The organism is Burkholderia sp. HI2714, assembly GCF_002223085.1.
Lineage (GTDB): Bacteria > Pseudomonadota > Gammaproteobacteria > Burkholderiales > Burkholderiaceae > Burkholderia > Burkholderia lata_D.
This window is the reverse complement of record NZ_NKFM01000029.1, coordinates 1-204,758: the sequence shown is the minus strand read 5'-3', so window position 1 is coordinate 204,758 and position 204,758 is coordinate 1. Positions and strand designations below refer to the sequence as shown.

191 protein-coding genes and 1 pseudogene are annotated in these 204,758 nt (G+C 68.1%); 104 read left to right on the top strand and 88 right to left on the bottom strand.

Annotated elements, in window-relative coordinates:
- The 4 genes and pseudogenes from CFB82_RS16740 to CFB82_RS44005 form a co-directional block, all read right to left on the bottom strand.
- Window positions 1–283 (bottom strand): annotated as a pseudogene (locus CFB82_RS16740) (aminotransferase class III-fold pyridoxal phosphate-dependent enzyme); the annotation flags it as partial.
- Window positions 284–320: 37 nt separating this feature from the next.
- Window positions 321–1,658, bottom strand: a complete 1,338-nt coding sequence (locus tag CFB82_RS16735; protein WP_069249052.1) for a glutamine synthetase family protein — start codon at window positions 1,656–1,658, stop codon at window positions 321–323.
- Between the two features lie 29 nt (window positions 1,659–1,687).
- Window positions 1,688–2,476, bottom strand: coding sequence for a gamma-glutamyl-gamma-aminobutyrate hydrolase family protein (locus CFB82_RS16730; protein WP_069249051.1), 789 nt, complete (start codon window positions 2,474–2,476; stop codon window positions 1,688–1,690).
- Between the two features lie 283 nt (window positions 2,477–2,759).
- Window positions 2,760–2,945, bottom strand: a complete 186-nt coding sequence (locus tag CFB82_RS44005) for a hypothetical protein (protein WP_039355339.1) — start codon at window positions 2,943–2,945, stop codon at window positions 2,760–2,762.
- Between the two features lie 455 nt (window positions 2,946–3,400).
- Between CFB82_RS44005 and CFB82_RS16720 the strand changes: the two genes are divergently transcribed.
- Both CFB82_RS16720 and CFB82_RS16715 read left to right on the top strand, forming a co-directional pair.
- A complete protein-coding gene (locus CFB82_RS16720) occupies window positions 3,401–3,952 on the top strand; it encodes a cupin domain-containing protein (RefSeq protein WP_069249383.1) in 552 nt (183 codons plus the stop codon).
- Window positions 3,953–4,048: 96 nt separating this feature from the next.
- Entirely contained in the window at window positions 4,049–5,539 is a 1,491-nt protein-coding gene (locus CFB82_RS16715; protein ID WP_069249050.1) for an aldehyde dehydrogenase, read from the top strand.
- Window positions 5,540–5,603: 64 nt separating this feature from the next.
- Here the strand turns inward: CFB82_RS16715 and CFB82_RS16710 are convergent, their stop codons facing one another.
- Window positions 5,604–5,804, bottom strand: a complete 201-nt coding sequence (locus CFB82_RS16710; RefSeq protein WP_011353438.1) for a heavy-metal-associated domain-containing protein — start codon at window positions 5,802–5,804, stop codon at window positions 5,604–5,606.
- A gap of 349 nt (window positions 5,805–6,153) precedes the next feature.
- On the opposite strand from CFB82_RS16710, the gene CFB82_RS16705 reads away from it, so the two are divergent.
- Together CFB82_RS16705 and CFB82_RS16700 are read left to right on the top strand one after the other, a co-directional pair.
- On the top strand, window positions 6,154–6,486 hold the full coding sequence (locus CFB82_RS16705; protein WP_069249049.1) for a cupredoxin domain-containing protein: 333 nt from the start codon (window positions 6,154–6,156) through the stop codon (window positions 6,484–6,486).
- 12 nt (window positions 6,487–6,498) lie between these two features.
- On the top strand, window positions 6,499–7,335 hold the full coding sequence (locus tag CFB82_RS16700; RefSeq protein ID WP_069249048.1) for an FTR1 family iron permease: 837 nt from the start codon (window positions 6,499–6,501) through the stop codon (window positions 7,333–7,335).
- Window positions 7,336–7,453: 118 nt separating this feature from the next.
- Here CFB82_RS16700 and CFB82_RS16695 read toward each other — a convergent pair whose 3' ends face one another.
- The 9 genes from CFB82_RS16695 to CFB82_RS16655 all read right to left on the bottom strand — a co-directional run bounded on the left by CFB82_RS16695 (window position 7,454) and on the right by CFB82_RS16655 (window position 14,607).
- Window positions 7,454–7,672: a hypothetical protein gene (locus CFB82_RS16695; RefSeq protein WP_011353435.1), complete on the bottom strand. Its 219-nt coding sequence runs from the start codon at window positions 7,670–7,672 to the stop codon at window positions 7,454–7,456.
- Entirely contained in the window at window positions 7,672–8,148 is a 477-nt protein-coding gene (locus tag CFB82_RS16690; protein WP_069249382.1) for a hypothetical protein, read from the bottom strand. The genes CFB82_RS16695 and CFB82_RS16690 overlap by 1 nt, the downstream gene beginning before the upstream one ends.
- A 67-nt stretch (window positions 8,149–8,215) precedes the next feature.
- Window positions 8,216–8,536 (bottom strand): helix-turn-helix domain-containing protein, encoded by a 321-nt coding sequence (locus tag CFB82_RS16685; protein ID WP_011353433.1) that lies wholly within the window; start codon window positions 8,534–8,536, stop codon window positions 8,216–8,218.
- Window positions 8,529–8,918, bottom strand: coding sequence for a type II toxin-antitoxin system RelE/ParE family toxin (locus CFB82_RS16680; protein ID WP_069249047.1), 390 nt, complete (start codon window positions 8,916–8,918; stop codon window positions 8,529–8,531). The genes CFB82_RS16685 and CFB82_RS16680 overlap by 8 nt, the downstream gene beginning before the upstream one ends.
- A gap of 105 nt (window positions 8,919–9,023) precedes the next feature.
- Window positions 9,024–10,841: a glutamine--fructose-6-phosphate transaminase (isomerizing) gene (glmS, locus tag CFB82_RS16675; RefSeq protein WP_069249046.1), complete on the bottom strand. Its 1,818-nt coding sequence runs from the start codon at window positions 10,839–10,841 to the stop codon at window positions 9,024–9,026.
- A gap of 50 nt (window positions 10,842–10,891) precedes the next feature.
- Complete coding sequence (gene glmU / locus CFB82_RS16670) at window positions 10,892–12,253, bottom strand: bifunctional UDP-N-acetylglucosamine diphosphorylase/glucosamine-1-phosphate N-acetyltransferase GlmU (RefSeq protein ID WP_069249045.1); 1,362 nt, start codon at window positions 12,251–12,253, stop codon at window positions 10,892–10,894.
- A gap of 134 nt (window positions 12,254–12,387) precedes the next feature.
- Window positions 12,388–13,383 (bottom strand): tRNA 2-thiocytidine(32) synthetase TtcA, encoded by a 996-nt coding sequence (gene ttcA, locus CFB82_RS16665; protein ID WP_069249044.1) that lies wholly within the window; start codon window positions 13,381–13,383, stop codon window positions 12,388–12,390.
- Window positions 13,380–13,784: a dihydroneopterin aldolase gene (locus CFB82_RS16660; protein ID WP_043186999.1), complete on the bottom strand. Its 405-nt coding sequence runs from the start codon at window positions 13,782–13,784 to the stop codon at window positions 13,380–13,382. Before CFB82_RS16660 ends, ttcA begins: the two co-directional genes overlap by 4 nt.
- A 79-nt stretch (window positions 13,785–13,863) precedes the next feature.
- Entirely contained in the window at window positions 13,864–14,607 is a 744-nt protein-coding gene (locus CFB82_RS16655) for an SDR family oxidoreductase (protein ID WP_069249043.1), read from the bottom strand.
- 13 nt (window positions 14,608–14,620) lie between these two features.
- On the opposite strand from CFB82_RS16655, the gene CFB82_RS16650 reads away from it, so the two are divergent.
- Window positions 14,621–15,814 (top strand): class I SAM-dependent methyltransferase, encoded by a 1,194-nt coding sequence (locus CFB82_RS16650; protein ID WP_069249381.1) that lies wholly within the window; start codon window positions 14,621–14,623, stop codon window positions 15,812–15,814.
- Between the two features lie 11 nt (window positions 15,815–15,825).
- Window positions 15,826–16,020: a DUF2905 domain-containing protein gene (locus CFB82_RS16645; RefSeq protein WP_039355363.1), complete on the top strand. Its 195-nt coding sequence runs from the start codon at window positions 15,826–15,828 to the stop codon at window positions 16,018–16,020.
- A 54-nt stretch (window positions 16,021–16,074) separates the two neighbouring features.
- On the opposite strand, the gene CFB82_RS16640 is transcribed toward CFB82_RS16645, so the two are convergent.
- The 6 genes from CFB82_RS16640 to CFB82_RS16615 form a co-directional block, all read right to left on the bottom strand.
- A complete protein-coding gene (locus tag CFB82_RS16640; protein ID WP_069249042.1) occupies window positions 16,075–16,296 on the bottom strand; it encodes a hypothetical protein in 222 nt (73 codons plus the stop codon).
- Between the two features lie 101 nt (window positions 16,297–16,397).
- Window positions 16,398–17,306, bottom strand: a complete 909-nt coding sequence (locus CFB82_RS16635) for a carbohydrate kinase family protein (RefSeq protein ID WP_069249041.1) — start codon at window positions 17,304–17,306, stop codon at window positions 16,398–16,400.
- Window positions 17,303–18,583 (bottom strand): AGE family epimerase/isomerase, encoded by a 1,281-nt coding sequence (locus CFB82_RS16630; protein ID WP_069249040.1) that lies wholly within the window; start codon window positions 18,581–18,583, stop codon window positions 17,303–17,305. The genes CFB82_RS16635 and CFB82_RS16630 overlap by 4 nt, the downstream gene beginning before the upstream one ends.
- Window positions 18,580–19,602 carry a LacI family DNA-binding transcriptional regulator gene (locus CFB82_RS16625; RefSeq protein ID WP_046544274.1) on the bottom strand — a complete coding sequence of 341 codons (1,023 nt, stop codon included), beginning with the start codon at window positions 19,600–19,602 and terminating at the stop codon, window positions 18,580–18,582. Before CFB82_RS16625 ends, CFB82_RS16630 begins: the two co-directional genes overlap by 4 nt.
- A 364-nt stretch (window positions 19,603–19,966) precedes the next feature.
- Entirely contained in the window at window positions 19,967–21,805 is a 1,839-nt protein-coding gene (locus tag CFB82_RS16620) for an EAL domain-containing protein (RefSeq protein WP_069249380.1), read from the bottom strand.
- 324 nt (window positions 21,806–22,129) lie between these two features.
- The gene (locus CFB82_RS16615) at window positions 22,130–23,161 is read right to left on the bottom strand and encodes a bile acid:sodium symporter family protein (protein ID WP_069249039.1); all 1,032 of its coding nucleotides are present in this window, start codon (window positions 23,159–23,161) and stop codon (window positions 22,130–22,132) included.
- Between the two features lie 346 nt (window positions 23,162–23,507).
- On the opposite strand from CFB82_RS16615, the gene CFB82_RS16610 reads away from it, so the two are divergent.
- The 3 genes from CFB82_RS16610 to CFB82_RS16600 all read left to right on the top strand — a co-directional run bounded on the left by CFB82_RS16610 (window position 23,508) and on the right by CFB82_RS16600 (window position 26,553).
- Complete coding sequence (locus tag CFB82_RS16610) at window positions 23,508–23,990, top strand: peptide-binding protein (RefSeq protein WP_069249038.1); 483 nt, start codon at window positions 23,508–23,510, stop codon at window positions 23,988–23,990.
- A 345-nt stretch (window positions 23,991–24,335) separates the two neighbouring features.
- Window positions 24,336–25,412 (top strand): porin, encoded by a 1,077-nt coding sequence (locus tag CFB82_RS16605; protein WP_069249037.1) that lies wholly within the window; start codon window positions 24,336–24,338, stop codon window positions 25,410–25,412.
- A gap of 178 nt (window positions 25,413–25,590) precedes the next feature.
- Entirely contained in the window at window positions 25,591–26,553 is a 963-nt protein-coding gene (locus CFB82_RS16600; protein ID WP_039346485.1) for a LysR family transcriptional regulator, read from the top strand.
- A gap of 115 nt (window positions 26,554–26,668) precedes the next feature.
- Here CFB82_RS16600 and CFB82_RS16595 read toward each other — a convergent pair whose 3' ends face one another.
- On the bottom strand, window positions 26,669–27,628 hold the full coding sequence (locus tag CFB82_RS16595; RefSeq protein WP_047852303.1) for an NAD(P)H-dependent flavin oxidoreductase: 960 nt from the start codon (window positions 27,626–27,628) through the stop codon (window positions 26,669–26,671).
- Between the two features lie 266 nt (window positions 27,629–27,894).
- Between CFB82_RS16595 and CFB82_RS16590 the strand changes: the two genes are divergently transcribed.
- Window positions 27,895–28,791 carry an alpha/beta fold hydrolase gene (locus CFB82_RS16590; protein WP_069249036.1) on the top strand — a complete coding sequence of 299 codons (897 nt, stop codon included), beginning with the start codon at window positions 27,895–27,897 and terminating at the stop codon, window positions 28,789–28,791.
- A gap of 56 nt (window positions 28,792–28,847) precedes the next feature.
- On the opposite strand, the gene CFB82_RS16585 is transcribed toward CFB82_RS16590, so the two are convergent.
- On the bottom strand, window positions 28,848–29,339 hold the full coding sequence (locus tag CFB82_RS16585; protein ID WP_011353413.1) for an Lrp/AsnC family transcriptional regulator: 492 nt from the start codon (window positions 29,337–29,339) through the stop codon (window positions 28,848–28,850).
- A gap of 112 nt (window positions 29,340–29,451) precedes the next feature.
- Here CFB82_RS16585 and CFB82_RS16580 point away from each other — a divergent pair, with 112 nt between their 5' ends.
- Window positions 29,452–30,354, top strand: a complete 903-nt coding sequence (locus tag CFB82_RS16580; protein WP_069249035.1) for a DMT family transporter — start codon at window positions 29,452–29,454, stop codon at window positions 30,352–30,354.
- Window positions 30,355–30,619: 265 nt separating this feature from the next.
- Here CFB82_RS16580 and CFB82_RS16575 read toward each other — a convergent pair whose 3' ends face one another.
- The 4 genes from CFB82_RS16575 to CFB82_RS16560 are packed head-to-tail and all read right to left on the bottom strand — an operon-like array spanning window position 30,620 to window position 33,262.
- Complete coding sequence (locus tag CFB82_RS16575; RefSeq protein WP_069249034.1) at window positions 30,620–30,832, bottom strand: DUF1289 domain-containing protein; 213 nt, start codon at window positions 30,830–30,832, stop codon at window positions 30,620–30,622.
- A complete protein-coding gene (locus CFB82_RS16570; RefSeq protein ID WP_069249033.1) occupies window positions 30,829–31,335 on the bottom strand; it encodes a YbaK/EbsC family protein in 507 nt (168 codons plus the stop codon). The genes CFB82_RS16575 and CFB82_RS16570 overlap by 4 nt, the downstream gene beginning before the upstream one ends.
- A gap of 26 nt (window positions 31,336–31,361) precedes the next feature.
- Entirely contained in the window at window positions 31,362–32,294 is a 933-nt protein-coding gene (locus CFB82_RS16565) for a hydroxymethylglutaryl-CoA lyase (protein ID WP_069249032.1), read from the bottom strand.
- Window positions 32,295–32,320: 26 nt separating this feature from the next.
- Window positions 32,321–33,262, bottom strand: coding sequence for a 2-hydroxyacid dehydrogenase (locus CFB82_RS16560; protein WP_069249031.1), 942 nt, complete (start codon window positions 33,260–33,262; stop codon window positions 32,321–32,323).
- A 349-nt stretch (window positions 33,263–33,611) separates the two neighbouring features.
- On the opposite strand from CFB82_RS16560, the gene CFB82_RS16555 reads away from it, so the two are divergent.
- Entirely contained in the window at window positions 33,612–34,235 is a 624-nt protein-coding gene (locus tag CFB82_RS16555; RefSeq protein ID WP_069249030.1) for an RBBP9/YdeN family alpha/beta hydrolase, read from the top strand.
- 255 nt (window positions 34,236–34,490) lie between these two features.
- Here CFB82_RS16555 and CFB82_RS16550 read toward each other — a convergent pair whose 3' ends face one another.
- A complete protein-coding gene (locus CFB82_RS16550; RefSeq protein ID WP_069249029.1) occupies window positions 34,491–34,778 on the bottom strand; it encodes a hypothetical protein in 288 nt (95 codons plus the stop codon).
- A gap of 554 nt (window positions 34,779–35,332) precedes the next feature.
- On the opposite strand from CFB82_RS16550, the gene CFB82_RS16540 reads away from it, so the two are divergent.
- From CFB82_RS16540 to CFB82_RS16530, 3 genes are read left to right on the top strand one after another with little or no spacing between them, the layout of a single operon-like run.
- Window positions 35,333–36,088, top strand: coding sequence for a (2Fe-2S)-binding protein (locus tag CFB82_RS16540; RefSeq protein ID WP_069249028.1), 756 nt, complete (start codon window positions 35,333–35,335; stop codon window positions 36,086–36,088).
- 18 nt (window positions 36,089–36,106) lie between these two features.
- The gene (locus CFB82_RS16535) at window positions 36,107–37,108 is read left to right on the top strand and encodes an FAD binding domain-containing protein (RefSeq protein WP_069249027.1); all 1,002 of its coding nucleotides are present in this window, start codon (window positions 36,107–36,109) and stop codon (window positions 37,106–37,108) included.
- The gene (locus CFB82_RS16530; protein ID WP_069249026.1) at window positions 37,105–39,330 is read left to right on the top strand and encodes a xanthine dehydrogenase family protein molybdopterin-binding subunit; all 2,226 of its coding nucleotides are present in this window, start codon (window positions 37,105–37,107) and stop codon (window positions 39,328–39,330) included. Before CFB82_RS16535 ends, CFB82_RS16530 begins: the two co-directional genes overlap by 4 nt.
- Window positions 39,331–39,339: 9 nt before the next feature.
- On the opposite strand, the gene CFB82_RS16525 is transcribed toward CFB82_RS16530, so the two are convergent.
- Complete coding sequence (locus tag CFB82_RS16525; RefSeq protein ID WP_069249025.1) at window positions 39,340–40,260, bottom strand: LysR substrate-binding domain-containing protein; 921 nt, start codon at window positions 40,258–40,260, stop codon at window positions 39,340–39,342.
- Window positions 40,261–40,370: 110 nt separating this feature from the next.
- Between CFB82_RS16525 and CFB82_RS16520 the strand changes: the two genes are divergently transcribed.
- Complete coding sequence (locus tag CFB82_RS16520) at window positions 40,371–41,009, top strand: glutathione S-transferase family protein (RefSeq protein WP_069249024.1); 639 nt, start codon at window positions 40,371–40,373, stop codon at window positions 41,007–41,009.
- A gap of 54 nt (window positions 41,010–41,063) precedes the next feature.
- Here CFB82_RS16520 and CFB82_RS16515 read toward each other — a convergent pair whose 3' ends face one another.
- A complete protein-coding gene (locus tag CFB82_RS16515; protein ID WP_069249023.1) occupies window positions 41,064–42,335 on the bottom strand; it encodes an MFS transporter in 1,272 nt (423 codons plus the stop codon).
- Between the two features lie 106 nt (window positions 42,336–42,441).
- On the opposite strand from CFB82_RS16515, the gene CFB82_RS16510 reads away from it, so the two are divergent.
- The 3 genes from CFB82_RS16510 (at window position 42,442) to CFB82_RS16500 (ending at window position 44,193) form a co-directional block, all read left to right on the top strand.
- Window positions 42,442–43,488 carry a LysR substrate-binding domain-containing protein gene (locus CFB82_RS16510; RefSeq protein WP_069249379.1) on the top strand — a complete coding sequence of 349 codons (1,047 nt, stop codon included), beginning with the start codon at window positions 42,442–42,444 and terminating at the stop codon, window positions 43,486–43,488.
- 115 nt (window positions 43,489–43,603) lie between these two features.
- The gene (locus CFB82_RS16505) at window positions 43,604–43,813 is read left to right on the top strand and encodes a hypothetical protein (protein WP_069249022.1); all 210 of its coding nucleotides are present in this window, start codon (window positions 43,604–43,606) and stop codon (window positions 43,811–43,813) included.
- A complete protein-coding gene (locus tag CFB82_RS16500) occupies window positions 43,813–44,193 on the top strand; it encodes a type II toxin-antitoxin system VapC family toxin (RefSeq protein ID WP_069249021.1) in 381 nt (126 codons plus the stop codon). The genes CFB82_RS16505 and CFB82_RS16500 overlap by 1 nt, the downstream gene beginning before the upstream one ends.
- A gap of 56 nt (window positions 44,194–44,249) precedes the next feature.
- On the opposite strand, the gene dapA is transcribed toward CFB82_RS16500, so the two are convergent.
- Window positions 44,250–45,143, bottom strand: coding sequence for a 4-hydroxy-tetrahydrodipicolinate synthase (dapA, locus tag CFB82_RS16495; protein WP_069249020.1), 894 nt, complete (start codon window positions 45,141–45,143; stop codon window positions 44,250–44,252).
- A 452-nt stretch (window positions 45,144–45,595) separates the two neighbouring features.
- Here dapA and CFB82_RS16485 point away from each other — a divergent pair, with 452 nt between their 5' ends.
- Together CFB82_RS16485 and CFB82_RS16480 are read left to right on the top strand one after the other, a co-directional pair.
- Window positions 45,596–46,615 (top strand): sulfate ABC transporter substrate-binding protein, encoded by a 1,020-nt coding sequence (locus tag CFB82_RS16485; RefSeq protein WP_069249019.1) that lies wholly within the window; start codon window positions 45,596–45,598, stop codon window positions 46,613–46,615.
- A 170-nt stretch (window positions 46,616–46,785) separates the two neighbouring features.
- A complete protein-coding gene (locus tag CFB82_RS16480; RefSeq protein ID WP_039346434.1) occupies window positions 46,786–47,748 on the top strand; it encodes an ion channel in 963 nt (320 codons plus the stop codon).
- 51 nt (window positions 47,749–47,799) lie between these two features.
- Here the strand turns inward: CFB82_RS16480 and CFB82_RS16475 are convergent, their stop codons facing one another.
- A complete protein-coding gene (locus CFB82_RS16475; RefSeq protein WP_069249018.1) occupies window positions 47,800–48,414 on the bottom strand; it encodes a glutathione S-transferase family protein in 615 nt (204 codons plus the stop codon).
- A 371-nt stretch (window positions 48,415–48,785) separates the two neighbouring features.
- Here CFB82_RS16475 and CFB82_RS16470 point away from each other — a divergent pair, with 371 nt between their 5' ends.
- Window positions 48,786–49,343, top strand: a complete 558-nt coding sequence (locus CFB82_RS16470) for a sugar O-acetyltransferase (protein ID WP_069249017.1) — start codon at window positions 48,786–48,788, stop codon at window positions 49,341–49,343.
- A 2,000-nt stretch (window positions 49,344–51,343) separates the two neighbouring features.
- The gene (locus tag CFB82_RS16460; RefSeq protein ID WP_069249015.1) at window positions 51,344–54,916 is read left to right on the top strand and encodes an indolepyruvate ferredoxin oxidoreductase family protein; all 3,573 of its coding nucleotides are present in this window, start codon (window positions 51,344–51,346) and stop codon (window positions 54,914–54,916) included.
- Window positions 54,917–55,050: 134 nt separating this feature from the next.
- Here the strand turns inward: CFB82_RS16460 and CFB82_RS16455 are convergent, their stop codons facing one another.
- On the bottom strand, window positions 55,051–56,481 hold the full coding sequence (locus CFB82_RS16455; protein ID WP_069249378.1) for a glycoside hydrolase family 1 protein: 1,431 nt from the start codon (window positions 56,479–56,481) through the stop codon (window positions 55,051–55,053).
- A gap of 293 nt (window positions 56,482–56,774) precedes the next feature.
- A complete protein-coding gene (locus CFB82_RS16450) occupies window positions 56,775–58,442 on the bottom strand; it encodes a Na+/H+ antiporter (protein WP_069249014.1) in 1,668 nt (555 codons plus the stop codon).
- 300 nt (window positions 58,443–58,742) lie between these two features.
- On the opposite strand from CFB82_RS16450, the gene CFB82_RS16445 reads away from it, so the two are divergent.
- The 5 genes from CFB82_RS16445 to CFB82_RS42170 all read left to right on the top strand — a co-directional run bounded on the left by CFB82_RS16445 (window position 58,743) and on the right by CFB82_RS42170 (window position 62,090).
- Window positions 58,743–60,029, top strand: coding sequence for a sensor domain-containing phosphodiesterase (locus CFB82_RS16445; protein ID WP_069249013.1), 1,287 nt, complete (start codon window positions 58,743–58,745; stop codon window positions 60,027–60,029).
- Window positions 60,030–60,189: 160 nt separating this feature from the next.
- The gene (locus CFB82_RS16440) at window positions 60,190–60,573 is read left to right on the top strand and encodes a hypothetical protein (protein ID WP_069249012.1); all 384 of its coding nucleotides are present in this window, start codon (window positions 60,190–60,192) and stop codon (window positions 60,571–60,573) included.
- Window positions 60,570–60,974 (top strand): hypothetical protein, encoded by a 405-nt coding sequence (locus tag CFB82_RS16435; protein ID WP_069249011.1) that lies wholly within the window; start codon window positions 60,570–60,572, stop codon window positions 60,972–60,974. Before CFB82_RS16440 ends, CFB82_RS16435 begins: the two co-directional genes overlap by 4 nt.
- A 109-nt stretch (window positions 60,975–61,083) precedes the next feature.
- Window positions 61,084–61,809, top strand: coding sequence for a copper homeostasis protein CutC (locus CFB82_RS16430; protein ID WP_069249010.1), 726 nt, complete (start codon window positions 61,084–61,086; stop codon window positions 61,807–61,809).
- A 146-nt stretch (window positions 61,810–61,955) separates the two neighbouring features.
- Window positions 61,956–62,090, top strand: coding sequence for a hypothetical protein (locus CFB82_RS42170; protein ID WP_256990373.1), 135 nt, complete (start codon window positions 61,956–61,958; stop codon window positions 62,088–62,090).
- A 25-nt stretch (window positions 62,091–62,115) separates the two neighbouring features.
- Here the strand turns inward: CFB82_RS42170 and CFB82_RS16425 are convergent, their stop codons facing one another.
- The 6 genes from CFB82_RS16425 to CFB82_RS16400 form a co-directional block, all read right to left on the bottom strand.
- A complete protein-coding gene (locus tag CFB82_RS16425; RefSeq protein WP_069249009.1) occupies window positions 62,116–63,471 on the bottom strand; it encodes a purine-cytosine permease family protein in 1,356 nt (451 codons plus the stop codon).
- A 220-nt stretch (window positions 63,472–63,691) separates the two neighbouring features.
- Window positions 63,692–64,687, bottom strand: coding sequence for a biotin-dependent carboxyltransferase family protein (locus tag CFB82_RS16420; protein ID WP_069249008.1), 996 nt, complete (start codon window positions 64,685–64,687; stop codon window positions 63,692–63,694).
- Entirely contained in the window at window positions 64,677–65,552 is an 876-nt protein-coding gene (locus CFB82_RS16415) for a 5-oxoprolinase subunit B family protein (RefSeq protein ID WP_069249007.1), read from the bottom strand. The genes CFB82_RS16420 and CFB82_RS16415 overlap by 11 nt, the downstream gene beginning before the upstream one ends.
- Window positions 65,549–67,012, bottom strand: a complete 1,464-nt coding sequence (locus tag CFB82_RS16410) for an acetyl-CoA carboxylase biotin carboxylase subunit (protein WP_069249006.1) — start codon at window positions 67,010–67,012, stop codon at window positions 65,549–65,551. The genes CFB82_RS16415 and CFB82_RS16410 overlap by 4 nt, the downstream gene beginning before the upstream one ends.
- Window positions 67,013–67,016: 4 nt before the next feature.
- Window positions 67,017–67,259 (bottom strand): acetyl-CoA carboxylase, encoded by a 243-nt coding sequence (locus CFB82_RS16405; protein ID WP_069249005.1) that lies wholly within the window; start codon window positions 67,257–67,259, stop codon window positions 67,017–67,019.
- A gap of 16 nt (window positions 67,260–67,275) precedes the next feature.
- Window positions 67,276–68,058, bottom strand: coding sequence for a 5-oxoprolinase subunit PxpA (locus tag CFB82_RS16400; RefSeq protein WP_069249004.1), 783 nt, complete (start codon window positions 68,056–68,058; stop codon window positions 67,276–67,278).
- Between the two features lie 259 nt (window positions 68,059–68,317).
- Between CFB82_RS16400 and CFB82_RS16395 the strand changes: the two genes are divergently transcribed.
- Window positions 68,318–69,235: a LysR family transcriptional regulator gene (locus CFB82_RS16395; protein WP_069249003.1), complete on the top strand. Its 918-nt coding sequence runs from the start codon at window positions 68,318–68,320 to the stop codon at window positions 69,233–69,235.
- 80 nt (window positions 69,236–69,315) lie between these two features.
- Here the strand turns inward: CFB82_RS16395 and bioB are convergent, their stop codons facing one another.
- From bioB to aceK, 11 genes are all read right to left on the bottom strand, one after another.
- Window positions 69,316–70,335 carry a biotin synthase BioB gene (gene bioB / locus CFB82_RS16390; protein ID WP_069249002.1) on the bottom strand — a complete coding sequence of 340 codons (1,020 nt, stop codon included), beginning with the start codon at window positions 70,333–70,335 and terminating at the stop codon, window positions 69,316–69,318.
- A gap of 55 nt (window positions 70,336–70,390) precedes the next feature.
- Window positions 70,391–71,110: a dethiobiotin synthase gene (gene bioD, locus CFB82_RS16385; protein ID WP_069249001.1), complete on the bottom strand. Its 720-nt coding sequence runs from the start codon at window positions 71,108–71,110 to the stop codon at window positions 70,391–70,393.
- On the bottom strand, window positions 71,107–72,441 hold the full coding sequence (gene bioF, locus CFB82_RS16380; RefSeq protein WP_069249000.1) for an 8-amino-7-oxononanoate synthase: 1,335 nt from the start codon (window positions 72,439–72,441) through the stop codon (window positions 71,107–71,109). Before bioF ends, bioD begins: the two co-directional genes overlap by 4 nt.
- Window positions 72,438–73,784: an adenosylmethionine--8-amino-7-oxononanoate transaminase gene (gene bioA / locus CFB82_RS16375; RefSeq protein ID WP_069248999.1), complete on the bottom strand. Its 1,347-nt coding sequence runs from the start codon at window positions 73,782–73,784 to the stop codon at window positions 72,438–72,440. Before bioA ends, bioF begins: the two co-directional genes overlap by 4 nt.
- A 399-nt stretch (window positions 73,785–74,183) precedes the next feature.
- On the bottom strand, window positions 74,184–75,533 hold the full coding sequence (locus CFB82_RS16370) for a type II toxin-antitoxin system HipA family toxin (RefSeq protein WP_069248998.1): 1,350 nt from the start codon (window positions 75,531–75,533) through the stop codon (window positions 74,184–74,186).
- A complete protein-coding gene (locus CFB82_RS16365; RefSeq protein ID WP_231937727.1) occupies window positions 75,533–75,922 on the bottom strand; it encodes a helix-turn-helix domain-containing protein in 390 nt (129 codons plus the stop codon). The genes CFB82_RS16370 and CFB82_RS16365 overlap by 1 nt, the downstream gene beginning before the upstream one ends.
- Before the next feature lie 148 nt (window positions 75,923–76,070).
- Complete coding sequence (locus CFB82_RS16360) at window positions 76,071–77,345, bottom strand: dienelactone hydrolase family protein (protein WP_089484649.1); 1,275 nt, start codon at window positions 77,343–77,345, stop codon at window positions 76,071–76,073.
- A gap of 106 nt (window positions 77,346–77,451) precedes the next feature.
- Window positions 77,452–77,889 (bottom strand): YchJ family protein, encoded by a 438-nt coding sequence (locus tag CFB82_RS16355; RefSeq protein WP_069248996.1) that lies wholly within the window; start codon window positions 77,887–77,889, stop codon window positions 77,452–77,454.
- A gap of 37 nt (window positions 77,890–77,926) precedes the next feature.
- On the bottom strand, window positions 77,927–78,604 hold the full coding sequence (locus CFB82_RS16350; RefSeq protein ID WP_089484648.1) for an SDR family oxidoreductase: 678 nt from the start codon (window positions 78,602–78,604) through the stop codon (window positions 77,927–77,929).
- Between the two features lie 111 nt (window positions 78,605–78,715).
- Window positions 78,716–79,483, bottom strand: coding sequence for a carbonate dehydratase (gene can / locus CFB82_RS16345; RefSeq protein ID WP_069248994.1), 768 nt, complete (start codon window positions 79,481–79,483; stop codon window positions 78,716–78,718).
- A 55-nt stretch (window positions 79,484–79,538) separates the two neighbouring features.
- On the bottom strand, window positions 79,539–81,356 hold the full coding sequence (gene aceK / locus CFB82_RS16340) for a bifunctional isocitrate dehydrogenase kinase/phosphatase (protein ID WP_069248993.1): 1,818 nt from the start codon (window positions 81,354–81,356) through the stop codon (window positions 79,539–79,541).
- A gap of 304 nt (window positions 81,357–81,660) precedes the next feature.
- On the opposite strand from aceK, the gene CFB82_RS16330 reads away from it, so the two are divergent.
- The 3 genes from CFB82_RS16330 to CFB82_RS16320 all read left to right on the top strand — a co-directional run bounded on the left by CFB82_RS16330 (window position 81,661) and on the right by CFB82_RS16320 (window position 84,869).
- Entirely contained in the window at window positions 81,661–82,737 is a 1,077-nt protein-coding gene (locus tag CFB82_RS16330) for an MBL fold metallo-hydrolase (protein ID WP_069248992.1), read from the top strand.
- Between the two features lie 68 nt (window positions 82,738–82,805).
- The gene (locus CFB82_RS16325; RefSeq protein ID WP_069248991.1) at window positions 82,806–84,590 is read left to right on the top strand and encodes an SWIM zinc finger family protein; all 1,785 of its coding nucleotides are present in this window, start codon (window positions 82,806–82,808) and stop codon (window positions 84,588–84,590) included.
- A 30-nt stretch (window positions 84,591–84,620) separates the two neighbouring features.
- Window positions 84,621–84,869: a DUF6429 family protein gene (locus tag CFB82_RS16320; RefSeq protein WP_179255410.1), complete on the top strand. Its 249-nt coding sequence runs from the start codon at window positions 84,621–84,623 to the stop codon at window positions 84,867–84,869.
- Between the two features lie 13 nt (window positions 84,870–84,882).
- Here CFB82_RS16320 and CFB82_RS16315 read toward each other — a convergent pair whose 3' ends face one another.
- The 6 genes from CFB82_RS16315 to argS all read right to left on the bottom strand — a co-directional run bounded on the left by CFB82_RS16315 (window position 84,883) and on the right by argS (window position 93,195).
- Window positions 84,883–86,526, bottom strand: coding sequence for an ABC-F family ATP-binding cassette domain-containing protein (locus tag CFB82_RS16315; RefSeq protein WP_089484647.1), 1,644 nt, complete (start codon window positions 86,524–86,526; stop codon window positions 84,883–84,885).
- Window positions 86,527–86,725: 199 nt separating this feature from the next.
- Complete coding sequence (locus tag CFB82_RS16310) at window positions 86,726–88,321, bottom strand: ABC transporter substrate-binding protein (protein WP_069248988.1); 1,596 nt, start codon at window positions 88,319–88,321, stop codon at window positions 86,726–86,728.
- A 550-nt stretch (window positions 88,322–88,871) separates the two neighbouring features.
- Complete coding sequence (locus CFB82_RS16300) at window positions 88,872–89,645, bottom strand: SDR family oxidoreductase (protein ID WP_069248987.1); 774 nt, start codon at window positions 89,643–89,645, stop codon at window positions 88,872–88,874.
- 19 nt (window positions 89,646–89,664) lie between these two features.
- Complete coding sequence (locus CFB82_RS16295; protein WP_069248986.1) at window positions 89,665–90,303, bottom strand: thiol:disulfide interchange protein DsbA/DsbL; 639 nt, start codon at window positions 90,301–90,303, stop codon at window positions 89,665–89,667.
- Between the two features lie 69 nt (window positions 90,304–90,372).
- Complete coding sequence (locus CFB82_RS16290; RefSeq protein ID WP_089484646.1) at window positions 90,373–91,293, bottom strand: SPOR domain-containing protein; 921 nt, start codon at window positions 91,291–91,293, stop codon at window positions 90,373–90,375.
- Between the two features lie 120 nt (window positions 91,294–91,413).
- A complete protein-coding gene (gene argS, locus CFB82_RS16285) occupies window positions 91,414–93,195 on the bottom strand; it encodes an arginine--tRNA ligase (RefSeq protein WP_069248984.1) in 1,782 nt (593 codons plus the stop codon).
- A 200-nt stretch (window positions 93,196–93,395) separates the two neighbouring features.
- Here argS and CFB82_RS16280 point away from each other — a divergent pair, with 200 nt between their 5' ends.
- Window positions 93,396–93,719 (top strand): DUF1840 domain-containing protein, encoded by a 324-nt coding sequence (locus CFB82_RS16280; RefSeq protein WP_069248983.1) that lies wholly within the window; start codon window positions 93,396–93,398, stop codon window positions 93,717–93,719.
- 307 nt (window positions 93,720–94,026) lie between these two features.
- On the opposite strand, the gene CFB82_RS16275 is transcribed toward CFB82_RS16280, so the two are convergent.
- The 6 genes from CFB82_RS16275 to CFB82_RS16245 all read right to left on the bottom strand — a co-directional run bounded on the left by CFB82_RS16275 (window position 94,027) and on the right by CFB82_RS16245 (window position 101,617).
- Window positions 94,027–94,614: a hypothetical protein gene (locus CFB82_RS16275; protein WP_069248982.1), complete on the bottom strand. Its 588-nt coding sequence runs from the start codon at window positions 94,612–94,614 to the stop codon at window positions 94,027–94,029.
- Between the two features lie 188 nt (window positions 94,615–94,802).
- Complete coding sequence (metH, locus tag CFB82_RS16270) at window positions 94,803–97,520, bottom strand: methionine synthase (RefSeq protein ID WP_069248981.1); 2,718 nt, start codon at window positions 97,518–97,520, stop codon at window positions 94,803–94,805.
- 42 nt (window positions 97,521–97,562) lie between these two features.
- Entirely contained in the window at window positions 97,563–98,630 is a 1,068-nt protein-coding gene (locus CFB82_RS16265) for a homocysteine S-methyltransferase family protein (protein WP_069248980.1), read from the bottom strand.
- A gap of 201 nt (window positions 98,631–98,831) precedes the next feature.
- On the bottom strand, window positions 98,832–99,089 hold the full coding sequence (locus CFB82_RS16260) for a BTH_I0359 family protein (RefSeq protein ID WP_006477667.1): 258 nt from the start codon (window positions 99,087–99,089) through the stop codon (window positions 98,832–98,834).
- 254 nt (window positions 99,090–99,343) lie between these two features.
- The gene (locus CFB82_RS16250; RefSeq protein ID WP_179255409.1) at window positions 99,344–100,618 is read right to left on the bottom strand and encodes a DUF3108 domain-containing protein; all 1,275 of its coding nucleotides are present in this window, start codon (window positions 100,616–100,618) and stop codon (window positions 99,344–99,346) included.
- 132 nt (window positions 100,619–100,750) lie between these two features.
- On the bottom strand, window positions 100,751–101,617 hold the full coding sequence (locus tag CFB82_RS16245) for an IclR family transcriptional regulator (protein ID WP_011353357.1): 867 nt from the start codon (window positions 101,615–101,617) through the stop codon (window positions 100,751–100,753).
- A 129-nt stretch (window positions 101,618–101,746) separates the two neighbouring features.
- Between CFB82_RS16245 and CFB82_RS16240 the strand changes: the two genes are divergently transcribed.
- From CFB82_RS16240 to rfaE2, 6 genes are all read left to right on the top strand, one after another.
- Window positions 101,747–102,739 (top strand): fumarylacetoacetate hydrolase family protein, encoded by a 993-nt coding sequence (locus CFB82_RS16240; protein ID WP_069248978.1) that lies wholly within the window; start codon window positions 101,747–101,749, stop codon window positions 102,737–102,739.
- A gap of 137 nt (window positions 102,740–102,876) precedes the next feature.
- On the top strand, window positions 102,877–103,704 hold the full coding sequence (locus tag CFB82_RS16235) for an enoyl-CoA hydratase/isomerase family protein (RefSeq protein ID WP_069248977.1): 828 nt from the start codon (window positions 102,877–102,879) through the stop codon (window positions 103,702–103,704).
- 88 nt (window positions 103,705–103,792) lie between these two features.
- The gene (locus tag CFB82_RS16230) at window positions 103,793–104,554 is read left to right on the top strand and encodes a PhaM family polyhydroxyalkanoate granule multifunctional regulatory protein (protein WP_069248976.1); all 762 of its coding nucleotides are present in this window, start codon (window positions 103,793–103,795) and stop codon (window positions 104,552–104,554) included.
- Between the two features lie 24 nt (window positions 104,555–104,578).
- Window positions 104,579–105,805, top strand: coding sequence for a patatin-like phospholipase family protein (locus CFB82_RS16225; RefSeq protein ID WP_069248975.1), 1,227 nt, complete (start codon window positions 104,579–104,581; stop codon window positions 105,803–105,805).
- Between the two features lie 467 nt (window positions 105,806–106,272).
- Window positions 106,273–107,151, top strand: a complete 879-nt coding sequence (locus CFB82_RS16215) for a diiron oxygenase (RefSeq protein WP_011353352.1) — start codon at window positions 106,273–106,275, stop codon at window positions 107,149–107,151.
- 150 nt (window positions 107,152–107,301) lie between these two features.
- Window positions 107,302–107,787: a D-glycero-beta-D-manno-heptose 1-phosphate adenylyltransferase gene (gene rfaE2 / locus CFB82_RS16210; protein ID WP_069248974.1), complete on the top strand. Its 486-nt coding sequence runs from the start codon at window positions 107,302–107,304 to the stop codon at window positions 107,785–107,787.
- 16 nt (window positions 107,788–107,803) lie between these two features.
- On the opposite strand, the gene CFB82_RS16205 is transcribed toward rfaE2, so the two are convergent.
- The 6 genes from CFB82_RS16205 to CFB82_RS16180 all read right to left on the bottom strand — a co-directional run bounded on the left by CFB82_RS16205 (window position 107,804) and on the right by CFB82_RS16180 (window position 113,752).
- Window positions 107,804–108,046, bottom strand: a complete 243-nt coding sequence (locus CFB82_RS16205; protein ID WP_069249376.1) for a hypothetical protein — start codon at window positions 108,044–108,046, stop codon at window positions 107,804–107,806.
- 206 nt (window positions 108,047–108,252) lie between these two features.
- Window positions 108,253–109,044, bottom strand: coding sequence for a type III pantothenate kinase (locus CFB82_RS16200; RefSeq protein WP_069248973.1), 792 nt, complete (start codon window positions 109,042–109,044; stop codon window positions 108,253–108,255).
- Complete coding sequence (locus tag CFB82_RS16195) at window positions 109,041–109,961, bottom strand: biotin--[acetyl-CoA-carboxylase] ligase (RefSeq protein ID WP_069248972.1); 921 nt, start codon at window positions 109,959–109,961, stop codon at window positions 109,041–109,043. The genes CFB82_RS16200 and CFB82_RS16195 overlap by 4 nt, the downstream gene beginning before the upstream one ends.
- Before the next feature lie 110 nt (window positions 109,962–110,071).
- Window positions 110,072–110,617, bottom strand: a complete 546-nt coding sequence (locus tag CFB82_RS16190; RefSeq protein WP_089446510.1) for a hypothetical protein — start codon at window positions 110,615–110,617, stop codon at window positions 110,072–110,074.
- Between the two features lie 211 nt (window positions 110,618–110,828).
- The gene (locus tag CFB82_RS16185) at window positions 110,829–111,674 is read right to left on the bottom strand and encodes a tetratricopeptide repeat protein (RefSeq protein WP_089484645.1); all 846 of its coding nucleotides are present in this window, start codon (window positions 111,672–111,674) and stop codon (window positions 110,829–110,831) included.
- A gap of 8 nt (window positions 111,675–111,682) precedes the next feature.
- On the bottom strand, window positions 111,683–113,752 hold the full coding sequence (locus tag CFB82_RS16180) for a bifunctional 2',3'-cyclic-nucleotide 2'-phosphodiesterase/3'-nucleotidase (RefSeq protein WP_089484644.1): 2,070 nt from the start codon (window positions 113,750–113,752) through the stop codon (window positions 111,683–111,685).
- A 292-nt stretch (window positions 113,753–114,044) separates the two neighbouring features.
- Here CFB82_RS16180 and CFB82_RS16175 point away from each other — a divergent pair, with 292 nt between their 5' ends.
- The 10 genes from CFB82_RS16175 to CFB82_RS16130 all read left to right on the top strand — a co-directional run bounded on the left by CFB82_RS16175 (window position 114,045) and on the right by CFB82_RS16130 (window position 123,065).
- On the top strand, window positions 114,045–115,169 hold the full coding sequence (locus CFB82_RS16175) for an MlaE family ABC transporter permease (RefSeq protein WP_089484643.1): 1,125 nt from the start codon (window positions 114,045–114,047) through the stop codon (window positions 115,167–115,169).
- A complete protein-coding gene (locus tag CFB82_RS16170; protein WP_069248967.1) occupies window positions 115,166–116,080 on the top strand; it encodes an ABC transporter ATP-binding protein in 915 nt (304 codons plus the stop codon). The genes CFB82_RS16175 and CFB82_RS16170 overlap by 4 nt, the downstream gene beginning before the upstream one ends.
- 17 nt (window positions 116,081–116,097) lie before the next feature.
- On the top strand, window positions 116,098–117,027 hold the full coding sequence (locus CFB82_RS16165; RefSeq protein WP_069248966.1) for an MlaD family protein: 930 nt from the start codon (window positions 116,098–116,100) through the stop codon (window positions 117,025–117,027).
- 23 nt (window positions 117,028–117,050) lie between these two features.
- Window positions 117,051–117,689, top strand: coding sequence for an ABC-type transport auxiliary lipoprotein family protein (locus CFB82_RS16160; RefSeq protein WP_441300174.1), 639 nt, complete (start codon window positions 117,051–117,053; stop codon window positions 117,687–117,689).
- A gap of 19 nt (window positions 117,690–117,708) precedes the next feature.
- Window positions 117,709–118,860 (top strand): VanZ family protein, encoded by a 1,152-nt coding sequence (locus CFB82_RS16155; protein ID WP_089446506.1) that lies wholly within the window; start codon window positions 117,709–117,711, stop codon window positions 118,858–118,860.
- A gap of 144 nt (window positions 118,861–119,004) precedes the next feature.
- Complete coding sequence (locus CFB82_RS16150; protein WP_011694422.1) at window positions 119,005–119,322, top strand: (2Fe-2S) ferredoxin domain-containing protein; 318 nt, start codon at window positions 119,005–119,007, stop codon at window positions 119,320–119,322.
- Between the two features lie 13 nt (window positions 119,323–119,335).
- Window positions 119,336–119,980, top strand: a complete 645-nt coding sequence (locus tag CFB82_RS16145) for an alpha/beta hydrolase (RefSeq protein ID WP_034198940.1) — start codon at window positions 119,336–119,338, stop codon at window positions 119,978–119,980.
- 488 nt (window positions 119,981–120,468) lie between these two features.
- Entirely contained in the window at window positions 120,469–121,782 is a 1,314-nt protein-coding gene (locus CFB82_RS16140) for a D-alanyl-D-alanine carboxypeptidase family protein (RefSeq protein WP_069248964.1), read from the top strand.
- Window positions 121,783–121,830: 48 nt separating this feature from the next.
- Window positions 121,831–122,757 carry a D-amino acid aminotransferase gene (locus CFB82_RS16135; protein ID WP_089484642.1) on the top strand — a complete coding sequence of 309 codons (927 nt, stop codon included), beginning with the start codon at window positions 121,831–121,833 and terminating at the stop codon, window positions 122,755–122,757.
- Window positions 122,757–123,065 (top strand): HP0495 family protein, encoded by a 309-nt coding sequence (locus tag CFB82_RS16130; protein ID WP_057928637.1) that lies wholly within the window; start codon window positions 122,757–122,759, stop codon window positions 123,063–123,065. Before CFB82_RS16135 ends, CFB82_RS16130 begins: the two co-directional genes overlap by 1 nt.
- Before the next feature lie 21 nt (window positions 123,066–123,086).
- On the opposite strand, the gene CFB82_RS16125 is transcribed toward CFB82_RS16130, so the two are convergent.
- Window positions 123,087–124,076 (bottom strand): transcriptional regulator GcvA, encoded by a 990-nt coding sequence (locus tag CFB82_RS16125; protein ID WP_089446503.1) that lies wholly within the window; start codon window positions 124,074–124,076, stop codon window positions 123,087–123,089.
- A gap of 102 nt (window positions 124,077–124,178) precedes the next feature.
- Here CFB82_RS16125 and CFB82_RS16120 point away from each other — a divergent pair, with 102 nt between their 5' ends.
- From CFB82_RS16120 to CFB82_RS16090, 7 genes are all read left to right on the top strand, one after another.
- Window positions 124,179–124,505 (top strand): DUF2917 domain-containing protein, encoded by a 327-nt coding sequence (locus tag CFB82_RS16120; RefSeq protein WP_039346529.1) that lies wholly within the window; start codon window positions 124,179–124,181, stop codon window positions 124,503–124,505.
- An 84-nt stretch (window positions 124,506–124,589) separates the two neighbouring features.
- Window positions 124,590–125,348, top strand: a complete 759-nt coding sequence (lipB, locus tag CFB82_RS16115) for a lipoyl(octanoyl) transferase LipB (protein WP_089484641.1) — start codon at window positions 124,590–124,592, stop codon at window positions 125,346–125,348.
- Window positions 125,341–126,333 (top strand): lipoyl synthase, encoded by a 993-nt coding sequence (gene lipA, locus CFB82_RS16110; RefSeq protein WP_039346279.1) that lies wholly within the window; start codon window positions 125,341–125,343, stop codon window positions 126,331–126,333. The genes lipB and lipA overlap by 8 nt, the downstream gene beginning before the upstream one ends.
- A gap of 252 nt (window positions 126,334–126,585) precedes the next feature.
- Window positions 126,586–127,602 carry a taurine ABC transporter substrate-binding protein gene (tauA, locus tag CFB82_RS16105; protein ID WP_089484640.1) on the top strand — a complete coding sequence of 339 codons (1,017 nt, stop codon included), beginning with the start codon at window positions 126,586–126,588 and terminating at the stop codon, window positions 127,600–127,602.
- A gap of 28 nt (window positions 127,603–127,630) precedes the next feature.
- Window positions 127,631–128,428, top strand: a complete 798-nt coding sequence (locus CFB82_RS16100; RefSeq protein WP_089446501.1) for a taurine ABC transporter ATP-binding protein — start codon at window positions 127,631–127,633, stop codon at window positions 128,426–128,428.
- Window positions 128,428–129,390, top strand: a complete 963-nt coding sequence (locus tag CFB82_RS16095) for an ABC transporter permease subunit (protein ID WP_089484639.1) — start codon at window positions 128,428–128,430, stop codon at window positions 129,388–129,390. Before CFB82_RS16100 ends, CFB82_RS16095 begins: the two co-directional genes overlap by 1 nt.
- A 106-nt stretch (window positions 129,391–129,496) precedes the next feature.
- Window positions 129,497–130,228, top strand: a complete 732-nt coding sequence (locus CFB82_RS16090; protein ID WP_089484638.1) for a UPF0149 family protein — start codon at window positions 129,497–129,499, stop codon at window positions 130,226–130,228.
- Between the two features lie 64 nt (window positions 130,229–130,292).
- Here the strand turns inward: CFB82_RS16090 and ggt are convergent, their stop codons facing one another.
- Window positions 130,293–132,170: a gamma-glutamyltransferase gene (ggt, locus tag CFB82_RS16085; RefSeq protein ID WP_089484637.1), complete on the bottom strand. Its 1,878-nt coding sequence runs from the start codon at window positions 132,168–132,170 to the stop codon at window positions 130,293–130,295.
- Window positions 132,171–132,241: 71 nt separating this feature from the next.
- Entirely contained in the window at window positions 132,242–133,204 is a 963-nt protein-coding gene (locus tag CFB82_RS16080) for a LysR family transcriptional regulator (RefSeq protein WP_069248955.1), read from the bottom strand.
- A gap of 249 nt (window positions 133,205–133,453) precedes the next feature.
- On the opposite strand from CFB82_RS16080, the gene CFB82_RS16075 reads away from it, so the two are divergent.
- The 9 genes from CFB82_RS16075 (at window position 133,454) to CFB82_RS16035 (ending at window position 146,451) form a co-directional block, all read left to right on the top strand.
- Window positions 133,454–135,586 carry a 3-hydroxyacyl-CoA dehydrogenase NAD-binding domain-containing protein gene (locus CFB82_RS16075; RefSeq protein ID WP_089484636.1) on the top strand — a complete coding sequence of 711 codons (2,133 nt, stop codon included), beginning with the start codon at window positions 133,454–133,456 and terminating at the stop codon, window positions 135,584–135,586.
- A gap of 29 nt (window positions 135,587–135,615) precedes the next feature.
- Window positions 135,616–136,824, top strand: coding sequence for an acyl-CoA dehydrogenase family protein (locus CFB82_RS16070; protein ID WP_089484635.1), 1,209 nt, complete (start codon window positions 135,616–135,618; stop codon window positions 136,822–136,824).
- Between the two features lie 14 nt (window positions 136,825–136,838).
- On the top strand, window positions 136,839–137,975 hold the full coding sequence (locus tag CFB82_RS16065) for an acyl-CoA dehydrogenase family protein (protein ID WP_089484634.1): 1,137 nt from the start codon (window positions 136,839–136,841) through the stop codon (window positions 137,973–137,975).
- A gap of 30 nt (window positions 137,976–138,005) precedes the next feature.
- Window positions 138,006–139,211 (top strand): CaiB/BaiF CoA transferase family protein, encoded by a 1,206-nt coding sequence (locus tag CFB82_RS16060; RefSeq protein WP_089484633.1) that lies wholly within the window; start codon window positions 138,006–138,008, stop codon window positions 139,209–139,211.
- A 121-nt stretch (window positions 139,212–139,332) separates the two neighbouring features.
- Window positions 139,333–139,638, top strand: coding sequence for a DUF485 domain-containing protein (locus CFB82_RS16055; RefSeq protein ID WP_069248950.1), 306 nt, complete (start codon window positions 139,333–139,335; stop codon window positions 139,636–139,638).
- Window positions 139,639–139,649: 11 nt separating this feature from the next.
- The gene (locus tag CFB82_RS16050) at window positions 139,650–141,335 is read left to right on the top strand and encodes a cation acetate symporter (RefSeq protein WP_089484654.1); all 1,686 of its coding nucleotides are present in this window, start codon (window positions 139,650–139,652) and stop codon (window positions 141,333–141,335) included.
- 359 nt (window positions 141,336–141,694) lie between these two features.
- Window positions 141,695–142,987, top strand: coding sequence for a dicarboxylate/amino acid:cation symporter (locus CFB82_RS16045; RefSeq protein ID WP_089484632.1), 1,293 nt, complete (start codon window positions 141,695–141,697; stop codon window positions 142,985–142,987).
- Window positions 142,988–142,991: 4 nt separating this feature from the next.
- Window positions 142,992–145,001, top strand: coding sequence for a sensor histidine kinase (locus CFB82_RS16040; RefSeq protein ID WP_089484631.1), 2,010 nt, complete (start codon window positions 142,992–142,994; stop codon window positions 144,999–145,001).
- A gap of 94 nt (window positions 145,002–145,095) precedes the next feature.
- Window positions 145,096–146,451, top strand: coding sequence for a sigma-54-dependent transcriptional regulator (locus CFB82_RS16035; RefSeq protein WP_089484630.1), 1,356 nt, complete (start codon window positions 145,096–145,098; stop codon window positions 146,449–146,451).
- Window positions 146,452–146,548: 97 nt separating this feature from the next.
- Here the strand turns inward: CFB82_RS16035 and CFB82_RS16030 are convergent, their stop codons facing one another.
- Complete coding sequence (locus CFB82_RS16030; RefSeq protein WP_089426404.1) at window positions 146,549–147,085, bottom strand: peroxiredoxin family protein; 537 nt, start codon at window positions 147,083–147,085, stop codon at window positions 146,549–146,551.
- 160 nt (window positions 147,086–147,245) lie between these two features.
- On the opposite strand from CFB82_RS16030, the gene CFB82_RS16025 reads away from it, so the two are divergent.
- Window positions 147,246–147,818, top strand: coding sequence for a hypothetical protein (locus tag CFB82_RS16025; RefSeq protein ID WP_089484629.1), 573 nt, complete (start codon window positions 147,246–147,248; stop codon window positions 147,816–147,818).
- Window positions 147,819–148,151: 333 nt separating this feature from the next.
- On the opposite strand, the gene CFB82_RS16015 is transcribed toward CFB82_RS16025, so the two are convergent.
- Window positions 148,152–149,783, bottom strand: a complete 1,632-nt coding sequence (locus CFB82_RS16015; RefSeq protein WP_089484627.1) for a YifB family Mg chelatase-like AAA ATPase — start codon at window positions 149,781–149,783, stop codon at window positions 148,152–148,154.
- A 280-nt stretch (window positions 149,784–150,063) separates the two neighbouring features.
- A complete protein-coding gene (locus CFB82_RS16010; protein ID WP_006489451.1) occupies window positions 150,064–150,315 on the bottom strand; it encodes an accessory factor UbiK family protein in 252 nt (83 codons plus the stop codon).
- A 355-nt stretch (window positions 150,316–150,670) separates the two neighbouring features.
- On the opposite strand from CFB82_RS16010, the gene CFB82_RS16005 reads away from it, so the two are divergent.
- The 7 genes from CFB82_RS16005 to ptsP (CFB82_RS15975) all read left to right on the top strand — a co-directional run bounded on the left by CFB82_RS16005 (window position 150,671) and on the right by ptsP (CFB82_RS15975) (window position 158,122).
- Complete coding sequence (locus CFB82_RS16005; RefSeq protein ID WP_069248943.1) at window positions 150,671–151,009, top strand: P-II family nitrogen regulator; 339 nt, start codon at window positions 150,671–150,673, stop codon at window positions 151,007–151,009.
- 37 nt (window positions 151,010–151,046) lie between these two features.
- On the top strand, window positions 151,047–152,561 hold the full coding sequence (locus CFB82_RS16000) for an ammonium transporter (protein ID WP_069248942.1): 1,515 nt from the start codon (window positions 151,047–151,049) through the stop codon (window positions 152,559–152,561).
- A 243-nt stretch (window positions 152,562–152,804) separates the two neighbouring features.
- The gene (gene gshA, locus CFB82_RS15995; protein WP_011353295.1) at window positions 152,805–154,094 is read left to right on the top strand and encodes a glutamate--cysteine ligase; all 1,290 of its coding nucleotides are present in this window, start codon (window positions 152,805–152,807) and stop codon (window positions 154,092–154,094) included.
- Window positions 154,095–154,120: 26 nt separating this feature from the next.
- Window positions 154,121–155,077: a glutathione synthase gene (gene gshB, locus CFB82_RS15990; RefSeq protein ID WP_069248941.1), complete on the top strand. Its 957-nt coding sequence runs from the start codon at window positions 154,121–154,123 to the stop codon at window positions 155,075–155,077.
- A gap of 231 nt (window positions 155,078–155,308) precedes the next feature.
- Window positions 155,309–155,785: a PTS sugar transporter subunit IIA gene (locus tag CFB82_RS15985; protein WP_069248940.1), complete on the top strand. Its 477-nt coding sequence runs from the start codon at window positions 155,309–155,311 to the stop codon at window positions 155,783–155,785.
- A 93-nt stretch (window positions 155,786–155,878) separates the two neighbouring features.
- A complete protein-coding gene (locus CFB82_RS15980; protein ID WP_069248939.1) occupies window positions 155,879–156,148 on the top strand; it encodes an HPr family phosphocarrier protein in 270 nt (89 codons plus the stop codon).
- 201 nt (window positions 156,149–156,349) lie between these two features.
- Window positions 156,350–158,122, top strand: a complete 1,773-nt coding sequence (gene ptsP / locus CFB82_RS15975) for a phosphoenolpyruvate--protein phosphotransferase (protein WP_089484626.1) — start codon at window positions 156,350–156,352, stop codon at window positions 158,120–158,122.
- Between the two features lie 74 nt (window positions 158,123–158,196).
- Here ptsP (CFB82_RS15975) and CFB82_RS15970 read toward each other — a convergent pair whose 3' ends face one another.
- The 3 genes from CFB82_RS15970 to gpmA all read right to left on the bottom strand — a co-directional run bounded on the left by CFB82_RS15970 (window position 158,197) and on the right by gpmA (window position 161,626).
- Window positions 158,197–158,949, bottom strand: coding sequence for a HesA/MoeB/ThiF family protein (locus CFB82_RS15970; protein ID WP_089484625.1), 753 nt, complete (start codon window positions 158,947–158,949; stop codon window positions 158,197–158,199).
- A gap of 103 nt (window positions 158,950–159,052) precedes the next feature.
- Entirely contained in the window at window positions 159,053–160,606 is a 1,554-nt protein-coding gene (locus CFB82_RS15965; protein WP_069248937.1) for a S41 family peptidase, read from the bottom strand.
- 273 nt (window positions 160,607–160,879) lie between these two features.
- Window positions 160,880–161,626: a 2,3-diphosphoglycerate-dependent phosphoglycerate mutase gene (gene gpmA, locus CFB82_RS15960; protein WP_027789056.1), complete on the bottom strand. Its 747-nt coding sequence runs from the start codon at window positions 161,624–161,626 to the stop codon at window positions 160,880–160,882.
- A gap of 135 nt (window positions 161,627–161,761) precedes the next feature.
- Between gpmA and CFB82_RS15955 the strand changes: the two genes are divergently transcribed.
- The 5 genes from CFB82_RS15955 (at window position 161,762) to CFB82_RS15935 (ending at window position 164,668) form a co-directional block, all read left to right on the top strand.
- Window positions 161,762–162,184 carry a rhodanese-like domain-containing protein gene (locus CFB82_RS15955; protein WP_059506565.1) on the top strand — a complete coding sequence of 141 codons (423 nt, stop codon included), beginning with the start codon at window positions 161,762–161,764 and terminating at the stop codon, window positions 162,182–162,184.
- Window positions 162,181–162,441: a glutaredoxin 3 gene (grxC, locus tag CFB82_RS15950; protein WP_039346228.1), complete on the top strand. Its 261-nt coding sequence runs from the start codon at window positions 162,181–162,183 to the stop codon at window positions 162,439–162,441. The genes CFB82_RS15955 and grxC overlap by 4 nt, the downstream gene beginning before the upstream one ends.
- 107 nt (window positions 162,442–162,548) lie before the next feature.
- Window positions 162,549–163,031, top strand: coding sequence for a protein-export chaperone SecB (gene secB / locus CFB82_RS15945; RefSeq protein ID WP_011353285.1), 483 nt, complete (start codon window positions 162,549–162,551; stop codon window positions 163,029–163,031).
- A gap of 28 nt (window positions 163,032–163,059) precedes the next feature.
- Window positions 163,060–164,058: an NAD(P)H-dependent glycerol-3-phosphate dehydrogenase gene (locus CFB82_RS15940; RefSeq protein ID WP_089484624.1), complete on the top strand. Its 999-nt coding sequence runs from the start codon at window positions 163,060–163,062 to the stop codon at window positions 164,056–164,058.
- 85 nt (window positions 164,059–164,143) lie between these two features.
- A complete protein-coding gene (locus tag CFB82_RS15935) occupies window positions 164,144–164,668 on the top strand; it encodes an O-acetyl-ADP-ribose deacetylase (protein WP_089446482.1) in 525 nt (174 codons plus the stop codon).
- A gap of 34 nt (window positions 164,669–164,702) precedes the next feature.
- On the opposite strand, the gene trmL is transcribed toward CFB82_RS15935, so the two are convergent.
- Complete coding sequence (gene trmL / locus CFB82_RS15930) at window positions 164,703–165,173, bottom strand: tRNA (uridine(34)/cytosine(34)/5-carboxymethylaminomethyluridine(34)-2'-O)-methyltransferase TrmL (RefSeq protein WP_011353282.1); 471 nt, start codon at window positions 165,171–165,173, stop codon at window positions 164,703–164,705.
- A 105-nt stretch (window positions 165,174–165,278) separates the two neighbouring features.
- Window positions 165,279–166,082: a ComF family protein gene (locus CFB82_RS15925; RefSeq protein WP_089484623.1), complete on the bottom strand. Its 804-nt coding sequence runs from the start codon at window positions 166,080–166,082 to the stop codon at window positions 165,279–165,281.
- Window positions 166,083–166,163: 81 nt separating this feature from the next.
- On the opposite strand from CFB82_RS15925, the gene CFB82_RS15920 reads away from it, so the two are divergent.
- The 8 genes from CFB82_RS15920 to CFB82_RS15885 all read left to right on the top strand — a co-directional run bounded on the left by CFB82_RS15920 (window position 166,164) and on the right by CFB82_RS15885 (window position 173,221).
- Window positions 166,164–167,129, top strand: a complete 966-nt coding sequence (locus tag CFB82_RS15920; protein ID WP_089484653.1) for a methyltransferase domain-containing protein — start codon at window positions 166,164–166,166, stop codon at window positions 167,127–167,129.
- Window positions 167,130–167,324: 195 nt separating this feature from the next.
- Entirely contained in the window at window positions 167,325–167,849 is a 525-nt protein-coding gene (locus CFB82_RS15915; protein ID WP_069248931.1) for a DUF2244 domain-containing protein, read from the top strand.
- A 55-nt stretch (window positions 167,850–167,904) separates the two neighbouring features.
- Window positions 167,905–169,500 carry a cytochrome c oxidase subunit II gene (gene coxB / locus CFB82_RS15910; protein ID WP_089446479.1) on the top strand — a complete coding sequence of 532 codons (1,596 nt, stop codon included), beginning with the start codon at window positions 167,905–167,907 and terminating at the stop codon, window positions 169,498–169,500.
- Window positions 169,501–169,543: 43 nt separating this feature from the next.
- On the top strand, window positions 169,544–171,151 hold the full coding sequence (gene ctaD / locus CFB82_RS15905) for a cytochrome c oxidase subunit I (protein ID WP_069248929.1): 1,608 nt from the start codon (window positions 169,544–169,546) through the stop codon (window positions 171,149–171,151).
- 69 nt (window positions 171,152–171,220) lie between these two features.
- On the top strand, window positions 171,221–171,361 hold the full coding sequence (locus CFB82_RS43240) for a cytochrome oxidase small assembly protein (protein WP_089446478.1): 141 nt from the start codon (window positions 171,221–171,223) through the stop codon (window positions 171,359–171,361).
- Between the two features lie 35 nt (window positions 171,362–171,396).
- Window positions 171,397–172,005 (top strand): cytochrome c oxidase assembly protein, encoded by a 609-nt coding sequence (locus CFB82_RS15895; RefSeq protein ID WP_011353276.1) that lies wholly within the window; start codon window positions 171,397–171,399, stop codon window positions 172,003–172,005.
- A 16-nt stretch (window positions 172,006–172,021) separates the two neighbouring features.
- Window positions 172,022–172,222 (top strand): DUF2970 domain-containing protein, encoded by a 201-nt coding sequence (locus CFB82_RS15890; protein WP_069248927.1) that lies wholly within the window; start codon window positions 172,022–172,024, stop codon window positions 172,220–172,222.
- Window positions 172,223–172,363: 141 nt separating this feature from the next.
- Window positions 172,364–173,221 (top strand): cytochrome c oxidase subunit 3, encoded by an 858-nt coding sequence (locus CFB82_RS15885; protein WP_069248926.1) that lies wholly within the window; start codon window positions 172,364–172,366, stop codon window positions 173,219–173,221.
- 171 nt (window positions 173,222–173,392) lie between these two features.
- Here the strand turns inward: CFB82_RS15885 and CFB82_RS15880 are convergent, their stop codons facing one another.
- On the bottom strand, window positions 173,393–173,644 hold the full coding sequence (locus tag CFB82_RS15880; protein ID WP_089484652.1) for a twin transmembrane helix small protein: 252 nt from the start codon (window positions 173,642–173,644) through the stop codon (window positions 173,393–173,395).
- A 42-nt stretch (window positions 173,645–173,686) separates the two neighbouring features.
- Between CFB82_RS15880 and CFB82_RS15875 the strand changes: the two genes are divergently transcribed.
- Genes CFB82_RS15875 through CFB82_RS15855 form a run of 5 tightly spaced genes read left to right on the top strand, consistent with a single transcriptional unit; the run spans window position 173,687 to window position 177,768 of the window.
- Window positions 173,687–174,397, top strand: a complete 711-nt coding sequence (locus CFB82_RS15875) for an SURF1 family protein (RefSeq protein ID WP_069249372.1) — start codon at window positions 173,687–173,689, stop codon at window positions 174,395–174,397.
- Between the two features lie 60 nt (window positions 174,398–174,457).
- On the top strand, window positions 174,458–175,084 hold the full coding sequence (locus tag CFB82_RS15870) for an SCO family protein (RefSeq protein ID WP_089446476.1): 627 nt from the start codon (window positions 174,458–174,460) through the stop codon (window positions 175,082–175,084).
- A 24-nt stretch (window positions 175,085–175,108) separates the two neighbouring features.
- Entirely contained in the window at window positions 175,109–176,221 is a 1,113-nt protein-coding gene (locus CFB82_RS15865) for a COX15/CtaA family protein (RefSeq protein ID WP_069248923.1), read from the top strand.
- Window positions 176,222–176,229: 8 nt separating this feature from the next.
- Entirely contained in the window at window positions 176,230–177,132 is a 903-nt protein-coding gene (cyoE, locus tag CFB82_RS15860) for a heme o synthase (RefSeq protein WP_006477738.1), read from the top strand.
- 18 nt (window positions 177,133–177,150) lie between these two features.
- Entirely contained in the window at window positions 177,151–177,768 is a 618-nt protein-coding gene (locus CFB82_RS15855; protein ID WP_069248922.1) for an SCO family protein, read from the top strand.
- Between the two features lie 140 nt (window positions 177,769–177,908).
- Here CFB82_RS15855 and CFB82_RS15850 read toward each other — a convergent pair whose 3' ends face one another.
- On the bottom strand, window positions 177,909–178,199 hold the full coding sequence (locus tag CFB82_RS15850) for a YciI family protein (RefSeq protein WP_069248921.1): 291 nt from the start codon (window positions 178,197–178,199) through the stop codon (window positions 177,909–177,911).
- Between the two features lie 39 nt (window positions 178,200–178,238).
- On the bottom strand, window positions 178,239–178,463 hold the full coding sequence (locus tag CFB82_RS43235; protein WP_179255408.1) for a hypothetical protein: 225 nt from the start codon (window positions 178,461–178,463) through the stop codon (window positions 178,239–178,241).
- Between CFB82_RS43235 and CFB82_RS15845 the strand changes: the two genes are divergently transcribed.
- Together CFB82_RS15845 and CFB82_RS15840 are read left to right on the top strand one after the other, a co-directional pair.
- Window positions 178,438–180,042, top strand: coding sequence for a methyl-accepting chemotaxis protein (locus CFB82_RS15845; RefSeq protein WP_089484651.1), 1,605 nt, complete (start codon window positions 178,438–178,440; stop codon window positions 180,040–180,042). The genes CFB82_RS43235 and CFB82_RS15845 overlap by 26 nt on opposite strands.
- A gap of 213 nt (window positions 180,043–180,255) precedes the next feature.
- The gene (locus CFB82_RS15840; RefSeq protein ID WP_069248920.1) at window positions 180,256–181,071 is read left to right on the top strand and encodes a MetQ/NlpA family ABC transporter substrate-binding protein; all 816 of its coding nucleotides are present in this window, start codon (window positions 180,256–180,258) and stop codon (window positions 181,069–181,071) included.
- A 113-nt stretch (window positions 181,072–181,184) separates the two neighbouring features.
- Here CFB82_RS15840 and CFB82_RS15835 read toward each other — a convergent pair whose 3' ends face one another.
- Window positions 181,185–181,493, bottom strand: coding sequence for a VF_A0006 family four-cysteine protein (locus tag CFB82_RS15835; RefSeq protein ID WP_089446473.1), 309 nt, complete (start codon window positions 181,491–181,493; stop codon window positions 181,185–181,187).
- A gap of 333 nt (window positions 181,494–181,826) precedes the next feature.
- Between CFB82_RS15835 and CFB82_RS15830 the strand changes: the two genes are divergently transcribed.
- The 11 genes from CFB82_RS15830 to nagE all read left to right on the top strand — a co-directional run bounded on the left by CFB82_RS15830 (window position 181,827) and on the right by nagE (window position 197,989).
- Window positions 181,827–182,807 carry an ABC transporter substrate-binding protein gene (locus CFB82_RS15830; protein WP_089484621.1) on the top strand — a complete coding sequence of 327 codons (981 nt, stop codon included), beginning with the start codon at window positions 181,827–181,829 and terminating at the stop codon, window positions 182,805–182,807.
- Window positions 182,808–182,946: 139 nt separating this feature from the next.
- Window positions 182,947–183,843, top strand: a complete 897-nt coding sequence (locus CFB82_RS15825) for an ABC transporter permease (RefSeq protein ID WP_089484620.1) — start codon at window positions 182,947–182,949, stop codon at window positions 183,841–183,843.
- A gap of 1 nt (window position 183,844) precedes the next feature.
- Window positions 183,845–184,639 (top strand): ABC transporter ATP-binding protein, encoded by a 795-nt coding sequence (locus CFB82_RS15820; RefSeq protein WP_011353261.1) that lies wholly within the window; start codon window positions 183,845–183,847, stop codon window positions 184,637–184,639.
- 285 nt (window positions 184,640–184,924) lie between these two features.
- Entirely contained in the window at window positions 184,925–185,632 is a 708-nt protein-coding gene (imuA, locus tag CFB82_RS15815) for a translesion DNA synthesis-associated protein ImuA (protein ID WP_069248915.1), read from the top strand.
- Window positions 185,565–187,061 carry a Y-family DNA polymerase gene (locus tag CFB82_RS15810; protein WP_089484619.1) on the top strand — a complete coding sequence of 499 codons (1,497 nt, stop codon included), beginning with the start codon at window positions 185,565–185,567 and terminating at the stop codon, window positions 187,059–187,061. Before imuA ends, CFB82_RS15810 begins: the two co-directional genes overlap by 68 nt.
- A gap of 6 nt (window positions 187,062–187,067) precedes the next feature.
- A complete protein-coding gene (locus tag CFB82_RS15805) occupies window positions 187,068–190,271 on the top strand; it encodes an error-prone DNA polymerase (RefSeq protein WP_089484618.1) in 3,204 nt (1,067 codons plus the stop codon).
- 326 nt (window positions 190,272–190,597) lie between these two features.
- A complete protein-coding gene (locus tag CFB82_RS15800; RefSeq protein ID WP_043187255.1) occupies window positions 190,598–191,332 on the top strand; it encodes a GntR family transcriptional regulator in 735 nt (244 codons plus the stop codon).
- A gap of 98 nt (window positions 191,333–191,430) precedes the next feature.
- Window positions 191,431–192,534 carry an N-acetylglucosamine-6-phosphate deacetylase gene (gene nagA / locus CFB82_RS15795; protein WP_048247011.1) on the top strand — a complete coding sequence of 368 codons (1,104 nt, stop codon included), beginning with the start codon at window positions 191,431–191,433 and terminating at the stop codon, window positions 192,532–192,534.
- Window positions 192,527–193,534 (top strand): SIS domain-containing protein, encoded by a 1,008-nt coding sequence (locus CFB82_RS15790; RefSeq protein WP_089484617.1) that lies wholly within the window; start codon window positions 192,527–192,529, stop codon window positions 193,532–193,534. Before nagA ends, CFB82_RS15790 begins: the two co-directional genes overlap by 8 nt.
- A gap of 15 nt (window positions 193,535–193,549) precedes the next feature.
- Complete coding sequence (gene ptsP, locus CFB82_RS15785; protein WP_089484616.1) at window positions 193,550–196,132, top strand: phosphoenolpyruvate--protein phosphotransferase; 2,583 nt, start codon at window positions 193,550–193,552, stop codon at window positions 196,130–196,132.
- A gap of 87 nt (window positions 196,133–196,219) precedes the next feature.
- On the top strand, window positions 196,220–197,989 hold the full coding sequence (gene nagE / locus CFB82_RS15780) for an N-acetylglucosamine-specific PTS transporter subunit IIBC (protein WP_089484615.1): 1,770 nt from the start codon (window positions 196,220–196,222) through the stop codon (window positions 197,987–197,989).
- Window positions 197,990–198,154: 165 nt separating this feature from the next.
- Here the strand turns inward: nagE and CFB82_RS15775 are convergent, their stop codons facing one another.
- The 5 genes from CFB82_RS15775 to cydP form a co-directional block, all read right to left on the bottom strand.
- A complete protein-coding gene (locus CFB82_RS15775) occupies window positions 198,155–200,638 on the bottom strand; it encodes a family 20 glycosylhydrolase (protein ID WP_089484614.1) in 2,484 nt (827 codons plus the stop codon).
- Between the two features lie 587 nt (window positions 200,639–201,225).
- Window positions 201,226–201,348: a cytochrome bd-I oxidase subunit CydX gene (cydX, locus tag CFB82_RS15765; RefSeq protein WP_006477761.1), complete on the bottom strand. Its 123-nt coding sequence runs from the start codon at window positions 201,346–201,348 to the stop codon at window positions 201,226–201,228.
- A 62-nt stretch (window positions 201,349–201,410) separates the two neighbouring features.
- Window positions 201,411–202,547, bottom strand: coding sequence for a cytochrome d ubiquinol oxidase subunit II (cydB, locus tag CFB82_RS15760; protein ID WP_089484613.1), 1,137 nt, complete (start codon window positions 202,545–202,547; stop codon window positions 201,411–201,413).
- Window positions 202,548–202,578: 31 nt separating this feature from the next.
- Entirely contained in the window at window positions 202,579–204,159 is a 1,581-nt protein-coding gene (locus CFB82_RS15755) for a cytochrome ubiquinol oxidase subunit I (RefSeq protein WP_069248907.1), read from the bottom strand.
- Window positions 204,149–204,427: a cytochrome oxidase putative small subunit CydP gene (gene cydP / locus CFB82_RS15750; RefSeq protein WP_011353248.1), complete on the bottom strand. Its 279-nt coding sequence runs from the start codon at window positions 204,425–204,427 to the stop codon at window positions 204,149–204,151. Before cydP ends, CFB82_RS15755 begins: the two co-directional genes overlap by 11 nt.
- Window positions 204,428–204,758: the final 331 nt, after the last annotated feature.

The window sequence follows — 204,758 nt, the reverse complement described above, 5'->3', positions numbered from 1 at the left end:
CGAGCTCCTTGCGGCCGTAGCCGACGTTCACGCACCAGAGGCCGGCCATCCCGTCGATCACCTTGTTGCCGTCCGAGTCCCACAGGTAGACGCCGTCGGCCTTCACGATCACGCGGCTGCCCGCGCGGTTCAGCGCACCCATGTCGGAGAACGGGTGAATGTGGTGCGCGGCGTCGAGCGCGCGGTATTCGGCGGTCGTGCGCGCCTGCGTCGCGCGCGGTGCGGCGGCCGTGGCGCTCGGTGCGGCCGGCTGGACCCAGGCAGATTCGTTGCGGTACGTCATGTTTCCTCCGTGATTCCGTATTCGGTCGGGTGCACGCTCAGACGTGCAGCAGCAGATGGCGGCGTTCCCACGAGCTGATCACGCGGAAGAACGCTTCGTATTCGGTTTCCTTCAGCGCGAAATACGCCTTCAGGAACTTGTGGCCGAGGATCTCGCCGAGCGGCTCGCAGGCGGCCATCAGCGTCAGCCCTTCCTCGAGGTTGCGCGGCAGCTGGTACGGCAGGTCGTAGCCGTCGCTGACGAGCGGCTCGGTCGGCTCCAGGCGCTGCGTCATGCCGAGATAGCCGGCCGCGAGCGTCGCGGCGAGTGCGAGGTACGGGTTGCAGTCGACGCCCGGGATGCGGTTCTCGATGCGGCGTGCCGACGGGCCCGAGTGCGGGATGCGGAAGCCGACCGTGCGGTTGTCGTAGCCCCACTGCACGTTGATCGGCGCGGCCATGAAGCGCGACAGGCGGCGATACGAGTTGATGTACGGCGCGAAGATCGGCATCAGCGCCGGCGTGTACTTCTGCAGCCCCGCGAGGAAGTTGTAGAACATCGACGTCGCGCCGCCGGTTTCCGGTGACGTGAACAGGTTCTGGCCCGTTTCCTCGTCGACGATGCTCTGGTGCACGTGCATCGCCGAACCCGGTTCGTTTTCCATCGGCTTGGCCATGAACGTCGCGTACATGTTGTGACGCAGCGCGGCCTCGCGCACCGTGCGCTTGAACAGGAACACCTGGTCGGCCAGCGACAGCGCGTCGCCGTGCATGAAGTTGATCTCCATCTGCGCCGCGCCGACCTCGTGGATCAGCGTGTCGATGTCGAGGTTCTGTGCTTCGCAGTACTCGTAGATGTCCTCGAACAACGGGTCGAACTCGTTGACGGCCTCGATCGAATACGACTGGCGGCCCGTCTCGGGGCGGCCCGTGCGTCCGACCGGCGGGCGCAGCGGCAGGTCCGGGTCCTTGTTCATGTCGACCAGGTAGAACTCGAGTTCCGGCGCGACGACGGGCTTCCAGCCCTTCGCCTTGTACAGGTCGAGCACACGGCGCAGCACGTAGCGCGGCGAGATCTCGACCGGCGAGCCGTCGAAGTGCACGCAGTCGTGGATCACCTGCGCGGTCGGGTCGACGGCCCACGGAATCAGGCGGATCGTCGACGTGTCGGGCACGCACACCATGTCGGGATCGGTCACGCCGGTCAGCGAGCCGTCTTCCGGATATTCGCCGGTGACGGTCTGCACCATCACGGCCTGCGGCAGGCGCATCGATTCGCCGGACGTGAACTTGTTGCGCGGCGTGATCTTGCCGCGCGCGATACCGGCCATGTCGGGAATGATCGCTTCGATCTCGGTGATCCGGTGCTGCTTCAGAAAGTCTTCGATGTCTTGCATGTCTGTTCTCGTTGGTTGGGTCGGCGCGCTCAGGCGAGCGCGGCGGCGGCCATGGCACGCGTACGGGCAGCGCGGCGGGCGCGGCAGGCATCGCCGAAGGCGCGGAAGATCGCGCTCGACAGCGGGTCCTGCGCATGGCGCCATTCCGGATGCCACTGCACGGCGAGGGCGAAAGCCGGTGCGTCGACAACGCTCACGGCTTCGATCAGCCCGTCCGGCGCGACGGCCTCGACGGCGAGGCCGGAGCCGAGCTGGGCGATGCCCTGCTTGTGCAGCGAGTTCACGTGCACTTCGTCGCGGCCGCCGGCGAGCGCGTGCAGCGTGCCGCCGGGCGTCAGGCGCACGACGTGCGCGGGGCCGTACTGCGTGTCCATCGGCGCGTCGTCGTCCTCGCGGTGATCGGCGAGGCCCGGCACTTCGTGCACGCGCTGGTGCAGCGTGCCGCCGCAGACGACGTTCAGCTCCTGGAAGCCGCGGCAGACGGCCAGCACCGGCACGCCCGCGGCGATCGCCGCGCGCAGCAGCGGCAGCGTGGTCGCGTCGCGGGCCGGGTCGTGCTTCGTGCCCGGTGCGCTCGGTTCGCCGCCGTACCGGTGCGGCTCGACGTTCGAGTAGCTGCCGGTAAACAGCAGGCCGTCGACCGTGTCGAGTACGTCGTCGACCGACTGGCGCTCGCCGAGCGCGGGCAGCACCATCGCGAACGCTTGCGCGCCGTCGACGATCGCGGCGACGTATTTGTCGCCGACCGTATGCGACGCATGCGCACCGATTTGCGTGTGGTCGGCGGTGATGCCGACGAGGGGTTTTCTTCTATCCATGACGTCAATCAGTTATCCGGAGGAGCGTTGCGTCTTGCTTGCCGGATGTGGCGAAACGCCGGCGTGCAACGGCCCCGCAGCCTTGCGCAAGAGGCAAGGCCGCTGATGAATGGGCGCAACGGGATGGCGTGGCGATCCGCGCTGCGCGCGACGATCAGGCCGTCGTTCGTTTCATTGCGAGTCGCGACGCAGCAACGCATGCGCGAACGCGTTCCGTCACCGCACGGACGATGCGGTTGGCGAGTCAGCAATCGAAACGAACGACGTAAAGAAAGGAGAGGCGCTACGGCAGCAGCGACGCCACTTCGTCGGTATCGACGGCGACGAATGCGCGTGCTGAAACGGCGTTGTGACGCCGAACGGAACGACGGGACAGGATGGTGTAGATCGACAGATGAAGCAGGCGAGGACTATGCCAGCCGCAACTGCCGTCGTCGGAAGCGGACGACGCGCTGCGCAAACTTCGCACATCGCCTCGATCCCACCTCACCAGAGGGCCACGGACTCTCACGATTACACTCGACTGGGTTGTTGAAAGTATTGAACACCTGACCGTTTCGACGCGCTGGGCGTTTAAAATAATCAAGGTGCCGGTTACGCGTTATTTACATTGATGGGCATCAATTTTTGCGTTGCAATAACGTTTTCTGCTGCCAATGAATGCTTGATGACGCTAACCTGAGAGCCAGCATATACGAGCCAAAAACGGCGTCAAATGTTTTTTAACGGTGCTGTATCAGGGCTTTCCCGAGCAGTGCGAACAAAAGATTCGCAAAAGGAATAGTCGACACGGTGTTCATTATTTCGAACGCCTTTCAGGGTTTTCCCCGCTGATGCGCGGCATAAAGTGATTAGAATATTCAACGGCTGTCCACCGCGTCGTTTCACTTTGTCATCGCACTTATCGTGTCCGAAACCGAATCGATGTCCACCGAAGTCGCCGAGCGCCTGCGTTTCGTGCGCAACAAGCAGGGCCTGTCGCAGCGCGAACTCGCAAAGCGGGCCGGCGTGACCAACGGCACGATCTCGCTGATCGAACAGGGCCGCGTGAGCCCGTCGGTCGGCTCGCTGAAGAAGCTGCTCGAATGCATCCCGATGAGTCTCGCGGAGTTCTTCACGTTCGAGCTCGTCGAATCGCGCTCGGTCGTGTCGCGTCGCGACGAGATGCCGAACCTCGGCAACGACACGCTCGCGTTTCATCTGGTCGGCGCGAGCATGAAGGACCGCAACATGTGCATCCTGCGCGAGATCTACCAGCCGCAGGCCGATACGGGGCCCGAGATGCTCGTGCACGCGGGGCACGAGGGTGGTGTCGTCGTGTCGGGCCGGCTCGAGCTGACCGTCGACGGTGCGACGTGGCTGCTCGACCCCGGAGACGGCTACTACTTCGAAAGCCGTTTGCCGCATCGTTTTCGCAATCCCAGCGCGGACCTGATCTGCGAGGTCGTCTCGGCCAATTCGCCGGCGACCTTCTGACCTTCCCCCGCGCGTCACTGCATTCGCTGCCGGCCGGCTGCGCATCATGCGCAGCGGCGTGCCGCATCGCGAATGCCAAAAAACTGAGGCATCCTGATGAACAAGTTGACTTTGGCTGACTGGCAGGACAAGGCGGCGTCGCTCGAGATCGAAGGGCGCGCATTCATCGACGGCGCATCGTGCGACGCGCTCGGCGGCAAGACGTTCGACTGCGTGAGCCCGATCGACGGCCGCGTGCTCGCGCAGGTCGCCGATTGCGGCGAAGCCGACGTGAACGCGGCCGTCGCGGCTGCGCGCCGCGCGTTCGACGCGGGCGTGTGGGCCGGACTGAACCCGCGTGCGCGCAAGGCCGTGCTGCTGCGCTGGGCCGCGCTGATGCGCGAGCATCTGGACGAACTGTCGCTGCTCGAGACCCTCGACGCCGGCAAGCCGATCGGCGACACGACGACGGTCGACGTGCCGGGCGCCGCGTACTGCGTCGAATGGTTTGCGGAAGCGATCGACAAGGTGGGCGGCGAAGTTGCGCCGGCCGACCATCATCTCGTCGGTCTCGTCACGCGCGAGCCGGTCGGCGTGGTGGCCGCCGTCGTGCCGTGGAACTTCCCGATCCTGATGGCCGCGTGGAAATTCGGTCCCGCGCTCGCGGCCGGCAACAGCGTCGTGCTGAAGCCGTCGGAGAAATCACCGCTGACCGCGATTCGCGTCGCGCAACTCGCGGTCGAGGCCGGCATTCCCGCCGGCGTGTTCAACGTCGTGCCGGGTGCGGGCGAGCCGGGCAAGCTGCTCGCGCTGCATCGCGACGTCGACTGCATCGCGTTCACGGGCTCGACGGCGGTCGGCAAGCTGATCATGCAATACGCCGCGCAGTCGAACCTGAAGCGCGCGTGGCTCGAACTCGGCGGCAAGTCGCCGAACATCGTGCTGCCCGATTGTCCCGATCTCGACCGCGCGGCGCAGGCGGCCGCCGGCGCAATCTTCTACAACATGGGCGAGATGTGCACGGCAGGCTCGCGCCTCCTCGTGCATCGCGACATCAAGGACGCGTTCATCGAGAAGCTCGTCGCGGCCGCGCGCGCGTACGTGCCCGGCAATCCGCTCGATCCGTCGGTGTCGATGGGCGCGATCGTCGACGGCATCCAGCTCGAGCGCGTGCTCGGCTATATCGAGGCCGGGCGTAGCGAAGGCAGGCTCGTCACGGGTGGTGCGCGCGTGAAGGCGGAAACGGGCGGCTTCTACGTGGAGCCGACGGTGTTCGAGGTGAAGCCCGATGCGAAGATCGCGCGCGAGGAGATCTTCGGGCCGGTGCTGTCGGTGATCGTGTTCGACGACGTCGACGAGGCCGTGCGGATCGCGAACGACACCGAATACGGACTGGCGGCGGCCGTGTGGACGTCGAACCTGACGACCGCGCACGACGTGTCGCGCCGGCTGCGTGCGGGCACCGTCTGGGTGAACTGCTACGACGAGGGCGGCGACATGAACTTCCCGTTCGGCGGCTATAAGCAGTCGGGCAACGGTCGCGACAAGTCGCTGCATGCGCTCGAGAAATACACCGAGCTGAAGTCGACGCTGATCCGGCTGCGCTGACGCGCAATCGGGCGCGGGCGCAGCGCCGGTCGGCGGCGTGCCCGCGGGTCGCGGCGTGCGGGCGTTATGCGGCGCGCAGCGCGGGGTGGAAGCCGGCGGCTTCGATGATCGACTGCACGCGCTCGGCGCCTTGCGCCGATTCGACCTTGACGATCTTCGCCGCGACGTCGATGTCGAGCTTCGCGGCGGGATCGGCGGCCGTCACCGCGCGCGTGATGGCGTTGGCGCAGCCGCCGCAGGTCATGTCCTGGACTTCGAATTCCATCGTGTTCTCCTGAGTTGACGATTGACAAGCATCGACAGCATGAAGCTTGCCACGGTGGGAAGGTCAAGCGTAAGCGTGTCGCCGGAAATCCGTGTCGAGGCTTCACTGAGGCGACAGCATTTTGTAAACGTGAAGTCTGATGAATCGCGAGCGAGCCTTTGACGTCATTCGGAACTTGTCCCGATTGACGGTGAAGCGTTTCGGGCGCAGCGGGGCGGATGCCTTGCCGGGCAACGCGCGACGGCGATCCATGAAGCGTGATCACCATGACGCCAGTAAGGGTACGCGAGTTGAAAATGCGAATCGATCTTAGTATCGGTTCCCTTCGATATTTCATTTCGTTACCCTCATGAACCGTTTTGCTTTCGGCTTTGCGCTGGCCCTGCTGGGCGCATCGGCAACGTCCGCATTCGCGGCCGACGATGTCGTCAACCTGACCCTGAAGGATCACAAGTTTTCGCCGGACGGCGTGACGATCCCGGCCGGCAAGAAGGTGAAGTTCGTCGTGAAGAACCTCGACACGACGCCCGCCGAATTCGAGAGCGACGACTTCAAGGCGGAAAAGGTCGTGCCCGCCGGCAAGTCGGTGGAGATCCTGGTCGGGCCGCTGAAGGCCGGCACGTACGAATTCCACGACGAGTATCACGAAGCGCAGTCGAAGACGCACCTCACCGTCAAGTAAGCCCATATCGCCATGTTGTCTACCGCCCTGATCGTCTTTCGTGAAGTGCTCGAGGCCGCGCTGGTGGTGTCGATCGTGATGGCCGCCACGAAGGGCGTGCCGCGGCGCGGCTGGTGGGTCGGCGGCGGCCTCGCGGGCGGCGTGATCGGTGCCGGTCTGATCGCCGCGTTCGCCGACGGGATTTCGCAGTGGGCGTCCGGAATGGGGCAGGAGGTTTTCAACGCGGGCGTGATGTTCGTCGCGACGCTGATGCTCGCGTGGCACAGCATCTGGATGAGCCGGCACGGCCGCGAGATGGCGATGCAGATGACCGAGGTCGGGCGCGCCGTCGCGGACGGCAGCAAGCCGCTGACGGGGCTGGCGATCGTGGTCGGTGTCGCGGTGCTGCGCGAAGGCTCCGAGGCCGTGCTGTTCCTGTACGGCATCGCGGCGGGCGATCCCGGGCAGACGCCGCAGATGATCGTCGGCGGGCTGCTGGGTGTGCTCGGCGGCGCCGGGCTCGGCTACGGGATGTATGCGGGCCTGCTGCAGATTCCGCTGAAGCGCCTGTTCTCCGTCACCAACTGGCTGATCGTGCTGCTCGCGGCGGGGATGGCCAGCCAGTGCGTCGGCTTCCTGCTCTCGGCGGGCCTCGTGCCGTCGTGGGGCGATACGATCTGGGATACGTCGTGGCTGCTCAAGGATTCGAGCATCGTCGGCAAGGCGCTGCATACGCTGATCGGCTATACCGCGCGACCGGCGGGCATCCAGATCGTCGCGTACCTCGCGACACTGGCCACGATCGTCGGGCTGGCACGGCTCGTCGGCCGGCCGCAGACGGCAATGCGGCCGCCACGGCCTGCGGCCTGAGTTGTCCGGGTTCGAATAGGAAAGGGGCGTCCATGACGCCCCTTTTTTCATGTGCGGTGTGCGGCCGGCCGATGCGCGGCGTCGGCGACAGCGTGCCGGTGGCGCACGCCGCGCCGGCTCAGCGGTGGCTGTCGATCCAGGCGCGAGCCCATTCGAGCCCCGCGTCGCGCGCGTCGTCCTCGGTGTCGAACACGCCGAGCACGCCGGACGCCTCGACCAGCTTGTTGTTCTGCGTGATCGTGCCGCTCGCCGCGAAGCGCTCGGGCTGCAGGATCTCGTCCTGCTGCAGGATCGCGTGGCCCCAGATCTGGTAGCCGTGGTAGGTTTGCGCTTCCATTATCGAGTCACCTCCGCGGAGCGGCCGTGCGTGCCGACCTGCAGCACGTTGCCGTCCGGCGTGTATTGACGCGGGATATTGGAGTAATTCAGTGCATGCGGCGCATCGGGCGCAGCCGGCTGCATCACCGTCAGGCGTCCCGGTGCGGGCTGCGCAACGGGGCGCGGAGCGGCGGGCGTCCCGGCCGCGGGCGGGCGATGCGAATCGGCTTTCACGGCCTGCGCGACGCGCCGCTTGTGCGGTTTTGCCGCGGCTTTCGGGGTGGCATTCGCGTGCTTCTCCGCGGTCTTGCCGGCGCGCGCGTCGGCGCCGGTGTGCGTGGCCGGGGTACGGGCTTCCGGCATACGGGCATCCGGCGCATGGGCCGCCGGCTGCCGTGCCTCGGGCGGGTTCCAGACCTCGACGTAATGCTCGGCGGCCCAGCCCGTCGACGCGAACGTCAGCGCCAGCACACCGCATCCAATCAGTCTTACCATTGTCTCTCCGTCATATTCCTTGCGACCCGCGTTCGGCCGGCCGTGCATGCGCATTCGGAGCAGTGGCTCAGGAGAACACCTCGAGCCCGTGCTTCTCGACGATCTGCAGCATCCGGGCCGCGATGCCGCTCGGCCGCTTGTCGCCCTGTTCCCATTGGCGGATCGTCGAAGCCGTCGTGTTCAGGTAGAGCGCGAACACGCTCTGGCTGACGTTGACGGATTTGCGGATGCGGGCGATTGCCTCAGGGTCGAACTGCGGCGCGGCTTCGATGCAGAGATCGTCGTATTCGCGCATCGTCTTCTTGTCGATCAGCTTGGCGCGATAGAGACCCGACGCGGCGCTGTGGATCGCCTCCGTCGCATCGCTCTTGAATCGACTCTTAGCCATTGCAAATCTCCACAAGCTCTTTCAGTGCGATCAGCGTCGCGACCTCGGTGTCGCTGCGGCGCCCGATATCCGCGGCGAGCTTTCTGAAGGCGCGCAGTTCGCGTTCGTCGATGTCGTCCCGATCGCGTTTCGCGAACAGGAACACGAACACCCACGTTCGCCCGACCTTGCTCAGCACGATCCCGCGCTGCCGATTGCCGTCCAGGCGCATTTTCCAGACGTTGCCGCCGAGCTCGATGCCCTGGCCGCGTGCCAGTTCCCGCGCGGCGCGGCAGAGTTCGGCATCGGCGATGCCTGATTTTCTCGCTGCCTTGTGAAACCACTTCGTCTTGAAGACGCGTCGTACGGAAGCAGGCCTGTCGGGTCGGTCGAGTTTGCACAGGATTATATGCCACTAAGTGGTATATATTTCGACCTGGCCGAATGGCCTGCTTCACGCCGGACCGCGCCCGGGACGGCCCGGCGGAGGCCATCCCGGCGACCGGTTTTATTCCACCGTCACCGACTTCGCGAGGTTCCGCGGCTTGTCGACGTCGGTGCCGCGCGCGCACGCGGTGTGATACGCGAGCATCTGCAGCGGCACGACGTGCAGGATCGGCGACAGTTGCCCGTAGTGCTCCGGCATCCGGATCACGTGCAGGCCGTCGTCGTTGACGATCTGCGTGTCGGCATCGGCGAACACGTACAGCTCGCCGCCGCGCGCACGCACTTCCTGCATGTTCGACTTCAGCTTCTCGAGCAGCGTGTCGTTCGGCGCGACCGTGACGACCGGCATCGCTTCCGTGACGAGCGCGAGCGGCCCGTGCTTCAGTTCGCCGGCCGGATAGGCCTCGGCGTGGATGTACGAGATTTCCTTCAGCTTCAGCGCGCCTTCGAGCGCGATCGGGTAGTGCAGCCCGCGGCCGAGGAACAGCGCGTTTTCCTTGCGCGAGAATTCCTCCGACCACGCGATGATCTGCGGCTCCAGCGCGAGCACGCTGTTCAGCGCGGCCGGCAGGTGGCGCAGCTGCTTCAGGAATTCGGCTTCCTGCGCGGCATCGACGTGCCCGCGCAGCTTGCCGAGCGTGGCCGCCAGCACGAACAGCGCGACGAGCTGCGTCGTGAACGCCTTCGTCGACGCGACGCCGATCTCGGTGCCCGCGTGCGTGAGGAACTGCATTTCGGTGAGGCGCACCATCGCGCTCGTTGCGACGTTGCAGACGGCCAGCGTATGCGTATGGCCGAGCGACTGCGCATGCTTGAGCGCCGCGAGCGTATCGGCCGTCTCGCCCGACTGCGAGATCACCAGCACGAGCTGGCGCGGGTTCGGCACCGACTCGCGGTAGCGGTATTCGCTCGCGATCTCGACCTGGGTCGGGATCTTCGCGATCGATTCGAGCCAGTATTTCGCGGTGAGGCCCGAGTAGTAGCTCGTGCCGCACGCGAGGATCAGCAGGCTGTCGATGTCCGCGAACGCGGCGGGTGCGGCGTCGCCGAACAGCGTCGCGTCGAACGCGTCCGTTTGCGGCACGGTATCGCTGATTGCGCGCGGCTGCTCGAAGATTTCCTTCTGCATGAAGTGGCGATACGGCCCGAGTTCAACCGCGCCGCCGTAGGCGCTGACCACGCGGATCTCGCGCTGCACGGTGGCGCCGTGGCGGTCGACGATTTTCACGCCGTCGAGCGACAGCTCGCACACGTCGCCTTCCTCGAGGAACGTGAAGTGGTCGGTGCTGCCCGCGAGCGCGAGTGCGTCGGACGCGAGGAAGTTCTCGCCGTCGCCGTGCCCGACCACGAGCGGCGAACCCTGGCGCGCGCCGACGACGGTGTGCGGCTGGTCCTTGTGGATCACGGCGATCGCATACGCGCCGTGCAGCTGGCCCACCGCTTCGCGCACCGCGTCGAACAGGTTGCCGCGATACAGGCTGTGCACGAGGTGGGCGATCACTTCGGTGTCGGTCTGCGACACGAATTCGTAGCCCTTCGCGCGCAGCGCTTCACGCAGCGATTCGAAGTTCTCGATGATGCCGTTGTGGACGAGCGCGAGCGCGTTCGACGAGAAGATCGGGTGCGCGTTGTGTGTGACGGGCGCGCCGTGCGTCGCCCAGCGGGTGTGCGCGACGCCGGTGGTGCCTTCGAGGTGCGATTCGCGCACCTGCGCGTCGAGATCGGCGACGCGCGCGACGCTGCGCGCGCGCTTCGGTGCGTCCGGCTCGAGCACGGCGACGCCGCACGAGTCGTAGCCACGGTATTCGAGGCGCCGCAATCCTTCGATCAGCACCGGAACGATATTACGCTGCGCAACTGCGCCGACAATGCCGCACATGAAATCTACCTTCCATAGGGAAGCGGGCGCCGTACGTCACCCGCGTGATGTTAACTTTTCTTCTTGACCGGGCGGACGTAGCCGCTCTTCGCGGTCTGGGTCTTCTCGTTCAACGCGAGCAGGCCGTCGGCCACGTCCTTCCAGATCGTCGTGCCGGCGGCGATCGTCACGCCGCGGCCGACGCGCACGGGCGCGACGAGTTGCGTATCGGAGCCGACGAACACGTCGTCCTCGATCACGGTGCGGAACTTGTTCGCGCCGTCGTAGTTGCAGGTGATCGTGCCCGCGCCGATGTTCACGCGCGCGCCGATGTCGGCGTCGCCGATGTACGTGAGGTGGTTCGCCTTCGAGCCGTGGCCGATCACCGCGTTCTTCACCTCGACGAAGTTGCCGACGTGCGCTTCGTCCGCGAGTTGCGCGCCGGGGCGCAGCCGCGCGTACGGGCCGATCACGGTGTGCGCGCCGAGCTCGGCGCCGTCGATGTGCGTGAACGCATCGATGCGCGTGCCCGCGCCGATCGACGCGTTGCGGATCACGCAGTTCGCGCCGATCGTCACGTTGTCGGCGAGCGTCACGTTGCCTTCGAACACGCAGTTCACGTCGATCGATACGTCGCGGCCGCAGCGCAGCGTGCCGCGCACGTCGAGGCGCGCCGGATCGGCGAGCGTGACGCCGTCGACGAGCAGCGCGTCGGCGACGTTGCGCTGATGGATGCGCTCGAGTTCGGCGAGCTGCGCCTTGCTGTTCACGCCGAGCGTTTCCCATTCCTCGTCGGGCTGCGCGGTGACGACGTCGAAACCGGCCTCGATCGCGAGTTCGACGACGTCGGTCAGGTAGTACTCGCCCTGCGCGTTCTCGTTCTTCAGCGCGCCGAGCCACATCGACAGCTGGGCCGTCGGCGTGACGATGATGCCGGTGTTGATCTCGGCGATCCGCAGCTCGTCCGGCGACGCATCCTTCTGCTCGACGATGCGCGTGACGAAGCCGGCCGCGTCGCGCACGATGCGGCCGTAGCCGGTCGGATCGTCGAGCGTGACCGTCAGAATCCCGTAGCGGCCCTCGCGCGCGGCATCGACGAGGCGCTGCAGGGTCGACGCGCGCGTGAGCGGCACGTCGCCGTACAGCACGAGCGTCGGTTGCGCGGGATCGAGGAGCGGCAGCGCCTGGCGCACCGCGTGGCCGGTGCCGAGCTGTTCTGCTTGCACGGCGAACTGGACGTCGGGTGCGGCGACGGCCGCCTGGACCTGCTCGGCGCCATGACCGACGACGACGACGAGCCGGGACGGCTGCAGCGTGCGCGCGGTGTCGATGACGTGGGAGAGGAGCGGCCTGCCGGCCAGGGGGTGAAGCACTTTCGGCAGCGCGGAACGCATGCGCTTGCCGGTGCCTGCCGCCAAAATCACGATATTCATGGCGCGCGCTTGGGTCAGAGTTCGAAGCCGTCCATTTTAGCATGCGGCCTTTGTCGCTCCGGGCCTGTCGCGGCGGGGCGACAACGCCGAAACGAGGCCGCCGGCCCCGGTTTCGGCGGGTGTTCGGTCCCTGCTTACAGATCGTCGAACTGGACGATCGAGATCGGTTTGGCGCCACCCGGCGCCGCGCTGTCGTCGCCCGACGCGCACGGTTCCTCGTCGAACGCGATGTCGCCCTGCGGGTCGGCCTCGCCCGTCGCGCGCAGCGACTGGAATGGGTACAGCGTCGTGTCCATCAGGTGCGACGGCACGACCTTCGCGAGCGCGTTGAACATGTTCTCGACGCGGCCCGGGAAGCGCTTGTCCCATTCGCGGATCAGCGCCTTCATTTCCGCGCGCTTCAGGTTCGGCTGGCTGCCGCACAGGTTGCACGGGATGATCGGGAATTCGCGCAGTTCGGCGTATTTCTCCAGATCGGTTTCCTTCACGTACGCGAGCGGGCGGATCACGATGTTCTTGCCGTCGTCCGACTGCAGCTTCGGCGGCATCCCCTTCAGCTTGCCGCCGTAGAACATGTTGAGCAGCAGCGTCTGCACGATGTCGTCGCGGTGGTGGCCGAGCGCGATCTTGGTCGCGCCGAGCTCGCCGGCCACGCGGTACAGGATGCCGCGGCGCAGCCGCGAGCACAGCGAGCAGGTCGTCTTGCCTTCGGGCACGAGCCGCTTGACGATGCTGTAGGTGTCCTGGTTCTCGATGTGGAACGGCACGCCGACCTGCTTCAGGTATTCCGGCAGCACGTGCTCGGGGAAGCCCGGCTGCTTCTGGTCGAGGTTCACCGCGACGATGTCGAAGTCGATCGGCGCGCGCTCGCGCAGGCGCAGCAGCACGTCGAGCATCGCGTAGCTGTCCTTGCCGCCCGACAGGCACACCATCACCTTGTCGCCCTGCTCGATCATGTTGAAGTCGCCGATCGCCTGGCCGACCTGGCGCACGATCCGCTTGAACAGCTTGTTGTTCTCGTACGCGTCCTTCTGTTCGCGGCGCGTCAGCGCCGGGCGGCCGGCCGGGGCGGCGGGCGTGTCGAGGGTGGCGGCATCGGCCGCCGTGTCATTCATGTGGGGGGCGTTCATGCGCGCTCCTCGTCCTTGATGCGAAAGACTTCGACGCCGACGGCGTCGCAGTCCGGATAAGCGTCCGGTTTCTCGGTACAGACGCGTACCGCGCGCACGGCATCGTGCGCCAGCAGGCGCGCGGCGATCGCGTCGCACAGCGTTTCCTGCAGGTGGATGTGGCCGCGCGCCAGGCATTGCGTGACGCTCTGCTTCATCAGGTCGTAGTCGACGATTTCATGCAGCCGGTCGTCGACGGGGGTGGACAGCGCGAGCGGCACGAACAGGTCGACATTGATGACGACGCGCTGCTCGCCGCGCTTCTCGTGTTCGAAGGCACCGATGTTGATGTGCACTTCGTAGTCGCGCAGGTAGAGCCTGCGGCAGTCCGCGAGGCGGGGGTGCAGGAGAGCGGAAAACATGGTCGTCCCAGTCAAATTGGCGTGCGCACACGCAAAGCGGCGCGGGCGGCGGCAGTCAGGCCGCGCGTTTCCGCGCAGTTCATTCATTCGGGCCGGCGGCGGGCGGCACGAGGTGCTCGCCGCCGTCGACGGTCAGCGTCGCGCCGGTGACGCCCGGCGCGCTCGCGAGATAGCAGGCGGCCGCCGCGATGTCGTCCGCGTGCGGCGCGTGGCCGCGCACGAGCGCCGCGACCCGCACCTTCGGCGCAAGCGCCAGCGCCAGCGCCGACGTCGCGCGGTTCAGCGCGGCCTGCATCAGCGCGTGCGACATCTGCGCCGGCGCGGGGTGAAACAGGGCCTGATCCAGCACGTGGATCGCGCACGCGCGCAGCGCTTCGTGCTCGCGCGCGGCGTCGGGCGTCGCATCGGCGAGCGCGTGGGCCAGCGCGAGCGGCGCCGTCACGTTGCGCGCGAGGGCGCCGGCGAGCGACGCGCCGTTCACCGTGTGCGCGTCGTCGGCGCCTGCGCTGGCGCTCACGAACACCGCGCACGCGGGCCGGCCGAGCGCCGCGCCGCACGCGGCGACGAGTCCGGCGGCCTCGGCTTCCAGGGCCAGATCGGCGTCGAGCACGACGGCGCGGCGGCCGAGCGCCGCGACTTCGGCGACGAGTGCGTCGGCCGCCGCATGCGGCGCGCCGTGGCTGCGCTGCAGCGCGACGTCCCAGCCGCGCCGGGCGAATCCCGTCGCGAGCGCACGACCGATCGACGCAGCGTCGGCCGCGCTGCCCAAGGCACCCGTGACGAGCGCCACGCGCTGGGTCGACGTATCGGCTGAAACGGTCATTTACAATGCCGGGATGAACCCGAAAGCTCACGAACCCGCTAGTTTACCTGCTCCCGGCCCTGACGCGCTTGCGCAGTCCGAAACCCTCGCCGCGCAACTGCGCGACGAGATCGCGGCGGCCGGCGGCTGGCTGCCGTTCGACCGCTTCATGGAGCGCGCGCTGTATGCGCCCGGCCTCGGCTATTACAGCGGCGGCGCGCGCAAGTTCGGGCGCCGCGCCGACGACGGCAGCGACTTCGTCACCGCGCCGGAGCTGTCGCCGCTGTTCGCGCAGACGCTCGCGCAACCGGTCGCGGAAGCGCTCGCGGCGAGCGGCACGCGCAGCGTGATGGAATTCGGCGCCGGCACCGGCAAGCTCGCGGCCGGGTTGCTCGCGGCGCTCGACGCGCTGGGTGTCGAACTCGACGCCTACCTGATCGTCGATCTCTCTGGCGAGCTGCGCGAGCGGCAGCGCGACACGATCACGGCCGCCGCACCGGCGCTCGCCGCGAAGGTGCGCTGGCTCGATGCGCTGCCCGAGCGGTTCGACGGTGTCGTGGTCGGCAACGAGGTGCTCGATGCGATGCCGGTGCGCCTGTTCGCGAAGGCGGGCGGCGCCTGGCGGGAGCGCGGTGTTGCGCTCGACGCGCGGCAGGCGTTCGTGTTCGAGGACCGTCCGGCCGCACCGGCCGGCCTGCCGCCGGTGCTCGCGGGTCTTGACGATGCGGACGACGGCTACGTGACCGAGACGCACGAGGCCGCGCTGGCGTTCACGCGCACCGTCTGCACGATGCTCGGGCGCGGCGCGGTGCTGCTGGTCGACTACGGTTTTCCCGCGCACGAGTACTACCACCCGCAGCGCGACCGCGGCACGCTGATGTGCCACTACCGTCACCATGCGCACGACGATCCGTTCCTGTACCCGGGGCTGCAGGACATCACCGCGCACGTCGAATTCACCGGCATCTACGACGCGGCCGTCGCGACGGGCGCCGATTTGCTCGGTTACACGTCGCAGGCGCGCTTCCTGCTGAACGCGGGCATCACCGACGCGTTGTCCGCGATCGATCCGTCGGACATCCACGCGTTCCTGCCGGCCGCGAACGCGGTGCAGAAGCTGATTTCCGAAGCCGAGATGGGCGAGCTGTTCAAGGTGATCGCGTTCTCGCGCGGCATCGACGGCACGCTCGACGCGTTCGCGCGCGGCGATCGCTCGCACGCACTCTGACGGGAGCCGACATGCTGCGCTGGCTGATGACGTCGTTCGTCGCGGTGATGATCCTGACGCGCTGCTGGCCGTGGCTCGGCAAGCTCGGTATCGGGCGGATGCCGGGCGACGTCACGCTGACGCTCGGCGGGCGGCGCTACCCGTTCCCGTTCATGTCGACGCTGGTGCTGACGATGCTGCTGTCGATGGTGGCGCGGCTGCTCTAGGGTCTGTTCACGCTGATAACGGGCCCTAAGCCGCGCCGAAAAGAGCGGCAGGCGTTACAGCTCGATTTCGCCGAGGATCCGGTGCGCGAGCGCCTTTGCCTCCTCGAACGCTTCCTCCTCGCTGGGGCTCGTCGAGTGGACGTCGTAGCGCGTGTTCTCGGTGTCGTCCCCGTCGTCCCGCGCGAGGATCACGTAACCCTGGAACTGCCCGTTGCCCGCATGCTGGGTATGCGCCTTGGCCGTGTAGATGCCCTTCGTGAACGTGTTGGTGTCCATGGTGCTCTCCCGCAAAAGGACACTTCATCGTAGCACTGCGGCGCAGCATGTACAGCGCGGCTTATCGGTGACCGAACGGGGTCCGGCCACCATCCTTCCCGTCATCGCTCGATCAGTGCGACGACCTCGTCGAGCGTCGGCGCGTGCGCGCCCGTATGGCGGCAGGCCGCGGCGCCCGCCGCCAGCGCGAACTCGAGGTGCTCGCGCCACGTTCGCTGCGGCGCGGCCATCAGGCTGAACAGCATGCCGCCGATCGACGCGTCGCCCGCGCCGACGGTGTCGGCCACCTCGACGCGCGGCGGGCTCGCTTCATGCACGTCGCCGTCCGCGTAGAGCGTCGCCGCCTGCGCGCCGCGCGTGACGAGCACCGCCGCGCGCGGGTTCAGCGCGCGCACCGCGCCAACCGCGTCGGGGCCGTCGCCGCCGAACAGGTGCCGCAGGTCCTCGTCGGACACCTTGATCAGGTCGGCGAGCGCGGCCATCTTCTCGAGCGTCGGCCGGAACGCGGCCGTCATCAGGTTCCGGACGTTCGGGTCGAAGCTGATCTTCACGCCGCGCGCGTGCAGGTCGGCCGCGAGCGCGGCCAGCGTGCCGGCGAGCGGTTCGCGCACGAGGCTGATGCAGCCGAAGTGCGCCCATTTCACGTGGTCGGTCCAGCCGGCCGGCAGTCGCGCCGGATCGAACGCGAGGTCGGCGCTCGCTTCGCCGATGAAGAAGTACGCGGGCGGGCGGGTCTCGTGGACGATCGCGAGCAGCGGCGGCCGTGCGACGCGCTGCAGGAAGCGCAGGTCGAGCCCGGCCGCTTCGCTCGTGTGCCACAGCACGTCGGAGAAGCAGTCTTCGCCGATCGAACCCGCGAGCGCGCTCGGCACGCCGAGCCGCGCAACCGCGCGCGCGACGTTCCAGCCGGCGCCGCCCGGCACCGAGGTCCATTGCGCGTCACCCGCGCGCACCATGTCGGTCAGGATGTCGCCCGCCGACACGAAAGCCGGAAACGTGCCGCCGCTCATTGCGTCGGCTCGCTGCGCTGCGCGCGCGCGAGGGTCGCGAGCACGTCGTAGCACGCGCCCATCGTGTGATAGTCGGTCTTGCCGGCCGGGCTCTTCTCGTCGCTGTACTTGCGGTTGTCGCAGGTGAGGATGCGGTACCACGCGCCGTAGCGGTGATCGACGAAGTGCGCCCAGCTGTAGCGCCAGATCTCGTCGTACCAGTCCCAGAAGCGCTCGCTGCCGGTGCGCGCGCCGAGCATCGCGGCGGCCGCGAAGGTTTCCGCCTGCACCCAGAAATACTTGTTGTGGTCGCAGATCGTGAAGTCGGGGCCGAAGCCGTAGCAGAGGCCGCCGTGATCGGCGTCCCACGCGTGCGTGAGCGCGGCGTCGAACAGCTCGGCCGCGCGCGGCACGAGCCAGTCGAGCGGGCGGTGCCGCTCGAGGATCAGCAGCAGCTTCGCCCATTCGGTCTGGTGCCCGGGCTGGAAGCCCCACGGACGGAAGATGTTCGAGCTGTCTTCCTTGTTGTAATCCCAGTCGACCGACCAGTCCGCATGGTAGTGCTCCCACACGAGCCCGCCCGACAGCGCGGCCTGGCGCTGCGTGATGTGGGTCGCGAGCTTTTCCGCGCGATCGAGGTACGTGAGGTGGCCGGTCGCCTCGTACGCGGCGAGCAGCGCCTCCGTCATGTGCATGTTCGCGTTCTGGCCGCGGTATGACGACACGATCCAGTTCGGCGTCGCGTCGTCCGCATAGAGGCCCGCGGCCGCATCCCAGAAACGGTGCTCGGCGAGCTCGAAGGTGGCCGCGATCAGCGGGCGGGCCTCGTCGAGGCCGGCCATCGTCGCGTGCGAGGCCGCGAGCAGCACGAACGCGAGCCCGTAGCAGTGGCGCGTGCCGTCGAGCGTCGCGCGCTTCGCGCCGTCGCGCCAGTCGAGCTCCCAGTCGTAGCCCTGCAGTGCGTCGTCCCAGTGCGCGTCGCGCAGGAAGCGCAGCCCGTGGCGCGCGTATTCCAGGTGGCGCGGATCGCCGAAATGCCGGTACGCCATCGCGTAGTTGAAGACGAACCGGCAACTGCTGACGAGGTGGCGCGACGTGCGGTTGTAGATGCTGCCGTCGTCGCGAAAGTAGTGGTAGAAGCCGCCCGTCGGGTCGAACGCGTTCGTGGCGTAGAAGCGCAGCGTGTCCTCGATGTGCGACAGCAGGAACGACGGATCGCGGAAACTCGCGACGAACGGCGCGGCTTGCGTGTGGGTGGCCGGCGCGGCCGTGCAGGGTTGGACCGGGGGCATGTTCATGATGATTCGGTGACCGTGGCGGTATCGAGTGCCGGGGAGCCGGCAGGCTGGCTGCTGGCCCGCACGATCAGCTCGACGGGCAGGGAAATCTCGGTGCGCTCGGGCGCTTCCGCGAGCAGCAGCTCGACGCCGCGGCGGCCGAGCGCCTCCTTGTCGACCGCGAGCGTCGTGAGCGGCGGGCTCGCGTGCGCGGCGGCCGGGATGTTGTCGAAGCCGACGATCGCGATGTCGTCGGGAATGCGCAGCCCGCGCGCGGTGCAGACGCGCTGCGCGGCGAGCGCGGCCGCGTCGTTGTACGCGAAGACGGCTTCCGGGCGCGGGCCCGGCGCGTCGAGCAGCTGCTCCATCGCCCGTGCGGCGCCGGTATCGGGATCGAGCCCCGCATCGATCGTCACTTCGTACGCGGGATCGAACAGCCGCCCGGCCTCGAAGAACGCGCGCCGGTAGCCGATCGCGCGCTGCGCGATGCTGTAGTGCGCGGGCGAGCCGCCGATGAACGCGATCCGCGTGCGGCCGGTGGCGAGCAGGTGGCGCATCGCGAGCGCCGCGCCCGTCGCGTTGTCGATGTTCACCGAGCGCAGCCCGGGCGCCCACAGGTCGATCAGCACGAGCGGGCGGCCGGTCGCGGCGAGCGCCTCGATCGTCTCGGGCTCGATGAAGCCGGCCACCGCGATCGCGTCGGGCGCGTGCGGGCGCATCTGGCGCAGCACGTCGTCGTTCGGCCCGACCGTGAGCAGCGTCGGCACGATGCCGCGCTCGCGGCACGCGTCCTCGACGCCGTGCAGCACGTGCGAGAAGAACGGGCTGGCCGGAAAGCGGTTGTGCTGGCGATGCAGCAGGAAGGTGAGCCGGCGGATGCGCGGCCGCAACTGCGCGGGATCGTAGCCGAGCCGCTGCGCGATCTCGACGATGCGCGCACGCGTGGCTTCGGACAGGCCCGGCTGGTTTTTCAGCGCGCGGGAGACGGTGCCGATCGAGACCTCTGCCGCTCGTGCCACATCGCGAATGGTCGTACCCATCGTTCGGGGTCCGGTTTGTTTAGGGTGAAAGCGATTGTATAGTAAAACGGATCGCGGAATTCGGGCCGGATAGCCGGGGAATACCCGGGAATTACCGGTTTTTAAGCGCTAATCTGCGAAAACGCCGTTACTAAAAATACTAAACAAAACGCGAAAAAGGCAAGGTGGATGTGCGGGCGCCTGGCGAAGGGGGAAGCAGACGGGAAATGGCTCGGCTTCACGCATTCGCACGAGTCGTGCCTGGCTGCCTTCGCGGGCTGCCGGAAAGGCGCTGTGCAACTAACGGTCTGGCTGCCTGGCGGGCGAATACGCGCCCCCGCCGCGCCGGGCGCCGTCGTGTCTCCAGGCGGCGGTCGCCCGCCGTTCAGCGTATCGCCACGGCCGGCGGTTCGCCGTGATGGCGCAGCGCGGCGCGGCCCGCATCGAGGTCGACGACCGCGAGCCCATCCGGCTGCTGTTTCGCGCGCCGCTTCGCGAACGCGGCGACCGACGCGATCTCGTCGCTGCCGTAGCGCTTCGCGCCGTGCGCGCCGGCCGCCACGCCGACCGCGCCGATCGCCATCGTCACGAAGCCGAAGAACGCCGGGTTGCCGTGGCGGTCCTCGCCGTGCAGCCCGCCCGCCTGCCGGTCGGCCTGCGTGTAGAAGAGCTGCGCGCCTTGGTTGAAGCGGGCGATCGCGTCGGCGGCGCGTTCGCGCCAGTCGGCGCGCTGGAACAGCACGAGGAAATCGTCGCCGCCGACGTGCCCGAGAAAGTCGCGCTGCGGGTCGCACACGCCGGCCAGCACCGTCGCCGCGAACTTCAGCACCTCGTCGCCCTGCCAGTAGCCGTACTGGTCGTTGAATGGCTTGAACTGGTTCAGGTCGACGTAGCACGCATGAAAGCCGGCGTCGCGCTGGAGCAGGCGGTCGATGTGCGCGCTGATCGGGATGTTGCCGGGCAGGAACGTCAGCGGATTCGCGTAGCGCGCGGCCTCGATGCGCATCTCGGTCACCGCGCGCACCAGGCTCTCGCCGGTGCCGAGCCCGACGTAGCGGCCGTGTTCGGTGATCACGAAGCCGTCCGCGAGATAGCGCTGGTCGTGGCTCGCGAGCAGCATCGCGAGCTGCTCGAAGGTCGTCGCGTTGTCGATCATCAGCGGCGCGTCGTTGGCGAACTGCAGGCACGGCTTTTTCCCGAACACCTCGCGGTGATACGGCAGCGCGAAGCGGTCGATGAAGCCGCGGCGATTCACGAGCGCGACGGGCCGCCCGCGTTCGACGAGTGCGACCGCATGCAGGTCGGGCATCCGGTTGAACAGGTCGAGCACGTCGTTGCTGGTCGCGTCGCGCGGCAGCGCCGGCGCGGGCACCAGCATCTTCCCGGCGATCGTGCCGGCCGGCCGCACCGAGCGCGTCGCGCCGGGAAACACCGCGATGTGCGGCGCGCGGATCGCATCGCGCGCGGCCGGCGCGACGACCCGCGACGGCTGCGCGTTCGGCCGGCCGAGCAGGAAGCCCTGTACGCAGCAGATGCCCATGTCGCGCACGACGATCAGGTCGCGTTCGTTCTCGATGCCTTCCGCGATCAGTTTCGCGCCGCTCGCCTGCGCGAAGTGCTGCATCGCCTTCACGGCTTCGAACTTGAGCGGATCGCGGGCGATGTCGTGGATGAAGAAGCGATCGATCTTCACGACATCAGGATGCAGGCGCAGCCACAGGTTCATGCTCGCGTTCGCGGTGCCGTAGTCGTCGAGCGCGAACTGGATGCCGGCGTCGCGCAGCGACGCGACCGCCGGCCCGATCTGGGCGACGTCGGGAATCGCATTCTGCTCGGTCAGCTCGATCACGATGCGCTCGGCGCCGATCCGCGCGCGGACGAGGAGCTGGCGTGCACGCTCGCGTTCGCTGGCGAGCTTCAGGATCGTCCCGGCGCTGAAGTTGAGGAACAGCTTGCCGTCGCAGCCGAGTGCCGCGAACGCGTCGAGGCAGGTGCGCGCGGCCGCCTGTTCGAGCGCGATCGTTTCGCCTTCGCGCGCGGCCTGCGCGAACAGCGCGGCGGGCGGCTCGAGGTCGGTGCCGCGCGGGCCGCGTATCAGGCCCTCGTAGCCGACGACCGTCCCCGACCCGAGATCGACGATCGGCTGGAAGACGGCGGCGAGCGCGCGATCCGCGATCAGGCGCGTGATGCTGGCGGCAGCGGAATCGGAGTGGGGCGCGGGCATGGGCGAGGGCAGCCGAATCGACGGGACGCCCGACATAACGGCATCGCCCGCGGAGAATTGAATGAAGATTTCGTGACACGATGGGCGCTGCTGGTGCATCGCGCTCGGGGCGCATTGGTGCGCATTGGGAAGGGGGGAGGCGGTGAGGCGGTGAGGCGGTGAGGCGGTGAGGCGGTGAGGCGGGAAGGCGGGAAGGCGGGAAGGCGGGAAGGCGGGAAGGCGGGAAGGCGGGAAGGCGGTGAGGCGGCAAGGCGGCAAGGCGGAAGGCGGAACGCAAGAGCGCCGGGACGGCCCCCCGCGATGGCCGTCCCGCCACCCTGCTCGTCAGCGCTTGCCCACGCTCAGCGCGCCGGACGCCGATGCCGCGTCGCCCTCGTCGTGCTCGCCGCTCATGTCGCGCGCCCCCCAGCGCTGCGCGAGCGCCGCGCACGCCATCAGCTGGATCTGGTGGAACAGCATCAACGGCAGCACGATCGCGCCGACCGCGTTCGCCGAGAAGATCACCTTCGCCATCGGCACGCCGGCCGCGAGGCTCTTCTTCGACCCGCAGAAGATGATCGTGATCTGGTCGGCGCGGTTGAAGCCGAGCCGCTTGCTGACGAACGCGGTCAACAGCAGCGCGATCGCGAGCAGCACGAGGTTGACGACGAGCAGGCCGCCGAGTGCGCGCGGCGGGATCTGGTGCCACAGGCCTTCGTTGACGGCCTCGCTGAAGGCGACGTAGACGACGAGCAGGATCGAGCCCTGGTCGACGAAGCGCAGCACGCCGCGGTTGCGGTCGATCCAGCCGCCGATCACGGGGCGCAGCAACTGGCCGGCGATGAACGGCACGAGCAACTGCATCACGATGCTGCCGACGGTGCTCCACGGCGACGCGGCGGCGGCCGACTGCGACGTGATCATCAGCCCGACGAGCGCCGGCGTGACGAAGATCCCGAGCAGGCTCGACGCGGATGCCGCGCACACGGCGGCCGGCACGTTGCCCTTCGCGATCGACGTGAACGCGATCGACGACTGGACCGTCGACGGCAGCGCGCACAGGAACAGCACGCCCGCGTACAGCGTCGGCGTGACGAGCGGCTGCAGCACGGGCTTCAGCGCGAGGCCGAGCAGCGGGAACAGCGCGAACGTGCTGAGCAGCACGACCGCATGCAGCCGCCAGTGGGTCGCACCCGCGATGACGGCTTCGCGCGACAGCTTCGCGCCGTGCAGGAAGAACAGCAGGCCGACGGCGATGTTGGTCGCCCAGTTGAACGCGTGGGCGGCCGGGCCGCGGCACGGCAGGAGGCTCGCGAGCACGACGGTGCCGACGAGCGCGAGCGTGAAGTTGTCGGGAAGAAAACGGGGACGGGCCATCGGGAACTCGATTCGGAAACGACGAAGGCGCGCGTCGCGCGCGCGGATGGCGTCATTGTCCCGGTCGACGATTCACTACACAAATGCATTGTGGGAATCGATTGATGAGCCAATCTCATGCGACAGCACTCACGGCACCGGCCCCGCCGGGCGCAAAACGGCAGAAGAACGTTCTGTCGCGGTCGCGCCCGGAAGTGAAAAAACCTAGCAGTAACATGGTGTTACACCGATGCCGGCGACATAACACTTTTTGGCTCGACACGCTTTCGGCCCGCTCATAAATTACTGATGAAAGCCTTGGGTCGGCCGAAAGGAGCCGGCGGCGGGCGTGGACAGGCACTGAACGATGACGGAACGCGTGAAACGGAAGATCGGACGATGGGTGGCAGGCGTGCTCGGCGCGCTGCTGTTGCCGCTCGCGCTCGCGCAACCGCCTCACGGCGGTTATGCGTTCGGCGGCCACGGCTTCGGTGGCGGCGACATGCGCGCGTACGGTCAGCCGTCAGGTGGTGGGCCCGTCTGGCGCCGCGTGGCACCCCCGGCCGGTGCACGCGCCGGCGGCGTGAACGGCTACGGCTCCCGCTGGGGGCTGCGCCCGACGCCGTCGTATGGCCATTACGCCGCGCAAAGCCCGTATCGTCCGATCAGCGCCGACGCGCGCCAGGTGCCGCGCCCGCCGGGCGGCGGCAACGTGCCGCTGCGCGCCGGGTCGATCCGCGCCGACGTCGCGCGCTACAACGAGGAGCGCGGCGGACGCCCGATGCCGCCGCCCCGCGCGCAGGAAGAGCCTGCGCACTCGCCGTATTTTTCCCCCTTCTACCGAAACTGAGCGCCCGCGCGCTCGTCCCCCCGGCGGCTGATGCGAATTCGCCACAGTCGCGCACAGATTTCCGCTGATTTTCCCGTCGCATTGCGCTATCTTTCGCGCCCGGCTCGCGTGTGCCCCGCTGCCGTCCCGCCGCGCGACCGCGTCCGTGCGGGGCCGCCGGCAGGTGCCCGGCCATGTATCAACTCCGCGAAGTTAATGCCGCCGCTATACCCGCAATAAGTGTGCGCAATTTTGACCGGACGAATGATCCGTAAAGATGGCTGCGCCCCATACGACGCAAGCACTCGGCTCCAAAAAACAACGCTCGCGCCACTTATCGACAATTCGACAAAATCTGGAGATCCAATGAAAGCATTCGCACGCCGTGCGTCGCGCACGTCCGTCAAGCTGATCGCCGCGGCTGCCTGCGTGGCGGCTACCGCTCCCGTCCATGCACAGTCGAGCGTGTCGCTCTACGGTCAGGTCGACGAATGGGTCGGCGCAACCAAGTTCCCGGGCGGCAACCGCGCGTGGAACGTGAGCGGCGGCGGGATGTCGACGTCGTACTGGGGCTTGCACGGCGCCGAGGATCTCGGCAACGGCTACAAGGCGATCTTCACGCTGGAAAGCTTCTTCCGCGCGCAGAACGGCCAGTTCGGCCGCTTCCAGGGCGACACGTTCTTCGCACGCAACGCCTACGTCGGCATCGATTCGCCGTACGGCACGGTGACGGCCGGCCGCCTGACGACGCACCTGTTCCTGTCGACGATCCTGTTCAACCCGTTCTACGACTCGTACACCTTCTCGCCGATGGTGTACCACGTGTTCCTCGGCCTCGGCACGTTCCCGACCTACCCGAGCGACCAGGGTGCCGTCGGCGATTCGGGCTGGAACAACGCGCTGTCGTACACGTCGCCTTCGTTCGGTGGCCTGAATTTCGGCGCGATGTACGCACTCGGCAACCAGGCCGGCGACAACGGCTCGAAGAAGTGGAGCGCGCAGTTCAACTATGCGAACGGCCCGTTCGCGGCGACCGCGGTCTATCAGTACGTGAACTTCAACAACGGCCCGCGCGACCTGAGCGCGCTGGTGGCCGGCATGAAGAGCCAGGGCATCGCGCTGGTCGGCGCGGCCTACGACCTGAAGCTGGTGAAGCTGTTCGGCCAGTACATGTATACGAAGAATGACCAGGTCGCGGGCAGCTGGCACGTGAACACCGCGCAGGGCGGCGTGTCGGTGCCGCTCGGCGTCGGCAACGCGATGGCGTCGTACGCGTACTCGCGCGATTCGGGCGGCCTCGACCAGACGCGCCAGACCTGGGCCGTCGGCTACGACTATCCGCTGTCCAAGCGCACGGACGTCTACGCTGCGTACATGAACGACCACATCAGCGGCCTGTCGACCGGCAACACGTTCGGCGCCGGCATCCGCGCGAAGTTCTGACGCGCACGCGCGACCGGTGCGCCGGACGCACGAAAAGTGCGTCCAGACTGCATGTTTTTCACGCCAGAACGGCGCCGCCACCCGCGGCGCCGTTTTGCCTTTGTTGACCTTTCTGTTTCCCCGCCTTTGTTACCCTATCTCGTAATTGGAACATTCCCCGTCATTACGAGCGAGTTCGATGGATACCCTCGTCAGCATGAATGTGTTTCGCTACGTCGTCGAAGTGGGCAGCTTCGTCGGCGCGGCCGAGCGCATGCAGATGTCGGCTGCGATGGCGAGCAAGCACGTGATGCATCTCGAGCAGCAGCTCGGTGCGCGGCTGCTGCATCGCACGACACGACGCGTCGCCCCTACCGAGGCGGGACGCGAATACTATGAGCGCCTGGTGCAGGCGCTGTCCGAACTCGACGAAGCCGGGCAGGCCGTCGGTGCCGCGAGCGTGGTGCCGCAAGGCAGGCTGCGCGTGACGTCCCTATCGGCGTTCGGGCTGCGGCACGTGATGCAGGCCGTCACCGATTATGCGGGCCGGTTCCCGGACGTGACCGTCGACATGACGCTGTCCGATCGCGTCGTCGACCTGATCGAGGAAGGCTACGACGTCGCGGTGCGCGCGGCGCCGAACGGATTGAAATCGTCGTCGCTGGTCGCGCGGCAGATCGCGACCGCGCACATCCTGCTGGTCGCGTCGCCCGAGTATCTCGAGAAGCACGGCACGCCCGCGACGATCGGCGATCTCGCGCACCACAACTACCTGCGGCGCGACTCGAATTCGACGATGCTCGACTCGCTGGTGATCGACGCGGCCGCCGCGTCGCGCGTGAACCTCAACGGCAACCTGATCGTGAACCATCTCGAAGGGCTGCGTGCGGCCGTGCTCGCGGGCGCGGGCATCGCGCTGCTCGGCACCGAGGTGGTCGGCGACGACATCGAGTCCGGCCGGCTCGTGCCGGTGCTGCTCGATGCGGTGCCGCCGCACGAGGCGCCGATCTACGCGGTCTACGCGAGCCGTCGTCACGTGTCCGCGAAGGTGCGTTCGTTCGTCGACTTCCTGGCGGCGCGTTTCGAAGGGCAGTCGCTGTGCCCGTCGATCGAATCGCGCCTGCGCGTGCTGCCGATCACGCGGATGAAGCGCGCGGTCTGAGCCGTCTTTCCCGCGGCAGCGGGGCAATGAAAAAGCGCGAACCGCTGCGGTTCGCGCTTTTTGTTTGGTCCGACGGCATTCGCGCCGGCGGCGGCCGTGATCGCCGCCGCATCCGTCAGCGCGGAATGCCGAGTCGCGCCTTCGCGTCGTCGTACTCGCGCTTCAGGCGTTCGACGAGCGCGCCCACGCTCGGCAGGTCGTCCATCAGGCCGACGCCCTGGCCGGCGCCCCAGATGTCCTTCCACGCCTTCGTCTTGTCGCTGCCGAAATTCATCTTGGTCTTGTCGGATTCCGGCAGCGCCTCCGGATCGAGGCCGGCCTTCTCGATGCTCTCGCGAATGTAGTTGCCGTGCACGCCCGTGAAGAGGTTCGTGTAGATGATGTCCGACGATTTCGCGTTCACGATCGCGTGCTTGTAGTCGTCGATCGCGTGCGCTTCCTGCGTCGCGATGAAGCGCGTGCCCATGTACGCGAAGTCGGCGCCCATCGCCTGCGCCGCGAGGATCGAGCCGCCGTTCGCGATCGCGCCGGACAGCACGATCGGGCCGTCGAAGATCTTGCGGACTTCGCCGACGAGCGCGAAAGGCGACGTCGTGCCCGCATGGCCGCCTGCGCCGGCCGCAACGAGGATCAGCCCGTCGACACCGGCTTCGAGCGCCTTCTGCGCGTGACGCAGGTTGATCACGTCGTGCAGCACGATGCCGCCGTAGCTGTGCACCGCGTCGACGATCTCGCGCGCCGGTGCGCGCAGGCTCGTGATGAAGATCGGCACCTTGTGCTCGACGCACACGCGCACGTCGTGCTCGAGCCGCGCATTCGACTGGTGGACGATCTGGTTGACCGCGATCGGGCCGATCACCGCGTCGGGATTCTTTGCCTGGTGGTCGGCGAGCTCGGACTGAATCTGCGTGAGCCACTCGTCGAGCAGTTCGGCCGGACGGGCGTTGAGCGCGGGGAACGAACCAACGATGCCCGCCTTGCATTGCGCGAGCACGAGTTCGGGGTAGCTGACGATGAACATCGGCGACGCGATGACGGGCAGCGTCAGGTTCTGCAGGACGGTGGGCAATGCCATGTGATGTCTCCAGTCTCCAGGGGCGGCCGCGCGGTCGCGCCGACGCCATGCTTTGCGGTCGAACGGTGATTCGAGTGTAGCTGCGAAACGATGTCGTCCTTATTAATACGAACGATCGTGCGATTCTACGCGAGCTTAACAAAATGCGCGGTGTGCCGGCAATCGAGTGAGTGTTCTCTTTCTACGGAATCTGGCTGTTGCCTCGCTGTGTAGATGCGCAAGCGCTCCTAAAATAGCCGCCATAACAAACCAACGAGAAACAAACCATGTCGTTTGAGGCGTTTGCACCGTTTCGCGTGATGGTGCAGGACACCGACATCTTCGGTGTCAAAGGAGGCGCGGGTCCGCCGCTCCTGTTGCTGCACGGACATCCGCAAACCCACATGATCTGGCATCGCGTTGCCGCGACGCTCGCGAATCATTTCACGGTGATCGCCACCGACCTGCGCGGGTACGGCGCGTCGGGCAAGCCGCCGAGCGACGCGCAGCACGTGCCGTATTCGAAACGGGCGATGGCGGCCGACCAGGTCGCCGTGATGCGGCATTTCGGCTTCGAGCACTTCCATGTGTGCGCGCATGATCGCGGCGCGCGGGTCGCGCACCGGCTCGCGCTCGATCATCCGGACGCCGTCGAACGGATGATGCTGCTCGACATCGCACCGACGCTCGCGATGTACGAGAAAACCGATCGCGCGTTCGCGACCGCGTATTTCCACTGGTTCTTCCTGATCCAGCCGGAGCCGCTGCCCGAGACGCTGGTCGGCGCGCATACCGATGCGTACATCGAGCGCGTGATGGGCAACCGGTCCGCCGGGCTGGCGCCGTTCGCGCCCGAGGCGCTCGCCGCGTACCGGGCCGCGCTCGCGCAGCCGGGCGCCGTGCATGCGATGTGCGAGGACTACCGCGCGTCCGCGACGATCGATCTCGAGCACGACCGTGCGGATCTCGAGCGCGGCAACAAGGTCGCGTGTCCGCTGCGCGTGCTGTGGGGCGAGAACGGGATCGTCGGCCGCTGCTTCGATCCGCTCGACGAATGGCGCCGTGTCGCGCGCGACGTCAGCGGCCGTGCGCTCGAGTGCGGGCACTACATTCCGGAAGAGGCGCCCGTCGCGCTGATCGAAGAACTGCTGGCGTTCTTCGAGGCGCGCGACGCGGCTGCCTGACGGTACGCGTGGGCACGCGTGAGCACGTCGGCGGCGCGGCGCGCGTACCGGCTCGTTCAGCGGTGCGCGCCGTCGTCCTCGACGAGTGGCGGCAGCCGGCGCGGCACCGGCGTCGACTTCACGATCGCGGTGCTCGTCTCGGCGCGCTCCGTCACTTTCGACAGAATGTCGTCGAGGTGCGCGATCGTGCGCAGGTAGAGCCGGCAGATGAAGCAGTCGTCGCCGGTCACCTTGTCGCACTCCACGAATTCGGGAATCCGCCGCAGCATCTCTTCGACGAGATGCAGCTGGCCGGGCAGCGGCTTCACGCGGACGATCGCCTGCAGCGTGTAGCCGAGCGCGCGCGGGTCGAGCTCGACGGTGAACGCGGCGATCACGCCCTGCGCCTCGAGCCGCCGCACGCGGTCGGCGGTCGCGGGCGCCGACAGCCCGATCTGCCGGGCGAGTTCGCTGGTGGCGATGCGCGCGTCGTCGGCCAGCGCCGCGAGGATCGCGCGGTCGGTCGCGTCGAGCGACGCGACGGCAGGCGGGGAAAGGCGTTTCGGCATGATCGCTTTGCTTTCGAAGGTGAATCGGTCGATTCACTTCAGTTTAGCCGTGGTTTCGGCGAATGCAAGTTTCTAGAATCGAACTCATTCCCGCTCTTCAACGGAGTTCATGATGGCCTCGAATGAAATTCGCCGCGGCGCCGCCGAGATGATCGTCGCGATGCTGATGTCCGGCACGATCGGCTGGCTCGTGATGTCGTCGCAGCAGCCGCTGACCAATGTCGTGTTCTTCCGCTGCGTGTTCGGCACGGCGACGCTCGCGATCGTCTGCGCGGCGTTCGGCTTCCTGCGCCGCTCGCTGTTCTCGCCGCGGATGCTCGTGCTCACGACGCTCGGCAGCCTCGCGATCGTCGCGAACTGGCTGCTGCTGTTCGCCGCGTATTCGCGCGCGTCGATCTCGATGGCGACCGCCGTCTACAACACGCAGCCGTTCATGCTCGTCGCGCTCGGCGCCATCGTGTTCCGCGAGCGGATTACCGCGTCGACGCTCGCGTGGCTCGCGCTCGCATTCGCCGGGCTCGTGTTCGTGGTGCGCGTCGAACCGGCCGTGCTCGCGGTGCCCGGCGAATACCTGGAAGGGGTCGCGCTGTCGCTCGGCGCGGCGTTCCTGTATGCGATCTCGTCGATCATCACGAAGCACCTGAAGGGCACGCCGCCGCATCTGCTCGCGCTGCTGCAGGTCGGCCTCGGCATCCTGCTGCTCGCGCCGTTCGCGCAGTTCGACACGTTGCCGGCGACGGCCGGGCAATGGGCCGACCTGATCGTGCTCGGCATCGTCAACACGGGGCTGATGTACGTGCTGCTGTATGGCGCGGTCCAGAAGCTGCCGACCGCGATGACGGGCGCGCTGTCGTTCGTCTATCCGGTCGTCGCGATCGCCGTCGATCGCGTCGCGTTCGGGCAGACGCTCGCGTGGACGCAGGTGTTCGGCGCGCTCTTGATTCTGCTCGCGGCGGCCGGCGTGAACCTTGGCTGGCGCATCGTGCCGGCCCGTCGTGCGGCCGTCGGCCACTGAAACGGTCGTGCGATTCGGCGAGCCGCTGCGCAGTATTGCGGCGGCGCGCCGAGCGCGCATTTCAGGAACGAGTATTGCGCGCGGATGGCGCCTGCATGGCGGGCAAAAGCGGTGCGCGCGCACGTGTGCAAGACGCTGTAAGAAGTTGTAGGGAAACACCCGATGCGATGCGCCCGCGTCGCTCGTATGATGCGGCTGTGACGTTGATCACGTTCACAGGATTCCGATCTCATGCCGTTCGCCTGTCAGGCTGAACGGCTTTTTTTTATGCGCCGCTTCTCGCCAGCAGACGCCGCCGCGCATCGAGCCGCGCGAGCAACGCGCGCCTTGCGTCGTTGTCCGACGCACGCCATCCCTTGATCTCGTCGCGCGTGCGCAGGCAGCCCGCGCACCAGTCGGTGCGCGGATCGATCCGGCATACGTCGGTGCACGGCGACGCGACCGTGCCGACCGGCATCGTCACCGGCACGTCGCTCATGCGGGCTCCCGCAACGCGACGTCCGCGACCGGCGCGCCCGTCAGCGACACGAGTTCGTTCGGCGACAGGTTGAATACCGCGTGCGGGTGGCCGGCGGCCGCCCACAGGCTGTCGAGCTCGAGCAGGTCGGCGTCGATCAGCGTGACGGGTTCGACGAGATGGCCGATCGGGCACACGCCGCCGATCGCATAGCCGGTGTTGTCGCGCACGAACTTCGCGTCCGCGCGGCCGACCGCGCCGACTTGCGCGGCGACCTTCTTCTCGTCGACGCGATTGACGCCGCTCGCGACCACGAGCACCGGCGCACCGTCCGACTGCCGGCGAAACAGGATCGACTTCGCGATCTGCGCGACCGAGCAGCCGAGCCCGGCCGCGGCTTCGGCGGAAGTCTTGCCGGTTTCGGCGAGCATCACGATGCCTTTCTCGTGGCCGCGCTCGCGCAGCAGCAGCGCGACGCGGCGCGCGGAATCGGGGAGGGCGTCGAGTGAAGCGGGTGTCGTCATGTCGAGGAATCCGTGGAAAGTCGGGGTCACACGCAGTTCGCGGCGTCGGCCGCGCTCTGCGCCTTGGCGAGCAGTGCACGACCGGCGCGCGACACGTTCGCGCGGCCGATCGCGTTCGAGATGAAGTCGCCGGCGGCGACGACCTGCGCGAGATCGATGCCGGTTTCGATGCCGAGGCCTTGCATCAGGTACAGCACGTCCTCGGTCGCGACGTTGCCGGTCGCGCCCTTCGCGTACGGGCAGCCGCCGAGGCCCGCGACCGACGCGTGGAAGATCTCGATCCCTTCGAACAGCGCCGCGTAGATGTTCGCGAGCGCCTGGCCGTAGGTGTCGTGGAAGTGGCCGGACAGGCGTTCGCGCGGGAACACGCGCGTGACGGCCGCGAGCACTTCGCGCGTGCGCTTCGGCGTGCCGACGCCGATCGTGTCGGCGATGTCGATCTCGTCGCAGCCGAGCGCCGCGAAGCGCTCGACGACGTCGACGACCGATGCGACCGGCACGTCGCCCTGGTACGGGCAGCCGAGCGTGCACGACACGCTGCCGCGCAGCCGCAGGCCCGCATCCTTCGCCGCCTTCGCGACGGGTTCGAAGCGCGCGATGCTCTCGGCGATGCTGCAGTTGATGTTCCGCTGCGAAAACGCCTCGCTCGCCGCGCCGAAGATCACGACTTCGTCCGCGCGCGCCGCGAGCGCATTCTCGAAGCCCTTCAGGTTCGGCGTGAGCACAGAGTACACGGTGCCCGCGCGGCGCTCGATGCCGGCCATCACGTCGGCGCCGTCGGCCATCTGCGGCACCCATTTCGGCGACACGAACGACGCGGCCTCGACGTTGCGGAAGCCGGCGTGCGACAGCCGGTCGACGAGCGCGATCTTCACGTCGGTCGGCACGAAGGTCTTCTCGTTCTGCAGCCCGTCGCGCGGGCCGACTTCGACGATCTTGACGGCGGTGGGGAACGTCATGGTTGTCTCCTGGTGTGCTTGTAGGTTCAGTAGCCGCGTGCGTAGTCGACGATGCCGCCGACGCGCTCGCCGCGCTCCAGTGCGCGGATCTTGCCGGCGATCTGGGCGATGGCTTCGTCGCGCAGCGTCTCGGCCGAGCTGTGCGGCGTGATCGTGATGCGCGGCGCATGCCAGAACGGATGGTCTTCCGGCAGTGGCTCGCGGTGGAATACGTCGAGCGTCGCGGCGGCTACCTGGCCGCTCGCGAGCGCGTCGAGCAGGTCGGCTTCGACGAGATGCGCGCCGCGTGCGACGTTGACGACATACGCGCCGGGCGCGAGCCGTGCGAACGTGCGCGACGACAGGATGCCGTCGGTGTCGGGCGTGCTCGGCAGCAGGTTGACGAGCACCTTCGCGCCGTCGATGCACGCATCGAATGCGCCGTCGCCGGCGAAGGTCGTCACGCCGTCGAGCTGCTTCGCGCTGCGGCTGTAGCCGCGCACGGGCAGGCCGAGCGCGGCGAGCGCGCGCGCGACCTGCGCGCCGAGCACGCCGAGGCCGAGCACGGCGACGGTGAAGCTGGCGCGCGCATGCGGTTCGAGCGGTTGCCAGCGGCGCTCGCGCTGCAGCACTTCGTATTCGTCGAAGCGGCGCAGGTAGCGCAGCACCGCGTGCGTCACGTATTCGACCATCTGCTGCGCCATGCCCGAATCTTCCAGCCGCACGAGCGGCACGTGCGGCGGCAGCGTGCCCGGATGCGCGTGCTCGAGCGCGAGCAGCGCGTCGACGCCGGCGCCGAGGTTGAAGATCGCGCGCAGGCCGTCGCGCGGGGCGAAGAATTCACGCGGCGCGCGCCAGACGAGCGCGTAGTCGGCGGCGGCCGTGTCGCCCGGCTGCCACGCGCGCAGTTCGGCTTCCGGCAGCGCATGCGCGATCTCGTCGCGCCACGCGTCTGCTTCCTGGTGCGGGGAATGGAACAGGATCTTCATTGGATGACGGCGTGCGCGCCGGCGAGGCGCGTCACGGGAACGGCGAGCGGGGCCGGGCGCAGCGCGCCGGCGGGCGTAGCGGACATCGGGCGTCTCCTGACGACCGGGCGCCCGGCGCGTCGGCGCCCGGCCCCGGTTCCGTGTGAAGCTGACGGGAAGCCCACATTCTACGGTCTCGTGGCGCATCGCGCGCCGGTGCGCGAGGCGGGCGGACGCCCGGATGGCCGGCCCCCGGATGGCCGGCCCCAGGATGGCCTGCCCCCGCAAAAGCAAATCACAAAATATTGGTTCGGCCGCCGCGGCCGCCGCGCCACAATCGAATCCCGTCTTCAAGCAAGCGAGGGCAATCATGCGCGCATGCAGCAAATCGGCGTGGCCGCCGCGGCTCGTCACCGTTCCGGGCCTGCACGGCAGCGAAGGCGCTCACTGGCAGACCTGGCTCGAACGGCAGTTCCCGCGCTCGCTGCGCGTCGAACAGGACGACTGGAACGCGCCCGATCTCGCGCGCTGGGCGCAATCGGTGCGCGCATTGCTCGACCGCGAACGCGGCCCGTTCGTGCTGGCCGCGCACAGCTTCGGCTGCCTCGCGGCCGCCCATGCGCTCGCGCAGTGGCCGCATACCGGCGACGTCGCGGGCGTGCTGCTCGTCGCGCCCGCCAGTCCGAAGAAGTTCACGTTTGCCGGGCCGTTCGACGCGCGCCGGCTCCCCGTGCCGTCGATCGTGATCGGCAGCGAAACCGATCCGTGGATGCCGCTCGGCGACGCGCGCACGCTCGCGCAGCATCTGGGCAGCGCGTTCGTGAACCTCGGCGACGCGGGGCACATCAACACCGCGGCCGGCTTCGGACCGTGGCCGCGCGCGAAATACTTCATCGACACGCTCGTCCACTGCGCGGCACCGCTGCGCTTTCGCGATGCGGACGACGGCTTCGAGGCCGCGCTCGTCGATCGCGCGCTCGCGCACGCGGTCTGACGGGCGGGCGGCGCGGCGCATGCCGCGCGGCGGCTGTCGCGGCATCGCGCGCCGTTGCGCTTGCGACGCGCGCACGGGCCTGACGCCGGCCGGCTCCGAATCGCTCGGCCGGCCGGGCTCGGCGTGGCCCGCGAGGGGGCGCGACGCCATGCCGTTTGCGCCACCGCCGACCGTGACGTCATGTCAGCGACGCCTCCCAACGAATGCCCACCGCTCTCCCCGAGCGGGTCCGACTCCTATCACGTGGTGACGGGATCAGCCCGGCGACGACGCGGCCGCGTTGGAGGCGGCTGCATTCGCGGCGGGCTTCGCATCGTCGTCGTCATCGGGCGGGTAGTGCACGACGGGCGGCGCGAGCGGCGCGGCATCGGACGCGGCGGTATTCGCGCTCGCGTCGCTGTTGAACGCGCTGGCGGCGCCGCTCGATGCGCCGCCGGCCTGCTGCGCGGCGTCGGTCGCGCTGGCGTCGTGCGGCGCGTCGTCGCTGCAGGCGGCGACGAAAACGGCGGCACACAGAACGACGGCGACGAAAACGCGACGCATGACTTCTCTCCTGGCAGGCTGATCGGGAAACGTTTTCGAGTATGCCGCCGCGATGCGACGTTTCGGTGAATCGTTTGCGATGCGAGTGTAATCGCGACCTGTTTTCGTCAGGCCGACGGAACGCCTTCGCGGCGATCCGCCGGCATGCGTGGCGGAATTTTCCGGCAGAGACGGATGCTGCGCGCATTTACACGGCGCGCAACGACGCGACCCGGCCACGGCGACGCGAGCGCCATGCGCACCGTGGCACATGCACCCGGCAACTTGCGACCGATGTGTGACCGGATGCGCCGGAAAACCGGGCGTTATTGCCGCTTCGTCAGCGAACGGCCAGCCGCGCGCCAGCGGGGTGTCATGAAGGCATGGTCAGCGGCAACGTGTTCCGTCTGCCGCCCGGTGCGCGCCGCGCACGGGTGACCGGCGCGGCACATCGGCGTTGCCCCGCCGTTTCGGGGCACCGGAATTGCTCGTTGCCGATGCGCGTGCCGACCGCGCCGCCATCCGGGCGCGGGGCGGCACATCCGCGTCCATCAACCATGGAGCGAGCAGAAATCATGTCCAGCGATCGATCCGATTCTCCGTCTGCCGAACCGGCGCGCGATGCCGCCCCGTCACCGCTCGGGCCCGGCCATTCAGCGGCGCCGCGGTTGCCGCACGATACGCCGTCCAGTGCCGCGCGGCGCCGCTTCCTGCAATCCGCGGCGGCTGCCGCGACCGTCAGCGCCGCATCGCACGTTCATCCGCAGCCGTCGTACGCGGCATCCACGCCGGCCGCGCCCCGCCGCGATACGGTGCCGGCGCAGCCCGTGCGTCTCGACATCAATGGGCGCGAATACGCGCTGCAGCTCGAACCGCGCGTCACGCTGCTCGACGCCCTGCGCGAATACGCCGGGCTCACGGGCACGAAAAAAGGCTGCGATCGCGGGCAGTGCGGCGCGTGCACGGTGCTCGTCGACGGGCGGCGCATCAACGCATGCCTGACGCTCGCGGTGATGCACGAAGGCGCGCGGATCACGACCGTCGAAGGGCTGGCGCGCGGCGGCGTGCTGAGCCCGGTGCAGCGCGCATTCGTCGAATGCGATGCGTTCCAGTGCGGCTACTGCACGCCCGGGCAGCTCTGCTCGGCGACCGCGCTGCTCGACGAGTTCGCGGCGGGGGCGGGGAGCGCCGCCACCGACGATGTGCGGCGCCGCCCCGCGCAGCTGTCGGACGACGAGATCCGCGAGCGCATGAGCGGCAACCTGTGCCGCTGCGGCGCGTACCCGAACATCGTCGCCGCCGTGCGCGCCGCGCACGCGGCGCGCGGCTAGCCGACGGAGGGCACCGCAATGGAAGCGATCTCCTACGAACGCGCGACCGACGTCGCCGGCGCCGTGCGCGCGGCACAGCGGCCCGGCGCCGCATTCATCGGCGGCGGCACGAACCTGCTGGACCTGATGAAGGGCGGCGTCGCGCGGCCCGTCACGCTCATCGACATCACGCGGATCGCGGGCCTGGATACGGTCGATGCGCTGCCCGGCGGCGGCGTGCGCATCGGCGCGCTCGTGCGCAACAGCGACGCGGCCGATCATCCGCGCCTGCGCGCCGACTATCCGCTGCTGTCGCAGGCGCTGCTCGCCGGCGCGTCCGCGCAATTGCGCAACATGGCGACCGTCGGCGGCAACCTGATGCAGCGCACGCGCTGCCCGTATTTCTACGATCCCGCGTTCGCGCAATGCAACAAGCGCGAGCCGGGCAGCGGCTGCGCGGCGATCGGCGGCCACAACCGGATGCACGCGATCCTCGGCGCCAGCCCCCAGTGCGTGGCGGTAAACCCGTCGGACATGAGCGTCGCGCTCGCCGCGCTCGACGCCGTCGTGCAGGTGAGCGGCCCGCGCGGCGCGCGGCAGATTCCGATCGCCTCGTTTCACCGCTTGCCGGGCGATCGTCCCGATCTCGACACGACGCTCGAGCCGGGCGAGCTGATCACCGCGGTGGACTTGCCGCCGCCGCGCTTCGCCGACCATGCGCACTATCTGAAAGTGCGCGATCGCGCCAGCTACGCGTTCGCGCTGGTGTCGGTCGCGGCCGCGCTGCGGATGGACGGCCCGCGCGTCGCCGACGCGCGGATCGCGCTCGGCGGCGTCGCGCACAAGCCGTTGCGTGCGATGGAGGCGGAAGCGCATCTCGCGGGCCGCACACCGACCGACGCGACGTTGCGCGAGGCGGCCGCGCTGGCGTTGCGCGACGCGCGGCCGCTCGACGGTAATGGCTTCAAGGTCGCGCTCGCGCAGCGGGCGATCGTCCGTGCGGTCGAAACGGCAGCCGCCGTGCCGGGAGGTGCCGCATGAACACGATGACGGGACAACCGCTAGACCGTGTCGACGGCGTGCTCAAGGTGACGGGCGGCGCGCACTACGCGGCTGAATTCTCCGATGCGCGGCTCGCGCACGCGGTGCTCGTGACGAGCACGATCGCATCCGGGCACATCGAGTCGATCGATGCGGCGCGCGCCCGCGCGATGCCGGGCGTGCTGATCGTGATCACCCACGAGAACGCGATGCGGCTGCCCAACGGCGGCCGGCCGCCGCTGTCGCCGCCCGCCGGGCGCCGACTCACGTTGCTGCAGGACGATACGGTGCGCTACAGCAACGAACCCGTCGCGGTCGTCGTCGCCGAAACGCTCGAGCAGGCGACCGACGCCGCGCATGCCGTGCACGTGCGCTATCGCGCGAGCGATGCCGTGGCGGATTTCGCGCTGGCGAAGCGCGGCGCGCGCGTGCCGCCGAAGCAGCAGGGCCGCCCGATGGATACGCAGCGCGGCGACGTCGATGCGGGCCTGCGCGAAGGCGCGGTGCGCATCGACGCGACCTATACGACGCCGATGCAGCATCACAACCCGATCGAGCCGCATGCGACGATGGCGCGCTGGGACGGCCCGATGCTCACGCTGCACGATGCGACACAGGGCGTGTCGGGCGCGAGCACGGCGGTGGCCGCGGTCTTCGGCATCGCGCCGGACCACGTGCGCGTGATTTCACCGTTCCTCGGCGGCGGCTTCGGCTGCAAGGGTTCGTCGTGGTCGCACGTGTCGTTGTGCGCGATGGCCGCGAAGCAGGTCGGGCGCCCGGTTCGTCTCGCGCTGACGCGGCCGCAGATGTTCGGCCCGGTCGGCGGGCGGCCGTTCACCGAACAGCGCATCGTGCTGGCCGCCCGCCGGGATGGCACGTTGACGGCGATGCGCCACGACACGATTGCCACCACGTCGACGTTCGAGGACTGGATGGAGATGTGCGGGATGCCGTCGCGGATCATGTACGCGGTGCCGAACCACGCGACCACGCACCGGATCGTGTCGCTGAACGTCGGCACGCCGACGTTCATGCGCGCGCCCGGCGAGGCGTCGGGCTCGTTCGCGCTGGAATCGGCGATGGACGAACTCGCGTGGCGGCTCGGCATGGACCCGGTCGCGCTGCGGCTCGCGAATTACGCGGCGGTCGATCCGCAGGACGGCAAGCCGTGGTCGAGCAACAAGCTGCGCGAATGCTACGAGGTCGGCGCGCGGCGCTTCGGCTGGTCGCGCCGCACCGGCGCGCCGCGCACGATGCGCGACGGCGACACGCTGATCGGCCTCGGGATGGCGGCCGCCACGTATCCGGCGAACCGCAGCGAAGCGTCGGCGCGGGCGCGCATCTTGCCGGACGGCACGGCCGAAGTCGCATCGGGCACGCAGGACATCGGCACCGGAACCTACACGGTGATGACGCAGGTCGCGGCCGATGCGCTCGGTTTCTCGCCGCAGAACGTGCGCTTCGTGCTCGGCGATTCCAGCCTGCCGCGTGCGCCGGTATCGGGCGGCTCGCAGTCGGCGGCGAGCGTGGCGCCGGCCGTGCGCGAGGCCGCGCTGCAGGCGCGCGCGAAGCTGGTCGCGCTGGCGGTCGCCGCCCCCGGATCGCCGCTGCAAGGCGCCGCGGCCGATGACGTGACGGTCGACAACGGCTGGGTCGTGCATCGCGGCGACCCTTCGCGGCGCGATCCGGCCGCGGCGGTGATCGCGCGTGCGGGCGGTCAGCCGATCGACGCGCAGGCGACGACGAAGCCGGGCGACGAGAAGTCGCGCTATGCGTCTCATTCCTTCGGCGCGGTGTTTGCCGAAGTGCACGTCGATGCCGAACTCGGCACGATTCGCGTACCGCGCATCGTCGGTGTCTACAGCGTCGGCAGCCTGCTCAACGCGAAAACGGCACGCAGCCAGTTGATCGGCGGGATGGTGTGGGGGCTCGGCACCGCGCTCGAGGAAGGCTCGCATCTCGACGTGCGGCACGGCCGCTTCACGAACGCGAATCTCGCTGAATATCACGTGCCCGTGAACGCGGACATCGGCGAGCTGGATGTGAGTTTCGTCGACGAAAGCGACACGCATTTCAATCCGCTCGGTATTCGCGGCATCGGCGAGATCGGCATCACCGGCGTGCCGGCCGCGATCGCCAATGCGGTCTATCACGCGACCGGCGTGCGGGTGCGCGATCTGCCGATCACGCTCGACAAGGTGGCGATGCCGATGCGGGCGTGAGCGCCGGCGTCAGCGCCGAGGCGTCCTGCGCCGCACCTCGCTGCGCAGCCAGTCGAGCCAGGTGCGGATCGCCGCTTCGTGCGGATGGCCGGGGCGCCACACGACGTAGTGCGCGTACACGTCGGCGATGCGCACCGTCGACACGCGCACGAGCGTGCCGTCCGCGAGTTCGGGCTCGATCAGCGAGCGGCGCGCGAGGGCGACGCCGCGGCCTTTCAGCGTCGCGTCGATCAGCGCATTCGGATCGGTGAAACGCGGCGCGCGTGCGGATTCGGTGAGGTCGAGTCGCGCGGCCTGGAGCCACGGTTCCCACGGCTGCGCGGGATGGCGCAGCAGCGTCGCGCGCACGAGATCGGCCGGCGCGCGCGGCGCGACGCCGTCGCGATTGCGGTACGTGGGGCTCGCAACCGGAAAGATCGTCTCGTTCATCAGCTTCTCGGCGACGACGCCCGGCCACGTGCCGGGCCCGTAGCGCAGCGCGACGTCGATGCGGTCGCGCTTGCGCAGCGGTGCGAGCGCCACGTCCGGGTGCAGCGCGATCGCGATGTGCGGATGCGCGGCCGTAAAGCGCGGCAGGCGCGGTGCGAGCCAGCGCTCGGCGACGCTCGGCAGCACGCTGACGTTCAGCGTGACGTCGCAGGTGCGTGGGCGACTGCGCACGGCGAGCGCCGGCTCGAACGCGCGCTCGAGCACACTGAGGCCCTGGCGTACCTGCAGTGCGAGCGCGTGCGCGGCGTGCGTCGGCGTCGCGCCGTTACGCTCGCGCGTGAAGAGCGGATAGCCGAGCTGCGCCTCGAGCGCGCGAATGTGCTGGCTGACGGCGCCTTGCGTGAGCGCGAGTGCGTCGGCGGCGCGCGTGAAGCTCTGCAGCCGCACGGCGGTCTCGAACGCACGCAGCGTCTGCAGCGGAGGAAGGTGGATGCGTCGCATGCGGGTATTAGTAACACTAATGTCCGAGCACGACAATTCATCGTTTGCGGCGGGCAGGCGCGCGTTCCTACACTCGGTTCCGTCTTCCACCCCCGTCGGGCCACACCACCATGAACGCCTATCGTCTCTATCTTTCGCCGGGCGCCTGCTCGCTTGCCGCCCACATCGCCCTGGAGGAAACCGGCGCGCCGTTCGACGTCGAGATCGTGTCCGTTCGCGAGCAGCAGAACCTCGAAGCGCGCTATCTCGCGATCAACCCGAAAGCGCGCGTGCCCGTGCTCGCGATTCCGGGCGAGCCGCACGTGCTGACCGAAACGCCGGCGATCCTCACGTATCTCGCGCGCCGCTATCCGGATGCGCAATTGCTGCCGCTCGGCGATCCGCTGCGCGAGGCGCGGTGCCACGAATGGCTCGCCTGGCTGGTCGGTTGGGTGCACGGCGTCGGCTACGGCGCGCTGTGGCGGCCGGGCCGCTTCATCGGCGATCCGGCCCTGCATGGCGAGGTCAGTGCGCACGGGCGGCGCACGATCGAAGCCGCGAACGAGACGATCGAAGCCGCGCTCGCCGACGGCCGCACATGGGCCGAGCCGGGCGCGCATTCGATCGTCGATCCGTTCCTGTTCGTGCTGTATCGCTGGGGCGTCGCGATCGGGCTCGACATGACGCGGCATGCGGCTTGGACTGCCCACGCGCAGCGTGAGGCCGAGCGGCCGGCGTCGCGGCGTGCGATGGCGCGCGAAGCAGCCTGACGGATTGCAGGCGTCATGGCGTGCGCTGCGACGCCTGCGTGAGACGAGCGGCTGCTATTTCGCGGCGAACAGCGGATAAGTCGCGCCGGCGACCAGCGCGGCCGCGAGCCACACGACACTCCACGAGCTGACCGCGAGCAGCGGTGGAATCGCGAGTGGCGTCGCGAACAGCCCGAGGTAGACGATCGTATTGGCCATGCCGAGTGCGGTGCCTGCCTGATTCGCGCCCGCGAGCGTCGCGAGCTCCGTGTATGCGACACCGTGCCACGCGGACACGCAGATGCCGGCGAAGACGAGAATCGCGACGATCGCGGCGAGCGGCACGTGCGGGCTGCCGGCCGTCGCCGCGGCAAGCAGCGTGAACGATCCGGCCGCGACGAACACGGAACCGCGCAGATACGCGCGCCGGTTGCCGTGCCGGTCGGTATGACGGCCGCTCCATACGCGCATCACCATCGCGCCGAGCTGCAGCGCGACCATCGCGGCACTGATGCCGGCGAGGCCGAGCCGGCCGAAGTCGTGCAGGAACACCGTCGCGAACGTGAGCACCGCGAACTGCGGCGCGCACAGCAGGCCGATGCCGAGCACGATCCGCCACACGGGGCCGCTCGCGAGCGGGTTGCGCACCTGCGGCGCGGACGACTGCCGCTCGACGGGGCGATGCGTGGCCGGGTGCGTCACGGCCGGTTCGGCCGGCGGCTCGTGCAGCCAGCGCCAGGTGAGCGCGGCCGATCCCGCGCACAGCAGCATCAGCGCGCCGAATACCGCGGCAAAGCCCAGGTGCGACGCGAGCGACGGCAGGAGCGCCGCGCCGAGGCCGCCGCCGAGCGGCACGGCCGTCTGGCGGATGCTCATCGCGAGCCCGCGTTCGCGCTCGCCGAACCAGCGCATCACCGCGCGCCCGCTCGACCCGTTCACGCTACCGCCGAGCAGGCCGACGCAGCACATTGCCACGACGACGCGCATCAGCGGCGGCACGACGTGCGCGGTCGGGACGATCGTGCACACCATCAGCGCGAACATCGCGGCCGTCGCGACGAGCCCGGCGAGCAGCACGCGACGGTCGCCGAAGCGGTCGGCGGCCATCCCCCACGGCAGCTCGGACAGCGCGACGCCGAAGCCGAGCGCGCCGAGCACGAGGCCGAGCGCACCGTTGTCGAGGTGATAGGCCGTGCGCATCCACACGGCCGTGGTCGGAATGCCGGCCGCCGCGGCCGAGAAGCTCATGTTCGCGGCGACGCCGGCCGCCAGCACGCGCCAGCGATGAGCCGCGCCGCGCACGTCGCGGGCGGGCGAGGAGGGGGAAGCGATGCACGAGGTATCCATGACGGCAGGCCCGGTTGGAAATTGACATCCACAGTCTGGCGCCCTATATTCATCCTGAAAATCGGAAAGTTCTTGATGAATCGTTCGATATAACAGGATGATTGAGATGCCCGGACAAGACATTCCACGCGACGACGGCGAGTCGCTCGCGCTGGCCGATGCCACGCTGACCCGGCCCAACTTCGACGTGGCGGCGCTGCGCAGCCTTGTCGCCGGCGTGGATCTCGGCAGTTTCGCGAAGGCGGCCGACCGCGTCGCGCGCTCGTCGTCGGCGGTGAGCGCGCAGATCCGCAAGCTCGAGGAGCAGGCCGGCACGCCGCTGTTCGTGAAGGCCGGGCGCGGGCTGGCGCTGACCGACGCCGGCGACGCGATGCTGCGCTATGCGCGGCGGATGATCGAGCTGAACGACGAGGCGGCCGCGGCCGTGCGCGGCATGAATCTCGACGGCTGGGTGCGTGTCGGGCTGCAGGAGGATTTCGGCGAGGCGATTCTGCCCGACGTGCTCGGGCGGTTCGCGCGTGCGCATCCGAAGGTGCGGATCGAGGCGCGCGTGGCGCGCAATGCCGACTTGCTCGACCGGCTCGATGCGAACCAGCTCGATCTCGCGCTGGTGTGGGGCGATCCGGCGTCGGCGGCGCTGGTGGCGCGCGCGGGGATCGAGAGCGAAGCGATCGCGCAGGTGCCGATGCAGTGGGTGGGGGCGGCGGCCGGCTTTGGCATGCCGGGCGGCGGTGCGGAGGATGGGATGGAAGGCGGCGCGGTCGAAATGGGCGGCCGTGCAGTGCGCGCGCCGGGCGAGCCGCTGCCGCTCGTCGTGTTCGACCGGCCGTGCCGGTTCTTCGGTGCGGCGACCGGCGCGCTCGACCGCGCGGGCGTGCCGTGGCGCGTTGCGTTCACGACCCCCAGTCTCGCCGGGCTATGGGCCGCGGCGGCGGCCGGCCTCGGGCTGACGGTGCGCTCGCAGTACGGGCTGCCCGCGTCGGTGCGCGTGCTCGATGCGGCTTCGTGCGGGTTGCCGGCGCTGCCGAGTTTGCCGCTGATTTTGCTGCGGCGCACGTCGTCGGCGACGCCGACCGTCGATCGGCTCGCGCGGATCGTGAAGCAGGCGGTGCGGGATGCGACGGAGGGGACGGGGGCGGCGCTGGCGGCGTGACGAAACCCTCGATTGCCGTCGCCGGGTGCGGTTCGGCAATCCCTCTGCCGATCGGTCGAATGGATCGATCAGGTGAACCTGACTACAGTGATGATCACTTGAAACGGAGGTCATCATGCAAAACGAGAATACGCCCGGCGCCAGTGCGGTTGATCCGGCCCAAAGGGCAGATGTCACGATCCGCGGTGACGGGGCGTCAACTGATCGACTCGTGCCCGGCAATCCGCCTGTTCGGTTCGGTGTCCTGCAAGGGCAGGCGTGGATCGCGGACGACTTCGATGCCCCGCTGCCCGATTACCTGCTGGATGCCTTCGAAGGGCACTGATGCGGCTGTTGCTCGATACGCACATCTTTTTGTGGATCGTGACCAATGACCCCAGGCTGAGCGCAAGGGCGTGCCGGCTGATCTCGGCGGCCGATGAGCGTTTCGTCAGCAGCGCGAGTATCTGGGAGGCCGCCATCAAGGCCGGCCTGGGGAAGCTCGATATCGACGTCGGCAAGCTGATCCGTGCGATTGGCTCGAGCGGGATTCGCGAGCTGCCAGTCCGGGCCGTGCATGGGGCCGCGGTCCGTGATCTGCCGCACCACCATCGTGATCCATTCGATCGCTTGCTGGTCGCGCAGGCCCGTCACGAGCCGCTTCAGCTCGTGACGGCCGATGCCCATCTCGCGCGGTACGACCTGTCTCTCGTTCTGACAGTTTGAAGCAATCTGTCGGGGTGAAATCCATTGGTCGCCTGTACGTCATGTGGCGTCGCGGTTCATGCTGACGCGACGTTCGGCTCGATTTCGTCCAGTTCCGCGCAAATGGCCGCCAGCCGCTCCCTCAACCCTTCACTCGCCGGCACGAACGGCAGCCGCAACCCGTCCTCGCACCACCCTTGCGCGGCCAGTACGGCCTTCACCGGCGCCGGGTTCGGCTCCGCGAACAGCGCCGCGACGAGCGGCTGCAGCGCGACCGACAGGCGCCGCGCATCGGCGAGCCGACCGTCGCGCAGCAGCGCATGGATGCGCACATGCCATTCGGGCAGCACGTGCGCGCTGCTCGCGATCGCGCCGTGCGCACCGGCGCACATCGCCGCGAAGTTCTGGTTGTCGTCGCCGGACAGGATCGCGAGCGGCGTGTCGTGCACGAGCCGGCTCATCCGGTCGAGCGTACCGCCGCATTCCTTGATGCCCGCGACGCGCGGGTCGCGCGCGAGCGCCTGCAGCGTCTCCAGTTCGACGTTCACGCCGGTGCGGTACGGGATGTTGTAGACGAGCACCGGCAGGTCGGCCGCGTCGACGATCGCCTCGACGTGGCGGCGGATGCCGTCCTGCGTCGGCCGCACGTAGACGGGCGGCGTGACGAGCAGCCCGTCGGGCCGCAGCGCCGCGAGTTCGCGCGCGCGGGCGGCCGCGAAATGCGTCGCGCTCGCGGTCAGCCCGACGACGATCGGCAGCCCGGGCGCCGCGTTGCGCAGCGTCGCGATCACCGCGTCCTGTTCGCGCGCGTCGAGCAGCACGCCCTCACCGGTCGTCGCGCCCGCGACGAAGCCTGCGATGCCCGCGGCGGCATAGTGGCGCGCGAGTCGCGCGAGCGCGGCATGGTCGACTTCGCCGTGGTGGAACGGCGTGATGATCGGCAGCCAGATACCTTCGAAACGTGTGTTCATGCAAAGCCTCAGGGTGGAAACGGAGTGGGAAGGAACCGTTCCGCCGGCGGAGAGCCGGAGCGAGGCGTGCGAGCAAGGAGAAAGAAACGACCTGCGGGCATCCCGTCCGGCATTCGCCTGACGGGACGTGACGCCCCCGTCAGTCGAGGAGTCGTTTTTTCAGTTTCAGCCCGGCCGCGCGCGCACCTGCCGCGACGGCGGCGAGGATCGGAAGCGAGCGCAGGGCAGCGGACATGGGAGAACCGGAAAATGGGCTGAGCGGCGATCTTAACACCGGATCCGATCCGCGCGCGAGCGTCCGCCGCCGCTTAGCAGGATTCGAGATTTGCTTTCCACGACTGATTGGAAAGCGCGCCGCGCCCGGCCGCTAGAATGCCCGCTTACGTTTCGATGACAGCGCGTACGCGTGCCGTCACGCACATTCACCACCACTGGAAACGGGGCATATCACGATTGCAAGCATGAAGGGGATCGGCCGCTGGCTGCACACGGGCGCGGCGGCGGCGCTGGTCGTGGCGGCAACGGCCGCGCACGCGGATACGTCGATCCTGAACGTGTCGTACGACGTGACGCGCGAACTGTACAAGGACATCAACGCGGGTTTTGCCGCCGCCTACAAGCAGAAGACCGGCGAGACGGTCGCGATCAAGCAGTCGCACGGCGCGTCGAGCGCGCAGGCGCTGTCGGTGCTGCAAGGGCTGCAGGCCGACGTCGTGACGATGAACCAGCCGAACGACATCGACCTGCTCGCCGAGCGTGGCCAGCTGCTGCCGAAGGACTGGCGCGCGCGTTTCCCGGACAACAGCTCGCCGTACTCGACCACGATGGTGTTCCTGGTGCGCAAGGGCAACCCGAAGGCGATCAAGGACTGGAGCGATCTCGCGAAGCCGGGTGTCCAGGTGATCATCGCGAACCCGAAGACGTCGGGCAACGGCCGCTATGCGTATCTCGCCGCGTGGGGCTTCCAGAAGCAGAAGGGCGCGACCGACCAGCAGGCGATCGACTTCGAGAAGGCGATCTTCCGCAACGTGCCGGTGCTCGACTCCGGTGGTCGCGGCGCGACGACGACGTTCACGCAGCGCGGCATCGGCGACGTGCTGGTCACGTTCGAGAATGAAGTCGCGCTGATGGACACCGGCGCATCGGGCGCGCAGTTCGACGCCGTGTATCCGTCGGCGAGCATCCTCGCGGAGCCGCCCGTCGCCGTCGTCGACAAGGTCGTCGACAAGAAGGGCACGCGCAAGGTCGCGCAGGCGTATCTGGATTACCTGTACACGCCGGAAGCGCAGGAGATCATCGCGCAACACCACCTGCGCCCGCGCGACGCGAACGTGCTGAAGAAGCATGCGGCCGAATTCAAGTCGCTGAAGACGTTCAGCGTCGAACAGGTCTTCGGCAGCTGGGCGAACGCGCAGAAGACACACTTCGCGGACGGCGGCACGTTCGACCAGGTGATCGTCGACCGCAAGTGAGCGCCGCGCGCTTGCCCACACGCTGACGACGCAGCCGGCCGCTTCCGCAGCCGGCTTTTTTTGCGCCGCGCGGCCGGCGGTGCGACGGATTTCCATTCCGAACCGGTACGCATACCCGGCCGCCGCCGCGCGTGCTACGCTCATCGCCTCCCTGTTTCCGGCGCCGCGCGATGAACGTCGATTCGTCCTCCCCAGCCTCCCGCGGCCGTGGCCGCAAGCTCTGGTCGGGCACCCGCCCGGTGATTGCGTACGGGATGCCGCCGCTCGGCTGGCGCGACCTCTATCACCGCGCGCTGACGGTGAGCTGGCCCGTATTCTTCCTGTCGCTCGCCGTGCTGTTCCTGCTGCTCAACGGCGCTTTTGCGACGCTCTACCTGCTTGGCCATGCGCCGATCGCGAACCAGTCGCCGGCCGGCTTCGGCGGCGCATTCTTCTTCAGCGTCGAGACACTCGCGACCGTCGGCTACGGCGACATGCATCCGCAGACCGTCTATGCGCACCTGGTCGCGACATTCGAGATCTTCGTCGGGATGTCGGGCATTGCGATGGCTACCGGGCTCGTGTTTGCGCGGTTTTCGCGGCCGCAGGCGAAGATCCTGTTCGCACGCTACGCGATCGTCCGGCCGTTGAACGGCAGGATGACGCTGATGGTGCGCGCCGCGAATGCGCGCCAGAACGTGATTGCCGAGGCGCAGGCGAAACTGCGGCTGATGCGTGTCGAGGGCACGCACGAGGGCTACACGTTGCGCAAGATCCACGACTTGGCGCTCGTGCGCAGCGAGCATCCGATCTTCCTGCTCGGCTGGAACCTGATGCACGTGATCGACGAATCGAGCGCGCTGTTCGGCGAGACGCCCGAATCGCTCGCCGCGCGCGATGCGTCGTTGCTGATCACGATCGAAGGCTCGGACGAGACGACCGCGCAGGTGATGCAGGCGCGTCATTCCTGGGAGCATGACGAGATCCGCTGGCGTCACCGCTATGTCGACCTGATGCACGACGAAGACGGCATCACGCACATCGACTACACGCATTTTCATGAGGTGGTGCCGGTCGACGCCGATACCGACGAGCGCGGCTCGCCGGGTGCGGTGGTCAATGCCGGCGCCGCGACGTCGGGCCCGGCCGCGTAGCGGCGCTCGCGGCCGGCCGGCAGTGCCGCCGCCGCGCGACGCGTCTACGCGTCACGCATGCAGCAGGCGCGCCGCTTCGCGCTGTTCGATCGCGACCGCGCGGTGGAATGCGTCGCGATCCTCGGCGCGCGCGACATAGTCGCCGAGCACGCCTTCGTGCGGCAGCAGATGCGCGTCGAATGCGATCTTCAGCGTGCTGGCGAGCAGCAGGTCGGCTGCGGTGAAGCGGTCGCCGACGAGCCATGGGCTATGGGCGAGCGCTTGCGCGAGTGCGCGCTGCACGCGGGTGATGTTGCCCCAGCCGAACGCGACCGGATTGCCCGACGCGCCGGTGAATTTTTCGGCCATCGCCGGTTCGAGGCAGGTCGGCGTGAAGAACATCCATTGGAGGAAACGGCCGCGCAGCGGATCGTCGGGCGCGACGCCGAGCCCGGCGCCCGGGCAGCGGTCGGCAAGATAGAGCAGCACGGCGCCCGATTCGGCGAACGGCATGCTGCCGTCGTCGAGCGCGGGCAGCTTGGCCATCGGGTTGACCTGCACGAACGCGTCGCTGCCCTGTTCGTGCGAACGCAGGTCGATCGGCACGAGTTCGTACACCACGCCGAGTTCTTCAAGCATCCACAATGCCCGAAATGCCCGGGTCTTCGGCCAGTAGTAGAGCTTCATCGTGCCTCCGCGTTTGGGTGCAGCTGTCGGTCCGGTGGATGCTCCAGCGTACCCGAGCGCCGCAGGTTCGGACAAGGGCACCTGGCAAGGGCGTCTAGCCAGCGGCGGTTATCTGCATAGGATGGCCAGACGCGTTGTGTGTCGAGCGTGAATCAGGCAGAAGGCCGGGCAAAGCCTTGTCGCACAAGGCGATATGTCGATAACTAGTTATGTTGATACTAGTTATAAATGGGATGGGAATCACGGTGTAGGCCGGCATCCCGCGCACGGCATCACGGAGCCCGCAGCGTCTGCACACGCGCCCACACTGGCATCGTTCCGCAAGCGCCGATGCATCGCGAAACAGGGAAATCATGGGAGACAACACACGCATGGCAAACGACGATCGCACCACGATCATTCCGAGAAGAACGCCGGAATCCGCGGCGATGGTGGCCGAGGTCAAGCGGGCGATGTCGATCGCCGCGCGGATCAATCGCCTGACGTTCGACGACGCCGCCGAGGTTCGCACATTATTCGGAGAACTGATCGGTATGCCGGTGGACGACGGCTTCGTGTTGATCCCGCCGTTCCATGCGACGGGCGGCACCGGCATGAAGCTCGGGCGCAACGTGTTCGTCAACCAGAACTGCACGTTCTACGATCTCGGTGGGCTCGAGATCGGCGATGACGCGATGATCGGGCCGAACGTCAGCCTCATCACGTCCGGTCACCCCGTCGAACCTTCGCGGCGGCGCGACTTCGTCGTCGCGAAGCCGATCGTGATCGAACGGAACGTCTGGATCGGCGCCGGTGCGACGATCATCGGCGGTGTGACGGTGGGCGAGAACTCGGTGGTCGCGGCCGGAGCCGTCGTCACGCGGGATGTTCCGCCGAATGTGCTGGTCGGCGGCAATCCGGCGGCGGTCATCCGGTCGATTGCCGAGTAATGCGGCTCGAGGGCGCGTGCCTGTTCGGTGCAGCCTCGTTGGACAGATGTGGATAACCCACCTCGAAGGCGACTCGAAACGCTGTGCATTTGAATGGTGAGGGTGCCGCCGAGGCCGTCTGGACGGGGTTTTCCGGTCAATGCCCGATAGCCGTCGGCGGATGCGCGGGCCGTTCCAGTCGATGGTCCGACGAAGGTCGCGTCGAGCGATCGGTTGTGGATATCGTCACGCCGAAACGACTCGGCGCCCTGTGCATTTCACAGGTGAGGGTCACCGGATGATACGGAATGCATGAAGCTGGTTGTGGACAACTCGCCCGCGAAACGACGCGAAATGCTGTGGAATTCAACGGTGAGGGGCGGCGTCCGATCGGGCGATGCGCCTGTCCTGGCGCGGTTTTCCGATCTTTGCGTGGTTCGAAGCGTCGCGCATTCTAGCCGAACGCGCGCATGCGCGGCGGAACCGCGGCGTGCCGCGACGTAGAGATCCGGTTCCGGCTGTCAACCGAAAGGCCGTGCATTTTAACGGCGAGCGCGGGCGTGTGGTCTGCAACGTGCAGATTTCGCTGCGCATCGCCGCGTTCGCAAGCGACTCGAGGCGCTGCGCAATGCAGGGGGGAGCGTGGACACGGGATCGGCGGTCAGCGCACCAGGAATGCGATCATTCGGCCATCGGCGCCGTCTGAAGCGTCGTGTGTCTCAGGGCTCGCACACGGAGCGCGAACGAGGAAAACACGGGCACCCGTGTGGATATCCTGCAGCGGAAACGACTCGCGACGCTGTGCATTTCGATGGTGAGTGTCTGTACCCAATCGGCCGATGAGCCGCTTCCAGCAAGGATTACCGGCCGGTCTCGCCTTCCGCGGCGCGCATCCGTTATCGCATCGACGGATGCGCATGCATGTGGATATCCTGCGTCGCGGACCACTCGAAGCGCTGTGGTTTTCAATGGTGAGGGTGCTCGCCTAGCCGGTCAGCAATGCCGGATCGGGCGTGGATAACCGCTGTTGCAGACACTCGAAGCCCTGTGTATTTCAACGGTGAGTGCGAGCCCGCGATTGTGCAGCATGCGCGTTCCGTCGTACATGTCCGACCGATAAACCCACTCGCGATCCTGTGTATTTCCACGGTGAGTGTGAGTCCGCGATTGTGCAGAATGCGTGTACCCGCGCGCGCCGGTCGATAAGCCCGCTCGCGATCCAGTGTATTTTCACGATGAGCGAGAGCCCGCGATCGTGCAGCATGCGCGTTCCGCCGTACATGTCCGGCCGATAAACCCACTCGCGATCCTGTGTATTTCCACGGTGAGTACGAGTCCGCGATTGTGCAGCATGCATGTTTCTGCATGCCTTTCCAGCCGACGAACCCACTCACGACCCTGAGCATTCGAACGCCGAAGGCGAGCCGCCGATCGACGCAATACGCCCTCACCGATGTGGATATCCGCAGCCGAAACCCACTCGCCGCGCTGTGAATTTCAACGGTGAGCGTCGGGGCAAGCGCCAAACGCATGCCGACAACGGTGTGGACATCCCGGCCTCCACACCACTCGAAACGCTGTGCAATCGAACGGTGAGCGCGCGAGCCCGGTCGGCCGAGGGCCGCGGCGTTGTGGACATCCCGCGCCGCCGACCAAACGCAACGCTGTGCATTTCAATGGTGAGGGTCACCGCCACGACGCGCTGAAACCCTTGTCACACGGGGCACAAGCGCCACCCGCCACCTCCCCTGGGCCACCGTCGGACCGCCACGCGTTTCCCCGGCAAACGGGCCGCCCGCCCCGACGCGTCGCCCATCCCGCCCGACCGCCGTGCGCGAAAACTCTCTCAAATCCTGCCAAAAAGCTGCGCAGTTTTTCTCACTGAGGGCCCGCCCGAGCAAGATGAGGAAAAACATTCTCGGCTGCGCGCGAAAAAATAGAGCCATTCGCTGCCGCCAGTCACGCGTCGCCCGACGCCCTGCCGAGCAGCCCAGAACAGCACAATCCGGAGACTTCCCCCCATGACTGCCCGCCTGCCCGTCGACGGCACGCCTGCCCTGTCCGACTACCGCCTGACCGACAACCTGACCGCGACGCGCGGCCGGATCTTCCTGACCGGCACGCAGGCGCTGGTTCGCCTGCTGCTGATGCAGCGCACGGTCGACGCCGAACAGGGGCTCGACACGGCCGGCTTCGTCAGCGGCTATCGCGGCTCGCCGCTCGGCATGGTCGACCAGCAGCTGTGGAAGGCGAAGAAGCTGCTCGACGCCGGCGGCGTGCGCTTCCTGCCCGCGATCAACGAGGAACTCGGCGGCACGGCCGTGCTCGGCACGCAGCGGGTCGAGGCCGATCCCGAGCGCACGGTGGAGGGCGTGTATGCGATGTGGTACGGCAAGGGCCCGGGCGTCGATCGCGCCGGCGACGCGCTGAAGCACGGCAACGCGTACGGTTCGTCGCCGCATGGCGGCGTGCTGGTGGTGGCGGGCGACGACCACGGCTGCGTGTCGTCGTCGATGCCGCACCAGAGCGACTTCGCGATGATCGCGTGGCACATGCCGGTCGTGAACCCGGCGAACATCGCCGACATGCTCGAATTCGGCCTGTACGGCTGGGCGCTGTCGCGCTACTCGGGCGCGTGGGTCGGTTTCAAGGCGATCTCGGAAACGGTCGAATCGGGCTCGACCGTCGACCTCGACGCGCTGCAGACGCAGTGGCCCGTGCCGGAAGGCTTCACGCCGCCGGCGGGCGGCCTGCACAATCGCTGGCCCGACCTGCCGAGCCTCACGATCGAGGCGCGCCTCGCCGCGAAGCTCGACGCGGTGCGCCATTTCGCGCGCACCAATAGCATCGACAAGTGGATCGCACCGAGCGCGCAGGCCAACGTCGGCATCGTGACCTGCGGCAAGGCGCACCTCGACCTGATGGAAGCGCTGCGCCGCCTCGACCTGACGGTGGCCGATCTCGATACGGCCGGCGTGCGGATCTACAAGGTCGGCCTGTCGTATCCGCTCGAGATGACGCGCCTCGAAACCTTCGTCGACGGGCTCGCCGAAGTGCTCGTGATCGAGGAGAAGGGCCCGGTCATCGAGCAGCAGATCAAGGACTACCTGTACAACCGCACGGAAGGCGCGCGCCCGCGGGTGCTCGGCAAGCACGACGCTGCCGGCGCCTGCCTGCTGTCCGAGCTCGGCGAGCTGCGCCCGTCGCGCATCCTGCCGGTGTTCGCCGACTGGCTCGCGCGCCACAAGCCGGCGCTCGACCGCCGCGAACGCGTGGTCGATCTCGTCGCGCCGCAAATCCTGTCGAACGAGGCGGACGCGGTGAAGCGCACGCCGTATTTCTGCTCGGGCTGCCCGCACAACACGTCGACGAAGGTGCCGGAAGGCTCGATCGCGCAGGCCGGCATCGGCTGCCACTTCATGGCGTCGTGGATGGAGCGCGACACGACGGGGCTGATCCAGATGGGCGGCGAGGGCGTCGACTGGGCCGCGCACGCGATGTTCACCAACACGAAGCACGTGTTCCAGAACCTCGGCGACGGCACCTACTTCCATTCGGGCATCCTCGCGATCCGCCAGGCCGTGGCCGCGAAAGCGAACATCACGTACAAGATCCTCTACAACGACGCGGTCGCGATGACGGGCGGGCAGCCGGTCGACGGCAGCATCTCGGTGCCGCAGATCGCGCGGCAGGTCGAGGCGGAAGGCGTGTCGCGCTTCGTGGTCGTGTCCGACGAGCCGGAGAAGTACGACGGTCATCACGGCCAGTTCCCGCCGGGCACGACGTTCCATCACCGCAGCGAACTCGACACCGTGCAGCGCGAGCTGCGCGAGACGCCGGGCGTCACCGTGCTGATCTACGACCAGACCTGCGCGGCCGAGAAGCGCCGCCGCCGCAAGAAGGGCGAATTCCCCGACCCGGACAAGCGCCTGTTCATCAACGACGCAGTGTGCGAAGGCTGCGGCGATTGCGGCGTGCAGTCGAACTGCCTGTCGGTCGAGCCGCTCGAGACACCGCTCGGCCGCAAGCGCCGCATCGACCAGTCGTCGTGCAACAAGGACTATTCGTGCGTGAACGGCTTCTGCCCGAGCTTCGTGACGGTCGAAGGCGCGGCGCTGAAGAAGGCGGCCGGTGCCGCATTCGACGAAGCCGCGCTCGCCGTGCGCGTCGATGCGCTGCCGGTGCCGGCGACGCATCTCGACGCGGCGCCGTTCGACATGCTCGTGACGGGCGTCGGCGGCACGGGTGTCGTGACGGTCGGCGCGCTGATCAGCATGGCCGCGCACCTCGAAGGCAAGAGCGCGTCGGTGCTCGACTTCATGGGCTTCGCGCAGAAGGGCGGCTCGGTGCTGTCGTTCGTGCGGATCGCATCGAGCGACCGGTGGCTGAACCAGGTGCGCATCGACACCCAGCAGGCGGACGTGCTGCTCGCGTGCGACATGGTGGTCGGCGCGAGCGCCGAGGCGCTGCAGACGGTGCGTCACGAGCGTTCGCGGATCGTCGTCAACACGCACCGGATTCCGAACGCGTCGTTCGTGCAGAACCCCGACGCGAACCTGCATGCGGACGCGCTGCTCGAGAAGATGCGCCACGCGGCCGGCGACGGCTACCTGTCGAGCTGCGACGCGCAGGCGCTCGCCGCGAAGTTCCTCGGTGACTCGATCGGCGCGAACATCCTGATGCTCGGCTATGCATGGCAGCTTGGCCTCGTGCCGGTGTCGCTCGCGGCGATGATGCGCGCGATCGAGCTGAACAACGTCGCGGTGCCGATGAACAAGCTCGCGTTCTCGATCGGCCGGATGGCGGCCGGCGACGCGGCGGGCCTCGATGCGTTGTGGAACGCGCGTCACACGGTGGCCGCGCATGCCGCGCCGGAGACGCTCGCCGAGCTGATCGCCGATCGCGAAGCGCGTCTCGATGCCTACGGCGGCGCACGTTATGTCGAGCGCTACCGTGCGCTCGTGGGCGCGGCGCGTGCGAAGGGCGACGACGCGCTGACGCGCGCGGTCGCGACCACGTTCTACCGGCTGCTCGCGGTGAAGGACGAATACGAGGTCGCGCGGCTGTACACGGACGACGCGTTCCGCACGGCGCTCGAAGCGCAGTTCGAAGGCGTGCCGGGGCAGGCCTATCGCGTGAAGTTCAACCTGGCGCCGCCGACGGTCGCAAAGGCCGGCAGCGACGGCAGCGCGCCGAAGAAGCGCGTGTTCGGCCAGTGGATGTGGCCGGTGTTCGGCATGCTGGCGCGCGTGCGCAGCCTGCGCGGCACGTGGCTCGATCCGTTCGGCCGCACCGTCGAGCGCAAGATGGAGCGTGCGCTCGCCGACGACTACGAGACGACGCTCACGCGTGCGCTCGCCGCGACGACGGCCGGCAATGCGGCGCAGGTCACGCAACTGGCCGACCTGCATGCACGCGTGCGCGGCTTCGGTCACGTGAAGGTGCGCAATCTTGCCGGCGTGAAGCGCGCGGAGCGCGAGCTCGCGCTGCAGCTCGGCATCGAAGCGGCGACGAGCGCGGCCGTGCAGCACGCGCTCGACGAGATGAAGGGCGCGGGGATGCTGAAGGGGATTCCGGTCGTCGTCGCGAAGTAACGCGAAGGCCGGTGAGGTTCGCGCCGGGCAACCGGGGCGATGCCGGTACGTTGCCCGCGCGGCGGCCGATGCGGGGCCGCCGGCGGATCGGCGCAGGCGCGCCGGTCACGCCCGCGTGGGTTGCTCGCGCGAACTCACGCGACGCGATTGCCGGCGATGCAACGCGAGTAGTACGCGAGGCTGCGCTTCGGCGAGCGCGCCTGCGTCGCCGGGTCGACGTGGATCAGCCCGAATTTTTTCGCGAAGCCGCTGCTCCACTCCCAACTGTCCAATCCGGCCCAGCAGAACAGCCCGCCGAGGCGCACGCCCTGCCGATAGGCGTCGTGCGCGGCGTTCAGGTAGCTGGCGAGATAGTCGATGCGCGGGCCGTCGTCGACGATGCCGCCATTCGGCGCAGGCTCCGCGATCGCGAAGCCCGTCTCGGTGACGACGATGCGCGGCGCGCCATAGTCGCGATGGACGCGCAGCAGCATCTCGCTCATGCCATACGGTTCGACCGGATACCCCATCGTCTGGATTTCGTTCGGCGGACTGTCGGCCAGCGCGAAACCCGTGCTGCTTGCGTCGGCCTTCACATAGAAGCAGTTGTAATACTGCACGCCGAGAAAATCCGGGTTCGCGGCGATCGTCGCCATGTCGCCCGGCTGGACGAGCGGCGCCAGCGCCGACTGCAGCTCCGCCGGATATCCCTTACCGTACAGCGGGTCGAGAAACGCGCGATGCCAGATCGCGTCGAACCGGGCGGCGGCGGCCTGGTCGGCGGCCGCGTTTGTCGCCGCATGCACGGGCCGCCCGCTGATCGTGGTGCCGATCTGCGCGGTGCCCGGCACGTTCGCACGCACGGCCTGGAACATCAGCCCCTGCGCGAGGTTCTGATGGTGGATCGCGGCGAACATCGCCTCCGTCGAGTGCGCGCGCGGCGGCGATGCGCCGAAGCCGTAGCCGGCGAGCGCGACGCCGTTCGGTTCGTTCAGCATCATCCAGTGCTTGACGCGGTCGCCGAGCCGGCGCGACACGATGTGTGCGTAGTCGGCCAGCCGGTATGCGATGTCGCGGTCGCGGAAATCCCCGGCCCAGACCGGGATATCCCAGTGAAAGAGCGTCAGGTACGGCGTAAGCCGCTGTTCGAGCATCGCATCGACCATGCGGTCGTAGGTGGCGAGGCCCGCGTCGCTCGTTGCGCCGGCGCTGTCCGGCTGCACGCGCGGCCATGCGGTCGAGAAGCGGAACGCCTGGATGCCCGCGTTCGCCAGCAGCGCGAGATCGCCCGGGTAGCGCTGCTCGAATTCGATGCAGCGCGCGTTCGTGGAGCCGTCCGCGATCGTGCCGGGCTGGTCGGCGAACACGTCCCAGTTGCTTCGTCCACGGCCATCGCGGCTTTCGACTTGCGGTGCCGCGGTGGCGACACCCCACACGAAGCCGTCGGCGAAGTGTTCGGACGATTCGACCGAATCGCCGCCGCAGGCGGTGAGCATGCTGCTGCCGAGCACGGCGGCGCCCTGCGTCAGGAAGCGGCGGCGGCTCGGGTGCGGGAGGGAGGTCAGCGGGTTTCGATGGTTGGGCATGAGGAGGTCGGACCGGTTCGCCAGCGGGCGGCTTGCGGGGTTTTTCATTAGGATGACGATGCAGGATGAACGGCGCGACGCATCCGTCGGCAAGCGGTGATCCTAACCGGGCGGTGTGTAAGTTTTTTGAAATGGACAGACAGTCGGGCGGGGCGCGCGTGGCCCGCTGCCGGTTGTCGGGAGCAGAAAAGCGTGAGGCGCCGCCCGCGCGGCGCACCGCAACCTGCCGCCAGGCGAAGGTCGCGCACACGAGCGTTTCGCAGGGCCGGGCGCTGCCCGCCCCGAGCGTCGGATCAGAGAATGCCTTTCTTGCGCGTCGACAGCGCGGTTTCCGACAGGTCGATCTCGCGGAGCAGCTTCGTCAGCGTCTCGTCGGAAATCTTGCTCTCGCTGCGCAGCCGGTACAGCGCGGAGCGTTCCGCGCGCACGGCCGCGATCCGCATCTGCAGTTCCATCGTTTCGGCCTGCTTCGCTTCCGCGCGCGGCGTGGGGCCGTCCTCGGCGAGCGTCGCGAGGCGGCGGCGGTACTGGTCCATCACGCGTGCGGAGATGTCCGCGCAGCGTGCGGCGCCCGATTCGTCGAGATCGACTGAGATCGCGTCGTGCGACGTATCGATCGCGCGGATCGCGGCCTGCGCGGCGGCTGCGCGCGCGGCGCGCTCCTCGTCGCCGAGCGGGCTGCGTGACGAACGCACGCCGCGCAGCAGCAGCGGCAGGCCGATCACCGCGACGACGAGCGAGCCGAGGATCACGGCCGACGCGACGAAGATCGCCGTGTCGCGGCCGGGCAGCGGCACGCCGTCGGACAGTGCGACCGGAATCGACAGCACGCCGGCGAGCGTGACCGCGCCGCGCACGCCGCCGACCGTCATCACGGCGATCGTGCGCACGCCGGCCATCGTGCCCGCGAGGCCGTGGCGCGCGGCGCGACGGCTGGCGAACCAGCGCAGCAGCCAGACCCACAGGAAGCGGATCGCATACAGCGCGAACATCATCGCGCAGACGTTGAAGATCATCCGGCCGACGAGCGCGTCGCTCGTGTGGTGCGCGTCGACGAGCGTGCGGCCGATGATGTGCGGCAGCTGCAGCCCGAGCATGATGAACACCATGCCGTTGAACACGAACTCGATCATCGCCCACGTGCTTTCGGCGCGCACGCGCGACGCGACGGTGCTTTTACGCGAGAAGCTCGTGTAGTTCATCATCATCCCGGCCGATACGGCCGCCAGCACGCCCGACAGGTCGAGGTGCTCGGCGAACAGGTAGGCCGCGAACGGCACGAGCAGCGTCATCACGATGCCGGGGGCCGGATCGCCTTCCTGCTCGGCGTTCAGGAAGCGCGTCGACAGCGCGCTGAACGCCCACGACACGATCGCGCCCGTCGCGAGCCCGCCGGCGGCGACGATCACGAACGTGACCGACGCGTCGCGCAGCGAGAACATGCCCGTCAGCGCGGCCGCGATCGCGAATTTCAGTGCGACGAGGCCGGACGCGTCGTTCATCAGCGCCTCGCCCTCGAGGATGTGCATCAGTTGCGGCGGGATCCGGCCCTTGCCGGCGATGCCCGACAGCGCAACCGCGTCGGTCGGCGACAGCACGGCCGCGAGCGCGAACGCGATCGGCAGCGGCAACTCGGGTATCAGCCAGTGCGCGAAGTAGCCCACTGCGAGTACCGTCATGAACACGAGCCCGAATGCGAGCATCAGGATCGCGCGGCGCTGCAGGTACAGCTCGCGCTTCGGAATCCGCCAGCCGTCCGCGAACAGCAGCGGCGGAATGAACAGCAGCATGAAGATTTCGGGATCGAACGTGACGTGCAGGTTCAGCTTCGGCCACGCGAGCATCGCGCCGAACGCGATCTGCATCAGCGGCAACGGTAGTTGGAAGGGCAGGTTGCGTGTGACGGCGCCGGACAGCGCGACGGTCAGCAGCAGGATCAGGACGGTGAAGACGATTTCCATCGATACGGCGAATACGGGGAATGAAACGATCGTACGGAGTGTAGCGTGCTGGCGTAACGGTTGCCTTCGAGCGACCGGTGCGCATGCACGAAAACGGTGCGCGCAACCTGCGCCGGGATGGTGCGGCAGCCCGGCGCGAGCCGTGCGGCACACGGGCGGTCGGCGCCTTGCACGGAGCTTGCTTGAGGTTCGGCAGCCGTCCGGCGTCGACCGGACAACCGAGGGTCCAACCATGACATTGCACGCGCCACTCGCTTCGTCGGGCGCCGCGTTCGAAGGCAATACCAGGAGGAAGGCAGCATGACGATCGTGCAACAGGAGCGTCCGGCCGCCGCGTCGCCGTACCGGTTCGAGCGGGAGGTGAGTTCCGGCTTCGAACGTCTGGCGACGCAGCACCGCGACCTGACGCTCACGACCGTATTCCAGCCGATTTTCAGCCTGTCGCACCAGCGTGCGGTGGGCTACGAGGCGCTGCTGCGCGCGCACGATGCGCTCGACCGCGCCGTGTCGCCGCTCGACGTATTCGGCGAAGCCGCGCGCCAGGGCGAGCTGCTGCAGCTCGACCGGCTCGCGCAGGCGCTGCATCTCGAGAACTTCGCGCTGCTCGGCGCCGAGCGCGAGTGGCTGTTCCTCAACGTGCATCCGGGCGTGCTCACCGACCCGTTCCAGGCGGCCGCGCTGCTCGCGAACCTGAAGCGGCTCGGCATGCCGCCGCGCCGCATCGTGCTCGAAGTGCTCGAACAGCGTGCGGAAGACGTCGAGCGGCTTGCCGAGGCCGTGCGCGAATTCCGCACGCACGGCTTCCTGATCGCGCTCGACGATTTCGGCGCGGGTCATTCGAACCTCGAGCGGATCTGGCAGCTGAACCCCGACATCGTGAAGCTCGACCGCATCATGCTGTCGCACGCGGCGCACCGCACGGGGCTCACCGCGATCCTGCACGGGCTGGTGACGCTGCTGCACGAGGCCGGCAAGCTGGTGCTCGTCGAGGGCATCGAGACCGAGCACGAGGCGCAGATCGCATTGTCGTGCGAGGCCGATTTCGTGCAGGGCTACTACTTCGGCCGGCCGGCGCCGGGGCTGCCGGACAGCGCGGCCGCGACCGGCTGCATCGGCGAGCTGACCGAGCGCTTTCGCCAGCAGACCGACGCGCGCGAGCGGCGCGACGCGCAGCGGCTCGCGCCGTACCTGCGCGCGTTCGAACGGGCGGCCGAGCGTCTCGCGGCCGGCGAGCCGCTCGACGAGGTGTGCTGGAACTTCCTCGCGCTCGACGCGGCCGCGCGCTGCTTCCTGCTCGACGCGCACGGCCGCCAGTCGGGCCGCAACGTCGTGCTGCGCGCCGACCGCGCGCTCGCCGAGGCGCGCTTCTCGCCGCTGGCGGACGCGCAGGGCGCGAACTGGCTGCGCCGGCCGTATTTCCGCTCGGCGATCGCCGAGCCGGGGCGCGTGCAGGTCACGCGGCCGTACCTGTCGATCAACGAGGCGCAGCCGTGCGTGACGCTGTCGGTGGCCGTGCGCGTCGGCGATGCGCAGCGCGTGCTGTGCGGCGATATCGACTGGGTCGACGACGAGGCCGAAGCCGCGTAACGACGCACGGCTTGCATGCGGCAATCGGCGGCGCGGCGCGCGGGGGCGGTCGTTGCGTTCGCCGCGCGCTTCCCCGACAATGGCGCGACCGCGGCCGTCGTGACCGCGCTCGCGCCGTCCCGGGGGCCACCATGGCGGCGAATATAAAAAGGAAAACACCATGAAACGACCGATTTCGCTGACCATCCTCGCGTGGATCATCATCGTGACCAACGCGATCACGTGCGTCTATACGCCGTTCTCGATCGGCATGCCGACCACCCAGGCGCTGCTGTCGCACTACCTGCTGCCCGTCTGGGCGACGTTCGGCATCAGCATGATCCTCGAAGTCGTGAACGTCGTGATCGGCATCGCGATCCTGAAGGGCCGCGAGTGGTCGCGCAAGGCCTACATCGTGACGTTCGTGATCGGCATGGCGTTCTCGTTCGTCAACATGCCGGCGTCGATGCTCGCGGTGCTGATCCCCGGCGTCCTGCTGTTCGCGGTGTTCGTCTACCTGCTGTTCCGGCGCCCGGCGACTGCGTATTTCCAGGCAAACGCGTGAGCGTCGTGCGTAACGCGCTGGCGATCGTGCTGTTCTCGATCGCCGGCTTCTGCGTGATCGCCGCGCAGATGGCGGCGTTCATGAAAGTCGGCCACGCGGGCGCGACCGCCATATTCGTCGCCGTGCTGTTCGCGGTGTCGGCCGTGCTGCTCGCTGCGGGCGCGTTTGCCGGCGCATTCCGGCCGCGTGCGCGCGGCGCGGGCATCGTGCTGCTCGTCGCGGCCGCGACCACCGCGCTCGGGATGGTGGGCTGGGGGATGCTCGTGCTCACACCGGCGATCGTCGACGTGATGCAGCAGCAGGGCGCGTACTTCGACGCGCGCATGTTCCGCTTCGTGCCCGGCACCGGCGTGACGGCGTTGTCCGCGCTCGTCGGCGTCTGGCTCGTGCGGCGCGGCTGACGTCCCCGGCCGAAGTGCGCCGCTGAAGTACGCGGCGGCCGGCACGCTGGCGTCCGTCACGCGGCTCGGCTAGGATGCGCGAATTGTCCTGACGATTCGCGGGCCGCCCATGAACCGAAACGCCGCTTCCTCCGTTCTCCTCGAAGTGATCGCCACGACCGTCGGCGATGCGAAGGCCGCCGCCCGCGCGGGCGCCGACCGCCTCGAACTCGTGACCGCGATCACCGAAGGCGGGCTGACGCCGAGCGTCGGCCTGATCGAAGCCGTCGTGGCCGCCGTGCCGATTCCCGTCAACGTGATCGTGCGACCGCACAGCCGGTCGTTCGTCTATGACGCCGACGATCTCCGCGTGATCGAACGCGACGTGCGTGCAGCCGTCGCGGCCGGTGCGAACGGCGTCGTGTTCGGCGCGCTCGACGCACGCGGCGACGTCGATCTCGACGCACTGGCCCGCATCGCGGCTGCGGCGGACGGCCGCCCGCTGACCTTCCATCGCGCGTTCGACGTGTCGCGCGACCTCAATGCGGCCTTCGACGCGCTGCTGCGTGTGCCGGCCGTCACGTCGGTGCTGACGTCGGGCGGCCATCCGTCGGTGCTCGACGCGGTCGCGACGATCACGCGGCTGGTTCGGCAGGCGGCAGGCTCGACCTGCACGGTGCTGGCCGGCTCGGGGCTCACGGTCGACGCGGTCGGCGATTTCGTCCGCGCGACCGGCGTGCGCGCGGTGCATTTCGGCTCGGGCGTACGGCCGCGCGGCGAGGTGCTGGCGCCGGTCGATCAACCACTCGTCGAGCGCGTGCGCGCGGCGATCGACGGCGCGGCGGCACACGTGTGATGCGGATGGCGCACGGCAGCGGGCAGCGGCCGCTGCCGTACGCGCCGATACGATACGCCGGTACGCCATCGGGAAGGGCGGGCCACATGACGATTGCGTCACCGGCCACGTAGGACCGCGCAGAAGACAGCGCACGCGTCTATCCGGTGCAGGCGCTGGCGCGCACGCTGCAGCCGCGCACCGGCGAGTATGTGGTCGACGGGCTCGACGGCGTGCGCTGGCGCGTGGAGAAGACCGTGATCCGCGACGCGCAGGGCAACGCGGGACAGACGAACGGGTGACGCGCGGCGGCGCGCGGGTATCCCGTCACGTATTGCGTACGAACCAGGTCCGCTTGGCCGTGCCCAGCAGCGCGCGATAGACCACCCACGACACGACGAACGTCGCGGGCGCCGACAGCGATGCGGCGAACCCCGTCGCCTGGTTCAGCGCGAGCCCGACGAAAGCGCCGGCGAACCATGCGGTCAGCCCGCCCGGGTTGAAGGTCGGCACATGCGCGTCGCGGCATTCGACATCGTCACCGACCAGTTTCCCGTAGCGATCCGACAGGATGTGCGCGAGCGCGACGCCGACCCATGCGACGACGAAGATCCCCTGGTACGCGAGCGCCTGCAGGATCCGCGAGAAGATGTCCGCCATCATCAGCGCATAGACGACTGCGCCGACCACGAGCGCCCACACGAACTTCGGCGCGCGCAGGCCGGCCACCTTCAGGAAGAACGCCTGCATGTTGACGGTCGCGAGGTAGTAGTTCGCGGTGTTGATCCGCGATTGCGTGACCCATACGAACAGCAACCCCCATACCCCCATCAGCTTCAGCAGCGCGAGCACCACGGATACTTCGGAGAGCGTACCGAGCCCCCGAATCGTGCTGACGAGATAGATGCCGGCCGCGCCGTTGACGAGAAACGTGACGAGGTAGAACGGCATCCCGAAGTTGAAGCGGCCGTGATAACCCGCGTCTTCCTTGCGGCCGAAGCGCGCGTAGTCGAACGTGAACATCGTCAGCACCCACACACCCATGTAGTAGACGAAGCAGTGCCACCAGCCGCCGGCCGGTGTGGTGCCCGTCGGGCCGAAATCGAGCCAGGCTGCGTTATAGCCGTATTCGGCCGTCGCGAGCCCGACCGCCGCGAGCAGCCCGAGCAGGTAGAACGGCAGCAGCACGCCGTTGAACTTGTCGAGCCAGTGCTGCACGCTGCCGAACACGAGCGGCACGCTGTAGCAGACGACGATCAGTGCGGCCCATTTGTAATCGAGCCCGGGAAACTGGTGATGCGCGGCAACCGCGATCACCGAGCCTTCGAACACCGCGTAGTAGATCGCCGTCGCGAAGAAGATCAGTGTCGCGAGCGCCGCGCCGGCACTGCCGAACAGCACACGCGAGAACAGCGCGACCGAGAGTCCCGTGCGGATCGCATAGCGGCTGATGATCGTATTGACGAGGCCGTACGACACGACCGACAGCGCCATTCCGATCAGCGCGTTGCGCGCGCCATAGGTGAGCGCGAGCGTGGCGCCCACGACGATATAGAACACCGCGCTGCACACGGCCCACCACGCCATCGTCAGCGAAAAGGGCGGCATGCGCGCGTGGTCGGGAACGGCGAGCGTCGACAGGTCGAGATCCTCGTCGGGGCGGGCCTGAGCCAGGTTGGCCATGATCGTGCTCCTTGATGAGCGGAAACTGCGAACGACGTCTCGGCCGCGGCACATGCGATCCGCAGGGTTGCCCCGACGTCGGGCGGGCAACCGGTTCGGCAGGAACGGAAACAGCGCGCAAGCGTCCCCGCCGCGCGGCGCACCGGCGCGCGGTCGGGACACGACAGCGGAACAGGAACGAGGGGCGTCAGGCGCCCGGCACGCGCCGGGCGTCCGGTGCTCAGTCCCGCAGCACGGCGCGCAGCAGCGCGAGGCGCCGCTGGTACTCGCGGCGCGCGGCGAGCGCGTCGGCCATCGTCACGCGTACGAAACGCGCGCGGTGGTTGGGCTGCATCTGGCCGATCAGGTCCATGTCGGCGCTGATGACCGTGCCGATCGTCGCGTAGCCGCCGCCCGACACCGCGTCGCGGTGCAGGATGATCGGCTCGAGCCCGGCCGGCACCTGTATCGAGCCGATCGGGTAGCACGCATCGACGATGTTCGACGGATCGGCGCCTGCGCCGAATGGCTGCTCGCGCGGCCGGAACTGCAGCGCCCGGCCGTTCTTGTAGCGGTAGCCGATGCGGTCGGCTTCGGGCGCGACCGTCCATTCGTCGTCGAAGAAGGTGCGAGCCGATTCGTCGGTGAGCCGGTAGTGGTACAGGCCCGTCAGCACGCGCAGCTCGACCGGGTTGTCGAGCGGCCGGCTCACGGCCGCCGGCAGCTCGCGCCCCTCGCGGTGCGTGCCGACGGGAGCACCGATCGGCAGCCGGTCGCCTTTCTGCAGGCGCCGGCCCGCGTGGCCGCCGATCGCGCCGAGCGTGTAGGTCGAGCGGCTGCCGAGCACGACCGGCACGTCGATGCCGCCCGCGACGGCGAGATACGCGCGCGCGCCGGCCTTCACGTAATGGAACGACAGCACGCTGCCCGCGCGGATCCGCAGCGCGACGTTGCAGCGCTGCCCGATGCCGTCGATCTTCGGCGTCATCTCGGCGCCGGTGACGGCGATCAGCGCGTCCGTATGGAACATCAGCTCGGGGCCGAGCAGCGTGCATTCGAGCACGGCGGCTTCTTCGGGATTGCCGACCAGCAGGTTCGCCGCGCGCGACGCGTACTGGTCGAGCGAGCCCGACGGTGGAATGCCGACGTGGTAGTAGCCTTGCCGGCCCATGTCCTGGACCGACGTCGCGAGGCCGGGTTTCACGACTTCGATCAGGTTGTGCGCGTCAGTTTGCATGCAGCACCTCGACGAGAGAGCGGTTATACGCATCGGGATCGCGCAGGAACGCGTCGAGCGAGAATTTCACCGGGCGCACGCGCAGCGAGAACGTGCCGGCTTCGACGGCCGCCACTGCCGCGTCGTACGCGTCGCGATCGATCGGCTGGAATTTCACGATGTCGCCGGGCCGGAAGAACACCATGAACTCGCGCAGGTAGTCGAGCCGCTGCTCGGGATCGAAGATCGGCGCCGGCGTCACGCCGAACATCTGGTAGCCGCCCGCGCCGCGCACCGAGTAGATGCAGCCGAAACAGCCGCCGTGGCCGACCGTCAGCTTCGGCGTGTCGGTGCGCGGCCGCAGGTACTTCGGCACTTCGAGCTGGCGTTCGCGCTCGACCATCTGGTACATGAACGGCAGGCCGGCGACGAAGCCGACCATCGACACGAACCACGGCGAGCCCGAGTGCGCGGCGATGAATGCGTCGACGTCGCGCTTGCCGTTGATGCGCGCCGCGTATTCGAGATCGGTCGACGACGGGTCCTGGTGACGTTCGCGAAAGCGCATCAGCGTCTCGTGCGTCCACGGGTCGTTGTAGAGCACCGGTACCTCGACGATGCGCGTGTCGAGTTCGAGCGGCGCGTCGCCGACCTCGGCCTCGATCGTCTTCAGCAGCGCGACGAGCGCATCGGGCTCGATCACGTCCGGGTCGTAGCGCACCTGGTAGGACGCATTCGCCGGGCAGATCTCGGTGATGCCGGGCACCGCGCGGCGCTGCAGTTCGCGCGTGATCGCCGTGCCCTTGAAGAACGCATCGAGCGACATTGATTCGCTGATTTCGACGAACACGAACTCGTCGCCGCCGAACGTATAACGGGTCGTCACATCGCCTCCCCGACGCGCACGGCGTCTGCATTTTCGGCTGCGTGTTGCTGCGCGGCGGCGGTGGCGGCTTCGCGCCATCGCGGCATCCACGCCTCGAGGAAATTCGTGTGATAACGCCCGGCGCGCACGTCGTCGTCCGCGAGCAGTGCGACGTGCAGCGGCGCGGTCGTCTTCAGGCCGCCGACGTGCAGCTCGCCGAGCGCGCGAGCCAGGCGCCGCAGCGCGGCCGCGCGGCTCTCGTCGTGCACGATCAGCTTCGCGAGCAGCGAATCGTAGAACGGCGGCACGACGTAGCCCGGATAGAGCAGCGAATCGACGCGCACGCCGGGGCCGGTCGGCCACACCAGCTCGTCGATCCGGCCAGGGTTCGGGCGGAAATCCTGCAACGGATCCTCCGCGTTGATCCGGCATTCGAGCGCCGCGCCGCGCATCGTGATGTCGTGCTGCGCGAAGCGCAGCGGCTCGCCGTCGGCGATGCGCAGCGTCTCGCGCACGAGATCGATGCCGGTGATCGCCTCGGTCACCGGATGCTCGACCTGGATGCGGGTGTTCATCTCGATGAAGTAGAACTCGCCGCGCGCGTCGTCGAACAGGTATTCGAGCGTACCTGCACTGCGATAGCCGACCTCCTGCGCGAGTCGCGTGGCCGACGCGCATAGCGCGTCGCGCTGCGCGGGCGTGAGCGACGGCGACGGCGCTTCCTCGAGGATTTTCTGGCGCCGCCGCTGCAGCGAGCATTCGCGCTCGAACAGGTGGACGACGCTGCGGCCATCGCCGAGCACTTGCACCTCGATGTGGCGCGCCCGCGCGATGAAGCGTTCGAGATACACGCCGCCGTCGCCGAAGGCCGCCTGCGCCTCGCGCTGCGCGAGCGGCAGCTCGGCGTCGAGCTGCGCGGCGTCGTGCGCGACGCGGATGCCGCGTCCGCCGCCGCCGGCGGCCGCCTTGATCATGATCGGATAGCCGATACGTGCGGCGACGTCCCGCGCCTCGTCGAGCGACTGCACGACGCCGTCGCTGCCCGGCACGGTCGGCACGTTGGCGCGCCGCGCGGTTTCGCGTGCGCGGGCCTTGTCGCCCATCGTGGCGATTACCTGCGAGTCCGGGCCGACGAAGATCAGGCCGGCCGCTTCGACCTGCGCGGCGAATGCGGCGTTTTCCGACAGGAAGCCGTAGCCGGGATGGATCGCGTCCGCGCCGCACTGCCGCGCCGCGTCGAGGATCGCGGTGGGATTCAGGTAGCTTTTCGCCGCGTGCGACGAGCCGATGTGGACGGCTTCATCGGCCATGCGCGCGGCGAGGCTGTCGCGGTCCGCGTCGCTGACCACGGCGACCGCGCGCATGCCGAGCTCGCGCGCGGCGCGGATCACTCGCACCGCGATCTCGCCGCGGTTCGCGACCAGCACGGTCCGGATCCGCGACGGGCGGTAGAACGTGTCGGGGGAAGTGGCCGGTTTCATCGCATCACCCCTCGATCCGCATCAGCACCTGGCCCGCGTCGACCGGCTCGCCGTCCTCGACGAGCAGCTCGACCACACGCCCGGCCGCATCGGCTTCGATCTCGGTGAACTGCTTCATTACCTCGACGAGGCCGACCACCGCGCCGGCGGCAACCGTCGCGTCGACCGCGACGTAGTAGTCCGCATCGGGCGCCGGGCGCCGGTAGAAGGTGCCCGGCAGCGGGCTGACGATATCGTGCAATGCCATCGTGTGTCTCCTTGAATCAGTGATGGACGGCGAGCGGTTGCGGCCCGGCGGTCCGGATGCCTTCGCGGATCAGCGCGTGGCGCGTGTCGCGCACGAGGTCGAGCGCGCCCGGTGTGTCGCTGTGAATGCAGACCGAGTCGAAATCGATGTCGATGTCGTCGCCGTCGATCGTGCGCACCTTGCCGTCGATGCACGCGCGCAGCACCTTGTCGGCGACCTGGCGCGGATCGAGGCGGCCGACGCGGCGCGTGAACACGATCGAGCCGCTGCGGTCGTAGTCGCGATCCGCATAGAACTCGCGAATGACCGGCTGCCCGTATTCGACGGCGACGCGGTACGTGACCGACGCTTCCATGCAGTACAGCCACAGGCCCGGGTCGACACGTTGCAGCGTTTCGATCAGCAGCCGCGAGAACGCCTCGTTGGCCGCCGCATGCATGTAGAGCGCGCCGTGCGGCTTCACGTGCTGCAGGCTGACGCCGTTCAGGCGCGCGAACTCGCGCAGCGCGCCGAGCTGATACAGGATGTCGTTGACGAGCGCCTGCGGCGTTTCGGCGATCGTGCGGCGGCCGAAGCCGACGAGATCGCGAAAGCCCGGGTGCGCGCCGATGCCGACACCGGCGTCGCGCGCGAGCTGTACCGTGCGCGCCATGATGTTCGGGTCGCCGGCGTGAAAACCGGTGGCGATGTTCGCCGAGCTGATGAGCGGCATGATCTGCTCGTCGACGCCGTCGCCGATCGTCCACGGGCCGAAGCCCTCTCCCATGTCGGAGTTCAGGTCGACGCTGTGCTTCCTCATACGGTGTGCTCCTCCAGGTTCTCCGGTTCGCGTGCGTCGTGGCGCATGCCGAAACCGTGTTGAACGCAGGTTAGCCGCGCGGGTTGCGTCAAAAAAGTTCTATTTTTGTATGCAGCCGTATCGATTTTTTCGATACCCTGGAGAGCGGCCGCCGAGGGCCGTCGTAGCAGGGACGGCAGGGTTTCCACGAGGCCGGGTTCACGGGTGCGGCACGGTTGTTATGATGTTTATCGCGTGCCCTTCTGCTTTCTCATCGACCATGGCCCTGACCCTCAGACAGCTCAAGTATTTCGTCGCGACCGCCGAGCTCGGCCAGATCTCGCAGGCCGCGATCCAGCTCACGATTTCGCAGTCGGCCGTGACGAGCGCGATCAAGGAGCTGGAGGACAGCCTCGGCACGCAGCTCTTTCTGCGCACGCCGTCGGGCGTGACGCTCACCGACACGGGGCGGCGCTTCCTGAATCATGCGTACACGATCCTGTCGTCGGTCGACGAGGCGATGCGGATTCCGAATCTCGAAAGCACGCTGACCGGCACGCTCGCGATCGCCGCGAGTTATACGGTGCTCGGCTACTTCCTGCCGCATCACGTGCTGCGCCTGAATACGCTGTACCCGCGGCTGACGATCCACCTGCACGAGCTGAACCGCGAGTCGATCGAGGAGGGGCTGATCGCGGGCCGCTACGACATGGCCGTGCTGCTCACGTCGAACGTATCGAATCCGGCGCTCGTGCTGGAGCCGGTGATTCACTCGGTGCGGCGGCTGTGGGTCGGTGCGCATCATCCGCTGCTCAGACACGAGAGCGTCACGTTCGCAGAAGTCGCGCGAGAGCCGTTCGTGATGCTGACGGTCGACGAAGCGGGGCAGACGGCGCTGCGCTACTGGAACGAGACGCCGTACCGGCCGAACGTGATCCTGCGCACGTCATCGGTCGAGGCGGTGCGCAGCATGGTCGCCAACGGCAGCGGCGTCGCGATCCTGTCCGACATGGTGTATCGGCCGTGGTCGCTCGAAGGGCGGCGGATCGAGACGATCGTGCTGCGCGATCCGGTGCCGCCGATGAGCGTCGGTCTTGCCTGGCGCAAGGACATCGAGTTGAGCCCCGCGATGCATGCGGTGCGCGACTATTTCAGGCACACGTTCATGGAGCCGCGCGCGCTGGGTGGAGCAGGCTGAGTGCACGGCGCACGCACGAAAAAAAACCGGGACGAATCCCGGCTTTCTCATGTGGCGAACGAATCCGCCGTGCGTACCGCTTACGCGTTCGCCGTCATCGCGTCCGCATCGCTCGAACGGATCCCGAGGCGCTCGAACAGCGCACGGTCCTTCTGCGACTGCGGGTTGCTCGTCGTCAGCAGCTGGTCGCCGTAGAACATCGAGTTCGCGCCGGCGAGGAAGCACATCGCCTGCAGGCCGTCGTCGAGCTGCTCGCGGCCGGCCGACAGGCGCACCACGGCCTTCGGCATCGTGATCCGCGCAACCGCGATCGTGCGCACGAATTCGAACGGGTCGAGCGGCGCGGTGCCTTCGAGCGGCGTGCCTTCGATCGCGACGAGGTTGTTGATCGGCACCGAATCCGGATACGGGTTCAGGTTCGCGAGCTGCGAGATCAGGCCCGCGCGTTCGCGGCGCGATTCGCCCATCCCGATGATGCCGCCGCAGCACACGTTGATGCCCGCGTCACGCACGCGGTCGAGCGTGTCGAGGCGATCCTGGTAGGTGCGCGTCGAGATCACCTGGCCGTAGAACTCCGGCGACGTGTCGAGGTTGTGGTTGTAGTAGTCGAGGCCCGCGCTCGCGAGTTCCTGCGCCTGCTCGTCTTCCAGCATGCCGAGCGTCATGCAGGTCTCGAGGCCGAGCTCCTTCACGCCGCGCACCATCTCGGTCAGCGCCGGCATGTGGCGCTCCTTCGGGTTGCGCCACGCGGCGCCCATGCAGAAGCGGCTCGCGCCGTTCGCCTTCGCCGCGCGTGCGGCGTCGAGCACCGCGTCGACGTCCATCAGCTTCTCGGCCTTCAGGCCCGTGTCGTGGTGCGACGACTGCGAGCAGTAGCCGCAGTCTTCCTCGCAGCCGCCCGTCTTGATCGACAGCAGCGTCGACAGCTGCACCGCGTTCGCGTCGAAGTGCTCGCGGTGCACCTGCTGCGCGCGGAAGAGCAGGTCGTTGAACGGCAGCTCGAACAGCGCGACGACGTCGGCGACGCGCCAGCGCTGCGAGACCGGAGCGGCCACGGGAATCGCGTCGGGTTGCACGGTGGTGGTCTGGGCTTGAGTCATATCGTTTTCCTGTCCTGGTCGGGGATGAGGGATCGGGGGATCTGTTTCGGTTGGGTCAATGCTGCGCGGTGCGCAGCGTCTCGACGAGCGCGGCGATGTCGAGCATCGCCGTGGCGGATTCGGGGGCGGCCGGGCTCAGGTGCGGAATGCGGCCGAGCAGCGGTGCGCCGTGCTCGCGCGCGAGCCAGTCGCGCATCGTCGCGATGTTCTCGTCGGGGAACGACATCGCCGGGTCGACGTGGTTCGCAACCCAGCCGGCGAGCTTGAGGCCGCGCGCGGCGATCGCGTCGGCGGTGAGCAGCGCGTGGTTGATGCAGCCGAGCCGCACGCCGACCACGAGCACGACCGGCACGTCGAGCGCGACGGCGAGATCGGCCATGTCCTGCGTGTCGTTCATCGGCACGCGGAAGCCGCCGGCGCCTTCGACGACGACGATCTCCGCGCGCGTCAGCGCTTCGCGATGGCATGCGACGATCGCGTCGATGTCGAGCGTCACGCCTTCCTGCGCGGCGACGATATGCGGCGCGGCCGGTGCCTTCAGCAGGAACGGCGTGCGCAGCTCGGGCGGCAGCACGACGTTCGCGGCCGCGTCGAGCTGGTCGGCGTCCTCGTTGCGCCATACGCCGTCGCGTTCATACGCGCCGGCCGCGACGGGTTTCAGTGCGGCCGCGCGCAGGCCATGTCGCGCGAAGCCGTGCAGCATCGCGGCCGACACGAAGGTCTTGCCGATTTCGGTGTCGGTGCCGGTAACGAACAGCGAGAGCGGGGCGGTCATGCCGCAGTCTCCCGCCGGGCGGCCCCAAGGGAGGCTGCAGCCCCCTCGGGGGGAGCCGTGCATGGGACCGAAGTAAGCGCTGAAGCGCCAACTCCGGTCGACAGCGAACGAAGTGAGCGTGGGGGCAGTGCTGTCTCCTGCACGACCTGCGCCTCGCTGGCTTCGATCAGCGCGGCTTCGAGCCGCGCGAGATCGTCGAACGAATGCGCGGCCGACAGCGACACACGCAGCCGCGACGTGCCGACGGGCACCGTCGGCGGCCGGATCGCGGGCACCCACAGGCCGTGCGCGTCGAGCGCGCGCATCGCCGTGAGCGTCGCGTCGTTGCTGCCGATCACGAGCGGCTGCACGGCCGTGTGCGAATCGACCGGCTGCCAGCGCGTGTTGCGCAGCAGCGCGCGCGTGCGGTCGATCAGCGCGGCGAGATGCGCGCGTCGCGCGTCGCCTTCGTCGCCCGCGATCACCTTCAGGCTGGCCGATACCGCGTGCGCGACGGCCGGCGGCGCGGCCGTCGTGAAGATATAGCTGCGCGCGCGCTGGATCATCCATTCGATCACGGTCTCGTGCGCGATCACGAACGCACCCGCGACGCCGGCGGCCTTGCCGAGTGTGCCGACGTACACGAGATGCGGCGAGCGCAGCGCGGCGGCCGCGAGCGCGCCGCGGCCTTGCGGGCCGAGCACGCCGAAGCCGTGCGCATCGTCCACGACGAGCCACGCGCCGTGGCGTTCGGCCAGTGCGACGAGTTCGGCGAGCGGCGCGATGTCGCCATCCATGCTGAACACCGTGTCGCTGACGATCAGCTTCGTTTCGGCATCCGATGCATCGAGCAACGCGGCGAGCGCGGCCGTGTCCGCATGCGGATAGACCTGGACGTTCGCGCGCGACAGCCGCATGCCGTCGATCAGCGACGCGTGGTTCAGCGCGTCGGAGAAGATCGTCGCGCCCTTGGACGTCAGCGCCGTCATCGCGGCGAGGTTCGCCATGTAGCCGGTGCTGAAGTACAGCGCGCGCGGCGCGTCGGAGAAGCCGCCGGAGAAGGCCGCGAGTTCTTCTTCGAGCGTCGCGTGCGCACGCGAATGGCCGCCGAGCAGGTGCGAGCCGCCGCTGCCGGAGCCGTAGCGCTGCGCGCCTTCGGCGAACGCGGCGACGAGCGCCGGATGCGCGGCGAGGCCGAGATAGTCGTTGCTCGCGAAGCCGACGATCTCGCGGCCGTCGACGGTCATGCGCGCATCGCACGCGGTGTCGGCGGTGCGGCGCACGCGGCGCAGCCCTTGCGCGTCGAGCTCGGCGAGGCCGCGCTGCAGGGTATTGAGCAGGAGGTTCGTCATCCGGCGATCTCCGCGAGCGTTGCATCGAGCGTGTCGCGCGTGCTTTGCGCGAGCCACGCGATGTCGTCGTCGCTCATCACGTACGGCGGCATCAGGTACACGGTCGTGCCGATCGGGCGCAGCAGCAGCTCGCGTTCCAGTGCGCGTTCGAAGAAGCGACGCGAGAAGCCGCGCGCCGCGTCGCCGTCGAGCGCGACGTCGAACGCGAACAGCGTGCCGCGCTCGCGCAGGTGCCGTACCTGCGGGTGCGCATCGAGCGGCGCGAGCGCCGCGCGCATCGTCGCCGACTTGCGGGCATTGGCCGCGAGCACGTCGTCGCGCTCGAACAGGTCGAGCGTCGCGACCGCCGCGCGGCACGCGAGCGGGTTGCCGGTGTACGAATGCGAGTGCAGGAAGCCGCGCGTCGTGTCGTCGTCGTAGAACGCGGCGAACACGTCGTCGCGCGTGAGCACGAGCGACAGCGGCAGGTAGCCGCCGCTGATGCCTTTCGACAGGCACAGGAAATCAGGCCAGACGCCGGCCTGCTCGCACGCGAAGAAGGTGCCGGTGCGGCCACAGCCGACCGCGATCTCGTCGGCGATCAGGTGCACGCCGAATTCGTCGCACAGCGCGCGCAGCCCGCGGACATACGACGGATCATGCATCGCCATGCCGGCCGCGCACTGCACGAGCGGCTCGACGATCAGCGCGGCGATCCGGTCGCCGCGTTCGACGAACAGGCGCCGCACGTCCGCGAGCGCGCGGCCCGCGACGTCGGCGGCCGTTTCGCCCGGCAGCGCGCCGCGTGCATCGGGCGACGCGACCACGTGTGCGTGGCGGATCAGCGGGTCGTACGCGTCCTTGAACAGCGCGACGTCGGTCACGCCGAGCGCGCCGATCGTCTCGCCGTGATAGCTGTTCGCGAGGCAGACGAATTCCTGCTTGTTCGCGCGGCCGCGGTTGCGCCACGCGTGGAAGCTCATCTTCAGCGCGATCTCGACGGCCGACGCGCCGTCCGACGCGAAGAACGCATGGCCGAGCGTGCGCTGGGTGAGCGCGTGCAGCCGCTCCGCGAGCTCGATCGCGGGCTCGTGCGTGCAGCCGGCGAGCATCGCGTGCTCGAGCGTGTCGAGCTGGTCCTTCAGCGCCGCGTTGATGTCCGGGTTCGCATGGCCGAACAGGTTGACCCACCACGAGCTGACCGCATCGAAGTAGCGGCGGCCGTCACGGTCGTACAACCACAGGCCCGCGCCGCGCGCGACGGGGATCAGCGGCAGGCGCTCGTGATGCTTCATCTGGGTGCAGGGATGCCAGACCGCGCGCAGGCTGCGCGCGACCCAGTCGTCGGTGGCTGGCGTACTCAAGGCGGCTCCGGGGGATAAAACGGCCGCGCGGCATCGACGGGATGCCGCGCGGCGAGACACGAATCGCGCTGAGATTAGCGTGTTCCGCGACCCGTTGCACTACCGGTTACAAACACCGCAAAGCCTTGCCGGGCGGGAGTTCGGCGCAGATCGGGGCGGCTCGGGACGGTACGGTTCAGATGTCCCGAAATGACCGCAGATGACGACGTTCGAGTGAGACCCCCCAACCGAAAAAAATCGTGGGCCGGGCGGGGGCGTGACGGCGCAGAAATATGGGGAATGATGAAATGGGTGGTTGTGGCGACACTGGGAGATCGAACGATCCAGCGTCTCGCGTTGCCCGATCGACGGGGGCCATGCATGGCAAGGCGCCGGGACGGACGCCGATGGAAGGTGAGGTCAGGGCAACGCTTTGCGCAGTGTCGGGTGGGACACGTGATCGATGTGGCGGAACGCTGGCGTGATCTTGTCGATTTCCTTGCCGGGCACGCCGCGCTCCTCGAAATACGTCTTCCACTCGCGGGTCGGTTGCCAGACTTCCGCAATCGCGAGTCCGGCATCCGTTTTCGAAAGACCGAACGCATCCCGGGCGTCGAACGCGTTGTCCAGCGTCGCGAGCCGGCCTTGCGGCCCGATGCCAAGGTGCAGATAGCGCTCGTGCGCGCTACTCGGCCGGGGCAGGACATCGTACAGCGGGCTGAGGCGCCAGCCGGGGAGGCGGGGGTCGTGGATGAATCCGTGGTTGCGCAGGTGGTCGTCGTCGTTGCTCACGAGGATGTTGAATACCATCCGCTTGAACAGTTCCCGGTTGTCGGCGCGAATGGCATCGATGTGTCCATGCTGCCGGATCGCGTGGGCGACGTCCTGGTAACTTTTCGTCATCGATTCCATCTCGGAACAGCCGACCAGCGTCAACGCACTCGCGAAGGGAAGTCTTCGCTCGGTCGTTCCGCCGCCGGGGGGCAGGTATAACGCGTCGTCGCCGCGAAGGGTGTCGAATTCGGGGTGGGTCCAGTACCGATCGAATCGGCGGATCAACATGACCTGACGGGTTCCCACGTCGACGATGCGGGTGGGCGGTACCCGAATGCCGCACCGTGCCGCTAGACGAAGCGTGGCTTCTTCGATGACCGTCAGGTTCAACCGATCGCCGAGACTCGGGAATTTGGCCAGCCACAACACGCCGTCTTCGTCTCGCACCGTCGCCTTCGGGCGAGCACCGCCGAGACCGCTCCCTTGTACGAAGATGGCCTCGAGTTCGGCGGGCACGATCTCGCCTTCCTCGATGCGCGCCGCCGAATCGACCAGGTATTCGAGGTTGAGTAGGCCGTTGCCCGCCTGCGGGCTGGGAGGCGTGTCCAGGCTTTCCCGAACATCGAGCGCGCCGATCCGCTGACTGCCGGCGTGCAGGAGATAGGTGGACTCGGGCAGCGCGTTGGCTTTGGCCCTGAGCTTGGCTTCGATGACACGTCGCCCCCATGCATCGGGCGCGGCGTCGCGAATACCGCCGAACTGCGTCAATCCGCCCGCCGGAAAGTTCATCTTGCCGCGTATCTCGTCCTTTCTTGCGAGGCCCAGGCTTACCGGGTCGATTTCGATGGCGTTGGGCCGGCCGAGATAGCGCAAGCCGTATGCGAAGCTCGACGCCTGCAGGCTCACGCCGTCTTCGGTCATTTCAAGCAGGCCGGCGGGCGCCCAGTCATCGTCGAGATAGGCAAACACCGCGAGTCTTTTGACGACGGCAGCCATCAGAAGTCCAGATCCTTGAGTTCATTGTCAGTGAGCGAGCGCACACGACGGCCGCGTTCGCGGGCTGCTTGAGCCTTGAGCGACGGGTCCGTTCCGGAGAGGAGTTCCAGCAGGGTCGTTCCGGGCGCAATCGCGTCGAGATACCGAAGCCACTGCCCGAGGGCGACGCCAGGATCGCCTTTCTCGATGCGATAGGCGGTATTGCGTGAGAGCCCGGCACGGGTGGCCGCCTCGTTTTGCTGAACGCGTCGCGAAACGCGCAGACGGGCGAGCGCTTCGCCAACGCGGGCGGCTTCCGCGAGAACGGTTGGGCTGGCGGCAGCGGCTTGATTGACCTTCATGTTCGTAAAATCGATCGTTATGTCGATAGAGATCGAAATAACGATCATGATAGATCATGACGACATGAATTCAAGCTGGATGCTCGTCAAAACGAGCGTTATGCGGCTTGTGCTCGATTTTACGAGCGCAAGCGATGAGTGAGGCGCTGCGATGGTCTCGGCGTGGCGGGTGAGGGAAGGTAATGACGGGCTTGCGTCAGCGCGAAGCCAGCGCCGGCGTGCCGGTGTCGCGTGCGTTGCTGTCGTCGTTGTCGGCCGTCTGCGTCGCGCCGTTCCACACGACCCGGTCGTTGACCGCATACAGCCGGCACGAACCTGCGCCCTGCTTCGAGCAGTTGTCGAGCGCGAGCGCCATCGGATCGTCGCCGCCTTCGGCCCACGACCACGCGCCTTCCGACGACACCGCGAACGCGCGGCTCGGATGCTGGTTCAGGAAGCGGCGATAGCCTTCACGGCCGGCATCGTCGACATACGGCACCGCGTTGACCGAGTCGATCGACGCATAGCCGCTCGCCTTCGGTTCGTGCGGGTTCGCGACCGCATAGCGCACCGACGTCGGCAGGTTCAACTGCGCGAGGAATGCGTTGACCGCCGGCCACCACACGGGCACGCCGTCGCGATCGACGATCAGCCGGTGCGCGTCGTCCTTGTAGCGGCCGAAATCGATGAACTGGGCCTGCGTGCCGTGCGAAACGTACGCGCCGTGCATCTGCGCGACGAGCCCGGGCGTCCACACCGAATCGTTGTCGCCGTACAGCCACAGCGACCGCACGGCCGTGTGCGCGCCGTACTGGTCGAACGCGTCGACGAGGTTTTTCTGCCAGCCGTCGCAGAGGTCCTGGCGCAGCCCGCCGGAGAAGTTGATGATGCCGCGCACGCCCGGTGCGGCTTCGGTGCCGTACGCGACCGATACGAGGCCGCCGTGCGACGTGCCGGCGACGACGATGCGCGACGCATCGACGTACGATTGGTGCGACATGTAGCGCACCGTCGCGTCGACGTCGGCTGCCTGCGCGAGGCCGTTCTTGCCGACGTTGCAGCCTTCCTGCTGGTACGAACCGTCCGACCCCGCGAAGCCCTGGCGGTTCGGCGCGATCACCGCATAGCCGCGGCGCACGAATTCGCGCGCGAACGCGAGCGGCCGGCTGCGCGGCTGCTGATGGAGATCGCCGGTGTTCTTGCCGTGGTTGAAGACGACGAGCGGGAACGGGCCGGGCCCGTTCGGCTTGAAGAGCGTGGCCTCGAGCGTGACGGTGCCCGATGCGTCGGCCGGAATGCGGAGGATCTGCTCGTTCAGGTCGGCGGCGACCTGCGGCAGGTTCGAATCGGCGTAGTCGAAGCGTTCGGCGTGGGCGAGCGACCCGCTGGCGCCGGCACCCGACCCCGTATTGGCGCTCGGCAGCGTACCGGCCTGAGCGGCCGACAGCGCACACGCCGCCATCCATCCCACCAATACCTTGCTGAACGCCATTCGTAAGCCCTGCCATGCAACATGACCAATTCGAGGTCATCGTAGCCGGACAAAATGGGGTTGTGCAATGCGGGAATTACCCGGCGTCTGACACAGCAACTATTTGTCAGCGTTCACTGACTTCGCCGTCGACGTAGCGCCAGAAACCCTGTTCGTCGCGCTCGAAACGGCTCGTCTCGTGGAGCCGGTAAGCGCGTCCGCCGACCTTGTAGCGGGCCACGAACTCGACCTCCGCGTGCCGCTCGTCGAGCGGCGCGTGGCGTTTGACCGCGAGCCCGAGCCAGCGCGGCGCGTCGGGCGCTTCGGGGTCGGTGTCGAGATCGGGCGGGCAGGTGCGCGCGGCCCAGGTCGCGCGCAGGTAGTCGGTCGCGCCGAGCACGTATGCGCTGTACCGCGAGCGCATCAACTCGAGTGCGGTCGGCGCGGCTTCGCCGCCGTCGATGAAGCGGCCGCAGCAGGCCGCATAGCGGGGCGCCGGGGCTTTGCCGGCGGGAGCGGGGGACGCGCCGCCGCACGGGCACGCGTCAGGTCGGTTCAAAATCATGCGAAACGTGAATTAACGACGCAAAGTTGTCGGCGGCCTACCAGCTCAGCTCGATACCGTCGTACTGGAAGAAACGGCCGTTTGCCTGCGACACGTCCGCCGCGGATTCGGCGATCACGCGGCGCATGCCGGTCACGCTGGTTTCCGGATCGATCGCGGCCTGCGCGCCGCCCATGTCGGTGCGCACCCAGCCGGGGTGGAGCGAAATGCACGCGGCGTGGCGCGTCTGCAGCGACGCGATGCGCAGCGCGTCGTTCAGCGCGGCCTTGCTCGCGCGGTACAGCCAGCCGGTCGTGCCGGTCGCCTCGGCGATGCTGCCCATCCGGCTCGACACGACGGCCAGCACGCCGCGCGCGTCCTCGACGAGCGGCAGCACGATCGGCAGCAACTGCATCGGCCCGCGCACGTTCGTATGCATCACCGCGTTGAAATCCTCGGCGGTGACCGTCTCGACCCCCTCGGTGCGCGGCCCGTACACGCCCGACACCAGCACGGCCGCATCGAGCCGCTCGCCGTCGAGCTTCCAGCCGAGCGCCGCGATCTGCTCGGGCTGCGTGATGTCGAGCGCATGGGCCTGCGCGCCCAGCGCGCGCAGCGCGTCGAGCGACGCGTCGTCGCGCGCGGTGGCGATCACGTTCCAGCCGTCGCGCCGGTATTGGCGGACGAATTCGCGGCCGAGGCCGCGCGATGCACCGACGATCAATGCGGTTTTCATGCCCGTCGCTCCTTTGCTTGGCGCCGCCGTGGCGGCAGCGCCGGTGTCAGATCCGTTCGATGGGTGGCACGGCTGCACGCCTGCGTAGCGACCGCCGCGCAGGCCGTGGTGTTACTTCGCGTCGTCGCACGGCTTCAGCGTGGCGGCGACTGCCTGCGCGATGCCTTCGAGCCGTGCGGCATCCGCCGCGATCATGTCGTTGTCCGGGGCGTGCTCGCCGCCGGCGACGAGCGCGGCCACGCAGCGCTTGTAGGTCTCGTCGAGCGCTTCGAAGTTCGACACGGCCATCCCGAGGTTGCGCATCCGGCCGTCGTGCACGCCGTACACGAGCCCGTGCACGGTGAGCGACTGGCCGCGCGCCCACGCGTCGTTGACGATCGTCGTGCGGCACACGTTGACCACCTGCTCGATCGCGTTCAGCTCGATCAGGCGGCGATAGCGCGCTTCGCCCACCGGCCATGCGTCGAGCAGCGCCGTGTGGCGTTCGCGCACGTCCTGCACGTGATGCAGCCAGTTGTCGGCGAGGCCGACGCGGCGATTGAGCAGGGCGGCGTTCACGCCCGAGCAGCCATAGTGGCCGACGACCATGATGTGCTTCACGCGCAGGATGTCGACCGCGAACTGGATCACCGACAGGCAGTTCAGGTCGCTGTGCACGACCACGTTCGCGATATTGCGGTGGACGAACACTTCGCCCGGCGGCAGGCCGATGATCTCGTTCGCGGGCACGCGCGAATCCGAGCAGCCGATCCACAGATACTCCGGCGCCTGCTGGTGGGCCAGACGCGCGAAGAATTGCGGGTCGTCCTCGAGCTTTTGCTTGACCCAGGCGTCGTTGTTGTCGAACAGGTGTGAAAGCGGATTGTCTTGGGGGTTCATCGGTGTGGATTCCGTTGGCGGAAATCGGGCCGCAATCGGTGCGGTGCAGCGGGCGTCAGGCGGCGCGCTGCGCGTCGCCTGCGCCCTCGTTCTGGTCCGTCGCGCCGAAGCGCGCGGGGTAGCGCAGGCAAAAGCGCAGCGCGGTGTCGTACGGATAAAAATCGGGCAATTCGCCCTGGATCAGCTTGTCCTTGCTGGCCTGCCACAGCGCGGGATCGAAAAAGTCCGCGTGATGCTTCATGAAGACGTCGCGCACGCGCGGGTCGCCGAGCAGGAACGGCCCGTAGGTCTCCGGAAAGATGTCATGCGGGCCGACGGTATACCACGGTTCGCCGGACAGCTCGTCTTCCTCGTTGCGCGGCGCCGGCACGCGGCGCACGTTGCAGTCGGTCAGGTACTCGATCTCGTCGTAGTCGTAGAACACGACGCGGCCGTGGCGCGTGACGCCGAAGTTCTTGTACAGCATGTCGCCGGGGAAGATGTTCGCCTTCATCAGCTCCTTCACCGCGTTGCCGTACTCCTTCACGCCGTGCTCGACGTCGGCATCGGAGCCGTTCTGCAGATAAAGGTTGAGCGGCGTCATCCGGCGCTCGATGTACAGGTGCTCGATCACGAGATTGCCGTCCTCGTATTCGAGCAGCGATGGCACTTCCTTTTCCAGCTCGCGCACGAGCGCGTGGTCGAGCCGCGCGAGCGGAAGCGCGACGCTCGAATACTCGAGCGTGTCGGCCATCCGCCCGAGGCGGTCGTGGCGCTTCACGAGCTGGTACTTCTCCATGATCTGCGCGCGCGTCGTTTCCTTCGGCGGCGGGAACTGATCCTTGATGATCTTGAACACGTACGGGAACGACGGCAGCGTGAACACGAGCATCACGAGGCCCTTGATCCCGGGCGCGATGATGAAGCGGTCGCTCGAATGCGACAGATGGTGCAGCAGGTCGCGATAGAACAGGTTCTTGCCCTGCTTCTGCAGGCCGACCGACGTGTAGATCTCCGCCTTCGGCTTGCCGGGCATGATCGTGCACAGGAAGTCGACGTACGCGGACGGCACGCCCATGTCGACGAGGAAATACGAGTGCGAGAAGCCGAAGATGATCATCAGCTGGTCGCGGCGCAGCAGCACGGTGTCGAGCGCGAGCACGCCCGGACGCACGTGGCGGATCGGCACCGCGAACGGCAGCACGCGGTCGGCGTTGATGATGCGGCCGACGATGTACGCGCTCTTGTTGCGGAAGAACAGCGACGACAGCACGTGGATCTGGAAATTCGGCGCTTCGTCGAAATGGCCGAATTCGTCGTGGATCGCGTCCATCACGCATGCGATGTCGCGCGGGAGATCGTCGAACGCCGGCTCGAGCTGGAAGTTCGTGACGATCCGCTCGAGCGTGGCCGCGAGCCCGTCGGTGCCCGGATAGTACGCGCGGTAGGTCGGCTTCGCGGCCGGCTCGTCGTTCTCCAGATACTCGGTCGAGATCGCCGGGCGCACGAAGATGAAATCGTTGCTGAAGTACGAGCGGTGCAGGATCTTGCAGCACACCGAATTGAAGAAGGTCTCCGCGCACTCGGGCTGCCGGTGCGACGTGAGCAGGCCGATGTAGTGCAGCTTGATCTGCTGCCACACTTCGTCGTCGATGTTCTCCGCGTCGTATTCGTCTTCCAGCACCTCGACGCATTCCTTCACGCGATCGTCGTACGACGTGATCCGCTCGCGCGCGAGCCGCTGCAGCCCGTGCCAGTCGCCGCGCTCGAACAGCGTCTTCGCCTCGACGGCCGCCTCGCGGAAGATCCGGTAGTGGCGGTCGAAGTTTTCGAGCATCGTCTGCGCGACGTCGAAACCGATCTGCGAGGACAGCAGTTTGGGGAAGTGATTCATCGCGTGCAGGCTCGTTCGGGAGGGGCTGTAAGCACTCGCCATTTTAGCGCCCAAGCGGGCGGTTCAAGGGCTTTGCGGCGAGGCACGGCCGGCCGGCAGACGGCGGGTTGCGCACCGTTGGGTGCCGTTCGGTGCATCTTCGCGTAAAGATACGGGTACGGAACCGATTCTGGCACGAACTTTTTTTGACGGGCGGCAAGCCGCCGGGCACGCGTTCCCCGGGACGGCGATAGAATCCACGGAACCCCCGCCGCGGCCTGCCGCCGGCGCGCAATCGCACCGATAACGACGAGACGCCCCACCGATGAACGCACTGGAACACCAACTCGACTATCCCTTCGCCGACACGCTGCCCGCCGCGGGCGACACGTTCGAGGTCGCACCCGGCGTGCGCTGGCTGCGCATGCCGCTGCCGTTCTCGCTCGATCACATCAACCTCTGGCTGCTGCGCGACGAGATCGACGGGCAGGCCGGCTGGACGATCGTCGATTGCGGGATCGCGTCGGAGGCGATCCGCACGCACTGGGAGCAGATCTTCGATACGCATCTCGACGGCCTGCCCGTGCTGCGCGTGCTCGTCACGCACTGCCACCCCGATCACTTCGGCCTCGCGAACTGGCTGTGCGAAGGCGGCGACAAGGGCCGCTGGAACGTGCGGTTGTGGATGACGCTCGGCGAGTACATGTTCGGCTGCCTGATGGCGGCCGGCAACGGCTCGAACGCGGGCGGCGCGGCCGCCGCCGACCACTTCGCGCGCCATGGGCTGACCGATCCGGCCGCGCTCGACAAGCTGCGCAACCGTCGCAACTACTACTCGGATCTCGTGCCGGCCGTGCCGCCGCGCTACCGGCGCCTGCGCGAAGGCGACGCGGTGACGATCGGCGCGCGCACGTGGCGCGTCGTGACCGGCTTCGGCCATTCGCCTGAACATTGCGCGCTGCACAGCGAAGCGGACGGCGTGCTGATCTCCGGCGACATGGTGCTGCCGCGCATCTCGACGAACGTGTCCGTGTTCGACCTCGAACCGGAAGCGAACCCGCTCGCGCTGTACCTGCAGTCGCTCGGCCGCTACGAGACGATGGCGCCCGAGACGCTGGTGCTGCCGTCGCACGGCAAGCCGTTCCGCGGCGTGCGCACGCGCATCACGCAGCTGCGCGAACACCACGACGCGCGCCTGGCCGAAGTACGCGTCGCGTGCGCGGAAAAGCCGATGAGCGCAGCCGACATCGTGCCGATCATGTTCCGTCGCCGCGAGCTCGACATCCACCAGATGACGTTCGCGCTCGGCGAGGCGCTCGCGCACCTGAACCTGCTGTGGCTCGCGGGCGAGCTGACGCGTGTGGAGGGCGCTGATGGCGTGATCCGCTTCACCCGGCAGTGAGCACGTGCGCGGGTGCACGTCGCGCTTTTATACAATTTCCGGCTCGATCTGACCACTCGTAGCGATCCATGCCTCGCAATGTCATCCTCGCCGACCTCATCACGCTCCCGGCAATCCGGGCGCTGGCCGACCCGAAATCCTTCGAGCGCGGCAACGCCTACTATCACGATGGCGTCGTCTCGCGGCTGACGGAGCGCGACGCAGCGGTATCGGCTACCGTGCGCGGCACGTATCGCTATCACGTCGAGCTTGCAGTGGGCGATGACGGCGCACTGGATTACGCATGCAGTTGTCCGGTAGGCGACGAAGGCGCGTTCTGCAAGCATGCGGTGGCCGTCGCGTTGTCGTGGCTCGAAAATAGCGGCGCGGAAGTTTTTCACGAAGCGGAGCGCGAGCCGTCGAAGCCGCGGCGCAAGCGCAAGACCCACGCGGAGTTGATTCGCGACCATCTGGAGACGCTCGATGAGCAAGCGCTGCGCCGCTGGCTGCTCGACGCGGCCGAGCGCGACCGATCGTTGCGTGACAGGCTGCTGTTCGACGCACGTGCGGCGCAGGCCGGCGACACCACGAGCCTGCGCGCCGCCGTCCGGCAGATGGCCCGCGTGTCGCGGCCGCTGGGCTGGGACGAGGCGCACGTGTTCGGAGAACAGCTGTTCGAGCTTGCAGACATGTTGCGCCGGCAGTTGGCCGGTCCCCATGCCGCGCAGGTCGTCGAACTGGCCGAACTCGCGATCGCCGATGCGGAAGCCAGCCTCGAACAGATCGACGACTCGGACGGTAGCGTGGCGCCCGGCATCGGCGAGCTGGCCGGCCTGCATCTCGATGCATGCATCCAGACGAGGCCGGATCCGGTCAAGCTGGCCGATCGTCTGTTCGGCCTGCAGGTTCGCGGCCGGTGGGATACGTTCCGGGATGTACTGCCGGTTTATACAGAAGTGCTGGGCGACGCGGGATTGGGCCGCTATCGGGAACGTGTCGAGGAAAGTTGGGCGGCGCTTCCAGTGCGGCCGCTGAACAAGCGCGACGAGTACGTGCATGACGTGGTGCGCCACAATCTCGAGCATGCGATGGAGACGCTCGCGAAACATGACGGTGACGTCGACGCGCTGATACGCATCTGGTCGACGGACCTGTCGGCCTCGTATCGATACGCGCAGATCGCGGAATTGTGCGCGGAGCATCGGCGCTTCGACGAAGGGCTTGCGTGGGCCGAACGCGGAATGCGTGAAATGAAGGGCCAGCACGACGATCGACTGATGGGTTTCTGCATCGACGAGCATTTGCGCCGGCGCGCGTTCGATCGGGCGGACGAACTTGCGTGGCAGCGCTTCGCGTACCATCCGACGGTCGACGCCTTCCGTTCATTGATGAAGGTCGCGAAGCGGACGGGGCGAGGCGCTACCGTGAAGGCGCGCGCAATCTCGCATCTGCAGACGCTTGCCCGCGAGCGCGAAGCAGCGGGCGCGTCCCGCACCGGCGCGCGGCGCTGGGCGCCGCCGCCGCGCACCGAGCTGGTGAAGCTCTTGCTTGCGGAGCGGGACGACAACGCAGCGTGGGCCGCGTTCCAGGAGGGGCCGGTCGAAGCCCTCGTATGGCCGGCGCTGGCCGCTGCGCGGGCGAAGACGCATCCCGAGGACGCGATCGCGCTGTATCACCGCTATCTGCCGTTCGCGCTCGACCATGGCGCGGGCAGCGCACGATACGACGAGGCGTTCGGCGTCGTGCGCGAAATTTGTGCGCTGCGCGTTGCGCATCGCCAGCAGACGGTATTCGACGACGAACTCGAAGCGATTCGCAAGACCTACCGTGCGAAGCGCAATTTCATCAAGCTGCTCGGGAAGCTCGACGCGTGATCCGGCTGACAAGCATCGGAGGGCATGGAAATGAATATCGATCTGCATGCAGTCGACGACACCGTCCTCGCGCTCTTGCATCTGACGCTGCACGACGGCAATCGCGCATGGAAAGGCTTTGATCGGGATGTGCTGAATCGATTGCACGCGCGCGGGTTGATCGGCGACCCGATCAACAAAGCGAAATCCGTCATTCTGACCGAGGACGGCTTGCGGGAATCGGAGCGGCTCTTCAGGCAGCAATTCGGCGCTTCGGGCGGTGCGCGCGCAGATAAGTGATCGTAAGCGCCAATCACGCGACGGGTTCGTAGCGCCACCCGTCGCGATGCCATTGCATCGTGTGCGTCGGATCGAGCGCCGCGAGAAACGCGGTGTCGTGCGACGCGACCACGATCGCGCCGGGGAAGCCCGCCAGTGCGGCTTCGATCGCCCGCACCGATTCGAGATCGAGGTGATTGGTCGGCTCGTCGAGCAGCAGCAGTTGCGCGGGCGTGCCGCGCCACAACGCGCACGCGAGCGCGGCCTTCAGCCGTTCGCCGCCGCTCAGCTGCCGTGCCGGCTGCGTCGCGCGCACCGCGTCGAGCTGCAGCAGCGCGAGCCGGCTGCGCAGGTCGCCTTCGGCGAGCGGCGTATCGAGCAGCCCCAGTTGCTCGACGATCGAGCGATCGGGATCGAGCAGCGCGAGCCGCTGGTCGAGATACGCGGCGCTCACGTGTGTCGTGCACGCGCCCGAACGCGGCGAAAGCTCGCCCGCGAGCATGCGCAGCAACGTCGATTTGCCGCAGCCGTTCGGGCCGGTCAGCGCGATGCGCACGGGGCCGCTCGCCGACCACGTGATCGCGTCGGCATCGCCGGCGATGCGCCACGGTAGTCGTGCGCGTTCGAACGTGAACAGCTGGCGGCGCGCGCTGACCTCGGTGCCCGGCAGCGATACGAGCACGGGCGCATCGGCTTCGACGCGCGCGGCTGCTTCCTGGACCCGTTCGTCGAGTGTCGCCTTGAATTCGTTCTGGTGGCGCCGCACCGTGCCCATGATGCTGCGCGCCGCACCCTTGCGACTCTGTTTTGCCATCGACGACAGGTTGGCTGTCTTCGCGTCGCGCAGCGACGCGGCCGCGTGGCGCTGGATCGTGTCGTGTTCCTGTTCGAGCCTGCGCCTGACGCGTCCGCGTTCGGCACGCGCGTTGTCGAGCGCGGACTGCGCGGCATCCTGTTCCGCGTCACGCTGCGCGCGGTAGAGCGCGTAGTTGCCGCCATACGCGCGCACGCCTTGTGGCGTCAGCTCGACGATGCGCTGCACGCCGGCGAGCAGCGCACGGTCGTGGCTCACGACGACGAGGCCGCCGCGCCAGCCGTCGAGCGCCGCGCGTAGCCATGCGCGGCCCGGCGCGTCGAGGTGGTTGGTCGGTTCGTCGAGCACGAGCAGGCCCGCGCCGGACAGCAGCGCGCCGATCAGCGCGACGCGCGCGAGCTGCCCGCCGCTCAGTGCCTGCGCGGGCGTGTCGGGTTGCACGTCGTGCAGGCCGGCTGCGTCGAGCGCGGTGCGCAGCCGCTCCGCGAGATCCCAGCGATCGCCGATCAGGTCGAAGTCGTGCGGTTCCGCGCGGCCGTCGGCGAGACGCGCGAGCGCGCCGAGCGGTGCGTCGAGCGCGGCGATTTGCGCGACGGTTCGCGGGCCGGTCGCGACGTCGTCGTCGTGCTGCTGCGCGACGTAGACGACTGGCGTATTCCGGGTGATCGTCCCCGAACTCGGTGCGCAGCGGCCCGCGATCAATTGCGCGAGCTGGCTCTTGCCGATGCCGTTGCGGCCGACGATGCCGGTTGGCGTGCGATCGATGGAAAGGTCGAGCGAATCGAACAGCGTGAAGCCGTCGTCGAAGCGGAAGGAAACGTGATGAAGCGCGACGAGCGCGCCGGTGGGCGTGGCAGCAGCCATAAGCACCTCCGAAAATGCGTGAAGACCTTCGCGCGCGGCGTGCGTGGCACGGCGGCGAAAACATTTTGGGAAGGCTTAGTTGTTCAATTTGGCTGGCGTCCGGTATGAGGAATAGGCGCGCAGTGTAGCAAGCGCGGCGCGCGGGCCGCAAGCGACGGCCCGACGCACCGTCGCTTGCGCGCCACGCGCGAGGGTCGCGTTACTGCACGGCGACGGACGTGAAGTTCTGCCGTCCGAACGGGCTCACGTGATAGCCGCTCACGTTCGTACGCGTGAGCGCGGCCGCGGTCGGATAGCCGAGCGGAATCCACAGCGCCTGGTCGTGGATGATCTTCTGCGCGGCTTCGTACAGCTTCGCGCGCTTGGCCTGGTCGGCGGTCGACTTGCCGTCGGCGATCAGCTTGTCGAGCTGCGTGTCGCAGAAGCGCGCGAAGTTGATGCCCGACTTCACCGCATTGCAGCTGAACAGCGGCGACAGGTAGTTGTCCGGATCGCCGTTGTCGCCGGCCCAGCCCATGAACAGCATGTCATGCTGCCCGAGCTTCGCCTGCTTGATCAGCTCACCCCATTCGATCACCTTGACCTCGGCCTTCACGCCGATCTTCGCGAGGTCGGCCTGCAGCAGCTCCGCGCCGACCTTCGGGTTCGGGTTCAGCACGCTGCCGGTCGGGCGCGTCCAGATCGTCGTCGAGAAGCCGTTCGGGAAGCCGGCCTGCGCGAGCAACTGCTTCGCCTTCGCGGGATCGTACGCATACGGCGCGACGTCCTTCGCGTAGCTCCACGTGTTCGGCGGATACGGGTTGTTCGCGGCCGTCGCGGTGTTGTCGAACACGACTTTCAGGTAGGTCGCGCGGTCGAACGCGAGGTTCAGCGCTTCGCGTACCTTGTCGTTGTCGAGCGGCTTCTTCTGCGTGTTCAGTGCAACGAACGCGGTCATGAACGCGGGCGTCTGCGCGACCTTCAGCGCGCTTTCGCCCTTCGCGGCGAGCACGTCCTGCGGCTTCGGCGACAGCGCGATCTGGCATTCGCCGGCCTTCACCTTCTGCAGGCGCACCGACGGATCGGGCGTGATCGCATAGATCAGCCGGTCGACCTTCGGCTTCGTGCCCCAGTAGGTCGGGTTCACGTCGTAGCGGATCAGCGCGTCCTTCGTGTAGCTCTTCAGCACGAACGGGCCGGTGCCGACCGGCTTCGCATTCAGGTCGGCCTGCTTGCCGGCCTTCAGCAACTGGTCTGCGTATTCGGCCGAGTAGATCGACGCGAAGCCCATCGTCAGGATCGGCACGAACGTCGCGTTCGGCTCGTTCAGCACGAACTTCACGGTGCTGTCGTCGACCTTCGTGACCGACTTCACGAGCTTCACGAGGCCCATCGATTGCGCGTGCGGGAAGCCGCTCGCGCCGGCCACCTTGTGCCACGGGTTCGCATCGTCGAGCATCCGCGAGAACGTGAACACGACGTCGTCCGCGTCGAGCGCGCGGGTCGGCTTGAAATAGTCGGTGGTCTGGAACGCAACGTTCGGGCGCAGGTGGAACGTGTACGTGAGGCCGTCGGCGCTCGCGTCCCATTTGTCGGCGAGCGCGGGCACGACTTTCTTCGCGGCTTCGTCGTACGACACGAGCGTATTGAAGATCACGTCGGCCGAGGCGTTGGTCGTGACGAGCGAGTTGTACTGCACGACGTCGAAGCCGTCCGGGCTCGATTCCGTGCAGACGGTGAGCGGCTTGGCGGCGGCGAGGCCGGGGGCGGCGAGGGCGGCGGCGAGCGTGGCCGCGGCGAACAGCTTGACCTGCATAGGATCTCCCACGTGGCTTGTGTTTTTTGCTGGGTGACGGGATGCGGGCGCGGCCCGGAAGCGGACAGGGCCGGCGCGGCTGGCGAATAGCATACCGTCAAAGCGCGCGACGCGTGAAAAAAGCGCCTGAACGCGGCGAATTGACCGAAAAACGGCTGCGTTCGCGACGGAACGGGTGTTGGGGCGGCGAGTGGGGCGAAGGAGGCTGCGGGCGGAAGATCGCTGGGACCGGGGAGGCAGGGCGGCAGCGCGTCGGGGGCGGTGCGGGCGTGCCGCGAATCGAAGTGGCGAAGCGGCCAGGCGTCGGTGCGGAGAGACGGAGAGACGGAGAGGCGGAGAGGCGGAGAGGCGGAGAGACGGAGAGACGGAGAGACGGAGAGACGGAGAGACGGAGAGACGGAGAGACGGAGAGACGGAGAGACGGAGAGACGGAGAGACGGAGAGACGGAGAGACGGAGAGACGGAGAGACGGAGAGACGGAGAGACGGAGAGACGGAGAGACGGAGAGACGGCCCGCGAAGCTTCACGCGGGCCGGCGCTCACCGGAGCGTCAGTGCGCGCCCGCCTTCGGCTTGCGCGGCGCCTTCTCGAACAGGCGGTCGTACAGCCAGCGCGGCAGCACGTGCAGCACCTTCGCGACGACGCCCATCTGCCACGGAATCACGCGGAACGCGTGCTGCCGAGCGATCGCCTGGGCCGCACGCGCCGCGAAGCGGTCGGCGTCCATCAGGAACGGCATCCGGTACGGGTTGTGCGCGGTCATCGGCGTGCGGATGTAGCCGGGCGCGATCGTCACGACGCCGACGCCGGCCGGCCGCAGCTCGACGCGCAGCGCCTCGAGGTATTTGATCGCGGCCGATTTCGACGCGCTGTATGCACCGGAACCGGGCAACCCGCGCACGCCGGCCACGCTCGCGACACCGACCAGCGTGCCGTGGCGCGTGGCCGTCATCGGGCCGACGAACGGCTCGAACGTCGCGACCATCCCGTAGTAATTGATGTCCATCACGTCACGGAACGTCGCGAGATCGCCCTGCCCCGTGACGGCGCCCTGGCTGATGCCTGCGTTCGCGATCACGACGTCGGGGCAGCCGTGCGTCGCGATGAACGACGTGGCGGCCGCCGCGAGCGCATCGGCGTCGCGCACGTCGGCGGAATAGACGGAGATGGATAGCGTCGGGAAGCGCCGCGCGAACGCCTCGAGGGCATCGGTGCGGCGCGCGACGAGCGCGAGCGTGGCGCCCTGGCGGGCGTATTCCTCGGCCATCGCGAGGCCGAGGCCGCTCGATGCGCCGGTGATGAAGACCTTCAGCGGAGTAGTCATGCCGGCGCGCGGGCGGGGATCAGAGCTTCTTGTCCTGAACCTGCTTCACGAGGAAGTCGAGCACCTGGGCGGTACCCGGGATGCTGTTCGCGTAGGCGGGGCCCGTCTTGTACTTGCCCTGGACGACGACCGTCGGCACGCCGTCGATCGCGTAGTCCTTCAGCAGCTTGGCCGACTGGTTCACTTCGCCCTGCACGCTGAACGAGTTGTACGCGTCCGTGAACTTCTTCTTGTCGACGCCTTGCGTGGCCAGGAAGTCGGCCTGCGCCTGCGGCGTCAGCAGGTAGTTCTTCTGCTTGTGGATCGCGTTGAAGATCGCCGGCGTGACCTTCTCGGAGATGCCGAGCGCGGACACCGCGTAGAACAGCTTCGAATGCGGGACGAAATCGTCACGGAATGCGACCGGGACACGCTTGAAGTCGATGTTGTTGCCTTGCTTCTTCACCCAGGCCTCGATCGTCGGCTCGAATTCGTAGCAGTGCGGGCAGCCGTACCAGAAGAACTCGATCACCTCGACCTTGCCGGCCGGTGCGGACACCGGCTGCGGCGACTTCATCACCTCGAAGTCCTTGCCGGCGACCGGCGCGGCGGGCGAAGCCTGCGCGAGGCCGGCGGCCAGGCCCAGGGAAAGAAGGAGCGTGCTAAGCAGTTTTTTCATGTTGTGAACGTCGAATCAGTTGCTCGGGTTACGGGACGTAACGGGTTCTGAGTGGGCTCGGCCGGTTGCTTACTGCTTCGTGAAACGGATCACCGCCGTGTCGACACCTGCATCGGACAGGCGCTGGCGGGCCGAGTTCATATCCTCGAACTTCGAGAACGGGCCGACGCGCACGCGGAAATACGTCACGCCGCTGACATCGCGCTTCGACACCTTCGACTCGAAGCCCTGGAAGCCGAGGCGCGCGCGCTGCTGCTCGGCGTCGCCTTCCGTCTTGTACGCACCTACCTGCAGGAAGTAGCCGGTATTCGCGTCGTTCGCGGTCGGCGGCTTCGCTGCCGCGGCGGCCGTGGCCGACGAGTTCGGCTTCGGCGTGTTCGCGGCCAGTTGCTGCTGTTGCTGCTTTTGCGCGGCGGCTTGCTGCGCCTGCTTCTGCGCGGCGAAGCGGGCGAGGTCGTCCTCGCCGCCTTGCTGCTGCTGCTGTTGCTGCTGTTGCTGCTGCGCTTGCTGCGTCTTCTTCGGCGGCGGCGTGGTGTCGGCCGGCTTCGGCGCGACGGCGACGCCGTTACTCGACGACGTATTGTTCGACGCGGTCGTGTTGTTCGAGCTGCCGGTGTTGTTCGAGCCGCTCGACCCGTTGGCCTGCGGCGGCACTTCGACGATCTGCGGTTCGGGTAGCAGGCCGCCCTGGGTCTGGTTCGCGGCCTGGCCGGGCGCGGTGTTCGGCGGTGCGGGCTGCGCGGCCTGCGGCACCGGCTGGCCCGGCGTCTTGCCCTGCAGCGCGCGGTTCGGATCGAACTGCTGCGGCTGGCTCGCGCCGTTGTCGGCCGGCGGCGGCGCGACCTTCGATACGAACGGCGACGGGGAACGCGTGATGTAGAGCGCCACCACCACGGCGATCGCGAGGCCGACGATCAGGCCCAGCACGATTCCAAGAAATGTCCCTCCGGCTTGTTTCGATTGCTTCGAAGTTCGGCGTGGTTGTGCCATTGCTTGAGTCACCTGCAAAAAGAATCGTGAAAAGGCTGCGACGGGCGCCCGGCGGCGGGCAACCGACGGCGGGCGCTCCTGCCGCAGCCATTCGCTGCCCGGTTCGGGCCGCTTGCTGCGTTACATCTTGGCGGGCGCGGACACGCCGAGCACCGCCAGACCATTCTCGAGCACCTGCCGCGTCGCGGCGAGGAGTGCGGCGCGCGCATTGCGCGGCGCTTCGTCGTCGACCAGCACGCGCTCCGCATTGTAGAACGAGTGGAATTCGCCAGCGAGGTCGCGCAGGTAGAACGCAACGGCGTGCGGTGCCAGTTCGTTGGCCGCGTGCGTGAGCATGTCCGGGTACTCGGCCAGCTTCTGCATCAGCGACGCCGCTTGCGCGCTCGTCAGCTGCGACAGGTCGGCGCCCGGCAGTTGCGCGACGTCGACGTTGTAGCGCGATTTCAGCTCGTTGAGCACCGAGCAGATCCGCGCGTGCGCGTACTGGACGTAATAGACCGGGTTTTCGTCGTTCTGTTTCAGCGCGAGGTCGATGTCGAACACGAACTCGGTATCGGCCTTGCGCGAGATCAGGAAGAACCGCACCGCGTCACGGCCGCGCGTGATGGTCGCTTCGTCGATCAGGTCGGGCGCCGCTTCCTGGCCTGCCGCCGCGCCACCCGACCATTCGATCAGGTCGCGCACCGTCACGTAGCTGCCCGCGCGCTTCGAGATCTTCACTTCCTGGCCGTCGCGCATCACTGTGACCATCTTGTGCAGCACGTAGTCGGGGTAGCCCTTCGGGATCCCGATGTGCAGGCCCTGCAGGCCGGCGCGCACGCGCGCGATCGTGCCGTGGTGGTCCGAACCCTGGATGTTGATCACCTTCGTGAAGCCGCGCTCCCACTTCGTCACGTGGTACGCGACGTCCGGCACGAAGTACGTGTACGTGCCGTCCGACTTACGCATCACGCGATCCTTGTCGTCGCCTTCGTCGGTCGTGCGCAGCCACAGCGCGCCGTCCTGCTCGTAGGTCATGCCGGCCTTGATCAGCGCGTCGACCGTCTTCTCGACACGGCCTTCGCTGTACAGCGACGACTCGAGGTAGTACTGGTCGAACTTCACGCCGAATGCCTGCAGATCCATGTCCTGCTCGCGACGCAGGTACGTGACCGCGAACTTGCGGATCGCGTCGAGATCCTCGACGTCGCCCGTGCCCTTGACCGGCTCGCCGTCCGACGCGGCGACCGTTTCGCCGTTCAGGAAGTCGCGTGCGATGTCGGCGATGTATTCGCCGTTGTACGCGGCTTCCGGCCAGCCCGCGTCGCCGGGCTTCAGGCCGCGTGCGCGCGCCTGCGTCGAGATCGCGAGGTTGCCGATCTGCACGCCCGCGTCGTTGTAGTAGAACTCGCGGTGCACGGCGTAGCCCTGGCTCGCGATCACGTTCGCGAGCACGTCGCCGAGCGCGGCCTGGCGGCCGTGGCCGACGTGCAGCGGGCCGGTCGGGTTCGCCGACACGAATTCGAGCAACACTTGTTTGCCTTTCTCGCGATCGGACGTGCCGAACGCGCGGCCCTGGTCGAACACGGCGGCGATCACCGCCTGCTTCGCGGCGGCCGACAGGCGCAGGTTGATGAAGCCAGGGCCGGCGATCTCGGCGGCTTCGACGAGGCCTTGCGCGCCCGGCTGGGCGGTGAGGGCGGCGACGATCTGCTCGGCGAGCTGGCGCGGGTTCGTGCCGAGCGGCTTCGCGAGCTGCATCGCGACGTTGCACGCGACGTCGCCGTGCGCGGCGACCTTCGGGCGCTCCAGCGTGATGACGGGGGCGACGGATGCCGCGTCGGCGCCTTTCAGCGCGTGTGCGACCTGCTTGACGCTATCCGCGAGCAGGGCTTCGAGGGTCTGTTTGTGTGCTGGCAGCATGCTGGTAGAAGGCTTCGTTGGTGGCGGCCGGAAACGCCGGCCCGCCGGCGCGCTTTTTAAGCGCGCGTTTCAGGGATCGCAGAATTTTAACAGGTGCTAATATGCCGCTCAGGCGGCCCGCGTCCGCGAGGCCGGACGCCGGTCTGCCGGCGTTCCCCAACCGCGCCGCGCAGGCACAACAAGATGAAAAGGGAATTGTCATGATTACGTTCAAGAGCAAGGCGGCACAGGATCTCGACGTGCTGAAGGATTTCGCCGTGTATGTGCTGGGTCTCGTCGGCAAGCAGCTGGGCGAGCGCGGTGTGATTACGCACGACGAGCTGGACCACGCGATCGCCAAGCTGGAAGGCGCGGTGGCGCAGGCGAAGCAGGAGCGCGCCGAGCACGCCGGCCATTTCCACGAGGACGATGCCGACCACGCGCACCACGAAGTGCCGGCGAGCCTGGCACAGCGCGTTGCGCCGTTCCTGACGATGCTGCGCGAAGCGAAAGCCGGCGAAGCCGACGTGCACTGGGGCTTCTGAGCTTCGTTGCCTGGCGGATCGAACGGTTCGCCGGACAGCAAAAAGCCCGCGTTCGAGCGGGCTTTTTCATTTGTCTGATTAAATTCGCGCCGACCGGACGGCGGCCGCGAAATCGGGGTGGGAGCGCGGCGCCTGCCTTGACCGAAAGGTGAAATTCCTTATAATTCAATGCAAGACTATGTGAAAGCGGGTGCGAAAACATAGCGCCGCCCGAGCAATCGGGTCCCACCTGGAGTGGGTATTTCGTCGAAAGACGGAAAAGAGAGTCCCGCATGCGACGGCTGCCGAAAGGCGGCCGTTGGTTTTTCTACGCCCGGATCTTGCGGCCTTCCAGGCTTGCGCGCAGCAACGTGCGCAACGCGACTTTCCGGGCTTCCCGCTGGCGCCGGTTCAGGCCGCCATCCAGCATGTAGGCCGACTGCACGCGCAGGATGAGCCGGCGTTTCCTGATCCTGTCCTTCGCAACCTCGAAGAACACGGCATACACGCGGTGCGTGCCGTCCGATGCGACCGCTTCCACCGTGACGAAATTGGGTTGCCGTTCATCCGCGACGACGATCCGGCGCGTCGCCAGCCCGACGATCACGCCGCGCAGCAGCTGCCGTGACGCGCGATACCGGTCCGCACAGAGCACGCGTGTCTCGCGGCCGTCGTCGTAGATCTCGTCGTCCGGAATGGCGTCGCGGGTGCGTCCGTCCCATTTGAAGCTGCGTGTGAAGCAGTGACAGGAGAACAGGACCAGAACCGTCACGTCGAAGCCGGTTTCCAGATCGCAGGTGAATGTCAATGGACGCAGATGGCTCAGATCCCAGCGCTCGCCGCGGTAGATCGTCGGCGGGAACGGACTCGCGCTGTCCGCGGGCGTTTCGGTGATCCGGATCTCGAAGGTCGACATGGCGGGAATGATTTAGGGAGAAGGGCGTGTCATGTCGCCCACGCGCGTTGGCCCGAAAGCTCGGCGTTGCAGGGATTTCGATCTCGATTATTGAGATTAGGTATCCTGAGGAATCACGCCGTTGTGCGACGCGCCCCTGGATCGGGGCGCGTGGCGATGGAAGCGGCGCGTCGCCGCAGTCGACGCGGTTACAGCTGCGGCGCGAGCGCGCGGCGCGCGTCGTCGAGCGACAGCGCCATGCGCTGCGCATAGTCCTCGAGCTGATCCTGCCCGATTTTGCCGACCGAGAAATACGTGCTGTCCGGATGCGCGAGATAGAAGCCCGACACGCTCGCGGCCGGCAGCATCGCCAGCGAGTCGGTCACGCTCATGCCGATCTCGTCCGCGCGCAGCACGTCGAACATGTCGCGCTTCACGAGGTGGTCGGGGCAGGCCGGATAGCCCGGTGCCGGGCGGATGCCCGCGTACTTTTCCGCGATCAGCGCATCGTTGTCGAGCGTCTCGCCGCTCGCGTAGCCCCACAGCTCGCGCCGCACGCGCGCGTGCATCGCTTCCGCGAAGGCTTCCGCGAAGCGGTCGGCGAGCGCCTTCAGCATGATCGCGCTGTAGTCGTCGTGGTCGGCTTCGAACTGCTTTTCCTTCGCGTCGACGCCGAGGCCGGCCGTCACCGCGAACATCCCGATGTAGTCGGCGACGCCCGATTCCTTCGGCGCGATGAAGTCGGCAAGCGAGCGGTTCGGCCGCATCACGCCGTCGACCACCGGACGCACGCTCTGCTGGCGCAGGTTGCGCCACGTGAGCAGCACTTCCGAGCGCGACTCGTCGCTGTAGATTTCGATGTCGTCGTCGTTGACGGTGTTCGCCGGCAGCAGCGAGATCACGCCGCTCGCGGTCAGCCAGCGGCCCTGGATCAGGCGCGCGAGCATCGATTTCGCGTCGGAGAACACGCGCCGCGCCGATTCGCCGACGATCTCGTCGTTCAGGATCGCCGGGTACGGGCCCGCGAGATCCCAGGTCTGGAAGAACGGGCCCCAGTCGATGTACTGCGCGAGCTCGCTCAGGTCGTAGTTCTTGAACACGCGGCGGCCGATGAACTTCGGCTTCACCGGCTGGTAGCCCGCCCAGTCGACCTTGGTCTTGTTCGCGCGCGCCTCGGCGAGCGTGACCATCGGCTGCGCCTTGCGGTTCGCGTGCTGGTCGCGGATACGTTCGTAGTCGGACTTCAGCTCGTCGAGGTACTTCGTCGCGCCTTCGTCGGACAGCAGGCTGGACGCGACCGACACCGAGCGCGACGCGTCCGGCACGTAGACCACCGGGCCTTCGTAGTGCGGCGCGATCTTCACGGCCGTGTGCACGCGCGAGGTCGTTGCGCCGCCGATCAGCAGCGGGATCTTCTTCACGCGGAAGTAGTCGTCGCGCTGCATTTCGGACGCGACGTACGCCATTTCCTCGAGGCTCGGCGTGATGAGGCCTGAAAGCCCGATGATGTCCGCGCCCTCGACCTTCGCCTTCGCGAGGATCTCGTTGCACGGGACCATCACGCCCATGTTGACCACTTCGAAGTTGTTGCACTGGAGCACGACCGACACGATGTTCTTGCCGATGTCGTGCACGTCGCCCTTCACGGTCGCGATGACGATCTTGCCCTTCGCGCGCACGTCGCCGCCCGCTTCCGCGAGCAGGCGCTTTTCTTCCTCGATGAACGGGATCAGGTGCGCGACCGCCTGCTTCATCACGCGCGCCGATTTCACGACCTGCGGCAGGAACATCTTGCCCTGGCCGAACAAGTCGCCGACGATGTTCATCCCGTCCATCAGCGGCCCTTCGATCACGTTGATCGGGCGGCCGCCGGCCGCGGCGATCTTCGCGCGCACTTCTTCGGTATCCTCGACGATGAAGTTCGTGATGCCGTGCACCAGCGCATGCGAGAGCCGCTTCTCGACCGGCTGGTTGCGCCACTCGAGGTTCTCTTCCTTCTTCGCGCCCCCCGCCTTGAACTTGTCGGCGATCTCGAGCAGGCGGTCGGTCGAATCGTCGCGGCGGTTCAGGATCACGTCCTCGACACGCTCGCGCAGCTCCGCGTCGAGATCGGCGTACACGCCGAGCTGGCCCGCGTTGACGATGCCCATGTCCATCCCCGCCTGGATCGCGTGGTACAGGAACACGGTGTGGATCGCCTCGCGCACCGGATCGTTGCCGCGGAACGAGAACGACACGTTCGACACGCCGCCGCTCACCTTCGCGTACGGCAGGTTCTGCTTGATCCAGCGGGTTGCCTCGATGAAGTCGACCGCGTAGTTGTTGTGCTCCTCGATGCCGGTCGCGACCGCGAAGATGTTCGGGTCGAAGATGATGTCTTCCGGCGGGAAGCCGACTTCGTTCACGAGGAAGTCGTACGAGCGTTTGCAGATCTCGGTCTTGCGCGCGAACGTATCGGCCTGGCCTTGCTCGTCGAATGCCATCACCACGGCCGCCGCGCCGTAGCGGCGGATCAGGTGCGCGTGGTGGCGGAACGCGTCCTCGCCTTCCTTCAGCGAGATCGAGTTGACGATCGCCTTGCCCTGCACGCACTTCAGGCCCGCTTCGATCACTTCCCACTTCGACGAGTCGATCATGATCGGCACGCGCGCGATGTCCGGCTCGGATGCGATGAGATTCAGGAAGCGCACCATCGCCGCCTTCGAGTCGAGCATCGCCTCGTCCATGTTGATGTCGATCACCTGCGCGCCGTTCTCGACCTGCTGGCGCGCGACCGCGAGCGCCTCGTCGAACTGGCCGTTGAGGATCATGCGTGCGAACGCCTTCGAGCCGGTGACGTTGGTGCGCTCACCCACGTTGATGAAGAGCGTTCCGGGCGTGACGTTGAACGGCTCGAGGCCGGCAAGGCGCATCATGTGATCGGTCATGGCGGTGCGAATTCTGGTGATGAAGGACGTGGGGCGGTCGGGTCAGGCGTTGTCGCTGTACTGGTTCGGCCAGCGGCGCGGCTTCACGTCGGCGAGCGCCTTCGCGATCTCGGCGATGTGTTCGGGCGTCGTGCCGCAGCAGCCGCCCGCGAGGTTCACGAGCCCGGCTTGCGCGAATTCCTTCAGGAGGCCCGACGTGACGTCCGGCGTCTCGTCGAAGCCCGTCTCGGCCATCGGGTTCGGCAGGCCCGCGTTCGGGTAGCACGACACGTACGTGTCGCACAGCTTCGCGAGCTCGGCGATGTACGGGCGCATCAGCGCCGCGCCGAGCGCGCAGTTCAGGCCGAACGTGAGCGGCTTCGCGTGGCGCAGCGAATTCCAGAACGCCTCGACCGTCTGGCCCGACAGGATCCGGCCCGACGCATCGGTGACGGTGCCCGAGATCATGATCGGCAGGCGCTCGCCGGTGTCCTCGAACAGCTCGTCGAGCGCGAACAGCGCGGCCTTTGCGTTCAGCGTGTCGAAGATCGTCTCGACGAGGAACAGGTCGACGCCGCCGTCGAGCAGCGCCTTCGCCTGCTGGTAGTACGACGCGCGCAACTCGTCGAACGTGACGTTGCGTGCGCCCGGATCGTTGACGTCCGGCGAGATGCTGGCCGTCTTCGGCGTCGGCCCGATCGCGCCCGCGACGAAGCGCGGCTTGTCGGGCGTCGCGTATTTCTCGGCCGCTTCGCGCGCGAGCTTCGCCGATTCGAGGTTCATCTCGACGACGAGATCTTCCATCTCGTAGTCGGACTGCGCGACGGTCGTCGCGCCGAACGTGTTGGTCTCGACGATGTCGGCGCCGGCCGCGAAGTACTGGTCGTGGATCTCGCGGATGATCTGCGGCTGCGTGATCGACAGCAGTTCGTTGTTGCCCTTGATGTCGCGCGGGAAATCCTTAAAGCGCTCGCCGCGATACGCGGCTTCGTCGAGCTTGTAGCGCTGGATCATCGTGCCCATCGCGCCGTCGAGGATCAGGATGCGCGATTTGAGCAGCGCAGGCAGTGCGGCGCCGCGCGTGTAGGGCGCGTCGAGCGGGACGGAAGCGGCGAGAGGAGTCGCAGACATGGGCGAAAGACCGGCGAAGACGGGAAAACCGTCATTGTAGCCGGTGCGCATGGGCGCCGCCCGGCCTTGCGCCGCGCCGCCCGGGCCGCCAAATGAAAAACCCCCGCCGGCGAACCGGGCGGGGGCAGGATGGGAGTGCTCGCGGCGCCGCGTCGATGCGCGGCGAATGGCCCGGGCGCACGAGGCGCCGGGCCGCGGTCGTCAGTGCAGAACGACGGGCATCATCATCAGGCTGTCGAATTGTCCGAGGAATTCGTCGACTTCATCGAGCGACGGTTCATCCTCGATCAACTGCTTCACGTGCGCGCGGAATCGTTCGGCAAGTTCGCCGTCGATGAAGATTTCGCGCTGCGCGTTCTTGTCGACGATTTCATATCCGCCGGCATTCATCAGGTGGTGGCCGGCCTGCGGCGCAAATTCGACGACGCAGTAGTTGGGGCTGTTGTAGATCATTTGCATGGCGGCACTCCTCTTCGCAGTGGCATCTGGCCTTGTTGTCCCCTAGGTGGGGCGAGCCTTGCCGGTTTCAAGGGGCTTGCGCTGCACACCCCGTTCCCGTCTGCATGGGGTGTATCGGTTAGAAGCCGATGTCTATGAAACGTTTCCCATTGTCTGCCGGTGGACGGAAATAGTTGTTAAAGAGTGTCATCGGCCATTTCACGGAAATCTGTAATCGGTCGAAATTGCCGAATCGCGTGCGTTCGCGCGCGAGTTCACTGTGTGACAGGCGATGTGACAGGCGAGGGCGCGGGCGGTGCAGCCGGTTGTGCCGGCGGTTGCACGGTGGCCGGCGGCGCGGGTTGTGCCGGTTCCGCGGCGGGAGCGGCCGATGCGTCGGGTGTCGGTGCACCGGCGGGTGCATGCGTTGCGCCGCTTGCGGGTGCTTCGTCGGACGGCGCGCCCGGCGCCGCGAGCCGGCCATGCCACAACAGCTCGATCTGCGCGCCGTTCGGTTCGGTCTGCACGAGCCGCGCGGGCAGCCAGCCGAGCGACGGTGCGAGCCACATGTCGATGCGGCGCGTGTCGCCGTCGCGCCGCGGCAGGCGCATGAAGTGCCGCGCCCCGATGATGCCGGCCTGCGTCTGCACCTGCTCGTCGCCGATCACGGTGATCGGCCAGGTTTCGCCGCTGTTGTTGTCGATCACGAAGAACTGCTGCGTGACGCCCGGCTTGTACGCGGACGGATTGCCGCGCACGAGCCCCGACAGCTGCATCAGCATGCTGAAGCGGTCCTGCACGCCGTCGGGCAGCGGCGCGTTGTTCGGCGTGCGGGTGAACACGACCTGCCGGATCTCGCGGTTGAAGATCGCGATGTCTTCCGGCCGTTTGCCGCGCTTCTCGACGTAGCGGTCGGGTGCGACGCCGAACGCGTCGATGCGGCCTTCGCTGCGATAGGTGAACGGGCCGACGAACGGCACGGGCATCGACACCGACAGATCGTAGGTGTGCCCGTCGGTGCGCCAGTGGATCGTCCCGATCATGTTCTGCATGCCGTTGTAGAACGTGTCGTACTGGAGATCGCCGGACGGCGGCGCGATGAACTTCACGCCGTTCGTCGCGGGGCCCGGCGTCGCGGCGCTGGCGGCGCCGGCAGCCGACGCGGCATGTGCGCCCGATGCGGCCGGCACGCCACTTGCCGCGGACGCGGCGGCCGGCGGCTCGCCGTGCTCGGCCGTTTGCGTCGACGTGAGGACTGGCTCAGGCGCGGGTTTCGGTGCGGCGGCCTTCGGGGCCGCCGGTGCGGGCGCGGCCGGCTGCTCGACCGGCTTCGGCGCAGGCGGCGCGGGCTGGCGCTCGATCGGTTGCGGTTTCAGCAGCTCGATCTGCACGGGGACTTCGGCGGGTGGGGGCGGCGTGAACGCATCGCGGTTGCGCATCAGCCAGAACGCGGCGAGCGCGTGCAGCACCAGCACGATGACGAGCGCAATGCCCACGCGCAGCCAGTGGCGGGGCAAGGCGTGACTCGGGCGGGTGTCGGCAGGCTGCATGGGTATCGGAACAGGATCGGGCGTTCGCGTGACGTCGGGCGCGCAGCGCGCGCCACAGGAATCGGACTGCCGAATGCGCCGCGCGTTCGCGCTGCTTGGCGGGCAGGTGCCGGGGGGCAGGTGCCGGATGCGTCAGGCGTCGCGCGCGTCGGGACTATAGCCGAGTTCGTAAGACAGTTTCTGCGCGCAGGCGCGCAGCGCGGTGTCGATCTCGCCGCCCCATGCAATGTCGAACGAGCCTTCCTGGCCGAGCGCGACGATCGCGAGCGCGAGTTCGCCGACCGCATCGAACACGGGCATGCAGAACGCGTGGATCGTCGGCAGCAGCATCCCCTCGACGCGCGCGGCCTCGTGCCGGCGCACGTCGGCGAGCACCGCGTCGACCTCGTCGAGCGTGCGCGGGCCGCCGTGGTGCGGCGAGCGGCGCGTATCGGCGAGTTCGCGCTCGAGCATCGCGGCGGTCTTGCTGCGCGGCAGGTACGCGGCGAACAGCAGCCCCGTCGCGGAGCCGAGCAGCGGCATCACGTCGCCGAGCTTCAGCGACGCCTTCGCCGGGTGGCTCGATTCCATCCAGTGCACGATCGTCGGCCCCTGGTTGCCCCACACGGCGATGCCGACCGTCTGGTCGAGCCGATCGCGGAATTCGGTCAGCGCGATCCGGGCGAGCTTCACGCCGTCGACGCGTGCGAGCCGCGCGAGCCCCATCTGCAGCGCGAAGCCGCCGAGCTCGTAGCGGCCCGAGACGGGGTCCTGCGACACCACGCCGAGCCGCGAGAAGCTGACCAGGTAACGGTGCGCCTTCGCAGGACTCATGCCCGCGCGCTGCGCGAGGTCGCGCAGCATCATCGCGCGCGGCTCGCTCGTCAGCACGTCGAGCAGGCGGAAGCCGACCTCGATCGACTGGATGCCGGAACGGACCTTCTCGCCGTGCTCGCCGGAAGCAGCGTCGTCGGTGTCGGAGTCGGCGAGATCGTCGTCGGGAAGCGGGCTGGCGGGCATGGGCGGCAGGTGCGCGAAAAGGCGAAAGGAATCGGGGCGAAAACAGCGCGCACGATCGCCGCGCGCCGCAGGGATTCACCATCGTAAAATAGATTCCCTCCATCGTCACTACAACGCCAGAGTCCCCCTATGAAACTTGCTTCGCTGAAGGACGGCACGCGCGACGGCCAGCTGATCGTCGTGTCGCGCGACCTGCACACCGCGGCGATCGCCGACGCGATCGCGCCGACGCTGCAGCGCGTCCTCGACGACTGGGCGTTCTACGCGCCGCAGCTGCGCGACCTGTACGACGCGCTGAACCATGGTCGCGCGCGCAATTCCTTCGCGTTCGATCCGGCCAACTGCATGGCACCGCTGCCGCGCGCGTTCCAGTGGGCCGACGGCTCCGCGTACGTGAACCACGTCGAGCTCGTGCGCCGCGCGCGCGGCGCGGAGATGCCGCCCGAATTCTGGACCGACCCGCTGATGTACCAGGGCGGCAGCGACGATTTTCTTGGGGCCCGCGACGACGTCGTGTGCCCGTCCGAGGAATGGGGCATCGATTTCGAGGCGGAAGTCGCGGTGATCACGGGCGACGTGCGGATGAGCGCGACGCCCGACGAAGCGCTGAAGGCCGTGCGGCTCGTCACGCTGGTGAACGACGTGTCGCTGCGCAACCTGATTCCGGCGGAGCTCGCGAAGGGCTTCGGCTTCTTCCAGAGCAAGCCGGCCACCGCGTTCGCGCCGGTCGCCGTGACGCCCGACGAGCTCGGCGACGAATGGCGCGAAGGCCGCGTGCACCGGCCGATGATCGTCCACTGGAACGGCAAGAAGGTCGGCCAGCCCGATGCGGGCACCGACATGGTGTTCCACTTCGGCCAGCTGATTGCGCACGCAGCGAAGACGCGCAACCTGCGCGCCGGCTCGATCGTCGGCTCGGGCACGGTGTCGAACAAGGACGCGAAGCGCGGCTACTGCTGCATCGCCGAGAAGCGCTGCCTCGAGACGATCGAGCACGGTGCGCCGCAGACGGAATTCATGCGCTACGGCGACACCGTGCGCATCGAGATGTTCGACACGGCCGGCAAGTCGATCTTCGGCGCGATCGAGCAGTCGGTCGCGCCGCCCGACGGCGCGGCGTAAGTCACGCGGAGCACGCAGCGCTCCGCTTTCGCGAAACCCGGGCCCGGCCCGCGCGCCGGGTTTCGCCTGATGTTTGCCCGCGCGGGCTTGGCTACACTCGATTCAGGGGTTCGAGAACCTCGGGCAAGGAGCAGCGCATGGCCAATCTCGCCGCGTACGGCGGTTACGAAGCATTGAAGGTGACGCGCCGCGACCATGGCGTGCTCGATATCGTGATGAGCGGCGAGGGTGCGAACCGCAGCGGCCTCGCGACCGCGAACGCACGAATGCATCGCGAGCTCGCCGACATCTGGCGCGACGTCGACCGCGATCCCGATACGCGCGTCGCGGTCATTCGCGGCGAAGGCAAGGGCTTCTCGGCGGGCGGCGACCTCGCGCTCGTCGAGGACATGGCGAACGACTTCGACGTGCGCGCCCGCGTGTGGCGCGAGGCGCGCGACCTCGTCTACAACGTGATCAACTGCAGCAAGCCGATCGTGTCGGCGATGCATGGCCCGGCCGTCGGCGCGGGGCTCGTCGCCGGGCTGCTCGCCGACATCTCGATCGCCGCGAAGGATGCGCGCATCATCGACGGCCACACGCGGCTCGGCGTCGCGGCCGGCGACCATGCGGCGATCGTGTGGCCGCTGCTGTGCGGGATGGCGAAGGCGAAGTACTACCTGATGCTGTGCGAGCCGGTGAGCGGCGAGGAGGCCGAGCGGATCGGGCTGGTGTCGCTCGCGGTCGAGCCGGCCGACCTGCTGCCGAAGGCCTACGAAGTGGCCGAGCGGCTCGCGCACGGTTCGCAGTCGGCGATCCGCTGGACCAAGTACGCATTGAACAACTGGCTGCGTACGGCCGGGCCGACCTTCGATACGTCGCTGGCGCTCGAATTCATGGGTTTTTCGGGGCCCGACGTGCAGGAAGGCATCCGCTCGCTGCGCGAGCGGCGCCCGCCCGAGTTTCCCGGCGACGCGCCGTTCTGACACGCGCTGGCGCTATGATCGATCCAGGCGCGGCTCGCGCGACGCATGGCGGCCGCCTCGCTCTCACCCAGTCAACCAGGATGCCCGTATGACGACCGATGCCTCCGGCTCCAACCCTTTCGCCGGCTTTGCCGGCTTCAAGCCCGCCGACATGATGGACCGGATGTGGGACATGATGCGGATGTCGCCGTTCGGCGGGATGACGTCGTTCCCGGGCGCCACGCAAGGGCTGCCGCCGTCGCTGTCGAGCATGTCCGACATGATGGCGCCGCTCACGAGCGTCGAGGAACTCGACAAGCGGATCACCGATCTGCGCGCGGTCGAGCAGTGGCTGAAGCTCAATCTCGGGATGCTGCAGTCCGCGATCCAGGCGCTCGAGGTGCAGCGCGCGACGCTCGCGACGCTGCGTGCGTTCGGCGCGTTCGCGCAGAGCTCGATGTCGGCGGCCGAGGAAGCGGCCGTCGCGGCCGCGCATGCGGCGAAACACGCGTCGGGGGCGTCGAACGACGCACCGCCGGCACCGGATGCCGACGCGTCGGAGGCAGCGTCGGGCGACGCCGCGCAGCAGGCCTTCGACCCATCGGGCTGGTGGAACCTGCTGCAGTCGCAGTTCAATCAGCTCGCGAGCCTCGCGATGGCGCAGCCGGGCATGCAGCCCACGGCGCCGGGCGATGCGCCGCCGGACGCGGCCGCTGCGCCGGAGCCGGCCGCGAAGCCTGCACCGGCCGCCGCCGCGCCGCGCAAGCCTGCCGCGAAGCGCGCGAAGTCGGCCGGTGCGGCCGGTTCGGCCGCGGCGCGCGCGGCAGCCGCATCGTCGCCCGAAACCCGTCCGCCGAAGCGCTCAACGTGACGCGGCGCAGGTAGCAGGTCGATCATGCGGCTCGCGCTCGTTCTGATGGGAGGCGGCGCACGTGCCGCCTATCAGGTCGGCGTGCTGAAGGCGCTGGCCGAGATCGCGCGCGAAGCCGATCCGCAGCGGCACACGCTGCCGTTCGCGGTCGTGTGCGGCTCGTCGGCCGGCGCGATCAACGCGACGTCGATCGCGAGCCACGCGGACGATTTTTCCCACGGCGTGCGGCGCCTGCTCGAATTCTGGGAGCCGTTGCGCGCGGATTACGTGTACCGCACCGACTGGCTCGGCATCGCGGCCGCCGGCGCGCGCTGGCTCGCGGCGATGACCTTCGGCTGGGCGGCCCGCCGTTCGCCGCGCGGGCTGCTCGACAACGCGCCGCTCGCGCACCTGCTGCAGCGCGAGTTGAGTTTCCACCGGATCGAACAGATGCTCGAGGCGCGCCTGCTGCACGCGCTCGCGGTGACGGCGCTCAGCTATTCGAGCGGGCGGCATCTCACGTTCTACCAGGCGGCCCAGCCGATCCAGGCGTGGCGGCGCGCGCAGCGCACCGCGCGGCTGGTCGACCTGTCGGCGTCGCACCTGCTCGCGTCGTCGGCGATTCCGTTCGTGTTCCCGGCCGTGCCGCTCGTGCTCGACGGGCAGATCGAATACTTCGGCGACGGGTCGATCCGGCAGATCGCACCGCTGTCGCCCGCGATCCACTTCGGCGCCGACCGGATCGTCGTGGTCGGCGCGGCCGACCCGCGGCCCGAGATTCCGGCCGCGAACGGCGCGGGGCTGGTACGCGGCTACCCGACGCCCGCGCAGATCGGCCAGCAGGTGCTCGCGAGCGTGTTCCTCGACTCGATCGGCTCGGACATCGAGCGCATCGAGCACATCAACCGGATGATCGAGCACCTGCCGCACCAGGTCGAGATGGACAGCGGCTGGCGGCACGTCGACGTGCTCGCGATCGCGCCGTCCGAGCGCATCGAGCTGATCGCCGCGAAGCACCTGAAGCAGATGCCGGCGACGATGCGCGGGCTGCTCGGCGCGATCGGCGGCAGCCAGCCGGCCGGCGCGTCGTTCGCGAGTTACCTGCTGTTCGAGGAGGCTTTTACGCGTGAACTGATCGAGCTCGGCTATCGCGACGGGCGCGCGCAGCGCGACACGCTGGCCGGGTGGATCGCGCGGGCGGACGGCGGCAGCGCGCCGGCCGCCGGCATGCCGCCGGAAGACGGCCTCGCGACCGGCGAAATACGGGTCTGATGCTTGCAGGACAATGTAAGGTTGCGTTTTCGCGACGGTCGGCCGCGACCGATCGCCGCACCGGGATTGGCGGCGCACGACAGGGCAGGCGTCTCGGAACCGTCATGTACGCGTGATATCATGGCCGCCGCCGTATACACCATATCGAGCAGCCCGCCGATCCGGCATCCGCACGGGACCTTTCGGGGAACCCGCCTGGGGCAGGGGACGGGCGCGCCAACGAGCCGGCCAGCGCCGGCCCCCACTCAGGCAAGCGTGCAGCCGGTTCCGTTCGCGGAGCGTGGCTGCGGCATGCCGCAACGGCGGCGGCGCGGCCGCCCGGCTGCCGGACGAGGAATCACCGTCCGGCGGGTCGGTTTCCCGCGTAAAATTACAGTCTTGGCTGCAAAAAGCGCGCTCGGGCGTGCTTGCGCGGCAACAGTCACGTTTAGAGAAGTCGCATTGCGCAGAACAGGGGTGGGACCATCATGAACACGATGCTTTATCCGGAACTTTACCGATCGCTCGAAGCCGTCCGCTGGGACATGGAGAAGGACATTCCGTGGGACAAGTTCGACGCTTCGCTGCTTACCGACGAGCAGGCGAAGACGATCAAGATGAACGCGATCACCGAATGGTCGGCGCTGCCCGCGACGGAAATGTTCCTGCGCGACAACCAGCACGACAGCGACTTTTCCGCGTTCATGAGCGTGTGGTTCTTCGAAGAGCAGAAGCATTCGCTCGTGCTGATGGAATACCTGCGCCGCTTCAAGCCGGAAATGGTGCCGACCGAAGAGGAACTGCACGCGGTGCGCTTCCAGTTCGACCCGGCGCCGCCGCTCGAGACGCTGATGCTGCACTTCTGCGGCGAGATCCGCCTGAACCACTGGTACCGTTGCGCGGCCGACTGGCACACCGAGCCGGTCATCAAGCAGATCTACGAAACGATCTCGCGCGATGAAGCACGCCACGGCGGCGCGTACCTGCGCTACATGAAGAAGGCGCTGAACAACTGCGGCGACGTCGCACGTGCCGCGTTCGCGAAGATCGGCGTGCTGATGGCGTCGGCGCGCCGCACCGAGAAGCCGCTGCACCCGACCAACCTGCACGTGAACCAGGCGCTGTTCCCGCGCGACACCGTGCAGTCGCGCCTGCCCGATCCGGAATGGCTCGAGCGCTGGCTCGACGAGCAGATCCGTTTCGACGGCGAGTGGGAAAAGAAGGTGGTCGAGCGGATCCTGCACAACCTGTCGATCCTGTTCGAGCGCACGTTCGCGACCGCACAGGAGCTGAACCGCTACCGCAAGGAAGTCACCGGCCGCCTGCAGGCCGAAAGCGGCCCGTCGTCGGCCGCGCAGCCGGCCTGAGGCCGGTTGGCGCCGCAGCCGGCGTGAATCCCGCCGGCCGCGTTGCCCGATGTCGCACCGGTTGCATGAAGCCCGCCCGGTCAGTCCGGCGGGCTTTTTATCTGCCGCCGCCGCCGCGTGCGCCGTTGCCCATTCCGTCCGACTTCCATCATGTCCGCCACCTTCGAACGCAAGCTGATCACCCGTGATGCCCTCGTCGCCCTGCGCGCGTCGCTGCCGTCGCCCGTCGTGTTCACCAACGGCGTATTCGACATCCTGCACCGCGGCCACGTCACGTATCTCGCCGACGCGAAAGCGCTCGGCGCATGCCTGATCGTCGGCGTGAACAGCGACGCGTCGGTACGCATGCTCGGCAAGGGCGACGACCGGCCGATCAATCGCGAGGAAGACCGTGCGGCGCTGCTCGCGGCGCTGGAAAGCGTCGACTGGGTCGTGACGTTCGAGGAAAAGACGCCCGTGTCGCTGATCGAGGCCGTCCGGCCGGACATCCTCGTGAAAGGTGGCGACTACGACATGGATGCGTTGCCGGAATCGGCGCTGGTGCGCGGCTGGGGTGGCCGGGCGCTGGCGATTCCGTTCGAGCACGATCGCTCGACCACCGCGTTGCTGAAGAAGGTGCGCGCGCAGCAGTCCTGAGCGCGGCCCGGCTCGGTCAGGGCGCGGACGCCGCGAGCGGCTCGGCCGTGACGGCCGGCGGCGCGATCGGGCTGCCGATGACGGGCTGGTCGGTGGCCTGTGCGAGCGGCGTTACGCGCAGCGCATCGGGCCGTACCTGCCGCGCCAGCACGCCCGGTTCGCGCGGGCCGGCTGCCGGCAGCGGCCCGAACACGCCGCGCGTCACCACGAACGCAAGCATGTTGGCGAGAAAGAGAACAGCGATCAGCCAGCGCAGCATCGTCGACACTCCTCGTCGTCATTTGACGTGGTTCACGTCATTCAATCGGGCCGGCCGCATGGCCGGCTATTTCGTTCCTTCTCATTCCTTCCGTTGACCGTGCTTGCGGGCTGCCGTCATGGCGCGGCCCGTTCTTCACCGTCATCGTGACGCCGGCCCGCATGGGCGCGCGTTGCCGTGCGCCGGCGCGATGCCGGCGCTTCCCGTCACGCCTGCGCCTCTGCCGCTGCCGCGGCGATCAGCGCAAGTCCGGACAGGATCAATGCATCGTGCCGCGTATGCGGAAGCGTCAGCGCACGCGCGACATCGTCCGCCGCGCCGCCGGCCAGCACGAGCCGCACGGGCGCCTGCCATGCATCGGCGAGATCGCGCCACGCGCGTTCGATCAGCCCGGCCTGCGCGTACAGGCAGCCGGCCGACAGCGAGCGCGGCGTATCGACCTGGAACGGTTCGGCCTGCGCACCCGCGAGCAGGCCGCTCGCGATGTCGGTGGTCAGCGTCGGCAACTGCGCGGTGTGCGTGCCGAGCGCGCGCATCATCAGCGCCCAGCCCGGTGCGATCAGGCCGCCCGTGAAGCGGCCGTCCGCGCGCAGCGCCTCGAGCGTCGTCGCGGTGCCGAACGTCGCGATCAGCAGGTGCTCGCCCGGAAACGCCGCGTGCGCGCCGATCAGGCCGGCCCAGCGGTCGCTGCCGAGCTGGTCGGGCGTCGTATAGCCGTTCGTCACGCCGCATTGCGTGTGACGCGAGCGTATCGTCGTGCGCGGCAGGCCCGGCCAGCGTGCATCGAGCAGCGCGTCGAGCCGGGCGGCCACGTCGGCGCCCGCGACGTTCGAGATCCACGCGCCGCGCGGACGCGGCAGGGCCGACCAGTCGGGATCGGTGCCGCCGTCGCGTGTGTGGCCGAACGCGCCCGTCTCGACGAGCGTGCGCTGCGCATCGGCGAGCGCCCACTTGATCCGGCTGTTGCCGGCGTCGATCAGCAGGTGTGGCTCGTTCATTGCGCTTCGCGCAGCGACACGTCGCCGGCGGCGATCGCCTGCACGCCGTCCGGCGTATCGAGCAGCAGCTGGCCGGTCGCGTCGATGCCCGTCGCGATGCCGCGCACGCGTTCGACGCCCTGTTCGAGCAGCACGACTTCGCGCCCCGCGTACGCGTGCAGCGCGTGCCAGCGCGGCAGGAACGGCGCGAGCCCTTCGGCGCCGAACTGCGCGAGCGCGGGCGTGAGTGCGTTCAGCGACGCGGCAAGCGTATCGGTGAGATTGGCCGATGCGCACGCGATCGACAGCGCGGCGGGCGGCAGCCCGCTCGCGAGCGTCGCTTCGCGCGCGCGCAGCGCGTCGACCTGCGCGGCGACGGCCTCCGCGCCGCGCACGTTGATGCCGAAGCCGATCACGACGGCGGTGGCGTCGGCGCTGGTCCACGCGGTTTCGATCAGGATCCCGGCGAGCTTGCCGACGATGCGCGGCGTGCCGTCGTCGGTGGCGGTCAGCAGCAGGTCGTTCGGCCATTTGAGCGCGACGCGCGTATGGGCGTCGAGCGGCAGCGCGGCCAGCCCTTCGGCGAGCGCAACGCCGATCGCGATGCTGAGGCCGCCGAGTGCTTCGACGGGGCGCGGCACGATGCAGCCGACCGAGCACAGCAGCGCATTGCCGGGCTGCGCGAACCATGGGCGGCCCTGCCGGCCGCGGCCGGCCGTCTGCTCGAACGCGACGCGCACGAGTGGCGCGGGCAACGCGTTCGCGTTGCGCGGCAGCGCCTTGAGCCGGGTGGCGACGTCGGCGTTGGTCGAGCCGGTGGCGGCGACGATGTCGAGCGGCCACGCACGCGGCGCGGCGTCCAGGTGCGCCTCGAGCCGGTTGCGCGCGATGTGCGCGTCGCCGGAATCGGGCGTGTCGGAGGAGGTGGGGGCGTTCATGGCGCCTATTGTAGCGACAGGGGGCGCTGGCGCGCGTCGGGCGACGCGCGCGACTGGCAGGGCAGCGCGCCGGCCGCCTGCACGCGAGCGGCGCCGCAGCGCCGCACCGCTCAATGCTTTTCCATCCGCTCCAGCGCCTTGATGTCCTCCTCGGACGTCATTTCGCAGGCCAGCAGCGTCTTGCCCTTCAGCGCCGGGCCCTGGCGGGCCGACACGAGGATCAGCGCGCCGCCCGGGCCACGGACCGTCAGCCGGCGCGAATAGCCGACGGACGACGCACCCAGCAGGTGGCCCTTCTCGAGGGTGAGCTGGTAGCGTTTCGCGAGCTGATCGGCCACCTCGCCGTCCACGAGCACGCCGATCCCGGTACTGACGAACACGACCTGCTGCGTCGTGAAGCCGTCGCGGTGGATCGGCTCCGGCAGGCGATAGACCGCGGCACCCAGCATCGACTCGTCCGGTTTCGGATCGGCTGCCTTGGCGGTGTTGTAGATCGAGTCCATCAGATCCGACGTGAACGGCGGCTTGCAAAGCGCGGCGTTGAAGATGTCGGGCTGGGCGGGCGGCGCGGCGAGTGCGGTGAGCGGTGCGCCGGCAATGACGAGGGCGACGGCGCCGACGGCAGCGGCACCAAGCCTGGAAAGGCGATGGGACATGGATGCAGTTCTCTCAGGTTTTATTGTGAGGCTGCATGTTAATGCATTGCCGCGTGTCGAACGATCGACGTGGAGCAGCCGGATGGCGGCAATGCAACAGGCGCGTACGCCCGCGCCCCCGATCGATTCCGTTGTCGGGCAATCGATGCGCGGGGCGTCGGGGCATGCGCGTCATGCAGCCAGCGTGATGCCGGTGCGTGCGGACGAACCGTTACGGCGCGACGACCGGGTGCTTCAGCGCGTGCGCGGTCTCGATCCACTGCGCGTGGAACTCGTCCGCGTCGGGCTTGAGCCCGAGTTCGCCGTTGCGATAGGCCATCGCGAGCGTCTGCACGGCTTCCGGCAGTTCGTGCTCGGCGGCGCGGCGATACAGCGCCAGCGCGCGCGCCTCGTCGCGCGGCACGCCGCTGCCTTCGCGGTACGCGTTCGCGAGCATGAAGTCCGCGGCCGGGATGTCCGCGCGCGACGCGGCGTCGAACCAGTGCGCGGCCTGCACGGGATCGGCGGCGACGCCGTAGCCGCTGCGATAGATCAGCCCGAGGTAATACGCGGCGGCCGGGTCGCCCTGCGCGGCCGCTTCGCCGAGCAGCGTGCGGGCGCGTGCGTAGTCCTTCGGCATGTCGCTGCTGCCGAGCAGCAACGCCTTGCCGAGCGCGAGCTGCGCGCGCCGGGCGGCCGGCGCGTCGGCCTTGCTGTCTGCCGCCGCGGCCGTTTCCAGCCAGCCGCGTCCCTCGTCGCGCAGCCCCGGTTCGCGCGCGTCGACGAGCGCGATGCCGAGCGCCGCCTGCGCGTCGCCCGAGCCGCGGCGCGCCAGCGTGCGCAACTGCGCGAGCGCATGCGGCTCGGTGGCCTGGGTGACCATCGCCTGCCACTCGTCGAGCTGCGCGGCGCTCGGCGCGGGGCCGGCGCCGCGCAGGCCGGTCGCCGCGACGACGGCCGCGACGGTCACGGCCGCCGCCGCGAGCAGCGCGGCCGGCGGGAGTTTCGCGCGCAGCAGGCGCCGCGCGGCGGCGGCGAGGCCGGTTTCGGCCGGCCGCATCGTCCGGATCGGTTGCATCGCGGGTCTCATTGCGTGAGGTCGATTTCGTAGGTGGCGAGGTTCTTGCCCGAGCCGTCGTCGGCCGCGACCTGCGTGATGCCGGTCAGGCCGGCCGCCGCCGCGTCGCCGAGGCGGTTCGGCGCGGACGCGAACTGCACGTGCGCGACCGAGCTCGCGAGCTTCGTGAAGCGCCAGCTGCGCTGCGCGCCGTCGGCCGTGCGCGTGATCGCGCCGCGCTTCTTGATGAACGCGATCAGCACGTCGCGGTTCGCATCCGGCGACGCGAAGATCGTCTTGCTGCCGTCGAGGCCCGGGAAGTTGCCGCCGCCGCTCGCGCGGTAGTTGTTGGTCGCGACGATGAACTGCGCGTTCGGGTCGATCGCCGCCCCCTTGTACGTCAGGTTCCTGATCCGGCTGCCGACCGGCTGCGTGACGTCGATTTCATACGCGAGATCGGCCGACGTGAACATGTCGAAGTTGTAGCCGGGGAACGTGCTGACGAGCGGCTGCACGGTCGCCTTGGTGGGGTCGATGCGGTTGAAGCGCTTCGCGGCCGTTTCGAGCCAGTTCTTCACGTCGGCGCCGCTCACCTTCACCGCGTACACGGTGTTCGGGTACAGGTACAGGTCGGCCGCGTTGTTGATCGCGAGCGCACCCGGCGCGACGTCGGTGTAGTCGGTGCCGCCGCCGAAGCCGCTCTTGAACGGCGCGCTGACCGACAGCACCGGCAGCGACGCGTATTGCGGCAGGTTCGCCTGCACGTAGGTCTTCACGTAGTCGGCCTGCGCCTCGTTGACGATCTGGATCGCACCCGGGTCGCCGACATCGGCGAAGTACGAGTTCATCCGGTAGTCGGTCGAGCCGATCGGCGTCTTCACGTAGTCGATCGTCGCCTGGTGCTCGGCGGCGATCGCGGCGGACACGGACGGATCGGCCGCGACGTAGCTCTTGTCGGCGTTCTGGATCGGTCGCGCCTCGACGGTGGTCTGCGACTTGTCGACGCTCCACGTCTTGCCGTCGAACTTCAGGCCGAGCTTGATCACGCCGAGGTGCTTGCCCCAGTAGTTGGCCATCACGGTCGGCACGCCGTTGACGGTGCCCTTGACCTTGTCGACGCCCGGCAGATTGAACTGCGACACGGTGCTGTTCGCGTCCGGGAACACCTGGTGCGAGTGGCCGATCAGCATCGCGTCGATGCCGGTCACCTTCGACAGCCACCAGCTGCCGTTCTCCATCGTCGGCGAATACGCGGAATTGTCGAGGCCGCCGTGCGAGATCGCGACGACGAGATCGGCGCCCTTCGCGCGCATCTCCGGAATGTACTTCTCGGCGGCTTCCTTCAGCCCGGTCGTGTAGACCTTGCCGTCGAGCCAGCGCTTGTCCCAGCTCATGATCGCGGGCGGCGTGAAGCCGATGATGCCGATCTTCACGGGCGCGCTGACCGTCTTGCCGTCCGGCGTCGTCGCGGTCACGGTGCGGGTCAGGATCGTGTACGGCGTGAACAGCGGTGCGTTGGTCTTCGCGCTGATCACGTTCGCGAGCACCTGCGGGAAGTTCGGGCCCGCGCACTTCTTCTGCTGGGCCGGCGCCGGCAGGCCGTCGACTTCGAACGTGTTGCCGGTCACCTGCGACAGGTACGGCAGCCCGTAGTTGAATTCGTGGTTGCCGATCCCGCCGCCGTCGAATTTCGCCGCGTTCATCACCTTGTAGATCGCGAGCGTCTGGTCGCAGCCGACCGGCTTCACGAGCGCCTGATAGTCCGACAGCGCGGTGCCCTGGATCGTGTCGCCGTTGTCGAGCAGCAGCGTGTTCGGGTACTGCTTGCGCGCCTGCGCGATCAGCGTCGACACGCGCTCGAAGCCGAGCGAATTGTCGGCGGCGAGCTTGAAATAGTCGTACGACAGCACGTTGGTGTGCAGGTCGGTCGTCTCGAGCAGCGCGAGCGTGGCCGTCGTGCCGACGGGCGCCTGGGCCTCGGGCTGCGACGGCGGCGTGGCGGTGACGTCGTCGCCGCCACAGGCGGCGAGGATGAAGGCGAGGCTGGCGAGCGCGGCGATGGCCGGCACGCGACGGCGGGAAAGCAGGGGGAGACGCATCGGTTGTCCTGTTCGGTGTTCTGTTTTATGGAATGCGAGGGTCGCAACGCATGGCGGCGCGGGGCGCCGACGGCCTGATGTGCGGCGCGTGAGAGTATCGAAAGGAATCGTGACGGAAGAATGAAAGGTGACGAAGCCGGTAACGGGCAGGGGGCGGCGGCTGCCACGCGCACCCGGGGCGGGCGTGTCCGGGCAGCCGCCCCCGGCTGGGCGCCCCACGGAAATCCTCACGTCGCGTCATCGGGCGGTTCGCTACAATGGCCGCTGTCACCTTTTTGCAAACAACCTGCCCTTGGACTTCGAGACTCCTCCCGGCCTGTCGGTCGACGCCGGCGGCCAGGGCCAGACGGTGCGCCTGTACGGCCAGTGGACCGCGCTCGCGCTTGCACGCAATCGCGGCGCGGTGGCGCGCCGTGTCGCGAGCATCGCGTCCGGGCGCGTGAGCGAATGGGATCTGTCCGGCATCGAGCGGCTCGACCACGTCGGCGGCCAGGCGCTGTGGCGCGTGTGGGGCCGCAAGCTGCCGGCCGGCGTCGCGCTGAGCGCCACGCAGCGCACGATCTTCGAGCGCATCGAGCGGCTCGACAGCGCGCGCGAGGCGCCCGAGCGCGTGGTGCGCTACGGCCCGATCGCGCGCTTCGGCTTCATGCTGTTCGCGTTCGGCGAACACCTGCAGGGCGGCATCGCGATGTTCGGCCTCGTGATCCTCGATGCACTGTCGGTGCTGCGCCGTCCGAAGACGATGCCGTGGAAGGAAACCTCGGCGAACATCTACAGCGCCGGCGCGCAGGCACTGCCGATCACCGCGCTCGTCGCGTTCCTGATCGGCATCGTGCTCAGCTACCTGTCCGCGCAGCAGCTGCAGATGTTCGGCGCGAACCGCTACATCGTGAACATCCTCGGGCTGTCGGTGATCCGCGAGCTCGGCCCGGTGCTGTCGGCGATTCTCGTCGCGGGCCGCTCGGGCTCGGCGATCACCGCGCAGATCGGCGTGATGCGCGTGACCGAGGAGCTCGACGCGATGCGCGTGATGGGCATCCCGCACGGGCTGCGGCTGATCCTGCCGCGTGTGCTCGCGCTCGGCATTGCGATGCCGCTGCTCGTGATGTGGACCAACATCATCGCGCTGACGGGCGGCGCGCTCGCCGCGAAGCTCGTGCTCGGCATCGACGTCAACTATTTCGTGCGCTCGCTGCCGGGCGTCGTGCCGATCGCGAACCTGTACATCGGGGTCGGCAAGGGTGTCGTGTTCGGCATGCTGATCGCGCTGGTCGCCTGCCATTTCGGCTTCCGGATCAAGGCGAACTCGCAGAGCCTCGGCGAAGGCACGACCACGTCGGTCGTGACGTCGATCACGGTCGTGATCCTCGCCGATGCGGTGTTCGCGATCCTGTTCCAGAACGTGGGGCTCGGATGAACGCATCGAACGAAACGACCGCGCATGCCGCGGCCATCGGCGCCGGGTCGGTCGGCAACCGGCCGGGCGCGGCGGCCGATGATGGCGACTTCGTGATCGAGGTCCGCAACCTGACCAAGCGCTACGGGCGCAACATCATTCACCAGAAGCTCGACTTCGACGTGCGGCGCGGCGAGATCGTGTCGATCGTCGGCGGTTCGGGCTCCGGCAAGACCACGCTCGTGCGGCAGATCCTCGGCCTCGAGCGGCCGACGTCGGGCACGATCAAGGTATTCGGCGAGGACACGGCGACGATCGACGACGCGAGCGCGCGGATGATGCGCACGCGCTCCGGGATGCTGTTCCAGCAGGGCGCGCTGTTCTCGTCGATGACGGTGTTCGACAACGTCGCGCAGCCGCTGCGCGAGCTCGGCCGCGTGCCGCCGGACCTGCTGCACGACATCGTGATGCTGAAGCTCGAGATGGTCGGGCTGCCTTGCAAGCACGCGTCGAAGATGCCGGCCGCGCTGTCGGGCGGGATGGTCAAGCGGGTGGGCATCGCGCGCGCGATCGCGCTCGAGCCCGAGCTGCTGTTCCTCGACGAGCCGACGGCCGGCCTCGACCCGCAGGCGTCGGACGAATTCGTCGAGCTGATCGCGACGCTGCACCGCACGCTCGGGCTGACCGTCGTGATGGTGACGCACGATCTCGACACGATGGTCGCGCTGTCGACGCGCGTCGCGGTGCTGGCCGACCGCAAGGTGCTGGTCGCCGCGCCGGTCGAGGAGGCCGCGAACGTCGACCATCCGTTCATCCACGAATATTTCCTGGGGCTGCGCGGGCGCCGCGCATTGCAGGCGCTGCCGCCCGAGCGGCGCGCGAAGCTGCCGAAGGCGGCCCTCGAACCGGCGCTGTCGAGCGTCGAGCTGTAGAAGCAAGGAACCCGCGAATGGAAAACAAATCACATGCGTTCTGGGCCGGCCTGTTCACGATCGCGCTGACGCTCGCGATCGCGGGCACCGTGTTCTGGTTCAACGTCGACCGCACCGTGCGCGTGCCGTACGACCTGCTCGCGCGGACCAACGTGACGGGCCTGTTCCCGGACGCGGCCGTGCGCTTTCGCGGCCTCGACGTCGGCAAGGTGCAGTCGATCGGTTTCGATCGCACGCACCCAGGCCAGATCCGGATCCGGATCCTCGTCGATCACGACGCGCCGATCACGCAGTCGACCTACGGCAGCCTCGGCTTCCAGGGCGTGACGGGCATCGCGTTCGTGCAGCTCGAGGACACGGGCCGCGACCTGGCGCCGCTGCCGTCGTCGCCGAAGGCGATCGCGCAGATCCCGATGCGGCCGAGCCTGTTCGACCAGATCCAGGAGCGCGGCGACGTGCTGCTGCGGCAGCTCGAAATGGCCGCGAAGAGCGCGAATGCGCTGATGTCGCCCGAGATGCGCGAGCAGTTGCGCGCGACCGCCGAAAGCCTGCAGCACGCGGCCGATGGCGCCGCCACGCTGACGAAGCAGCTCGGCCCGGCGGTCACCGCGCTGCCGGAAACGATGCACGAGGTGAACCGCGCGATGGCGTCGGCGAACACGCTGCTGCAGCCGAACGGGCCGCTCGTGTCGAACCTGAACAAGGCCGGCACGGCGGCCGAGCAGATCAGCGTCGCGCTGAACGGTCTCAACACGCGCGTGCAGTACGACACGCTGCCGCGTTTCAACGCGCTCGCCGGCAGCGTCGGCGACGCCTCGCGGCAATTGAAGGACGTGGCCGGTGAACTTGGCCGCAATCCGCGCAGTCTGTTGTTCGGTTCGCCCGGCGCGGCGCCGGGGCCCGGCGAGCCGGGCTTCGTCTGGCCGGGTGCGACGGCCGGGCAGTGACACCCATCGAAACCGGAAACATCATGCAGGAACACGCCATGCCACGAATCCTTGACCGCGCGCTGCGTCCCGCCGCGGCCGCGCTTGCCGTGCTGACGCTGGCGCTCGCGGCCGGCTGCGCCGGCAACAGCGCGGTGCTGTCGAATGTCCGCTACGACCTCGGGCCGGCCACGTCGGTCGTGACCGCAGGCCCGGGCCCCGCGCTGAAGGTGCTCGACGTCGCGGCACCCGACGCGCTCGACTCCGACAAGTTCGCCTACCGCCTCGCATACGTGGACGCGCAGCACGTGGCCGTCTATCGCGACAGCCGCTGGACCGCGCCGCCCGCGCAACTGCTCACGCAGCGGCTGCGCGGGGCATTGTCGTCGCGCGGCACGGTGCTCGAAGGATCCGACGGCGTGCGCGCGCCGACGCTCAAGGTCGACCTGAACGAATTCGAGCAGGTGTTCGACGGCCAGTCGCAGAGCCACGGCGCCGTCACCGCGCGCGCGACGCTGATGCTGGACGGCAAGGTGCTCGGCCAGCGCACGTTCGTTTCACGCGCGCCGTCCAGCACGCCGGACGCGGCGGGCGGCGCCCGCGCGCTTGCGACGGCGAGCGACGAGCTCGTGTCGCAGATCGCCGCGTGGGTCGGCATGCAGGCGTACGCGGGCACGCCGTGACGCGTGCCGCGCAGCCGCGATGAGCGCGACCGGCACCCCGCGTGCATCGCCGCTCGCGCGGCAGGCCTTTGCCGCTTACGCGGCCCTCATCGTCTACGCATCGCTGTATCCGTTCGCGGGATGGATGTCGCTCGGCATCGGGCCGTTCGACTACCTGTTCGCGCCGATGCAGCGCTACGTGACCGCATTCGACGTGGTCACGAACGTGCTCGGCTACATGCCGTTCGGCGCGCTCGCCGTGCTCGCGCTGCACCCGCGCTGGCGCGGCGTGGCCGCGACGCTGATCGCGGCCGGGCTCGGCGTGCTGCTGTCGGGCGCGATGGAGGCGCTGCAAACCTACCTGCCGACGCGCGTCGCGTCGAATCTCGATCTCGCGGCCAACGCGCTCGGCGCGCTGCTGGGCGCCGCGCTCGTCGCGCCGGCCACCGGTGCGCTGCTCGATCGCGGCGCGCTGCGCCGGCTGCGCTTCGCGTGGTTCGAGGACGACGGCGCGACGCCGCTGCTGCTCGCCGGGCTGTGGCCGTTCGCGATCCTGTTTCCGTCACCGTTCCTGTTCGGCATCGGCGACTGGCCGGCCGCGCTGTGGGAGCGCGCCGACGCGTCGATGCAGGACGCGCTGCTCGCGTGGCTGCCGGCCGCGTGGCGCGTGGGCGAATGGCCGGAGCGCGTCGACGGCTGGCTGTCCGACTCCGCGTGGGAGGCCGCGCTCGGCGGGCTGATGCTGTTCGCCGCGCTGACGATCGCGTCGCTCGCGATGCGGCCGCGCGCGCCGCGCATCCGGCTCCTGATCGCGCTCGTCGTCGCGACGCTCGTGCTGAAGGCGGCGGCGACGTTCATGCAGTCGGCCACCGGCCTCGTCGTCGTATGGGCGACGCCCGGCGCGCGGCTCGGGATCGAGCTCGGTTTCGCGGCCGCGCTCGTCGCGCTGCACGTGCCGGCGACCTGGCGCGCGACGCTTGCGGCGCTCGCGCTGCTGGCCGGCGTGGCGCTCGTGAACCTGCTGCCGGTCAATCCGTTCTTCGACTTCACGCTGTCGGGCTGGCGGCAGGGCCGCTACGTGCACTTCAACAGCCTCGCGCGCTGGCTCGCGTGGATCTGGCCCTACGCGGCGCTGATCTGGCTCGGCCAGCGCGTCGAGCACGCATGGCTGCCGGCAGCGTTGCGCCGGTGACGCGGGGGCATCGGCGCGGCCGGGGTGCTATCGCGGGCAGCGACACGTGCCGCTCGCTATAATCGTCCGCATCCTCCGTTGCCCCGCGCAGCGGCAACCGCTCCTCTTTCCGCACGGCCTCGCGCCGGGCCGCTCGTCACCATCATGGATTCCTACTACCAGCACCACGTCTTCTTCTGCCTGAACCAGCGCGAACCGGGCGCCGAACGCCCGAGCTGCGCGCAATGCGACGCGCAGACCATGCAGGAATACGCGAAAAAGCGCGTGAAGGAACTCGGCCTCGCGGGGCCCGGCAAGGTTCGCATCAACAAGGCCGGCTGCCTCGACCGCTGCGAGGAAGGGCCCGTGATGGTCGTGTATCCGGAGGGCACGTGGTACACGTACGTCGACCAGGCCGACATCGACGAGATCGTCGAATCGCACCTGCGCGACGGCAAGGTCGTCGACCGCCTGAAGATCTGAGCGGGCCGGCCGAATGAACGTTCATACGCAGAAGTCGCTGATCGCGGGCCCGGTCGGGCAGATCGAAATCGCCGTCGACCTCCCCGACGCCGTGCGCGAAAGCGGCGCCGCGCCGCGCGGCATCGCGCTCGTCGCGCATCCGCATCCGCTGTTCGGCGGCACGATGGACAACAAGGTCGCGCAAACACTGGCGCGCACGCTCGTGCAGCTGAACTACGTCGTGTTCCGGTCGAACTTCCGCGGCGTCGGCGCGACCGAAGGCGTGCACGACAACGGCACCGGCGAAGCCGACGACCTGCTCGCGGTGCTCGCGCACATGCGCGCGCAGCCCGCGTATGCGGACCTGCCGCTCGTGCTCGCGGGTTTCTCGTTCGGCACCTTCGTGCTGTCGCACGTCGCGAAGCGCCTGCGCGATGCGGGCGAGACGATCGAGCGGATGGTGTTCGTCGGCACGGCCGCGAGCCGCTGGCAGGTGGCCGACGTGCCCGAGAACACGCTCGTGATCCACGGCGAAACCGACGACACGGTGCCGATCGCTTCCGTGTACGACTGGGCGCGGCCGCAGGAACTGCCGGTCGTCGTGATCCCCGGCGCCGAGCATTTCCTGCATCGCAAGCTGCACGTGCTGAAGCGCATCATCGTCGACGCGTGGCGCTAGCCTCCGTGGGGGTGCCGGCATGACGCCGGCAGCCTGCGTCGCTTCTTGCACGTGACCTCCGGCCCTCGCCCGAGGCGCGCTTTCTCCCCCCGCGACATCGCGCCGCACCGTGCGGCGCGATTCGATTTCCACCCCGCCTGCGCATGCCTTTCGCCCACCTTCGCGTGCGATGACGGGCCGCTTGCCGTCACCTCGCGTCCGATGCGGATGTGCAACTGTCCGGCGCCAGGTTCGCGAAAACGCCCTGCGCGGCCACGTATAATGGCCGGATTCCGCGTCGCCCGCGGCCCGGCTGGGCCCATTGCGGCGCTCGTTTCGCCGCCTTCCGCCCGCTCGTGACGGCCGCGAACCGAACGCGTCCGCACGAGTCCAACCGGCGCGTTTCGCGTCGCCCGACGATGTCGGGCGAGTGCCCGAAACGCCCGCCGCCTTGCCGTTCAACCCTGCGCGTTTCGCACCGCACTTTCTGCCATCAGCCTGAATCGATCATGCGTCTGTCTCCCCAAGGCCTCAAGTCCCTCGCTTCCTCCATCGCCTTCGGCACCGCCGCGCGCAACGTCGCGCTCGGCGTGATGCTGCCCGTTGCGCTCGCATCGACGATCGTCGTCGCCGAGGCGAAGCCGGCCGCCAAGGCCAAGGCCGCGCATGCGGCGCCGGCCGCCACCGAGCAGTTCACCGGCGCGCCCGCGACCTACATGCCGGGCGCGGTGCCGCCGCCGGGCGTGAATGCGCGCTCGTGGGTGCTCGTCGATGCGACCAGCAACACGGTGCTCGCATCGGGCAATGCCGATGAACGCGTCGAGCCTGCGTCGCTGACGAAGCTGATGACGGCGTACCTCGTGTTCGAGGCGCTCGACAAGAAGAAGATCTCGATGGAGCAGATCGTCACGCCGAGCGAAGCCGTGCGCCGCGTCGGCCGCGACGAGTCGCGCATGTTCATCGAGGCGAACAAGCCGGTGTCGGTGCACGACCTCGTGTACGGGATGATCATCCAGTCGGGCAACGACGCCGCGATCGCGCTGGCCGAACTCGTCGGCGGCAGCGAAGGGCAGTTCGTCACGCTGATGAACGACGAGGCGCAGCGCCTCGGCATGAAGGGCACGCACTTCGCCGACGTGAACGGCATGCCCGACCCGAACCACTACACGACGGCCGGCGACCTCGCGAAGCTGTCCGCGCACCTGATCCGCGATTTTCCGCAGTACTACGGCATCTTCTCGGAGAAGGAATTCAAGTACAACAACATCCGCCAGGGCAACCGCAACCGCCTGCTGTGGCTCGACCCGACGGTCGACGGCCTGAAGACGGGCCATACGCAAGCGGCCGGCTACTGCCTGATCGCGTCGGCGAAGCGCGCGATTCCGGGCGTGGACGGCCAGCGCCGCCTGGTGTCGGTGATGATGGGCGAGCAGAAGGAAGGCGAGCGCACGCAGGACAGCATGAAGATGCTGAACTACGGCTACAGCGCGTTCGACTCGGTGCGCCTGTTCAAGGGCGGCCAGGCGATGTCGACGCCGCGCATCTACAAGGGCAAGGACAACACCGTGCAGGTCGGCGTGAAGGCCGACCAGTGGGCGACCGTGCCGCGCGGCCTCGGCGACAAGATCAAGACGGAAGTCGACGTCAACGCGCCGCTGATCGCGCCGCTCGCGGAAGGCCAGCAGGTCGGCACCGTGAAGATCGTCGCCGACGGCAAGACGCTGTCGGAATTCCCGGTCGTCGCGCTGCAGGCCGTGCCGGAAGCGGGTATCTTCGGGCGTATCTGGGACTCGATCCTGCTGATGTTCAGCAAGAAGAAGTAAGTACGACGGGCCTTTATTTTTGCGACTTCATCCCCATCTGACATAGCTATGAGCCAAGCCGAATTCGAACCGATCGTCTACCTCAGCGTCTCGTCGCAGGAGGAAATGGTGCCGCTGTCCGAAGCCCGTGTACCGGTGCTCGACCGCGGGTTCATCTTCGGCGACGGCGTGTATGAAGTCGTCCCCGTTTATGCGCACGACGGCGCGCACGTGCCGTTCCGGATCGAACAGCATCTGGCACGGCTCGAGCGCAGCCTGAAGAAGATCGGCATCGCGAGCCCGCACGACGACGCGGGCTGGCGTGCACTGATCGAGCGCGTGGTCGCGGCGAATGCCGAAGGGCTCGGCGCGGCCAACGCGCTCGTCTACCTGCAGGTGACACGTGGCGTCGCGAAGCGCGGCCACGCATTCCCCGCGAACGCGGTGCCGACGGTGTTCGTGATGACGAGCCCGCTGCGCCTGCCGTCCGCCGAGGAGCGCGCGCGGGGCGTGCGTTGCGTGACGGCCGAGGATCGTCGCTGGCTGCATTGCGACATCAAGTCGATCTCGCTGCTCGGCAACGTGCTGATGGCGCAGCATGCGGCCGAACGCGATGCGTTCGAGACGCTGCAGCTGCGCGACGGCAAACTGACGGAAGGCTCGTCGTCGAACGTGTGGATCGTGAAGAACGGCGAGCTGTTCGCGCCGCCGCGCAGCAACAAGATCCTCGAAGGGATCCGCTATGCGCTGATCGAGGAACTGGCCGACGAATGCAAGATCCCGTTCGTCGCACGCGAGATCAGCGAAGTGGAGTTGCGCGCAGCCGACGAAATCATGATCACGTCGGCCACGAAGGAAGTGCTACCGGTTACGTCGCTCGACGACCTGCCCGTGCAGGGCGGCAAGCCGGGCCCCGTATTCGCGGCGTTGTATGACGCGTACCAGCGCGCGAAAGCGCGCGAGTTTGAACAGTTTGACCTAACCCGGAGAAAATGATGAGCGAACCGACCAAAACCATCGAGGTGACCGGCGCGATCGATACCCGGAAGGAGTCGCTGCTGGAGTTCCCGTGCGATTTCCCGATCAAGATCATGGGCAAGGCGCACCCGGAGTTCAAGGACACGATCTTCAAGGTCGTCGCGGTTCACGACAACGAGATCGATGTCGAGAAGATCGAGGAGCGCGCGTCGAGCGGCGGCAACTACACCGGCCTCACGATCACCGTGCGCGCGACGAGCCAGCAACAGCTGGACGACATCTATCGTGCACTGACCGGCCATCCGATGGTCAAGGTCGTGCTCTAACGGACGTTCCGGCGCCCGGGGTCAGCGCAATCGGCCGCTGATCCCTTTCCATCCTCCCTCCAGTGCGCACTCGGCGGGGCATTTCCCCGCCGCGCGCCGCGCGTCCAGTTCGTCGCACAGCCGCTTGTATTCGGCGACTTCCTGAAGCAGCCAGGTCCTGAACGCCTGCACGCGCGGCGTGTTCAGGAGCGGCGGCGGACACACGAAAAAATAGTGCCACGGGCTTGGCCCGTCGATGTCGAACAGGCGCACGATGCGCCCGTCGAGCAGGTCGTGCACCGCGAGCGAGCGGCGCACGAGCGCGATGCCCTGGCCGTCGATCGCGGCCAGCAGCAGGTTCGACGAATCCTGGTACAGAATCCCCCGTTTCGGCTCGGTCAGCGTCTTGAGCCCGGCCGCGTCGAACCACGGCCGCCACAGCTCGTCGTCCGAGCGCAGCAGGTTGTAGTGCACGAGATCGGCGGGCGTTTGCGGCAGCTTGCCGCCGTTCAGCGTCGGCGCACACGCGGGAAAGAACACCTCGTCGAACAGCGGCTCGACATGCAGCCCCGGATAGTTGCCTTGACCGAAGCGGATCGCGATGTCGACGTCGTCGCGTGCGAAATCGGTGAGCGAGTTGGTCGACTGCAGCTCGACGTCGATTTCCGGATGCCGCTCGATGAACGTGCCGATGCGCGGCGTGATGAAGCGCGCGGCGAACGACGACAGCATCGACACCACGAGCCGCCGGTCGCGGTCGCTCGCGCGCACGTCGCGGGTCGCGTCGGCGATCACCATCAGCGCGGTGCGGATCTGCTGCGCGTAGCGCATGCCGGCGTCGGTCAGGCACAGCCGCTTGCCGTTGCGCGTGAACAGCTGCACGCCGAGCTCCTCCTCGAGCGCGCGGACCTGGTGGCTGACCGCGCCGTGCGTGACGAACAGCTCGTCGGCGGCGCGCGAGAAATTCTCGTGACGGGCGGCGGCTTCGAATGCGCGAATCGCGTTCAGCGCAGGTAGCTGGCGGAGGTCCATTTGCTAATTTTCCTCACATCGACGTGAAAATTGGTCGTTTTGTCGGACGCCTTGGAGTGACTACGATTGTAGCCATCGAAGCACTTATTGGCGGAGTCGATCATGCAAGAAATCTCTTCAAGCATCACGTTCGAAATCCCCGCGGGCGAAACCGTGCCGATGAAGGTACAACGCAGCACGCGGCTGATCGTTCAGAGCGGGCCGGTGTGGGCGACGCGCAGCAACGACGTCAACGACTACTTCCTGGTCGACGGCGAAACGCTGAAGCTGCGCCGCGGCGAGCGGCTGTGGCTCAGCGCGGAAGGCCGGGAGGGCACGCGCGTGGCGTTCTCGGTGTCGCGGCCGCCCCGGGAAGTCGCGCTCGGCGGGCTGGCACGGCTGCGCGAACGCCTGACCGCGCTGCTTCACGACGGATGGCGCACCGTCTGACCATCATTTCCTCCGACGGATACCGGCGATCCGTCCCCCTCCCCAGGCCGGCGAGACCCACGGGTTTTCGGTAAACTACCGCCCATGTCCGTTTCGCCGGTTTCCATCGTGTCCACGCCTGTTGCCGTTTCCGCATCGCCCGCCGGGTCCCCGGATCAGCCGGCCCCGCCGGTCACCGTGCGGTGGCGGGGCGTCGAGACCTACGAGGCGAGCTTCGACGCGATGCGCGCGTTCACCGACACGCGCACGGCCGACACCGGCGACGAGATCTGGCTGGTCGAGCACCCGCCCGTCTACACGCTCGGCCAGGCCGGCGACCCGGCCCACCTGCTGGTGGCCGACAGCGGCGTGCCGCTCGTGAAGGTCGACCGCGGCGGGCAAATCACCTACCACGGCCCCGGCCAGATCGTCGCGTACCTGCTGCTGGACCTGCGCCGGCGCAAGCTGATGGTGCGCACGCTGGTGACGAAGATCGAGGAGGCCGTGATCGAAACCCTCGCGGCGTATAATCTCGCTTCGGTCCGCAAGGCGGGCGCGCCCGGGATCTACGTGGCGTCCGGCGTGCACGAGGGCGCGAAAATCGCGGCCCTTGGCCTGAAGATCCGCAACGGCTGCAGCTATCACGGGCTGAGCCTGAACGTGAAGATGGATCTGCGCCCGTTTCTTGCGATCAACCCGTGCGGCTATGCCGGACTGGAAACTGTCGACATGGCGAGCCTCGAGGTTGCCGCCGACTGGAACGACGTCGCCCGCACGCTGGTGCGCCGTCTGATCGCCAACCTCGACGGCGCATCCGCGGCCGCCGACAAGCCGCAGGCACTGGAACAACATTCGAATGACTGACGTTACCGCTTCCCCCGCACCGGCCGATTCGGCCGCGACTCCTGCCTACGATCCGACCGCCAAGCAGAAGGCGCAGGCGAAGACGGCGCGCATCCCGATCAAGGTCATTCCGATCGAGAAGCTGAAGAAGCCCGAGTGGATCCGCGTGAAGGCGGCCACCGGCAGCTCGCGCTTCAACGAGATCAAGACGATCCTGCGCGAGCACAACCTGCATACGGTGTGCGAGGAAGCGAGCTGCCCGAACATCGGCGAATGCTTCGGCAAGGGCACAGCGACGTTCATGATCATGGGCGACAAGTGCACGCGCCGCTGCCCGTTCTGCGACGTCGGCCATGGCCGCCCCGATCCGCTGGATCCGGACGAGCCGAAGAACCTCGCGCGCACGATCGGCGCGCTGAAGCTCAAGTACGTGGTGATCACGAGCGTCGACCGCGACGACCTGCGTGACGGCGGCGCCGGCCACTTCGTCGAGTGCATCCGCGAAGTGCGCGAGCAGTCGCCGGAAACGCGCATCGAGATCCTGACGCCGGACTTCCGCGGCCGTCTCGACCGCGCGATCTCGATCCTGAACGCCGCGCCGCCGGACGTGATGAACCACAACCTCGAAACGGTGCCGCGCCTGTACAAGGAAGCGCGCCCGGGTTCGGACTACGCGCATTCGCTGAAGCTGCTGAAGGATTTCAAGGCGCTGCATCCGGACGTCGCGACGAAGTCGGGCCTGATGGTCGGCCTCGGCGAAACCGAAGAGGAAATCCTGCAGGTGATGCGCGACCTGCGCGCGCACGACGTCGACATGCTGACGATCGGCCAGTACCTGCAGCCGTCCGAGCACCACCTGCCGGTGCGGGCGTACGTGCATCCGGATACGTTCAAGATGTACGAGGAAGAGGCGTACAAGATGGGCTTCACGCACGCGGCCGTCGGCGCGATGGTGCGGTCGAGCTATCACGCCGATCTGCAGGCGCATGGGGCCGGGGTGGTCTGAGCGTCCTTGTTTCGTCGTCTTCCGGCGAACCCAAGAAAAGCCCGCAGCGATGCGGGCTTTTTCGTTGGCGCGGCGGCCATCCGCGCCGCCGCACGGCAATCGCCACCCGACCGGACACGCAATCCGGTCGAGCATGGAAAGCAAAGCTGAAACGGCATCGATAGCTTCGCAGGATAAGTTCGCTTCCGCCGCGCGCAAAGCTCCTATAGTCGGCTCTCCCGCAGCAATGCCCGCATTCCGAAGGAGAGCCGCATGTCCCGTTTCAGCTTCATCCGCCGCGCCGTCGTCGCGCTGACCGCCTTTGCCGCGCTCGGCGCGGCGCACGCCGAATCGCGCGAAGTCGTGATCGCGTACCAGGACATGGTAGTGCCGTGGCGCTACGCGCAGGCGAGCGGTGAAGTCGAAAAGGCGACCGGCTACAAGGTCACGTTCCGCAAGCTCGACAGCGGCGCCGACGTGATCCGCGCACTCGCGTCGGGCTCCGTGCAGCTCGGCGAGGCCGGCTCGAGCCCGATCGCGGCGGGGCTGTCGCAGGGGCTCGACATCTCGCTGTTCTGGGTGCTCGACAACATCAACGACGCCGAGGCGCTCGTCGCGCGCAACGGTTCGGGCGTGACGAACGTCGCATCGCTGAAAGGCAAGAAAATCGGCGTGCCGTTCGTGTCGACGTCGCATTTCCACACGCTCGTCGCACTGCAGGCCGCGGGCGTGAATCCGAACGACGTGAAGATCGTCAACCTGCGTCCGCCCGAAGTCGCGGCGGCGTGGGCGCGCGGCGACATCGACGCGACCTACATCTGGGATCCGGTGCTCGCGAAGGTCAAGCAGTCGGGCACCGTGCTGACGACCTCCGGCCAAGTCGCGAAGGAAAGCGGCAAGGCGACCTTCGACGGCTTCGTCGTGAGCCGCAAGTTCGCGCGCGAGAACCCCGAGTTCGTCACGCGCTTCGTGAAGGTGCTCGCGGCCGCCGATGCCGACTATCGCACGCATGCCGCTGCGTGGAAGGTCGGCTCGCCGCAGGTCGCGGCGGTCGCGAAGGTATCGGGCGCGAACGCGCAGGACGTGCCGGCCAGCCTCGCGCTCTACGCATTCCCGACGGCGGCCGAGCAGGCGTCGCCGACGTGGCTCGGCGGCGGTGCGCAATCGGGCGCCGCGAAGTCGCTCGCGGCGACCGCCACTTTCCTCAAATCGCAAGGCACGATCCAGACGGTGCTCGCCGACTATTCGGCCGGCGTCGATCCGCAGTTCGTGCAGAAGGCCGCGCGCTGAGCGCGGCGATCATCGCGGAGTCCCGAGCATGAGCACGCTGGAAGTCCGTCAGGTATCGGTTGCCTATCCGGGCGAGCGCGGCAGGCCGACCACGCAGGCGCTCGCGCGCGTCGACCTGCGCATCGATGCCGGTGAATTCGTCGTCGCGCTCGGCGCGTCAGGCTGCGGGAAGACGACGCTCTTGAACTGCATGGCCGGCTTCGTCGCGCCGACCACTGGCGAGGTGCGCGTCGACGGCGTGCCGGTCACGGGCCCCGGCGCCGATCGCGGCGTCGTGTTCCAGAAGTACGCGCTGCTGCCGTGGCTCGACGTGCTCGACAACGTCGCGCTCGGGCTGCGCTTCGCGCGCGTGTCGAAGGCCGAACGCGCGGCGCGGGCGCGGGAGATGCTCGCGCTCGTCGGGCTCGATGGTCATGCGCATGCGCGCGTGTACGAGCTGTCGGGCGGGATGCAGCAGCGTGTCGGCATCGCGCGCGCGCTCGCGAGCGATCCGCGCGTGCTGCTGATGGACGAGCCGATGGGCGCGCTCGACGCGATGACGCGCGGCACGATGCAGGCGCTCGTGCTCGACGTGTGGGCGCGCACCGGCAAGACGGTGTTCTTCATTACGCACGATGTCGAGGAGGCGTTGTTCCTCGCGACGCGTCTTGTCGTGATGACGCCCGGCCCCGGCCGGATCGCGGAAACCTTCGAACTGCCGTTCGCTCGCCGCTATGTCGAATCGCGCGATGCGCGCGCGGTGAAGTCTTCACCGGATTTCATCGCGTGGCGTGAGCGGCTGATCGCGTACCTGCATCGCGACGAAGCGGCCGAGGTGGCCGCGTGATGCATGAACTCGCGCGACAGGGCGCGTCGGTCGGACGCGGTCGGATCAGCACTTTGCACAGGCAGGACAGCATGAGCACGCAGGATTCGTGGGCGGCCGACGGAACGGCCGCAGGCTTCGAGCAGGGCGATCGCACGCGGACTCGGGCGGCAGAACGTCGTGCGCCGTCGTCGCGCCGCTACCGGTTGCCGGGGGAGGGGAAGACGGTGGCCTTGAGCACGGCAACGGTCGCGGTGCTGGCCGTGCTGTGGTGGGTCGCCACGCATCGCCAGTGGCTGCCGCCGCTGTTCCTGCCCGCGCCGGAAGCCGTGTGGACGGCGTTCGTCGATGCCTGGCATGGTCGCATTCAGGGTGGGCTGCCTTTATCCGAGCACTTGCTATGGAGCGCCGCGCGCGTGTTCGGCGCGTTCCTGCTCGCGACCGCGATCGGCGTGCCGGCGGGCATCCTGATGGGCGTGAGCCGCGTCGCGCGCGGCGTGCTCGATCCGCTGCTGGAGTTCTACCGGCCGCTGCCGCCGCTTGCGTACCTGCCGCTGGTCGTGATCTGGTTCGGCATCGACGAAACGGCGAAGCTCGTCGTGATCTTCCTCGCATGCTTCGCGCCGATCGCGATGGCTGCGCGCGCCGGCGTGCGCGCGGCGACGGTGGAGCAGATCAACGCCGCGTATTCGCTCGGCGGCAGCTTCGCGCAGATCGTGCGCCACGTGGTGCTGCCGGCCGCGCTGCCGGAGATCCTCACGGGGCTGCGAATCGCGATCGGCTTCGGCTGGACGACGCTTGTCGCGGCCGAGATGGTCGCCGCGACGGCCGGGCTCGGGCAGATGGTGCTCAACGCGTCGAGCTTCCTGCGCACCGACATCGTCGTGATGGGGATCCTGATCATCGGCGCGATCGCGTGGCTGTTCGATCTCGCGATGCGGTGGGTCGAAAGGCGGATCGTGCCGTGGAAGGGGAGGGGGTAAGGTCAAGTCATGCTGGCGCACCCCTGAATTACGCGAGAGCGGGCGACGCGGTAAAGGGCGGAGCCCGGGAGTTGTACGTCGAAGACAGGCAACGTACAGTGCCTGCATGATGAAATCTCTCACTCAAGCAGAAGTCGACGAACTCGACCGGTTCCTGCTCTCCGATGTCACTTCGGACGAGACCTTGACGCTCGAAGGACTCGACGGATACCTGACCGCGATTGCCGCAGGCCCGGTGACGCTGCTGCCGAGCGAATGGCTGCCCGGTGTCTGGGGGCCGACGCCGGACGATGCGCCGGCATTCGATTCGATCGAGCAGGCGCAGCGCGTTTTCGATTTGCTGATGCGGCATTACAACGGCATCATCCGGAGTCTGGAGCGCGATCCGGACGCGTTTGCGCCGGTTTTCGGCACGGTCACCTACGCTGACGAGGCGCGTGAATATCGCGATGCCGAGGCTTGGGCAGCGGGCTTCATGCAGGGCGTCGCGCTTTCCCCGATATACTGGCAGCCGCTCTTCGACGACCCGCAAGGCCGGGACTGGATGCGACCGCTTCGTTTGCTCGGTGCCGATGAACGCGCGTCCGACGAAGCGTCGCCCGACGAGGCGACGCTGATGCTCGACCCGAGCGGACGGGAAATTCTGGCTGACCGGATTCACGCGCACATCGCCGCGATTTACCGTTACTGGCTGCCGTATCGCAAGGCCGTTCATGAGCAGCGCGTTGCCATGGCAGCTCAGCGTTCCGAACCGAAAATCGGCCGCAACGACCCGTGTCCGTGCGGGAGCGGCAAGAAATTCAAGAAGTGTTGCGGTGGGGCGGCCACGCTGCACTGAGCGCTTGCCGCACATCGACCGCGTGTGAAACCGGAGGGCTGCGCTGCCGATCGCGAGCGCGCCCTCAATCCCCCATCGCCACGCCTTCCCGCCGCGGATCCGCACCGCCGAACCACACCGTCTGCCCCTGCACGTTCAGCCGCTGGATCCCCTGCAGCCCCGAGTTCATCTCGACGACCTGCACGTCGTGCCCGCGGCCCTTCAGCCCGTCGGCGAGTGCTTCCGACACGCGGCCGCGTTCGAGCTGCGTCGGCCCGTTCATCGACCCGATGTTCGGCAGCGCGATCGCCTGCTGCATCGTCATCCCCCAGTCGAGCACGCCCACCAGCGTCTTCGCGACGTGATTGATGATCGCGGGGCCGCCGGCCGAGCCGACGACCATCGTCACCTGCTTCGTCTTCTTGTCGAACACCAGTTCCGGCGACATCGCCGAGCGCGGCCGCTTGCCGGCCTGCACGCGGTTCGCGACCGGCCGGCCGTTGTCGTTCGACACGAACGAGAAATCGGTGAGCTGGTTGTTCAGCATGAAGCCGCGCACCATCAGCCGCGAACCGAACGCGTCCTCGATGCTCGTCGTCATCGACAGTGCCTGGCCGTAGCGGTCGACGATCGCGATGTCGGACGTCGACGGCAGCTCGGGGCTGCGGTCGTCGGCCATCGCGAGCGTCGCGCCCTGCGGCGTGCCGGCCTGCGCGACGCCCATGCTGCTGTCGCCGATCAGCCGCGCGCGCTGCGCGAGATAGGTCTTGTCGGTGAGGCTCGCCCAGCTGCCGCCCGGCAGCGGTACGAAATCGGGATCGGCCACGTAGCGCGCGCGGTCCGCATACGCGAGGCGCCCGGCTTCGCTGAACAGGTGCGCGGCGAACGGCGTCGGCTCGTAGCCGACGTCGTTGCGCACCGGCTTCTGCGCGCCGATCTGCTGCCAGTCGGGCATCGCTTCGAGGATGCCGAGCATCTGCGCGATCGCGAGGCCGCCCGACGACGGCGGCGGCATCCCGCACACGACCGAGCGCCGGTAGTCGGCGCACAGCGGCGCGCGCACCTTCGCCTTGTAGCGCGCGAGATCCTGCAGCGACAGCAGCCCCGGGTTGGTCGGGTGCTTGCGCACCTTCGTCACGATGTCGCGCGCGATCGCGCCGCTGTAGAACGCGTTCGCGCCGCGGTCGGCGACCTGGCGCAGCACGGTCGCGAGCGCGGGGTTCTTCAGCACCGTGCCGGCCGCCTTCGGCGTGCCGTCCGGGTTGTAGAAGTATGCACGCGCGGCCGGGTCGTTCTTCAGGTACTTGTCGTTGGCGATCAGCATCGCAAGCCGCGGGCTGATCGTGAAGCCGTGCTCGGCGAGCCGGATCGCCGGCTGGAACAGCCGGCGCCACGGCAGCTTGCCGTGCGCGCGATGCGCGGCGTCGAGCATGCGCAGCACGCCCGGCGTGCCGACCGAGCGCCCGCCGACGACGCCTTCGTAGAAGCTCATCGGCTGGCCGGTCGGCCCGTAGAACAGGCGGTCGGTCGCGGCGGCCGGCGCGGTTTCGCGGCCGTCGTACGCTTGCGTCGCCTTGCCGTCGAAATACAGCATGAACGCGCCGCCGCCGATCCCCGACGATTGCGGCTCGACGAGCGCGAGCACCATCTGCGTCGCGATCGCCGCGTCGATCGCGGTGCCGCCCGCCTTCAGCATGTCGTAGCCGGCCTGCGTCGCGAGCGGGTTCGCGGCCGCGATCATGAAGTGCTGCGAGGTCCAGCCCGGCTTGTCGGTCCAGCCGGACGACAGCTCGGGCGCGTGGAAGCCGGGCAGCGGCACGGCGGCGCCCGAGGCGGCGGCGACGGGCACCACCGCGCCCGACGGCGGCGTGGACGGGGACGTGCAGCCGGCGTTGAACGCGACGAGCGCGACGGCGGCGAGCAGCGTCCAGGAGTGCGAATACGGACGAATCCGGTCGAACATTGAACCCTCGGCAGCAGTGAATTCGAAGGAGGCGACGGTGCCGGCGCAACGCGGCTGCCCGCCCCGGCGCGCTATTGTCGCCGCGCGCCCGGCGGCTTGTCACCCGACAGGAAACCCTGACGCATCGCGCCGGGCCCGCCCCGGCCGGTCTTTCCGGCCTGTTCGAGGATGAACTCTATGAACGTCGACGTCGCACGCGTGTGGTGCCGGTTCGGCATGTAGAGCATGTACATGTGCGTGCCGAAGATGCTGAGCCGGTACGCGTCGAGGGACGTGACGACCGTGCCGCGCCGGATGTCGTCCTGCATCACGTAGTCGGGCACGATGCCGACGCCGATCCCGCCGAGGATCGCCTGCCGCAGGAACAGGAAGTTCTCCGAAATCAGCGTGGGCTCGAGCAGCACCTCGTGCCGCTCGTCGCCGAGATACGCGGCGATCCTGAGCTGCCGGCCCATCACCGTCGCGGTGACGACCGGCGCGGCGGCCAGCGCGCCGAGGCTCGCCGGCATCCCGTGCTCGGCCGCGAATGCGGCCGATGCGCACGCGACGTAGCGCACCGCGCCCATGTCGCGTGCCACGAGGTTTTGCGGCGGCTCCGGCATCACGCGCACCGCGATGTCGATTTCGTCGCGCATCAGGTCTTCCACGCGGTTCTCGAACACGACGTCGAGCACGATGCCCGGGTGCAGCCGCTTGAACGCGAGCAGCCAGTCGGACATCACCATCTGCCCGTAGCCGCTCGGCACCGACAGCCGCACGCGGCCCTGCAGGTCCTGGCCGAGCGTCGTCACCGATTCCTGCGCGGCGAGCAGTTCGTTGCGGATGCGCCGGCCGTGCTCGTACAGCTTCAGCCCGATCTCGGTCGGCTCGATGCGCCGCGTCGTGCGCCGCACGAGCTGCTGGCCGATCGAGCGCTCGAGCTGGTTCAGCCGGTAGCTGACGTTCGCGCGGCTCATCTTGAGCCGCTGCGCGGCCTTGCTGAGATTGCCGGCGTCGAGGATCTCGACGAGCAGCGTCAGCGCGTTCAGGTCCATGCGTCAGGTCTCCTGATCCGTCCCGTTTAACGGTTGGAAGCATTCAGTGTCAAGTCAGACTTGACAGCTTGTAAAAGCGGGAGGGAATTGTCAATGAATCTCGATCAATCGAGAATCAGGTCATGCCCGGCATACGGCCGGATCTTGTCCCGCTTCGTGCGGGACCGGGGCCGGTGCCCCGGCGCCGCTTGCGTGGCCGTGAGCCACGAACCGGCGTCGACGCATCGGCCGCCGCGTCAAGGAGACACGATGAACTCACCCGCTTCCCCCGCCAGCCCGGCCGGCACCGTCACGCGCGAACGGCGCGACAAGGTGCTCGTCGTCACGATCGACCATCCGCCCGTCAATGCGCTGTCCGCCGATGTGCGGCGCGGCCTCGCCGACGCGCTCGACGCCGCGCAGGCGGACGCCGCGATCCGCGCGGTGCTGATCGTCGGCGCCGGCCGCAACTTCATCGCGGGCGCCGACATCCGCGAATTCGGCAAGCCGATCGCGCCGCCGTCGCTGCCCGACGTGTGCGAGCGGATCGAATCGGGCGCGAAGCCGGTCGTGGTCGCGCTGCACGGCGCGACGCTCGGCGGCGGCCTCGAAGTCGCGCTCGCCGCGCATTACCGGCTCGCGGTGCCGGGCACGAAGCTCGGGCTGCCCGAAGTCACGCTCGGCCTGCTGCCCGGCGCGGGCGGCACGCAGCGCGCGCCGCGCCTGATCGGGGCGAAGGCCGCGCTCGACCTGATGCTGACGGGCCGTCACGTGAGCGCGGACGAAGCGCTCGCGCTCGGCCTCGTCGATCGCGTCGCGCACAGCGACGACACGCTCGCCGAGGGCCTTGCGTATGCGCAGGAGCTCGTGTCGCTCGGCGCGCCGGTGCGCCGCACGCGCGATGCGCAGGGGCTCGCCGACCGCGCGGCCGCGCAGGCCGCGATCGATGCGGCGCGTGCCGAGCTGCCGAAGAAATCGCGTGGCCTGTTCTCGCCCGCGAAGATCGTCGACGCGGTCGAGGCCGCGCTCACGCAGTCGTTCGACGCGGGGATGAAGCTCGAGCGCAGCCTGTTCCTGCAGTGCATCGACAGCCCGCAGCGCGCGGGCCTCGTGCATGCGTTCTTCGCGGAGCGTGAGGCGGCGAAGGCGCCCGAGGCACGGCGCGCGAGCGCGCGGCCGGTCGAGCGGATCGGCGTGGTCGGCGGCGGCACGATGGGCGCGGGCATCGCGGTCGCGGCGCTCGATGCCGGGCTGCCGGTGACGATGATCGAACGCGACGAAGCATCGCTCGCACGCGGCCGCGCGCACGTCGAGAAGGTGTACGACGGCCTCGTCGCGAAAGGGCGGATGACGCCGGCCGCGCATGCGGCGCGGCTCGCGCGCTTCAAGGGCAGCACGTCGTACGACGCGCTCGCGCAGGCCGACGTCGTGATCGAGGCCGTGTTCGAGGACATGGCCGTGAAGCAGGCCGTGTTCGCCGAACTCGCGCGCGTGTGCAAGCCGGGCGCGGTGCTCGCGACCAACACGTCGTATCTCGACATCGACGCACTGGCCGCGAGCATCGACCGGCCGGCGGACGTGATCGGCCTGCATTTCTTCTCGCCGGCCAACGTGATGAAGCTGCTCGAGATCGTCGTGCCGGCGCGCGTGAGCGCGGACGTCGTCGCGACTGCATTCGCGCTCGCCAAGCAACTGAAGAAGACGCCGGTGCGCGCCGGCGTGTGCGATGGCTTCATCGGCAACCGGATCCTCGCCGTCTATCGCACGGCAGCCGACACCCTGATGGAAGACGGCGCGTCGCCGTACCAGATCGATCGCGCGGTGCGCGAATTCGGTTTCCCGATGGGGCCGTTCCAGGTCGTCGACCTCGCGGGCGGCGACATCGGCTGGGCGACCCGCAAGCGCCGCGCGGCGACGCGCGATCCGCGCGCGCGCTACGTGGAAATTTCCGACCGGCTGTGCGAGCGCGGCTGGTTCGGCCAGAAGACCGCGCGCGGCTACTACCTGTATCCGGACGGCGCGCGCATCGGCACGCCGGACCCGGAAGTCGAAGCGATCGTCGCGGAAGAGCGCGCGAAGAAGGGCGTCACGCCGCGCACCTTCACCGACGACGAGATCCTGCGCCGCTACCTCGCCGCGATGATCAACGAAGGCGCGAACGTCGTGCACGAGAAGATCGCGCTGCGCCCGCTCGATGTCGATGCGGTGTTCCTGCACGGCTACGGCTTCCCGCGCTATCGCGGCGGCCCGATGCATTACGCGGACACGGTCGGCCTCGCGAACGTGCTCGCCGATATCCGCGCGTTCGCGAAGGAAGATCCGCTGTTCTGGAAGCCGTCGCCGCTGCTCGTCGATCTCGTCGCGCGCGGCGCGGATTTCGCGAGCCTGAACCGCATCGACTGAACGCCCACCGCATTCGCCACGGACCGAAGATGGACCTCAATTTCACTCCCGAAGAGGAAGCCTTCCGCACGGAAGTGCAGCGCTTCCTGCAAGCCGAACTGCCCGCGCGCATCGCGCGCAAGGTGAAGGGCGGCCTGCATCTCACGCGCGACGACATGCGCGAATGGCACGCGATCCTCAACGCGCGCGGCTGGCTCGCGAGCCACTGGCCGCGCGAATACGGTGGCCCCGGCTGGAGCGCCGCGCAGAAGTTCCTGTTCGACAACGAATGCGCGCTCGCGGGTGCGCCGCGCATCGTGCCGTTCGGCGTGAACATGCTCGGCCCGGTGCTGATCAAGTACGGCAACGACGCGCAGCAGCGCCACTGGCTGCCGCGCATCCTCGACGGTACCGACTGGTGGTGCCAGGGCTACTCGGAGCCGGGCGCCGGTTCCGATCTTGCATCGGTGAAGACGAGCGCGGTGCGCGGGATCGACGCGCAGGGCGAGCACTACCTCGTGAACGGCCAGAAGACGTGGACCACGCTCGGCCACTACGCGAACATGATCTTCTGCCTCGTGCGCACCGCGACCGACGTGCGCAAGCAGGAAGGCATCAGCTTCCTGCTGATCGACATGAACACGCCCGGTGTCGAGGTGCGCCCGATCATCACGCTCGACGGCGAGCACGAGGTGAACGAGGTGTTCTTCACCGACGTGCGCGTGCCGGCGGCCAACCTCGTCGGCGAAGAGAACCGCGGCTGGACCTACGCGAAATACCTGCTCACGTACGAGCGCACCAACATCGCGGGAATCGGCTTCTCGACGGCCGCGCTCGACCGGCTGCGCGCGGTGGCCGCGAAGGTCACGAAGAACGGCCGGCCGCTCGCGGACGATCCGTTCTTCGCGGCGCGCGTCGCGCGGGTCGAGATCGAACTCGAGAACATGCGTACGACCAACCTGCGCGTGCTGGCCGCGGTCGCGGGCGGCGGCGCGCCCGGTGCGGAAAGCTCGATGCTGAAGATCCGCGGCACGCAGATCCGCCAGGAGATCACCGCGCTGATGCGGCGCGCGATGGGGCCGTACGCGCAGCCGTTCGTCGAGGAAGCACTCGACGCCGACTACGACGGCGAGCCGGTCGGCCCGGACGAAGCCGCGAGCGCTGCGCAGCAGTATTTCAACAACCGGAAGCTGTCGATCTTCGGCGGCTCGAACGAGATCCAGAAGAACATCATCGCGAAGATGATGCTCGGGCTGTAACGAGGGACGCGACGATGGATTTCCAGCACACAGAAGACCGCCGGATGCTGGCGGATACGTTGAACCGCTTCATCGCCGAACAGTACGCGTTCCCGGTGCGCGATCGCATCGCGCAGTCGGCCGAGGGTTTCGATCGCGCGATGTGGCGGCGCCTTGCCGAACTCGGCACGGTCGGCGCGCTGTTTTCCGAAGCCGACGGCGGGTTCGGCGGCGCGGGCTTCGACATCGCCGTGGTGTTCGAATGCCTCGGGCGCGGGCTCGTCGTCGAGCCGTTCCTCGGCGCGCTGCTCGCGGGGCGTGCGCTGTCGCTCGCCGGCGGCGCCGCGCATCGCGACCGGCTGGCCGCGCTGATCGACGGCAGCGCGAGCGCCGCGTTCGCGCATGACGAGCCGGGCTCGCACTACGAATTGACGACCGTGCGCACGCGCGCCGAGCGCTCGGGCGACGGCTGGGTGCTGACGGGCGCGAAGGGCGTCGTCGACCAGGCCGCGCAGGCGGCGTTCTTCGTCGTCAGCGCGCGCGTGTCGGGTCATGACGACGATGCGGCCGGCATCGGCCTGTTCGTCGTGCCGGCCGACGCACCGGGCGTATCGCTGCGCGACTACCGGAAGATCGACGGCGGCCGCGCGGCCGAGGTGAGCTTCGAGCGTGTCGCGCTGCCGGCCGATGCCGCGCTCGGCGCGCACGACGGCGAAGCAGGCGCCGAGTTGCTCGAACGCGTGCTCGGCTACGGATTGCTCGCGTTGTCGGCGGAAGCGCTCGGCGCGATGGACGTCGCGAAGGAATACACGCTCGACTACCTGCGCACGCGCAAGCAGTTCGGCTTGCCGATCGGCAGCTTCCAGGCGCTGCAGCACCGGATGGCCGACCTGCTGCTCGAAGTCGAGCAGGCGCGCTCGGCGGTGATCAACGCGGCAGCGCAACTCGATGCGCCGCGCGTGGTGCGCGAACGTGCGCTCGCGGCGGCGAAGGTCACGATCGGCCGGATCGGCACGCTCGTTGCCGAGGAGAGCATCCAGCTGCACGGCGGGATCGGGATGACGTGGGAGCTGCCGCTGTCGCACTACGCGAAGCGCCTCGTGATGATCGATCACCAGCTCGGCGACGAGGATCATCACCTCGCGCGCTACATCGCGCTGTCGAAACAGTAAAGACGAACGACGCGAATGGAGGAGACAAGGATGACGAACGAATCGCGCGCATTGCCGCTGGCCGGCGTGAAGGTGCTCGATTTCTCGCGTGTGCTCGCGGGCCCGTGGTGCGCGATGGTGCTCGCCGATTTCGGCGCGGAAGTGATCAAGGTCGAGCATCCGGCGCGCGGCGACGACACGCGCGACTGGGGCTTGAGGATCGGCGACACCGAGACGACCTACTTCAACAGCGTGAACCGCAGCAAGCGCTCGATCTGTCTCGACCTGCAGACCGAAGCAGGGCGGCAGCTCGCGCGCGAGCTGGCCGCGCAGGCCGACGTGGTGCTCCACAACTTCAAGTTCGGCGGCGCGGAAAAGCTCGGGCTCGGCTACGACGCGCTGGCCGAACTGAATCCGCGCCTCGTGCACTGCGCGATCTCCGGCTACGACCGCTCGGGCGCCGAGGCCGCGCGGCCCGGCTACGACCTCGTCGTGCAGGGCGAGGCGGGGCTGATGGCGCTGAACGGCGAGGCCGGCCAGCCGCCGCTGAAGTTCGGCGTCGCGGCGGTCGACCTGTTCACCGGCATGTATTCGGCGCAGGCGATCCTCGCCGCGCTGTACGAGCGCCATGCGACGGGGCGCGGGCGGCGCATCGAGATGGCGCTGTTCGACTGCGGGCTGATGATCACCGCGTACTACGGACTCGACGCGCTGCTGATGGGCGAGGACCCGCCGCGCTACGGCAACGCGCATCCGTCGGTCGTGCCGTACGGCGTGTTCGACTCGGCCGACGGCCCGCTCGTGATCACGGTCGGCAACAACGCGCAGTTCGCGCGCTTCTGCGAGGCGATCGAACGGCCCGACCTCGCAGCCGACGCGCGTTACAAGACCAACCTCGGCCGCTCGGAAAACCGCGCCGAGCTGCTGCCGGAGATTGGTCGTGAACTCGCCCGCCGGTCGCGCGCGACGTTGCTTGCGGCGCTCGCCGAGGCGGGCATTCCGTGCGGCGAAGTGCTCGGGCTGCACGAGGCGCTGAAGTCGGAACGCGCGACGAGTGCGGGACTCGTCACGCGACAGCCGCATCCGGTCGCGGGCGGCGTCGACGTGCTCGCGCCGCCGTATCGCTTCGACGGCGCGCGGTTGCCGGTGCGCGGTGCGCCGCCGGTGCTCGGCGCCGATACGGATGCGGTGCTCGGCGGCTGGCTCGGCATGTCGGCCGACGAGGTCGCGCGGCTGCGTGCGGATCGCGTGGTCTGAGGGCAAGCCCACGCACGGGCAGGACACATTGCATTGCACCGCCGCGGCGCGGGCGGATCGGTAGACGCGCCATCCATCCACAAGACACCCCTCGCGACGACGAGGAGGAAATGGAGACACCATGGAGCTTTCCGTCATCGAATCGGTCACGGCGCGCCGCGACTACCAGCAGCTCGTGCGTGCGCGGCGCCGCTTCAGCTTCACGCTGACGGCGCTGATGATCGCCACGTACTACGGCTTCATCCTGCTCGTCGCGCTCGCGCCGCACGTGCTCGCCGCGCCGCTGTACCGCGGCGCGACGACGACGGTCGGGATCGCCACCGGCGTCGCGATCATCCTGGTCGCGATCGGCCTGACCGCGTGCTACGTGCTGCGCGCGAACCGTGCGTTCGACCGCCGCGTCGACGCGATCCTGCAGCGTTCGTGACGGAGGCCGACATGCGACGACTCTCGATGGCGCTCGGCGCGCCTGCCGTTCTCGCTTCCTCCGCCGCGCACGCGGTATCCGTCGCGGGCCCGATGCCCGACAAGGTCGAACTGAACCCGGTCGCGATCGGGATGTTTTTCGCGTTCGTGTTCGCGACGCTCGCGCTCACGCGCTGGGCCGCGCGGCGCACGCGCTCGACACGCGACTTCTACACGGCCGGCGGCGGCATCACCGGGCTGCAGAACGGGCTCGCGATCGCGGGCGACTACATGTCGGCCGCGTCGTTCCTCGGGCTGTCCGGGATGGTGTTCATGTTCGGCTTCGACGGGCTGATCTACTCGATCGGCTTTCTGGTCGGCTGGCCGTTCGTGATGTTCCTGATCGCGGAACCCTTGCGCAACCTCGGCAAGTTCACGTTCGTCGACATCGTTGCGTACCGCTTCGCGCAGCGGCCGATCCGGCTGCTGACGTCCGCGAATTCGCTGACCATCGTCGTGCTGTACCTCGTCGTGCAGATGGTCGGCGCGGGCAAGCTGATCCAGCTGCTGTTCGGGCTGTCGTACGGCACGGCCGAGCTGATCGTCGGCGTGCTGATGGTCGTCTACGTGTTCTTCGGCGGGATGACCGCGACCACCTGGGTGCAGGTGATCAAGGCCGTGCTGCTGCTGTGCGGCGCGACGCTGCTCGTCGTGCTCGCGCTCGACGAGTTCGGTTTCAGCGTCGACGAGATGTTCCGCCGCGCGGTGGCCGTGCATCCGGGCGCGCTGTCGATCATGGGCCCCGGCAAGCTGATCCGCGATCCGGCCAACGCGCTGTCGCTCGGCATCGCGCTGATGTTCGGCACGGCCGGCTTCCCGCACATCCTGATGCGCTTCTTCACGGTGCCGAACGCGAAGGAGGCGCGCAAGTCGGTGCTCTATGCGACCGGCTTCATCGGCTACTTCTACTTGCTGACCTTCGTGATCGGCTTCTCGGCGATCGTGCTGCTCGCGCAGCATCCGGAGTTCTTCAAGCTCGGCGCGAACGGCACGTTCAACCTGACGCACGACCTGCTCGGCGGCTCGAACATGGTCGCGGTGAAGCTCGCGCAGGCGGTCGGCGGGAACTGGTTCTACGGCTTCATCGCGGCCGTCACGTTCGCGACGATCCTCGCGGTGGTCGCGGGCCTCACGCTCGCCGGCGCGACGACGATCTCGCACGACCTGTATGCGCAGATGTGGGCGCGCGGCAAGCCCGACGAACGCGTCGAGATGCGCATTTCGCGTGCGGCGACGATCGCGCTGTCGGCGGTCGCGATCGGGTTGTCGATCCTGTTCGAGCACGTGAACGTCGCGTTCATGGTCGGCCTCGTCGCGGCGGTGGCCGCGAGCGCCAATTTCCCGGTGCTGGCGATGTCGATCTTCTGGCGCGGGATGACGACGCGCGGCGCGGTGCTCGGCGGCGGCCTCGGCCTCGTGTCGGCGGTCGCGCTCACGGTGCTGTCGAAGTCGGTGTGGGTCGACGTGCTGCACCACGCGCACGCGCCGGTGTTCCTCGACAACCCGGCGCTCGTGTCGGTGCCGCTCGCGTTCGTCGGGATCGTCGTCGGCTCGCTCGCGGATCGCGGCGAGCGCGCGCGGCGCGAGCGCGAGGCCTTCGCGCAGCAGGAGTTCTACGCGCAGACGGGTGTGCTGGCCGGCCGCGCCGTACAGCACTGATTAATCGGACGAATGAGCGCATCCGTCCGGATCGCCGGACGGATATTTTCCGGAAATCCGGAATCCCGGATTTCCTTGCCTGCCGCATTATGAGAAATACAATGAAAACAAAGGTTTGACGGGTTTCGGAAACCTGGCATTGACCTTGCAATATAAAGCGCACGGCCTTCCCCCCGGCCGAACTACTACAGCAAGCAAGGAGACAATCGATGACCACTGCCTTCCTCCCCCTCCGGACGTCCTGAGGCATCGCTTGTTGCGGCACGGCAGCCGCGCGGGCGAGTGACGCTTCCCCTGTGACATTCGTCCGCGCGCGTGACGCCGTTTCCATCGGCTCATCTACTTCTGCAGGAACCATCGTGAAGAAGAAACCCTTCTACAAAGTGCTCTATGTGCAGGTGATCTTCGCCATCATCGTCGGCGTGATCCTCGGCCATTTCTACCCGTCGATCGCCACCGACATGAAGCCGCTCGGCGACGGCTTCATCAAGCTGATCAAGATGGTGATCGGCCCGATCATCTTCTGTACGGTCGTGACCGGTATTGCCGGCATGGAGGACATGAAGAAGGTCGGCCGCGTCGGCGGCAAGGCGCTTTTGTACTTCGAGATCGTGTCGACCTTCGCGCTGGTGCTCGGCCTGGCGGCCACGCACATCCTGCGTCCGGGCGTCGGCTTCAACATCGATCCGGCGACGCTCGACGGCAAGGCCGTCGCGTCGTACGCGGCGAAGGCGCACGGGCAGTCGACGGTCGACTTCCTGATGCACATCATCCCGAACACGATGGTCGATGCGTTCGCACAGGGCGAGATCCTGCAGATCCTGCTGATCGCACTGCTGTTCGGCAGCGTGCTCGCGCACCTCGGCGAGCGCGGCAAGGTCGTCACCGACTTCATCGACGGCCTCACGCGCGTGCTGTTCGGCATCGTGCACATCGTCACGAAGCTGGCGCCGATCGGCGCGTTCGGCGCGATGGCGTTCACGATCGGCAAGTACGGCGTCGGCTCGCTGGTGCCGCTGCTCAAGCTGATCGGCACGTTCTACCTGACGTCGGTCGTGTTCGTGCTCGTTGTGCTCGGCACGATCGCGCGCTTCACCGGCTTCTCGATCATCCGCTTCGTGTCCTACATCAAGGAAGAGCTGCTGATCGTGCTCGGCACGAGCTCGTCGGAAGCCGCGCTGCCGCAGCTGATGGAAAAGCTCGAGAAGGCCGGCTGCTCGCGTTCGGTCGTCGGCCTCGTCGTGCCGACCGGCTATTCGTTCAACCTCGACGGCACCAACATCTACATGACGATGGCCGTGCTGTTCATCGCGCAGGCGACCAACATCGAGCTGACGTGGATGCAGCAGCTCACGCTGCTGGCCGTCGCGATGCTGACGTCGAAGGGCGCGAGCGGCGTCACCGGCGCGGGCTTCATCACGCTCGCCGCGACGCTGGCCGTCGTGCCGACGATCCCGCTGTCGGGCATGGTGCTGATCCTCGGCATCGACCGCTTCATGAGCGAATGCCGTGCGCTGACCAACATCGTCGGCAACGGCGTCGCGACGGTCGTCGTGTCGGCCTGGGAGAAGGAGCTCGACCGCAACAAGCTGCGCCAGGCGCTGAAGGGCGGCGGCGAAGTCGCGCCGACCGAGACGACGGCCGGCGTCTGACCCGATGAAGGAGCAGGCGGCGGCACCGCCCGCCGGCGGCGCGGGCCGCGGCGCTCGAGGCGGGGAGGCGGAGGCCTATGACACAATAGGCGATCCGCATCGCCAGGAAGCCTCGACCGTGACGCGCCGTCTGCTCATTCTCGTCGTGCTTGCCGCCGCGCTCGCCGCGGCGTGCACGCTGACGTGGACGATCACCTGGCGGCGCGGCGTCGCGGAGCTGCAGCGCAACGCCGCGGTACGCGTCGACCGCACCACCAACGCGCTCAAGAGCACGCTCGACCGCTACGAGTCGCTGCCCTATCTGCTCGGCAGCCATCCGTACGTGCAGGACCTGCTCGCCGAGCCGAAGCGCGCCGACTACACCGGGCGCGTCAATCGCTATCTCGAAGACCTCAACGAACACGCGCACGCGACCGTCACCTACGTGATCGGCGCGGACGGCCTGTGTGTCGCCGCCAGCAACTGGCGCGCGCCCGACAGCTTCGTCGGGACCGAATACCGCTTCCGCCCGTATTTCCTCGATGCGATGAACGGCCAGGTCGGCCGCTTCTTCGGGATCGGCACGATCTCGCGCGATCCCGGCTACTACATCTCGCAGCCCGTGTGGCGCGACGGCAAGATCGCGGGCGTGGTCGTCGTGAAGCTCAACCTCGAGTGGTTCCAGGGCGCCGATGCGTCGGAGCCGCTCGTCGTCGCGGACGATCACGGCGTCGTGTTCCTGTCGTCGGTGCCCGCATGGAAGTACCACACGCTGCGCCCGCTCACGGGCCCTGTCGCCGCGTCGATCTACGAGACGCGCCAGTACGCGCAGCAGCCCGTCACGCCGCTGCCGCTGCGCATCGAGCAGGTGCTCGGCCCCGATGCGGAGATCGTGCGCCTCGGTGCCGGCCTGCGCGCGCCGCGCTTTCTCGCGAGCAAGCGCCGGATCGGCGAGCCCGACTGGCTGCTCGTCACGCTCGCGCCGGTCGCACCCGTCGACGCCGATGCGCGCAACGCGACGATCGTCACCGGTTTCGGCTTCGTGTCGGTCGCGCTGCTCGCGTTCTACTGGCGGATGCGCCGCGCGCGCGTGCGCGAAATGATCCGCGGCCGCGCGCTGCTGCAACAGGCGTACGCGGAGCTGAACCGGCGCGTCGAGGAGCGTACGGCCGATTTGTCTGAAGCGAACGAGCAGTTGCAGAAGGAAGTCGGCGACCGGATTCGCGCGGAGCAGGAGTTGCGCGCCGCGCACGACGAACTGATCCAGGCGAGCAAGCTCGCCGCGCTCGGCCAGATGGCGGCCGGCATCACGCACGAACTGAACCAGCCGCTCGCGGCGCTGCGCAGCTTCTCGGACAACACGCGCGTGCTGCTCGATCGCGGCGAGCAGGCGGCCGCGCGCGAGAACCTCGAGGCGATCGCCGCGCTCACCGAGCGGATGGGCAAGATCACGAACCAGCTGAAGCTGTTCGTCGGCCGCGCGAAGCCGCGCAACGAACAGGCGCTCGTCGTGCGCGCGCTGCGCAGCGTGCTGTCGCTGCTCGACGAGCGGCTGCGTGGCGTCGCGCTCACGCTGACGCTGCAGGACGCGACCGTGTCGCCCGCGCACGATGCGCCGCTCGACCTGGCGCGCGACTATCCCGGGCTCGTCGCCCGTTGCGAGGATCTGCGCCTCGAACAGGTGCTGATCAACCTGCTCGGCAACGCGCTCGACGCGGTCGCCGGGGTGGCGGCGCCGGCGATCGAGGTGACGATCGCGGTGTCGGCGGCCACGCTCGCGGTCGAGGTGCGCGACAACGGCAGCGGCATTGCGCCCGACCTGCTGCCGCGCCTGTTCGAGCCGTTCTTCACGACCAAGGAAATGGGGCGCGGGCTCGGCCTCGGCCTCGCGATCTCGTCGTCGATCGCGAGCGACGCGGGCGGCGCGCTGACCGCGCGCAACGCGCCGTCGGGCGGCGCGCTGTTCGTCTTGACGCTGCGGCGCGCCCGCACGCATCATCCGGACTCCGTGTCCGAGCCGGCGGGCTCGCGCTAGGCGCGCCACGCCGCCCGCCCGATCGGCGCACGATCGGTATCAACGACGCCGCGCGCGCTGCCGCCGCGCGGCCCGTCAGGAGCAAGTGAGTACGATGGCCAACCGGCTGCAAGTGATCTATATCGAAGACGATGCGCTCGTTCGCCGGGCAAGCGTGCAGAGCCTTCAGCTGGCGGGGTTCGACGTCGCCGGCTTCGAGTCGGCCGAAGCGGCCGAGAAGGCGATCGTCGCGGACAACGCCGGCGCGATCGTCAGCGACATCCGGCTGCCCGGCGCGAGCGGGCTCGACGTGCTCGCGCAGTGCCGCGAGCGCGTGCCCGACGTGCCCGTGATCCTCGTCACGGGCCACGGCGACATCTCGATGGCCGTGCAGGCGATGCGCGACGGCGCATACGATTTCATCGAAAAACCGTTCGCGGCCGAGCGCCTGATCGAGACGGTGCGCCGCGCGCTCGAGCGCCGCGGGCTCGTGCTCGAGAACCACGCACTGCGGCGCGAGCTGGCCGGGCAGAACGTCGTCGCGCCGCGCATCATCGGCCGCAGCCCGGCGATCGAGCAGGTGCGCAAGCTGATCGCGAACGTCGCGCCGACCGATGCGTCGGTGCTGATCAACGGCGACACCGGCGCCGGCAAGGAGCTGATCGCGCGCAGCCTGCACGAGCTGTCGCCGCGTCGCGACAAGCCGTTCATCGCGGTGAATTGCGGCGCGCTGCCCGAGCCGATGTTCGAGTCGGAGATGTTCGGCTACGAGCCCGGGGCGTTCACCGGCGCCGCGAAGCGCCGCGTCGGCAAGCTCGAATATGCGTCGGGCGGCACGCTGTTCCTCGACGAAATCGAAAGCATGCCGCTCGCACTGCAGGTGAAGCTGCTGCGCGTGCTGCAGGACGGCGTGCTGGAGCGGCTCGGCTCGAACCAGCCGATCCGCGTGAACTGCCGCGTGGTGGCGGCCGCGAAGGGCGACATGAGCGAGCTGGTTGCGGCCGGCACGTTCCGGCGCGACCTGCTGTACCGCCTCAACGTCGTGACGATCGCGCTGCCGCCGCTGGCCGAGCGCCGCGAGGACATCGTGCCGCTGTTCGAGCACTTCATGCTTGATGCGGCCGTGCGCTACGCGCGGCCCGCGCCGGTGCTGACCGACCGGCAGCGCGCGAGCCTGATGCAGCGCGACTGGCCCGGCAACGTGCGCGAGCTGCGCAACGCGGCCGACCGCTTCGTGCTCGGCGTGGCCGACATGCCGCAGGAGACGGGCGCGAGCGGCGACGACGCTGACAGCGAGCAAACGCTGAAGGAGCGCATCGAGCAATTCGAGCGTGCGGTGATCGCCGAGGCGCTGAACCAGACGGGCGGCGCGGTTGCCGCGACGGCCGACCGGCTGCATGTCGGCAAGGCGACGCTGTACGAGAAGATGAAGCGCTACGGACTGTCGGCGAAAGGTGAAACCGAGCGCTGAAAAGCAAACGGACCGCGGAACCGGGTTGCCCGGTCGTGCGGTCCGTCGTGCGGCGAAGGGCGCGGTGCGCGGCCCTTCGAGCCGGATCGGGCGGCGCTTAGGCCGCGTTGCCGTCGAGTGCCTTCTTGAGCAGCGCGTCGAGTTCCGCGAACTGCGGTGCGCCGACGTAGCGCTTCAGGATCTTGCCGTCCTTGTCGACGACGAAGGTCGTCGGCGTGAGCTGCACGTTGCCGAACTGCTTCGCGACGCTGCCGTCGTCGAGCGCGACCTTGAACGGCAACTGGCGCGTCTGCGCGTAGTTCGCGACGTACATCGGCGGATCGTAGTTCATCGCGACCGCGACGAATTCCAGACCCTGACCCTTGAAGCGATTGTAGGTATCGACCATCTGCGGCATTTCCTGCATGCAGGTTGCGCAACTCGTCGCCCAGAAGTTCACGAGATAGACCTTGCCTTTCAGGTCGCCTGCAGTCGAGACCTTCTGGCCCGACAGCAGCGTGAACGTTGCGTCCGGCACGCTGGACTTGCCGTTGAATGCGAAGAAGCCGGCGACGGCGATCGCCGCGACCACAGCGGCAGCGACGATGTAGCGGACGGGGCCGGCGCTGCGCCGGACGGGAGGCGTGGTGTTCATCTGGTGCTCTCGGAGTCGGTCGATGACGCGGATCAATGCAAAGGACATCGAAATTCGGCGCTTATTTTAGCGCGAATGCGGCTTGCGCACCGACGGCGGCCACGCATCCCGGATTTCAGGTTCGGCGGATAATGCCCGTTTTGCCTGCCCGATCCACGCCATGCCGAAGGAAGTCACCGTTTCGTTGCGCCCCCTTTTTCGTCCGCTGCGACACTTCGCCGCGCTCTCGTGCATGAGCGCGGTGCTGGCCGCGTGCTCGCCGTCGTACGACTGGCGCACGCTGCACAACGATGCCGGCTACACGATCGACCTGCCGGCGAAGCCGACCGTCGAGGAGCAGCCGGTGGCGATCGGCGGTGCGTCGATGCCGATGCGGATGCAGGCCGCGCACGTCGACGGCGCGGTGTTCGCGGTCGGCACGCTGACGCTGCCGGACGACCGTGACGACACGCGCCGCGCGGCGCTCGAGTTCCTGCGCGCCGGGCTGTCGCGCAACCTCGAAGGCGCGCCGCAGACGGCTTCGGTGCCCGTGCCGCTCGCGGCCGGCGGTGCGGTGAACGGGCTCGAGCTGCGTATCGCGGGCGTGGCCGCCGGCGGCGATCGCACGCACAAGTCGATCGTCGCGCGGCTCGTCGCGCGCGGCCGGCACGCGTACCAGGCCGTCGTGATCGCCGACGGGCCGCTCACGCAGGAGCAGCTCGACCAGTTTTTCGGGTCGTTCAAACTCGACTGACGGTGGCCGGAGCGGGCGCTCAGACACTCTGTGACAACTGAAAGTTCATTCGCAGCTTTCGACGCTAGTCGCCGGATTTTGCGAGGTTTTTTCGGCTATCCACAACGCATGTGGATAACTTTGTTGAAAAGTTGCCCGAATTTCCCGCCAAGCCGCGCGGGACGGCCTTCCGGCCTGTTTGGTCGCTCGCCCGCGTTTTGAGAAAAATCAACTAAAACAACGAGATACGGATTCCGTGCTGCAAAGGTCTCGCCGAGCCCTGATCCGGGGCCGGATTCGCGGAATTGTGCATAAGTCAAGTCTTGACAGCCGGATTTTGTCCTCCGAGGGCGTTCAGAGCGCCGTCAGCGCACGCCGGTAGCGGATCGCTTCGGCGATCTGCGCGGCCGTCGGCAGCGGGTCGCCGGCCAGGTCGGCGATCGTCCGCGCGACCTTCAGCACGCGGAAATACGCGCGCGCCGACCAGCCGAAGCGCTCGCCGGCCTCGCGCAGCAGCCGTTCGCCTTCGTCGGTCGGCCGGCACAGGTCGTCGGTCTCGCGGCCGCTCAGCATGTGGTTCGTCTTGCCCTGCCGATCGAGTTGCAGCGCACGCGCCCGCGCAACCCGCGCGGCTACCGCGGCACTCGGTTCGCCGGGCGCCGACGCGCGCGTCGCCAGCTCGGCCGGCGACAGCGCGGGCAGGTCGATCTGGATGTCGATGCGGTCGACGAGCGGCCCCGACAGCTTGCGCAGGTAGCGCGCGGCGACGTCCGGCGAGCAGCGGCAGCGCCCGGACGGATCGCCGTGCCAGCCGCACGGGCACGGATTCATCGCCGCGATCAGCTGGCACGCGGCCGGGAAGTCGGCTTGCTGCGCCGCGCGCGAAATCGTGATGCGGCCGGCCTCCAGCGGCTCGCGCAGCATCTCGAGCACGTGCCGGTCGAATTCCGGGAGTTCGTCGAGGAACAGCACGCCGAGGTGCGCGAGCGTGATCTCGCCCGGTTGCGGCGGGTTGCGGCCGCCGACCAGCGCGGCGGCGCTGGACGAGTGATGCGGTGCACGGAACGGCCGCCGGCGCCACTGCGCGGGCGAGAAGCCGAGGCGGCTCGCGGAGAGGAGCGCCGCCGACGTCAGCGCCTCGTCGTCGGTCAGCGGCGGGAGGAGCCCCGGCAGCCGTGCGGCCAGCATCGACTTGCCGGCCCCCGGCGGCCCGACCATCAGCATGTGATGGCCGCCCGCGGCCGCGACTTCCAGCGCGCGGCGGGCGCCGCGCTGGCCGACCACGTCGGCGAGATCGGGGGCGGCCGGCGTCGGCAGGCCGTCGAGGCACGGCGCCGCGACCGGCGCGAGCCGCCCGTCAGGCGCGCCGGTGAGGTGCGCGCACAGCGCGGGCAGGTCCGGCGCGCCGAACACGGTGACGCCTGGCACGAGCGCGGCCTCGGCGGCGCTGGCGAGCGGCAGGTACAGCTCGGGGGCGTTCGACGCGGTGGACGAGAGCGGCTCCGGGCCAGCCTCTGGGCCACCGTTGCCTGAACCGGAGAGCGTGCCGGAACCCAGGCCGGAAGCCGCGCCAATTTCCGCTGATTGCCAATCCCGCGCCACGCCACACGCCATCGCGAACGCGCCGCGCATCGGCCGCAGCGCGCCGGTCAGCGACAGTTCGCCCGCGAATTCGCGGCCGGCCAGCGCGTCGGCCGGGATCTGGCCGTTCGCGGCGAGGATGCCGAGCGCGATCGGCAGGTCGAACCGTCCCGACTCCTTCGGCAGGTCGGCCGGCGCGAGGTTGACGGTGATGCGGCGCACGGGGAATTCGAAGCCGCAGTTCTGCAGCGCGGCGCGTACCCGCTCGCGGCTTTCGCGGACTTCGAGATCGGGCAGGCCGACGATCGAGAACGACGGCAGCCCGTTGGCGAGATGGACTTCGACGGTGACGTCCGGCGCACGGCCGGAGGCGGGCGCGCGACTGCGCACCACGGCGAGCGACATGGCGAGGCTCCTGTAAACAAGACGGACGACGGCCGTTCGGGGCCGCATGCCGCGGGAATCGGAGGAATCGGTGCGCGCTTGCCGGCGTGGCGCGGAGAAAGAACGAGAAACAGCGGAACGACGGACTGCGAAGAGCGATGAACAGCGAAGAGCGGGGGTGCTGCGGAGAACGACGGACGACGAAGAGCGGTACGGTGACTTCAGTGCTTCAGTGCTTCAAGGCGGCGGGCGCGGGCCGCACGAGGCGGCCCGCGCCCGGACCTTGCGGCCGGACAGGGCGTCAGGCTTGCGGCGCGGCGAGCTTCTGCTCGAGTTCCGCGACGCGTTTCTCGAGTTCCTCGAGGCGCACGCGGGTGCGGGCGAGCACCTGCGCCTGCGTGTCGAATTCCTCGCGCGTGACGAGATCGAGTTTCGAGAAGCCTTGCGACAGCATGGCCTTCACGTTGCGCTCGACGTCCTTGGCCGGCGAGTTTTTCAGCAGATCGCTGACGCGCGACTGCAGATCGTTGAAAACGTCGCTGGGTTGCTTCATGTGATTCCCCTTCCTTGCACAAAAAATGTGCATCTTCAGTTGCGTACGTGCCCATGATGCACGCATGACCGGAAATGGTGCGCCGTGGGCGCGAATTCCGGGCATGGCGCCCGCATGGGTGAATGGCCCGGGAATCCGGGACGTGCGTGCACTCTAGCAACGATCCTTTCGCCGCGCCAGCAAACCGGGGCACGTTGGCCATTCGGCCGGGCTTCCGCACCTTACATCACGCGATGCGACCCCTTGATGAAGTCCTTTGAAACGGTGCGCGAACCGACTTGGCATGCGAGTTGCTGAGAAGAGTCCGTTACAACATTCCAACCAATTCGACGGGACAACCCAGCGAGAGGACTTCATGAAACTCATTACCGCAATCATCAAGCCGTTCAAGCTCGATGAGACGCGCGAAGCGCTGTCGGCGCTTGGCGTCTCGGGCATCACGGTGACGGAGGTGAAAGGGTTCGGACGCCAGAAGGGGCACACCGAGCTGTACCGCGGCGCCGAATACGTGGTCGATTTCCTGCCGAAGATGAAGATCGAGGCAGCCGTGTCCGACGATCTCGTCGACGAGGCGGTCGAGGCGATCGAGCGGGCCGCGCGCACGGGCAAGATCGGCGACGGCAAGATCTTCGTCACGGCGATCGAACAGGTGATCCGGATTCGCACCGGGGAGACGGGCGCAGACGCGCTGTAACAGAACAGACAAGACAAGCGACAAGAGGAAACCCAAGATGCGCAAACTTCTGATGTCCCTGCTGATGGCCGGCTCGCTGATCGCGGCCGGCGTCGGTCCCGCGCTCGCCGACGACGCGGCGTCCGCCGCGGCTGCGTCCGCGCCCGCCGCAACGGCTTCCGACGCGTCGGCTGCCGCCGCTCCGGCCGCTTCGGCGCCGGCTGCCACCGACGCATCCGCCACGGCCGCTGCCGCCGCACCGGCCTCGGGCGCCACCGATGCCTCGGCCGCCGCTGCCGCTTCGGCTCCGGCCGCACCGGCCGCGCCGACCGCCCCGTTCTCGGTTGACTCGTCGAAGATCAGCGCGGGCGACACCGCGTGGATGCTGACGTCCACCGCGCTCGTGCTGTTCATGACGATCCCCGGCCTCGCGCTGTTCTATGCGGGCATGGTCCGCAAGAAGAACGTGCTCGCGACCGTGATGCAGAGCTTCGCGATCACCGCCGTGATCACGGTGCTGTGGACGGTGGTCGGCTACAGCCTCGCGTTCACGCCGGGCAACGGCTTCATCGGCGGCCTGTCGCGCGTGTTCCTGCACGGCATGAACTACATCAAGGGCGACAAGGCGACCACGCTGACCGTCAGCCACCTCGCGACGACGATTCCGGAATCGGTCTACTTCGTCTACCAGATGACGTTCGCGATCATCACGCCGGCGCTGATCTGCGGCGCGTTCGCCGACCGGATGAAGTTCTCGGCGATGCTCGTGTTCATGACGCTCTGGTCGCTGATCGTCTATGTGCCGATCGCGCACATGGTGTGGGAGCCGACCGGCTGGCTGTCTGCCGACGGCGTGCTCGACTTCGCGGGCGGCACGGTGGTGCACATCAACGCCGGTATCGCGGGCCTCGTGTCGTGCCTGGTGCTCGGCAAGCGGATCGGCTTCGGCCGTGAATCGATGGCGCCGCACAACCTCGTGCTGACGATGATCGGTGGCTCGATGCTGTGGGTCGGCTGGTTCGGTTTCAACGCGGGCTCGGCGGTCGCGGCCGACGGCCGTGCCGGCTTCGCGATGCTGACGACGCAAGTCGCGACGGCGTGCGCGGCGCTCGGCTGGATGTTCGCCGAGTGGATCGCCAAGGGCAAGCCGTCGGTGCTCGGCATTGTGTCGGGCGCGGTCGCGGGTCTCGTGGCGATCACGCCGGCAGCCGGCTTCGTCGGCGTGGCGGGCGCGCTCGTGATCGGTATCGCGGCAGGCGTGATCTGCTTCTGGTCGGCGACGTGGCTCAAGTCGAAGCTCGGCTACGACGATTCGCTCGACGCGTTCGGCGTGCACGGCATTGGCGGGATTCTCGGCGCGCTGCTGACGGGTGTGTTCGCGGTCAAGGACATCGGCGGCGCCGACGGCAGCCTGTTGCTGCAGGCCAAGGGCGTGCTGATCACGCTGGTCTACAGCGGCGTGCTGAGCTTCGTGCTGCTGAAGCTGATCGACCTGACGATCGGCCTGCGCGTGACCGAAGAGGAAGAGCGCGAAGGTCTCGACGTGATCCTGCACGGCGAGCACGTGGAATAAGTCACACGAATCAACGGCGGGCCGCCGCGACGACGGTGCCCGCTCCGAATGAGCGCAGCGACTTCGGCCCGCCCACCCGGCGGGCTTTTTTTCTCCGGTCACCCACTGCCGTAGCGGATAACCCTTCACTCTATCGGGTCAATAGCCGAAAACTTCCTCCATATCCTTGTGAAGCCGGGAACAATCCCCAAATGGGCAGGGCAATTGCTCTACAATCTTCATTCTCCCGCTCGCGAGTGATTCATGGTTCCCCACCTCGTTACCGCGTTGAACGGTCCGCTGCTCGAACTCGAGCAGAAGATCCTCGACGCGACGCCTGCGATCGAACGCTGGTTCAGGCTCGAATGGCAGGAACACACCCCGCCGTTCTATTGTTCGGTGGACCTGCGCAATGCCGGCTTCAAGCTGGCGCCCGTCGACGCGAACCTGTTTCCCGGCGCATTCAACAATCTGCCGTCCGAAGTGCTGCCGCTCGCCGTGCAGGCCGCGATGGCCGCGATCGAGAAGATCTGCCCGGACGCGAAGAACCTGCTCGTGATTCCCGAGCTGCCGACCCGCAACGCGTTCTACCTCGAAAACGTCGCACGCCTCGCGACCATCATGCGCCAGGCCGGCCTGAACGTGCGCTTCGGCTCGCTCGACCCGAGCATCACCGACATGACGCCGATCACGCTGGCCGACGGCCAGAAGATCGTGCTCGAACCGCTTGAGCGTTCGCAGCGCCGCCTCGGCCTGAAGAATTTCGATCCGTGCTCGATCCTGCTGAACAACGACCTGTCGGCCGGCATCCCGGCCGTGCTGGAAAACCTGCACGAGCAGTACCTGCTGCCGCCGCTGCATGCAGGCTGGGCCGTGCGCCGCAAGTCGACGCACTTCTCGTGCTACGACGACGTCGCGAAGAAGTTCGCGAAGATGGTCGGCGTCGATCCGTGGATGGTGAATCCGTATTTCGCGCACGTGGAAGGCGTCGACTGGCAGGCGCATGAAGGCGAGCAGGCGCTCGCCGATGCGATCGACGGCGTGCTGAAGAAGATCGCGCGCAAGTACCGCGAATACGGGATCAGCGAGAAGCCGTACGTGGTCGTGAAGGCCGATGCGGGCACGGCGGGGCGCGGCGTGATGACCGTGCACGACGCGGCCGAGATCGGCCGGATGTCGAAGGCCGAGCGCGCGCAGATGGCCGAGTCGAAGGCCGGCCTCGCGGTGCGCGACGTGATCGTGCAGGAAGGCGTGTATACGTTCGAGCGCGTCGGCGACGAAGTCGCGGAGCCCGTCGTGTACATGATCGACCGCTACGTGGTCGGCGGCTTCTACCGCACGCACGCGGGCCGCGAGCGCGACCAGAACCTGAACGCGCCCGGCATGCACTACGTGCCGCTCGGCTTCGAGCACACCGCGCTGCCGGATGCGGGCGCGAAGCCGGGGGCCGCGCCGCCGAACCGTTTCTACATGTACGGCGTCGTCGCGCGGCTGTCGCTGATCGCGTCGTCGATCGAACTGGAAAAGACCGACCCCGAAGCCATCCAGGTGTAACGGACCTTCGCCAAGTACAGGACCTCATGGACATTCTCTTTATCGCCGACCCGCTCGAGCGCTTCAAGATCTACAAGGATTCGACCTACGCGATGATGGCGGAGGCGGCGCGGCGCGGGCATGCGGTGTACGCGTGCGAGCCGAACCACCTCGCGTGGACGGGTTCGGCCGTCGAGGCCGACGTGCGTCGCATCACGTTCGTCGGCGACCCGGACGACCTGCATCGCGAGACGTGGTACGAGGCCGGGCCGGTCGACGCGCGCCGCCTCGAATCGTTCGGCGCGGTGCTGATGCGCAAGGATCCGCCGTTCGACATGGAATACGTGACGTCGACCTGGCTGCTGGAGCTGGCCGAGCGCGCCGGCGCACGCGTGTTCAACAAGGCGCAGTCGATCCGCGACCATTCGGAGAAGCTCGCGATCGGCGAGTTTCCGCAGTTCGTCGCACCGACGCTCGTCACGCGCGACGCGAAACGGCTGCGCGCATTCCACGCCGAGCACGGCGACGTGATCCTGAAGCCGCTCGACGGGATGGGCGGGATGGGCGTGTTCCGCGTGAAGCCGGACGGCATGAACCTCGGTTCGATCATCGAGATGCTGAGCCATGACGGCACGCGTTCGGTGATGGCGCAGAAATTCATCCCGGAGATCAAGGCCGGCGACAAGCGCATCCTGCTGATCGGTGGTGAGCCGGTGCCGTTTTCGCTCGCCCGGATTCCGCAGGGCAGCGAGGTGCGCGGCAATCTCGCGGCGGGCGGGCTCGGCGTTGCGCAGCCGCTGACCGCGCGCGATCGCGAGATCGCCGACACGCTCGGGCCGGTGCTCGCGGCGCGCGGGCTGCTGCTGGTCGGTCTCGATGCGATCGGCGACTGGCTGACCGAGGTGAACGTCACGAGTCCGACGTGCTTCCGCGAGATCATGGAGCAGACGGGCTTCGACGTCGCCGCGATGTTCATCGACGCGCTGGAGCGTGCGGCCGCGTAGGCCGCTTTCCCGCACAACCCCGGCGGCGGCCGCGCAGGTCCCCCGTCGCCGGAGCAGTTCGACCGGCCTGCTACAATGCCCGCTTGCCCGGTGCCGCGCTCGCGCACCCGAGGCCCGGCGGTCGGGCCGAAACTGTTGCAAGGCTGAACATGGAACGTTTCCCACACTCGCTACGCTCATTGCCCCGCCGCGGGGTGTTGGCCCGCCAGGGGCGGCCGGGAGCGATCTGACATGGCCGGGATCCTGATCATCGCGCACGCCCCGCTCGCCACCGCGCTGCGGGACTGCATCGCGCACATCTATGGCGGCGTGCCCGCCCGCATCGGCTGTATCGACGTGATGGCGGACAGCGATCCGACCCAGGTGATGGCGTTCGCCCACGCGGAACTCGCGCGGCTCAGGGAAGAGAACGGCGTGGTCGTGCTGACCGACATGTACGGCGCGACGCCCGCGAACATCGCCGGCCAGCTCGCCAAGCTCGACAACGTGCGCGTGCTCGCGGGCGTGAACCTGCCGATGCTCGTGCGGGCCGTCTGCTACCGCACCGTGCCGCTCGACAAGCTGGTCGACAAGGCGCTGTCCGGCGGCGCGAAGGGCGTCCACGAGGTGTCGTCCGGTACGCCGCCGCCGCCGACGGAAACCGGCTGCGGCCAGTGCGCGCCGATTCCGCCCGAACCGCAGCCGCGCACGCCGAGCGAATCGCACTGAGCGAGCGCACCGAGTACCCGTTACCCGTTTTCCGTTTTAGACCGCACCGCCGACGCGCGCCGCCGGCGGTCCCGACCGACCCGACCGAGAATCATGCTTCAACAAGAAACCACCATCGTCAACAAATTGGGGCTCCATGCGCGCGCATCGGCCAAGCTTACGCAACTGGCCGGCAACTTCCAGTCGGAAGTCTGGATGACGCGCAACGGGCGCAAGATCAATGCGAAGAGCATCATGGGCGTGATGATGCTGGCGGCCGGCATCGGCAGTACCGTGATGATCGAGACCGACGGGGCCGACGAGAAGGAAGCGATGGACGCGCTGCTGAAGCTGATCGCCGACAAGTTCGGCGAAGGCCAGTGATTCTCACGCGGGATCGTTGCCGTTTCCAGTCAGAATGCCGCGGATTCCGCGGCATTTTTTTCGTCGGAAGCATTGATGCGGAATGCGCAATGCTGCGGTGCATGCAGCCAGCGGGGAGTCGCGGAATTTATAATCGCTAACCGGGGTCATAAGCGCATCGCAGCAGTGTGCCGCGGCTTTACTTGTACAGAGGAGGTGCGCGTGTCCTTCACGCTGCATGGCATTCCCGTCTCACGTGGTATCGCGATCGGGCGAGCGTATCTGATCGCGCCGGCGGCGCTCGACGTCGCCCATTACCTGGTCGAGGCAAACCAGATCGATGCGGAGGTCGAGCGCTTCCGCACCGCGCTCGAGGTCGTGCATCACGAACTCGAAGCGCTGCGCGCCGACCTGACCGACGACACGCCGAGCGAAGTCGGCGCATTCATCGACGTCCACGCGATGATCCTGAGCGACGAGATGCTCGTGCAGGAAACCATCGACCTGATCCGCACGCGCCGCTACAACGTCGAGTGGGCGCTGACCGAGCAGCTCGAGCTGCTCACGCGCCACTTCGACGATATCGAGGACGAATACCTGCGCGAGCGCAAGGCCGACATCGAGCAGGTGGTCGAGCGCGTGCTGAAGGCGCTCGCCGGCGCACCGTCGGCTTCGCAGGCACTGGACCGCGCGGCCAAGAACGGCACGAACGAGATGATCGTCGTCGCGCACGACATCGCGCCGGCCGACATGATGCAGTTCAAGTCGCAGTCGTTCCAGGCGTTCGTCACCGACCTCGGCGGGCGCACGTCGCACACGGCGATCGTCGCGCGCAGCCTCGGCATTCCGGCCGCGGTCGGCGTGCAGCATGCGAGCGCGCTGATCCGCCAGGACGACCTGATCATCGTCGACGGCGACCAGGGCATCGTGATCGTCGATCCCGCGCCGATCGTCCTCGAGGAGTATTCGTACCGGCAGTCCGAGAAGCTGCTGGAGCAACGCAAGCTGCAGCGTCTGAAGTTCTCGCCGACGCAAACGTTGTGCGGCACCAAGATCGACCTGTACGCGAACATCGAGCTGCCCGACGACGCGAAGGCGGCCGTCGAGGCCGGCGCGGTCGGCGTCGGGCTGTTCCGTTCCGAGTTCCTGTTCATGCATCAGAAGGAGATGCCGGAAGAGGAGGAGCAGTTCGCCGCGTACAAGCGGGCTGTCGAGTGGATGAAGGGCATGCCGGTGACGATCCGCACGATCGACGTCGGCGCGGACAAGCCGCTCGAGGCGCTCGACGAAGGCTACGAGACGGCGCCGAACCCCGCGCTCGGCCTGCGCGCGATCCGCTGGAGCCTGTCCGAGCCGCAGATGTTCCTCACGCAGTTGCGCGCGATCCTGCGCGCGTCCGCGTTCGGCCAGGTGAAGATCCTGATCCCGATGCTCGCGCACGCGCAGGAGATCGACCAGACGCTCGACCTGATCCGCGAGGCGAAGCGCCAGCTCGACGACGCGGGGCTCGCATACGACCCGAACGTGCGCATCGGCGCGATGATCGAGATTCCGGCCGCGGCGATCGCGCTGCCGCTGTTCCTGAAGCGGTTCGATTTCCTGTCGATCGGCACGAACGACCTGATCCAGTACACGCTCGCGATCGACCGCGCGGACAACGCGGTCGCACACCTGTACGACCCGTTGCATCCGGCCGTGCTGCACCTGATCAGCTATACGTTGCGCGAAGCGAAGCGCGCGGGTGTGTCCGTGTCGGTGTGCGGGGAAATGGCCGGTGACCCGGCGCTCACGCGCCTGTTGCTGGGGATGGGGCTCACCGAGTTCTCGATGCATCCGAGCCAGTTGCTCGTCGTGAAGCAGGAGATCCTGCGTGCGCACCTGAAGGCGCTCGAAAAGCCGACGGCCGACGTGCTCGCCGCATTCGAGCCGGAGGAAGTGCAGGCCGCGCTGCAGCGTCTGTCGGTTGCGGAGCCGCGTGCGGATGCGGCTGCCTGACGCACGCGCGTTGCCGCTGAAACCTTAGCGAAGTGTCACCACGCATGCGCCGCCCGGCGCATGCCCGTCGCGCGTCAGTGCCGGCCCCCGCACACGGGGCAGTCGGCCTGGCGCGCGATTTTCATCGTCGTCCATTCCATCCGCAGCGAATCGAGCATCATCAGCCGGCCGTTGAGCGTCTTGCCGATTTCGCCGATCACGCGCAGCGCCTCGGCGGCCTGCATCGCGCCGATGATCCCGACCGTCGGCGCGAACACACCCATCGTCGCGCACGCGACTTCCTCGAACGGCTGGTCTTCCGGAAACACGCACGCATAGCAGGGCGCGGCCGGGTCGCGGAAATCGAACGTGCTGATCTGCCCGTCGAAGCGCAGCGCGGCGCCCGATACGAGCGGTACGCCGTGCGCGACGCAGGCGCGGTTGATCGCATGCCGCGTCGCGAAGTTGTCGGTGCAGTCGAGCACGACGGTCGCGTGCGGCACGTGCGCGTCGAGCCACGCGTCGTCGACGCGCTCCGCGACCGCGTGCACCTTCACCTCGGGGTTCAACTGCGCAAGCGCGTCGCGCCCCGATTCGACCTTGTGGCGGCCGACCGACGCCGTCACGTGCAGGATCTGCCGCTGCAGGTTCGTGAGATCGACGGTATCGGCGTCGACGAGCGTGATCGTGCCGACGCCCGATGCCGCGAGGTACATCGCGGCGGGCGAGCCGAGACCACCCGCGCCGACGACGATCGCATGCGCATCGAGAAAGCGCTGCTGCGCCTCGATGCCGATTTCGTCGACGAGGATGTGACGGGAGTAGCGAAGGAGTTGATCGTCGTTCATGGGGAGTCGTGGCGAGGCGGCGTCTGTGTCGTTATTTTAGGCGCGCATGAAAAACGGGCCATCGCGGTCTTCCCGCGATGGCCCGTCGGATGCCGGCCGGCGCTTACTTCGGCGCCGACGCGGGCTTCGGTGCGGAAGCCGGCTTCGCGGCGCTCGCGCCCGATGCCTTCGCAGCCGTGGCAGCCTTGGCGGCCGGGCCCTTCGTCGTGCTCTCGGCGAGCAGCGACTTCGATGCCTGGACCGGCTTGCCTTCGAGCTTGTTGAGCGCCTGCTGCATCATGAAGTCGTCGGCGCTGCCGAACTCGATCGGCTTGCGATCGCGATCCTTCTGGCGCTGCTCCGGCGTCTTCTTGTCGTTCTGCTCTTCAAGAACGCGCAGCTGATCCATCCGGCGCTGTTCGCGGTCTTCCTGTTCCTTCTTCTCGTTCGGATCCTGCGTGTTCGCAAGGTGGTTCGTGTAGTCGACCTCGCGCGTCACGAGCACGTCGTCCGGATCGCCGTCGGCGTACTGATCGACCGGCACGTCCGGCGTGATGCCCTTGTTCTGGATCGAACGGCCGCTCGGCGTGTAGTAGTACGCGGTGGTCAGGCGCAGCGCGGTGTCGGCCGTCATCGGGCGGACCGTCTGCACCGAACCCTTGCCGAACGTCGTCTTGCCCATGATCTGCGCACGTTTCGAATCCTGCAGCGCACCGGCGACGATTTCCGACGCGGACGCCGAATAGGCGTTCGTCAGCACGATCATCGGCACGGTCTTGAAGACCGGCGGCAGGTTCTTCAGCGGATCGCCGTCGAAGGACGGCAGGCGGTAGTTGTCATACGTATCGCGGTAGACCTGCTTCGAATCGGCGATCTGGCCGTTGGTCGACACGACGACGGAGTCGGGCGGCAGGAACGCGCCGGCCACGCCGACCGCGCTCTGCAGCAGGCCGCCGCCGTTGTTGCGCAGGTCGAGGACGAGGCCCTTCAGGTTCGGCTGCTGGCGTGCGATATCTTGCAGCTTCTGGGCGAGATCGGGCGTCGTGCGCTCCTGGAAGCTCGTGATGCGGACATACGCATAGCCCGGATCGAGGATCTTCATCTTCACGCTCTGGACCTTGATGATCGCGCGCGTGACCGTGACCGGGAACGTGCGGTCGTCGCTCTTGCGGAAGATCGTCAGCGTGACCTTGGTGCCCGGCTCGCCGCGCATCTGCTTGACGGCCTTGTCGAGCGTCATGCCGCGCACCGGCTTGTCGTTGATGCGGGTGATCAGGTCGCCCGGACGGATGCCGGCGCGGAACGCGGGGGTATCCTCGATCGGCGAGATGACCTTGACGAGGCCGTCTTCCTGCGAGATCTCGATGCCGAGACCCGCGAATCGGCCCTTCGTCTGCTCCTGCAGCTCGTCATAGTCGGTCTTGTCGAGGAACGACGAGTGCGGGTCGAGGCTCGACACCATGCCCTTGATCGCGGCCGTCAGCAGCTTCTTGTCGTCGACCGGTTCGACGTACTCGCGCTTGATCTGTCCGAAGACTTCCGCGAACAGGCGGAGCTGGTCGAGGGGAAGCGGCGCCGTGGCGGTCTGCTCGGCCGATGCGGAAACCTGCAGCGTGGCGAACACGCCCGTGGCGAGGCCCGCGGCAATCAGGCCGATGTTCTTCAATTTCATTCGCATAGAGATCTGGTGCGGTCGGGAAGCGCGTGGCGGTAGCGGGGATGATGTAGCGGACAAGTATAACTGTTCGTCCGATAACTCAGTGGAACGGCGCGAAAAGCGTCGAAAAGGGCCCGGAGCCGGCCCGGCGGGGCACCGTCGGGCGCGCTGCGGGTTCGAAAGCGGATTCGACAGCGCCGGAGCCGCGAAGGTTCGCGCGGTGCGCAGGGCAAGGGACGGGGCCGGGCGGGCCGCACCGGACGCGGCCCGTCCGGCTCACCCGGCCGACGGGCGTCAGCCCGCCTTGCCCTGCTTCGCGACGGCGGCCTGCGCCTGCGCGATCGCGTCCTGGTCGCCGAGGTAATAGTGCTTGATCGGCTTCAGGTTCTCGTCGAGTTCATACACGAGCGGCACGCCGTTCGGGATGTTCAGGCCGACGATGTCGCTGTCCGAGATGCCGTCGAGGTACTTGATCAGCGCGCGCAGCGAGTTGCCGTGCGCGGCGATCAGCACCTGCTTGCCGGCGCGCACCGCCGGGGCGATCGACTCGTTCCACAGCGGCAGCACGCGCGCGACCGTGTCCTTCAGGCACTCGGTGAGCGGCAGCTGCTCGCGCGGCACCTTCGCGTAGCGCGGGTCGTTGAACGGCGCGCGTTCGTCGGTCGGCTCGAGCGCGGGCGGCGGCGTGTCGTAGCTGCGGCGCCACACGAGCACCTGGTCGTCGCCGAACTTCGCGGCCGTTTCCGCCTTGTTCAGGCCCGACAGCGCGCCGTAGTGGCGCTCGTTCAGGCGCCACGAGTGGACGACCGGCAGGTACATGAGGTCCATCTTGTCCTGCACGTGCCACAGCGTGCGGATCGCGCGCTTGAGCACCGACGTGTACGCGATGTCGAACGTGTAGCCGGCCTCCTTGAGCAATTCGCCGGCCTGGTAGGCCTCGTTGCGACCCTGTTCGGTCAGGTCGACGTCGACCCAGCCGGTGAAGCGGTTTTCCTTGTTCCACGTCGATTCGCCGTGGCGGATGAGAACGAGTTTGTACATGGATCTTGCGGTCGGTAGTGAAGGAAGCTGTGGCGCGTCGCGCAGGACCCGATCCGGGCCCGCCATCGCGCAAGACGGTTATTTTATAATGGCGGGATTGTCCTCATCCGATTTCTCTTTTTCCGGCGGAATTCCGTGACGTTCTTTACCAATTACACCAACCTGGCCCTTATCGCGATCCTGGTGGTATCCGGCGGCCTGCTGGCCTGGCCCGCGCTGCGCCGCGGCCGCGGCGGCCTGTCGGCTGCGGAGGCGACGCAGCTCATCAATCGCCGCAACGCGGTCGTGATCGACCTGCGCGCCGCGTCCGACTTCGCCGCCGGCCACCTGCCGTCGGCACGTCAGGTCGCGGCGGGCGAGATCGGCGCGAAAATTGCGCAGGTCGCGAAGAACAAGAGCACGCCGGTGCTGCTCGTCTGCCAGAACGGCCAGCAGTCGCAGAAGGCGGCGCGCGAGGTCGAGGCGGCGGGTTACGCCGAGGTGCACGTGCTCGAGGGCGGCGTGGCCGCCTGGCAGCAGGCCGGGATGCCGGTCGTCAAACAAGGAGTGGCGAAGTGAACAAGGTTTTGATGTACAGCACGCAGGTGTGTCCGTATTGCATCCAGGCAGAGCGCCTGCTGAAGCTGCGCGGTGTCGAGCAGATCGAGAAGGTGCTGATCGACCGCGATCCGGCCCGCCGCGACGAAATGATGACGCGCACGGGGCGCCGCACGGTGCCGCAGATCTATATCGGCGACACGCACGTCGGCGGTTACGACGATCTGTCGAAGCTTGACCGCGAAGGCGGGCTCGTTCCGCTTCTGCAAGCGGCCTGATTAGGGCAGAATGGCCGCCGGCCGCGCCGCGGCTTGGGCGCGCAGGATTCATCCGTGGCGGCCGGCGAGAAGCCGGGCCGCCCCGTCACCACTTTTAGGGAAACACCATGTCCGACGTCGAAAACCAACCGTTCTTCAACATCCAGCGCGTCTACCTGAAGGATATGTCGCTCGAGCAGCCGAATTCGCCGGCGATCTTCCTCGAGCAGGACATGCCGTCGGTTGAAGTCGAAGTCGACGTCAAGGCCGACCGCCTCGCGGAAAGCGTGTTCGAAGTCGTCGTGTCGGGCACCGTCACCGCGAAGGTGAAGGACAAGGTCGCGTTCCTGATCGAAGCGAAGCAGGCCGGCATTTTCGACATCCGCAACATTCCGGACGAACAGCTCGACCCGCTCGTCGGCATCGCCTGCCCGACGATCCTGTTCCCGTACCTGCGTTCGAACATCGCCGACGCGATCACGCGTGCGGGCTTCCCGCCGATCCACCTGGCGGAAATCAACTTCCAGGCGCTGTACGAACAACGCCTCGCGCAGCTTCAGCAGCAGGCCGGTGCCGCAGCAGGCGCACCGAACGGCACGACGCTGAACTGACGTTTCACTCGGAGGACCGGTGCTGGGTATGAAAGTAGCCGTTCTCGGCGCCGGTGCCTGGGGCACCGCGCTCGCGGGCCATCTGGCCGCGCGGCACGATACGCTTCTGTGGGCGCGCGACGCCGCGCTCATCGCCGGGCTGCAGGCCCGGCACGAAAATTCCCGCTATCTGGACGGCATCGCGCTGCCTGACGCGTTGCGCTACGACGCCGATCTCGGCGCCGCGCTCGCGCATGGCGCCGCGGACGACGCGCTGTGCGTGATCGCCGCGCCGGTGGCCGGGCTGCGCACGCTGTGTCACGCGATGCGCGACGCAGGCTGCGTGCCCGCGCATGTCGTCTGGGTCTGCAAGGGCTTCGAGGCCGACACGCATCTGCTGCCGCATCAGGTGATCGCGGCCGAGCTGCCCGAACAGCGCAGCAACGGCGTGCTGTCCGGGCCGAGCTTCGCCCGCGAGGTCGGGCAGTCGCTGCCCGTCGCGCTGACGGTGGCGAGCACGTCCGCCGAATGCCGCGAGCGTACGCTCGCCGCGTTCCATCACGGCGCGATGCGGATCTATACGGGCGACGATGTGGTCGGCGTCGAGGTCGGCGGCGCGGTGAAGAACGTGCTCGCGATCGCGACCGGCATCGCCGACGGCCTCGGCCTCGGGCTGAACGCACGCGCCGCGCTGATTACGCGCGGCCTCGCGGAAATGTCGCGGCTCGGCGTCGCGCTCGGCGGCCGGGCGGAAACCTTCACGGGCCTCACGGGCCTCGGCGACCTGATCCTCACCGCCACGGGCGACCTGTCGCGCAACCGCACGGTCGGCCTGCAGCTGGCGGCCGGCCGCACGCTGAGCGATATCCTCGGCGCGCTCGGCCACGTGGCCGAAGGCGTGCGCTGCGCGCAGGCCGTGCTGGCCATCGCGCGCGCGCAGTCGATCGAAATGCCGATCACCGAAGCCGTGTGCGGCGTGCTGTTCGACGGCATCGCGCCGCGCGACGCCGTCAGCGGCCTGCTGCGGCGCGACGCGCGCGCCGAGTAACGCGGCCCGGCGCCGTGTTCGTTTCGGGCGCGCGGTGTCAAAGCGCGCTACGCTTGAACAATCTCCGGCGTTCCGAGAGGTTGTCATGCTGCGGATCCATTCCACCACGCTCGATGCGCAGGTCGTCGACATCACGACGCTCGATGTCGACGTGATCGTCAACGCCGCGAACGGCTCGCTGCTCGGCGGGGGCGGCGTCGACGGCGCGATCCACCGCGCGGCCGGCCCCGGCCTGCTTGCCGAATGCCGCACGCTCGGCGGCTGCGAAACGGGCGACGCCAAGCTCACGCGCGGCCACGGGCTGCCGGCGCGCTACGTGATCCATGCGGTCGGGCCCGTGTGGCACGGCGGCGGGCGCGGCGAGGCCGACCTGCTCGCGTCGTGCTACCGGCGTGCGATCGAGCTGGCCGAGGAGGTCGCGGCGACGTCGATCGCGTTCCCGGCGATCAGTTGCGGCATCTATCGCTATCCGGCTGAGGAAGCCGTCGAGATCGCGGTCGGCACCGTTGCCGAAATGCTGCCGCAGGCGCCGAATCTCGCACGTGTGGTGTTCGCGTGCTTTTCTCCCGACATCTACGACCTGTATCGCGCGCGGCTCGCGCGGACGTGACGCGTCCCGCGGTGCGGGATGCGCCGCGCAGGCGTCATGCGCCGCCTTCGAAACCGGCCTGGCGCCACGCCTCGAACACGACCACCGCGACCGTGTTCGACAGGTTCAGGCTGCGGTTGTCCGGCCGCATCGGCAGGCGCACGCGCTGTTCGTTCGGGAAGCGTTCGAGCAGCTCGGCGGGCAGGCCGCGCGTTTCCGAGCCGAACACGAACCAGTCGCCGGGCAGGAACGCATGATCGTGGAAGCGGCCCGAGCCGCGCGTCGTGAACGCGAACATCCGCGCGGGATCGGGCGTTTCCGCCGCGACGAACGCATCCCAGTCGCGGTGCACGCGCATCTGCGCATACTCGTGATAGTCGAGGCCCGCGCGACGCATCCGCGCGTCGTCGAGCGGGAAGCCGAGCGGCTCGATCAGGTGCAGGCGCGCGCCCGTGTTGGCGCACAGGCGGATCACGTTGCCGGTGTTCGGCGGAATTTCGGGGGCGACGAGGACGACGTTGAACATGTTTCGGTCTGGCTGGGCCGGCCGGGGCAGCGCCATGTGCGCGTTCCCGGCCGGCCGGTTCGTGGCGGCCGCCGCCGTGTTCGGGCGGCTGGCCTCTCTATCTAATTAATCCCTGGCGGTGCGCAGCGCAACCAGATTCGTCACGCGCGCGGCGCCTGCCGCCTTCAGCGCGTGTGCGGCGGCCGCGAGCGTCGCGCCGGACGTCATCACGTCGTCGACGAGCGCGACGTGATGGCCGGCGACGCCACCCGCCACCGCGAATGCCGCCGTCATGTTGTCGCGCCGTGCGTGCCGGTCGAGCCGCGACTGCGGCGCGGTATCGGCGACCCGCGCGAGCAGCGCCGCATCCGCACGCACGCCGAGCCGCCGCGCAAGCGGGCGCGCGATGGCCCACGCCTGGTTGTAGCCGCGCGCGACGAGCCGCCGGTGCGACAGCGGCACCGGCGCCACCAGGTCGAAGCCGCCGGCGCCGGGCGTATCGTCGATCAACCGGGCGAGCCGCATCGCGAATTCGGTGCCGAGCGCGAGTTGCCGGTGAAACTTCAGGCCGCGCGCGAGTCCGTCGAGCGGCGCGCGGTAATCCGCCAGCGCGAGCGTCGCATCGAACGGCGGCGGCGCCGCGCGGCACGCGTCGCACCGGTATGCGGCCGCGCGGCCGGCGCCGGCGCGAGCGCCGCGTAGCGGGGGCGAACGCGATGGCCCGATGCCCAGCGGCAGCGCGCAGACGTCGCAGCGCAGCCGCGCTTCATTCCAGTACGCGGCGTCGCAAGCGCCACAAATCACGGCGTGTGACATATTGCCGCACAGTGCGCAGCGATTCGGCAGCGCGACCGCGGCGACGCGCGCTGCCAGCGCGCGAACCTGCGACAAAGCGACGCGCATCGTGCGCGGGGCGGAACTGCGGATCATCGCAATACTCCTGACACCCCGCCTCAATGAAGCCCGCGAGGCGAGCGAGTATACTTCGGGCTCTTCGCCAGTGTGCCCGACATGTCCCCAGCTTCGACTTCAACCGGCCGTCCGGCCAATGACGCAAGGCGCCTGCGGCGGATCTTCGACCGCCGTGCCGCCACGTTCGATGCGGTCGCGTTCCTGCCGCGCGAGATCGCGCAGCGCATGAACGAGCGCCTCGAATACATCAAGGTGAGCCCCGCGGCCGTGCTGGACGCGGGCTGCGGCCCGGGCGACGACCTGCCGGCGCTGCGCGCGCGCTTTCCGGAGGCGCCGGTATTCGGCGTCGACCTGTCCGGCGCGATGCTCGCGCGAGCAGGGCAGCGCGAAGTCGAGCAGACGAGCTGGCGCCGCTGGCTGCCGGCCTCGCTCGGCCGCGCGCTGGGCCCGCGCGGCCCGCGCGTCGCGCAGGCCGATTTCGCCGCGCTGCCGTTCCCCGGCGGCGCGTTCGACCTGATCTGGTCGAATCTCGCCCTCCACTGGCATTCGCGCCCGGACGCGGTGCTACCCGAATGGCAGCGCGTGCTGCGCGTGAACGGGCTGCTGATGTTCAGCACGCTCGGCCCCGATACGCTGCGCGAACTGCGCGCGGCCTGCGCGGACGCCGAAGCGGCGCTCGGCATGGCGCCGCCCGCCGCGCGCGTGATCGATTTCGTCGACATGCACGACCTCGGCGACATGCTCGTCGAGAGCGGCTTCGAGATTCCCGTGATGGATCAGGAAGTGCTGACCGTCACCTACAAAACCCCCGACTCCCTGCTGGCCGACGTGCGCCGCTGGGGCGCCTATCCGTTCGACCGCGAGGCGCCGCAACGCGCGACGCGGCGCTTTCGCGCGGCGCTCGGCGACGCGCTCGAGGCCCGCCGGCGCGCGGACGGCACGATTCCGCTGACGTTCGAAGTGATTTACGGCCATGCATGGAAGGCCGTGCCGCGCACGACAGCCGAAGGGCACGGGATCGTGCGCATCGAGGACATCGGAAAGGGGCGTCCGAAGAATCGGTAAAGCGGTAAAGAGGGGTTTTGTTATGTCTGAAATTAGCGGCGCAAAGCGGGGTCGAAATGGCGCCTGAAATGGCCGGAAAGCTTGTCGCGCTTGGCTCGCGGGCCGATAGTCGCTTGCTTGTGGATGCCATTGAACCCGCCTATAATGCGTCAGCTTGTCGTCCCGGGGTCCCCGCAATACGGGGCGACGAGTCCGATGCAGGCATGCATCGCATGCCATTCGCGTGAGGCGGCGATGGAAGCAGCGAGGGTTTTGGCGGAGACGACGAACGGCGAGCCGGTCCTCGAGGACTGGCTCATGAAACGCAACTGTTCGGCGTCGCCGCGCCAGTTCGTGCTGTTTTATGCGTCGCTCGCGAGCTTCTCGCTGGTGATCGCGACATTGCTGATGTGGCGGGGGGCTTGGCTCGTCATGCCCTTCACCGGAATCGAATTGCTGGCTGTGGGTGTCGCATTTGCGATCTATGCTCGCCATGCGGTCGATTACGAGCGCATCAGGCTGTATCCGCACCGGCTCGTGATCGAGCGGATGGATGCGGAGCGGCTCACGCAGATCGAATTCAACCCGCGCTGGGTGCGGGTCGAGCCGGGTGCGACGCCACGCGATCCGATTCGGCTGGTATCGCGCGGGCAGACCGTCGTAATCGGGCAGCATCTCGCGCAGTACAAGCGGGCGCAGTTCGCCGACGAACTGCGCGCGTCGCTCAGGCGCTGCGGCTGACGAGGCGCGGGCACCGGCGGATAGGGCCGGTAGCTTGCGACGGGGGAGGGTTTGAATGGAAATTTTGGGTAAGGATGCTATGAAAACAATCAAGCGAGCCCTCGCGGGCGTGCTGGCATGCAGCGGATTGCTCTTTGCCGGTGCCGCCCTGGCGGTCGGTGATAGCCCGGGCGGCCCCCGTGTCAACGAGATCAACTTTCAGCCGCCTGTCACGAAGATCGCCGAGGAGCTCTACGATCTCCACACGATGATGCTCATCCTGTGTACGGTGATCTTCGTCGGCGTGTTCGGCGTGATGTTCTATTCGATCTTCGCGCACCGCAAATCCAAGGGCCACAAGGCCGCCAATTTCCATGAAAGCACGACCGTCGAGATCATCTGGACGATCGTGCCGTTCGTCATCGTCGTGCTGATGGCGCTGCCGGCGACGAAGGCCGTCGTCGCGATGAAGGACACGACGAACGCCGATCTCACGATCAAGGTCACCGGCTACCAGTGGAAGTGGGGCTACGACTACGTGAAGGGTCCGGGCGAGGGCATCGGCTTCCTGTCGACGCTCAGCACCCCGCGTGACGAAGTGATGGGCAAGAAGCCGATCACCGACACCTATCTGCAGGAAGTCGACAACCCGCTCGTCGTGCCGGTCAACAAGAAGATCCGCATCATCACGACCGCGAACGACGTCGTCCACTCGTGGTACGTGCCCGCGTTCGGCGTGAAGCAGGATGCGATCCCCGGCTTCGTGCGCGACACGTGGTTCAAGGCCGACAAGGTCGGTACGTTCCGCGGTTTCTGTACCGAGCTGTGCGGCAAGGAGCACGCGTACATGCCGGTCGTCGTCGAGGTCCTGTCGGATGACGACTACGCGAAGTGGGTCACCGCGCAGAAGGCCAAGCTGGCCAGCGCCGCAGTCGATCCGAACAAGGTCTACACGATGGCCGAACTCGTCGCGCACGGCGAGGAAGTCTACAAGGCGAACTGCGCGGCCTGCCACCAGGTGAGCGGCAAGGGCCTCGGCGCCTTCCCGGCCATGGACGGCAGCCCGATCGTGAACGGTCCGATCGCCGGCCACGTCGAGCGCGTGCTGCATGGCAAGGGCGCGATGCCGTCGTGGGCGTCGCTGTCGGATCTCGACATCGCGTCGGTCGTCACGTACGAACGCAATTCGTGGGGCAACCACAAGAACGACCTGCTGCAGCCGAAGCAAGTGGCCGACGCGCGTAACGGCAAGATGCCGGAAGACGCGGCGGGCGCAGCGGCAGCGGCGCCGGCGGAAGCCGCTTCGGCACCGGCGCAGGCTGCGTCGGGCGCGGAGCAGCCGGCGGCAGCGGCATCGGCCGCACTGTCGACGATCTACTTCGAGACGGGCAAGAGCGTGCTGCCGGCCGACGCGAAGGCGGCGATCGCCGCCGCGGCCGACTATGCGAAGGCACATCCGGACGCGAAGCTCGCGCTGTCGGGCTTTACCGACAAGACGGGCTCGGCCGACGCGAACGCCGAACTGGCGAAGCATCGCGCACAAGCCGTGCGCGACGCGCTGAAGGCAGCAGGCGTGGCGGAAGACCACATTATTCTCAAAAAGCCGGAAACGATCACGGGCGGGGCTGACGCGAAGGAAGCCCGGCGTGTCGAGATCGGCCCGGCGGCTTGACGTGTCGCTGAGTTAGTCGACGTATTCGCATTAGGAGATTCTCATGTCTAGCATCGGGCACGACGTAGCCGCGGACCACGCGCACGACGACCACGCGCACGAAATGCCGCACGGCTGGCGGCGCTGGCTGTTCGCCACCAACCACAAGGACATCGGTACGCTGTACCTGTTGTTCTCGTTCATCATGTTCCTGTCGGGCGGCGTGATGGCGCTCGCCATCCGGGCCGAGCTGTTCGAACCGGGCCTGCAGATCATGCGTCCGGAGTTCTTCAACGAACTCACGACGATGCATGGCCTGATCATGGTGTTCGGCGCGATCATGCCGGCGTTCGTCGGCTTCGCGAACTGGATGATTCCGCTGCAGATCGGCGCGTCCGACATGGCGTTCGCGCGGATGAACAACTTCAGCTTCTGGCTGCTGCCAGTCGCGGCCGTGCTGCTGGTCGGTTCGTTCTTCGCACCGGGTGGCGCGACGGCCGCCGGCTGGACGCTCTACGCACCGCTGTCGACGCAGATGGGCCCGGGCATGGACTTCGCGATCTTCGCGGTCCACATCATGGGCGCATCGTCGATCATGGGCGGGATCAACATCGTCGTGACGATCCTGAACATGCGCGCACCGGGCATGACGCTGATGAAGATGCCGATGTTCGCCTGGACGTGGCTGATCACGGCGTACCTGCTGATCGCCGTGATGCCGGTTCTGGCGGGCGCGATCACGATGGTGCTGTTCGACCGCCACTTCGGCACGTCGTTCTTCAACGCGGCAGGCGGCGGCGACCCGGTGATGTACCAGCACATCTTCTGGTTCTTCGGCCACCCCGAGGTGTACATCATGATTCTGCCGGCGTTCGGGATCGTGTCGCAGGTGATCCCGGCGTTCGCACGCAAGACGCTGTTCGGCTATAGCTCGATGGTGTACGCGACCGCTTCGATCGCGATCCTGTCGTTCATGGTCTGGGCGCACCACATGTTCGCAACGGGCATGCCGGTCACCGGCCAGCTGTTCTTCATGTACGCGACGATGCTGATCGCGGTGCCGACGGGCGTGAAGGTGTTCAACTGGCTCGCGACGATGTGGCGCGGCTCGATGACGTTCGAAACCCCGATGCTGTTCGCGATCGGCTTCCTGTTCGTGTTCACGTTCGGTGGTCTCACGGGCCTGATGCTCGCGATGGCGCCGCTCGACATCCAGTATCACGGGACCTACTTCGTGGTGGCGCACTTCCACTACGTGCTGGTGGCCGGCTCATTGTTCGCGCTGTTCTCGGGCTGGTACTACTGGGCGCCGAAGTGGACGGGCTGGATGTACAACGAGACGCGCGGCAAGATCCACTTCTGGGCGTCGATGATCTTCTTCAACCTGACGTTCTTCCCGATGCACTTCGTCGGTCTCGCAGGCATGCCGCGTCGCTACGCGGACTACCCGGCGCAGTTCACGGACTTCAACCAGGTGGCGACGATCGGCGCATTCGGCTTCGGCCTCGCGCAGGTGTACTTCCTGTTCGCGGTCGCGCTGCCGGCCTACCGTGGCGGCGGCGAGCTGGAAAAGGCGTCGGACAAGCCGTGGGATGGCGCGGAAGGCCTCGAGTGGACGGTGCCGAGCCCGGCTCCCTTCCACACATTCGAGCAACCGCCGCACGTCGAGTAAGTTTCACAGTGCGTTCCGCCGCTGCCTGCCGCGCAGGCAGGCGCGGCGGGCGTCGAACCGAAGTTGCAGATGAACCGGAATCCACAACAAAGACGAACGCCCGAGCAGATCCGCGCGGGCAACAAGCGGCTCGGCCTCACCCTGCTCGTCATCGCCGCCGTCTTTTTTATGGGTGTCGTGATCAAGCAGTGGTGGCTGTCCACTCACTGATGCAGCAACAGACGCAGTAGCGAGGAAGTTGTCGTATGTCGAAGCCGGAAGAGGGCGCCGTCGATCGGGCGTTCAATCGTTCGATGCTGGTGAAGCTCTTCGTCGTGGCCGGGCTGATGTTCGGTTTCGGCTTCGCGCTGATCCCGATGTATCGGGCGATCTGCCAGATCACCGGCATCAACAACCTGGTGCAGCGCGATGTCAGCGAGCGCGAGGTGAAGAATTCGCAGGTCGATACCAGCCGCACGGTGTCGGTCGAGTTCGATGCGAATGCGCGCGGCCCGCTCGGTTTCAAGCCGGAGCACAACAGCCTCGACGTGCATCCGGGCGAGCTGACGACGATCGTGTACGACGTGACGAACGGGCAGGGCCGGCCGGTCGTTGCCCAGGCGATTCCGAGCTACGCGCCGAAGCAGGCGACGGAGTTCTTCAAGAAGATCGAGTGCTTTTGCTTTACGCAGCAGACGCTGGCCGCGAACGAATCGCGCAAGATGCCGGTGGTGTTCGTGATCGATCCGAAACTGCCGAAGGACGTGAAGACGATCACGCTGTCGTACACGTTCTTCGAGCTGAATACGCCGGCCACGCCGGCGCCCGCGCCGGGCAAGACCGCGGCGCAGGGCGCGGCGAAGCCGGACGCATGACGACGGAGGCGGGGCGATGACGGAGGGCAAGCGGGACGGGTCGTTCGGCCAGGCGCTGAAAGCCGTGCTGTGGTCGTTCTTCGGGGTGCGCAAGCGGCGCGACCTGGAGGCCGACGCGACGCAGCTGAATCCGCTGCACGTGCTGATCGTCGCGTTGCTGGCGGCCGGTGTGTTCATCGGCGTGCTGATCCTGATCGTGCGTGCCGTCGTGGGCTGAAGCCCGCGGCCACGAAATAAGAATGCAGTGCGCGGCGCCACGGCGCCGCGTGCAGGAAGGAGCGGTGGTGGTCACGCCGCGCAAGAAATAAAGCCGGAGCGGTTTCCGGTACACAAATTGGACTGAAGTGGAGAATCAAGCATGAGCGGTCAAAACCAGACCCCGTACTATTTCGTGCCGCATCCGTCGCAGCATCCGATCAGCGCGGCCATCGGCCTGCTGGTCATGCTCGGATCGACAGCGCTGTGGATCAACGGTCACGACTGGGCGCCGTTTACGGCGCTGCTCGGCCTGCTTTGGTTGCTCTTCACGCTGTATCACTGGTTCGGTGACGCGATCGCCGAATCGGAAGGCGGTCATTACGGCAAGAACGTCGACAAGTCGTACCGCTGGAGCATGAGCTGGTTCATCTTCTCGGAAGTCATGTTCTTCGGCGCATTCTTCGGCGCGCTGTTCTATGCACGTGAAATCGCGCTGCACCAGCTCGGCAGCCTCGACTACAAGCTGATCTGGCCGGATTTCTCCGCCGTGTGGCCGAACGAAGGCCCCGCCGCGCTCGCCGGTCACTTCAAGACGATGGGCCCGTGGCCGATCCCGACGCTGAACACCGCATTCCTGCTGTCGTCGGGCGTGACGCTGACGATCTCGCACCACGCGCTGCGTGACGACTACCGCAAGAAGGCGATCGCCTGGCTGGCCGCGACGCTCGCGCTCGGTATCTGCTTCCTGTTCCTGCAGGGCTTCGAGTACTACCACGCGTACAACGAACTGAACCTGACGCTGAACTCGGGCGTGTACGGTTCGACGTTCTTCCTGCTGACGGGCTTCCACGGCTTCCACGTGTTCCTCGGCGGCACGATGCTGGCGGTGGTGCTGGTGCGGATGATCCGCGGCCACTTCAAGCCCGATCACCACTTCGCATTCGAAGGCGCCGCGTGGTACTGGCACTTCGTCGACGTCGTCTGGCTCGGCCTGTACGTCGTCGTCTACTGGCTGTAAATGGAACAACGGCCCGCGCAGCAATGCGCGGGCCGTTTTCATTGGGTCGGCCGGGCAGCGTGACTGCCGGCCTTCACCACCCGGGCGCCGCCGCGACTCAGTCAGGCGGCGCTTTTGCTTGGTGCCGCGGCTGTGCGGCGAAATGTCACAGCGGCCGCGGCGGCAATTCGATCAACGCCCGATCGGCAGGCCGGTCGAATGGATCCAGCCCATCCAGTTCGCGATCAGGATGAGCAGGAACAGCGACACCGACAGCCCGACGCGGGTGGCGAGCGACCAGACCATGCGTTTCGTGTGGCCGCGGTCGTGCATCATGAAGTAGAGCGCCGAGCCCATGCTGGCAATGATGAGGACGAAGGCGATGGGAACGAGTATGTGCCTGACACGAACCGGACGACGGCAATTCGAAAGGAAGAGGATAATTATCGCACTTCGGTTGTCAGCAGGTGCCGGGCGGGCCGCATGATGAAGATACGCTGGCTGCCCGCGCTGCTGATCCTCGTCGTCGTCGCGGTCACGATCCGTCTCGGTTTCTGGCAGCGCGACCGCGCGCACCAGAAGGAAGCGCTGCAGGCGAGCATCGCGCGCTACGAGCAGGCGGTGCCCGTCGATATCGGCGCGCAGCCGGTCCCGCTCGCGTCGATCGAGTTTCATCGCGTGCGGGCAAAAGGCCGTTTCATGCCCGAGCAGGCCGTGTTCCTCGACAATCGGCCGTATAACGACCAGCCGGGTTTTTACGTCGTGATGCCGTTTAAACTCACGGGCGGCGGCGTCGTGCTCGTGAATCGCGGCTGGCTGCCGCGCAATATCGCCGATCGCACGGCGATCGAGCCGTTCGCGACGCCCGCGGGCGACGTCGAGATCGTGGGCATCGCGCGCGCCGACGCGTCGCGGGCATTCGAGCTCGGCGAAGGCGGGTCGGCTGCGCACCAGAAGATCCGGCAGAACCTGGACGTCGCCGCGTATGCGAAGGAAACAGGGCTGCCGCTGCAGCCGTTCGTGATCCAGCAGACGAGCGACGACGGCGACAAGCTCGTGCGCGACTGGCCGGCGGCGACGACCGGCGTCGAGCGCAATTACGGTTACATGTTTCAGTGGTGGGCGATGGCGGCGGCCGCGCTCGGCTTCGGCCTGTACGCCGCGCGGCGTGCGGCGAAGAAGTCGGCCGGCGCGTGAGCGCCATGCCAGGACGCGGCGCCGGCGCCGCGGGTTTGTTTCGAGAGGTCTGATTTGTCCATGCAATCTCCCCGTCAGGGTTCGGCCGCTGCGCCGATGTCGCCGGCGGCCCGCAAGCGCGGCCGCTGGATGCTCGTGCTGCTGGGTCTCGTGTGCGCCGCACCGATGATCGCGTCGTACTTCACCTATTACGTGATCAAGCCGAAGGGCGGCTCGACCAACTACGGCACGCTGATCGAGCCGCAGCGTCCGATCCCCGCGGATCTGCAGGTGACCGACGAAACCGGCAAGACCGTGCCGCTGTCGTCGCTGCGCGGCGTGTGGCTGTTCGTGATGACCGACAGCAGTGCGTGCGACGAGGCCTGCGCGAAGAAGCTCTATTTCATGCGCCAGATCCGCGTCACGCAGGCGGGCGAGCGGCACCGGCTCACGATGGTGTGGCTGCGCAGCGACGCGGGCGCGACGCCGCAGAATGTGCTGGATGCGTACCCGGACACGCGCCGTCTCGTCGCCGACCCGGCCGCGGTGGCCGCGTGGCTGCCGGCCGACGCGGGCACGAAGGATAGCGACCACATCTACATGGTCGACCCGAACGGCAACCTGATGATGCGCTTCCCGAAGGATCCGAACCCCAGCAAGATCAAGTCGGACGTGACGAAGCTGCTGAAGTGGTCGAGCATCGGCTAAGGCAAGACGAGAGGCATTGAACCGATGGCGTATCTACTGCAACTCGGCCTGATCGGCTTCTGCATCGCGCTGCTGCCGCTGTCGTACGTGTGGGTGAAGGCCGACGACAACAAGTTTCGCAAGCTGGTGTGGATCACCACCTTCCTGACGCTCGACCTGGTGATGTTCGGCGGCTTCACGCGGCTGACCGATTCGGGGCTCGGCTGCCCGGACTGGCCCGGCTGCTACGGCACGTCGTCGCCGTTCATCGCGCACGCCGCGATCACGGCCGCGCACCAGGCGATGCCGACGGGCCCCGTCAGCATGTCGAAGGCGTGGATCGAGATGATCCACCGCTATTTCGCGATGGCGATCGGCGTGCTGATCATCGCGCAGGTCGTGATCGCGTGGTCCGCGCGGCTGCGCCGCCGCCCGCTGCACGTGTCGCCGTGGTGGCCGACGAGCCTGCTGCTGCTGATCCTCGTGCAGGGCGCGTTCGGCGCGTGGACGGTCACGATGAAGCTGCAGCCGGTGATCGTCACGATCCACCTGCTGCTCGGCCTCACGCTGCTCGGCACGCTCGGCTGGCTCGCGGCGCGGCAGACGCCGCTGCCGTCGCATGACCCCGAAGCCGGCCGCTATCGCGCGGCCGCGCTCGCGGCGCTCGTGCTGCTGGTCGTGCAGATCGCGCTTGGCGGCTGGGTGAGCACCAACTACGCGGTGCTCGCGTGCACCGACTTCCCGACCTGCAACGGCCAGTGGATCCCGCCGATGGACTTCCAGCACGGCTTCCACCTGTGGCGCGCGCTCGGGATGACGAAGGACGGCGAGGCGATCACGCAGGACGCGCTGGTCGCGATCCACTGGACGCACCGCACGTTCGCGTTCGTGGTGGTCGCGTACCTGGTTGCGTTCGCGCTGAAGATGCGCCGCTTCGAATCGCTGCGGCGGCCCGCGAACGGCGTGCTGCTGGTCGTCCTGCTGCAGTTCGTGACGGGCCTGACCAACATCGTGCTGCAGTGGCCGCTGCCGGTCGCCGTCGCGCACAACGGCGGGGCCGCGATCCTGCTGCTGCTCGTCGTCATGTTAAACTTTCGCATCCTTTCAAGCCGCCCCGGCCGTGTCGCGCAGCCTGTGCGCGACGCCGCCCCGGCGTGACCGCCCCCATGCAAAGCACCCTCTCCCAATCGCCCGGTAGCCGGTTTTCGCAATACATGGCGCTGACGAAGCCGCGTGTCACGCAGCTCGCGGTGTTCTGCGCGGTGATCGGCATGTTCCTCGCGACGCCGGGCATGGTGCCGTGGCACGTGCTGATCGGCGGTACGGTCGGCATCTGGCTGCTGGCCGGCGCCGCGTTCGCGATCAACTGCCTCGTCGAACAGAAGATCGACGCGATGATGCGCCGCACCGCGTGGCGCCCGTCCGCGCGCGGCGAGATCACGACCCCGCAGATCCTGCTCTTCTCGGCCGTGCTCGGCAGCGTCGGCGCATGGACGCTCTATACGTTCACGAACCCGCTGACGATGTGGCTGACGATCGCCACGTTCGTCGGCTACGCCGTGATCTACACGCTGCTGCTCAAGCCGATGACGCCGCAGAACATCGTGATCGGCGGCGCGTCGGGCGCGATGCCGCCGGCGCTCGGCTGGGCCGCGGTCACCGGCGCGGTGCCGGGCGACGCGTGGATCCTCGTGCTGATCATCTTCGTGTGGACGCCGCCGCATTTCTGGGTGCTCGCGCTGTATCGCCGCAAGGATTACGAGAACGCGGGGCTGCCGATGCTGCCGGTCACGCATGGCGAGAAATTCACGCGGCTGCACATCCTGCTGTACACGGTGATCCTGTTCGCGGTCACGCTGATGCCGTTCATCTCCGGGATGAGCGGAGCCGTCTACCTGACGAGCGCGGTGCTGCTCGGCGCGGTGTTCCTCGCGTATGCGTGGAAGATCCACCGCGACTACTCGGACGAACTCGCCCGCAAGGCCTTCCGCTACTCGATCGTCTACCTGTCGCTGCTGTTCGCCGCGCTGCTCGTCGATCACTATGCACGCCCGCTGCTCGGCGTGTAACCGCACGGTTTGAACGCAATGCTCCCATCACGTTTCGGGCGCCGCGCGCGCCAAGGCTGGATGCTCGCGTGCGCATTCACGGCAGCGCTGCTGCTCGCCGGATGCGACAACGCGCCGAAATTCCAGAATCTCGACATCACCGGCAACACGCAGTTCGGCAGCGACTTCTCGCTGCCCGATACGGCCGGCAAGGTGCGCACGCTCGCCGACTTCAAGGGCCGTGCGGTCGTGATGTTCTTCGGCTATACGCACTGCCCGGACGTGTGCCCGACGACGATGGCCGAGCTGTCCGAAGCGCTGAAGCAGCTCGGGCCCGATGCCGCGAAGCGCGTGCAGGTGCTGTTCGTCACCGTCGACCCGGAGCGTGACACGCCGGCGCTGCTCGGCCAGTACGTGCCCGCGTTCGATCCGTCGTTCATCGGCCTGCGGCCGGCCGACGAAGCGGCACTGAAGAAGGTCACGAAGGATTTCCGTGTGTACTACGCGAAGGTGCCCGGCAAGACGCCCGGCAGCTACACGATGGATCACACGGCCGCGAGCTACGTGTTCGACCGCGACGGCAAGCTGCGCCTGTTCGTGCGCGACGGCCAGGGCCCCGGCCCGTGGGTCCACGACCTGAAGCTGCTGGTCGACTGACCGGTAGCCGCCGGGCGCCCGGCCCGGCGATCACGTGACGGCCGTCTCGCGCCGTCACGTTTTCCCTCCCTCTTCGTTGTTTGCATGCGCCGCCCGCCGGGCGGCGTAGCGGCCTGCGCGCGTATCGCGTGGATGTCGCGTTACGGCAGCGCGGGCACGTTGAAGCCGGATGCGGCACGCGTGATCCGGAATTCCGTCACGCGATACGTGGCGAGCCCCTCGATGACGAACGGATCGGTCTTCAGGATCGCGTCCAGCTCGTCGCGATCGATGCGGGCCGCGAGGATCACGCCACCTTCGCGCGGCACCTTCGGCCCCGCTGCGATGAAGATGCCCTTGTCGAACTGCGGCTGCAGGAATGCGCGATGGCGTTCGAGCGCGTCGTCGATGCGCTCGAGCGATGCGGTGTAGTGGATGTCGATGACGTACATGGGTGGCCCTCGGAATGGCGCCGGCTCTTCGTGTGCCGGCTAGCCGGTCTTTTTAGCACAGCGGATGCGGACTGTCGCGCCGGCGGTCGCGGTGCGCGGGCGGGATGTCGATCGCGGGTTCGCGGCGCCGGCCGTATTCAAGTTGTAAGCCTCGGTGCCGTAAATGAATGGGCAAGCGTTTGCGTGCGGCAGGCCGTTCGCGCGCAGCGTGCGCATCGACATCGACAGAGGCACGCAGATGAGCAGAATGAGTTTGAACCGCAAGCTGTGGCTCGCGCTTGCGCTGGTATGGATCGGTCTCCTGGGCGTCGGCGCATGGAGCGCGTACGAGACGCGCGCGACGATGCTTGCCGAACGCAAGGCAGGCATCGCGAATTTCGTCGATTCGGCGGCCGGCATCGTGAAGGCGTATCACGCACTCGCGCAGAGCGGCACGCTGCCCGAGGCCGACGCGAAGCGCGACGCACTCGCGAGCCTGGCCGCGATGCGCTACGGCGATTCGGGCTACGTGTTCGTGATGGATTCGAAGCTGGTCGTGCTGATGCATCCGACGCTGCCGAAGCTGGTCGGCACGCAGGTCGGCGACTATCTCGATCCGGACGGCAAGCCGCTGTTCGTCACGATCCTGAACGCGGCGAAGGAAACCGGCAGCGGCTTCGCCGAGTATCGCGGGCGCCTGCCGCACAGCGAGACCGCCGTGCCGAAGATCAGCTACGTCACGCGCTTCACGCCGTGGGACTGGAACATCTCGAGCGGTGTCTTCCTGAAGGACATCGACACCCTCTACTACCGGACGCTGCTCGGCCACCTCGCGGTCGTGTTCGTGATCGGCTTCGTGATCAGCGTGGCGATGCTGGTGATCATCCGCAACGTGCGCAGCAGCCTCGGCGGCGAGCCTGACGAAGCGGCCGCGCTCGCGACGCGCATCGCGCAGGGCGACCTGACGCAGCCGGTGCCCGTGCGGGCGGGCGACCGCACGAGCATGATGGCCGCGATGCACGACATGCAGGCACGGCTGCAGGCGACGATCGGCGGGATTCGCCAGTCGGCCGGATCGATCGCGTCGGCGAGCCGCCAGATCTCGGCGGGCAACGACGACCTGTCGCAGCGCACCGAGGAGCAGGCCGCATCGCTGGAGGAAACCGCCGCGAGCATGGAGCAGCTGACCGCGACCGTGAAGCAGAACGCCGACAACGCGCGGCAGGCGAGCGGGCTCGCGAACAGCGCATCGGAGATCGCGCGCACCGGGAGCGACGTCGTGAACCGCGTGATCGGCACGATGGGCGAGATCGACGACAGCTCGCGCAAGATCGCCGACATCATCGGCGTGATCGAGGGCATCGCGTTCCAGACCAACATCCTCGCGCTGAACGCGGCGGTCGAAGCTGCGCGCGCCGGCGAGCAGGGCCGCGGCTTCGCGGTGGTGGCGGGCGAAGTGCGTTCGCTCGCGCAGCGCAGCGCGACGGCGTCGAAGGAGATCCGCGAGCTGATCGTCGACTCGGTCGAGCGCGTACGCAATGGGTCGACGCTGGTCGGCCAGGCCGGCACGACGATGGGCGAGATCCTGCAGGCCGTCGCACGCGTGACCGACATCATGGGCGAGATTGCGGCGGCATCCGAGGAGCAGGCGAGCGGCATCACGCAGGTCGGGCGCGCGGTCACGCAGATGGACCAGGTGACGCAGCAGAACGCGGCGCTCGTCGAGGAGGCCGCTGCGGCCGCCGCGTCGCTGCAGGAACAGGCCGCGCGGCTGCGCGATGCGGTCGGCGCGTTCCGGGTCGGCGGGCAGGTGGGGGAGCCGGTATTCGAGACGAAGGCGGCGGATCGGGCAGCGGTGGCGTGACGCACGTCGGCTGACGCGCGACTCGCATGAACGCAACTAACGGCCGAGTCGCGCTACCCCCGCCAGCACCGCTGCGGTGCATACCCATATGAGCGGGATGTATTTCACTTCCCGCCGATCCTGTGACACCATTTGCCCCTTCCTGCGAGTCGGGGCATACCCGTATCGCGCCCCATTTTTCAGTCATCCAGTAAGCAAGAAAGCGAGAAACAGATGAAGCGTCGCAGTCTCCTGAAGGTATTTTCCGTGCTGGCCACCGGTGCAGCACTGACGCTGTCGGCAGGCGCGCACGCCGAAGACAAGGTGATCAAGGTCGGCACGGTCGCCGGCCCGGATTCGGAAGTGTGGCAGCTCGTGCAGAAGGTCGCGAAGGAGAAGGAAGGCCTGAACGTGAAGGTCATCGAGTTCAACGACTACGTGCAGCCGAACGCGGCGCTCGACTCGGGCGACCTCGACGCGAACAGCTTCCAGCACCAGCCCTACCTCGACAGCCAGGTGAAGCAGCGCGGCTACAAGCTGGTCAGCGCGGGCCTGACCTACATCTCGCCGATGGGCGTGTACTCGAAGAAGTTCAAGGCGCTGAAGGACCTGCCGCAAGGCGCGAAGGTCGCGGTGCCGAACGATCCGTCGAACGAGAACCGCGCGCTGCTGCTGCTGCAGACGCAAGGCCTGATCAAGCTGAAGGCGGGCGCCGGCACGGGCGGCAACAACGCGACGGTGCTCGACATCGCCGACAACCCGAAGAAGCTGAAGATCTCCGAACTCGACGCCGCGCAACTGCCGCGCGTGCTGTCGGACGTCGACGCAGCCGTGGTCAACACGAACTACGCGCTCGCCGCGAACCTGCAGCCGACCAAGGACGCGATCGCGCTCGAATCGCTGACGAGCCCGTATGCGAACCTGATCGCCGTGCGCGCGAAGGACAAGGACCAGCCGTGGGTGAAGAAGCTGGTCAAGGCATACCAGTCGCCGGAAGTGCGGGAATTCATCAAGAAGCAGTTCAAGGGCTCGATGGTCGCGTCGTTCTGAACGCCGCCCACCCGCCTGACCGCTGAACGAAAAGGGCCTGCATCGCGCAGGCCCTTTTTCATTGGCGCGGCCGATCGACGACGGCCGCACTGTGTGGCGCGTTCAACGCCGGCTCACATCTCGCCGCGCCGCGAGCAGATCGACATGATCTGCTGGATCGCATAGTTGTCGCGCACGCCCGGCAGCGACTGCACGACGCACTCGTGAAAGCGCCGCTCGCGCGGCAGCAGCATCGCATTGTTGCGATACAGCGCGTCGCATGAGCGCTGGATCAGTTGCGCGGCCGCGCCGTTGCGGCTTTCGCGCAGCGCATTGAGCATGCAGTCGTCGTATTGCGCACTGCCGTCGGTCAGTGCGAATGCCACACCCGGCAGCGCCAGCGCGACGGCCGCGAATGCGATGACTCGGATCCCCCGTTTCATGTGCCCTCCGATGGCGTGGACTGGGTCGGCCGACAGCATAACGTAAAGCCGCGAGCGCGGCTGACGCGTTGCGCCGAGGCCGGCCGGAACCGCCGCCGGCCGGGCTTCGCGCGCGTTCGCGGGCTTCGACGGGCGCGGCGATCCGGGGCATGCGGCGAAAGCGCGGAGTCAGGCGGTGGTCTGCGGAAATGGTATCCTCGTGCGTTCGCCGCTGCACGCTTTCCCAGAGCGTGCGCGGGCCGTTCGCCAGCGCGTCGTACGCTTGGCGGCGCCCGCCTGACGGCGGCGGGAATCCATCATCCAGAACCGACACAATACGGGGGAGACACACCCATGAAGCGTTTCAAGACTTTCGCGATCCGTTCTTTCGCGATCCGTTCGATCACGGCCGGCGTCGCCGCACTCGCGCTGGCCGGTGCCGCGCACGCCCAGACCGTCAAGGTGCTGTCGATCGTCGATCACCCGGCGCTCGATGCGATCCGCGACGGCGTGCGCGCCGAGCTGAAGGCGGAAGGTTACGGCGACGACAAGCTCAAGTGGGAATACCAGAGCGCGCAGGGCAACACGGGCACGGCAGCACAGATCGCGCGCAAGTTCGTCGGCGACCAGCCCGACGTGATCGTCGCGATCGCGACGCCGGCCGCGCAGGCGGTGGTGGCCTCGACGAAGAGCGTGCCGGTCGTCTATTCGGGCGTGACCGATCCGGTCGCCGCGCAGCTCGTGAAGGGCTGGGGCCCGTCGGGCACCAACGTGACGGGCGTATCCGACAAGCTGCCGCTCGATCGCCAGGTCGCGCTGATCAAGCGCGTCGTGCCGAATGCGAAGACGGTCGGCATGGTCTACAACCCGGGCGAGGCGAACTCGGTCGTCGTCGTGAAGGAACTCAAGGAGATCCTCGCGAAGCAGGGGATGACGCTGAAGGAGGCGGCCGCGCCGCGTACCGTCGACATTGGCCCGGCCGCGAAGAGCCTGATCGGCAAGGTCGACGTGATCTACACGAACACCGACAACAACGTCGTGTCCGCGTACGAAGCGCTCGTGAAGGTCGCGAACGAAGCGAAGATCCCGCTCGTCGCCGGCGACACCGACAGCGTGAAGCGCGGCGGCATCGCGGCGCTCGGCATCAACTACGGCGACCTCGGCCGCCAGACGGGCAAGGTCGTCGCGCGCATCCTGAAGGGCGAGAAGCCGGGCGTGATCGCGTCGGAAACGAGCAGCAACCTCGAGTTGTTCGCGAACACGGGCGCGGCCGCGAAGCAGGGCGTGACGCTGTCGCCGGATCTGCTCAAGGACGCGAAGACGGTCATCAAGTAAGCCGCGGCCCGACCGCCGTGCTTGCGGGCCCGATCCGGGCCTGAACGACCCCGCCGGACGGGCGGCTCCCACCCGGGGCCGCCCGTTCGCTTCGCCCGGCCGCACACGTCCGGCCGGAAAGCAACAGGATTTCCCCATCATGTCTCTGTTCTCGTTTCTGGGCGCGCTGGAGATCGGCCTGATCTTCAGCCTCGTCGCCCTCGGGGTGCTGATCTCGTTTCGCATCCTCAACTTCCCCGACCTCACCGTCGACGGCAGCTTTCCGCTCGGCGGCGCCGTCGCCGCGACGCTGATCTCGGCCGGCTACGACCCGTTCAGCTCGACCGGCATCGCGATCGTCGCGGGCGCGGTGGCCGGCTTCATCACCGGCTGGCTCAACGTGCGCCTGAAGATCATGGACCTGCTCGCCAGTATCCTGATGATGATCGCGCTCTATTCGGTGAACCTGCGGATCATGGGCCGGCCGAACGTGCCGCTCATCACCGAGCCGACCATTTTCACCGTGCTGCAGCCCGACTGGATGCCCGACTACGTGCTGCGCCCGGCGCTGCTCGCGATCGTCGTCGTGGTCGCGAAGTTCGGCCTCGACTGGTTCTTCTCGTCGCAGCTCGGTCTCGCGATGCGTGCGACCGGCGCGAACCCGCGGATGGCGCGCGCGCAAGGCATCGCGACCGGCCGTGCGACGCTCGCCGGGATGGCGCTGTCGAACGCGCTCGTCGCGCTCGCGGGCGCCCTGTTCGCGCAGACGCAGGGCGGCGCGGATATCTCGATGGGGATCGGCACGATCGTGATCGGGCTGGCCGCCGTGATCATCGGCGAGACGCTGCTGCCGGCGCGCCGGCTCGTGCTGACGACGCTCGCCGTCGTGCTCGGCGCGATCGTCTACCGCTTCTTCATCGCACTCGCGCTCAACAGCGAATTCATCGGGCTGAAGGCGCAGGATCTGAACCTCGTGACGGCCGCGCTCGTCACGATCGCGCTGGTGCTGCCGGCGACGCGCAAGAAGCTGTTCGCGCGCAAGAACGGAGGCGCCTGACATGCTGTCCGCACAAGACCTGAAACTCACGTTCAATCCCGGCACGCCGATCGAGACGCGCGCGCTGCGCGGGCTGTCGCTCGAGATTCCCGACGGCCAGTTCGTCGCAGTGATCGGCTCGAACGGCGCCGGCAAGTCGACCTTCCTCAATGCGGTCAGCGGCGACCAGGCCGTCGATGCGGGACGCATCTCGATCGACGGCACGGACGTCACGCGCAAGGCCGCGTGGGATCGCGCGCACCTCGTCGCGCGCGTGTTCCAGGATCCGATGGCCGGCACCTGCGAGGCGCTGACGATCGAGGAGAACATGGCGCTCGCGATGGCGCGCGGTGCACGGCGCGGCTTCCGGGCCGCGCTCGACCGGCCGTCGCGCGAGCTGTTCCGCGACAAGCTGCGGCTGCTGAACCTCGGCCTCGAGAACCGGCTGACCGACCGGATCGGGCTGCTGTCGGGCGGCCAGCGGCAGGCGGTGAGCCTGCTGATGGCGTCGCTGCGGCCGTCGCGGATCCTGCTGCTCGACGAGCACACGGCCGCGCTCGACCCGAAGACGGCCGCGTTCGTGCTGGAGCTGACCGCGCGCATCGTCGCCGAGAGCAAGCTGACGACGATGATGGTCACGCACAGCATGCGGCAGGCGCTCGACTACGGCGACCGCACGGTGATGCTGCACCAGGGGCAGGTCGTGCTCGACGTGTCGGGCGACGCGCGCAAGGGGCTCGACGTGCCGGACCTGCTGCAGATGTTCGAGAAGGTGCGTCACGAGCAGCTCGACGACGACGCGTTGCTGCTCGGCTGACGGGCGGCAGGCGGGCCGGTGCGGTGCGGGGTGCCGCATCGTGCCGGTTTGCCCGCGGGGTTTCGCGGGGTGGCGTGCGGGCCCGGCCGGGCGATTCGGGCCGGATGGCGGTCGCGCGCGTTCGTGCGACACGATCCGGCCACGCCCGCTCCGGCGCGGCGTAACATGACGGCCGCGCGGGCTTTCCCGTCGCCTTTCTTCTGACGAAAACCGGTTTTGCACCGGTGCTGTGCGACGCGAGCGCATTGCCATATACTGTATATCCATACAGTTGTGGGTGGCATCATGCTCGCATCCTCCATTTCTCCCGAATCCCTTCATCCGTCGCTGTGGCGCGGCTCGCAGCTCGCGCGCGGCGGTCCGCGCACGATCGAGACCGGCTTCGCGCCGCTGTCGGCCGAGCTGCCGGGCGGCGGCTGGCCGGTCGGCGGGCTCGTCGAACTGCTGGCCGCGCAGCCGGGCTGCGGCGAGATGCGGCTGCTCGCGCCCGCGCTCGCGCGCACCGTCAGCGCCCGGCGGCCACTCGCGCTCGTCGCGCCGCCGCAGTCGCCGCATGCGACCGCGCTCGCCAGTCTCGGCGTGCCGGCCGACGCGCTGCTGTGGCTGCGTGCCGGCAGCCACACGGATGCGTTGTGGGCCGCCGAGCAGGCACTCAAGACCGGTTGTTGCGGCGCGCTGCTGCTGTGGCAGGACGCGCGGCCCGATGCGCTGCGGCGCCTGCATCTCGCGGCCGCGCGCACGGGCGACACGCTGTTCGTGATGCTGCGCCCGCTGTCGGCCGAGCGGCAGCCGTCGCCGGCCGTGCTGCGCGTCGCGCTGTACCCGGTGCCGGGCGGCGTGTCCCTCGACATCGTCAAGCGTCGCGGCCCCGCCCGCAGCGAGCCGCTCGTGCTCGACCTGCCGTCGCCCATCGTGGAGAGCCGCTATGCGCGTCTTGCTCGGCATCCATCTGCCGCGCCTGCCGCTCGACGTGTGCGTCGCGCCTCCGTCTGACGGCGAGGCGGGCGACGCCGGCGGCGCAGGCTGTGCGGTGCTCGAGCAGGGGGTCGTGCTGATCGCCGACGCGGCCGCGCGCCGGCAGGGCGTGCGCGCGGGCATGAAGCGCGGCGGCGTGCTCACGCTCGCGCCGCACACGCAGCTCGTCGAACGCGATCCCGCGCGCGAGGCCGATGCGCTGCGCGCGGTCGCGCTCGCGCTGCTGCGCTTCTCGCCGTGCGTCGCGCTCGGCGACGAAGCCACGCTGCTCGTCGACGTTGGCCCGAGCCTGCGCTTGTTCGGCGGGTTGCCGTCGCTGTGCCGCCAGGTCCGCGCGACGCTCGCGGCGCTCGGCTATGCGGCGCGCCTGTCCGCCGCACCGACCGGGGGCGGTGCGTGGCTGCTCGCGCGTGTGTCGGCTCGTGCGCGCATCCGGCGCCGCGTCGCGAGCCCGGCCTCGCTTGTCCGTGCGCTCGACAGGCTGCCCTGTGTGCTGCTGCCCGACGCGCGTCCGTATGCGGGCTGGTTCGACGGCCTCGGTTGCCGCACGCTCGCCGATCTGCGCGGCCTGCCGCGCGCGGGGCTGCAGCGCCGCTGCGGTCCCGCGTTGCTGGCCGCGCTCGATCGTGCGTATGGCGACGCGGTCGAGCCGCTTGCATGGATGGCGGTGCCGCCGGTGTTCGACGTGCGGCTCGAATTGCAGGAGCGGGTCGAATACGCGGAAGCCGTGTTGTTCGTGGCGCGGCGGCTCGTCGTGCAGCTGTGCGGCTGGCTGGCCGCGCGGCACCTGTCGCTGGCCGCGATGACGTTCGATCTCGAACACGAGCGCGGCCGCCAGGCCGTGCCGCCGACGCCGCTCGAGCTCGCGTTCGCGTCGCCCGTGCGTGACGACGCGCATTTCATGCGGCTGCTCGGCGAGCGGCTCGCGCGCGTCGAGTTGCCGGCCGCGGTGATCGCCGTGCGTCTGAAGGCCACGCGCGTCGAATCGGTCGCGCCGCCGGCCGACGATCTGTTCCCCGAGCCGGGCGGCACGCGCGAGACGCGCGCGCGGCTGTTCGAACTGCTGGTCGCTCGGCTCGGCGCGGACAACGTGCTGCGCGCGGCGCCCGTCGCCGATCACCGGCCCGAGGCGGCGAACCGCTGGCTGCCGCTCGACGCGCAGGCCGGCAAGCCGGCCGGCGGGCTGCCGGCCGTGCCGCCGAGGCCCGCGTGGTTGCTGGCGGAGCCGCTGCCGCTGTTGATGCGCGGGGAGCGGCCGGTATTTCATACGCCGCTCAGGATGATGTCGTCGGTGGAGCGGATCGAGGCCGGATGGTTCGACGGTCAGCTCGCTGCGCGCGATTACTGTGTCGCGCAGGACGAGGCCGGTGCGTGCTACTGGGTGTTCAAGGAGCGGGCGGGGAGCGAGGCCGAGCCGCGCTGGTTCCTGCACGGCCTGTTCGGGTGAACGGTCATGGTTGCGGAATTCAGCTGGCTGCCCGATTACGCGGAGTTGTTCTGCCGTTCGAACTTTTCGTTCCTGCATGGCGCGTCGCATGCGGAGGAACTGGTCGAGCGCGCGTTCGAGCTCGGCTATCGCGGGATCGCGATCACCGACGAATGCTCGCTTGCCGGCGCGCCGCGCATGCACGTCGCGGCGAAGGCGAAGGGGTTGCCGCTCGTCATCGGTTCGTATTTCGAAGTTACGCCGGATGAAGTCGCACCCGGCCACGATCCGGGTCCGGGCGCGTTCGGGCTCGTGTTGCTTGCGCAAAATCGTGAAGGCTACGGCAACCTGTCCGAACTGATTTCGTGGCGGAGGATGGCGTCGCCGAAGGGCACTTACAAGCTGACGTCGCGGATGCTGTCGGCGCCGCCTGCCGAGTTTGCGCACTTGCGCGGCATGCCCGACTGCTTTGCGATCCTCGTGCCCGCGTATCCGGTACGTGCCGATGTACTCGATGCGCAGGTCGCGTGGTTTCGCGCGACGTTCGGCGAGCGGGCGCGGCTCGGGCTCGTGCAACTGCAGCGCGCGCTGGACGGTGCGCAGCGCGAGGAGATTCGCGCGGCGGGCGAACGGCGCGGCGTGCGCATCGTCGCGCTGGGCGACGTGACGATGCACCGGCGCTCGTGCAAGGAACTACAGGACGTGATGACGGCGATTCGCGTCGGCATGCCGGTTTCCGAGTGCGGGTATGCGCTTGCGCCGAATGCGGAACAGCATTTGCGTGGGCGGAACCGGATCGGGAATCTGTTCTCGCCGGAGGAGATTGCGGAGACGTGCGCGATTCTCGATGCGTGTCCTTTCGAACTGGACTCGCTGCGCTACGAGTATCCCGACGAGATCGTGCCGAAGGGGCATACGCCGACGAGCTATCTGGAGCAGGAAACCATGGCCGGGGCGGCCACACGCTATCCGCAAGGTGTGCCGGAGAAGGTGTCGAAGCAGATCCGGTATGAACTCGACCTGATCGCGCAACTGAGTTACGAGCCGTTCTTCCTGACCGTCTACGACATCGTCAAATACGCACGCAGCCAGAACATCCTGTGCCAGGGGCGTGGCTCGGCGGCAAACTCGGTCGTCTGCTTCTGCCTCGGCATCACCGAGGTGAATCCCGAGCAAAGCACGATGCTGTTCGAGCGCTTCATCAGCGCGGAACGCGGCGAGCCGCCCGATATCGACGTCGACTTCGAGCATCAGCGCCGGGAAGAGGTGATTCAGCATATCTACGAAAAATACGGACACAACCGCGCAGCACTCGCAGCCGCCGTATCGACGTATCGTCCGCGCGGCGTGCTGCGCGAAACCGGCAAGGCGCTCGGCGTCGATCCGATGCTGGTCGATCGCGTCGCGAAAGCGCATCGCTGGTTCGACGGTAGCCGCGACCTGCTGCAGCAATTCTCGACGATCGGGCTCGATCCCGAGACGCCGCTCATCCAGGCATGGGCCCGGCTCGCCGCGCGGCTCCTCAACTTTCCGCGTCATCTGTCGCAGCACTCGGGCGGCTTCGTGATCAGCCGCGGCAAGCTCACGCGGCTCGTGCCGGTCGAAAATGCAGCGATGGACGGACGGCGCGTGATCCAGTGGGATAAAGACGACCTCGAATCGCTCAAGCTGATGAAGGTCGACGTGCTCGCGCTCGGCATGCTGTCGGCGCTGCATCGCGCATTCGACATGCGTACCGCGTGGCGTGGGCCGCCGGAGCCGGATGGCGAGCCGTTCACGCTGAAGCACATTCCGCAGGATGACAAGGCGACCTACGACATGATCTGTCGTGCCGACACGGTCGGCGTGTTCCAGATCGAATCGCGCGCGCAGATGTCGATGCTGCCGCGCCTGCGCCCGGAGACTTACTACGATCTGGTGATCGAGGTTGCGATCGTGCGGCCGGGGCCGATCCAGGGCGGGGCCGTGCACCCCTATCTGAAACGCCGCCAGGGACTCGAAAAGGTCAGTTATCCGAAGGAGGACCTGAAGCCTGCACTCGAGCGTACGTACGGCGTGCCGATCTTCCAGGAACAGGTGATGCAGATCGCGATGATCGCGGCAGGCTTCACGCCCGGCGAGGCGGATGAACTGCGCCGCGCGATGGCCGCGTGGAAGCGCAAGGGCAATCTCGAGAAATATCACAGCAAGATCGTCGACGGGATGCGCGAGCGCGACTATCCGCCCGACTTCGCCGAACAGATCTTCGAACAGATCAAGGGCTTCGGCGATTACGGTTTCCCCGAAAGCCACGCAGCCAGCTTCGCGAAACTCGCGTACGCCAGCAGCTGGCTCAAATGCCACGAACCGGCGATCTTCCTCGCCGCGCTGCTGAACAGCCAGCCGATGGGTTTCTATCCGCCGTCGCAGCTCGTGCAGGACGCGAAGCGGCACGGCGTGCAGGTGCGGCCGATCGACGTGACGCAAAGCAACTGGGAAGCATCGCTCGAAGCGCTGCCCGATCAGCCGCCTCCGCATGGCCAGCCCGCCGTGCGGCTCGGCCTGTCGCTCGTGCGGGGGCTCGGCGAAGCCGCCGCGCGCCGCATCGAAGCCGCGCGCACGGCCGGGCCGTTTGACAACGTCGATACCCTCGCACGCCGCGCGCAGCTCGAACGCCGCGATCTCGAAGCGCTCGCCGCCGCGAACGCGCTTGCGACGCTCGCCGGCCATCGCCGCGATGCGCTATGGCAAGCGGTTGCAGCCGCCCCCGAACGCGACCTGCTCGCGACCGCGACGATCGACGAAGTGGAGAAGCCCGCGCTCGGCGCGCCGTCGGAAGCCGACGACATCCTCGCCGACTATCACACGACCGGCCTCACGCTGAATCGCCACCCCGTCGCGCTGCTGCGGCCCGAACTGCGCGCGCGGCGGCTGTCGTCCGCGGCCGAATTGCACGACCGCCCCGACGGCCGGCTCGCGCGCGCGTGCGGGCTCGTGACCGCACGGCAGATGCCGGGCACCGCAAAAGGCGTGATGTTCATGACGCTCGAGGACGAAACGGGCTGCGTGAACCTGATCGTCCGGCCCGAGCTGCTCGCGCGGCAGCGCCGCGAAACCCTCGATTCGCGGCTGCTTGCCGCGTCCGGCGTGTGGCAGGTCGCGAGAGACGTGAGGCACCTCGTCGTGCAGCACTTCGAGGATCTGACGCCGCTGCTCGGCGGCCTGCGCACGTCGAGCCGCGAATTCCACTGACACAACCGGCGCGCGCCGCCGAACGCGCGGTGCCTCGCCATCCGTGCATACCAGTTGGCTAAACTGGTTCTATCCAGGTCTCATATTCGTGCCCAAAACCTGGCCGAACCACGTACTTGAACTGTCCCCTTGCATACCAATCCGGGTAAATCCCTATCCCGTACGTCGTTGTAAACAAAGGGTTTGTGAGGACTAAAACGCTTGCCGGGCAAGGCTTCCGACGATTTCGGCAACGCTAATACCAGTTCGTTGACTGGTATTATGGTGGTTATATAATGCCCTCACTTTCGACGGCCTGAGGTCGTCGTCCGACACCCCGGAGGCACATGGAAACCGGCTGGTCCGAACTGGCGCCCGATCCCCTCAGCGATACGCCGCTTTATCTGCAGCTCGCCCGCAACCTGGCGAGCGCGATTCACGCCGGCGCGTGGCGGGCCGGCGAGGCGCTGCCGTCGGAGCGGCTGCTGTCGGTGTCGGTCGGCGTGTCGCGGATCACGGCCCGTCGCGCACTCGCGCTGCTGGTCGAGCAGGGGCTGATCAAGCGGGCGCGCGGGGCGGGCAGCTTCATCACGCCGCGCGTCGCCGATCCGCTGTCGCGTCTCGTCGGCTTCACCGCGAAGATGCAGCAGCGCGGCTTCGTGCCCGACTCGGTGTGGCTGTCGCGCACGCTGCGTGCCGCAAACCGCGACGAGATCACGCGTCTCGGTCTCGCGCCCGGCGCGACGGTGGCGCGGCTCGAACGGCTGCGCCGCGCGGACGGCATCGTGATGGCCGTCGAGCACTCGACGCTGCCGGCCGCGGTGGTGCCTGATCCGCAGGTGCTCGGCGCGTCGCTGTACGAATACCTCGAAGCGCGCGGCATGACCGTCGTGCGCGCGCTGCAGCACTTTCGCGCGGCGAACGCGACCCACGCGATCGCGAAATGGATGGCGGTGAAGCCGGGTTCGGCCCTGCTGGTGATCACGCGGATCGGCTACGGCGCCGACCAGCGCGCGATCGAAGTGAGTGAAACGTATTGCCGCGACGATTACTACGACTTCGTCGCCGAACTGAAACGCTGACGCGCGAGACTGCCCGCGCGCGACACGCGTGAAGCAACGACACGGATTTGCAAATCACGACGCGGATGCCCGCGTCACCAGATCATCAAGAGAACGTCATGCTGACTGGAAACATCCTTACCCCCGACGGCTGGATTCACGGTTCGCTCGATAGCGAGAACGGCCGCATCACGACCCTCGACGGCAAGCCCGTCGATCCCGCGAAGAACGACGCGCCTTACATCCTGCCCGGCTTCATCGACCTGCACGTGCACGGTGGTGGCGGCGCGGACGTGATGGAGGGCGGCGACGCGATCGAGACGATCGCCCGCACGCACGCGCAATTCGGCACGACGAGCCTGCTCGCGACGACGATGACCGCGCCGCGCGACGAACTGATGAAAGTCGTCGGCAACCTCGGCACCGTCGCGCGCACCCGCACGCCGGGCGGCGCGCGCGTGCTCGGCGTGCACCTCGAAGGCCCGTACATCAACCCCGGCAAGCTCGGTGCGCAGCCCGACGCGGCCGTGTCGGCCGTGCTCGACGAAGTGCTGAAGTACCTGTCGATCGCGCCGATCCGCGTCGTCACGCTCGCGCCGGAAATCGCCGGCCACATCGAGATCATCGGCGAGATGGCCGCGCGCGGCGTGCGCGTGCAGCTCGGCCATTCGCTCGCGACCTACGACGACGCGGTGGCCGCGCTCAAGCACGGCGCGTGCGGTTTCACGCACCTGTTCAACGCGATGTCGCCGCTGCATCACCGCAACCCGGGTCTGGTGGGTGCGGCGCTTGCTCATGCTGAATACGCGGAAATCATCCCCGACCTGCTGCACGTCCACCCGGGCGCGATTCGGGCCGCGCTACGCGCGATCCCGCGCCTGTACGTCGTGACCGACAGCACCTCCGCCACGGGCATGCCCGACGGCGAATACCGGCTCGGCAGCCAGCACGTGACGAAGTGCCTCGGCGGCGTGCGGCTTGCCGACGGCACGCTCGCCGGCAGCACGCTGACGATGGACCAGGCGCTGCGCAATCTCGTGTCGCTCGGCCTGCCGATCGCCGACGTGTCGAACCGGATGTCGCGCTACGCGGCCGACTACCTCGGCGTCGCCGATCGCGGCCGCCTTGAGCGCGGCGCATGGGCCGACCTCGCGGTGTTCGACCGCGACCTGAACCTCACCGCGACCTACGTCGAAGGAGAATCGATTGTCGAATATGCTTAAGGAAGCGCGCGAGTCCGCCCAGGTCGTCGCCGCGCAGATCGCCGACACGACGCGCGTCGAAGCGCTCGCCGGCCAATTGCTCGACCACCCGCCGGCCGTCGCACTGACGGTCGCACGCGGCAGCTCGGATCACGCCGCGAGCTATTTCGCGAGCCTGACGATGAGCCGCCTCGGCGTGCCGGTCGCGTCGCTGCCGATGTCGGTCGCGACGCTGCAGCAGGCGCCGCTGAAGGTGCAGGACCAGCTCGCGATCGCCTTCTCCCAGTCGGGCAAGAGCCCCGATCTCGTCAATACGATGGCCGCGCTGCGCGAAGCCGGCGCGCGCACCGTCGCCGCCGTGAACGTGCTGCCGTCGCCGCTCGCCGACGCGTGCGAGCACCAGTTGCCGCTGCTCGCCGGCCCCGAACTGTCGGTGGCCGCGACGAAGAGCTATATCGCGATGCTGTCGCTGTCCGCGCAGATCGTCGCGTACTGGCAGCGCGACGCCGCGCTGATGAGCGCGCTGCGCGGCCTGCCCGACGTACTCGCGCAAGCCGGCCAGCTCGACTGGTCGCAGGCCGTTGCCGCGCTGGCGGGTGTCGAGCGGATGATCGTGATCGGCCGCGGCCTGGGCCTCGCGATCGCGCAGGAAGCCGCGCTGAAGCTGAAGGAAACGTCCGGCATCCAGGCCGAGGCGTTCTCGAGCGCCGAAGTCCGTCACGGCCCGATGGAGCTGATCGACCGCGACTATCCGCTGCTCGTGTTCGCGCCGCCGGGGCCCGAGCAGGCCGGCCTGCTGCAGCTTGCCGCGGACATGCGCGCCCGCGGCGCCGCCGTGCTGCTCGCGGCGCCCGCCGGCATACCCGGCGCGACGCTGCCGCTCGCGCAGTCCGCCCATTCGGCGCTCGACCCGATCGCCGCCATTCTTTCGTTCTACGTGATGGCGGCGGATCTCGCCGTTGCGCGCGGCCGCAATCCCGACACGCCGCGCCACCTGAACAAAGTCACCGAAACGCACTGATAGCCGAGACAGCCGATGAGACGCGCCGAGGAGTCCCAGTTGAAGAGCCCCACCCACGATCAGATCGTCCTGCTTAGCCCCATGACGGGGCCGATCGTCGCACTGGCCGACGTGCCCGATCCGGTGTTCTCCGGCGGGATGTTCGGCGACGGCATCGGTATCGACCCGCTCGCGGGCCAGCTCGTCGCACCGTGCGCGGGCGTCGTGTCGCATCTCGCGCGCACGGGCCACGCGGTGACGATCACGACGCCGCAAGGCGCGGAAGTGCTGCTGCACATCGGCATCGACACGGTCGAGCTGAACGGGCAGGGTTTCATCGCGCACGTCGAGGCGGGTGCGCGTGTCGAGGTGGGCACGCTGCTGATCGAGTTCGACCAGGACGCGGTGGCGCGCAGCGCGCATTCGCTCGTGTCGGTGATCGCGATTGCCAATTCGGATGCGTTCGAGGTCGTCGATCGTGCCAGCGGCTTCGCGACGGCCGGCGAGACGCCGCTGCTCGCGCTGCGCGGCAAGGGCGAAGCGGCCGTGCAGGCGGCACAAGCCGGTGCCGCGGCGCAGAACGAAGTGCGCCGTGAAATCGTGCTGGCGCAGCCGGGCGGCCTGCATGCGCGGCCGGCCGCGCGGGCGCGCGAGGCCGTGCGCGGGTTCGACGCGACCGTCGACGTACTGTTCGACGGCCGCAAGGCGTCGATCGCGAGCGTCGTCGGCCTGCTCGGCCTCGGCGCCGGCGAAGGCGCGACGGTCGAACTGGTCGGCCGTGGCGCGCACGCGCAGCAGGCCGTCGATGCGGTCGAGCACGAGCTGCTGCGCGAAGCGCACGGCGAAGTCGAGGAGCAACCGGCGCGGATGAGGTCGCCCGCGCCGCAGACGGTCGCGCGCAACGTCGGTGCCCCCATCGACCCCAACACGCTTGCGGGCGTATGCGCGGCGCCCGGCATCGCGGTCGGCACGCTGGTGCGTCTCGACGATGCGGAAATCGTGCCGCCCGAGCAGGCCGCCGGCACGCCGGCCACGGAAAGCCGCCAGCTCGACCAGGCACTGAAGGCCGTCGACGCCGAACTCGACGAAACGGTGCGCAACGCATCGGCGCGCGGCGCGGTCGGCGAAGCGGGCATCTTCGCGGTGCACCGCGTGCTGCTGGAAGACCCGACGCTGATCGACGCGGCGCGCGACCTGATCAGCCTCGGCAAGAGCGCGGGCTTCGCCTGGCGCGCGACGATCCGCACGCAGATCGACACGCTGTCGAAGCTCGACGATGCACTGCTCGCCGAACGCGCGGCCGACCTGCGCGACATCGAGAAGCGCGTGCTGCGTGCGCTCGGCCATACGAACGGTGCCGCGCGTGCGCTGCCCGACGAAGCGGTGCTCGCGGCCGAGGAATTCACGCCGTCCGACCTGTCGTCGCTCGATCGCCAGCGCGTGACCGCGCTCGTGATGGCGCGCGGCGGTGCGACGTCGCACGCGGCGATCATCGCGCGGCAGCTCGGCATTCCCGCGCTGGTCGCGGTCGGCGATGCGCTGTACGCGATTCCGGACGGCACGCAAGTCGTCGTCGATGCGAGCGCGGGCCGGCTCGAACACGCCCCGACCGCGCTCGACGTCGAGCGCGCGCGGCACGAACGCCAGCGCCTGGACGGCGTGCGCGAGGCGAACCGGCAACTGGCCGGCGAGGCGGCCGCGACGGTCGACGGTCGCGCGATCGAGGTGGCCGCGAACATCGCGACGCTCGACGATGCGAACACCGCGGTCGATAACGGCGCCGACGCGGTCGGCCTGCTGCGCACCGAACTGATGTTCATCCATCGCCAGGCCGCGCCGACGGTCGTCGAACACCAGCAGAGCTACCAGTCGATCGTCGACGCATTGCAGGGCCGCACGGCGATCATCCGCACGCTCGACGTCGGCGCCGACAAGGAAGTCGACTACCTGACGCTGCCGCCCGAGCCCAACCCTGCGCTCGGCCTGCGCGGCATCCGTCTCGCGCAGGTGCGCCCCGACCTGCTCGACGATCAGTTGCAGGGCCTGCTCGCGGTGAAGCCGTTCGGCGCGGTGCGCATCCTGCTGCCGATGGTGACCGACGCGGGCGAGCTCGTGCGCCTGAAAAAGCGCATCGACGAATTCGCGCGTGCGCAGGGCCGCACCGAGCCGATCGAGGTCGGCGTGATGATCGAGGTGCCGTCGGCCGCGCTGCTGGCCGACCAGCTCGCGCAGCACGCGGATTTCCTGTCGATCGGCACCAACGACCTGACGCAGTACACGCTCGCGATGGACCGCTGCCAGGCCGACCTGGCAGCGCAATCCGACGGCCTGCATCCGGCGGTGCTGCGCCTGATCGACATCGCGGTGCGCGGCGCCGCGAAGCACGGCAAGTGGGTGGGCGTGTGCGGCGCACTCGGCGGCGATCCGCTCGCGGTGCCGGTCCTGGTGGGCCTCGGCGTGACCGAACTGTCGGTCGACCCCGTATCGGTGCCGGGCATCAAGGCGCGGGTGCGCCGTCTCGATTACCAGTTGTGCCGTCAGCGCGCGCAGGATCTGCTCGCGCTCGATTCGGCACAGGCGGTAAGAGCAGCAAGCCGCGAGGTCTGGCCGCTCGACTGAGCGTCGACGGCAGGTTCGCGACCGGTTTCAAGACGAAAGCAATTAGGTCAACGACGATTAACGACGAGACAAGGATTGGAGGACTGAATGAACGGGAATCCGTTTCTGAAAATACAGGGTCTAGGCCGGGCGCTGATGCTGCCGATCGCGGTATTGCCGGTCGCCGGCATCCTGCTGCGACTCGGCCAGCCGGACGTGTTCAACATCAAGATGATCGCCGACGCCGGCGGTGCGATCTTCGACAACCTGCCGCTGCTGTTCGCGATCGGCGTGGCGGTCGGCTTCGCGAAGGACAACAACGGCGTGGCTGCGCTCGCGGGCGCGATCGGCTACCTGATCGAAACCGCGATCATGAAGGACATCGATCCCAAGCTGAACATGGGCGTGCTGTCCGGGATCATCGCGGGTGTGGTCGCGGGCCTGCTGTACAACCGCTATAAGGACATCAAGCTGCCGGACTACCTCGCGTTCTTCGGCGGCAAACGGTTCGTGCCGATCATCACGGGCCTGGTCTGCGTGATACTCGGCATCGCGTTCGGGTACGTCTGGCAGCCGGTCCAGCATCTGATCGACGCGGCCGGCCAGTGGCTGACGACGGCGGGCGCGATCGGTGCGTTCGTGTTCGGCTTCCTGAACCGCCTGCTGCTCGTCACGGGCCTGCATCACATCATCAACTCGCTCGCATGGTTCGTGTTCGGCAACTTCACGCCGCCCGCCGGCGGCGAGATCGTGCACGGCGACCTGCACCGTTTCTTCGCGGGCGACCCGACCGCGGGCACCTTCATGGCCGGCTTCTTCCCGATCATGATGTTCGGCCTGCCGGCCGCGTGTCTCGCGATGCTGCACGAAGCGCCGAAGGAGCGCCGCACGATGGTCGGCGGCCTGCTGTTCTCGATGGCGCTCACGTCGTTCCTGACCGGCGTGACCGAGCCGATCGAATTCAGCTTCATGTTCCTCGCACCGGTGCTGTACGTGATCCACGCGGTGCTGACGGGCCTGTCGCTCGCGATCTGCCAGATCCTCGGCGTGAAGCTCGGCTTCACGTTCTCGGCCGGCGCGATCGACTACGTGCTGAACTACGGGCTGTCGACGAAGGGCTGGATCGCGATTCCGCTCGGCATCGCATACGGCGCCGCGTACTACGGGCTGTTCCGCTTCTTCATCCGCAAGTTCAACATGGCCACGCCGGGCCGTGAGCCGGCATCGGCCGACGCGGCCGAGCAATCGTACGCATCGGGCGGCTTCGTTGCGCCGGCTGCAGGTGCTGCTGCGACGGCTGCGGCGCCGCGTGCGCAACGCTACATCGCCGCGCTCGGCGGGGCAGGCAACCTGTCGGTCGTCGACGCGTGCACGACGCGCCTGCGCCTGACCGTCGTCGATCCGGAGAAGGTCTCGGAGCCGGAACTGAAGTCGATCGGCGCGCGCGGCGTGCTCAAGCGCGGCGGCAACAGCGTGCAGGTGATCATCGGGCCCGAGGCCGACATCATTGCCGACGAGATGCGTGCGGCCATCGGCAGTGGCGCGGCAGGCGCAGCATCGACGGCGACGGCCGCCGCGGCACAGCCCGTCACGGGCGCGGCCGCCGGCCCGCTTGATCCGGAGCCGACGCGCTGGCTCGCGGTGTTCGGCGGCGCGACCAACGTCGTGTCGCTCGACGCGGTCGCGACCACGCGCCTGCGTGTGGTCGTGCGCGATCCGTCGGCGGTCGATCGCGATCGTCTCGGTGCGCTCGACGTCGCGTGGGTGTCGCTCGACACGTTCCACATCGTCTGCGGCAACGCGGCGGCACGCTATGCCGAACAGCTCGGCGCGCGCCTGCCGCCGTCGGGCAGCGGGGCGGCCGCACAACCGGCCTGATGCTGATGCGTTGAAGCCGATCCGATCCGCGCTGCGGTTTCGGGCCGGCCGGCAAAACGAAAACGGCTTGCGATGCGTCGCAAGCCGTTTTTCTTGGGTGCGGGCGATGGCGCGATGCGTTCGCCTGCGTCGCGCCGTCGCTCAGCCATGCAACCGCTCAGCCGATCACGGATTCGTCAGCGTGAAGGTCGGCTTCCGGTAGCCGACGCCGGCCCGGTCGAGCTTCGGCAATTCGCGTTGCGTGAGCAGCGTCGCGAAGCCGGCCCAGTCGCGCTGCAGCGCGGCGATGTCGACGTGATGCGTGTCGCCGCGCCTGAAGCGCACGCCGGCCGCATACGGCAACTCCCAGTCGGCCCGGTGCCACGCGCGCTCGGCGAGCGCCAGCAGCCGCGGGTAGGTCATGTATTCGAGGAAGGTGTCGTTGCGCATCACCTCGCCCCACGCCTGTCCCTGCATGCCTTCGATGCGCGGCGCGGGGCCCGTGCCCGTCACCTCGAACGTGTTGCCGTCACGGTCGCCCATCACTTCGGCGTTCTGCGGCAGGTTCTCGGGTGCGAGCGAGAACACCTTGTACTCGTCCGTCGCATGCGAGCCCCAGTAGTAGCCGCGCTCGCGCGGGTTGAGCGTGTACGGGAAGTCGAAGTACAGGTAGTCGGGCAGCGCGAGCACCGTCTGGTAGCCCTTGCCGCTCAGGTCGCGCGCGCTGTCCGATGCGCCCCAGAAGATCGTGTCCCACAGCGACACCATCACGTGGCGCGTGCTGAAGTCCTGCGGCCCGTTCGCATGCTTGATGCCGTCCTGCCACGCGGCCATCGTGTCGATCCCGTTCGCGCTGACCGCTGCACTCACCTGTTGCGCGAAACGCGTCGGCAGCTCGTCGATCGACTTGATCTCGCCGCGCTGGAGCAGCGCCGTGCACGCGGGCGAACGCGCCCACGGCTTGTCCTGCGCGGCGAGGTCGATGCGCCCCTTGTTCGGATCGGTGCCGTTCAGCGGCTGGAAACCCCCGCCGAGGAAGATGTTCTTCGCCTCGTCGCCGCCGTAGTGCCAGATGTGCAGCGGCGCCTGCGCGTCCGCATGCATCGCCGCGATCTCGCGGATCACCTTCGACGCGAAATTGAGCGCGCCCGGCACGCACGGGTTCAGGTCGCTGCGCCGGTCGTAGAACTGCACCGTCGTCAGGTTCGACGTGTCCTGCGGATCGAGCAGCCGGTACGCGTTCGCTTCCTGCTCGCGGCCGGCCGCATGCAGCCGCTTGTAGCGTGCCTCCATCGTCACGACGGCCGCCCGCGCATGCGCGGGCATGTCGATCTCGGGGATGATCTCCACGAAATGCGCGGCCGCGTAGCGCACCAGCGACACGTAATCGTCACGCGTCAGGTAGCCGCCGCCCGAGCGGTTGTCCGGGCCGGAGCCGAGCTGCGGCAGCAGGCAGCGCGTCTCGCTCGGGTCGTGGCAGCGGCGTGAGCCGATCTCGGTCAGTTCGGGCAGGCCGGGAATCTCGATGCGCCAGCCCTCGTCGTCGGACAGATGCAGGTGCAGGCGATTGAGCTTGTACGCGCTCATCTGGTCGATCAGGCGGCGCAGCGTCGCCGGGTGCTTGAAGTTGCGCGCGAGATCGACGTGCATCCCGCGATGCGTGAAGCGCGGCGCATCCTCGACGAGCATCGCCGGGATCGGGCCGCCGCCAACGGGCGCGAGCGAGTAGAGCGTCTGCACCCCGTAGTAGAGGCCGGCGCGATCGTACGCCTCGATGAACGCACCGCGCGGCCCGATCGCGAGCCGGTAACCGCCCGGCGTCGCGATGTCGGCCGGCAGTCGGCGCGGCGCGACCACGCCCCATACCGGCACGCGTGCACCGTCGAGCCCGAGCGTGCTTGCGCGTTCGCGCAGTGCCGCGACCTGCGCGTCGGGCAGGTTCGGCAGCGCGAGCTCGACGCCGCGCAGGTCGAGCATGCCGGGCAGCGGCTGCTCGCGCTTCACGCTCGGCAGCGCGCGGCTCGCATCGGGCCGTGCGGCCACGGGCGGCGCATTGCCGGTCGAGTTGTTCTGCGCGTCGGCCGGCAGCGATTCGACGTAGCGGAGCTCGTCGTCGGTGTCGTTGTAGCGGAGCACGGCGGGCGGCGCGCCGTCGACGACCACGTACGGGCGCGGGATCACGTCGCTGTAGCGCAGCAGCCAGTATTCGGCGACGAACGGCAGTTCGATGCGCTCGCCCGGTGCCAGCCGCACCGAGCCCGGTTGCGGCGTCAGTTCGTACAGGTCGCCGGTGAGCCGCCGCAGCACGAAGCCGGGGCGGTCGATTCGCAGCAGGCGGCGGATGCTGTGCAGGTAGAGCTTCCAGCCGCCGTCGGCGATCGCCTGGTGGCCGCGGTTCTGCAGGATCAGGCGGCCGGTCGCGCAGGCCGCGCCGTCGGCGCCGAGATCGGCGCACGGCACGCCGGCCGCGGCTGCATGATTGTTGTCGACGGCGACGCGCAACGCGAGGCCGTTCGACAACCGCGCCGCGAGATCGGCCGGCGGCACGGGTGGACGGACGGCGCCGGCCGTCGCGACCGCCGCGCTCGACGCCGGCAGCGCGCCGAGCGCGACCGGCGACAGTGCCGCGACCAGCAGGCCGGCAAACAGGGTGGACAAGGTTCGGTTCATGCGGACTCCTGAGACAAAAGGGGGCGTAGCGGCGTCACGGGATGACGTCGCTGCGAGCGGGTCTTTCAACGGAGCTGCGGGGACAACAGGGTGCGCGGGCGATGCGGCTGCTCCGCGCGAAGTCGGCACGCGGGCGCGTGCGTTACGGAACGGGTGGCGGGCAGGCGTGCCGGTCGGATCGGCGCGGGCGGGTGCGCGTTTTCATCGGCGGCGCACGGCAGCGGCTGCTGCTGATCTTGATGCCGTGACGACGTGCCCATGGGCAAAGGCGCGCGCGCGACCGACGCGGTCGATGACGGCAGCGCTCGCCGACGACGCGCAACCAGCCGCCGCACGCCGACGGCGCAATGGCGCGCCAGCGCGCGCCACATACGGGATTCGCATGTCTCCCCCACCCGGAAGGATTCGGCCTGTCAGCGGCCGTGTCCAAAGATCTTATGAAACCTTTTATTGGTATTCAAGTGGTATCAATCTGGCGCTAAATTGGCATCGGTGTGACGGGCCTGTCCGGCCGGCCCGGGGCGAAAAAAAACCTCGCGCGAGGCGAGGTTCCTTCCGGACGGCGGCCGCATGACCGGCCATGCGCGTCAGTCGCGACGCGCACGCACGGGCGCTTCCTGTGTCTTCTGCCGCGCTTCGAGCCACATCGCATTGACGATGCCGAACGACAGCGCGACGCCGATACCGAGAATCCAGCTGAAATACCACATGATCCGACTCCTTGCGAAACGGTGGGCGAGGGCGCATGTGCGCCCCGGCCCGGTTCAAAGCTTCAATACATCGAATGCTTGTTCTCTTCGAGCACGTCGCGCGTGACCTTGCCGCGCATCACGCGATACACCCAGCTCGTGTAGAGCAGGACGATCGGCAGGAACACGATCACCGCGAACAGCATCACCTGCAGCGTCATGTGGCTCGACGTCGAATCCCATACGGTCAGGCTGCTGCGCGGGTCGAGCGACGACGGCATGATGAACGGGAACATCGAGAAGCCGGCGGTGAGGATCACGCCGGTGATCATCAGGCCCGTGCAGAAGAACGCCGTCTTCTCCTGCTTCGAGCCGGCGAGCAGCAGCGCGATCAGGCCACCCGCGATCGCGACGACGGGCGCCGCGATCATCCACGGGAATTCGCCGTAGTTCGCGAGCCACAGGCCCGAGCCGGCGGCGACGTCCTTGAGCAGCGGGTTCGCGACCGTATCGGTCGGTGCGGCGTGCGTGATGTGGAAGCCGCCGATGGTCGACGCGACCAGCACGCCGGCCAGCACGAACAGTACGACCGCGAGGAACGACGCCACGCGCAGCGCGACCGACGCGCGGCGCGCGATCACCCCTTCCGTCTTCATCTTGATGAAGGCCGCACCGTGCGCGACGAGCATCGTGAGGCTGACGAGCCCGCACAGCAGCGCGAACGGGTTCAGCAGCGCCCAGAAGCCGCCGTAGTAGGTCACGCGCAGGTCGCTGTCGAACTTGAACGGCACGCCTTGCAGCAGGTTGCCGAACGCGACGCCGAACACGAGCGCCGGCACGAAGCCGCCGACGAACAGGCCCCAGTCCCAGCCCGCGCGCCAGCGCGGGTCGGGCCGCTTGCTGCGATAGTCGAAGCCCACCGGCCGGAAGAACAACGCGAACAGCACGAGCAGCATCGCGAAGTAGAAGCCGGAGAACGACGCCGCGTAGACGAGCGGCCAGGCCGCGAACATCGCGCCGCCGGCCGTGATCAGCCACACCTGGTTGCCTTCCCACGTCGCGCCGACGGTGTTGACGATGATGCGGCGTTCCTCGTCGGTCTTGCCGAGGAACGGCAGCAGCGCGGTCGCGCCCATGTCGAAGCCGTCGGTGACGGCGAAGCCGATCAGCAGCACGCCGACGAGCAGCCACCAGATCAGCTTGAGAGTTGCATAGTCCATAGCGATTCCTTGTTCCGTTTCAGGTGCGTGCTCACGCCGGGGCGCGCTCGCTGGCGGCCGCGATTTCGTGGTGATAGCGGCCGGTATGCAGCGACGACGGGCCGAGGCGCGCGTACTTGAACATCAGCTTGATCTCGATGACGAACAGCGCGGTATAGAACAGGATGAAGCCCGCGAGACTCAGGTACAGGTCGCTCGGCTGCAGGCTCGACGCGGACAGGTGCGTCGGCAGCACGCCGGCGATCGTCCACGGCTGGCGGCCGAGCTCGGCGACGATCCAGCCGAATTCGATCGCGATCCACGGCAGCGGGATTGCCCACACCGCATAGCGGAGGAACCAGCGGCGGTTGTCCTGCAGCAGTTCGCGGCGCGCGCAGAACCAGAATGCGGCAACGAACGTCGCGACGAACAGGAAGCCGAGGAACACCATGATCCGGAACGAGAAGAACACGGGCGCGACCGGCGGGATCGTCTTCTTCGCGGCGGCCTTGATCTGCTCGGGCGTCGCATCGACCACGTTCGGCGTGAACTGCTTGAGCATCAGCCCGTAGCCGAGGTACTGCTTGTGCTGGTCGAACAGCGCGCGGGTCGCGTCGCTCGTGTCGCCCTGCTTGATCTTCTGCAGCGCGCCGTACGCGACCATCCCGCTCTGGATGTGCTCCTCGCTGTGCTTCGCGAGTTCACGCAGGCCGATCACCGGTTCGTCGATCGAGCGTGTCGCGATCAGGCCGAGCGCATACGGGATCTTGATCGCATAGTCGGTGCGCTGTTCTTCCTGGTTCGGGATGCCGATCAGCGTGAACGATGCGGGTGCCGGCTGCGTTTCCCATTCGGATTCGATCGCGGCGAGCTTCATCTTCTGCACTTCGCCGGTCGTATAGCCCGATTCGTCGCCGAGCACGATCACGCAGAGCGTCGCCGCGAGGCCGAAGCCGGCCGCGACCGCGAACGAGCGCAGCGCGAAGTCGACGTCGCGCTTCTTCAGCAGGTACCACGACGACACGCCGAGCACGAACATCGCCGCCGACACATAGCCGGCCGACACCGTATGCACGAACTTCACCTGTGCGACCGGGTTGAACAGCACGTCGAACAGGCTCGTCATCTCCATGCGCATCGTCTGGTAATTGAACTCGGCGCCGACCGGGTTGTTCATCCAGCCGTTCGCGACGAGGATCCACAGCGCGGACAGGTTCGAGCCGAGCGCGACGAGGAACGTGACCATCAGGTGCTTGACCTTCGACAGGCGGTTCCAGCCGAAGAAGAACAGGCCGACGAACGTCGATTCGAGGAAGAACGCCATCAGGCCTTCTACCGCGAGCGGCACGCCGAAGATGTCGCCGACATAGTGCGAGTAGTACGACCAGTTCGTGCCGAACTGGAATTCGAGCGTGATGCCGGTCGTCACGCCCATCGCGAAGTTGATCCCGAACAGCTTGCCCCAGAACTGGGTCATGTCCTTGTAGACCTGTTTGCCGGTCATCACGTACACCGCTTCCATGATGACGAGCAGCCAGGACAGGCCGAGCGTCAGCGGCACGAACAGGAAGTGGTAGAGCGCCGTGATGCCGAACTGCAGACGTGACAGATCGACGACTTCACTACTTATCATGGTGGTCTCCCTCGGTAGATGCAGGCGCCGGTACCGAGAGCAGCTTCTCGGCGACGGCGGCAGGCGGCAACGACATGTGCTCGGCCTGCGGATGATTGAAGAATGCGTATTTGAGCGACATCAGGAGGATCAGCTTGACGATCAGCACCAGGGTGATGTCGCGGGCGAGGGTCGGGCCGCGTGCCCACGCGGCGATGCGCGCGCGCCAGCCGATCGTGCCGGCCGGCCGCGGGGGAGGCGGCGCAGGCTCTTTATTGATCGAGATCAAGGCGATTATCCTGAATCGATTTAAGTCTGATTGGGGGCGACTTTACGTCGGATTTATGACGGCCGTGAAGCTGTTTTAATCCTTTTGCGCCTGACGTGCCAATTTTAAAAGGACGGCTTTCCGATGCCGAGTGCTGCGCTGCGGCAGACCGTCGCGAAACGCGGGCCGAAACTTGAGGCAGATCAAGGTTATGCGGAAGGGGCCCAGGGCTTCCGCATGAAGAGGCCCGTGGCTAAAGGGCTGGAGCGGTTGTTCGTTGCGGCGTGTTCAGGTTTACTCTCGCTTTTTGCCGGAACGAGAGATGCCGTCGATCATGGATGCGTTTGCTGAC

What these genes read in the sequence shown, in the direction of transcription:
- CFB82_RS16735 (WP_069249052.1), bottom strand. Translation starts at nt 1,658, where the DNA reads ATGCAAGACATCGAAGACTTTCTGAAGCAGCACCGGATCACCGAGATC.
- CFB82_RS16730 (WP_069249051.1), bottom strand. Translation starts at nt 2,476, where the DNA reads ATGGATAGAAGAAAACCCCTCGTCGGCATCACCGCCGACCACACGCAA.
- CFB82_RS16720 (WP_069249383.1), top strand. Translation starts at nt 3,401, where the DNA reads ATGTCCACCGAAGTCGCCGAGCGCCTGCGTTTCGTGCGCAACAAGCAG.
- CFB82_RS16715 (WP_069249050.1), top strand. Translation starts at nt 4,049, where the DNA reads ATGAACAAGTTGACTTTGGCTGACTGGCAGGACAAGGCGGCGTCGCTC.
- CFB82_RS16710 (WP_011353438.1), bottom strand. Translation starts at nt 5,804, where the DNA reads ATGGAATTCGAAGTCCAGGACATGACCTGCGGCGGCTGCGCCAACGCC.
- CFB82_RS16705 (WP_069249049.1), top strand. Translation starts at nt 6,154, where the DNA reads ATGAACCGTTTTGCTTTCGGCTTTGCGCTGGCCCTGCTGGGCGCATCG.
- CFB82_RS16700 (WP_069249048.1), top strand. Translation starts at nt 6,499, where the DNA reads ATGTTGTCTACCGCCCTGATCGTCTTTCGTGAAGTGCTCGAGGCCGCG.
- CFB82_RS16695 (WP_011353435.1), bottom strand. Translation starts at nt 7,672, where the DNA reads ATGGAAGCGCAAACCTACCACGGCTACCAGATCTGGGGCCACGCGATC.
- CFB82_RS16690 (WP_069249382.1), bottom strand. Translation starts at nt 8,148, where the DNA reads ATGGTAAGACTGATTGGATGCGGTGTGCTGGCGCTGACGTTCGCGTCG.
- CFB82_RS16685 (WP_011353433.1), bottom strand. Translation starts at nt 8,536, where the DNA reads ATGGCTAAGAGTCGATTCAAGAGCGATGCGACGGAGGCGATCCACAGC.
- glmS (WP_069249046.1), bottom strand. Translation starts at nt 10,841, where the DNA reads ATGTGCGGCATTGTCGGCGCAGTTGCGCAGCGTAATATCGTTCCGGTG.
- glmU (WP_069249045.1), bottom strand. Translation starts at nt 12,253, where the DNA reads ATGAATATCGTGATTTTGGCGGCAGGCACCGGCAAGCGCATGCGTTCC.
- ttcA (WP_069249044.1), bottom strand. Translation starts at nt 13,383, where the DNA reads ATGAACGCCCCCCACATGAATGACACGGCGGCCGATGCCGCCACCCTC.
- CFB82_RS16660 (WP_043186999.1), bottom strand. Translation starts at nt 13,784, where the DNA reads ATGTTTTCCGCTCTCCTGCACCCCCGCCTCGCGGACTGCCGCAGGCTC.
- CFB82_RS16655 (WP_069249043.1), bottom strand. Translation starts at nt 14,607, where the DNA reads ATGACCGTTTCAGCCGATACGTCGACCCAGCGCGTGGCGCTCGTCACG.
- CFB82_RS16650 (WP_069249381.1), top strand. Translation starts at nt 14,621, where the DNA reads ATGAACCCGAAAGCTCACGAACCCGCTAGTTTACCTGCTCCCGGCCCT.
- CFB82_RS16645 (WP_039355363.1), top strand. Translation starts at nt 15,826, where the DNA reads ATGCTGCGCTGGCTGATGACGTCGTTCGTCGCGGTGATGATCCTGACG.
- CFB82_RS16640 (WP_069249042.1), bottom strand. Translation starts at nt 16,296, where the DNA reads ATGGACACCAACACGTTCACGAAGGGCATCTACACGGCCAAGGCGCAT.
- CFB82_RS16635 (WP_069249041.1), bottom strand. Translation starts at nt 17,306, where the DNA reads ATGAGCGGCGGCACGTTTCCGGCTTTCGTGTCGGCGGGCGACATCCTG.
- CFB82_RS16630 (WP_069249040.1), bottom strand. Translation starts at nt 18,583, where the DNA reads ATGAACATGCCCCCGGTCCAACCCTGCACGGCCGCGCCGGCCACCCAC.
- CFB82_RS16625 (WP_046544274.1), bottom strand. Translation starts at nt 19,602, where the DNA reads ATGGGTACGACCATTCGCGATGTGGCACGAGCGGCAGAGGTCTCGATC.
- CFB82_RS16620 (WP_069249380.1), bottom strand. Translation starts at nt 21,805, where the DNA reads ATGCCCGCGCCCCACTCCGATTCCGCTGCCGCCAGCATCACGCGCCTG.
- CFB82_RS16615 (WP_069249039.1), bottom strand. Translation starts at nt 23,161, where the DNA reads ATGGCCCGTCCCCGTTTTCTTCCCGACAACTTCACGCTCGCGCTCGTC.
- CFB82_RS16610 (WP_069249038.1), top strand. Translation starts at nt 23,508, where the DNA reads ATGACGGAACGCGTGAAACGGAAGATCGGACGATGGGTGGCAGGCGTG.
- CFB82_RS16605 (WP_069249037.1), top strand. Translation starts at nt 24,336, where the DNA reads ATGAAAGCATTCGCACGCCGTGCGTCGCGCACGTCCGTCAAGCTGATC.
- CFB82_RS16600 (WP_039346485.1), top strand. Translation starts at nt 25,591, where the DNA reads ATGGATACCCTCGTCAGCATGAATGTGTTTCGCTACGTCGTCGAAGTG.
- CFB82_RS16595 (WP_047852303.1), bottom strand. Translation starts at nt 27,628, where the DNA reads ATGGCATTGCCCACCGTCCTGCAGAACCTGACGCTGCCCGTCATCGCG.
- CFB82_RS16590 (WP_069249036.1), top strand. Translation starts at nt 27,895, where the DNA reads ATGTCGTTTGAGGCGTTTGCACCGTTTCGCGTGATGGTGCAGGACACC.
- CFB82_RS16585 (WP_011353413.1), bottom strand. Translation starts at nt 29,339, where the DNA reads ATGCCGAAACGCCTTTCCCCGCCTGCCGTCGCGTCGCTCGACGCGACC.
- CFB82_RS16580 (WP_069249035.1), top strand. Translation starts at nt 29,452, where the DNA reads ATGGCCTCGAATGAAATTCGCCGCGGCGCCGCCGAGATGATCGTCGCG.
- CFB82_RS16575 (WP_069249034.1), bottom strand. Translation starts at nt 30,832, where the DNA reads ATGAGCGACGTGCCGGTGACGATGCCGGTCGGCACGGTCGCGTCGCCG.
- CFB82_RS16570 (WP_069249033.1), bottom strand. Translation starts at nt 31,335, where the DNA reads ATGACGACACCCGCTTCACTCGACGCCCTCCCCGATTCCGCGCGCCGC.
- CFB82_RS16565 (WP_069249032.1), bottom strand. Translation starts at nt 32,294, where the DNA reads ATGACGTTCCCCACCGCCGTCAAGATCGTCGAAGTCGGCCCGCGCGAC.
- CFB82_RS16560 (WP_069249031.1), bottom strand. Translation starts at nt 33,262, where the DNA reads ATGAAGATCCTGTTCCATTCCCCGCACCAGGAAGCAGACGCGTGGCGC.
- CFB82_RS16555 (WP_069249030.1), top strand. Translation starts at nt 33,612, where the DNA reads ATGCGCGCATGCAGCAAATCGGCGTGGCCGCCGCGGCTCGTCACCGTT.
- CFB82_RS16550 (WP_069249029.1), bottom strand. Translation starts at nt 34,778, where the DNA reads ATGCGTCGCGTTTTCGTCGCCGTCGTTCTGTGTGCCGCCGTTTTCGTC.
- CFB82_RS16540 (WP_069249028.1), top strand. Translation starts at nt 35,333, where the DNA reads ATGTCCAGCGATCGATCCGATTCTCCGTCTGCCGAACCGGCGCGCGAT.
- CFB82_RS16535 (WP_069249027.1), top strand. Translation starts at nt 36,107, where the DNA reads ATGGAAGCGATCTCCTACGAACGCGCGACCGACGTCGCCGGCGCCGTG.
- CFB82_RS16530 (WP_069249026.1), top strand. Translation starts at nt 37,105, where the DNA reads ATGAACACGATGACGGGACAACCGCTAGACCGTGTCGACGGCGTGCTC.
- CFB82_RS16525 (WP_069249025.1), bottom strand. Translation starts at nt 40,260, where the DNA reads ATGCGACGCATCCACCTTCCTCCGCTGCAGACGCTGCGTGCGTTCGAG.
- CFB82_RS16520 (WP_069249024.1), top strand. Translation starts at nt 40,371, where the DNA reads ATGAACGCCTATCGTCTCTATCTTTCGCCGGGCGCCTGCTCGCTTGCC.
- CFB82_RS16515 (WP_069249023.1), bottom strand. Translation starts at nt 42,335, where the DNA reads ATGGATACCTCGTGCATCGCTTCCCCCTCCTCGCCCGCCCGCGACGTG.
- CFB82_RS16510 (WP_069249379.1), top strand. Translation starts at nt 42,442, where the DNA reads ATGCCCGGACAAGACATTCCACGCGACGACGGCGAGTCGCTCGCGCTG.
- CFB82_RS16505 (WP_069249022.1), top strand. Translation starts at nt 43,604, where the DNA reads ATGCAAAACGAGAATACGCCCGGCGCCAGTGCGGTTGATCCGGCCCAA.
- CFB82_RS16500 (WP_069249021.1), top strand. Translation starts at nt 43,813, where the DNA reads ATGCGGCTGTTGCTCGATACGCACATCTTTTTGTGGATCGTGACCAAT.
- dapA (WP_069249020.1), bottom strand. Translation starts at nt 45,143, where the DNA reads ATGAACACACGTTTCGAAGGTATCTGGCTGCCGATCATCACGCCGTTC.
- CFB82_RS16480 (WP_039346434.1), top strand. Translation starts at nt 46,786, where the DNA reads ATGAACGTCGATTCGTCCTCCCCAGCCTCCCGCGGCCGTGGCCGCAAG.
- CFB82_RS16475 (WP_069249018.1), bottom strand. Translation starts at nt 48,414, where the DNA reads ATGAAGCTCTACTACTGGCCGAAGACCCGGGCATTTCGGGCATTGTGG.
- CFB82_RS16470 (WP_069249017.1), top strand. Translation starts at nt 48,786, where the DNA reads ATGGCAAACGACGATCGCACCACGATCATTCCGAGAAGAACGCCGGAA.
- CFB82_RS16460 (WP_069249015.1), top strand. Translation starts at nt 51,344, where the DNA reads ATGACTGCCCGCCTGCCCGTCGACGGCACGCCTGCCCTGTCCGACTAC.
- CFB82_RS16455 (WP_069249378.1), bottom strand. Translation starts at nt 56,481, where the DNA reads ATGCCCAACCATCGAAACCCGCTGACCTCCCTCCCGCACCCGAGCCGC.
- CFB82_RS16450 (WP_069249014.1), bottom strand. Translation starts at nt 58,442, where the DNA reads ATGGAAATCGTCTTCACCGTCCTGATCCTGCTGCTGACCGTCGCGCTG.
- CFB82_RS16445 (WP_069249013.1), top strand. Translation starts at nt 58,743, where the DNA reads ATGACGATCGTGCAACAGGAGCGTCCGGCCGCCGCGTCGCCGTACCGG.
- CFB82_RS16440 (WP_069249012.1), top strand. Translation starts at nt 60,190, where the DNA reads ATGAAACGACCGATTTCGCTGACCATCCTCGCGTGGATCATCATCGTG.
- CFB82_RS16430 (WP_069249010.1), top strand. Translation starts at nt 61,084, where the DNA reads ATGAACCGAAACGCCGCTTCCTCCGTTCTCCTCGAAGTGATCGCCACG.
- CFB82_RS16425 (WP_069249009.1), bottom strand. Translation starts at nt 63,471, where the DNA reads ATGGCCAACCTGGCTCAGGCCCGCCCCGACGAGGATCTCGACCTGTCG.
- CFB82_RS16420 (WP_069249008.1), bottom strand. Translation starts at nt 64,687, where the DNA reads ATGCAAACTGACGCGCACAACCTGATCGAAGTCGTGAAACCCGGCCTC.
- CFB82_RS16410 (WP_069249006.1), bottom strand. Translation starts at nt 67,012, where the DNA reads ATGAAACCGGCCACTTCCCCCGACACGTTCTACCGCCCGTCGCGGATC.
- CFB82_RS16405 (WP_069249005.1), bottom strand. Translation starts at nt 67,259, where the DNA reads ATGGCATTGCACGATATCGTCAGCCCGCTGCCGGGCACCTTCTACCGG.
- CFB82_RS16400 (WP_069249004.1), bottom strand. Translation starts at nt 68,058, where the DNA reads ATGAGGAAGCACAGCGTCGACCTGAACTCCGACATGGGAGAGGGCTTC.
- CFB82_RS16395 (WP_069249003.1), top strand. Translation starts at nt 68,318, where the DNA reads ATGGCCCTGACCCTCAGACAGCTCAAGTATTTCGTCGCGACCGCCGAG.
- bioB (WP_069249002.1), bottom strand. Translation starts at nt 70,335, where the DNA reads ATGACTCAAGCCCAGACCACCACCGTGCAACCCGACGCGATTCCCGTG.
- bioD (WP_069249001.1), bottom strand. Translation starts at nt 71,110, where the DNA reads ATGACCGCCCCGCTCTCGCTGTTCGTTACCGGCACCGACACCGAAATC.
- bioF (WP_069249000.1), bottom strand. Translation starts at nt 72,441, where the DNA reads ATGACGAACCTCCTGCTCAATACCCTGCAGCGCGGCCTCGCCGAGCTC.
- CFB82_RS16370 (WP_069248998.1), bottom strand. Translation starts at nt 75,533, where the DNA reads ATGGCTGCCGTCGTCAAAAGACTCGCGGTGTTTGCCTATCTCGACGAT.
- CFB82_RS16365 (WP_231937727.1), bottom strand. Translation starts at nt 75,922, where the DNA reads ATGATCGTTATTTCGATCTCTATCGACATAACGATCGATTTTACGAAC.
- CFB82_RS16360 (WP_089484649.1), bottom strand. Translation starts at nt 77,345, where the DNA reads ATGGCGTTCAGCAAGGTATTGGTGGGATGGATGGCGGCGTGTGCGCTG.
- CFB82_RS16355 (WP_069248996.1), bottom strand. Translation starts at nt 77,889, where the DNA reads ATGATTTTGAACCGACCTGACGCGTGCCCGTGCGGCGGCGCGTCCCCC.
- CFB82_RS16350 (WP_089484648.1), bottom strand. Translation starts at nt 78,604, where the DNA reads ATGAAAACCGCATTGATCGTCGGTGCATCGCGCGGCCTCGGCCGCGAA.
- can (WP_069248994.1), bottom strand. Translation starts at nt 79,483, where the DNA reads ATGAACCCCCAAGACAATCCGCTTTCACACCTGTTCGACAACAACGAC.
- aceK (WP_069248993.1), bottom strand. Translation starts at nt 81,356, where the DNA reads ATGAATCACTTCCCCAAACTGCTGTCCTCGCAGATCGGTTTCGACGTC.
- CFB82_RS16330 (WP_069248992.1), top strand. Translation starts at nt 81,661, where the DNA reads ATGAACGCACTGGAACACCAACTCGACTATCCCTTCGCCGACACGCTG.
- CFB82_RS16325 (WP_069248991.1), top strand. Translation starts at nt 82,806, where the DNA reads ATGCCTCGCAATGTCATCCTCGCCGACCTCATCACGCTCCCGGCAATC.
- CFB82_RS16320 (WP_179255410.1), top strand. Translation starts at nt 84,621, where the DNA reads ATGAATATCGATCTGCATGCAGTCGACGACACCGTCCTCGCGCTCTTG.
- CFB82_RS16315 (WP_089484647.1), bottom strand. Translation starts at nt 86,526, where the DNA reads ATGGCTGCTGCCACGCCCACCGGCGCGCTCGTCGCGCTTCATCACGTT.
- CFB82_RS16310 (WP_069248988.1), bottom strand. Translation starts at nt 88,321, where the DNA reads ATGCAGGTCAAGCTGTTCGCCGCGGCCACGCTCGCCGCCGCCCTCGCC.
- CFB82_RS16300 (WP_069248987.1), bottom strand. Translation starts at nt 89,645, where the DNA reads ATGACTACTCCGCTGAAGGTCTTCATCACCGGCGCATCGAGCGGCCTC.
- CFB82_RS16295 (WP_069248986.1), bottom strand. Translation starts at nt 90,303, where the DNA reads ATGAAAAAACTGCTTAGCACGCTCCTTCTTTCCCTGGGCCTGGCCGCC.
- CFB82_RS16290 (WP_089484646.1), bottom strand. Translation starts at nt 91,293, where the DNA reads ATGGCACAACCACGCCGAACTTCGAAGCAATCGAAACAAGCCGGAGGG.
- argS (WP_069248984.1), bottom strand. Translation starts at nt 93,195, where the DNA reads ATGCTGCCAGCACACAAACAGACCCTCGAAGCCCTGCTCGCGGATAGC.
- CFB82_RS16280 (WP_069248983.1), top strand. Translation starts at nt 93,396, where the DNA reads ATGATTACGTTCAAGAGCAAGGCGGCACAGGATCTCGACGTGCTGAAG.
- CFB82_RS16275 (WP_069248982.1), bottom strand. Translation starts at nt 94,614, where the DNA reads ATGTCGACCTTCGAGATCCGGATCACCGAAACGCCCGCGGACAGCGCG.
- metH (WP_069248981.1), bottom strand. Translation starts at nt 97,520, where the DNA reads ATGACCGATCACATGATGCGCCTTGCCGGCCTCGAGCCGTTCAACGTC.
- CFB82_RS16265 (WP_069248980.1), bottom strand. Translation starts at nt 98,630, where the DNA reads ATGTCTGCGACTCCTCTCGCCGCTTCCGTCCCGCTCGACGCGCCCTAC.
- CFB82_RS16260 (WP_006477667.1), bottom strand. Translation starts at nt 99,089, where the DNA reads ATGCAAATGATCTACAACAGCCCCAACTACTGCGTCGTCGAATTTGCG.
- CFB82_RS16250 (WP_179255409.1), bottom strand. Translation starts at nt 100,618, where the DNA reads ATGCAGCCTGCCGACACCCGCCCGAGTCACGCCTTGCCCCGCCACTGG.
- CFB82_RS16245 (WP_011353357.1), bottom strand. Translation starts at nt 101,617, where the DNA reads ATGCCCGCCAGCCCGCTTCCCGACGACGATCTCGCCGACTCCGACACC.
- CFB82_RS16240 (WP_069248978.1), top strand. Translation starts at nt 101,747, where the DNA reads ATGAAACTTGCTTCGCTGAAGGACGGCACGCGCGACGGCCAGCTGATC.
- CFB82_RS16235 (WP_069248977.1), top strand. Translation starts at nt 102,877, where the DNA reads ATGGCCAATCTCGCCGCGTACGGCGGTTACGAAGCATTGAAGGTGACG.
- CFB82_RS16230 (WP_069248976.1), top strand. Translation starts at nt 103,793, where the DNA reads ATGACGACCGATGCCTCCGGCTCCAACCCTTTCGCCGGCTTTGCCGGC.
- CFB82_RS16225 (WP_069248975.1), top strand. Translation starts at nt 104,579, where the DNA reads ATGCGGCTCGCGCTCGTTCTGATGGGAGGCGGCGCACGTGCCGCCTAT.
- CFB82_RS16215 (WP_011353352.1), top strand. Translation starts at nt 106,273, where the DNA reads ATGAACACGATGCTTTATCCGGAACTTTACCGATCGCTCGAAGCCGTC.
- rfaE2 (WP_069248974.1), top strand. Translation starts at nt 107,302, where the DNA reads ATGTCCGCCACCTTCGAACGCAAGCTGATCACCCGTGATGCCCTCGTC.
- CFB82_RS16205 (WP_069249376.1), bottom strand. Translation starts at nt 108,046, where the DNA reads ATGCTGCGCTGGCTGATCGCTGTTCTCTTTCTCGCCAACATGCTTGCG.
- CFB82_RS16200 (WP_069248973.1), bottom strand. Translation starts at nt 109,044, where the DNA reads ATGAACGAGCCACACCTGCTGATCGACGCCGGCAACAGCCGGATCAAG.
- CFB82_RS16195 (WP_069248972.1), bottom strand. Translation starts at nt 109,961, where the DNA reads ATGAACGCCCCCACCTCCTCCGACACGCCCGATTCCGGCGACGCGCAC.
- CFB82_RS16190 (WP_089446510.1), bottom strand. Translation starts at nt 110,617, where the DNA reads ATGTCCCATCGCCTTTCCAGGCTTGGTGCCGCTGCCGTCGGCGCCGTC.
- CFB82_RS16185 (WP_089484645.1), bottom strand. Translation starts at nt 111,674, where the DNA reads ATGCAACCGATCCGGACGATGCGGCCGGCCGAAACCGGCCTCGCCGCC.
- CFB82_RS16180 (WP_089484644.1), bottom strand. Translation starts at nt 113,752, where the DNA reads ATGCGTCTCCCCCTGCTTTCCCGCCGTCGCGTGCCGGCCATCGCCGCG.
- CFB82_RS16170 (WP_069248967.1), top strand. Translation starts at nt 115,166, where the DNA reads ATGAACGCATCGAACGAAACGACCGCGCATGCCGCGGCCATCGGCGCC.
- CFB82_RS16165 (WP_069248966.1), top strand. Translation starts at nt 116,098, where the DNA reads ATGGAAAACAAATCACATGCGTTCTGGGCCGGCCTGTTCACGATCGCG.
- CFB82_RS16160 (WP_441300174.1), top strand. Translation starts at nt 117,051, where the DNA reads ATGCAGGAACACGCCATGCCACGAATCCTTGACCGCGCGCTGCGTCCC.
- CFB82_RS16155 (WP_089446506.1), top strand. Translation starts at nt 117,709, where the DNA reads ATGAGCGCGACCGGCACCCCGCGTGCATCGCCGCTCGCGCGGCAGGCC.
- CFB82_RS16150 (WP_011694422.1), top strand. Translation starts at nt 119,005, where the DNA reads ATGGATTCCTACTACCAGCACCACGTCTTCTTCTGCCTGAACCAGCGC.
- CFB82_RS16145 (WP_034198940.1), top strand. Translation starts at nt 119,336, where the DNA reads ATGAACGTTCATACGCAGAAGTCGCTGATCGCGGGCCCGGTCGGGCAG.
- CFB82_RS16140 (WP_069248964.1), top strand. Translation starts at nt 120,469, where the DNA reads ATGCGTCTGTCTCCCCAAGGCCTCAAGTCCCTCGCTTCCTCCATCGCC.
- CFB82_RS16135 (WP_089484642.1), top strand. Translation starts at nt 121,831, where the DNA reads ATGAGCCAAGCCGAATTCGAACCGATCGTCTACCTCAGCGTCTCGTCG.
- CFB82_RS16130 (WP_057928637.1), top strand. Translation starts at nt 122,757, where the DNA reads ATGAGCGAACCGACCAAAACCATCGAGGTGACCGGCGCGATCGATACC.
- CFB82_RS16125 (WP_089446503.1), bottom strand. Translation starts at nt 124,076, where the DNA reads ATGGACCTCCGCCAGCTACCTGCGCTGAACGCGATTCGCGCATTCGAA.
- CFB82_RS16120 (WP_039346529.1), top strand. Translation starts at nt 124,179, where the DNA reads ATGCAAGAAATCTCTTCAAGCATCACGTTCGAAATCCCCGCGGGCGAA.
- lipB (WP_089484641.1), top strand. Translation starts at nt 124,590, where the DNA reads ATGTCCGTTTCGCCGGTTTCCATCGTGTCCACGCCTGTTGCCGTTTCC.
- lipA (WP_039346279.1), top strand. Translation starts at nt 125,341, where the DNA reads ATGACTGACGTTACCGCTTCCCCCGCACCGGCCGATTCGGCCGCGACT.
- tauA (WP_089484640.1), top strand. Translation starts at nt 126,586, where the DNA reads ATGTCCCGTTTCAGCTTCATCCGCCGCGCCGTCGTCGCGCTGACCGCC.
- CFB82_RS16100 (WP_089446501.1), top strand. Translation starts at nt 127,631, where the DNA reads ATGAGCACGCTGGAAGTCCGTCAGGTATCGGTTGCCTATCCGGGCGAG.
- CFB82_RS16095 (WP_089484639.1), top strand. Translation starts at nt 128,428, where the DNA reads ATGCATGAACTCGCGCGACAGGGCGCGTCGGTCGGACGCGGTCGGATC.
- CFB82_RS16090 (WP_089484638.1), top strand. Translation starts at nt 129,497, where the DNA reads ATGATGAAATCTCTCACTCAAGCAGAAGTCGACGAACTCGACCGGTTC.
- ggt (WP_089484637.1), bottom strand. Translation starts at nt 132,170, where the DNA reads ATGTTCGACCGGATTCGTCCGTATTCGCACTCCTGGACGCTGCTCGCC.
- CFB82_RS16080 (WP_069248955.1), bottom strand. Translation starts at nt 133,204, where the DNA reads ATGGACCTGAACGCGCTGACGCTGCTCGTCGAGATCCTCGACGCCGGC.
- CFB82_RS16075 (WP_089484636.1), top strand. Translation starts at nt 133,454, where the DNA reads ATGAACTCACCCGCTTCCCCCGCCAGCCCGGCCGGCACCGTCACGCGC.
- CFB82_RS16070 (WP_089484635.1), top strand. Translation starts at nt 135,616, where the DNA reads ATGGACCTCAATTTCACTCCCGAAGAGGAAGCCTTCCGCACGGAAGTG.
- CFB82_RS16065 (WP_089484634.1), top strand. Translation starts at nt 136,839, where the DNA reads ATGGATTTCCAGCACACAGAAGACCGCCGGATGCTGGCGGATACGTTG.
- CFB82_RS16060 (WP_089484633.1), top strand. Translation starts at nt 138,006, where the DNA reads ATGACGAACGAATCGCGCGCATTGCCGCTGGCCGGCGTGAAGGTGCTC.
- CFB82_RS16055 (WP_069248950.1), top strand. Translation starts at nt 139,333, where the DNA reads ATGGAGCTTTCCGTCATCGAATCGGTCACGGCGCGCCGCGACTACCAG.
- CFB82_RS16050 (WP_089484654.1), top strand. Translation starts at nt 139,650, where the DNA reads ATGCGACGACTCTCGATGGCGCTCGGCGCGCCTGCCGTTCTCGCTTCC.
- CFB82_RS16040 (WP_089484631.1), top strand. Translation starts at nt 142,992, where the DNA reads ATGAAGGAGCAGGCGGCGGCACCGCCCGCCGGCGGCGCGGGCCGCGGC.
- CFB82_RS16035 (WP_089484630.1), top strand. Translation starts at nt 145,096, where the DNA reads ATGGCCAACCGGCTGCAAGTGATCTATATCGAAGACGATGCGCTCGTT.
- CFB82_RS16030 (WP_089426404.1), bottom strand. Translation starts at nt 147,085, where the DNA reads ATGAACACCACGCCTCCCGTCCGGCGCAGCGCCGGCCCCGTCCGCTAC.
- CFB82_RS16025 (WP_089484629.1), top strand. Translation starts at nt 147,246, where the DNA reads ATGCCGAAGGAAGTCACCGTTTCGTTGCGCCCCCTTTTTCGTCCGCTG.
- CFB82_RS16015 (WP_089484627.1), bottom strand. Translation starts at nt 149,783, where the DNA reads ATGTCGCTCGCCGTGGTGCGCAGTCGCGCGCCCGCCTCCGGCCGTGCG.
- CFB82_RS16010 (WP_006489451.1), bottom strand. Translation starts at nt 150,315, where the DNA reads ATGAAGCAACCCAGCGACGTTTTCAACGATCTGCAGTCGCGCGTCAGC.
- CFB82_RS16005 (WP_069248943.1), top strand. Translation starts at nt 150,671, where the DNA reads ATGAAACTCATTACCGCAATCATCAAGCCGTTCAAGCTCGATGAGACG.
- CFB82_RS16000 (WP_069248942.1), top strand. Translation starts at nt 151,047, where the DNA reads ATGCGCAAACTTCTGATGTCCCTGCTGATGGCCGGCTCGCTGATCGCG.
- gshA (WP_011353295.1), top strand. Translation starts at nt 152,805, where the DNA reads ATGGTTCCCCACCTCGTTACCGCGTTGAACGGTCCGCTGCTCGAACTC.
- gshB (WP_069248941.1), top strand. Translation starts at nt 154,121, where the DNA reads ATGGACATTCTCTTTATCGCCGACCCGCTCGAGCGCTTCAAGATCTAC.
- CFB82_RS15985 (WP_069248940.1), top strand. Translation starts at nt 155,309, where the DNA reads ATGGCCGGGATCCTGATCATCGCGCACGCCCCGCTCGCCACCGCGCTG.
- CFB82_RS15980 (WP_069248939.1), top strand. Translation starts at nt 155,879, where the DNA reads ATGCTTCAACAAGAAACCACCATCGTCAACAAATTGGGGCTCCATGCG.
- CFB82_RS15970 (WP_089484625.1), bottom strand. Translation starts at nt 158,949, where the DNA reads ATGAACGACGATCAACTCCTTCGCTACTCCCGTCACATCCTCGTCGAC.
- CFB82_RS15965 (WP_069248937.1), bottom strand. Translation starts at nt 160,606, where the DNA reads ATGCGAATGAAATTGAAGAACATCGGCCTGATTGCCGCGGGCCTCGCC.
- gpmA (WP_027789056.1), bottom strand. Translation starts at nt 161,626, where the DNA reads ATGTACAAACTCGTTCTCATCCGCCACGGCGAATCGACGTGGAACAAG.
- secB (WP_011353285.1), top strand. Translation starts at nt 162,549, where the DNA reads ATGTCCGACGTCGAAAACCAACCGTTCTTCAACATCCAGCGCGTCTAC.
- CFB82_RS15940 (WP_089484624.1), top strand. Translation starts at nt 163,060, where the DNA reads ATGAAAGTAGCCGTTCTCGGCGCCGGTGCCTGGGGCACCGCGCTCGCG.
- CFB82_RS15935 (WP_089446482.1), top strand. Translation starts at nt 164,144, where the DNA reads ATGCTGCGGATCCATTCCACCACGCTCGATGCGCAGGTCGTCGACATC.
- trmL (WP_011353282.1), bottom strand. Translation starts at nt 165,173, where the DNA reads ATGTTCAACGTCGTCCTCGTCGCCCCCGAAATTCCGCCGAACACCGGC.
- CFB82_RS15925 (WP_089484623.1), bottom strand. Translation starts at nt 166,082, where the DNA reads ATGATCCGCAGTTCCGCCCCGCGCACGATGCGCGTCGCTTTGTCGCAG.
- CFB82_RS15920 (WP_089484653.1), top strand. Translation starts at nt 166,164, where the DNA reads ATGTCCCCAGCTTCGACTTCAACCGGCCGTCCGGCCAATGACGCAAGG.
- CFB82_RS15915 (WP_069248931.1), top strand. Translation starts at nt 167,325, where the DNA reads ATGCAGGCATGCATCGCATGCCATTCGCGTGAGGCGGCGATGGAAGCA.
- coxB (WP_089446479.1), top strand. Translation starts at nt 167,905, where the DNA reads ATGGAAATTTTGGGTAAGGATGCTATGAAAACAATCAAGCGAGCCCTC.
- ctaD (WP_069248929.1), top strand. Translation starts at nt 169,544, where the DNA reads ATGTCTAGCATCGGGCACGACGTAGCCGCGGACCACGCGCACGACGAC.
- CFB82_RS43240 (WP_089446478.1), top strand. Translation starts at nt 171,221, where the DNA reads ATGAACCGGAATCCACAACAAAGACGAACGCCCGAGCAGATCCGCGCG.
- CFB82_RS15895 (WP_011353276.1), top strand. Translation starts at nt 171,397, where the DNA reads ATGTCGAAGCCGGAAGAGGGCGCCGTCGATCGGGCGTTCAATCGTTCG.
- CFB82_RS15890 (WP_069248927.1), top strand. Translation starts at nt 172,022, where the DNA reads ATGACGGAGGGCAAGCGGGACGGGTCGTTCGGCCAGGCGCTGAAAGCC.
- CFB82_RS15885 (WP_069248926.1), top strand. Translation starts at nt 172,364, where the DNA reads ATGAGCGGTCAAAACCAGACCCCGTACTATTTCGTGCCGCATCCGTCG.
- CFB82_RS15875 (WP_069249372.1), top strand. Translation starts at nt 173,687, where the DNA reads ATGAAGATACGCTGGCTGCCCGCGCTGCTGATCCTCGTCGTCGTCGCG.
- CFB82_RS15870 (WP_089446476.1), top strand. Translation starts at nt 174,458, where the DNA reads ATGCAATCTCCCCGTCAGGGTTCGGCCGCTGCGCCGATGTCGCCGGCG.
- CFB82_RS15865 (WP_069248923.1), top strand. Translation starts at nt 175,109, where the DNA reads ATGGCGTATCTACTGCAACTCGGCCTGATCGGCTTCTGCATCGCGCTG.
- cyoE (WP_006477738.1), top strand. Translation starts at nt 176,230, where the DNA reads ATGCAAAGCACCCTCTCCCAATCGCCCGGTAGCCGGTTTTCGCAATAC.
- CFB82_RS15855 (WP_069248922.1), top strand. Translation starts at nt 177,151, where the DNA reads ATGCTCCCATCACGTTTCGGGCGCCGCGCGCGCCAAGGCTGGATGCTC.
- CFB82_RS15850 (WP_069248921.1), bottom strand. Translation starts at nt 178,199, where the DNA reads ATGTACGTCATCGACATCCACTACACCGCATCGCTCGAGCGCATCGAC.
- CFB82_RS15845 (WP_089484651.1), top strand. Translation starts at nt 178,438, where the DNA reads ATGAGCAGAATGAGTTTGAACCGCAAGCTGTGGCTCGCGCTTGCGCTG.
- CFB82_RS15840 (WP_069248920.1), top strand. Translation starts at nt 180,256, where the DNA reads ATGAAGCGTCGCAGTCTCCTGAAGGTATTTTCCGTGCTGGCCACCGGT.
- CFB82_RS15835 (WP_089446473.1), bottom strand. Translation starts at nt 181,493, where the DNA reads ATGAAACGGGGGATCCGAGTCATCGCATTCGCGGCCGTCGCGCTGGCG.
- CFB82_RS15830 (WP_089484621.1), top strand. Translation starts at nt 181,827, where the DNA reads ATGAAGCGTTTCAAGACTTTCGCGATCCGTTCTTTCGCGATCCGTTCG.
- CFB82_RS15825 (WP_089484620.1), top strand. Translation starts at nt 182,947, where the DNA reads ATGTCTCTGTTCTCGTTTCTGGGCGCGCTGGAGATCGGCCTGATCTTC.
- CFB82_RS15820 (WP_011353261.1), top strand. Translation starts at nt 183,845, where the DNA reads ATGCTGTCCGCACAAGACCTGAAACTCACGTTCAATCCCGGCACGCCG.
- imuA (WP_069248915.1), top strand. Translation starts at nt 184,925, where the DNA reads ATGCTCGCATCCTCCATTTCTCCCGAATCCCTTCATCCGTCGCTGTGG.
- CFB82_RS15810 (WP_089484619.1), top strand. Translation starts at nt 185,565, where the DNA reads ATGCGCGTCTTGCTCGGCATCCATCTGCCGCGCCTGCCGCTCGACGTG.
- CFB82_RS15805 (WP_089484618.1), top strand. Translation starts at nt 187,068, where the DNA reads ATGGTTGCGGAATTCAGCTGGCTGCCCGATTACGCGGAGTTGTTCTGC.
- CFB82_RS15800 (WP_043187255.1), top strand. Translation starts at nt 190,598, where the DNA reads ATGGAAACCGGCTGGTCCGAACTGGCGCCCGATCCCCTCAGCGATACG.
- nagA (WP_048247011.1), top strand. Translation starts at nt 191,431, where the DNA reads ATGCTGACTGGAAACATCCTTACCCCCGACGGCTGGATTCACGGTTCG.
- CFB82_RS15790 (WP_089484617.1), top strand. Translation starts at nt 192,527, where the DNA reads ATGCTTAAGGAAGCGCGCGAGTCCGCCCAGGTCGTCGCCGCGCAGATC.
- ptsP (WP_089484616.1), top strand. Translation starts at nt 193,550, where the DNA reads ATGAGACGCGCCGAGGAGTCCCAGTTGAAGAGCCCCACCCACGATCAG.
- nagE (WP_089484615.1), top strand. Translation starts at nt 196,220, where the DNA reads ATGAACGGGAATCCGTTTCTGAAAATACAGGGTCTAGGCCGGGCGCTG.
- CFB82_RS15775 (WP_089484614.1), bottom strand. Translation starts at nt 200,638, where the DNA reads ATGAACCGAACCTTGTCCACCCTGTTTGCCGGCCTGCTGGTCGCGGCA.
- cydX (WP_006477761.1), bottom strand. Translation starts at nt 201,348, where the DNA reads ATGTGGTATTTCAGCTGGATTCTCGGTATCGGCGTCGCGCTGTCGTTC.
- cydB (WP_089484613.1), bottom strand. Translation starts at nt 202,547, where the DNA reads ATGGACTATGCAACTCTCAAGCTGATCTGGTGGCTGCTCGTCGGCGTG.
- CFB82_RS15755 (WP_069248907.1), bottom strand. Translation starts at nt 204,159, where the DNA reads ATGATAAGTAGTGAAGTCGTCGATCTGTCACGTCTGCAGTTCGGCATC.